This is a genomic window from Metabacillus bambusae, assembly GCF_017497975.1.
Taxonomy (GTDB): domain Bacteria; phylum Bacillota; class Bacilli; order Bacillales; family Bacillaceae; genus Metabacillus; species Metabacillus bambusae.
Map to the genome: position 1 here is coordinate 1 of NZ_JAGDEL010000009.1, position 205,154 is coordinate 205,154.

A 205,154-nucleotide genomic window follows, 5' to 3' on the forward strand; every position below is an offset into this window, starting at 1 on the left:
ATTAAGTTTTATAACAATAAACGTTTTCAAAAAAAATTAAATAACCTTAGCCCTACTGAATATAGAGCTAAGGCTGCCTAATAAGTGAACCTTTTATTAATTGTCTACTTGACGGGGATAAGACCAAAAAGAAGGTGATCCTTTTTCTATTATGATTTAATATAAAAAAGGTCTTCCCGATGGGAAAGACCTGTGTGAAGATTCCATTAAATAGTTTCCTTAACCTTTACAATAGAGGTTTCTTGAGTTACATTACCTTTTCGTTTTAGTTTATTCCAACCAACGGTTACTCCCTTTATTGCTGAGAAAAGGGACTTTATTACCACATAAGTCATAAGCTGTTTGTACAAGATTCGTTGTAGAAATAATGAACCTAGTGGTTTAGGACTTTCTTTTTCCAATCGAAACGCATATAAAGAAGCAAGGAAATCCAACAAGTAAAAAAGAATAAATCCAATAGCTGCTTTTTCAGGGTGTGTGTTAAAAAGGGCGATAATGAACAATATATCTGCAATAGGCGATATTGTTTGATAAATATATTGGAAAAGCCACATATTTGGAAGGGCGATATATCCTAATGAGTTATGTTTTTTATTGAATAAAGCCTCACGATGCTTCCATAAGCATTGTAACGTACCATAGACCCATCGGTAGCGCTGTTTTACCAGACTTTTAATATCTTCCGGCACTTCTGTATAGGCATAAGCCTTTTCTTCAAATTCAATCTTTTTCCCATTGCGTAAAAGAGTAAGAGTGATATCGGTATCCTCTGCCAGTGTATCCTCTTTAAAGTATCCTGCTTCTTCTACCGCCGTCTTTCTCCATGCACCGATTGCACCTGGTACAACCGTAATGCAATTGAGGGCTGCAAAGGCCCTTCTCTCTAGGTTAAAGCCTGTAACATATTCGATATGCTGCCATTTTGTAAGGAGGTTCCCCTTATTGCCGACCTTTACATTACCTGAAACGGCCGCAATATTTTCATTTTTAAAATGGTTAACGAGCAATGAGATGGCATTTTCGGCGATGAGTGTATCAGCGTCAAGAGCAACCACGATTTCACCCTTTGCTTCTTTAAAACCAAGATTAACAGCGGAAGATTTTCCACCATTATTTTTTTTAATTAGTCTGATGAGAGGATGGTTTGCATAAGCTTTTTGAACCACAGCGGCAGTATCATCCGTTGATCCATCATCGATAATCAGTATCTCAAAAGCCGGGTAATTGCTAGATAAAATAGAATTAAGTGTTTTGCAAATAACTTTTTCCTCGTTATAGGCAGCAATAACGACACTGACAAAGGGTGTGAACTCAGGGTCGATTTGGGTCTCTTTATAACTTTTTACCTGTTTTCTAGAAAGGAAAACGAAAATAGCCAGCCGCAAAATTCCTAAAAGGATGGCTGAGTAGAACAGAATGCTTAATCCAAAGTGCCAGCCTTGCATAACCTTGAATACAGCCTTGTCATAGACCAAATAAGGGCTGTCCTGATCAGCAGGGGGCATAATCTGTGTATCGCTTTTTCCAATTAGGTCAGCAATAGTGGTAAATGTGTAGCCGCGCTTTTTAAGCTCATTAATAATAATAGGCAAGGCCTTTACAGTGTTCGAGCGGTCACCGCCACCATCGTGAAGCAAAATCACATTTCCATTTGGTAGCTGATCTAATACCCGATTCACAATTTCATCACTGGAAAGTTTTTTCCAATCGTCAGAGTCAATGAACTCACCGACCATGGTATAACCCATGTCCTGTGCTCTTAATATAGGGACCAGTTCGTTCTTTGTGCTCGGCTCCGCATCGGCCACATACGGTGGGCGGAATAGGGTCATTGAATGACCGGTTATTTCTTGAAATAAACGCTGAGATGCATTTAGCTCTATCCTAGTTTGAAGTGGTGTCATGGATGCAACATCAGAATGGGAAAATGTATGGTTGCCAATTTCATGGCCTTCTTTATACATCCGTTTAACCAGTTTTGGATGCAGCAAGGCATTCTCTCCAATAATAAAGAAGGTTCCTTTAATATTATTCTTGTCCAAAATGTCCAGTATTTGTGGTGTATAGGTTTGATCCGGTCCGTCATCAAAGGAAAGGACGACTTCCTTCGTTTTAGGTTTGCCATACCGAGCCACCTCAAATGGCTTTGGTAATTTAACATAGGTTTCGTTTTGGATCATCCCATGTGAATCCAATTGAATCGTTCTTTTCCCTTTTTCTGATTTAGAAACTATTTTCAAAATCTCTCCAGCACCTGTATATTGAACAGGATTAGAACTGGCCAAGGTATTAAGGGCATTGGATGGCTTGTCGATTTCCTTTGGTTTATTTATGAAATTCCAGATAGAAGGATCTTCAGAACCAAGACGCCAAACCGCTATTCCTTTTGAGCCGCTATCTATCGCTAATTTCATTTGATTATAAAATGTAGCACCGTCTAAAAACCAAACAATATGGTTTCTTCCGTTTTTTTTATATCGCAAATAAGGGTTGCCTACTGGTTTATTCCAATGGATCTGGAGGCTGGTTCCACTTCCCAAATCCATGATATCCTCGAATGTCATCGAAGCTGCAGGTTTGCTGGAGTTTTCTTCCCAATCGTAACCATAGCTTCCTAAACTCACAATCAATTTCTCGGATGGAATATTAAGCTGGGTTAAGCTCTCTTTTACCCAATTAGATGAAGCAACAGGTCCAGGATTACTCATGGAGTGGTGCTCGTCATATAACATGACAATCATGCGGTCAACGCTAGCTGCTAAAGAGGCATAGTTAAAACTATTGTTCTTCGGAGGGACATCCAGTGTGACCATGAGATCATGTTGATGAAATGCTACATTAACTTTGTCCATAAAATGAGTGAGATGATCTTTATCATTTTGATGGATCTCTTCGAAGTCGATGTTAATCCCGTCAAAGTCATTTGTTCTTACATAAGCCAGCATATTTTTAATAAAAAGATCTTCAGCGCCGGGAGTAGTAAATAATCGGTGCAGTGCATCGCCATCCCATTTATTATTAATAAAATTAGTAACTGATGGAAGAATCTTTATATCATGTGCTTTTGCTTCAGCAACAATAGAACTGTCCGTACTTGTTTTAAGGGTAAGGCTAGGAGTAAGCTGCAGCCACTCAGGCACTAATGTTGTAATAGAGTCTATATTTTTTTTGAAAGAAGTTTTACTGTTTTCGTCCCAATTTACGTAAAAACCAAACACTTCTTGTTTGCTCACAATTTGTTTTTGGTTCAATTGACCCATATTCTTTTGAATAAGAGGAGAAGGACTTGTTTTTGAAACCTGTGAGGCAAGCTCTTCTTCACTGAAGATTGTATTAATCGGTTCGATCTCACTCTTTGCTGTGCTTTTATTATTCAATTGCAGCTCAGGAAATACTGCGTTAGTATTAAGGCTTTCAATAAAAATAGTTGATACTAAAATAATTAAAACAGTAAAGCCCACACTCATTCGTTTAATAATGGTCCAGCGTCTTTTTGCAGGATCAAGAAAAACATGTTCTTGATTTCGCTCCCTTTTTTTAAGCCCTAAATTGTAAAACCAGTGGAAGAAAAAATAGCAGACCAATCCAACCAAGCCTCCGAAGACACCTGATGAAATGACTTGTGAAGATTGGACTTTAGTTATTAGGGCAGATGATAACCAGTAATCTTCCAATACACGTAAATCCAAGGATGGTAATTGACGAATGTTTGGAATAAAAACTGTAATCAACGTTCCAAGGAATAAGGCGATGATATTAAGACGCAATAAAAGTGAAAAAGCAAGCAATAATGGAATTCTTAAACTATCTAAAGGTAAAAAGGCCAGAAAAAAACCAAGTGTACTTGCTACCGCTCCGGCATTTCCAGTGACAGGTGCAAACAATGATCTGACAAGCCACCTAAAAACTAGATTCACTAAAACTCCCCCTCATAATTGTAGTGTCTAAAAATGTATAAATATATTTTAATAGATACATTTTATACAGAATAAAATCTGTATAAAATCCATAGGATCGTTAACTGGAAGTTATCCTAAACGTCGAACTTTTGGCGTACAGATATTTTCGACAAAAAGTGACTATCAACAAAAGCTTAGAAAGTCATTATAAGATTTTGGGGGTAGGCTGGTTAATTCCCTCTATTTACAATTATTCTAATAAATAAATGAATGAAGGATAGCCTTCTGTTTTTCGGGTGTAACATGAGGAAATAAGCTTTAATAAAATCTCTTTAATAGTAGGTTGGTATACCTCATAGAAATATTACTTCACTGAATAATGAAAAAAAACGGCCACTTCAACAAATTAAAGTGGCCGTTTTAGATTAAATCGCAATATAAACTTTTTGCTCAATAATTAAGATTTAATAACTACATTTCGTACTGAGTATAATGGACATTTTCAAGGTGTTCAATCTACATTGGCACAAATACTGAACCGTCTTTTTTCTCATTTTTTCAATAATAAATGGATAAAGTAAGGTGTACCGAGCCACTAAAGTAAATTATAAAAAGAATGCCGGATTTATTTAATTCTTAATCGGCATTCTTCATGTATATTTGTGAAGGTGCAAAATTTTTTGGTCTGACCTATTTATATTATTGAGCTACTAATGTGACGACAGATCTAGGTGGTACATTAAATGTTTTATTGGCAGGGAACAAGTTTAGTTGTTCTAGGTCATAGTTTTCAGAAGTCACATATGGTTTGAATTGTATAGCTCCTCTATTTCCTGGTAGATCATCTACATTAACATTCACCGGTTTTGTTTCATTACTGTTATTTACAAGTACAATAGAGAGCTGGGTATCTTCCTCATGATAATACGCTGAACCCATTAGGCCATCCTTATCGTTAGCTCCTTGTAAGTCAACTCTATATGCCCCTGGTCTAACAAACCGACTGTAATTACCTAATGCCCATAGTAACTTAGATTCGATGATTGTTTCTTCATCCCCTTGCTTTAAGTAATCCGTATAGATCAAACCATCCTTGTAATCATATGGAGACACAGATAACCACCATTGCCATGCTGAGGCTTGTGTTTCCACCATGTCATAATGAATGACTCGAGCAACATCAAGAGCAGTCTGTATCGATAGGTCTCGACCATGCCCATGACCTCCCAAAATACAGTACTCTGACATCCAAATTTTTGCATTAGTATTATATCGATTTATATTTTCCCGTACGGATTTTCTTAACGGAATTAGTCGATCCTCTCCTGAAAAATAATCAGACCAATATGCATGTGCACTTATTTTGTTTCCGATCATCTCACTGATTTCAGGGTCCCCTAAGAATTCCTTAATGTATTCTCGGTACTTTCCTGGATATGTACCGCTAGCATTTCCACTACTATACTGGCTATCGCTTCCTGTAAATTCAGAGTATATATCGTCATCAAGTAATGATGTATATTCTACAGCTTCTGGTGCGTCAATTTCAGTTTCAAGGTCTCGGTTTTTTAGTTCATTATTTAAAACTCTTATTACTTTTTTCATATCTTCTATATTGTAACGATTTCCTTCTTGCCCCGCGTAGTTCCAATCCCATGTAGGCTCATTAATCGGACTTATATAGTTAAACGGCAATTGTTCTTGATCAAAATGTTCTAATACATCAGCTAAAAATTTTGCATATTCATCAATCTTTTCTTCTTTTAGATTTGTGCTACCTACACTAGGATCAGGTTGCCCATGTCCATTCTTTGTCATCCATACAGGCGGACTATTCACAAATGCAATAAATTCTTCAACACCACGTTCTTTTGCAGCTTTGAGAAACCATTGCTGACCAGCTTGTTTATCCCAATCATAAGGTTCATTTTCTGCTGTTTTAAAACTTTCTGTTCTCCTAAAGCGATCTGTAATAATTTCTTTATCTGTCACTTCACTACCTGCGCCAATATTAAAACGCCATAGCGATAAACCAATTCCTTTATCTTGTGAGAATAGTAAATCAGCTACTTTGTTTTTGTTTTCTTCTGACCATTCGGAACCAATTGGGTCTAAAGCCCAAGCACCAGAAGCGCCGAATCCATCAATTTCCTGATACTTTTTTTCTACATTTATATCAATTTCTTGAGCGGTATCGCTATTTGGAACTGCTAAATTGTTTTCTTTTGCATTACTAACCGTTGAGCCAAATAATAAAAAACTTAGTGATAGAGCCAATGAGAATTTTAATTTCTTATTTTTTGTCATTATTTTCTCCTTTCAACTACTCTTTTTAACATAAAAACTAGACGACCTAGAGTACTTTCAGTAATTTTTATTTACCACCTCCTTAGGGAAAAGGGAATATAGTTAACTTGGTTTTATTGGTGAGGAAAGTATATAAAATATATCAACGAAAATATTTATCTTTTAAGGTATGAATATCATTTTCAAGAGAATGAACATAGAATGAAACCCATTTCATTTTTAAAGTTTCAAAACTAAAAGGGATGATAATAACTTAGAAGTAAAAAATTTGAAGTAATAGGTATGCCTATGACCAAGAAAATAGATAGTCGACATAGTGAAGTAGGGGTTCTTATAGTTTGTAAATATTTCATAGCTAACATGGAGTTAAAAAATGATTTTCATGTCATATATACATCACAAATAGGGAGATTGTAAAAAGTTAATTTGAAACCGTTTTCAAAATAAATAATAGCATAAAGTGGAAAGATTTTTCAATCCTTAAAAAGTACGATATATTAGCAGAGTAAAAGATGTATATTTTTTGAGTTCTGATATTTCTATTTTACGAGCGCTAATTCAAGTGATCTTGAAATAAACCTTACTTAGATATAATACGGAGAATCGTATCACGTGGTGAAGCAGGGTGGAATTAATAGTCGATAGAGAATATCTCAACAAGTTAAAAGGAGATTAAAACTTTCTAATCTCCTTTAACATCCGCCATTTTTTCTGAAATTAGTTTACAATCTTTTTCACTTACCTCTAAATATTTCCCCCATTTCTTAGCGCGCTTCATTTATTGTTCATCTTTACTATGATAAATTTTTAATGAAAAGAGCAGGAAGGCAGGTAAACAAGCATGCAATTTATAACCTATGAACTTGCTCAAGAAATTGTTGAGCGTACAATGAAAATTTTAAATAGAAATATAAATGTAATGAATGATGAGGGGGTTATCATAGGATCGGGAGACAGCGAAAGGATTAATCAGCTCCATGCTGGTGCTCTTCTCGTCCTTAAAAAAGGAGAAAGTGTTGAAATAGATAGTTCTAGGGCTGTGAGAATGAAGGGTTCTAGACCTGGAATCAATTTACCTATACGCTTTAGTAATCAAATTGTTGGTGTTGTGGGTATTACAGGGGAGCCAGAGCAAATCCGGAATTATGCCCAGCTTGTAAAAATGGCAGCAGAACTAGTTTTGGAGCAGTCATTTTTGCTGGAGAGGGTGCAATGGAAGCAAATGCTCCAAAGTGAGATTGTGAATCAGCTTATTTCAGAAGAAGGATTGAATGAGGAATCAATAAAAGAACGTGCCGGATTTCTTGGGATTAATTTAGAACATCCTAGAATTGTTATTGTCATAGAAAAATCAGATTATACGGAAATCTCAAATCAAAAACTAATTAGGTCTGTTCAATATGAAGTTGGTAAGACTGACTTAATCGGTATTACTTTTAATAATGAAATAGTTATTCTTAAAGCAGTAGCTGTAAAAGAGTCCAAAGGGGAGTTAACCCCATTCTTAAAGCGATTGCTAAAAGTATCAGGCGGCAAGGTCCTTATCGGAAGTGGAAGTCTGGCCGGAAACATAAAAGAATTAAAATCTTCATTCTATCAGGCTAAAAGAGCAATTATGGTAGGAAGTAAGCTATTGCCTGACGCGAGCTTCTATCATTACGAGGATTACCAATTAGAAGTAACGCTGGCAAAATTGGCACAGGATGAGGAGGACAAAAGTGCTTTTTCCTATTACCATAAGCTGCTAGATCAAGGTAAGAAGGGAGAGCTGATCCATACACTGGAAGCCTATATAAGGGAGGGTGGAGAATTGAACAAGATTGCAGATAGCTTGTTTATCCATCGAAATACCCTAAGGTACCGCCTTGAAAAAATTAGAGAATTGACAAACAAAGACCCGAGAAATATAAAGGACTTAATTGAATTGTATATGGCAAAGCTATTGCATGACATTAGCTGATTGTGCATATGCACAATTAATATAAGTTTTTGTACTAATATTTTATCACCTTTCATAATGTAATCAGATCAGTAAACGCTTACAATGTAGACATAACAAAACAAGCACTGTAGGGGGAATCAGCATGGATGTTACCGTAAGCGCTTTAGGGGCTATTAGTGCCTTAATCATTGCGATTATACTAATCTTAAAAAAAGTGCCGCCAGCATATGGGATGGTTGCTGGAGCTTTAATCGGCGGATTGATTGGCGGCGTGGATATTACAAATACAGTTACCTTAATGATGGAAGGGGCCAAAGGAATCATTCCGTCAGTATTGCGAATTATGGCTGCGGGTATCCTGGCCGGAGTCTTGATTGAATCAGGAGCTGCCTCGTCGATTGCGGAAACGATTGTCAAAAAATTTGGGGAAACACGTGCGTTGCTGGCATTATCTATTGCTACGATGATCTTAACAGCGGTTGGGGTGTTCGTAGACGTAGCTGTTATTACCGTATCACCGATTGCTTTGGCAATTGCTAAACGTGCACATCTTTCAAAAACTGCTATTTTACTAGCGATGATTGGGGGCGGTAAAGCAGGGAATATTATGTCACCGAACCCGAATGCTATTGCTGCTTCTGACGCATTTGGCGTTCCGCTAACATCCATTATGGTTGCAGGAATTATCCCGGCCATTTTCGGACTGGCTGTTACGTATTTCTTTGCGAAAAAGCTTGTAAATAAAGGCTCTGCAGTGATAAGCAAAGATATCGAAATGACGGATAATACAGAGGTTCCTATTTTCATAACAGCATTGATTGCACCGCTAGTCACGATTATAATGCTCTCATTGCGACCATTATTTGATATCAACATTGATCCGATGGTTGCTCTGCCAGTTGGTGGAATCATTGGCGCTATTGCAATGAAAAAGACAAGGAAAATCAATGATTATGCCGTTTCTGGTTTAAGCAAAATGTCTGGCGTAGCCATTATGCTATTAGGTACTGGAACATTAGCCGGAATTATTGCTAACTCTGCCTTGAAAGATATCATTATAAATTCGTTAAGTGCTTCAGGTCTGCCAGCTTATTTATTGGCGCCTATGTCTGGGATTTTCATGTCAGCTGCAACTGCTTCAACAACAGCTGGTACAGCAGTAGCGAGCGGCGTTTTCAGTGGCACGATTTTAGGATTGGGTGTATCAGCATTAGCTGGAGCAGCAATGATTCATGCTGGGGCAACAGTGCTAGACCACTTGCCGCACGGAAGCTTTTTCCACGCTACAGCTGGAAGTGTCAATATGGACATTAAGGAACGCTTAAAATTGATGCCATACGAGTCTTTAGTCGGTTTAACACTTGCGATTATTTCAACTATCATATTCGGAGTCTTTAAGCTTTTTGGTTAAAAGTGCGTGCCTAAAAAATAGAAAAAAAGAACTAGCAGCTAACGAAGCCCGATTAAACATCACGATGTCCTAGAAAAGCTAACGTTCGGTCGTGTGATATATCGTAGCCGAAAACTTTTATTCTGTGAAGAACATAGGGTCAGCAAATCTTATGCTAGTTTTATTGAACTTTTAAATATCCATTAATAGAAAGGAGATGGAAAACTATGAAAATTGTAATTGCCCCGGACTCTTTTAAGGAAAGTTTATCGGCTCTGGAGGCTGCCAATGCAATTGAGAGAGGATTCAAATTGGTTTTTCCAAATGCTGTGTACAGTAAAATGCCGATGGCAGATGGCGGTGAGGGAACCGTACAGTCACTCGTAGATTCTACAAACGGCAAAATCGAGGAGCGGTTCGTAACTGGCCCCTTGGGTGAACCAGTTAAAGCATTCTTTGGATTAATTGGAGACGGGAAAACAGCTGTTATAGAAATGGCTGCTGCATCAGGTTTGCATCTTGTACCTGTTAAAAACAGAAACCCGTTAGTCACCTCGACAAGAGGAACAGGAGAATTAATATCAGCTGCACTTGATTTTGGTGTAAAACATATTATCATTGGGCTTGGTGGCAGTGCTACAAACGATGGGGGAGCCGGAATGGTCCAGGCATTGGGGGGAAGACTACTTGATGAATTTGGAAACGATATCGCTTCTGGAGGCGGTGCACTCTCACAAATCGTTAGAATAGACTTGACTGGTCTAGACGACAGATTGAAAAATGTTCAAATTGAAGTGGCCTGTGACGTGGATAATCCTTTAACAGGACCAAGAGGTGCTTCAGCGATTTTCGGTCCTCAAAAGGGTGCCACACCTGAAATGATAGATTTGCTTGATAAGAACCTGTCTCACTTTGCTGACGTCGCAGAAAGAGCACTTGGGAAATCCTTTCGAGATATAGAGGGTGTCGGTGCAGCTGGTGGCCTTGGAGCAAGTCTGCTGGCTTTTCTTAACGCAGACTTAAAAAGAGGGATCCAAATAGTCCTGAATGCTGTAAACTTTGAAGAAGTAGTCAAAGATGCAGATCTTGTTATCACGGGTGAAGGCCGTATTGATAGTCAAACTATTTATGGGAAAACTCCAATCGGTGTGGCAAAAGCAGCTAAAAAATATGGTGTGCCTGTAATAGGACTTGCGGGATCATTATCCGAGGACAGCGATGTAGTGTATGAACACGGAATTGATGCCCTTTTCAGCATAGTTCCAGGTATTGTAACACTTCCAGATGCGTTTGAACATGCTGCACATTACATGGAAAGAACAGCAAGAAACATTGCGGCATCCATGAGAGCTGTCAAATAATTTCGATGTGTAGCTGTTAAATAATAGGCAAAAAATCAATTGTATTATAGGGAAAAGCTCAACAAGAGCAGTAATTTCCTAAATGTTTTTCAAAAAAAGAGGGTTACTAGCGGAACAACCGTATTTGTAACCCTTTTTGACTTTTCATTACATTTTTCTACCTTGAAAAGCGTTTGTAGCAAGGAGTGCTAGCATTAATAAGAATTCAGATATATTATGTAATGCATCGGTCTTTAAAAATAAGTGGATCATAGGTGTTATTCCTAAAAACAAGGTCCCAACAAAATACCATGGCCATTTTTGCTTCCACCAAATAATAATCGATGTGATTAATAACATGATTGATACACCTATTATCATGAAGGGAGAACCATTTCCTACGTTTTTATAGCTTAAGACACCATATTTCCAAATAGGTTCTAAGGAGATGCCCCATACCACTGTTACGAGTTCGATGATAATCAAACAAAGGGTTAATATTATAACGAGCCATTGAACTATTCTTTTTTTTGCCCATTGTAGATTTGCATTCACCAAGGTATGCCAGGCAAATAGTACAAGTAAGGGAGTGAAAAGGGCATGCAACCAATACCGGGTTTGGTTTAATGCTCTAAGTAAATCTCCTTCTCCCCAATATTTTCCGAATGCTAGAATCCCGTTATCATAGAATAAAGCCAGAATAACAATCAGTAGGACATTTCCAATGTTAATCCAACTGTGATATTTAGCTAAAAGGATACCTAGTATAAATAGAACAATGTAAGCTATGGTAAGTAATAAATAGATAACTGTATCCATAATTCACTTTCACTGCCCTTCTTTATTACGCCTATCTAAGACTAGGAAATGAAATAATATGCCTTTCTTATTGTATATATACAATACTTATTTTATCCAAACATTAATAAGACAAAGTTACAACAAATAAGATATAACTCGATTGAAATCGTTTGGTTAGATAATTCTACTAGCTGAATTCTCTTCTAGAAGAGAGATCAAAGAATGTTAAAACCTTATTTAGAGAGTAATTATAAACGATATTGTGTGCATTACTTAAAGATCCGGTGTGTTTTCAACAGATAAATAATAAAAACTCAGGAATCATTTACGATTCCTGAGTTTTATTTTCTAATAGACAACAACTGGCTGGTAGACACTGAGATTATCATACACAGTTTTCATTACACTAGGGGATACGTTGACACATCCACCTGATCCTGCAGTAAGATAGGCATTGCTTGCCCAGTTTTTTCGCCAACCAGCGTCGTGGAAGCCTTGTCCACTGTTTGTAAATGGTGCCCAATAATCTACCTCAATTGAATAATTGAGATTACCTGACGAACTTCCCGTTAGAGTGTATGGTGTTCGTTTATAGAGGATATACCAAACTCCTTTTGATGTATCCTCTTGTGTACTATGTTTTCCAGTAACAACATTAGTTGTCACTACTAATTTTCCATCCCTGTAGATCCAAATACGTTGTTCTGCAATCGATACTTCAGCATAAGTATCACCAATACCATTGTTTGTTGTTGTTTCATAGCCATAACCCTCATTGCTCCAGCCATTTCCGTAAATATTTGAAGCAGAAACCGATTTTTCTCCCTTTTCAAGTGCTTCTTGAATCAGTGCTGTTTCTTTATCTACATTAAGTGCCCAGCCATACCCCTGTCCTTTAACCGAAATGACTGAACCTGAATGGGTCTTAAAGCTAAAATTTTTACCTAATGTGGATTGAGATTCATTAATTTCAGCAATTTTATTTTTAATATTGCCTGGGTCTATTGAAACTTTCAAATCCTTTGACACAGAAGCACTTTTAATTAATTCGCTTGCCTTTAATGAATAAATTTGATCCTGTACCTTATATTCAACGGTTTGCTGAAGGAGTTCTTGTAACCTTTTCTCTTCGTTTTTTACAATTTGGCTATCTTCCTTGATTGGGAGTAGGTATGCAGGGCTCAGAAGAATTTTACTAGTATAGCTCTGATTTTCGAAGTCCTTTAATAGACTTGTAACATCATATTGTTTACCATCAATACTCTTTGAGACGATAATTTTTCCTTCCTCCAGATATGCCTGTGCATCTTTAGGTGCTTTTAAATCTTGATTCATTGAGATGAGTTTTTGTTCTAGTTCTGTTTTCAGCACTTCGCTACGATACTGGTCATGTTTGCTTGGCATTAAGGAATAATTTTTTTCCTTGAAAGAAGGAAAAAATGTCCACTGGCCTTTTAATAATTTTTTGACTGCTGGCAGATCATTTGCAGTAAATCCCATCTTCATATCTTTTCCATCTATAATTAGTTGTTTTCCAACATAGACTTCGTTCTTTAAAACTGATGTTTGTATCTTTTTTAGGGCCTGGTCAGCAGTCAGGCTATTTACTTTTACGCCATTAATCGTAATACCTGTATTAAAATGGGATGCCTGATAATAGCTCATTGTAACTAATATGAGTGCAATAATGATAGTTGTTGTAATAAACTTCCAATTTATAAACCATTTAACTGATTTTTTCCGTGAGTAATCAGTTTCTATAACTGATTGTTCTACAGCATTTTCCAAAAATATTCCCCCCATACACACCTTTGACAACATTAGACTTTAACCTTGGCCCTTTATTAAAAGTTTACAGTTATTTTACGTTAGTATTAAACTTTAACTACAATTCTACTAAATAGAATAGGATGAATTTGTCGATATTTGTAGATTTACAAAGTTTTATTAAATTAATGGAAATGACAGGTAAAAAGAAACATTAAAAGCTTCTAATCGAATAAGAGTATTTTAGATATTATATAAAGTAGAGGAGGAAACCTCATTTAGAGTTATATCGGAGAACCGTATCATAGGTTTTAATATGTTTGTTTGAGGGGAAACCAAATAAAAGAGTCTTGGTCAGAGGGTTTCCTATACAGATTCCTTTTTAGAAACCCTCTCATTTACTGTTCACTAGCAGTTTTCCCTGCAGCGGAAATTAGCAACCAAGTTTAATAGAGCCTTATTTTAATAAAAATAAAAGCACGTTCCTCATGATAAGAACAATTTCTTAGTCATTAGAAACGTGCTTTTTTATCGTTACCAGGAAATTATAAAATTCTTGAACTGTGGTTAAGCGCACGACATCCAGCTCCAGCCCTAGCCCCTCTAGGTCATAAGCTAATTTAGAATTGAAGGCAAAGAACGCCTTCTATTCTAAATCATCTTATTTGCCTTAGGCTGATCAAGGCGCTTGTGCTTTTGTTCTTTCGTTAATCATGAATTCTCCTTTTAACCATTCAACCATTAATTTGTTTACAAATCAGTTATTTATGCCACCTCAGCTTTTAAAAGCTTTTGTTTTTGCTTTTTTATTCCTAAACGATACGATAGAAATAATACAAGGGTAGTTAATGCTAATGTAATAAACAATTGTGAAATCATTTTTCCATGGAACCCTCCATTATAGAAGAATCCACCAAGGCATCCACCAAGAGTAGGACCTATGACCGGTATCCAGGCATATCTCCACTGTGAATCTCCTTTACCTGGAATAGGTAGAAGAGAATGAATGATTCTTGGTCCTAAATCACGCGCTGGATTCATTGCAGCACCTGTTGATCCACCTAAAGATATTCCTAGAGTGATTATTAAAACACCAACTGCTAATGGATAAAGGCCATCTGTAAATTTATTAGCCCCAATTGATAGGACCCCTAGTACTAGAATAAAGGTTGCTAATATTTCACTTAAAATATTGGCAAATGTATGCTGAATAGCAGGACTTGTTGCGAAGACACCTAGTATGGCTTTTTGATCCTTTGTTTCTTCCCAATGAGGTAAATAATGCAAGTATACCGCAGCTGCACCAATCATAGTGCCTAAAATCTGGGCGATTATGTAGCCTATTACTTGTCCCCAAGGGAAATTTCCTGAAAATGCAAAGACCAAAGTTATTACTGGATTTAAATGAGCGCCACTGTATTTCGCTACAGTAAAAATGGCTAAAGTTACCGCTAATCCCCATGCAAATTGAATCGCTAACCAACCAGCGTCATAAGCAAATGACTTTTTTAGAGTTGCACCAGCACATACACTTCCTCCTAGAAAAATTAAAATTGCAGTACCAACAACTTCTCCCCAAAAGGCTATCATGATTAACCTCCTTTCTCTTAACGTGTAAGATTGTATATTAACGCTTATGGTTAACCGAATATTCCGACATGTAAATACAAAAATAACTTGATTTCTTAAAATAAGAAACCAAGTTTTTGTTTTTATAATAAATGACTATTTGCTTGGATAAAGAACTGGGATTGTTGATAGTTATAAGTAACTTTAGAGAAATCGAATGGCTGTCCATTGGTTAAATGGAAGATGCTTTCAACGTAAAATTTAGGTGATCCATTAGCCAAGCCTAAATATATTGCCTCTTCCTCATTAAGTTTATCAACATGAAGGAACATATCTGAAAAGCCGACCTTTAAGCCTAATCCTTCTCTAATGTAATTAAATATGGATTCAGAAACAATTTCTTTATTCAAATACGTAATGATTGCTTTATTATAAAAGGATTCTTCAAAGCATAACGTTTGCCCATTAATATATCGAAGTCTCTTCACATAATAAACATCATCATCAAGTGTAATATTTAAATTATCAGCCGCTTCTTGTGTTGGCTTTCTCACATCTAATTCGATGACATTTGAGGTTACATGAAAATCCTCAAGATCCTTTTTAAATCCTTGATTAGAAAGCAAGCTTATATAGCCTTTTCTTTTATGCCTTCTTACAAATATTCCACTGCCTCTTACTTGGAATACGACCCCTTTTCTCTCTAATAAATCTAAAGATTTAGTAATGGTACTTTTGCTCACCTCAAATTGAGCCATTAATGTTTCTAATACTGGCAGCTTTTCACCTTGTTGAAGTTTATGATCCTCAATATACTTTTCAATTTCTTTTGCGATTTCTTGGTACTTTAACATATCTATTCCTCACTAGTTTATTTACTCGATTCATTGTGATTATTATAGCACAAAGCTACTAAAAAAATTATAACATAACAAATATATTATTTATGTCTTGATAAATTATACCGGTACAATTATAATGAAAGCGTATTATGAATTAGGGAGGGCTTAAAATGTCAGGAAAAGTTAGAGATTATTCTAAGTTAGCAAAAGACATTTTGGAGGCAGTTGGCGGGGAAGAGAATGTTATTGGAGCAACCCGCTGTGCAACTAGACTTAGATTAGTACTTAAGCGATCAAATCCAAAGGCAAAACAAGCAGTAGCTTCAATGCCTGGAGTTATAACAGTTGTTGAAAACGGCGGTCAATTTCAAGTAGTCATAGGCCAGCACGTAGGAGAAGTTTTTGAGAAGTTTGCAGGTTTAGTAAATCTTGATACTTCTGATGAACAAGTTGAAAACAAAGGAACGATTTTAAACCGGGTTATTGCAACGATGTCTGCAGTCTTTGCACCATTTGTCTACATTTTAGCTGCAGCCGGTATTTTACAGGGTGCGTTAATAATAATTAATTTATTGTTTGATAGCTTTGCAGAAACAGGGACTTACCAAGTTTTAAGTTTTATATCTTGGGCACCATTTACCTTTTTGCCGATTTTTATTGCAATTACAGCATCAAATCATTTTAAAACAAACACATATATCGCGGTTGCTTGTTGTGCGGCATTAGTTAGTCCAACTTGGGCGGAAATGGCAGCACAGATTTCATCGGGAAGTAGCATTTCATTTCTTGGTTTACCTTTAAGTGAAACAGTATATACTTCATCTGTTTTACCGCCATTATTTTTAGTTTGGTTCTTGTCTTATCTTGAAAGGTTTTTAAACAAGAGAATGAACGAAGTAATTAGACCGTTGTTTGTTCCATTTTTATGTATGTTAATCATGGTACCTTTAACGATCTTAGTTATTGGTCCTCTATCAACAATGGGGGCTAATGGAGTTGCTAATGGATATAATTTTTTAGCAGAAAATGTACCTGCTTTGGCTGGAGCAATCATTGGAGCTTTATGGCAAGTGTTGGTAATTTTTGGAGTGCACTGGGGAATCACGCCTATGGTACTAGCAAACTATGATTTATACGGTAGAGATTCGTTTCAAGCGTATCAAACGATTGCGGTCATTGCACAGGTTGGTGCCGTACTTGGTGTTATTTTAAAAGCTAAGAGTCAAGAAATACGGAAAGTAAGTATCTCCGCAGGTGTAACGGGATTGTTTGGTATTACAGAGCCCGCGATTTATGGGGTGACATTAAGATTCAAGAAACCGTTTATCTTCGGTTGTATTTCAGGTGCTATTGGTGCCATTGTGGCAAGTTTCTTTAACCCTTTTTACTTTGCATATGCAGGTTTACCTGGTCCATTGACAATTGTAAACGGTATTAATTCAGACTACCCATTGTCTATATGGGGAATTTTAATAGGGGCTGCCATTGCTATTATTCTACCTGTGGTATTAATCCAGATTTTTGGTTTTGGTGACGATAAAGCAAAAGAAGTAGGTAATGCTGATTTAGACGGTCAAAATGAAACACCTTCTTATGCTAAGAGCACTGAAGAAACAGTAGATTCTCCTTTTAATGGTAAGGTAATACCACTTTCAGAGGTTCCTGATGAGGTTTTTAGCTCAGGTGCTATGGGTAAAGGGGTAGCGATCGAGCCATCTGACAATAAATTATACGCTCCGTTTGATGGAACAATTGTAATGGTTGCACCTACAAAGCATGCGATCGGACTTCGTTCGACATCTGGTATCGAATTACTTGTACACATTGGATTAGATACGGTCACTTTAGATGGAAGACCTTTTAACCTGAAGGTAGAAGATGGGGCTAAAATCAAAAAAGGTGATGTGCTTGTCGAATTTGATAAAGTATTTATTCAGAATAAGGGTTTACAAACAATTACCCCTGTTATCATAACGAACTCACATGCTTATCAGGATATTATCATCGAAGATATTAAAGATAGTTCATTACATCAAAAATTATTTACGTTAGTAAGTTGAGGAGGAATAAGATATGACAAAAATTTCAAAGGATTTCCTATGGGGCGGTGCTTTGGCTGCCCACCAATTTGAAGGTGGTTGGAATCAAGGTGGTAAAGGACCAAGTGTAGTTGACGTCATGACAGCAGGTGCACATGGAGTACCGAGAGAAATCACTGAAACAATCGATGAGGGTAAATTCTATCCGAACCATGAGGCAATTGATTTCTATCATAGATATAAAGAAGATATCGCTTTATTTGCGGAAATGGGCTTAAAATGTTTAAGAACATCAATTGGTTGGAGCAGAATTTTCCCAAAAGGTGATGAGGCTGAACCTAATGAAGAAGGATTGCAGTTCTATGATAATGTGTTTGATGAATTGCTGAAGTATGGAATTGAGCCAGTTATTACATTATCTCACTTTGAATTACCGTTACACCTTGCAAGAGAATATGGCGGATTTAGAAATAGAAAATTAGTAGACTTTTTCGCGAAATTTGCTGAGGTTTGTTTCAATCGATATAAAGATAAAGTGAAATACTGGATGACGTTTAACGAAATCAATAACCAAATGGATGTTAATAATCCCTTGTTCTTATGGACAAATTCGGGTGTTCTGGTAGGGGAAAATGAAAATGCCAAGGAAGTCATGTACCAAACTGCACACCATGAACTTCTTGCTAGTGCATTAGCTGTTACAAAAGGAAAAGAAATCAACCCTGAGTTCCAAATTGGGGCAATGGTTTCACATGTACCTATTTATCCTTATTCCTCTAATCCGGAAGATGTCATGTTAGCGGAAGAAGAAATGAGACAGCGATATTTCTTCCCTGATGTCCAGGTACGCGGTTTTTATCCAAGCTATGCTTTAAAAGAATTTGAAAGAGAAGGGTATAATATCAAGTTCGAAGACGGTGATGAAGAAATATTAAGAAATGGAACCGTTGATTATCTAGGCTTTAGTTATTATATGTCTACAACCGTTAAAAGCGATGTTAAAAATGATAATACGGGAGATATTGTGAATGGCGGATTGCCTAATGGTATCGAAAATCCATATATCAAATCCAGTGATTGGGGCTGGGCGATTGATCCAACTGGATTAAGGTATACATTAAATCGTTTCTATGATCGTTATCAAGTTCCATTGTTTATCGTAGAAAATGGCTTTGGTGCAGTGGATGTATTAGAAGAGGATGGCTCAATCCATGATCCAGAAAGAATTCAATATTTAAAATCACATATTGAAGCATTAGCAAAAGCAGTAACTTACGATGGTGTTGATTTAATTGGTTACACGCCATGGGGAATTATCGATATCGTTTCATTTACAACAGGTGAAATGAAAAAGCGCTATGGTATGATCTATGTTGACCGTGATAATGAAGGAAACGGATCAATGAAACGATATAAGAAGGATTCATTTGAGTGGTATAAACAAGTAATTCAAACGAATGGTGAACAATTATAATATAAATACTTTATCCGTTAACTTAGAAGGGACGAGAGGAACCAAGTCCTAAAAATACTGAGCGGATAGTATGTAAGGAAGAAAGTAACATAACACCCTATATTTAAACTATTAAAGTGTTTTTCTAGAAAAACAAACCGCAATTAGAATATAAAACAGAGAGTGGAAATAGTAATAGATAAGGAATGGCTAGACAAATTATAATTACTGCAAATTCCAAATCGTTATTTTATCTTTGCTTCTTTTATTAACTTTATGTGACCGTTATAATTTTAATAGACAAATGTTAATTTCAAGACAGTAGGAAAACCTGCTGTTCTTTTTTATGGAGAATTTATACTGTGCATGGATAATGACCGTCTGAAAGAAGGTTTTATTCTAAAATTACTGACATTATGCTACTACTGTTGATTAAGATTCTGAAGCGGGATGATTGCCGCACGGAAGCTTTTTCTACGCTTCAGCAATTTTCTGTCCTCAAAAGGGTGCAACACCTGAAATGATAGATTTGCTTGATAAGAACCTCTCCCACTTTGCTCCGTCGCTGAAAGAGAACGTGGGAAATTCTTCCGAGATATTCAGGGCGTTGGTGTAGCTGGGGGCCTTGGAGCAGGTCGAACGGTATGGTTCACTAGCAGTTCCAAAGAAGGTGTTTTTTTAAGCTAATCTTTTTACGATTCTTTTTAACTCATTCGTTAATGTGCCTTCTTTGTATTTTTGAATAAAATGACAATATATGAATTGTAAGACATCATTTACACTGAATGTTATTTCTGGTTCTAAGTTTGCTAAATCACTTAGTATGACTTCAAGCCTTAGCGCTTTTTTTCTATTGATTGTACAGTCTATTTCCTTGTTTCTTTGTGTCTCATGATTGATATGTAGAATTTCACGCTCTCCACTGTAATGAAAGATTTCGATGGGGTGTTGAATGCCTGAGTGTAAATCGCGGTATAAGTCATATAGATTCCATTTATGTTGTGCTTGGTAAAGAAAATCATCCAAAAGAATACTGATTAAATTTGTTTGTGTAAATGGTTTTCCAATCACTACAGAAACATCCTCACAAAAAAGCTCGCCTCGAAGAAAGTCTGAAACAGGAACAGTAAATGTGTATTTAAGATCAATAGTTTGAGTAAACTTTCGTAATACATGATGTAGTAGTTTGTCAAAAAGTCCAGTAGGATTATATGTTAATTCATTAAGTTCTTCTTCATATATTGTATATAACCTTTGATCAGTATAGGACTTACTCATATTATTTCCCTTCCTTCTAAATTAACATAATTAAATTCTCGTTCTTTTCTACCTTCAGCTTAAAAATCTTCCGAACGATTGCTTAAATCTATTCTATTTATTCCTTTTATAAAAATACCAATTTGTTATATTGCAAGTCTATTCAATAGAGAGAAGTGATAGAACGTTTAAACCAATAAGTTTTTGTATAAACTAATAGAAATACAAACCATGAACCGAATGGGAGAGAAGACATATGGCGTCTAAAAAGAAGGAAAAGAAAAATAGTCTCCAGGGAATCGATAAGAAATTACTAAAGGAATTTGCCAATGTAGCTAAGAAATCAAAAACAGTTACTTCTTTTAAAGTAAGATAAACATACATAATCTATGAACGTTTTGTTTTGTATCTAGCAAAGATGGACGCCTTTGAATTGCGTAGTCTATTTAATAATGCCTTATAAAGGTGTATAACTTCATTTTGCAATATCAGGGAGAAACGTTTTAAATCGTCCAAAACAGACTCAGCTGTAAACTTATAGGTACAAATCAAAAACTCCCTGATTAATGACACAATCAGGAAGATTTTTTGTTTTAATAAACTTTTAAGAATGATGAATGCTTCTTTTAGTCCCTTTTTGTACTTCGACTTCACTTTTTAAACCTTTCAGTAAGGAGAAGCACATGATGACCATGATAATGGCAAAAGGTAGAGCGGCGGCGATGGAAGCTGTTTGCAATACATTCAAACCGCCAGCTAAAAGCAATACAGCAGCCAAAGCAGATTGAATGACACCCCATGTCATTTTAATTTTATTTGAAGGATTTAATGTTCCACCTTCACTTAGCATCCCCAACACAAAGGTAGCTGTATCGGCAACAGTTATATAATAAATGGCTACGACAGCAAACCCCAAAATACTTAACACAGAACTTAATGGAAGATAATCAAAGAATGTAAAGATAGACAATGATACGTTCTCGGTAATATATTTTGCCAGATCATTGTTACCCGTGTTTTGAACAATATCAAGCGCTGAGCCCCCAAATATGGACATCCAGAGACATGTTCCGAGTGTAGGAACAACCAACACGCCAATAACAAACTCCCTGACTGTTCTTCCTTTGGAAACCCGGGCTATGAACATACCGACGAAAGGTGCCCATGCAATCCACCATGCCCAATAAAATAAAGTCCATGATGCAATCCATTCCCCTTCACCAAAGGGCCTTAACCTTAAACTCATATGTATAAAGTCACTAAGATAAATCCCGGTGGTATTGAAGAAGACCTTAATAATAGTCATGGTAGGACCGACAACCAAAATCAGCAACATGATGGCAAAAGATAAGATCATTGCAGCATTAGATAGGTATTGGATTCCTTTCTCTAAGCCTGTATTGATTGAGGTGATAAAAAGGACAGTTGCTACAGCAATGACTATCAACTGTACAAATAACTCATTGGGAACGCCGAATATGTCATGCATTCCTGCAGTAACCTGCATAGCACCAAGGCCTAAGGATGTTGCGATACCAAAGACTGTTGCGAAGATCGACAGTACATCAATTGTTTTTCCTATCGGTCCGTAAATTCTATCTCCAAGTATCGGTTGGAACGCCGAACTAATCGCTGCAGGCAGCTTTTTGTTATATTGAAAAAAGGCAAGTGCTAAACCGATTACAGTATAAATGGCCCAAGGGTCTAGGCCCCAATGAAAGAATGTATATTTCATTGCAGTATTGGCTGCGTCAATTGTATAGGGTTCTCCATAGGGAGGAGATGTATAGTGAGTTACAGGTTCAGCAACACTCCAGTACACAATTCCAATCCCCATACCAGCACCAAACAGCATGGCAAGCCAAGATGCTGTATTAAAATCAGGTCGGTCTGTTTTTTTACCTAGTCGAATATCACCGTATTTAGAAAAAAGTAAATATATGGAGAATACTACAAAGAATAGGGTGGCACCTAGATATACCCATCCAAGATAATCAATCGAACCATTATAAATGGTATTGGTAACTTTGGTGAGATTATCAGTAAAAAAGACTCCCCAAAAAATAAAAATAAGAGTAAGTAATAAAGAGATAATAAAAACACTTTTTCCTTTATTTTTTTTGCTATCCATAGAAACCTCCTAGTAAAGTTTGATGTAAGATAAATAAGTTTTAAAAATGTTATCAAAAGGTATTGATTTCAAGCATGGAAAGGGGACAATCACTTATCAAGGAGATTATATAAAAATTCCCACTTATCTTTGTTCATCAACTCTTCCAGTGTTAACTCTAAACCACTTCCAAGGATAACAGTCTGGTTAGTAGTTGCAACCACCATTGCTTCAAATGATGTATCACTGTTAATCTTTTTGTATACATCCCCTAGGGTTGGCAATAGTTCACTGTTAGGAGTATTAAAATTGTTGAACCCAATGTCATCTAAGTTTTGAGTTTCAACGTTTTCAGTATTTTGATAATCAATCGGGTGGCAGTCAGTAGCGCGACCGGGTACCATTAATAGATATTCATTATGCTTGACCCCGTGAGAATTACTAGTGATGACCCCGTGTTTATCAACTTCTTCAACCACTTCAATTTCATTTAACGAATAAGTGTCCAGGGAATCGGGCATTGGATTATGAATTAAAATATAATCTCCTTCTTTAGCTTTTCGCTCTTTTTTGAGCGTATAAGCTTTATGATTAAAAATAAAGCTGTCAAACTCCTTTGGTTTGTATCTTTCAACGCTTACAGCCTGGGTTAAATGCTGTGTTAAATCCCTCAATCTTATAAGATGAACGGATTTTTTATAAATCGGTTTCACCCCATATACCTTGTGTAACTCATTGTTATAATAGACAAATTGTCCTTTTCTTACTTGATACAGTTTCACGAATAGATCTCCCTTCAACTCATATGTATATTAAGTTGTTTAATCACTGAAAAAATAATAATTAATGATCGTTTAATTACCAAAATACTTTTCTTATTATTAGGATGCCTTATTTTAGAAAAAGATATTATATTTAAAAGGGGGATAGTAATCACACACATAAAAGCAAAACTTAATTCCGTATATGTGGTAACTTTGGATCCTATCAAAAACTACTGAAATTTTGTTTATAACCCCGAAATAATGAAGGGTTTGGTAGATTATATTGCCAAAAGGCTTACAAATTAGGTGATAATATTGGAGGATCTTTTGGGAGAAAAAAAAGAGTTAGCCCAAAAGGGTTACAAATCCTTTTGGACTAACTTCTTTATTTATTGATATAGGTGCTTTTGTACCCGTACTACAATATTACCATTTTGTGTGAAAGACACCTTCCATGTCATTTCTCTCATAAGTATGAGCACCAAAATAGTCACGTTGTGCTTGCAGTAAGCTTGCATTTGATTTGCCTGTACGATAGCTATCGTAATAAGTTAGTGAAGCACTTAAGCATGGAAACGAGATACCTGAATTGATGCCCTCACAGACAACCTTTCGTAAGCCCATTTGATATTCCTTAACCTTTTTCGCGAAGTATGGGGCGGTTAACAAATTATTAAGATTTGCTTGTGCTTGAAATGCCTCGCTAATGACGTTTAAAAATTCCGCACGAATGATACAGCCGCCACGGAAAATAAGGGCAATATCTTTTAAAGGTAGATCCCAGCGGTAAAGCTCAGAAGTCATTTTATATTGTGTGAATCCTTGTGTATAGGCACAAACTTTACCCATATATAATGCTTGTTTAATGTATTCAATCCATAATTCTTTATCTAAACTTTCCTGATTCATCTCTGGACCATCCAAGATCGTTTCCGCAAAGACTCTTTCCTCTTTTAAAGAGGAGATATAACGTGCAAACAATGACTCTGTAATAATGGATGATGGGATCCCATTATTAATTGCTTGAATGCTCGTCCATTTACCCGTGCCCTTTTGACCAACTTTATCAAGGATAACATCTATTAACGGTAAGCCCATTTCTTCATCTTTTTTCTTTAAAATCTCAGCCGTAATTTGAATTAAATAGCTTTTCAGTTCACCTTGATTCCATGTTTCAAAGATATCAGCAATTTCATCAACCGATAAATGCAATCTTTCTCTTAAAAACGTATAAGCTTCTGCGATTAATTGCATATCTGCATACTCGATGCCGTTATGTACCATTTTTACAAAGTGGCCTGCACCTTTAGGACCAATATAAACACAGCAAGGGGTATTCTCAACCTGTGCTGCTATTTTTGTAAGAATAGGCGCTACCTTTTCATATGCATTTTTATCCCCACCAGGCATAATAGAAGGGCCTTTTAAAGCACCGACCTCGCCACCGGAAATACCAATTCCTAAATAATCGATTCCTTTAGTTTTCAATTCATCATATCTACGTTCAGTATCTTCGTAATGGGAGTTACCGCCGTCCATGATAATATCTCCTGCTTCAAGAAAAGGAATTAATGAATCTATTACCGAATCGATTGCTTTGCCTGCAGTGACCATGAGAAAGATCTTCCTAGGCGTTCTTAAGGATTGAACAAAATCTTGTATTTCGTAATAAGGATTGATTGCTTGTCCTTTACTTTTTTGAACAAGTTGATCGGTTAAATCCCTTGTATAGTTATAGACAGCGACTTTTTCCCCTTTACTATTCATGTTTAGAGCAATATTACTGCCCATTACTCCCAAACCAATAACACCAATTGTATTAAACATTTATCCTTGCTCCTTTTAATTCAGATTAATAGGCAGTAATTCCCTAACTTAAAAGACTTAGAAAATACTAAGAAAATAAGTAGGGGATTTACTGCCTAGAAAGGCTTTTTTTTTCGTAATAAATCTTTCTTTGGACTTTAGCCCTTAGAAAAATAGCTTATACGAATAAACTTAGTAAAAGGATAAACACTAATCCAGCTACTGAAATAATGGTTTCAAGCAATGTCCATGTTGCAAATGTTTCTTTCATGCTTAGACCAAAATACTCTTTAAACATCCAGAAACCGGCATCATTAACATGTGAAGCAATTAAGCTTCCTGCTCCTGTTGCTAGTACGACTAAAGCTAGGTTCACGTCAGTTTGGCCTAACATTGGAATTACCAATCCAGCAGTCGTTAAAGCGGCAACAGTGGCAGATCCTAAAGCAATACGCAAGATGGCAGCGATGATCCATGCTAGCAGGATTGGTGATAATGTCGTTCCTTTGAATAATTCAGCGACATAGTCACCAACACCGCCATCAATTAATACTTGTTTGAAGGCTCCGCCGCCCCCGATAATTAAGAGCATCATCCCAATATGCAAGATTGCTTGTGTACAAGACTCCATGATATCTTTTATTGGAATCTTTCTTGCTAATCCCATCGTATAGACTGCAACTAATAAGGAAATTAACATAGAAGTAGATGCATCACCAATAAAGCGAATAATGGCAAGTAAACTATTATCTTCAAAACCTAAAGTTTTTTGAAGCAGTGTAATAATTGTAGCGATTGACATTAAAATAACAGGAAGCATTGCAGTAAAAACACTGATCCCAAAACCAGGTGTATCTTCAAGCTTAAATACTTTTTGTTCTCCTAAAGAGGCAATGCTACCTGTTTTAGAAAATGATTCAGGTACAAGCTTTTTAGCCAGCTTTGTAAAGATTGGTCCTGCTAAAATAACCGTTGGAACCGCGATAATGAATCCATAAAGTAAAACCTCACCAAGATTAGCACCATATTCACCGGCAATAACGGTTGGTCCTGGGTGTGGAGGTAAGAAGCCATGTGTTACTGATAAAGCAGCAACCATTGGAATACCTAGATATAAGATCGAAATTCTCAATTCTTTCGAAATGGCAAATACAATTGGAATTAATAACACTAATCCTACTTCAAAAAATAATGCAATACCGATAATGAATGAAGATACGACGACAGCCCATTGAATATTTTTTTCTCCAAATTTGTTAACAAGGGTCATCGCAATCCGTTGAGCACCGCCAGAATCTGCAATTAACTTACCTAACATTGCTCCAAGTCCAAAAATTAAGGCCAAATGACCAAGTGTTCCACCTAATCCTGCTTCAATTGTTTTAACAATTTGCTCCAGTGGCATGCCGAGTGCTAAAGCAACCCCAAATGATACAATGATTAACGAAATAAACGTGTTTAATTTTAAGCCCATGATTAAAATGAGTAAGGCTATGATTCCTATTGCGACAATAAATAACGGCATTGTAATTCCTCCTAATATTTAGCTAGTTGTGTTTTATTAAGCTTCTTTGGTAGTTTGCAATACGTGTATAATCTTCTGTTAATGCTCTTGATAAGTTAATGAAAATTGGAAGAAGCTCCCTGTACTCTTTTGAGGCAGCTTCGTTTGGTGTGTGTTCGTAAGTACTACCAATCATTTCAGTAACGATCTCAAAGGACTCAATTTCTCCAGTTGCATATAGGCCTAAAATACATGCACCTAGACACGAACTTTCGTAGCTTTCCGGAACGACTACTTCAGATTCAAATATATCGGACATCATTTGTCGCCAAACATCAGATCTTGCGAAGCCTCCAGTTGCTTGAATTCGTGTTACTGGACCGTCCATGCATTCGGTTAAGGCTAAAAACACAGTGTATAAATTGTAAATAACTCCTTCTAGTGCTGCTCGAATCATATGTTCTTTCTTATGTGACATCGTTAAGCCGAAAAAGGAGCCACGCACATCCGGATTCCATAGTGGAGCACGTTCACCAGCTAAATATGGATGAAATAACAATCCATCGGCGCCTGGTCGTACACGTTCCGCAATCTTCGTTAATACTTCGTATGGGTCAATTCCTAGTCGTTTCGCTGTTTCTATTTCTGAAGAGGCAAATTCATCCCTTATCCAGCGAAGGACCATCCCGCCATTGTTTACAGGTCCGCCAATTACCCAGTGATTTTCTGTAAGGCAATAGCAAAATATCCGTTCTTTTTCATCTGTTTGCGGCTGATCAATAATGGTCCGAATTGCACCGCTTGTCCCGATTGTGATCGCAATTTCACCTTTTTTTATAGCGTTTACACCGAGGTTGGAAAGCACTCCGTCACTCGCACCGATAACAAATAAAGTTGTGGAATCGATCCCAATTTGCCGCGCTAAATCTGGATTGCAGTTGCTAAAGACCTTTGTAGTCGGAACGAGCTCAGATAAATGCGCTGAGGTTACACCTGCAATCTTCAACGCCTCTTCATCCCAATCCAATGTTTGAAGATTCATCATGCCCATCGCTGAAGCAAGGGAATGATCGACAACATATTGTTTAAAAAATCTATGAAAGATAAATTCTTTAATTCCAATATATTTTTTCGCTTTGTTAGCGATTTCAGGACGCTCATTCACAATCCAAGCAATTTTGGTCAGAGGGGACATAGGGTGAATCGGTGTCCCAGTGCGCTTGTAGATTTCATGTCCATTCAGCTCGTCCTTTATTTTATGTGCCCATGCTTCACTACGATTATCAGCCCAGGTGATACATGGCGTTAGCGGCTGGTCATTTTTATCCATGGCAATGACACTATGCATCGCACTGCTAAATGAAATAAACGATGGCTTTTTCTGTGGATGGGCTTTCATAATATTTGAAACTGCTTGCAAAACAGCCTGGAAAATTTGCTCCGGATCTTGTTCAGCTGTTGAAATATCAGGTGTGTAAAGAGGATACCCAATATTCTCTTGCCCGATGACTTCACCCTTTTTCGTGAATAAAACTGCTTTCGTACTTGTGGTACCGATGTCTATACCTAACATATAGCTAGTCATTTTCATGCTCTACTCCTTTAGATAACATTAGTTGTGACATCCATAGGTCTTCTACTTTTCCTTGAACATCATCAAAGTTCTGGTGTAAGGACTCAACCATTCTGGCCCTATCTTTTGTTTTTATCGCTTCAATATAAAGCTCATGATTTTTCACAATCCGTGTAAAGTCTTCATACTTTTCTTTAAAACGGACGCGCATGGATAAAAGAATGAAGCCTTCCATAACGGGTTTTAAATTATCCCAAATCATCTGGATATAGGAATGATTAATCGCTTTAATAATTGTTTCATGGAATAGGACGTCTTGATATGCAAATTCATCAGCATCCTGATATTTTATCGCGACCTTCATCATTTCAAGGATTTTACTAAGTTCCATTACTAATCCATTTATGTCCATCTTTACAAGCTGTTCAAATACAAACGATTCTATAAGTAAACGTACATCATAAATTTCCTTTATCTCTTTTTGGGTTATACCAATGACAACTGCACCCATTCTTTCTAAACGGATCATATTTTCGGAAGCAAGTATTTTTAACGCTTCACGAACGGGTGACCGACTTACAGCAAAATCTGCAGCTAATTTATTTTCAGATAAAATGGTTCCGCTTTCAATCATACCTGAAATAATCCTCATTCTAAGCTCAGATGTTACACGAGTACCAGCAGAAGCTTTTGAAAGCCATTTTGCAGGGTATAGAAATTCGCTAGATTCAGTCATAAACTCACCTCTTACTTTTATCCAAGTATACTTGTATACAAGTATTATATCTAAGATTTTAAGTTTTGCAAGCCCTTTTATGAAATACACATCCATACAATGTTTGACAAAAAGACGAATGGTAATACATAGACTAAAAACCTTAAGTTTGGACCTAGATAGTAATAAAAATGAAAGAAAAAGACCTAGTAGGGGAGTTAGGGACAAATGTGACAGATATATGAGGCTAAAGTGGATGAAGTTACGCTGGGGGTCTCTTAGTAACTTAGGACAAGAACCTACTTAGTGATAAGTAGCTTAACTATAGCCGGTACCAAAATCATAAACTAGTAGAAAAATAACTAGAAAAAAGGGTGAGAAAGATATACGAATAAAGCCTTATAAAGAAGAAAGTCACTTTATCTACCAGTAAGATAGTTAAGTGACTTTCGAAATATTCATCAATTACGGATTAGGTAGTCAAATGCACCTAAGGATGCATTCGCGCCTGATCCCATCGAAATAATGATTTGCTTATATGGATTATTCGTGCAGTCACCTGCAGCAAATACCCCTGGAATGTTTGTTGCTCCATGATTATCTACTACAATCTCACCGATTCTCGTACGTTCAATTGTTTCACCTAACCAATCGGTATTTGGTACTAAACCGATCTGAACAAATACGCCTGATAATTCAATATGCTGCTCAGCCCCTGTTTCACGTTCAATATAGGTAATACCGTTTACCTTGTCGGTGCCGGTAATTTCTTTTGTTTGAACATTCTTTAGGACCGTTACATTAGGCAGACTGTATAAACGTTCTTGGAGAACAGAATCAGCTTTAAGTTCTGGCATAAATTCAAGAACTGTAACATGCTTCACAATTCCTGCAAGATCTATTGCTGCTTCAATACCGGAATTACCGCCACCAATAACAGCAACGTGTTTTCCAGCAAACAATGGACCATCACAGTGAGGGCAGTATGCTACACCTTTATTCTTAAATTCAGCTTCACCAGGTACACCAACATTACGCCAACGAGCACCTGTTGAAAGGATCACGGTTTTACTCTTAAGAACAGCACCGTTTTCCAATTCAATTTCAATAAGGTCATTCTTTTCTAAGCGTTTGGCACGCTGTAAGTTCATGACATCAATATCGTACTCTTTCACATGTTCTTCAAGACTTGCAGCAAGTTTAGGACCTTCAGTGTATTTCATACTAATAAAGTTTTCAATGCCCACCGTGTCCATAATTTGACCGCCAAAGCGTTCAGCGACAATACCTGTACGAATGCCTTTACGTGCTGCATAGATTGCTGCACTCGCACCCGCTGGTCCGCCTCCAACAACAAGCACATCAAATGGATCCTTATCGGCAAACTCTGAAGCATCTGGAGTACTACCTACCTTAGCAAGGATTTCCTCTAGTGACATACGACCGCTACCGAACGATTCACCATTAAGGAACACTGTTGGTACTGCCATGATGCCTTTGCTTTCAACTTCTTCTTTAAACGCTGCACCATCAATCATGGTATGGGTAATGCCAGGGTTTAAAATGCTCATCAAGTTCAGTGCTTGTACAACATCAGGGCAATTGTGACAGCTTAGGCTGATGTAAGATTCAAAGTGATATTCACCTTTTATACTCTTAATTTGGTCAATTACCTTTTGTTCAACCTTCGGAGCTCTTCCACTCACTTGCAGTAAAGCCAGCACTAATGAAGTAAATTCGTGTCCAAGAGGGATACCAGCAAAAGTTACCCCAGTGTCTTCGCCGATACGGTTCACACTAAAGCTTGGTGTTTTTGGTAATTCTGAGTTCTCAACTTTAATTTTTGATGACATAGTGGCTAATTCATCGACTAAAGCCAACATGTCACGTGAAACGTCATCAGATCCTGCGCTAACTTTGAGAAGCACATTACCTTCCATCAGTTCAAGATATTGGGCTAATTGTGCTTTAATATCTGCATCTAGTATCATTAATCTCTTACTCCTTAAATTTTCCCTACAAGATCAAGGCTTGGCTTTAATGTTGCAGAACCTTCTTGCCATTTTGCTGGGCAAACTTCACCTGGATTGTTGCGTACATATTGTGCTGCTTTAATTTTGTTAACTAGAGTGCTTGCATCACGGCCGATTCCACCCGCATTGATTTCAACTGCTTGAACGATACCGTCTGGATCGATGATGAAAGTTCCACGATCAGCAAGACCTTCTTCTTCGTTTAGTACATCGAAGTTGCGAGAGATTTTTTGTGAAGGGTCACCAATCATAATATATTCAATTTTGCCAATCGCTTCTGAGTGATCGTGCCATGCCTTATGAGTAAAGTGAGTATCAGTTGAAACAGAATACACTTCAACCCCAAGATCTTTTAAAGTTGCGTATTGATTTTGAAGATCCTCAAGCTCAGTAGGGCATACGAATGTAAAGTCTGCTGGATAAAAGCAAACTACGCTCCATTTTCCTTTTAGGTTTTCTTCAGAAACTTGGATAAAATCTCCGTTATGAAAAGCTTGTGCTTTGAATGGTTGTACTTCTTTTCCAATTAATGACATAATTAATGTTCCTCCTAGTGTTTTTGTAAATTTTTAATTAGCTAGTTTTGGACAGATAGTCAAAACTTTAAATAACCAATAATAACTATAATTTCTTCTTAGTTTTTATTAGTTATAAATAATAATTCTAATTCAAAATTAATTATTATATAAATCTCATTATTTTGTCAAGGATAATACTTGATCTATCGATATTTATTTTAATCGCTATTGTGTATCAAATATTGTAGGTTCTATGGAATCCATGGTTATTGTAAAAGGATCTAAATTGATTATGGTGGTAAAACTTAAATTTTCAATTATTATCAACATTTCTCAATAACTGATATTTTGGGAGTAGTATGAAATGTTCTTGATTTATTTTAAAAAATGATGGGGACATTTGATGAGGAAGATTGCACAAGTGGCTAAGAAGTCAAAGTTATATCTTTCATTACGAACGATATAAAGCTCTATAAAGCTCTAAAATAATAAATAATAACTAGGAAGATGTGTAAGTACCTTAAAATAAAAATATGGTTGTTACCTAAATAACTGGTTAACAACCATATCTTCGTATTAAAGGTTGAAATATTTAAACATTTCTAATCAGTAAATAAATAAAATAGGGTGCACCTAAAATGGAAACAACAATTCCGACTGGTAGCTCCATAGGTGCCATGATGACTCTTCCTAAAGTATCAGCGGATAAAAGCAGTAACCCACCTAAGGCTGCAGTTAGTGGCAATACTTTTGCATGTGTAGCTCCTACTAATCTTCTAGCAATATGTGGTGCAATTAAACCTAAAAACGTAATGCCGCCACCTACTGAAACACATGCCCCTGCTAAAGCAACGGAAATGAATAATAATAGTCTACGTTCCTGCTCTACTCGAACACCAACTCCGATTGCAATTGAATCACTTAATCTCATAACATCTAAAACTTTTGATTTAAATATCGTAATGGGTATTAGAATAATTAACCAAGGTAATAGCGTCCAAACGAATGTCCAATTTGTCCCCCAGATTGTTCCAGACAGCCAGATAATCGCCTTCATAAAATTGTTTGGTTCCATTTTCATTTGAAAGATAATCATACCTGCACCGAATGCTGCGTTTATGCCAATCCCTACTAGTAAAAGTCTTACTGGTGTAACCTGTCCATTTTTCCATGATAGGGCGTAGATTAAAAAGGCTGCAAGAAATGCACCTAATAAAGCAGTGAATGGCATGATAAATACAGATGCCCACCCAGTGAAAAATCCAGTTCCTTGGAAGAAAAACATATATAAAACGACCGCAAAGCCAGCTCCCGAATTAATCCCTAAAATTCCAGGGTCAGCTAACGGATTTTGAGAAATCCCCTGAAGAATCGCTCCAGACACTGCGATACCCATACCCACAAGGATTGCTAATACAATCCTAGGTAAACGAAATTGGAAAATGGTTAATTCATTTTGTGGAGTTCCATTTCCTAATAAGGTTGTCATAACCACATTAAAGGGGATTTTTATTTGCCCTGCATTAATACTAATGATAAATACAATAGCAGTTAAAAATAGAGTAATGATCAGTAATGCTCTATACTTATTTGCTCTTTTTAAAAAATTCATTCTCATTACAAGCCCCTCCCTTCCTTACGAGCTAAATAGAGGAAAAAGGGAACACCAATAATGGCCGTTACTGCCCCAACAGGCGTTTCAAACGGTGGATTCACCATTCGTCCAACAATATCAGCTGCAATTAATAGTATGCCACCTAAAATTGCAGAGAAGGGGATAATCCATCGATAATCAGTTCCTACCAAAAACCTTGTAATATGAGGAATCACTAATCCAATAAATCCAATCATTCCTGCAATCGACACCGCAGCTCCTGTTAGTAATAACACAACAATCGTTCCTGAAAGTTTCACTAGACTTGTATTTTGTCCAAGGCCTTTGGCTGTTTCCTCACCCAAGCTTAATATCGAAATTGAACGAGAAAGGAAAAGAGCGAAAACAAGCCCACCCAAAATAAATGGTAGCGCAAAATAGATATGCTGAGGCTGCACACTAGAAACGCCCCCTACAAACCAATAGCTAATATCTTTTGAAATATTGAATTTGATTCCAGTCGCTGTAGATAAAGAGCTTAGTAGGGATGTAATTGCTGATCCAGCCAAAGCTAGCTTAACAGGAGTAATCCCACCTTTAGAAAGCGATGATATGCCAAAGACTAAAGTAGCACCTACACCTGCTCCGATAAAGGAAAACATCATTAAACCCAAGTACGTAATACCAGGTATAAATGCAAGTGCAATGGCAATTAAGAAGGAAGAGCCTGCTGTAACTCCCATGATGGAGGGTGAAGCAAGTGGATTCCTTGTCATCCCTTGCATAATGGCTCCAGAAACTGCTAAAGCAGCTCCTACACATATTGCCGCAATGGCACGAGGCAATCGTAGCTCTCGGATAATAATGTGAGCAGAATTTTCTTTGTCAAATTGAAATATTGCGTAAACCACGTCGCGATAGCTTAAATTAGCTGCACCAAAATGAATTGAAATGATAATGGAGAAGAACAAAAGTACTATACCAAAAAGCAATATACTCAAACTTACAAGCTGGTTTCTATTTGGATGTGGTGGGGGATGATCCGTTCGTGATTTTAAATTCATATAAACAACTTCCCTTTAAAAATAATAGTTGACAATAAGAGGTTAATATAATTAAATAAATTATGAAATTGAGAATCATTATCATACATAATAACGTTTATTCTAGCACAATTTTAGGAGGATTTAAATTGTATAAAGAAATAAAAGGTAAAAAACTGTTGAGGTTAATTGGAGTAGGGTTATTAGCGCTAGCCTTAGCTGCTTGTAGTGAAAAGGAAGCCACTCAAGGACAAAGCTCAGCAAAAGAATCAGATCAGACATCAAGCGAAAGCAAAGAAGCACAGACAAGAACATTAACTGATGCTATGGGGAATGAGGTAGAGGTCCCTGCTAATCCGGAACGAATCATCGCTAGCTATCTTGAAGATAATCTTGTTGCTCTTGGAGTTAAGCCTGTTGCTCAATGGAGTGTTAATGATGGGAAAAGTATCCAAGGATATTTACAAAATGGCCTAAAAGACATCCCAACTATTCCACATGATCTTCCATTTGAAGCTGTTCAAGAAATGAACCCGGACTTAATTATTATGGATTCTGCTAGTATGGTCGAAGGTGGGAAATACGAGCAGTACAGTCAGATAGCCCCAACCTATGTAATTGGAACTGAAGTAAATAACGACTGGCGAGATGAATTAATTCAAGTTGGAAAGGTACTTGGTAAGGAAGACCTTGCTCAGCAGGCTTTAGATAATTATGATACTAAGGCTGCTGAGGCAAAAGCGACAATTGAAGAGGAATTAGGTAATCCTTCAGTTGCAGCAATATGGTTAGTTGGTGGCAAGTTTTTCATGGTGAGTGAAACACTTTCAAGCGGTGCGGTCATGTATGGTGATTTAGGTTTGAAAGTACCTGAAGTCGTAAAAGAAATATCTGCTAGTGCAACAGGGAACTGGAGTGAGATTTCATTAGAGAAACTAGCAGAATTAGACGCTGATCATCTCTTCTTAATTAATAGTGATGCTGCTACTGGTTCAGCACCATTGAGTGAGAATTTATGGAAAAGTATACCTGCTGTAGAGGCCGGGGATCTTTATGAATTCTCTCCTGATGAAAGCTGGTTATATACAGGAACAATTGCAAATGAACAAATTATTGATCATATATTAAACAGCTTAGTGAAATAAGAATGAGGCTATTACTTTTTATGGTAATAGCCTTTTTTAATATTTAAGCTCTGTTAAACTTTGTTGTTGATTTCCGCTGCAAGCGTTCGCTTTCAGCGGGCGGTCCGGGAGCCTGTTGTGGGGTCTCCATTGGACTCACACTCTCACTGGAGTCTCACACGTATCCGTTCTAATCAACAAAGTACCAAACTCAACAGTGAGCTTTAACAGATCCACTATTAAAGATATCTAGTACTAAGGAAGATTAGTCTGTACCCCTATTTCAACGGTTTGCTATTTTGCAGAACCGTGGAGTTGTCATGGGATGATCTATTTCTATTGATAATTGTTTCATGGTGTTACTTTCCATTCTAATTTTAACAAATTCAGCGAAGTTTTATCTTTCGGGCAGTGTGAACGGTTTGGCAAAGGATCACTTCTTGTTATAATGAAACAAGAAATGAACAGGTAACGATTGCGATAATCAATTAATGTTTGATAAATATCGCATGAAGTGAAGCTGAAATAGATTATTAAAGGATGAAAATTAATTGGACATTAAAGACCAAAAAATGAACTATGTATATACTTACTCCTATCCTGATGATGAAAGTTCTTTGTGTGCTTTGGAAATGCGCTCTTTTTTCGGAAAGGAGTCTAAGTCTAAAGTTCTGGAAAGCCCAGTAAAGGTTAATCCCACGCGAAGCCCGTTTATTAAGGAAAGAATTGATGTGAGATATGAGGGGGAAAGCCTTCAGGACCTTGTCAAAAAGGTAAAAGCTCTACAATTAGCAGAGGAGACATTTAAAGTTATTTATGTAATAAATGGAGGGCTTGCAAAAACTGAAAAAGAAGGCTTTGAGAAACGACGTTCAGTAGAGCGAGAGATTGGATTGCATGTCAACGGTGAAGCAGATTTTCATAATCCAGATCGATTGTTTGGGGTCATGAATGTAAACGGACGATGGGTATTCGGTGACTACACCAAAAGTGAGGCGGTTTGGCTTAAACATCAAAAGAAGCCTCATGGTTATTCAACTGCGCTCAACACACGTGTTGCAAGGGCGGTAGTGAATATCGCCATTCCAGATCCAAGTGGAATAAAGGCAATCGACCCATGCTGTGGGATTGGGACAGTACTAGTTGAAGCTCGATCAATGGGGATTGATATAGTGGGAAGTGACCGAAATTACCTAATCCTGAATGGAGCACGAGAAAACATCGAACATTTTGGTTTAACTGGAGAAGTAAATTTAGCAGATATCAGAGATATAACTAATGATTATGATGTAGCGATTATTGATTTACCTTACAATTTGTGTTCAGTCATAACAGATGAAGAAAAACTGGAAATGCTCCAGAGCGCACGGAGGTTTGCAAAGAAAGTGGTTGTGGTAACAATCGAACCGATAGATGAGGTTTTAAAAAACGCGGGATTTGCTATTATTGATCGAGCTGTCGCAAAAAAAGGGACGTTTATTCGTGAAGTGATCGTCTGTAAGTGAGGAAAGGGGGACAGTCCCTCGCCGCTTTACAGCTTTAATGTTGTGAGGGACTGTCCCCTGATGAGTAGACTATATATCGATTTTTTCCTTGTCTTTTAGCAATATAATCATATATTTTTAATACCCTTGCGAAAAGAATATAAATGTTGTACTCTTATATATGTTTTTAATAAAAGATAAATATGATGATCTTCTTATTAAGAGAGACGGAGGGACTGGCCCAATGAAGTCTCGGCAGCAGGCTCAAGATGAGTGCTGTGCCAAATCCAGCAAGCGAAAATGCTTGAAAGATGAGAAGGGTGTTTTATTATAATAAGGCCTCTTCTAGTTGTTTGAAAAGAAGAGGTTTTTTATTTTTCCTTCATATATGATGATGGAGTGAAAGAAAAAGGTGTTTTGTAAAAAAATAGTGAGGTGTTCATCATGAGTACAGACAGAAAAGGGAATCCATGGGCGCTTTTGCCCTTTGTCGTGTTTTTAATAATCTTTATTGGCTCTGGAATCGTAACAGGAGACTTTTATAAATTTCCAGTTATAGTGGCGATTACAATCGCAGCAGCTGTCGCTTTAGCAACGAATCGAAAAGAGTCATTTAATCAGAAGGTTGAGATCTTTTGTAAGGGTGCCGGTGACACAAACATTATGTTAATGGTCTTAATTTTCCTTTTAGCTGGTGCTTTTTCAGAAGTCGCAAAGGGAATGGGTGCGGTTGATTCAACGGTGAATCTTGCATTATCAGTTGTACCACAAAACTTATTAATGGTTGGTATATTCATAATTGCATGTTTCATTTCTCTATCTATGGGGACAAGTATGGGAACAATTGTAGCACTTGCACCAATAGGTGTAGGAATTAGTGAGCAAACTGATATTTCACTGGCACTTTCAATGGCGGCTGTTATTGGTGGTGCGATGTTCGGTGATAATTTGTCTTTTATTTCAGATACAACGATTGCTGCTGTGCGCACACAAGGTACAAAAATGAAAGATAAGTTTAAAGTGAATTTTTTCATTGTCTTACCAGCAGCAATAATCGCTTGTGTTATTTTAGGGTTTTTAACAATCGGAGAACAGGCAGCTATCACACAGCATTCATATAGTTGGTTTAAAATTTTACCATATATCTGTGTGCTTATCACAGCACTAGCAGGGGTCAATGTATTCCTCGTACTTTTCATTGGAGTCGTTTTTTCAGGAATTATTGGATTAGCAGATGGCAGTTACCGCTTAATGGATATCATTCAACAAATAGGCAATGGAATGTCTGGGATGTATGAGATCTCTTTCCTTGCCATATTAATTGCAGGGATGGTGGGAGTGATTAAACATAATGGAGGTATTGATTATCTTCTCTATAAGGTGACACGCAATATTAAATCAAAAAAGGGTGCTGAATTTAGCATTGCTGGACTTGTTAGTTTAACAGATCTTTCAACTGCAAATAATACAATTTCTATTATCATCACGGGTCCGCTTGCTAAAAATATTGCCGATAATTATGACATAGATCCACGTAAGTCAGCAAGCTTGTTAGATATTTTTTCGTGCTGTATCCAAGGGTTAATCCCATATGGAGCACAACTGCTTGTAGCTGCAGGGGTTGCAAATATATCACCAGTAAGTATTTTACAATATTCATTTTATCCATTATTAATTGGTGTATGTGGAGTGATATCAATTTTGATTGGTTATCCACGATTTGGGCGAATTAGGAATTGAATCGGTTACAAAAAGCTAACCTTCACTTATAAAGTTGGGTTAGTTTTTTTGTATTTAAATTTGTTCCATACAAGGTAATTAATTAGTGATAAAAAGACTAGTTTGGGAAACGAAAATCATTTCGTAAATTAAAAGGACTTTTTTCTTTTTATGAATGGACTGCTTTATACAGGTAAATATAATACATAAGCATGATTTTGGTGTTTCTCTTAAGGGATTCACAAAACATCCATTTAAATTTCAGGTTGGGTTTGGTAAGATCAAATGGTTGTCTGATGACCGACAACTAAAACCTATCAAGTAATGGTAAGCACATACTTCTAGTACTTAACTGAACTTGATACATCATGAGGTGACAATAATGAATTTATTATGGGGAATATTTGGTATTTTAGTTGTTTTGGGTATTGCATTTCTTTTATCCAGTGGAAAGAAAGCGATTAATTTTAGAACAATAATTGGTGGCTTAGCGATCCAAATTATTTTTGCATTTATCGTGTTGAAGTGGGAAGCGGGAAGATCTGGGCTGGAATGGTTCACTTTAAGGGTCCAGGATATTATTAATTATGCAAATGAAGGAATTTCGTTTCTTTTTGGTCCACTAGCAAGCGGCGGGGAATTTGGATTAGTATTTGCTTTTCAAGTGTTAACAGTGATTATTTTCTTTTCATCGTTAATTTCAGTTTTATATTATTTAGGAATTATGCAATTGTTTATAAAAATCATTGGTGGTGGCTTATCAAAGCTTTTAGGAACGAGTCAGTCCGAATCAATATCAGCGGCTGCGAATATATTTGTTGGTCAAACAGAAGCACCACTTGTTATCAGACCATATTTAGCTAAAATGACGAAGTCAGAACTTTTTGCTGTAATGACGGGTGGACTTGCTTCTGTCGCAGGTTCTGTACTTGTCGGCTATGCCCTTTTAGGTGTACCACTTGAATACCTACTTGCAGCAAGCTTTATGGCTGCACCTGCAGGATTAGTTATGGCGAAAATAATGATGCCAGAGACAGAGAGATCAGCCGACTCAGATTTTGAGATCTCCAAAGATACAGAATCAGTAAATGTTATTGATGCAGCAGCACGTGGTGCAAGTGACGGGTTAAAGCTTGCATTAAATGTTGGAGCGATGTTATTAGCATTTATTGCATTAATAGCTTTAGTTAATGGGATTTTGAGCGGTATTGGTGGAATATTTGGTTTTGAAACTCTTTCACTTGAAGGAATTTTAGGAATCCTGTTCTCTCCGATTGCTTTTGCTGTGGGTGTACCCTGGTCAGAAGCAGTTACTGCGGGTAGCTTTATTGGACAAAAATTAGTATTAAATGAGTTTGTTGCCTATTCAGCATTTGCACCACAAATCGACCAATTGTCTGATAAAACAGTAATTGTTGTAAGTTTTGCACTATGTGGCTTTGCTAATCTAAGCTCTATGGCAATTCTTCTTGGTGGCTTAGGTGAACTAGCACCAAATCGTCGCCCTGATATTGCAAGATTAGGTCTCCGTGCAGTAGCCGCGGGAATGTTAGCTTCCTTATTGAGTGCAGCAATAGCAGGTATGTTTATTTAAATGAAAAGGGCAACCCCAAAAGGTTCTGTTTAAGACCTTGTGGTTGCTCTTTTTTAGTGAATGATTCTATCCTTCATTTAGTGCCATCTTTTGTGGCCTTTTTTCTTTAACTGCTTCTCGCTTTGTATCTTCTTCTGCTGGGCCCACTCTCTTAATAAAGAATGCAAGGATTACTGCTATTAATGATAAGTATGTTGCCACAACGAAGGCATCATTGATCCCTTGTATAGTTGCTTCTTTTAAAATAGATCCCATCTGCTCTTTAGCTTCAGGTGTTACACCAGTTGCTGTTGCTATTTCAGTTGCGTGTTTCTCTGTCTGATTGGACATAACTGTGACAAGAAAAGCTGTACCAAGTGCACCGGAAATTTGCTTGAATGTGTTAGACATAGCTGTTCCATGTGCATTTAATCGTTGTGGAAGCTGATTTAACCCTGCGGTCATAATCGGCATCATTAACATTGACATACCAAACATACGAGCAGTATATATGACTAATAAAAATGTATATGTGGTCGAGTCTGTCAGTTCACTGAATTCCCATGTTGTAACGGTGGTGATCGCTAAACCAATGACAGAGAGCCATCTTGCACCAATTTTATCAAAAATCCACCCTGTAATCGGAGACATAATTCCCATTAAAATCGCCCCAGGCAATAACAATAACCCTGATTCAAGTGGCGTAAATCCGCGGATATTTTGTAAATAAATTGGCACTATAATCATTCCAGCAAACATTGCCATTGTGATTATGGCATTAATGATCGTTGTAAGTGTAAACATATTATATTGAAACACTCTAAATTCCAGCATGGGGTTTTTGACAGTCATTTGTCGCCAAATAAATAAGGAAAGAGTAATAATACCAACAATAATGGCTGTTATGACTTCTACACTATTCCAACCTGAGTTACCGGCACTACTAAATCCATATAATAACCCTCCAAAACCTAATGTGGAAAGAATGATTCCAGTGATATCAATCGTAGGATATGTTTGTTTCGTCACATTTTTAAGAAGGACTATAGCAATAAGAAAATCGATAATGGCAATTGGTAAAACGATATAGAATAATACTCTCCATGAATAATTTTGGACAATCCATCCAGAAAGTGTTGGACCAATAGCAGGAGCAAAAGTCACCGCTAACCCTATTAGCCCCATGGCTTGACCGCGCTTGGCTATGGGGAAGATTGTTAATATAACGATCATTAACAATGGCATAAGTATTCCTGCACCAGCTGCTTGCACAACTCTCCCAGTTAAAAGAATTGTGAAATCAGGGGCAATCGCACAAATGAGCGTACCGGCTGAAAATAACCCCATTGATGTCAAAAAGAGCTGTCTCGTCGTAAATCGTTCAATCAAAAAGGCTGTAACAGGGATTAACACTCCATTCACAAGCATATATCCTGTCGTTAACCACTGTGCTGTATTTGCAGACATATCCAAGTCTTTCATCATTTCTGGTAAGGCCACATTCATTAACGTTTGGTTTAAAATAGCTACAAATGCGCCTAAAAGCATAACCGTAAGAATGGCGCCCTTTTTTATTTGCTGGCCTGAAATGTTCGCATCGTTGGTCATTTCTCATATCCTCTCCTTTTATTATATTTTTTAAAAGAATGAAATGGTGTAGTTAGCAATACTTGTACTAGCATCTTCAATATGTTTTGACATTTCCTTCATAAATATGTTGAAAATTTCTATTGCTTAGCTTTTCTTGTTGTTTAATAAAGGCTGTTTTCGCAAACTTTGTTGCTAATTACCAAGTAATGCAGTGTGGTTGATTGCAGCGAGAGATGCTCGCTTTCCGCGGGGCGGGCGGTGAGCCTCCTCGGCGTAAACGCCTGCGGGGTCTCACCTGTCCCGCTGCTCCCGCAGGAGTCTCGCACTTCCGCTCCAATCAACTATAAATAGTTTTCGTTTTAAAAGAAACAATCTCTTAGAAATGAGCCTTAATAAATGAAAGTTCTTGCTGTACTATGGTTAACGCTTTGGCATTCAACAGCAGTGCCTAGAAGCGCGTTGTGAACTTTACTAAACATGCGTACAGAGCTTCAATGATGGGTTATGTACATTACTCGTGACTTCATCCATTTACCTTAGTTAATATTTCGTGATACGAAATATTAACGATTCTACATTATACGCCGCTTTGAATAAAAGTCAACAAATAGACCCTAATGGGTTTAAAGGAATATGTGAGAAACGTGAGAAATCCTATAAAAAAGAAATTAAGTTCATCAAAGGGCAAATCCAATAAATGTAGTTTTTTTATGGGGAAATAATTGTTGTAAGGTCTCACCTGAATTTTGTTCTGCAGTTAAAGGGTAGATCGTGAAGTTACAAAATGAATAAAGGAGATGATAGTATGCCAGTTACGATCAAACGTATTTATGATGAAGTGTGTAAAGATGATGGTGTCCGTGTTCTTGTAGATAGATTATGGCCAAGAGGTCTTGCAAGGGAAAAGGTGAAAATTGACTATTGGATGAAACATGTAGCTCCATCAACTCATTTACGTAAGTGGTTTTATCATGATCCTGTAAAATTTTGTGAATTTAAGGAGAGATATATAGAGGAGCTAATGAATGAAAAAGAAAAAAATTCACAACTAGAAGAATTAAAGAATCTAGTAGCAGAGAATAGGAATGTAACATTAATATATTCTGCAAAGGATCAGAAGCATAATCAAGCAGTGGTTTTAAAGGAAATTCTAGAAAGGCAAAAAAAAACAAGATGACATAGTTCTAAAGTCATCTTGTTTCACTTTACTTAATTATCGTTTAAATCTATTTACATTCGTATTTAATTGATTGGACAATTTATTAATCAAAGTTGAACGGGATACAACCTCTTCTATAGAAGCTGTTGTTTCTCTAGCCCCTTAAAAAAATAGATATATTTGTTTATCATACTTTTTATTTAGGAATAAAGGTGTGACTTTTGTCACGTTTCATTCCAATTTTAAGGATTTTAGTTAGCTGTTTTAGATGTATCATAGATTATGTGCATTTATTATCAAAGGCTGTTTTCGCAAACTTTGTTGCTATTAACCAAGTAAAGCGGTGTGGTTGATTGCAGCGAGAGTTGCTCGCTTTCCGCGGGGCTGGCGGCGGTGAGCCTCTTCGGCGTAAACGCCTGCATGAGTCTCACCTGTCCCGCTGCTCCTGCATGAGTCTCGCAATCCGTTCCAATCAACCTGAATTAGTTTTTGTTTTAAAAGCAACAATCTTTTAGAAAAGAGCCTTATCAAAAAATATTTAAATGAACGGTTAAAGGAAAACAAACGTCTAATAGATAGAACAAACAGAAAGGGGGCTTGTCATCGATTGGATCAGGTAGAAGAGAGCAAACTAGTTAACGACGCAAAACGTGGGAACGATGAGGCGTTTACCGAACTGTTTCAGATGAATTATAGGTTCTTATATAAATATTTAATCAAACTGACCCTTCACCCTGATCAGGCGGAAGATCTTATTCAAGAAACAATGCTAAAAGCATATGTCCACCTTCAAAGCTTTAAGGGAGAATCAAAATATTCAACATGGCTTATTTCCATTGCATCCCGATTATTTATTGATCAACAACGAAAGGAAGTAAGGGATAAAAAGCGATATGAAAAGGTTAGAGATGACGTAAAACAAAAAATGAAATGGAATGTCATGATAAATGGACAGGAATGGACGATCTATCTGGAGTTGTTTGCAAGACTAGATCCAGATATTCGTACTCCTATTTTACTAAGACATTACTATGGATTCACGTATCCAGAAATTGCAAAGATACTCAATCTTAAAGAAGGTACAGTAAAAACCCGGGTTCACAATGGTCTAAAGCGGATAAGAAAGGAGTTGCAGTGATGAAAGAGAACAATGAAGACGAATGGATCAGCCATTTAGTTAAGGATTTGCAAAAGGTAGAGGAAATGCAAGAAACGGAAATTCCTGAAGCCTATCAACTAATGCATTCCCTAACGAAATTTAAAGCTGAACGTAAAAAGGCTTATAAACGGGAAATGGTAGCATTTTTAGTAACAGCTCTACTTATTCTAATTTCATACTCAACAATTGCCTTTAAAATGATGACTGTTTTTATATGGATTCAAGGGTTTGCATTGCTCTTAATTCCGATTATTTTTATGCTTGAAAAAAAACGAAGAAGGAAGCAGCGAAATGAGGTGACTATGTTTTGATAATGGATATTGAAGTTTTAGTGGTGATTCTTCTAGTAGCACCTATCCTCCTTACTCAGGGCATTCTTTTATTTGTAGATGCAAAGAAAAAGGGGACATATTCTTGGTTTTGGGGTATATGGGGATTGATTCAATTTCCATGGCCGAGTTTGTTTTATTATTTCTTTGTGATTAGACCATATCGAAAAAGGTTTCGTAGGATCGAATAATAATATAGATTAAGGGAAAATAAGTGGGAAAATTAAAAATAGTTTATTGTTGGCCAAAGATAGCGATGTAATATGGATAAAAATATTGATGCTAATAAAATGCCCCCTACTTTAGGAGAAATCCTATTGTAGGGGGTGTTTTTTATTAGGTTTCCCCTACTATTACTGTAAAAGAGGTTCCTAGTCTAAATAAGGAAGCGCACATTTTCTATTTATAAAAACGATTGTTAAGTTCGTATCGTCATATAAGCATAAGAGGAAAAGCGGAGGTGTAACAGTTGATAACTGTAAACAATATTCATAAGCAGTTTGGTTCACAGCCTGTATTATCAGGGATGAGTTTCACGGTGAAGAAAGGGAGTATTGTTGGGCTACTGGGCCCGAATGGCTCTGGGAAAACGACGATGATTAGGCTGTTGAACGGTGTGATTCAGCCGGAGCAAGGAACTATGAAAATTAACGGTTTTAACCCTTTGAATGATGGAAATGTAATCCGTCAAATGAGTGGTATTGTCACAGAGGGTGCAGGACTCTATCACGAAATGAGCGGAGAAGATAATCTATTATTTTTTTCACAAATTTATGGAGTCAGGAAAGCAATAAAACGAGTGAATGAATTGCTTAAAGACTTTGATCTTTATGCCCATCGTAAAAAGAAAGTTGGAACATATAGCACTGGAATGAAGAAGCGACTTGCACTAGCGAAGGCACTGCTTCATAAGCCGAAGCTTTTATTTCTAGACGAACCAACAAACGGCCTTGATCCTGATGGAATAAGGGATGTTATGAAATATTTAACAAAACTGAATAAAACGGAGCAAACAACAATAATAATTTGCTCTCATGTTCTTCGGCAGTTGGAGGATATTTGCCACTCATATGTATTTATGGAGAAGGGAAGTGTCCTAGCACAGGGAACAAGGCAACAATTAGAGAAAGGCTTTATAACAGACATTTCGTTAAGGGTAGAAACCGGACTCAAATTGGATTCAACTGCATATTGTGGGTACCCTGTTGAACGGGTAAATGAAACTACGATACTCTTTACTCTTCCTTCAAAAAGGGAGATATCACCTTTATTAAATGAGATCTTAAAGGAAACCTGGGTACATTCAACAAACATTGAAAATATAAGCTTGGAGTCAATTTATTTTGAAGTGAGGCGGAGAAACGATGAATAAAGGAATGGTGTGGATCATTGCAAAAAAAGATATAAAATCGATCCTTGCAATCAAGCAGATATTACTTCCAATGTTGATTTTACCAATAATGCTATGTGTTATAATGCCGGGTATTCTTGTTTATCTTCTTCAATCTAATAATCTTTCATTTCTAAACGAGATTGATCAAATGATGAGTTTAGTAGGGACAATACCTGGGGATGATGGGGAGTTAATAAGGAGTCTTCCGACTAAAGAGAGACAGGCGATTTATTTATTCGTAAATTACATGCTTCCGTCTATGTATCTGCTTGTACCAGTTATTTCTTCAATGATGATAGCTGCCAACAGTTTTGTCGGAGAAAAAGAGAGACGGACATTAGAAAGCTTGTTATTTGCGCCAATTGCGATCAAGGATTTGTTTATTGGTAAAATGCTTGCAGCCTTTATCCCATCGATGAGTATTTCGCTTGGAGGTTTTCTATTATGCTCATGTTTCATTAATATCCTTACTTATGGACAATTTGACCGTTTTCTCTTTTTGACGGTGGATTGGCTGTTGTTTGTTTGTTGGGTTGTTCCTTCTCTTACAGCACTGACGATCTTACTTAATATTCTTATATCTGCACGTGTAAAGGGATTTCAAGAAGCACAACAAATAGGAGGAGCTACGGTCTTGCCAATAATCGGTCTATTACTAAGTCAGGTAAGCGGGTTATTTTTTTTCAATCCAACGATTATCCTTTTAATAGGTTTCACTCTCATTGTTTTATGCGTTTTTTTATTGATCAGAATTGCAAAAATGAATGAACGTCACATCCTGTTTGAAAAGCAGGTACATTGAAAAGATAGGATATAGAACAGTAAATAGGATCACATTATTAAAGAGTATCTGTAATTGCAGATGCTCTTTTTCATTGCTTAGGAAATTAATCATGTATAATGTTTATGTATGAATGAACGAACATCTAGAGAAGTTCAGTTAAATGAATAAACCAGTAATTAAATAGTACTTATATTTAGTTATAACTAGATGAAAAGGACTTTTAAGAAAGGAAGTTTTATGTGAAAACAAAAAATAGTAATAATCAAAAGGAACCATTAAGTAGAGGTAAAATATTGTGGCAATTAACCCGTCCTCATACATTAACCGCATCATTTGTACCTGTATTGATTGGTACAGTGTTAGCTATGTTTTATATAGACCTTGATGCAAGTCTTTTTATAACGATGCTCTTATCTTGTTTATGGCTCCAAATTGCTACAAATCTGTTTAATGAATATTATGATTTCAAACGTGGGTTAGACACGGAGGACTCTGTTGGAATTGGAGGAGCCATCGTACGTCACGGAATGAAGCCGAAAACGGTTTTAAAGCTGGCATTGGGGTCATACGGAATTGCTCTATTATTAGGTGTATATATATGTATGAACAGTAGCTGGTGGTTAGCTCTTATTGGGGGGATAGGTATGTTAATAGGCTATTTATATACCGGTGGTCCTTTGCCTATCGCTTATACTCCTTTTGGAGAACTTTTGTCAGGACTTTGTATGGGATCAATTTTTATTTTAATTTCCTTCTATATTCAAACAGGTACTCTTAATGTTCAAAGTATCCTTTTATCAATTCCAATCGGAATTTTAGTAGGGGCAATTAATTTATCAAATAATATTAGAGATATAGAAGAAGACACTAAGGGAGGGAGAAGGACTTTAGCTATTTTAATTGGGAGAAAAAGGGCCGTTTATTTACTAGGAGCAATGTTTTTAGTTTCATATTTTTGGGTTACTGGGTTAGTACTAGTTGAATTTGTGAGTCCATGGTTATTACTTGTTTTTCTAAGCTTCCCTAAGCCTGTTCAAGCATTAAAAGGCTTTTTAGGCGGTGCTCATTCTCCTGCACAGATGATTTTAGCAATGAAGGCAACTGCCCAGACAAATACTGTTTTTGGAATCCTTTTATCAATCGGATTATGTATTAGTTACGTTATATAGCAGTTGTTGTCATAGGCCTGTAAAAATTAATTAAGGCTGTTTTCGCAAACTTTGTTGCTATTTAACAGGTAGTGAGGTGTGGTTGATTGCAGTGAGAGATGCTCGCTTTCCGCGGGGCGGGCGGTGAGCCTCCTCGGCGTAAACGCCTGTATGAGTCTCGCAATCCGTTCCAATCAACCTTAAACAGTTTTCGTTTTAAAGCAACAGTCACTTAGAAAAGAGCCTTAATTAAAAAAATCCTCTGGAATTGTGTGTAACAGGACATTCACACAGGATTCCAGGGGATATAAACAAATGCTCATACGAACAAGCAATGAAATTTAACGTACACCTTTCATAAAGCCCTGAATTTTAGGTGATAGGGCAAAAAGAAGGATGCTGAGAAGAATTGCTACTCCTCCAATTACACCAAAGTAAACCATTTCTGTTTCAGGTGTATAGAATTTAACAATTTGTGCATTAATGGCCTGTGCAGCAGCGTTTGATAAAAACCATAAACTCATCGTCTGAGCTGAAAATGCTGCAGGTGCTAATTTTGTAGTAGCTGAAAGTCCTACAGGTGACAAGCATAGTTCACCAAGTACGACAATGAAATAGCTAAGAACAAGCCATAATGGATTGACCAATGAATCTGAACCCGTCAAGTATCCTGGCAACAGGATGACAAGGAATGACAAACCAGCAAATAATAAGCCTAATGAGAACTTCTTAGGAACAGAGGGCTGACGATTTCCTAGTTTCACCCAAAGCCAAGCAAATACTGGCGCTAAAATGATAATAAATAACGGATTTAATGATTGGAACCATGCAGGTGAGATTGTAAAGCCTGCGAACTCTAGATCAGTACGTTTATCAGCATAATGGGCAAGAATAGTTGAGCCTTGTTCTTGAATCGCCCAGAACATAACAGAAGCAATAAATAGCGGAATATAAGCAAGGATTCTAGACCGCTCGACTGCTGTTGTTTTAGGACTACGGTACATAACTATGAAATAGATCGTTGGGATGAGAATCCCTAAAATTCCTATAAGTGCTATAAAGGTTTTAAATGTTAGAATACCGAGTGGGATTGTAACTGCTATTATGATAGCTATAAGTAAAGCAGCTAGTCCAATAATCGAAAAGACTTTTTTCTTTTCAGTTGGTGAAAGCGGGTTTGCTACAACTGTACCTGCAAGACCAAGATTTTTTTTCTTTGTAAAAATAAAGACTAATAATCCTAAAAACATACCGACAGCGGCAATAGCAAAGCCTAAGTGGAAGTTATGCTTCAATCCTACTTCTCCTACAATTAATGGAGCAATGAAACCTCCAAGGTTAATCCCCATATAGAATATGCTAAATCCAGCATCGCGACGGTTGTCTTCTTCACTGTAAATTTCACCTACAACACTTGAAACGTTTGGCTTTAGTAGCCCTGTACCAAGTACAATAAGAACCATAGAGACAAAAAACATGGCTACGCTTCCAGGAATTGCTAATACAATGTGACCAAACATGATCAATATTCCACCGTAAAATATAGCCTTGGACGTACCAAATATTCTGTCCGCAAGCCAACCACCAATTATTCCGGACATATACACTAGTGATCCATAGATCGACATAATGGCAAGAGCCATGTTTTCATCTAGACCTAATCCACCCTTTGATACTTCATAATACATATAAAATACAAGAATTGCTCTCATTCCATAGTATGAGAAACGCTCCCAAAACTCTGTAAAGAAAAGAGTGAATAATCCCTTAGGATGTCCAAAAAATCCTTTTTGAGGAACACTTGCCACAATTTTCTGTTTATTCAAGTCTGACATCATACAACCTCCTTTGTTCTTCTACTATAATACTTTTGTGGGTTAGTGTTGTCAAAAAATAATCATTTTCCTTGTTTTACTATGTTTTTAGGATGTTAGGTTATTATTAAATAATAATGATATTTTATTAGAATAATAGGAAAATTCACCATGTTACCAATTATTTGATAAGTTTTGTTATACTATAATAAAAAGAAGTAAAGATGAGTTTCTTTTATATTTCTTTTTGAAAACGCTTCAAAATTCATCGTTATTGTTAATAGGATACTAGTAGAAACAATATATTTATGAAGTGGGGATGTAAATGGCTATACATGATCTTATCCATAAAGGCAAAGACGAATTGAATCTCGAAAATTTACTTCAGGTAAAAAACTGGATGACGCCAAATCCCTTTTGCATTAAAGAAGGTCAAACAATAAGGGAAGCTGCTGAGATGATGATAGAGAATAGGGTAGACGGTCTCCCTATTGTTACTGATGATATTCAATTTATAGGTATCGTAACATTGAGGCAGGCGCTTTATCATTTTGTAAATGGGCAGGAGAATGAATTAGTAGGAAGTAGTATATTAAAACGGAATTTTGCTGTTATTAATCAATTTGATTCAATTCTTGGTGTTTTTTCAATGCCATATAATCAATTACCTGTCATCGATACATCTGGAATGCTTATAGGAATATTGACAAAGAGAGATATTTTAGATGGCTTCTCAAAATATATTTATAGGCTGCAGCAAAAGCAAAATAGTGCAGAAGTACTGAATGTTATTTTAGAGAGTGCATATGAAGGAATTGCAGTTGTTGACGAGAATGGTATTTTACAAGAATTTAACGAAGCCTATAGTCGTTTTACAGGAATAAGTAGAGATGATGCAATTGGTCGGCATGTAACGGAAGTCATTGATAATACCAATCTCCATCTAACAGTAAAAACAGCCATTCAAGAACGAGGTGTTGTCCAAAATATACAAGGACAAGATATGGTTGTTCATCGCATTCCTATTATTAAAGATGGAAAAGTTGTTGGTGCAATAGGAATGCTCATTTTTGAAGGAGTTACAGAAATATATAAAATATATGAACGGTTACAGGAGAATCATATAAAAGATCAAACGATAGAAAGGCCATTTACCTTAAATAAAGAACAAGATAGTCGTATGACGCTTGATCAAATAATTGGTGTCAGTGATGCGATGACAACGATTAAAAGGTTAGCAAGAAGGGCTGCAAGGACGGCAGCAACTGTCTTAATTACAGGTGAGAGTGGTACTGGGAAAGAAATGTTTGCGAAAAGCATTCACCATTTAAGTCCGTTTGCAACAGGGCCATTTATAAGTGTGAATTGCGGGGCAATCCCTGAGCATTTATTTGAGTCAGAATTATTTGGGTATGAAGAAGGTGCCTTTTCTGGGGCAAGGAAGGGTGGAAAACCAGGGAAATTTGAATTGGCTGATAATGGGACGATCTTTTTAGATGAAATAGGAGAAATGCCGTTAATGATGCAAACAAAACTTTTACGTGTTTTACAAGAGAGAGAGGTTGAACGCGTTGGGGGTATTAAAAAATATCAAATAAATGTAAGAATTATTGCAGCAACGAACCGGAACCTTAAGGGCATGGTAGACAAAGGGGAATTTCGTGAAGATTTGTTCTATCGACTTAACATTATTCACTTACATATCCCCGCTCTTCGCGAACGGAGGCAAGATATACCGATCCTCCTTTCCTATTATATAAAAGAAATTTGTGATAAATACAGGATACAAACAAAATACTTCACACAGGAAGCTATTTCGGCATTTATGCAATATGAATGGAGAGGTAATATTCGTGAAATGCTGAACTCGATCGAGAGTCTAGTTACTTTAGTAGATGGACCTATTATTGAGCTAATGCATTTGTCTGAAACTATGAGAGGCTTTGAAAAGGATGTAATTGAAGAAAGAAAGCCTTTAAGTAGAAAAGGATTAATGGAAGAGGCAAAAATGTATGAAAACGAACGAGAAAAGGAATTGATCATTAAGGCGTTGAAAACTGCTGGTGGGAATAAATCAAAAGCTGCTGAACTATTAGGCATTCATCGAACAACTCTTTATCAAAAGTTAAAAAAGTATAGGGTTACTTGATTGTAGTGTAGTGGTTTCACTACAAAACAACTACAGTTGTAGTGTGTTAACTACAGTTTTTATCATCCAGCTCCAGCGCCTAGCCCCTCGAGGTCATAAGCTAATTTAGAATTGAAGGCAAGGAACGCCTTCTATTCTAAATCATCTTATGCTTGTCGGGGCTGATCAAGGCGCTTGCACTTTTGTTCGGCTAAATGTTAATTTTACAAGATGAAAAAGTTGGCACGCTTCTTGCTTCTTTATATGTATATAGGAAAAAGGAGTGATAAGCCAAGTGGATAAATTTGCTGTTTTTCGTACACCACAAACAATTTTATACGGGCGGGAAGCTTTTAAAAATGTAGGAACAGAAAGTACACTTAGAGGGAAAAGGGCACTCATTGTTAGTGATAAAGTGATGAATCAGCTCGGGCTTGTAAGTCAATGTCAAAGCTACCTTCAAAAAGAGGGAGTGAATAGTGAGATTTATTTAGGTGTTGATTCTGAACCAACAGATCAATATGTTGCAGAATCCTTAGAGCTATTAAAAAAGAAAAAATGTGATGTTGTTATTTCTATTGGTGGAGGAAGCTGTATCGATACTGCGAAGGCAATTGCTGTCTTGGCTACAAATGATGGTTACATTGGTGATTATAGGGCGAACAAAAAAAGTGTAGAGAACACACCAATCGCACATATCGCAATTCCAACAACAGCTGGAACTGGTTCAGAAGCAACAGATGTAACGGTGATAACCAATACATTAAATGACGTAAAGATGATGATTAAGCAACCTGCCTTTATGCCAGATGTAGCGATTGTAGATCCATTATTGACGATTACATCTCCACAGCATATTACAGCAGCTACAGGAGTGGATGCGCTGAGCCATGCGATTGAGGCTTACCTTTCGAAACGTGCTCATCCAATGACAGATACCATTGCGTTATCTGCTATGAAACTATTAGTGGGGAATATTTTAACCGCTTACAATAACGGGGAAGATCTTGATGCTCTTGAGGCGATGAGTTTAGGGTCACTACAAGCGGGTATGGCGTTTACGAATGCCTCGGTATGCCTTGTCCATGGAATGTCCAGACCTATCGGTGCATTATTTCATGTCCCACATGGATATTCAAATGCAATGCTCTTACCTGCAGTTTTAGAATTTAGTAAGGAAGCTTGTATTGACCGTTTAGCAGATTTAGGGCGTATATTTAAGCCTAATGGTATCAATCTGACGAATGAAGAGGCAGCAGAAATAGCCGTTACTTCAGTTAAAAATCTTTGTTTGCAACTAAATATTCCAAACCTTAAAGGCTGGGGAATTGAACGTGGAGCATTTGAGCGTGTTGTTGGTAAGATGGCAGTAGATGCCTTAGATAGCGGAAGCCCAGCTAACAACCCTAGAGTTCCAACTCGAGTAGAATTAGAAGAACTCTATCATAATTGCTTTGATTATCAATTCACAAGTGAAGAAAAGGTTATGTAAATGTAGTTCAGGGGACAGGGGGAAATAAAATGATTGGAATGCTAGGATTGATCGCTTCACTTATCCTACTAATTTATTTAACAATGAAGGGGATTAATATCATTATTGCTGCTATATTTAGTGCAATATTGGTTGCGCTTACAGGTGGCCTGAATCTAGAAACTGCCTTGACTGAGCACTATATGACAGGATTTACATCCTATTTCGCATCGTGGTTTTTAATTTTCTTACTAGGAGCCATTTTTGGTAAAATCATGCAGGCAACTCGGGCAGCAGATAGCATTGCAAATTGGGTAAAGAATACTCTCGGACCATCACGAGCGGTGTTTGCAGTGGTTGCAGCTGCAGCAATTATGACGTACGGAGGGGTTAGTTTATTTGTGGTTGGCTTTGCCGTATATCCAATTGCGGTTTCTTTATTTAAAGTAGCAAATTTGCCCCATCGATTTATTCCAGTTGCTTTAGTATTTGGATCAATATCCTTTACGATGACAGCTCCTGGTTCTCCAGAGATCCAAAATTTGATTCCTACTGAGTTCTTTGGGACAAAACCGACTGCGGGTGGCGTTATTGGTGTGATCATGGCGCTACTTATAATGGTTGTTGGTGGATGGTGGTTAGGGAGAATGGTTAAAAAGGCTGTTCAAAATGGAGAGGTTTTCTCCCTACCAAATGATGCATCGTCAAAAGCAGCAGATGAAATTGCAGCAAGTATAGAACTTGAGGCACAAAGGCCCGAAACAGGATCTACAGATAAAAAATATCCAAATATTATATTTGCGGTGTTACCATTAGTTACCGTAATTGCAATGCTTAACACGATTTCAAACTTTACATCTTCAACAGGTGCTGCATTAATTTCGTTAGCTACCGGAATTCTTATGGCATGTGTATTAATGTTTAACTTTTTACAAGAGTTCTGGGGCGCACTTGCCAAAGGTGCCCAAGATGCTTTGGTTGCAGTAGGGAATACGTGTGCTGTAGTTGGGTTTGGAAGTGTTGCCGCACAAGTTGCAGCCTTTGATACTGTCGTTGATGCTTTAGTTAATATACCTGGACCACCATTAATGGGGTTAGCGATTGCAGTAACACTTATTTGTGGAATAACAGGATCAGCTTCTGGCGGATTAGGAATTGCATTACCAATATTGTCGCCGATTTATTTAGCACAAGGACTTGATCCAGGTGCAATGCACCGAATTTCTGCGTTGGCATCTGGAGGCCTTGACTCACTACCACATAATGGATATGTTGTGACAACAATAAGAGCTATCTGTGGGGAAACGCATAAACGCTCGTATGGGCCAATCTTTATGCTAAGTGTAGTACTACCAACAATTGTATTAGTTTTAGCGGTTATTTTATATTCAATCTTCTAAAAAATATTTTTTATAGCATGTTAAGAGAGGGGAAATTTTTATGACAACAACAACTACGCAAGTTTTAAAGAATTATATTAATGGTGAGTGGATTGACGCTAAAACTGATCAATATCAAATTGTACCTAATCCTGCTACAGGTGAGGAATTAGCACAAGTACCAATTTCTATAAAAGAAGATGTAGATGCTGGTGTTAAGGCGGCGAAGGAAGCATTCAAAACCTGGAGTAAAACACCAGTTCCAAAACGTGCGCGTATTCTATTTAAATATCAGCAGTTGTTAGTAGATAACTGGAATGAACTTGCTAGATTGATTACTTTAGAAAATGGAAAAAGCTTTAAGGAAGCTCATGGTGAGGTTCTACGGGGAATCGAGTGTGTAGAATTTGCAGCTGGTGCTCCATCATTAATGATGGGGAAACAATTACCTGACATCGCTACAAATATTGAATCAGGTATGTATCGTTATCCTGTTGGGGTAATAGGCGGAATAACGCCATTTAACTTCCCGATGATGGTTCCGTGCTGGATGTTCCCACTAGCAATTGCAATGGGCAACACATTCGTTTTAAAGCCTTCTGAAAGAACACCATTATTAGCGAATCGATTGGCAGATTTATTTAAGGAAGCCGGATTACCAGATGGTGTACTTAATATCATTCATGGAGCTCATGATGTTGTAAATGGCCTACTGGATCATAAAGATGTACCAGCCATCTCGTTTGTTGGGTCTCAGCCTGTAGCAGAATATATCTATAAATCCGCCTCAGCAAATGGAAAGCGCGTTCAAGCGTTAGCTGGTGCAAAGAATCACTCAATTGTTATGCCGGATGCCAATTTAGATACTACAGTAAAGGAAATTATCGCTGCTGCCTATGGCTCTGCAGGTGAGAGATGTATGGCTTGCTCAGTTGTAGTGGCTGTTGACGATGTTGTTGAACCACTAATCCAAAAGCTTAATGAAAAAGCAGATGAAATTAAAATTGGCAATGGTCTTGAAGAAGATGTGTTTTTAGGACCAGTCATTCGCGAGGATCATAAAAAAAGAACAGTTAGCTATATTGAAAGTGGAGTAAACGAAGGTGCAACACTCATTCGGGATGGGCGTAAAGATGAGGCATACCATGAAAATGGATTCTTTATTGGACCAACAATCTTTGACAACGTAAACCCATCAATGAAAATTTGGAAGGATGAGATTTTTGCTCCAGTGCTTTCGATTGTACGTGTTAAGAGTCTTGAAGAGGCAATTGAGTTAACAAACCAATCTGACTTTGGAAATGGAGCATGTCTATTCACACAGAACGGCAGTAATGTTCGTTACTTCAGAGAAAACATCGAAGTTGGAATGCTTGGTGTCAATATCGGAGTACCTGCACCTATGGCTTTCTTCCCATTCTCTGGTTGGAAGAATTCATTCTACGGAGATCTCCATGCGAATGGATCAGATGGTGTTGAATTTTATACAAGACGCAAAATGCTAACTTCTCGATGGTAGATTGATTTAGATACTGTTTAAAGTTAGGTATAACTTCTAAAAAAGTAAGCACTCCCAGGTCACAGAATGACTTGGGGGTGCTTTTATTATCTCGTTCTCCAAACATAGGAAGTTAGTAATTAATGGTCTAGTACAATTTCCATGTAATAGATGAAGATGGTATTCTTACACTACTAGATAAACGTAAAAAGATGTGATTAGGAAGGAATTTAATAGCAATGTTAATAGGGAAGGGGGGTCAACAATTATTTTGTTTCCTATAAAAAAGAAGAAACAAAATCGGTCCAACAGACTTCTTCATACTGACTTGTAAATGGGATGAAAGGGGAAAGCGTATGAAACATCAAATTGCAGTTGTAACTGGTTCTTCTAGCGGCTTTGGTTTGTTAACATCATTGGAGTTAGCCCAAAAAGGGTTTCACGTTATAGCAACAATGCGTGATATGACCAAAGGTTTCCCTTTGGTCAATCAAGCTGAACGTCTTGGAGTGAAAGACAGAATCCAATTATTCGAGTTAGATGTTACATCTAATCATTCAATTAATAATTGGAGGATCTTTATGGAGGAACTCGGAAGAATTGATGTTCTTGTTAATAATGCAGGTTATGCTGGTGCAGGCTTTGTGGAGGAGATTCCGGTAGAAGAATATCGAAAACAATTTGAGACCAATGTGTTTGGGGTTATCAGTATCACTCAAGCAGTCCTTCCAATGATGAGAAAACAACGCAAGGGAAGAATCATAAATGTTAGTAGTATAAGTGGTAGAATTGGATTTCCTGGTTTGTCACCATATATAACCTCTAAATATGCATTAGAAGGCTGGAGTGAATCGCTTAGATTAGAGATGAAGCCGTTTGGCATTGACGTTGTTATTATAGAGCCAGGTTCATTTCAAACAAATATTTGGTCATCAGGAAAACAAGTAACTGAAAAATCTTTAAAAGCTAGTTCACCTTACTATGAGCAAATGAAAAAGCTGGAACACCATATTGAGATAGGCGCAAATAAACTTGGTGATCCAGTTCAAGTTGCGAAATTAATTGCAAACATTGCCCAAAAGAAACAAACTACATTACGGTATAAGGTAGGGAAGGGCGTAAAAATAATGATTATCTTTAAATTTGTTCTCCCTTGGAGACTTTGGGAAAAGCTACTATTAAAGCAATTAAAGTGATTATATTTTAGATAATAGCAAATGAAGTAAATCAAATCACTATAGATAATCTTAAGTAAAGCAGTGAGACAATCTTATTATAGGAAACAATATTAGTAGAGTCGAACCTAAAGGATATAAGCAATGTTTTCATGTGTAAAGTATCCAAAAAACCAATGTTTACAATATTGTATACAAGTAAACAAAACGCATACGTGTTGTTTACATAAGAGTAAACATGCATACAAATCCGTACGCATGTTGGTATTGTTGGATGTACACATTTTTCGATCTATTGTGCACTTAAATGTAAACATGTATACCTTTTTGTATACAATTTGCACATCAATGTTTTCTTGTTTGACGACAACTTAATTTATTCTCTTATTTTTAACGGTTATAAAGCTTGATATAAGTTTTTGTGTGAAGGTAATTTGCGAGGGATTATTTTAGTTTTGCAACATCCCTACTCCAATATTACCTTTGCTCTAACATGTATAATATCGGAGTAGACTTGAAATACTTGAAATCTGTATTATGTCAAAGTTTCACATTATTTTAAGGCACTTTTAAACTTGGTTGTTTTTCCGCGGGCTCTCTTGGACTCGCACTCCCCCAGGAGTCTCACGTATCCGTCCCAATTAACAAAGTGCCAAAATCAACAGTGAGCTTTAACAGAACCTATTTAAAGCTTGCATATATATAGAAATTGAATTGCTGTTAGAAATAGTGGTGTCATTTAATCGAATATCCCCGTCAGTTCCTTCTTATGTCATGAGGCACATAGAATTCATATTATTAAACAATATTTACTTTTAAGAGATAAAAAGTAATAGATTTTGTTCTTTGTTTTATTGCCAAGCTCAACATCCACTGAACTTCACACGCCTCATTACGATCAGTCAACAATGAATCGCTCATGATTTTCGTGTTTACTATAGCCGAAATTAACGCACAGTAAAATCCACTTAAGCTAGTTTGAATCGAAGAATGAAAGAGAAGGTGGGGGATAACTTGTACGTTTAGCAAGTCTCACTTTATTTCATACGAAGTACTCTGGATCATAATACTTCGATAAACGGGATTTCCGCTTTCTTATAAATCCTTGGTCAAACCTATAATATTGTCTAAACCTAGCTTCTCTACAAAAACAATAGAATTATTTAATTAGCGACACTTTTTGCATATGAGTAAAAAGAAAGAGAAAACCATGTCGAAGGGAAAGGGGAAATAGAGGTTTACGTCGATGTATACAAGTATACGAAATGTTTTCTTTTTGAATACAAAAGTGTTTACTTGTTTGCAAATCTGTAAACTTGTTGGTGTGTAAGGTTGTAAACACTTTTGTCTATTTGTATACAAACTAGAAAACTTGTTTTCTAGTTGAACACAACTAAAGTAATATTGACGATTATCTTCGACTGCTTTAACCTTGAATTAAATAGATAAGGTATATTCTTATACTTTATTTATTTTATATGAAAGGAATGATTGGATGAGTACTAGTAGAATTGCAGCAATAGACGTTGGAAATGATTGCGTAAAAGCATTATTTGGAAAATTAGATTTTAACCTGTACATACCGAATGTAATTGCAAGAGATACAGAAGATCGACCAGTCATTGGAATAGAAGAATTAAATGAAAAAGATCCTTTAGATGGAATTCACATTCGAGTTCACTCCCCTGCCTTAAAAGAAAATAACGTTATTTATCGTGTTGGGAATTTAGCAACAAAGAGTGACAATCCAAATGAGCTTGATCCTGGTAGCAGTAAATCAGAAGAAGATCAGACTTTAGTTATGCTTTTTGCCTCATTAGCATTAGACGCAGTGAGAGAACAAAATTCAGGGATTTTCAAAAAAACAGGCAATGTAATTGATGCAAGTTACACGCTGGGAACTGGTTTACCTCTACGCGAAGTTAAAGAAGGTAAGGATGTAGGCTATCGCTCACAGCTATTAAGTTCAGTTCATCAAGTTGAATTTTTAGTAACTCCTAAATATCAAGGAATTAAAGTGAATATAAAGTTTGATGAAGTAAAGGTTTACCCAGAAGGATTTGCAGCTTATATCAATCTAGTAATGGATAATGAGTTAAATATCATTAACCGTGATCTTATTGATAAAAGAATTCTTATCCAAGATATTGGGGGATTATCAACAGATGTTGCTGTCATTAAAAATCGCAATGTAGATGATGATAAAGCTCAAGGCTTTAATATTGGAGTATCTGAAGCGCTTGAATCTATTAGAGAAGAAATTCGTACAAAGCATGGCGTAGAGTTAGATAGTCGTAGAGATGTTGTTGAAATCATTACACGAAAAAACGACCGAAACCATATCATGGTTAAAGGAAGTCGGACAAGTGTTCATGATATTACAGATCGTATTCTTTTAGAGTTGGCTAAAAAGCAATATCGCCACTTACGTAATGTATGGCAGAAAAACTCCCAAACGGAAATCTGTTACTTCATTGGTGGCGGAGCAATGGTATTAAAAGACTATATTAAAATGTTAAATAATAGTTTAGATGGTTATAACATTGAGTTTTTTGAAGATGAAAAAGAAAGCATTTGGATGATGGCAAATGCTTACTATAAATTAATTTCTGATTATGCAAGAAAGAATAATAATACAAACACAAATGCAAAAAAGGTAGAGAAACAACCAGTACAAAAATAGGGTGGTCTTATGAATAAAAAGGGCTCAGCAAGTATACAAAGGGGACAAGCAATTACATTTCGTCTTCCTTCAGATACACCTGATCATATCCTAAAGCAACTGCAAAAGTTAAAAGAAACAGAGAGAAGAAACTTTTCTAGCAAAATGGCAGAGTTTATTTTGGAGGGTGTTAATAGCTCATTATCGAAAGAGAGAGAAACGGTAACACTTCCATTACCAAAACAATTAAGTAAAGACCAAAAAAATTGGTTAAAACACTCCCATTCAGAAGCTATGTTAGGGAGTATCGTCTATCAATTGTTAGCTGATCCAATTCGTGCAACATCAATTTTGGCATCGCTTAATAGTAATGCTTTGGATATTAATGAAGCACTGTATTTGCAAGAGGACAAACAAGAAGAAATAGAAGATAACTTTATAATTCCAGCAGAATCAAGCATCGATGTTGAACAAGAGGAACCGCAAGAGGTTCCTCTTGCTATTGATGATGAACTGGATAATGATTTAATGAATTTTGATTGGGAAAAGGCTAGACAGGAACAAGCTGCAACAGAAGAAGATCAAGAAGAAGAGACAGAAAGCGTAGAAGACCTTCTTGGAGGATTTCTAGCTAATATGAATAAATGATCCAAAAGCATTCTGTACAAACCGAACAAATAAGAAGCAGGACTAATCCTTAAAACTCGGTGCATAGATTTCTTATCATAAACTTCAGCCTGATGAATATAAGTGTAATAAATTAAATTTTTCAGAGGAATGAACAGGAATTTTTTTGAAAATGGATTGACAGAAACAAATGGAAAATTATACAATAAAAAGGGTAAATTAAATTACAAGAAATGGAGGGTTACAAAATGAAAAAGGTAAAAGGCAACATTATTCATCAAATTTCATATTGCTACGTGACCCGCCAAGAGTTGTACATAGGCTAACCTTTCTTGTAAAAAAGCTACCCTTATTATGTACATTTAACGCAGGTTACTATTTAAGTGACGTGCGTTTATTTTGTGTCTTTTTATGACATCGTGCGATTACGCATGATGTCTTTTTGTGTTTTTAGGGCTCTTTTTTAATAGTTTGCTGTATTTATCTAATAAAACAACCTTAATTTAAATACCGAGCATTTTGCTCGTTTATATAGATATACCCGTTAAGAATGGGATGAATTTTTGAAAGGAGTTTTTGAGATGGAAAAAGAAAAGGTGATTCGTATTTATTTAGATTGGATGAAAGGTGGCTAACAACATATATTTACTTTTAATAATAGGGGAGGGACCTTTCAGTGTTCTCAGTATTTAAGAAAATAAGTTGGTTTTTTAAACAGTATTGGAAACGATACACAGTTGCGATTACTTTATTAATCATTGTTAGTATATTAGATGTTATTCCACCTAAAATTATCGGAATTGCGATTGATGATATTCAATTTGGGCAGATGACTGGTGAACGCTTACGTGAGTTACTAGTTTACTTTGGTGCACTTATTGTTTTGAGCTATGGCATAACCTACGTATGGATGTACCAGTTATTCGGAGGAGCTCATTTAATCGAGAGAATCTTAAGGTATCGCTTTATGAGGCATTTATTATCGATGACTCCTAGCTTTTATGAAAAGAATCGAACAGGCGATTTAATGGCAAGAGCGACAAATGATTTGAAGGCGATTTCAATGACAGCAGGCTTCGGGATTTTAACCTTAATTGATTCCACCATTTTTATGATTATTATTATCATCGTGATGAGCTTCACGATTAGTTTGAAGCTTACACTTGCTGCTCTTTTACCACTGCCACTAATGGCAATTGCAATTAATTATTATGGAAAGCTTATTCACCAACGTTTCACAGTCGCTCAAAATGCCTTTGGTGATTTGAATGACAATGTTCTTGAGTCAATTGCAGGTGTTAGAGTTATCCGTGCATATGTACAGGAAAAAGCTGATGAAAAACGCTTTAATGACATGACAGAGGATGTTTATAACAAAAATATTGCTGTTGCGAAGGTTGATGCTTTATTTGAACCTACCATAAAAATTCTTGTTGGTTTAAGCTATGTAATTGGTCTTGGCTATGGTGCTTATCTAGTCTTTCATCAAATCATCACATTAGGAGAATTAATTAGCTTTAACATTTATTTAGGAATGTTAATTTGGCCAATGTTTGCTGTTGGTGAGCTTATCAATATCCTTCAGCGTGGAAATGCTTCACTAGATCGAGTAAATGAAATCCTTACTTATGAAGCAGACGTGAAGGATCACGACAATCCTGATGAAGTAACTGTAGCAGAGTCGATTGTATTTTCAAATGTTACATTTCGTTACCCAACCTCAACAAATGACAACTTAAAAAACGTTTCGTTACATGTGAAAAGAGGCGAAACAATCGGAGTTGTTGGCAAAACAGGTAGTGGAAAGACTACTTTGTTAAAACAGCTGTTACGGGAGTATCCATTGGGGACTGGACAATTAAAAGTATCAGGTATACCGCTAGAAGCTATTGCGATTGACAGCGTCCATTCCTGGGTTGGGTATGTACCACAAGAGCAAATTCTTTTTTCACGAACGATCAGAGAAAATCTTCAGTTTGGAAAAGAAGAAGTGAGTGAAAAGGAAATTGATAATGCGCTACACTTAGCTGCCTTTAATAATGATCTAGCTATTTTACCAAAAGGGTTAGATACACTTGTTGGTGAGAAGGGTGTTGCATTATCAGGTGGTCAGAAGCAGCGGATTTCAATTGCAAGGGCATTAATTAAAGATCCAGAAATTTTATTACTTGATGATGCTATGTCTGCTGTGGATGGAAAAACTGAGGCGAAGATTATTGAGAATATTCGTAAGGAAAGAGCTGGAAAAACAACATTTATTACAGCACATCGGCTATCAGCTGTTCAGCATGCTGATTGGATTGTTGTAATGGATGAAGGGGAAATTGTGGAGGAAGGAACACACGAAAAGCTCCTAAAAGAGGGAAAATGGTATAAAGAGCAATTTGATCGGCAGCAGTCTGATTCCTATGGAGAGGTGAGTTAAATGAAACAAAAAACAACTGGAAGACGCCTCCTTCATTACGCACTTCTCTACAAAAAAACTATTATAGTAGCTCTTGCGATGCTAACATTTGCTGTTGCAGCTGAGCTTACAGGGCCCTTCCTTGCAAAAAAGATGATTGATGACCACATGATAGGGATTGAAAGCCCTTGGGTTGAAGTGACAAATAAGGATGATCAAGCTGTTCTGTATAACGAGCATTATTTCAAACGAAGTTCGGATGTTACAGAAGAAAACTCTTTGGGGGATGCCGAGATACAAATTGTCCAAGTAGGACGTTCCTTTTATGTAACCAAGGAGCATCTCCCTTTTGACGGCGAGAGATCAATTAGTGGCGACATGCTAACAATATCAAATGGTTCTGACGAAGTAAGTTATGAAATAGATAAATTAAACCAACAGGAGTTATTTGCATTTTATCAACCTGAAATCAAACCAATTATTCTCCTGCTTAGTTTTTATGTTGGTTTGCTTTTTATTGCAGCATTTTTCCAATATGGAAAATCACTCATGCTTCAAAAAGCAGCTAATCGTATTATCCAAAAAATGAGAACCGATGTGTTTGAGCATATACAAAGAGTTCCAATCAACTATTTCGATAATCGACCAGCTGGAAAAATTGTTTCACGTGTAACAAATGATACTGAAGCAATTAGAGAGCTATATGTAAAAGTTCTAGCGACCTTTTTTACAAGTGGTATCTATATGACAGGTATCTTTGTGGCATTGTTTTTCCTTGATCAAAAGCTTGCGTTGATTACACTGCTCTTGGTTCCAATCATAATAATTTGGACGTTGCTATATCGAAAGATTGCCTCAAAGTATAATCATTTAATCCGAACAAGGGTAAGTGACATTAATGGGATCATTAATGAATCCATACAAGGAATGCCAATTATTCGTGCATTTCGACGTAAGGAACAAACAATGAAGGAATTTGAGACGTTAAACGAGGAACACTTTATTTATCAAAATAAGTTACTTAGCTTAAATTCAATGACCTCTCATAACTTAGTTAATGTCCTTCGTAATGTAACGTTTGTTGTGTTAATTTGGTATTTTGGCGGGCAATCGATAAGTGCAGCTGGAATCGTATCAATTGGAATGCTTTATGCATTTGTTGACTACCTTAACCGTTTGTTCCAGCCGGTAACTGATATTGTGAATCAGCTTGCACAGTTAGAACAAGCACGAGTTGCATCTGAACGAGTTTTTGAGCTTCTAGATGAAAAAGGTGAGGCTGTAAATGAGGATGAATTACCAAGGTATGAGGGGAATGTTAAATTTCATCATGTTTCGTTTTCCTATGATGGAGAAAATGATGTCTTAAAAGATATCTCTTTTGAAGCAAAAAAGGGAGAGACTGTCGCATTAGTAGGTCATACTGGATCAGGAAAGAGCTCGATTATCAATCTTCTATTCCGTTATTATGACATTGATCGAGGGAGTATTACGATTGACGAAATGGATACCAGTAAGCTTCCTCGTCAACAGCTTAGAAAGCATATGGGAATCGTTCTGCAGGATCCGTTTTTGTTTACTGGGACAATAGAAACGAATGTGAGTCTAGAGAATCCAGCAATTACAAAGGAAAAAGTTAAAAAGGCTCTACAGGATGTAGGAGCAGATCGATTTATTGAAAAGCTTCCAAACCAATATGAGGAACCCGTTCTTGAAAAAGGTAGCACATTATCGGCTGGTGAGCGGCAGCTAATCTCCTTTGCCAGTGCATTGGCGTATGATCCAGCGATTCTAATTTTAGATGAGGCAACCGCTAATATTGATACTGAGACTGAAGCAATGATTCAAAAAGCATTAAATATTGTGAAGGAAGGTAGAACAACATTCATCATTGCTCATCGCCTTTCAACGATTCGTAATGCGGACCAAATTCTTGTACTGGACCACGGGGAAATTGTCGAGAGTGGCAGCCATAAAGAGTTACTCGGCCAAAAGGGAAAGTACTTCCAAATGTACCAGCTTCAGCAAGGGAAAGAAGTTTCAAGGGTAGGCTAGATAATTGGAAAGACTCTTTTCTAAGAGATTGTTGCTTTTAAAACGAAATCAACCACACCGCACTACTTGGTAAATAGCATCAAAGTTTGCGGAAACAGCCATTGGAAAATAGTAAATTAGGGTGAAGACAATGTTTACCTTCTACTAGACTCGGGAATATCAATAATAAAGAAGTAGGAGGTAACTATGAAAAGACTAATGAAAAAAATCATGAAATGGGCCCCTATCATTTATCCGATTGCAAAAAAGGTAATAAATAAGCGTAAAGCGAAAAAAGTTAGGACATCTACTTATTAGATGAATAAGTGTAGAAGCAGGCTATTAGTTTTTAACTGATAGCCTGCTTTTTTATCGCTTAGGAAATTATAAAATTCTTGTACTGTGGATAAGCGCACGACATCCAGCTCCAGCGCCTAGCCCCTCGAGGTCATAAGCTAATTTAGAATTGAAGGCAAAGAACGCCTTCTATTCTTATTTGCCTTAGGCTGATCAAGGCGCTTTCGCTTTTGTTCTGGAGAAATAGCTTTTAAAGAAGTTATATGTTGTTAGCGCTTGCAAGGTGTATTTATCATGATATTATAAAGATATAATACTAGAAATAGAGACAAGGATGCTACTAATGAAAATAAACAGAAAGATTTCAAACCTTTTGGAACAGATTACATTAAAAAAAAGAATCGTGTTTATTTTTGCTGTTGGTACACTAATTCCTTTTGTCTGTACAGCACTCATTTCATATAATGCCATGTCTTCAATACTGAGCAGTAAACTAGATTCTGGAGTGCGAAGCAATTTGAAAAATGTTCAACAGTCAATTGAAAGTACAATCGACAACTTGAACCATGTTTCACAGCAACTTGTCATCCCCGGGAGTGTAGGGGGTTATTTGGACACATATTTACACACGGAACAACCATATGAACGTGCAAAATATTATCAGGATATCAAGACGAAATTGAATGAAATTACCTTCACTAACCCTGGAATAGGTTTAACGATGTATTATTCTGATGAAGAAAATAGGTACTTATTTAATACCTCTGGTGTGAAAAATGACTTTACAATTAGTCGATTACCCTTACTAGTTAATCATTTTAGAATCGCAAACTTTGGTCCACATATTAGTAATGAACTCCATAGTAATAGATATGTATTTTCTGTATTAAGAAAGGTTGGCTTGCCAGAAAGGGATGATATCTATATTTATATTGAATCAGATTTAAAACTTACACAAAATATATTACAAAGAGAGCAAACTGGAGAGCAGGATTATTACCTGATTTTAGATAATAATGGGAGGATCGTATATAGTCAAGTTGATAACCTCTTTCAGAAAAACACCTATTTTGAAGGTGGGAAATCTAGCAAAGGTTTGCTCAACCAATATTACTGGTTTAAAGAGACGAGTGATCAAGGGTGGAGCATTATTTCATTAATACCAGTGGCAAAATACAATGAAGAGAAAAACCAATGGGTTGTGCAAATGATATACTTATCCATAATTTTTGGAGTGCTAAGTCTCAGCATTGCTTGGTTGCTGTGGAAAATGGTGTATAAGCCTTTGCAGAAATTTGATAAAGAAATCAATTGGATGATGCAGAGTGATTTTCAATCCGAGACCTTTCGTACACGTATTCCGGAATTTGACTATTTGCTCAGTCAATTTCGCAAGATGAAAAATCAAATTTCAGATCTATTTAAGGAAGTAGAACAAAAAGAAAAGCGAAGAGCTGATCTTGAGGTAGAGAAACTATTATATCAAATCAATCCCCACTTTCTTATGAACACATTGGACACCGCTAACTGGCTTGCTGTAATGAATGATCAAAAGGATATCAGTCGGCTTGTTACATCTCTCAATAGGCTGCTGTATTATAATTTAGGAAAGGCGGGACAAACCTCTACAATTGTAGAAGAGATCGAAACATTAAAGCAATATTTGGCTATCCAGAAATTCCGTTATGACTTTGATTTTGAAGTCCGTATTCATACTGATGATGTAATTTTGAATTATCCGGTGCCTCGATTTATCCTTCAACCGCTTGTAGAGAATGCAATTTACCATGGGCTGAGTGATGAAGGCTACATTTATGTAGAAGTGAGGAACGATAACCATAAAATACAAATAGAAGTTAATGATAATGGTGCGGGGATCTCAGAGGAAGATATAGAGAAATTATTAAACCAAAATCAAACGAAACAGCAGAAGGATGGCATGGGAATTGGATTGAATTATGTAAAGAGAATGTTAGAAAATCATTATGAAGGAAAAGCGAAATTAGAGATTAAAAGTCTAGTAGGTAAGGGAACGAGTGTTTTTCTGACTCTACCAATTTTGGAGGTGGAAGCTCGTGATTAAGGTGCTTATCGTCGATGATGATAAATTAGTTAGGAAAGGCCTCGCTTCGACAATGCCGTGGCAGGATTATGATATGAAAGTGGTAGGAGAAGCAAAAAATGGAGAAAAGGCACTAGAATTCATGGAGTCGAATGAGATCGATTTGCTATTTACTGATTTAGCAATGCCTGTGATGTCAGGCTTAGAATTAATGAGGAGTGTCCGTGAGCTTCACCCCAGTGTTTCAATTGTAGTATTAACAATGCACCAAGATTTTGAATATATTCAAGATGCCTTACGGTTAGGGGCAATTGATTATATTGCTAAAGTTCAAATGGAAATGGAAAGTTTTGAAGAGGTTTTGGCTAGAGTTCAAAAGCGAATGTTGGATGCAAAGGGCAAAAATGACCGACATTTTATGGGGGAGGATTCTTCTGAGGTATTGGAAATCGATGAAGGCTATGCTTTGATTTCCACTGTTGAAACCGATGTTATGAAAAGAATCATAGAGGAAAAGGGTGATCTAGACTATCATCCAGAGTTGATTGATGAGGGGGTCTGGCTCTGGCTACCTACAAGTGAGAAGGACTGCAAACACATATTAGATAAGATATTAATTTATGATCAAAAAGATAATTGTGATTGCAGAATCATTATACTGAATGGGCTTACTGGGAAAAATAAAAATGAAATCCAAAAACTTTTGATTGAATATAAAGAAAATCGCTTCTTCTATGATTATCATCCAGAGAAAAAAAGGATCTACCTGTTTGTACAAGATCTAGAAAGTAATACTTCTCTCATTGACGAGGAAAAGATTACACAGCTAAAGGAACAATGGTTGACTCTAACTTGGGTACAACAGACCTCCGAGTTTGAAAAGCTATTGAATGAAATGAAAGGATTACATTTGCCGAAAACAAGATTAGTAAATCTCTTGTATTTTTTAATCAATGAATGGATCCGGATTTATAACCATGTCATTTCGAAGTTAGAGCTACCGGTTGGAATGAATAGTTGGTATGATGTTGAAAATTGGTTTTACTCGATCAGAGATATATTAAACGAATCAATGGGAAACAATCTATTTTCTAGTGATGTTCAAAAGAGTATTATGAGAGCAGTTCGATTCATACATGAAGAATTGGCATGTCCAGTTCATGCTTCAGATATAGCAAAAAGGGTCAATATGAGCCGAAGTTATTTTAGCCAATGCTTTAAAGATTTGGTAGGTATGACATTTAATGAATATGTACGTCACGTAAGGGTTGAAAAAGCGAAAGACTATTTAGTGCATACTAATAAAACGGTAACATGGATTGCTGAGAATACAGGCTATGCGGATGACAAGTATTTCAGTCGTATTTTTCGTAAAAAAACAGGAAGTTTACCTAGCGAGTACCGTAAAATGAATCAAAAAGGGTGAGATATGTCCTTTATTAGGGTGAGATATGTTTGATTATTTTAAATGAGTAGAATAAAAGAAAGTTTTGAGCAAGATAATTGGTCATTACTCTCCCTAAACTGGCAACCGCTTTCTAACTTGGAAGCGGTTACATTTATGTTATAGTACATTTGTAGATTAAAAGATTACAGTAAAAAAGGGGGAAATAGTATGCGTAGAAATAAACAAGCTTGGATGGTTTTACTTGCGATTCTGTTACTTTTCGTTACCGCATGTTCGAATGGTGGTTCTTCATCTGAGGAAACGAGTCAAACGAATAAAACGAATTCTGAAAATCCACCTGACCCATTTGGTAAATACGAGGAAACGGTGACGATAAGAGTTGGCCAAGAGGTTGATCCAAGTGATACGAGTTTACCTTCAGGTGATACACCATTGGATAATCAATATACTCGAAGCGTAAAAGAAAATTTGAATATTAATGTAGAACATCATTTTACTGCATCACCTTCCAATTACGATCAAAAAGTCAGTTTGGCCATTGCCAGTAACGATTTGCCAGATGCGATGATAGTCGGACCTGTGGAATTAAGACAAATGTATGAGGCTGGGCAACTTGCGGACTTGACAGAGATTTACGAGCAGTATGCTTCTCCTGCTATCAAAAGAATTCTTGAAAGTACGAACGGCCTTGCAAAAGAAAGTGTTACATTTGATGGGAAAATGATGGCAATCCCGAGTGTGCAGCTACAGGCAGATGGGGTTCACTTATTGTGGATTCGTCAAGATTGGTTGGACAAATTAGGATTAGAGCCACCGAAAACAGTTGAGGACTTGGAGAAGGTGGCAAAGGCTTTTGCTGAGCAAGACCCAGATGGTAACGGGAAAGCAGATACAATAGGTCTTTCAGGGCCAGATACAAATAATAAATTGTATGCTAATTTTCTGGAGTCGACAAACAACCTATATGGGTTTGATGGAATCTTTTCTGCATACAATGCCAATCCTGGCTACTGGGTAGAGGGGGAAGATGGTAATCCTGTATATGGCTCCACCTTACCAGAAACAAAAGAAGCACTGGCTAAATTAAGAGATATGTATGCTAAAGGATTAATAGATCAGGAAATGGGAGTACGTGAAGATTCCGGTGAATCTGTTATTAGTGGAAATTCTGGGATGTTCTTTGCTCCTTGGTGGATGCCTTATGGACCAATAACAGATGCGGTCAATACGAATCCAGAAGCGAATTGGCAAGCATATGCTCTACCACTTGATGCAGATGGAAAATATAGTCCGCACATGAGTACTCCTTCAAGCCGCTTTGTGGTAGTACGTAAGGATTATGAACATCCTGAAGCAGCTATGAAAATGTTAAATAACTTATTAGCAAATGAAGCCACATTTGATCCTAGTAAAGGTGGCCCGGGCTTTTATCCATTGAGACTCGTTTTTGCCCCTTCTGATGAAACTGAATATAGTGTTAAGGCACTTAGGGAAGTGTTGGCGGGTACGAAAACAGCTGAAGACTTCAAAGATAAACCAGAATATAAATTATTAGTAACAGACGCAGAAAATATTAAAAAGGTCAAATTGGAGCCTTACGACAAGTTGGGTATCCAGTACTGGGATCCAAAGGCTGATTTAGGTGCATGGACTCGTTCCTATGCGCTGATGGTTGGTGGAACACCACTTGTAGATCAAGAAATTAACGGGGTTTACAGCCAAATCTATGGACAAACAAAAACGATGGAAAGTAGATGGGTAAACCTTAAAAAGATGGAGGATGAAGTTTTCCTAAAAATTATTATGGGCGCTGCACCGCTTGATGATTTCGATAAATTTGTTAAAGATTGGAAAAAACAAGGCGGAGATAAAATAACAGATGAAGTAGCAGAAGTAGTGAATAATTAAATTTCCTAGTCGGGCTGTCTCAAAAACTAAGGGCCAGATCCCTCAAAGCCAATAGGTAGGATTTTTTCACTAAAGGGAAAGTTCATGATATTGGTGTTTGTTGGAGGGGTTAGCCCTTTTGAGTCAGCCTTTTTCTATTAATCTATTAAAGAGAAGTCAGGAGGGAAACGGGCTATGAAAAACAAAAGTTTTGCCAAGCATTATTACCTTATGCTTCTACCAGGATTTATTTGGCTATTATTATTCAGTATTGTCCCAATGTTTGGAATTGCAATTGCCTTTCAAGACTATAATCCGGTACAAGGAGTGTTTGGCTCAGAATGGGTTGGTCTTGAGCATTTTGAGTATATGTTCACATTAAATGATACGATGGATATCTTTTTTAACACCATTTTTATTGCTGTATTGAAAATTATAGGAAATCTCATTATTCCGTTGATCTTTGCATTAATGCTTAATGAATTACGCCTAATGGTATTAAAAAGATGGATTCAGACGATTGTGTATTTGCCTCACTTTTTATCATGGGTTATTTTAGGGGGCATTCTTTTAGATATTTTTGCTTATGTCGGTCCAGTAAACCAGTTTTTATCTTTATTTGGTATTGATCCGATCTTATTCTTTGGAAGAGCAGACCTGTTTCCTATTCTGGTTGTTGGAAGTGATATTTGGAAGGAATTTGGATTCAATACGATTATCTACCTTGCAGCATTAACAGGGATTAATCCAGCTTTGTACGAAGCTGCATCAATCGATGGTGCCACGCGTTTACAGAGTTTGTGGCATGTCACCCTTCCTGGAATTAGAACAACCGCTATTTTACTAACCGTATTAAGCTTAGGTAATGTATTGAATGCTGGATTTGATCAAATCTTTAATTTATATAATCCACTTGTATATTCAACAGGAGACATCATTGATACTTGGGTGTATCGTACCGGATTGTTGGATCTACAGTATGAGCTTGCAACAGCAGTTGGTTTATTAAAATCTGCAGCTGGATTTATTCTCATAAGTTTATCTTATTTCTTGGCTTACAAGACAACAAATTATCGTATCTTCTAAAAGATTGGAGTGAAGATGGATGGTCAAAGATAAGACGATTGGCTCAAGAGTATTTGACATTTTACTCATTGTTATTTTAGTCGGAATTGCCATAACGTGTATTCTGCCTCTATGGTATACATTAGCTCTTTCGTTTAGCTCAAAATCAGCTGCAAGTGCTGGAGAGGTCGCGTTTTGGCCTGTGGGATTTAATATTAACTCATATAAGCAATTATTAGGGGATGCACAATTTTTTCATTCCTTTTGGATATCAATAAAGCGTGTAGTACTTGGAGCTGCCCTTAACTTTATTATTGTGCCCCTTATGGCTTATCCACTGTCTAAAACTGTAAAAGACTTTAAACTGCGAAACATATTAATGTGGCTTTTAATTTTTACAATGTTGTTTAATGGTGGGCTAATTCCTTTATATCTGACGATTAAAGAATATGATTTACTCAATAGTATTTGGTCTCTTGTTCTAGTTGGTGGGGCACAGACGATCGTGTTTAATATTATTTTGGCAATAAACTTTTTCCGTAATTTACCTAAGGAATTAGAAGAAGCAGCACTAGTGGACGGCGCAGGGCCTTGGTATATCTTATACAAATTGTATATTCCACTCTCTGTACCAGTACTAGCAACAGTTAGCCTTTTTAGTATTGTTTATCATTGGAATGAGTTTTTGTACGGTTTAATTTTTATGACAAGAGAAGAGTTTTATCCATTACAGACATATATTCAGCAATTGACGGTGGTCCTTGATCCGGCAAGCATGACTGAGGATCAGTATAAACGAATGAGTGAGCTTTCAAATAGAACATTAAATGCAGCCAAAATCTTTATTGCTATGCTCCCTGTATTAGTCGTTTACCCGTTTTTACAACGATTTTTTATTCATGGGATTACACTAGGCTCTGTGAAGGAATAAATCGGTGTGGAAAAACCTCTTGTTTTAAAAAGAGGGGTTTTTTCCGTAATGTAAGGTTTTATTAATTAAATATGTAAAGGAGATGGAAAAAATGAAATTTAGTAATGGTAACTGGTTAAACCGAGAGGGAGTAAATATTTACAGTCCCTTTGAAGTGAATGAAGTAGAAAAAGATGATCAGTCATTAACCGTTTATGCACCTTTCATGCATATTGAAACACGTGGACATACGTTAACAGGACCGCTATTTACCATGAAATTTTCATCACCAATGCAGGATGTAATCCGTGTCCAAATGTATCATTTTAAAGGAGAACAACACCAAGGGCCAGAATTTGAACTTTTCCCCCATTCCAATACACCTGTGAGCATTAATAATAATGAAACCGAAGCAAGTTTAACGAGTGGAGACCTGACCGTTAAGATTAATAAGCAAGAAGGCTGGTCAGTGGATTTTTACAATAGCATGGGCAAGTTAACGGGTAGTGGCTCAAGAGGCATGGGCTATGTAACAACCCAAGATAAGAAAACATATATGAGAGAGCAATTAGGACTAGGAGTGGGTGAATCTGTTTATGGTCTAGGTGAAAGATTTACTCCCTTTGTTAAAAATGGGCAAAGTATCGATATTTGGAATCAGGACGGTGGAACAAGTACAGAGCAAGCCTATAAAAATATACCGTTTTATTTAACCAATAAAGGTTACGGAGTTTTTGTCAATCATCCAGAAAATGTTTCGTTCGAAGTTGGTTCTGAAAAGGTATCTAAGGTCCAATTTAGTGTAAGCGGTGAATATTTAGAGTATTTCATTATTAATGGTCCTTCTCCGAAAAAAGTCTTAGAGAACTTTACTTCATTAACAGGAAAACCGGCTGTGCCACCGGCATGGTCATTCGGACTGTGGTTAACGACCTCGTTCACGACAAACTATGACGAAGAAACAGTGAACCATTTTGTGGATGGAATGATCGACCGTGATATACCACTCCATGTGTTTCATTTTGACTGTTTCTGGATGAAAGAGTATGAGTGGTGTAATTTTGAATGGGATAGACGGGTGTTCCCTGATCCTGAAGGCATGTTGAGACGCCTGAAAGAGAAAGGGCTAAAGATTTGTGTTTGGATCAACCCATATATTGCTCAAAAGTCAAAGTTGTTTGATGAAGGAAAGTCAAAAGGATATCTTTTGCAAAAGGAGAATGGAAGCGTGTGGCAGTGGGATTTATGGCAGCCAGGTATGGGGATTGTTGATTTTACAAATCCACAAGCGTGTGAATGGTTTGCTTCTCACTTGAGAAGGTTGATCGATATGGGTGTAGATTGCTTTAAAACCGATTTCGGAGAGCGTATCCCAACAGATGTCGTTTATTACGATGGTTCTGATCCGCATAAAATGCACAATTATTATAGTTTTCTTTACAATAAAGTTGTTTTTGATGTGCTTGAAGAAAAGCTTGGTAAAGGAGAAGCTGCATTATTTGCTCGTTCAGCAACAGTAGGCGGACAGCAGTTTCCTGTGCACTGGGGTGGAGATTGTGATTCAACATATGAAGCAATGGCGGAAAGCTTGCGCGGTGGTTTGTCACTAGGTCTGTCTGGGTTCGGATTTTGGAGTCATGATATAGGAGGTTTTGAAAGCACTTCCTCTGCTGATTTATATAAACGCTGGGTTGCATTTGGCTTACTTTCTAGTCATAGTCGTTTACATGGCAGCCGTTCGTACAGAGTACCATGGATGTATGATGAGGAATCAGTCGATGTTCTGCGTTTCTTTACAAAACTGAAATGTCGATTAATGCCATATATGTTCTCCGCTGCTTGTGATGCTTCACAAAAAGGATATCCAATGATGAGGGCTATGTTACTTGAATTTCCAGATGATCCTGCATGTGAGAACCTAGATCGTCAGTACATGCTTGGTGATTCCTTATTGGTTGCACCAATTTTCCAAGAAGGCGGCCAAGTTTCCTTTTATTTACCTGAAGGAAATTGGACACATTACTTGACGGGTGAGAAGGTTGAAGGTGGGGGCTGGAGAAAGGAAGAACATGGCTATCAAAGTTTGCCTTTATACGTTCGTGCTAATAGTTTACTAGCTATAGGAGAGGTAGATGACAGACCTGACTACGATTATGCCGAGAATGTTGAGTTGCATTTGTATGAATTGCAGGATGGGAGATCAGCATCAACAACAGTTTATGATCCAAAGGGAATGCCAAAACTCACGGTCGAGGCTAAACGGGAAGGTAACGAGATCTATATTTCTACAAATGGAACATCTAGTAATTGGAGTGTTCTTTTGAGAGGAATCCAAGAACTTAAAGCATTAGAAGGAGGAGTTGTTGAAGCTACTATGAGTGGTGTTCGATTGCTTCCAAATCCAAATGTGGGAGAACTTAAAATAAGGTTATAAACATTTAATCGTTCAGCAATTTAAAAGGAAGTTTATTTGAAAGTAGTGCATTAACTTTAAAAGAATAAGAGGCTAATATAATTTCCCAAGCAATAAGCTAAAGTAGTGATGATCCGAGTACTGTAAGTGGGGGGAGTACCATGATTAGATTATTTCAAACGCATAAAGTAAGGAAAATCACAGAATTAGATGGTACTTGGGATTTTGCAAAGGTAGAAGAAATAGAAAAGGAATCTACTATAAAATACACCTATAAAATGCCTGTTCCTGGTTGTTGGGAAATGCACCCAGAGCTTCTTACCTATCGCGGTAAGGGTGTTTATAGAAGAAAAATAGAATTAAGCAGAAAGACATCGCTTCGATTGGAATTCAAAGGTGTAAGCCATACGGGAGAAGTTTATTTTGATGGGGAAAAGGTAGGCGAGCATTATAACGCCTATACCCCGTTCTCATTTGTAATGACCGATGTAGAGGCGGGGGAGCATGAATTAAAGGTTTATGTGGACAATTTATTTTCTGAAGCATCTGCTTTACATATTCCAAACGATTATTATACTTATGGTGGATTAATTCGGCCAGTAGTGTTAGAAGAGATATCTGAAGCATTTATTGAAGGAATTCAATTTACCCCGGTACTAAAGGATGGGATATGGAGTAGTGATGTAAGTATTAAAGTAAGAAATATATCTGATCATGATATTGATATTGAATTAAAAGGAACACTAGGTAAAGATCAGATGAATATAGGAAATGCAAAAATACCTCCATTTGAGACAACAGTTATTTCAACCAGAAAGGAATTCCCAAATGTAAAAGAATGGTCACATGAGGACCCAACATTATATCTTTTAGACATTCAGCTATATTCAAATGGTAATAAAATTCCTATAGATGACTTAATTGAACGTGTAGGATTTAGAACCGTTACAACCCTTAATGGTAAAATCCAAGTGAATGGAAAAGATATCTTACTTAAAGGATTTAATCGTCATGAAGATCATCCTATTGTTGGTGCAGCCATTCCCCATCAATTAATGGTACAAGATCTCAACTTGATGAAGGATATGGGTTCGAATAGTGTCCGCACAAGCCATTATCCAAATGATGAACGATTCTTAGATCTGTGTGATGAACAAGGAATCTTTGTGTGGGAGGAAAATCATGCAAGAGGACTAAGTTTGGAACAAATGCTAAATCCTAATTTCTCTCGTCAATGTGAAGCTGTGAACAGGGAAATGGTTGAAAATCACTATAATCACCCAAGTGTTATTATTTGGGCGATTCTAAATGAATGTGCAAGTAATACAGTAGAAGGAAAAATTGAATATAAGAAACAACTAGAGCAAATCAGAAAAATGGATAAGAGTAGGCCATTAACCTTTGCTTCTCATCAAAGAGAATTAGACATATGCTTTGATTTAGTTGATATCGTATCATTTAATTTGTATCCACAGTGGTATACAGATGAAGATCCAAATGAGCTAGCAGAACAAGCGAAAAAGTGGGCAGAAGAACTAGGTGGAAAAGGCAAGCCAATTATTATGAGTGAGTTTGGTGGAGATGGGTACTATGGATATCGTTCACCAAGTCGTGTGAAAGGAACAGAAGAACGACAAGCGGATATTCTTGAACAGAATTTAAGGGCGTACACTTCTAAAGATTTCATTTCAGGTATGTACATTTGGCAATTTTGTGATTGTCGAGTGACTGAGGCAACTGGTTGGCTTCTTAATAGAGCTGGAACCCAAAATAGTAAAGGAATTGTAGACGCTTATAGAAGGCCTAAACTTGCTTATAATATTGTAAAACAATTTTTTGACACTGATTAACAGGAAATAACCTGTAATTCTTAAATGTAAAAAATTCAAAAGAGGTGTTACTCTAAGGGCGTTCCCTAAGGTACCTCTTTTTTTAGTTTTTGATTGAAGGAAAGCACGAATAAGACCATTAAGTAAAAATAAAATGAATTTAATGTAAATTTATTAATAGATACTAGTTTAGTAATGTTATAATAGTTAAAAATGAAAACGCTTAAAGGTGGGGCAGCAAATGGAAATGAACGGCATGATGGGCGGCTTTTATAAATTATCGGTTTTAATTATGCGGTTTTCGTTAACAAATGTTTTGTGGGTTCTTTTTAATTTCCCTATTGTGTATATTTTGTTGACTCTTTTAGTTGGTGACATTTCCAACTTGCAGATGGGTTTATTGATGATTGCCATATTAGCACCATTTATTTTCTTTCCAGCTACTGCTGCAATGTATGGGGTAGTTAGAAAATGGGTGATGGGAGATGGGGATATCCCAATTTTGAGGTCTTATTTACGCTATTATAAAGAAAATTATAAGAGAAGTTTACTTATAGGCGTTGTTTTTACTTTATTTTGGACAAGTTGGGTTTTAAACTATCTTATGTTCTTTCAGCAGCAATCTGTCTTTTTTATCGTTATGTTTATGGTGATAACGGCCTTCTTTTTCACGTGGAATGCTTATTTCTTTTCTTATACAGTACACTTTGAAATGAAGTTCTTTACTTCATTAAAAAGTTCGTTCATTCTTGCTATAGGTAGTCCGTTTTCTACGATTGGTGTAGCACTTATAAATGGAGCACTCATCTTTATAAGCTTTAATTTTACATTTTTACTACCATTCTTTGTAGGCTCACTAAGTGCATATTTTTCGTTTCTCTATTTTTATAAGGTTATTCAAAAAGCAATGAAAGCACAGGGTGTGAATGAAAAAGTATCGAGTTCACCAGGTCTTGAAGGGTAATGAAATTTTAGGATATGATGTATAAAAAGGAGCCAACTAGCAAAATGAAAAGCTGGCTCCTATTTGTACATAGCTTGTGTATCTTTTAAAAGCTTTTCCTTAAAAGGATTTATGATCTACAGGAGAAGCTATATCTGTTTTCGGTTCGGGAACACGAACAAGTATGAGAAGACCAACTATAAATAAAAGAATAAGGCTGAACACTCCACTATTTGAATCCCCAGTAAGCTGTGCTGTTACTCCTACTAATAGCGGTCCCATTATTGACGCAAATTTCCCAAAGATGTTATAAAATCCAAAAAACTCATTAGCTTTTTCCTTTGGTACAAGTTTTGCGAAGTATGAGCGACTTAAGGCTTGAATTCCTCCTTGTGAGGTTGCTACAAGCATGGCCAAAATCCAAAAGTCTACTGTTGTTTTTAAAAAGTAAGCATAGATGCAAACAATCATATAGATGATAATTCCAACATAGAGCATTTTCTTTCCAGTAAATCTCTCAGACAATCTTCCATAAAGAATCGCAAATGGTGCAGCAACAACCTGAGTAACAAACAAAATAATAAGTAGATTTGTTGAGCTGATACCTAAGTCTGTACCATATGCTGTAGACATTGTTATAATCGTTCCTACGCCGTCAATATAAAAGAAATAAGCGATCAGGAACAAAAATAATGATCGATATTTACGGATTTCCTTTAAGGTTTTTCCTAGACGTTTAAAGCTATTTACAACTGGGCTGGATTCTCGTTTAATGTAATATCGTTGTTGAACATTTTTAAATAGAGGAATTGTGAAGACTGCCCACCATAAAGCCGTAATTATGAAGGCAATTTTACTAGCTATTGTTGTGGAAATTGGAATTATCTCGTTTTGTGCTAAAATGATGATCGCAATACTAACAATAAATGGAATTGTACTGCCGATGTAGCCAAAGCTAAACCCGTGTGCAGAAATGCGGTTCATTCGTTCCTCTGTCGTAACATCTACTAAAAATGCATCATAAAATACATTTGCACCCGAAGATCCAACTGCTGCAACGGTATAACAAATAAGCAAGAGTAGCCACTGGTCACTTGGGATAAAGGCAAGTATTCCCGTAGAAATAAACCCTAAAGAAAAGAAGAAACTGAAAAAACGCTTCTTAAATCCCTGATAATCAGCTATTGTACCTAGAATTGGTCCAAGCATAGCTAAAATAAATGTCGCAATCGCAATTGTGTAACCCAAATAAGCAGTAGAGTTGGCAGGGCTAATTCCAGCATTTGTCGCTGCTGCTTTATAAAATAAAGGAAAAACAGCAGTTGAAATAATAATTGAATAAGCGGAGCTTGCCCAATCATAGAATATCCAACTATTTTCCTCTTTCGAAAAACGTTTCATAAATGTGGCCTCCCTAGTAAACGATCTCTTTTATTTTACAAGAAAAATAGTTTGTTATAGTAAGCGCTCGAAAAATTTAATATGTAATTTACATTATTAACAATTTATCAAGATTATGCTTGTCTGCTGGTATGTAAAAACTATTTAGTATGAATATGAATGGTATGAAATCTAGGATAAAATATCGTGATACTTAGTTGTAAAGTTACAGCTAATGTAGTGTCTGATAGTTTATTAAATAAATTAAGTTAAAATTTATTTTTAAAAAACAAAATAACGTATTGAATATAAAGAATATTTAGTTTACAATGAATTTAACTACCATACTAGTATGTCTAATGTGTAACAGAGTACGAGGTAGACTGACTTTTCACCAATAGTAGTCTACGTCTATGCGGAATGAACTACCATACTAGTATTCTAATATGTTAAACTATTTCCAGAAAGACTGTAAAAAACACATATGTAAGACACCTTTATCTCAATTCTGTAAGCGCTTTATAGTTGAGGCAGGAGAGCTTATCCAGATCAGTATTTAGTAAAACAAAGGCTACATATTCAGATTTATTAAGTGAGTGGGGGGTTAATATGGGGGAAGTTAAGGTCGAAAAGATGGGTAAGGTTAATGTATTGAAGGATATGAAAAAAAGTAAATTTGCCATTATTGGAGTATCACTAAAAAAGGATTGGCAGCTTTACTCATTATTGATTTTACCAATTATTTACTTATTGATTTTTAAATATGGTCCAATGATTGGTAATGTTATTGCATTCAGAAGATTTATGCCTGGGGGCAATATTTATGGGGAAGAATGGGTTGGATTACATTATTTTAAAATGTTTATCAATGATCCTACCTTTTGGAATGTTTTTACGAATACCCTCCTTATTGGTGGACTAACATTATTGTTTTGTTTCCCAATGCCGATTATTTTTGCCTTGTTATTAAATGAAGTGAAGGGTAAAAAGTTCAAGAAATTTGTCCAGACAGCTTCTTATTTGCCTCACTTCTTATCTATTGTAATTGTTGCAGGAATGATTCTACAATTAACGGCAGTAAATGGTTCAATTAATAGCATAGTAGAATTCTTTACAGGAGAGAAAATTAACTTTATTCAACAAGCAGAATGGTTTAGAACGATTTATATTACCTCAGAAATTTGGCAAGGTATGGGTTGGGGAGCAATTTTATATTTGGCAGCGCTAACAACTATTGATGATTCATTATATGAAGCTGCAAAAATTGATGGAGCAAATCGCTGGAAACAGACACTCCATATTACAATTCCAGGCATCCTACCGACAATTATTACTTTATTAATCTTAAATATTGGTAGTTTTATGGCTGTAGGTTTTGAAAAAATATTACTTTTATATAATCCATTAAACTATGAAACGTCAGATGTTATTTCTACCTATTTATATCGTGTTGGACTTGAATCAAGTAATTTCAGTTATGCGACAGCGATTGGATTGTTCGAATCTCTTATCGGATTGGTGTTAGTATTAACGGCTAACGGTATTTCAAGAAAATTAACAGAAAGAAGCTTGTGGTAAAGGGGGAAGACCATGAAGGAATCTGTACAATATAAGATTTTTAAAGTGTTTAACGCGATTATCTTATTGGTCATTGTTTTCTGTACACTATATCCATTTTTAAATGTTATCGCTCAGTCTTTTAGTAGTGAAGCCTATATTAATGCAGGGCAAGTAAGTTTAATACCAAAGGGCTTTAATATCGAGACATATAAAACAGTAACTCAGGACAAGATGTTTTGGATCAATTACAAAAACACTGTAATCTATACAGTTGTAGGAACGGCTATATCAATGTTTTTAACAATAATATTTGCGTATGCATTATCCAAGAGGAGATTGGCTGGACGTAGATTTTTTACAGTATTTGCTGTATTTACAATGTTTTTTAACGGTGGATTAATTCCTAACTATGTATTAATTAATAGTATTGGATTTGATAATACAATGTGGGCAATTGTTATTCCTGGAGCCATTAGTATCTATAATATGCTAATCATGAAATCCTTCTTTGAAAATATGCCTGAAGAGTTAGAAGAAGCGGCATCTATCGATGGGTTAAATACATATGGTATTCTCCTAAGGATTGTTTTACCGCTCAGCAAGGCAGTAATTGCAACTATGATTCTTTTTTATGCAGTAGGGCATTGGAATTCTTGGTTTCCAGCTTTCTTATACTTGGATCAAAAAGAGTTATTTCCAGTCACCATCTACCTTAGAAATTTGATCGCTGGTGTTACTGGAGGACAATCAGCTGGAGCAACCTCAGCTGATAACTTAACTCAAATATCAGCAAACATTAAGTCGGTTACGATGGTTCTTACCATTTTACCAATTTTGACAATTTATCCTTTCGTTCAAAAGTATTTCGTATCAGGTGTTATGCTTGGATCTGTTAAGTAAAGACTCCATGAAAAACAACAATCATTATAAAAGCAGCCTAAGTAAAAAAGGGGTAATTATTTTAGTAGATAAGCGTTTTGTTGAGTATCGAAACACTGGGGTGGAAAAAGCTCAAACGCTTTCTTATATAAACTAACAAAGGGGAGGAATAGAAATGAAAAATGGTCGTAAAAGGTTAAAGTCAATATTTTGTTTATTAGCTTTGTTTGTACTAGTGATTGCTGGCTGTTCTAATAAAGAGTCTGCAAGTACAGAGAACGAAAATACTAAAAAGGGTGCTATGGAGTCATACGGTGTAGGTGATACATTTAAAGCTAGTGAAGAAATTGAATTACCAATTCTATATTCGGATCAACCAACTTATCCTTATAAAGAAGATTGGTTATTGTGGGAAAAGATAAAAGAAATGACGAATGTTTCGCTAAAACCTACAATCGTACCAATGAGTGATTACACTCAAAAACGTAGCTTGTTAATTAGCTCAGGTGATGCACCATTAATTATCCCTAAAACATACCCAGGTGAAGAGTCAGCTTTTGTTTCTTCTGGAGCGATTCTACCAATTAGTGATTATATTGATAAAATGCCTCACTTCAAAGATAAAGTGGAAAAATGGCAGCTAGAGGATGAGATAGAAGGCTTACGTCAAAATGACGGTAAATTTTATTTATTGCCAGGACTACATGAGGAAGTTTGGCCAGATTATACACTAATTGTTCGAACAGATATTTTTGAAAAGCATAATATTGCAATTCCAACTACTTGGGATGAATTATATGAAGCAATGAAAAAATTAAAAGAACTATATCCAGATGTAACACCATTCTCAGATCGATTCTTATTTGATAGTACACTTAATATAGCTGCTGTTGGATTTGGTACAAAAGCAGGCTGGGGATATGGAAATGGATTAACATATGATGAATCAGCAGATGAATTTATCTATTCTGCAACAACTAACGAATATAAAGAATTACTAACTTACTTTAATAAATTAGTATCAGAAGGATTACTTGATAAAGAAAGCTTTACACAGGAAGATGATCAGGCAGTCCAAAAGTTTGTCACTGGTAAATCCTTTATTATTAATGGTAATTCACAAACTCTTATCTTACATCGAAACGATATGGATAAAACGCTTGGTAAAGATAACTACTCAATTTCTAAAATTACCGTTCCAGGCGGTCCAGCAGGTCAACTTATGTCGGGTTCTAGATTAGAAAATGGTGTTATGATCTCTTCAAAAGCGAAGGAAAGTGAAAATTTCGATGCCATCCTACAATTTATTGATTGGCTTTATTATAGTGACGAAGGCCAAGAATTTGCTAAATGGGGTGTTGAAGGAACAACATTTACTAAAACAGATGGTGTTAGAAAATTAGTAGATGATGTAAATTATAATGGGCTTAATCCAGCTGGCACAAAGGATTTACGAACTGAGTTTGGTTTCTCTGGAGGAGTATTTGCCTATGGTGGAACAACAGATCTACTACATTCAATGATGAGTGAGGAAGAGATTAAATTCCAGGAAGATATGGCAAAAGTTAAAACAGCAATTCCGGCAGAACCACCGATTCCGTATTCAATGGAAGATAGAGAAAAGGTAACATTACTAAATACACCATTAAAAGACTACTCAGTTCAAAATACACTAAAGTTTATCATTGGAGAACGTGATTTAAGCGAGTTTGATGCATTTGTTAAAGAACTAGAAGGCCAAGGACTACAACAATACCTAGATCTTGCTAATAAAACATATAAAGATAATAAATAGTCAAAGTAGGTAAATGATATAGGAGGTTGCCTTTTCGTATGAAAGGGCAACCTAGTTTTATCAAATTAGAGGAAATTGAAAGAAAAATAGCCTATTTTACATAAAAAGTTGTAAAAATAATTGTAAAAAAAGAAAAAGATGGTGAAAAATCATGGAAGAAAAGAAAGAGTTTGGTCAAGGAATCTTATACATAATTACAAACTATATCTATTGGCTGCTGTTAACAAATATTTATTTTGTAGTAACAAATAGCTTATTTATCTTTTTCTTTATGACATTAAAACCGTCATTTTCTAATATTCTATTATACTTTTTGGCATTACTACCAACAGGACCAGCAATTGCTGCTATGTGTTACTCAATGGAGAAGCTTGTAAGAACGAAAGAAATATCACCAACACGTGATTTTTTCTATGGCTACAAAAAGAATGTAAAAGATACCTTTTCTGTGTGGTTGCCAATACTAGTCGTTTACTTCATTTTAATAGTAGATTTACAATATCTCCGCAAGTCTACATCTGATACAAGTCAAATAATATCCATTGTGATTTTCCTTCTTACGTTAATATGGACGATGTTATGCTTAAACATTCTTACGATTAATGCTAGGTATAAATTTAGAATAAGGGATGTTTGGAAATTGTCAGTATACTATAGCTTTACGAAATTTAAACAAACATTCGGTAATTTTTTGATTTTATTTATCGTAGCATTTGTTACAACCGTAACAACGGATTTTTTAATTGTTTTTACTTCTAGCATTATTGCTTACCTTATGATGCTAAATATGAAAGAGATGCTGACAGATCTTGAATTGAAATTTTTAAAGCCAAGTACTGAAAATTCAATTGAAAAGAATATGAACAAAAGCGTAAGCGCCTTGAACAGCCTAAGGCAAATAAGATGATTTAGAAGAGAAGGCGTTCTTTGCCTTCAATTCTAAATTAGCTAGACCCTAGAGGGGCTAGGAGCTGGATGTCGTGCGCTTATCCACAGTTCAAGAATTTTATAATTTCATAAACGATTAAAAATGGAGAAAATCCACTAGGGTGGCAATTCTAATACAAAAGAAATAAGCTAGTTTGTTGATTTTAAGCCCCACTGTAATCCCAATTGTAGGTTGGGAGAAATAATCCTACCATACTAGTATAGTTGTGATTGGCTTAAATTTCTAAAATTCCGGTATTCAGAATAAGTCTCCTTCATGTAAATAGATATCAAGAAAAGTTAATCTTTTCCTGTTAGGGAGTTGATAAAATGACGATAACAATTCAGGATGTAATAACTAAATTAACAAAACCAGTTGATAAGCTTGAAATAAGTGTTGATAAGCTAGTGTTTGGAGATCCGTCCACAGATGTTAAAGGTATTATAGTCGCATTTGTTGCATCCCACTACGTAATTCAGTGTGCAATAGACATGGGAGCAAACCTTATCATAACCCATGAAGGTACATTCTACAGTCACCATGACAGAATAGAACTTCTAGAACTTGATTCTGTGTACCGTAATAAGCGAAAAATGATTGATGAAACGGGTATTGCAATTTATCGCTTTCATGACTATTGGCATAAGTATCAACCTGATGGAATTATGGTGGGGTTAGTTCATGCATTAGGTTGGGATCGCTATGTTGAAAAAAATAAAGCAACATCAACTTTACTGACTATACCTATTATGACTGTTAAGGAGATTGCTGATTATGTAAAAAGAAAGCTTTCTATACCTTTTGTACGTGTTATCGGAGATATGTCGATGCCATGCACTAGAATTGGATTATTAGCAGGATATCGAGGTGGAGGGGACATAGCTATACCACTATTTGAACAGGGAGATCTTGATTTAATCATTTACGGCGAGGGCCCCGAGTGGGAGACACCCGAATACGTTCGGGACGCCATCTTTCAAGGGAGAAATAAGGCGTTAATTAGTATAGGGCATGCCGCTAGTGAGGAACCAGGAATGGAGTATCTTGCTGAACTAACAAAGGGCTTTTTTCCAGGCATTCCTATTCACTATATTTCCGAGAAAAATCCCTTTCAATTTCTCTAATGGCATTAATACAAATGATGATCAATTCCCAAGCTTTTAATTGATATAAACTAAACTAGCAATTTTTATAAATAACAAAGTATAGCTTGATTTAACTAATACATAAATGATGGAGGTTATATAAATGAAAATCACATTTCGATGGTTTGGCAATCAAGATGATAGTGTTACATTAGACCAAATCAGGCAAATACCTGGTATGGATGGAATTGTAGGAGGACTTCATGATATTCCTGCTGGGGAAGTTTGGCCGCTTGATCAAATTCTGGCATTAAAGAAAGAGATTGAAGATAAAGGTTTAAATCTTGATGTGATTGAAAGTGTTAATGTGCATGAAGATATTAAATTAGGGCTTCCTACACGTGATCTTTATATTAACAATTATCAAGAGACAATTCGAAATTTAGCTCAAGCTGGAATAAAGGTTATTTGTTATAACTTTATGCCGATATTCGACTGGACGAGATCAGAGCTTGCGAAGGAATTACCAGATGGATCAACCGCATTAGCATATGAAAAGGCCAAAGTAGAAGAGGTAGATCCTGCTGTTTTAATAAAAATGATCGAAAGCTCATCAAATGGTTTTTCAATGCCGGGTTGGGAACCAGAACGTGTTAGTAAGATTAAGCGTGCATTTGAATTATATAGAGATGTTACAGAAGAGGATTTATTTGCTCATCTACAATACTTTTTGGAGAAAATTATTCCAGTTGCAGAGGAATGTGACGTGAGAATGGCCATCCATCCAGATGACCCGCCATGGTCTATTTTTGGGCTACCAAAAATTGTGATAAATAAGGAAAACCTAGAAAGAATTGTGAAATTAGTTGATAGTCCATACAATGGATTAACTTTGTGTTCTGGATCATTAGGTGCAAATCCAAACAACGATATTCCAGATATAATGAGACACTTTTCAGCAATGGGGCGAATTCCATTTGCTCATATTCGTAACGTGAAAATCTATGAAAATGGTGATTTTACAGAAAGTTCTCATCGTAGCAGTGACGGTTCTTTGGACATATATGAAATTGTAAAAGCGTTACATGATACAGGATACACAGGTTATATTCGACCTGATCATGGGCGAATGATCTGGGGTGAACAGGCTCGTCCTGGCTATGGCTTGTATGATCGTGCACTTGGAATTATGTACATTTTGGGCATTTGGGATAGCTTAGAAAAAGTAAAACAGTCAAAAGAAATTGTTGGCGGTCAAGCTCTGGCTTAAACTCGTAAATTAGCTGTGAGGATTCAAATAACAAGATTGCATCAGGATGCTTTTTGTCAAAAACGTGATGCTTTCTTGTTGGTTCTAAGTACAAAGGAAAAGGGACAGTATTTACTAGTATTGAAAAATAGGAATGAAGGGGGAAGATCGTCATGTATACCGACTATAAAACACAAGCAACATCGACACGTGAACAGGTTTATCAAGAATTGAAATCACAAATCTTAAGTTTGCAGCTTGTTCCTGGTACCAGCATTTCAGAAAAGGAAATGTCACTCGAATACAATGTTAGCCGTACACCGATAAGAGAAAGCTTTCTCCGTCTTTCACAAGAAGGACTACTTGATGTTTATCCGCAAAGAGGCACATTTGTTTCGTTAATTGATTTAAACCTTGCTGAAGAAGCAAGATTTATGCGGGAGCATCTTGAAAGAGCTGTTATCCAATTAGCTTGTAGGGATTTTTCAAAAGATAATTTATTGGCACTTGAAATGAACTTAAGCATGCAAAAGGTGTGTATTGAACAACAGGATTATCGGAAAATGTTTGAATTAGATGAAGAATATCATCAAACGATTTTTTCAGGCTGTAACAAAAGGAATACGTGGTTAATTATTCAGCAAATGAATGTTCATTTTAATAGAAGTCGTATGCTAAGGTTAGCTACTGACTTTAATTGGGATACGATTTTTGCACAACATGAAGAAATAGTAGTTGCAATAAAAGAAAAAAAGCCAGAACTTGCTGATGAGCTAATGCAAGAGCACCTACTACAAGCAGTGATCGACAAAGAATTTTTAAAGAGAAATTATCCAATGTATTTTAAATAGGCTGACTCAGTGTGCAAACATCTACCCACGAAATGAAAGCTACACATTTCCTTGTATGAAGAAAAAGCGGTAGAAAACAGGATTGAAAGGAATTCGAAAATGACTGCCGCTCCCCTTTATCTTAAGGATGTTAATTAACGTAGTTCCTTTTCTGTATTCTTCAAAAATCTAATTCCATCACACTTGAAAGATCCTGAAATCCAAGCTGTTCATATAATCGTTTTGCTGGATTACCTGCATAAACATTTAGGATGATCTTTTGAAAACCTTGATACTTTAAGTGTTCCAGAGCCTGGATCATTAATTGTTTGCCTAAACCTGATTTTCTGAACTCGGGTAAAACATAAAGAGAAGTGATGCTGCCTGTTTTGTACATATTTATAGGATTGAAGTCAGGTCCTAGTAATACCCATCCCGCAATCATATTATTTTCTAAGGCAACGAGGTAATAGGAACCGCTATTTAATAAGGGAATAAATATGTTGAAGCCACTTTGAGCATCGATTTGAACTAAACCCATCGTACTTTCATTCATAACCTCTATCGTCATGTGTAGAAGCTTATTTGTCTCTGTCAAGTTAGCCTTTCTAATCAACAATTAAGACACCTCAATCCTTTATCCCGTATTTACCGGGTAGTAAGACCCCCACTGAATGAAAATCAAAATCACTGTTATTAAACATTCGAACATAAAAATAGTGTATGATCAATTGAGGAATAGGTGTGTGTCTATGAGTTGAAAAGTCATGTACTGTGGCTGATTGTTAAAAAGTAAAAAAAGTGAACATAAGTGATTCTGACTATATTTCAGAAATAAGGGTTAAAATGACCATAACAGGAAGAGTTGTTGTTTAGCTACAACAATTAAGTGGGAATATAAGATGTTTTATATATGATATACTTACGTAAGAAGGGAAGTGTCTGGTTGAAAAACTCAAACAATCTGTTCAATGATGGAGAAGTGGTAAGGGTTCAGAAAACAGGAGAGCTAGTTACAATTTCAAAATCACAATATGTAAAACATATGAAAAAGTACTCATACAAAGTGATTGAACATCCAAGCACCTTTTATTTTGAAGAAGAGCTGCAAAAGTCACAAGAAAATTAAGGTAAATAAGTAATACCTAGGTAAATGCGTATTTAGAAAAAGAGATCACCTCCATTCAGGGGTGGTTTTTTTATTGTTCGTGATTAAAGTCCTAACTTAAAATGTTTCCACTTATTTTCTAAGTACTTATTACTCAAAATCGAGGATAGACTTTTATGAACATAATACTGTAGACATTTTTGGGTTATAGGGATAAAGATCTCTTTTTATGGCTGGAATAGATTTTTTCTGTATTTATCTGGGAAGATATGTTATTGGTATATTATAGGAAAAACCTGGTGTTTGGAGAGAGTAGGTAAAAAGAACGTTAATAGGAACACCATGTTTAAGAAACTCTAGTTTAATAGAAAAATGATAATCAGGGTACTCACAATTAATATAGATGAATACCAAATAAAACAAATAATAGGGAGAGATTTTAAATGTCTGGAATCATTCGCGTTACCCCAGCTGAACTAGTGAGTATGTCAAACCGTTATTCAAGTGAAAGCAGCCAAGTTGGAGAGCAAGTTTCTCGTCTTGATACAATGATTAGAGAATTAGAAGGAATGTGGGAGGGTGAATCAAGCAGAGCATTCAGCGATCAATACCAAACGCTAAGACCATCTTTCATCCAAATGCAACAGTTACTTGATGACATTTCTACTCAATTGAACAGCACGGCTAAAGCACTTGAGGATGCTGATCAACAAATTGCAAGTCAAATTAGAGGATAATCTACATACAAAACCTCTATGGCATTTTGTTTTAATGTCAACACGAAGGAAAGAAACGGAGTAATGCAGAAAGCCAAATTAGGGTGAAATAGGCTGCAATATCTTTTTTAGAAGTAAGCTAGTCTAATAGCTTACTAATTTGGAATGTTAACTGGTTCCGTCCCCTTACCTTCTTACAGTCAGTTAAGAGATAAAGGAGCGCTCTTTTTATAAAAAAGTTGCGCTCCTTCCCTATGAGGTGAATACATATGTACATAGAAATCACGATTGATTTAAAAAACTATCAAGAGGATAGCTTTGATTTACGACTATCAAACTATCACTCAGTAAAAAAAATGATTGACATCGTCTGGCAGGCAAAGGAATTACACATGGAACCTAAAGAAGGCTCCTGGGTAAGGGTCATTAATAAACATAAAGTTGTCCAAGGTAATAAACGCCTATTAGATGTTGGCATTACAACTGGAGACAGAATTGAAATATTATGAAGGAGATAATGGGAATGTCATCACAAAACGATTTCTCATACTTACAAGAAAAACTAGAAGCTGTTATTAAACATGATGAACAATCAATAGCTTTCACGTTTCAAATAGAAAAAATAAAATTAGATGATCCTACCGAAATTTCTTTTTTAAAGGAGATAAACCCAAAAATTAAAAAAGAAATTACCATGATGGATGATGAATTATCCATTCTTCATACAATCCCTAATACTTACACTTTTCTTCCTCGTTTGGATCAAGTAGATGTGAGAGATCAGCTGAGGATTGCGTATAAAGTTGTGCAAAAGGCTGAAATCCATTCCTTATCAAGAATTCATTTGCTTGTATGCCCAGGAAACATTGTCCTTGATCAAGGGCTGAATCCATATTTTCTTCATTTTGGGGTAAAAGAAAGTCTTCCACCGTATGAAAAAAATTCTGATCAATTATTGAAAGAAGTAAAAGCGACAGTTGCAGCAATTGTTGACAAACAGTATTCCTTTGAACAATATGTTCACTATTTTGAAACATTGAAGCTTTCTGATTTTACAAAAAAAGTAAGTAGTGCGCAGAGCTTTAATGAGTTAATAAGTATCATTGAAGAACGGATACAACATGAGAATGCTGAAAAAGCACTTCTGATGACAGTTAATAAGAAGACATGGAAAATAAATCGTTATGTTTTGTATGGTGTCTCCCTATGCTTAATCCCAGCATTAGTTTATTCAATGTATTCTTTGTTTTTTCTTCAGCCGAAACAGACAAGCTTTATTCATGCACAGGAAAAGTTTTTAAATAATGAATATAGTGAAGTTGTCACAGCTTTACAGCCATATGAAATTAAGGAAATGCCGAAGGTCACTCAATACGAACTATCTTTATCATATATCATTAATGAATCGTTGACAGAGGAACAAAAAGAAGTCATTCGAAATACTGTGTCTTTACAGTCAGATCCCCTTTATTTTGAATATTGGATCCTTATAGGACGTGGAAATGCTGAAGAAGCACTCGATATAGCAAGGTATCTTGAAGACCGATCATTGATTTTATATGGACTTGTAAAATACAAGGAACAAGTAAAATCAAATGATGATTTAGATAGAGAAGAGAGACAACAACTATTAGCTGATATCGAAAACGAAATAACAGAATACCAAGATGAAATGAAAGAAGAGGAAGAAGAACAGGCTACCTCGGAAGAAACACAAGAAGAAGCACAAGAAGAAACAGCGGAACAAACCAGCCCATCAACTGAGGCGAAAACTCAACAAGTAGATGAAAAAACAGAGGCTCCTTCTAATGACACAACTACTAATCAAGTAAAAAAATAAGAAAAGCGGAAGTGCCTTGAACAGCGCCGACAGGCATAAGGCGCTCCATAATAGAAGGTGTTCTTTGCCTTCAATTATGGAGTGGCTTATGACCCCGAGGGGCTTGGTGCTTGAGCTAGACAATAAAAGCGAAAGCGCCGTTTAACGACGTAGAAAAAAGAGCACTCCGTTAAGCGAAACCAATATTCCTTTAGAAAAGTGCCTTTTAAATTGAACAAATATAGGTGGTGACAACATGTCTATTTTATGGGTTTTTTATCGTGAATCCTATCAACAGGTGACATTCAAATCCAGTCCTAAGCAAGAGTTAACAATCGGGTGTGATTGGAATCATTCGATTACTCTTCAAAAGGTGCCTTCTTCCCCAAAGTCAATTAGGGTGAAATATCGCGATGACTCCTTTTGGCTTTTCCAAGAAGAGGATCATGTGCAACAGATCGAACAAAACAAACTGTATCCAATTCGTTTTGGTGAAGAAGATATCTCTGTGATGATCACTTCAGCTCCAGTACTAACAAACTCGTATTATATTGGGCACATGGATGAGGTGACCTTTTCAACAGCTAGACAGGATGCCACTTTTTATAAGGCCTATGTTTCTGCTTTTAAACAAGACTCATTTACGCTTCACAAAAAAAATAATGCCTGGGAAATAAAAGTAGAGGAAAAACAGACTCTTTTCAAAAATGGCCAGCTAATCAATCAAACATCAAAGCTGGAGGTTGGTGATCAACTGCTTTGGCCTCTTATGACAATTACCCTTTTAGAGGATGATTTAATTCAGATTGATAGCTTACAAGATTTTGCGACGATTTTATCAGAGACGATTAAGCCTCAATCAGAAATGCAGAAAAAATATCCAGTGTACCGACGTACACCAAGGATGGTTTATGATCTGCCTGATGAAAAGGTTCAGTTTTCCTTTCCTTCTCAAGATTCAGAAAGCTCTAACCGAAGTTTATGGCTTATTATTATGCCACCGCTTATTATGCTGATTGTTATGGGGCTTGTGGCGATACTTGTTCCTAGAGGGATTTTTATAATGGTATCATTAGTCATGTTTATGACAACCTTGGTAACCTCAACTGTTCAATACTTCAAGGATCGAGGGAATCAAAAGAAATCAAAGGAACGCCGTAAACGTATTTATAATCAATATTTAGATGCAAAAAGACAAGAACTGCAAAATCTTGCTGATAAACAAAAGGATGTTTTAACGTTTCACTATCCATCCTTTGAACGAATGAAGTATTTAACAGATCAGATTTCTGACAGGCTTTGGGAAAGAACACCTGAAAGCCCTGATTTTCTGCAATTTCGACTTGGTGTTGGAACTGTTCCAGCTAGCTATACCATCTCGTCGTCACAATCAGATATGTCCAACAGAGAGATGGATGATTTATTAGAGGAATCACAAATGCTTGAAAGAGCTTATAAATATTTAAAAAACCTGCCAATAACAGCAAATCTTTCAGAGGGAGCTATTGGATTAATTGGGAAAGATGCTGTATTGAAGAATGAATTACACCAGCTGATCGGACAGCTTACCTTTTTCCATAGTTACCATGATTTGCGCTTTGTTTTTATTTTTGATGAAACAGAATACAAGGAATGGGAATGGATGAAGTGGCTACCACATTTTCAATTGCCAAATTCCTTTGCAAAGGGATTTATTTATAACGAAAAAACTAGGGATCAATTGCTTTATTCGCTTTATGAAATGGTTAGAGAACGTGATCAAGAGGAAGAAAAAGAGAAGATCCGTTTTACACCACATTATGTCTTTGTGATTACAAATCATCAACTCATCTCCGATCATGTGATCTTAGAATATTTAGAAGGGGATCATAGGCATCTTGGTATTTCAGTTATCTTTGCTGCTGAAGCAAAGGAAAGTTTATCTGATAATATTCATACCCTTGTACGATATATCAATGATGGCCAAGGAGATATTTTAATTCAACAGAAAAAAGCGGTACGAATTCCGTTTGATTTGGATGTACATAAAAGGGATAGTAACGAGAATTATGCTCGTATGCTCCGAACACTTGACCACCAAATTGGTATGACAAATTCAATCCCAACCGCAGTTTCATTTCTTGAAATGATGAATGTAAAAAGTGTTGATCAGCTTCCAATAAAACAAAACTGGCTCACAAGGGAATCGGCAAAATCTTTAGCTGTGCCAATTGGATTAAAAGGAAAGGAAGAAACGGTTGAACTGAACTTACATGAAAAAGCTCATGGTCCACATGGCTTATTGGCGGGTACGACAGGTTCGGGGAAAAGTGAGTTTTTACAAACTTACATATTATCACTAGCTGTACATTTCCACCCACATGAAGTTGCTTTTTTATTAATTGATTATAAAGGTGGAGGCATGGCACAACCTTTTAAAAACATGCCACATCTTTTAGGTACGATCACCAATATCGAAGGAAGTAAAAATTTCAGCTTACGTGCTTTAGCTTCGATTAAGAGTGAATTAAAAAGACGTCAACGCTTATTTGATCACTATAATGTTTCACATATTAATGACTATACAAAGCTATTTAAACAAGGAAAGGCGGATAAGCCACTTCCACATTTATTTCTAATTTCAGATGAATTTGCTGAGCTTAAGACAGAAGAACCAGATTTTATTCGGGAATTAGTTAGTGCAGCACGTATTGGGCGAAGCCTTGGTGTTCATCTTATATTGGCTACCCAAAAGCCCGGTGGTATCATCGATAATCAAATTTGGAGTAATGCTCGTTTTCGTGTTGCATTGAAGGTGCAAAATACGGAGGATAGCCGTGAGATATTAAAAAATGGTGATGCTGCATCAATCACAGAAACAGGTCGAGGGTATTTACAGGTTGGTAACAATGAGGTGTATGAACTTTTCCAATCAGCATGGAGTGGTGCTCCATATCATGAGGAAGAAACATATGACCTAGAGGATGAAGTTGCGATTGTAACAGACCTAGGATTAATTCCTCTATCTGAAGTATCCGCAAGTGAGCAGAAGTCAAAGGACGCAGTAAGTGAGGTTAGTGAAATTGTCGATAGAATTGAACAGCTTCAACAAGACATGGAGATTGAGAGGCTTTCAAGTCCTTGGCTACCACCACTTCCTAGTCGTCTCTATCGTGAAGGTGCAAATCAGGATGAGAAAACGAACATCTTATTTGCGATGATTGATGAACCAGAAAAACAAAGTCAATCACCATACACGTATGACGTAATCGAGGATGGTAATATTGGAATATTTGGTTCATCTGGCTATGGTAAAACACATACAATTACAACATTGTTACTAGGAATAGCTAAGGCATTTACTCCTAAAGAAGTTCATTATTATTTAATGGACTTTGGCAATGGCGGATTATTACCACTTAAGCAGCTTCCACACACAGCTGATTATTTTTTACTTGATCAAGAACGGAAAATCGAGAAATTTATGAGGATTTTACGAGATGAAGTTGCGAGACGAAAACAGCTTTTCCAACAGCAAGAAGTAAGCTCGATAAAAATGTATAACACCTTAAGTGAAGAGCCATTACCTTTATTATTTCTTGTGATTGATAATTTCGATCTTGTTAAAGAGGAAATGCTTGATCTTGAACAGCATTTAAACCAATTTGCTCGTGATGGCGGGTCGTTAGGCATTTATACGATTCTAACTGCCACTCGGATAAATTCAGTACGCCAAGCATTGATGAATAACTTAAAAACGAAAATTGTCCATTATTTAATGGATCAGTCAGAGGCATACACGATGCTAGGCAGGCTGCCATTTTCACATGAGGCAATGCCAGGAAGAGCCATTGTTAAAAAAGATACAGCCTTCTTTGCTCAAGTCTTACTCCCAACAGATGGTAAGGATGACTTTGAGCAAATGACGAATTTAAAGGAAGAAGTACAGAGTATTAAGGAAGCATATAAAACAGTTAAGAAGCCAGATCCCGTGCCAATGCTTCCTACAGAGCTTACGATTGTCAATTTTTCTTCTTATACAGAGGAGAAGATTGGCCAGTTACCAATTGGCCTTGATGAAGAGAATGTGACTCCTGTCTATGTCAACTTCTTAAAGACAAAGCATTGTATTGTGCTCGGGCAGGCTCAAAAAGGTAAAACAAATTCCTTAAAGGTACTAATTCATACAGCACTTGATCAGGAAATCGAACATATTGCCATATTTGATTCGATTGATCGTGGCTTGTCTTCGTTTATCGGTGATGAGAAATTAGTCTATCTTGAAGGAAAAGACCATGTAACCTCATGGTTAGATAAGTTGGAGAAAGTCTTTATTGAACGAGAAGAAACGTATCATCTTCAAATACAGAGTGGCAACCAATTACCACAATTTCCACCAGTCTTGTTTGTTGTAGATGGGTATTCACGCTTCCTTCAAAGTGTTGACAATCCGACACAGGATCGAATCGTTCGATATATGAAAAGCTATAGTCATCTTGGCTTTAATATGGTCGTCTCTGGTAACAACAATGAATTAACAAAAGGATATGATCCTTTAACAATTGAAATAAAACAAATTAGACAAGCGGTTATTTTAATGAAAAAATCTGAGCAAACATTATTTACTCTTACTTACGATCGTAAGGAATCAGAGATTCAACCAGGCTTCGGCTATTATGTTGAAAATGGAAAAGAGCAAAGCATTCAGATACCGCTTGTAAATGTAGAAAGGAAGGTACATGTATGACGGAAAAAGCAAGCATATTCAAGCTTATACTAGTCATCATATTAATTGTCATTACACCCCTTCTTTTCTTCCGTACAATCGGTGATAATCCTTTAAAGGTGGTTAAAACGGAAAATGCAACAAAATCCATTGCCATTATTAATGAGGATATCGGAACACAAGAAGCGGATGAAAAGATTCAGTTCGGTCAGGATGTTGCGTCAATCCTGGCGGAGAGTTCAAACTTTGAATGGACGGTTGTAGGCAGAAGTGCAGGTGAAAATGGCCTGCGTAATTTAAAATACGATGCAATTGTTTATATGCCCTCAGATTTCTCAGAAAATATTATGACCTATGATGAGGCAAACCCTGTAAAAACGAATTTTCAGTATAAAGTGCAAAGTCAGCTAAATGCAGTTAATAAAGAAAAAGTGCTAGTCGAGCTCGAAAAAGCAACAAAAAGAGTAAATCAAAAAATTTCATCGCTCTACTGGAATTATATTTCAGCAGACATGGAGCATATCCGCCAGGAGTTTGATGAAATTCTTCAAAAGGAAGTAGCATTTCAAGAAACAATGACAGCTTTTTATAAGCCAAGCTCAAAAAACCTAGCTGGACAAATTGATGAACAGAAAGCAATGCTAACAAGCTTGCAATCTTCTATTCAGCAGATTGGTGAAAGAACTCCAGAACAACAAGCAACAATGGAAGGCTATGAGCAAAATTTGGAAACCTTTGTTGAATATGTGGAGCAATATAAGGAATATCAAGCGAAACAACAAATTCTTTTAGCGGAAATCCAAGCAAATTCAATCCAGTCTGTTAATCAAGCAACTGAAGATCAACAGCCTTTGTTCATCAAATCTACAAGTCTATTTGAAGATGAAGGCAATACGTTTATCGAAAGTATGGCAAAGCTTGATAGCCGTATGGAAAACACACAGCAAGTCTTCGGGCAACTTGAGGAACAAAGATATAGTCAGGTCGGAAGACAAATTAGTGAGTTTTACAAGCTGCAAGAAAAAATTCTTGAGTTTTATCAGCAATTAAAAGACACAACTTTGCTAAATGATGTTGAGGGACAGCTTGCGACTTTAAGTGATCAGCTTAGTGTTGGTGAGGAGCCTGAAGAACCTGAAGAACCAACTGAGGAAGAAAAAGATAATCCAGGTAAATCTGATGAAAAAGATCAAAAATTAGTTACCTTGAATACAGAAGAAAATAGTAATGAGTCAGGTAATCATGACGAAACTCCTGGTGAAGACACCACAGATCAGGTGGAACCTGAGATGCCTCTTGATCCAGAAAAACCAGAACAGCCAAACGATCCTAAAGTACCTGTTGTCGATTTCGAAAGTGAGATGGCAGAGTTAACCTCAATTTCAGAGGAGCTTACAAGGATAAAGGCTGAACTTACTAACCTGGTTGATCCGAAACCGGAAGAGATGGAGACCTCGTTATCAGGCTTGGGTACTATCAATGATCGTATCCTTGCTTTAAAAACAGCACTTGATACGAAAGAAACAGATAAAAACCCATTAGAGGATGATTTAAAAGAACTTCAGGATTCATTCAATGAATTACTAGGTGTTAAAAACACGCTGGATGAAACAATTGCAAATAAAAATAGTCAAATTCAGCAACTAGAAGATGATAACAAACAACTAATAGAAGACAATTTACAATTGGAAACAGATGTTGATAATTTAGAGGAAATAAAAAGTGAGCTTGAAACAGAGCTAACTTTATACAAAGACTATGAAACTAACATCAAAGAAGAAATTGAGAAAAAGGAAAAATCAATTCTTGCTTCTAAAGCACTTTCCGAAACAAGAAAAGAGCATGTAAATGAGATCTTTTCCAAGGATATAAAAAGTAAAGATCTTCTCCAGATGATGTTTTACTTCTCATATTTAGATCGATATGAGGCTACATTAAACAGCATGCTTGCAGAAAACACTGCCATAGTAGCCGTTCTTGGAAATGAAGAATTACAGCAAGAAGCAAATAAAATCGCCGCGATCACAAGTGAAGAACAATCCAGTTGGGATCAATTAGGTAAGGAGATGCCGACAAACCAAGATGCGTTAAACACGCTAGAGGACGGCTTTACCGTATTTATGGCTGAATATCGTCAAACAGTCGATGAGCAACAAGCTAAGTTAGTTGAAAGCCTTGATGGAATTCTTCAGGAGGCGACAACCGTTTTAGATCAAATTAAACAGCCAGACCAGATGCTTACGGTCGTAGAACCAACAACGACTGTTGAAGGTCAGGAAATGGTTTCAGGCACAGAAAGAATTAGTGAGCAAATGGAATCAATTCATACTTGGATGGATTCTGTTGGTGAAAGTCAAAGCAGCATCATAGAATATACAGGAGAGCTTCAAGTAAGAGTAAGTGATGTTCAAGTGGATGCAGATAAATTAAACGATAAATGGGCTTCAAATGTTTCGTCAACAGAGTTAATTCGAGATGACGTCTTTAGTGTTCTCGGTAATACATTTGTTGATGGTCAATCAAATGGTTATGTTTATGATTTCTTAACAAACCCGCTTAAGATTAGTGGTGATATTCCAGAAGAAACTGAAAGTACAACTGTGAAAAATATTCCGCCAGTAGTCGTATTATTTATCGTTCTTGTATGCAGCCTACTTATCGGGTATACGAGTTATTATTTCCAACAGCCACCATTGTGGATTCAGGGAATTCTATTTGTCTTATTAACTCTCATTGTTGGATTTGTTATTAGTTTATTTGGTTTAGACATCTACCCATTACGAGAGGAAAGCGCGGTTGAATGGACTGTATTTACGATCCTTCTTCTTGCGGCAGGTTCAGCCCTAGTAAGAGTTTCATTTACTGTTCATCACCTAGTTGGACTGTTTATCACAGTAGGTATGGTGATCTTTTATGTAACACCATTGCTAGCATTAACAACACCGAACTTTACTTTTTCAGATCCGATGTCCAATGTATACATGTCAATTCAATATGGTACAGATTCATTATTTACACAGGCTGTTATGATCCTTGCCTTGATATTAGCGGGGCTTGGAATGCTGCAATATTTCATCGAAAAGGCAAGAACGAGTACAAATGAGAAAGGGTCAGAAACCCATGCAATGTAAGCAAGTCTCACTTGTTTCTCTTATTCTGCTAATCATGACAACTTTTCAGCTATTGCTTGCAGGAGTTGTGCATGCAGACACCACGGTAATTGATGAGCTTGTTCCGAATGATTATCAAAAAAACCAATTCAAAACAAATAATGAGTTGCTTCATGATGAGTCATTATCAAACCAACGTTCAAACATACCTGACGAATTAAAAGACCTGAACTTTCAAAGAGAAAAGATATCCAAAGAAGATATCTTGAAATCGACGTTATTTTTAGGCGAGTCAAGTGATAACAATACGATTAAAGCAAAAGCACTAGAAATGGAGCTATTTAAAGAGGCAGATTCATCAATGATAAATAGTACGGAAGAGGATACACCATCCTCTTCCAACCTTTCATTAACCATTTTAATTTGGGCGATGGTTGGCATATGTAGTTTGTTGTTAATTATAGTATTAGTTGTATGGAGTAAATCCGCTAATAAAGCAAAAATCTCTTCAAAATAGGTTGAGAGGTGAAGATGATGAGTTTATCAAATATATTGTATTCCATTCAAAGATCGATTTCTTCGCAATCGAATGATCTTGATGAAAAAATTGATCGATTAACACAAGCGAAAAGTGATATAAGTCGAGAGCAAGATCTCCTTCTCCAGGAAATAAAGAAAATAAAGCAACCAGATTTAGGGATAGAATGGACAGGGAAAAGAGCTGACAATTTTGATCATGAACGTGAGGATGCCTATTCTGTTATGCAGAAGATTGGGCAAACTGATTACTCTAGCTATCAACGATTAATCGAAGGTAAGATCAATATGTTAGAGATGGAACGGAATCTATTAAATGTTACAAGAGCCCTTGCCTATGAAGCTGGTCAATTAATTGATAAGGGTGAAGATGCTGTAGATGAGCTTGCAGATCGAATTAGCGATTTGAAAAGGCGGTTATATTAATGGTCACGATTAAACTAAATTATGAAGCCGTTATAAAAGAATTAAATGAAGTGAAGTCAGCATTAGCCAATGTAACGATTGAACCACCACAATCTAGCAGTCTAGGGAAAAATCGTTTGGATTTTACTACTTATTGGCTTGAACGTGAAGCAAGAATTCATCAGCTCATAAGTGAGTATGTTGAGGTTGTTGAGAAGAACATAGAAGATACAAAAGCAAATGTACGCTCATTAAAAGAACAGGATGAAGCAATTACAAGGAATTAAGTGTTGCCTTTGTTGTTTTTACTGTGTTGGTACAAAAAGCTATTACTTCGGGAGTTAAGGGATCGTTTGAGGTGAGAGGGGCGCAATCGACAACTTAGCCCCTATTTTTTTATACCAGGTAAGAGAGTATAAGTTTTTGTACTTAGTTTAGGTGTCTAGCTCCAGCGCCTATCGCCTATCAAACTTCAGATCATCTCCCTACGATAAGTCAACATCGGTTCGCTACGCTTACCGTGTTTCCTTTATCTCAGTCGATGCTCCTCCAGTTTGTACGGCGATGATCAAGGCGCTTGCGCTTTTCTATACCAATCTCTTAAAAGAACCCAAAAGAAAGGAAGGGCAGACGGTGACTGTGAAAGTATATGAAGCGAAAACATTAATTGATTCAATGGAAGCAAGGTCTAAAAGCTATAATGACTTACGGGGAAAGCTAGAACAAGTAAAAAGCCAATTCAATGATATCGTCAATCTAGACGACCAACTTCAAGGCAAGGGAGCCGACGCCATCAAAGGCTTCTACCAGGCCCAAATGGATGTTGCCGAAGCCTGGCTCCGCCTGATTGATCGAAACATTGCCTTTTTTAATGGCATCACAGGAACAGCTGAGGACAAGGATTTATCAGGTGATACGGTTGTCCATGTCCCATTTTTAGAGGATGAACTCACCCATCATGCGAGAAGCCATAAAGAAATGGTCTCAAGCCAACGGGACGAATTGAAAAGGATCTTCAACCGAATTGATGATCTGATTTCTCTCGACGTCTTCTCAAAGGAACAATTTGATGAGCATATGGAAAAAGCAGAAAAAGACCGGAAAGACACAGCTGATGCGGTTGACCAGATAGATAATAATCTAAAATCAGAATACATCCTATCAGAGGGTGATGAACAATATGTTGTCGCACTCTTTCAGCAGCTAATGGAAGCATCCCGCCAAGGTAGCAACATCCAACCGATTCATTTCAACGCAGAAGCCTACAAAGCAAGTGACGTCTATCAGCTGAAGGAACAAGCTGAAAAGCAAACAAAAGAATACCTCTCATTCAAAGACGAACAAGAAAAATTCAGAGAACAGTTAAAGCGACAAGAGGAGCTAGAAAATCGCCCATGGTACGAAAAAACATGGGACGGAATCAAAACCTTCACAGGCGAACTCACAGGATACTACGATTATATCCGTGCTTCAGAAGGAGTTGATCCGGTTACTGGCGAAAAACTAACAACAGGTCAACGTGTCGCAGCCGGAGCCATGGCAGCAGCTGGCTTCATTCCAGTCGTAGGCTGGGCAGGGCGCATCGTCAAAGGAGGAGGTGCCATCTACAAAACCGCCAAGGGCATGCATGCCGCTGACCAGGCATTAGATGTCTACCGAACGGCAAATACGTTCTCTACCCTTGAAAAAGCAGAGATGGGCATCTATGGGCTTGTGTCTGCCAATGGGTTTAGTGAATACTTGACTGGTAAGGATATGTTTGGGAATGAATTGACAGAAGAGCAGCAGAAGAATAGCCTTTATCAGGCGCTAGGGTTGTTGGCTGTTGGTGGTGGGGCTTATTATGTTAATAAGTTGCAGGCGGATAATGCGGTTTATCAGGCTCCGAAAGGTAATTTTTCTAATTCCATTGATGCAATAAGTGAGGCAGATAGAGCTAAATTAGATGGTTGGGCATACCCACCGAACGAACAGAAGTATTTAAAGTATAAAGAAGTTTATGATAATCCAAAATACTATGATCAAGAGACTGGGAATATTAACTGGCCGCCAAACAATGGGTTTGAAGGAAAACCTATAAAAATAGAGATAGAAAGGGGAACTGTAATAGATAGATATGGTGCTCCTAGTGGAACTTTTGTATCTCCAGCGGGTATTCCATATGAGCAAAGAGCGCTTGCTTTGCATAGTGATGAAGCCCCATATCATAAATATGAAATATTAGAGCCATTTGGAGTTGAAAGTGGGAAAATTGCCCCTTGGTTTGATAGACCAGGAGGAGGAACTCAGTATTATACGGGTAATATAAAAGTTATAGATATAGAGACTGGAGAAATGGTCGAAGCAACAGTAGAGAATTTGGAAAAGTTAGGATACATACGTGAAATAAAATAAGAGGTGAATTTTGTGGATTTAAGACAGGTATCAGGGCTTTTGAATCATGTGGGGAAATTAACTACATATCAAGATAATTGTATCAAAGAAGATGTACCACCTTATGAAAACTATTATATGTTAGAAAAAAGTGGTGAGAAATGGGAATATGGATTATTTATTCTTGAAAGGGAAAATAATCCTTATTTGAGAAAGATAAAAGAATTTAATACAGAAGCAGAAGGTGCAAAATACTTCCTTTTAGACAGATTATCCTCTCACTATTATTCAGAAAGAGTTCGACCATTTATAATGGATCATACAGAATTGGACATAGGCGGGCCAACTTTTGATGAACACAAATTAGTTAATGCATTCTCATTAATAGGTATACCTTCCTCTTTATATGTTATCGATAAATCGCAAATAAATGGAAGAGCAATAATGTTAACGCAGGCAGATGATACAAATTCAATTGTATCTTTTATTGATAGCAAAGGTAACACCATACAGTCTACAGTACCAATTAATAATCAGAGAGCTTTACTAATTACTTTTAGAAAGGTATTTATGCTTTATCTTTTTGAACAAGAAGTAAATCAATTACTAGAAGCAGAAAATTTAAATAATGTTTTCTCGGATAAAGACATAAATATTTTTCTATCCTAATGCTAATTGGTAGAAGTGTAGGGCCTAATTCTCTTGATATTAGGCCTATTTTTGTACATTTGGAATGAGAGTTTGAAAAGGATAATATATTGGTATATCACCTAGGAGGAAAATATGACAATCGAAATTGAATACGCTGAAACTATTATTGTTTGGGTACATTATCGAGATAAGTGGAATTGGTATGTTACTGATAAAGAACTGTGGTTTCTAGATTTAATAAAATATGAACAAGCATTTATAGATGCTGGATATGAGTTACATAATCAAGGAGATTTTTCAGATCGATTTGATATTCCAATAGTCAATAGACAAACGGCGGCAGACTTTATTGAACATATTGAAGAGTTTAAAGTGACAACAAATCAACTTAGTAAATTTTTATTGAAAGAGCCGAATAAGGAGGAAATTGATAAGTATAAACCAGTATTATTTGTTGATTTTGATACTGAAACACTTATTTCTAGTTTTCCTGAGCCAGCATCGTATGAGGAGTATGTCCCTGAGAATTGGGAGAGTGTATACAAAGACTTTTTAGAGGATGTCCCAACGAATGAAAGGTATTGGGTGATTGGTGGGAAAAGTTATTTTTAAATAAATAGTAAAACTACAATTGGTTATGTATATGGGTTGAGAGGAACAGCTACACCATTACCGGGGAGTTGTTAATGAACGGTGGAGCAGAACAAATTGTACACCACTCAATGCAAAATGCTAGTGAGAATTGGGGTCATCCCAAAATACTAGGGGGATTATAATGACGAAGAAAGATTTTCTACTTAAGTTTGAGTCAGAGAAAATTAATATGGGTGAATATATACGAAACAAGAGAGCGTGGAGGCCACTCTATAATCAAAGAATTAGATAATGAAAATGAAACGTTCGACTATTTTTATGATTTACTAGTAAGTAGAAATGATTATATAGCATAAAACAAATGAAAATTAAGATTTTGGTTTAGATAGTGACAGGATAATCATGTGTTTACTTATCTTCAATCTATTAAGCTAGTATTAAAGCAAAAGATCATTTAGAGGAGCAGTTGATGAAAATAAAAGACTTTATCTGGAATTCAAATAGTGTAAGCTGGAGCAATCATGAGGAAATGATTGAACTAAATCTTTCAACTATCCAATTTGCAACTTTGGATCAACAAAATGAATATGTTTATATAGAATGCGGAAAAGACTTGTCATCGAAAACTCAATTTTATTATTTTTCATTTGACGGAAGGCGTATTTTTACATACGACAAGATAAATGGAAACATCTCATGGTTATATAATGAAAGATTGGTTGAAGTTGAATGTGAAGATATACTAACTGCCAAATTAGAAATGAAGGGTGCAATCATATTAGTTATTTCCAGTGGTCAACATGAGAAAGAAAAACTAATAGGATTCACCTTAGATGGAGAATTGTTATTTGAAAAAGAACCGCCGAAGGGATATCACTTTTTATATTTTTCAACTGTTAGTAATAAACCATCTGTAGTTTGCGCAGGCGAAAGGGATCAAGCCGATAAGTTCGGCAGGAATGACTGGCACTTTAAGATCGATACAAAAACAGGAGATTTGTTGAAATCTAATTTAGCTTATTAAGGAATACAAGGCGAGATGCCTCTAAATCTCTATCTCCTCACAAAAAAAGGATGAAATTGATAAAAAGGCGATAAAATGAAGGATAAACATCAAAATCAACTCCAATATACTTATTTTGAACTAACGTAAATAGCCGCTCATAAATGGAAGACAAAGAACTCTTCTATTCTTGAGCTGCTATGTGAGACTCCTCCAGGAGTGCGAGTCCAAGGGAGACTCACGCAAGTGCAAAGCACCGAGGAGGCTCCCAGACCGCCCGCGGAAAGCGAACGCCTGCAGCGGAAATCAACAACCAAGTTTAACAGTGCCTTCTTTAAAAAGTGATAGAGTTAAGTTCGAAATTAAAAATTCATCGACAAAAAACAAAGTCCGTCACAGCTTTTTATTTACTTGCTCGTTCTTCAAACAACTTAATAATTTCAATCACTGTATTCGTTGCTTGGATCATATTTTCAACCGAGATAAATTCAAATTTACCGTGGAAATTCTCTCCGCCTGTAAAGATATTTGGTGTTGGCAGTCCCATATAGGAAAGCTGGGATCCGTCTGTGCCGCCTCGGATTGGTTCAACGATAGGTTGAATACCTAAATTCTCCATCGCTTCATGAGCAATATCTACTATGTACTTAACTGGCTCAATTTTATCTTTCATATTAAAGTATTGATCATTTAATTCTAAAATAATTGTTTCCTGTCCATATACTGCTTTGAATTCATCGACAAGTCCAACCATTTTATCTTTCCTTACTTGAAAGTGCTGTTTATCGAAATCGCGTATTATATAGTGGAGCTTTGTTTCTTCAACATCACCAGTTATTGTGAGTAAATGATAGAAGCCTTCATAGCCCTCAGTAAATTCGGGTGCTTCCATTGCTGGGAGCTTGCTATTAAACGCCATCGCGATCTTGGCCGAATTGATCATTTTCCCTTTAGCTGTTCCAGGGTGGACATTATTTCCTTTGAAGGTAATCTTGGCAGCAGCAGCGTTAAAGCTTTCATATTGAAGTTCACCGAGAGGTCCACCATCCACTGTGTAGGCAAAATCAGCATCAAATGCAGCTACATCAAATTTGTGGGGACCCCTTCCAATTTCCTCATCAGGTGTAAAGGCCACTCTAATTTTTCCATGCTTAATTTCTGGATGATTGATTAGATATGCCATCGCCGTCATAATTTCCGTAATTCCAGCTTTATTATCAGCACCTAAAAGTGTTGTGCCATCAGTTGTAATGAGTGTATGTCCTTTATAATTTTTGAGATTTGGATAATGAGTAGGAGAAAGGACAATATGTAATGGTTGATTTAAAACAATATCGTTTCCATCAAAATTTTCAACAATTTGTGGTTTAACGTTCGTACCTGTAAAATCAGTTGCTGTATCCACATGTGCTAAAAATCCAATTGTTGGGACTTGCTTGTCGGTGTTTGAAGGAAGAGTTGCCATCACGTATCCGTTTTCATCAATGGAGACTTCTTTCATACCAATTTCGTTTAACTCCTCAACAAGCATATTTGCAAGTGTCAGCTGACCAGGTGTTGATGGACAGGATTCATTGTTTTCATTTGATTGGGTATCCACTTTAACGTAATTAGTAAATCTTTCAATAATCTCGTTTTTCATGGGAACTTCCTTTCTTATCGTAGGATAGTTTTATCTTATCATGATCAAAACAGAATCGCATGTATGATTGCATAGATATATATATATGTATCCTTTTGTGGTCAAACAGAAAAATAAGCGAACATACAATAAAAAAGAGCTTGGTTAGACCAGCTCTTTAAAGGAACTATTTTATAATGCACGCCCTTCTACAAGAATTTCCCTTCAGAAAGGAATATCAATCATCTTCATTCCTCATTTAGTTTTTTGAAACTATCCATCCGACTAAACCAATACGCTATAAAAAACAATAAGAGATAAATAAAAAAGTCATAAAATGTTGACCAACCTTTCGGATTATAAAAATCAAGCATATTAAATACATTCATTCCGATAAAGGCTGCCAAAGCAGAAAAGATAATACCCTTTATTAATGGATTAGCGTTTGGCTTAATTTGAAGAAAAAACATAACGGCAATTGGGGCTAATGAAAAATGATAAGGAAGAAATAGTTGAGATGCTATAGGTGAAAACTTCATAGGATAAGACCATAGGCCTAAAGAACTCGCTATAAGGTCAATCATTATTGATAGCAACATTGTAATAACGCCAGCGAATAGTAATCGACCAGTGCTTTCCCTTTTTCTAAACATTAACCAAAAAATCCAAGGGAGAAAAATTAAGCCAATTCCTAACCACCATTGCCATGTAAATAAAAAGGCATTAACAACTGCATCAGACATCATAGCATGTCCTTCAGTAATCTGTTGATAGGCTTTTTCAGTTTGCTTTATCCCTTCTTCAACTGTCATTCTAAACTCAACTCCTTCAAAATAAGAGGCTTTTATTGATAAATTAGCTAAAAACTTCTGTGTATGAATGATTCCTATATATTAACGTTTGCATTATTATTACGAACTATGTATTGGTTAAAGTAAGAATAATTGCTCAAAGAAAAAAACACATGATTCATAAGTAGAATCAATGTGTTTTTTCGTTATTTTAATTTAGAACTCTCTAAATGTAAAAGTAGTTCAAACCCCACGCCGCGCAAAGTCAACAAACCGAAATTTATCGAGACGATGACGCGACTCTGTATATTGGAACAAACTTGCATTATCTAAATACACATAGTTTTTGACGACAACGATGTGGGAAAAGCCTTCTAAGTCGAGATATTGTCTGTCTTCCTCCGTACAATCCTCAACAACGATCTCCTTTTTTGCAAAGCTAATGTTTAATTGAAGCTCTTTTTCTAAGTACTCATAGATTGAATCTTCACAAATTTGTTTAGTTAAGGTTGGCACATATTTCTTTAGGAAATAGTCCTTATCTAAGATGATATGTTCGCCACCAATCGTTCGTGAGCGAAACACCTTCCAGATCTCATCCTTGCTTGAAGCATTTAATTGTTGTTTTATAAATGGGTCAGGCTTCACTAAACCGAAATCATGGACAGTTGTTATCGGGTCCATATTTAAGTTTTTAGAAACTTCTTTAAAGCTCACTAATCCTGAGATTGGGAAACTCATCTTTTGTACATCAATGACAATTGAGCCTTTGCCTCTTATTTTTTGAATAAAGCCGTTTTGGGATAAGAGATTTAACGCTTTACGGATCGTCTCTCTGCTCGTGTCATATGTTTCAGCTAAGTCATGCTCAGATGGAAGTGCTTCGCCTGCTTTGATTTCACCAGAATTTATTTTATCTGTCCATTCTTTGTAGATGGCAAGGTATTTATTATTTCTCATATTTTATCACCATTATTATCTTACCATGAACAAGTATGACGATGCATTTTGATCGTTTATGAAATTATAAAATTCTTGAACTGTGGATAAGCGCACGACATCCAGCTCCAGCGCTTTTGTTCCTTTAATCTTTCTATTTAATAGTTTGTAAATAATATACAACAGATTCATATGGGCGAAGTTCCATTTTTTCAAATGTCTCAACAGAATCTGGATAGTTAGATACTAATTTTTTTCTTGAAAATCCGTCCACTTTGATGTGGTCAGGCAATGCGAATGTTGTTGATTTTTCATAAAAATTATTAACAACTAGTAGCTTTTCGTTTGCTGTTGTTCTTATATATGCAAAAATTTGTTGATCATCTTGTAATAGTAGCTCGTAATCGCCATCTGTAATAATGTCGTATTCTTTACGTAATGAAATTAGCTTTTGATAGTGATAAAAGATTGAGTTTGGATCATTTACAGCATCCTCTGCATTAATCTCTTTATAATTATTCGCGACATCAATCCAAGGAGTTCCAGTTGTGAAACCTGCATGTTTTGTGTTGTCCCATTGCACTGGAGTTCTAGAGTTATCACGTGATTTATGTCTTAGTATTTCAAGAATTTCTTCTTCAGACATGCACTTTTGCTGCAAAATGCTGTACATATTTAACGATTCAACATCACGGTATTTTTCAATCGATGTGAACTTAGGGTCTGTCATGCCAAACTCTTCGCCCTGATAAATATAAGGAGTTCCTTGCATCATATGAATGGTCGTTGCGAGCATTTTCGCTGATTCACGGTGATATTCTCCATCATTACCATAGCGGGAAACAATTCTAGGTTGATCATGGTTGCACCAAAATAGTGCATTCCAGCCTCCGCCTTTATTCATTCCTGTTTGCCAGGTGGATAAAATATTTTTTAATGCAAGGAAATCCATTTCTCCAATTGCCCATTTTTCACCATTAGGGTAGTCGACCTTTAAATGATGGAAGTTAAACGTCATACTTAGTTCTTGACGCTCGGGATTGGAATATTTAATACAATGGTCAATTGTCGTGGAGGACATTTCACCGACTGTCATACTATTATGTTTTGAGAACACTTCCGTATTCATTTCATGAATATACTCGTGGACGAGAGGACCATCTGTGTAAAATTTTCTTCCATCACCAGGTGGTACTGATCCGTCATCATCTGGGAAGTCTTGATTTTTCGAAATGAGGTTGATGACATCAAGACGGAATCCATCGACACCCTTTTCAAACCAAAATTCCATCATTTTATAGACTTCATTACGAAGGCCTTCATTTTCCCAATTTAAATCAGCCTGTGTGACATCAAATAGATGGAGGTAATATTGTTCTGTTTTCTTGTCGTATTCCCATGCAGGGCCACCAAATTTTGATTCCCAGTTGGTAGGTAAAGAACCATCAGCTTTAGGATCCTTCCAAATGTAGAAATCACGATATGGGTTATCCTTTGATGATGCAGCTTGCTTGAACCACTCATGCTCAGTTGATGTGTGATTTACAACAATATCCATAATGACTTTAATGCCATGTTGATGAGCCTTATCAAGTAATTCATCAAAGTCTTCCATTGTGCCATACTCTTCATGAATCGAGTAGTAATCACTAATATCGTAGCCATTATCTTTTTGCGGAGATGCATAAATCGGTGTAAGCCAGATGATATCTACACCTAGTTTTTCTAAGTAATTTAGTTTGCTAATAATCCCCTGTAGATCGCCTACCCCGCTTCCATTCGTATCATTAAAGCTTTTCGGGTAAATTTGATAGACGACCGCTTTTTTCCACCAAGGTTGTTTCATTTTTTACACCATCCTGTCAGGTTCAATATTTTGCTATATGATGTGAAATAGCAGGGAGCCTAATCTAAACGATAGGCTCTCCGCTTTTATCTATTATTTTTCTTTACGCATTTTCCCGAATAACAAGGTTAGGACAAATGGTACTACAATTACAATGGCCATACCGATAAAGAATGATCCCCAGTTTTCCGGGAAGATGGATAGGAATCCGGGTAGGCCACCGACACCTATAGATGGAGCCTTTACGCCTTGAATTGAGATAAACGCTCCTGCAAGTGCCGACCCAATAATAGCTGAGATGAAGGCAAAGCGGAATCGTAAGTTTACACCGAACATTGCTGGCTCAGTAATACCAAGATAAGCAGAAACAGCGGATGTTATCGATAGACTTTTGAGTTTCTCATCTTTTAATATGAACATCATTGCTAGCGCTGCGGTACCTTGAGCAATATTTGATAATGCAACCATTGGCCATAAGAAGGTACCGCCAGTGTTGCCGATTAACTGTAGGTCTACTGCTAAGAATGTATGGTGCATACCCGTGATAACTAAAGGTGCGTAAAGCCCACCGTAAATTAATCCTCCAACAATTGGTGCTACATCGAAAATTCCTACAACCGCATCTGTAATAACGTTACCAATTGCAAATGTAATTGGTCCAATTGCGATAAATGAAACAAGTCCGGTTACCAAAAGCGTAATTGGTGCAACAAGTAGTAGCTGAAATGCATCTGGAATGAGTTTTCTTAAGAACACTTCAAGCTTAGATAACACATATGAAGCAAGCAGGACTGGTAAAACTTGTCCTTGGTAACCAACCTTCTGTACTTCTAAACCAAATAAGTTCCATGTCGGAATTTCCTCAGCTGCTCCATAGCCCCAAGCGTTTAAAAGGTCAGGGTGAACAAGCATTAAACCAAGCACGATACCTAGTAATGGACTTCCACCGAATCTATTTACAGCAGACCAACCGATTAATCCAGGTAAGAACACAAACGCAGTGTTAGCTATTAAGTTAATGATGCTTGCTACATCTGCCCATTGAGGATAAACCTCGATTAAAGCCTCATCAAAGAAAATTCCTGGCCCCGTTAAGAGGTTATTGATCCCCATTAATAAACCAGCTGTAACAATGGCAGGTAAGATAGGAATAAAGATATCTGCTAATGTTTTAATCGCACGTTGTAGAGGGTTTAAATTCTTCTCAGAAGCTTTTTTTACATCATCTTTAGATGCTTCCCCTACTCCAGTTTGACTTACGAGCTCTTTATATACCTTATCAACAGTACCTTGGCCAATAACTACTTGAAACTGTCCATTGGTTGAAAATGACCCTTTTACAAGATCGATCGATTCAAGCGCCTCTTTATCTACTTTTCCTTCATCTGCTAACGCAAAGCGTAAGCGTGTAACACAGTGTGTAGCTGCTGATATATTATCTTTACCACCTATTGCATCTATAATTTGACTTACTTGTTTTTGATCAACACTCATGGTTTTCCCTCCATACCCATCAATTTGGTAAAAATATTTTAATACATATTTGCACAAGCGTAGCGTTTTCATTATTGAAGCAGCCTGTCGAAATATGTATATACATGTCATGTGTTTATCTTAAACTTGTATATACATGTTGTCAATAAAAATAAATGCGTTTTCAAATAATAATTGTAGTAAATTATTCCCGCTACTCTAAATAGTTCAAACCCCTACTTTATGATTTTTTTCTCTCAATAGTAGTGCGTCATTGTTTTGAAAAGATACACATGTTAAAACATAGGTAGACCATTTTTTTCGCAACAGAAATGAAGTAATAACTATAGAAATAGAGAGGACGATAATATGAACTTTAAAGACAGAATTGAACCTTTCCTCATTACGGATGATCTAATCGTTCAGGAATTTGTTGTCCAAGCCTTACATGATTACCCAAATGTTAGTAAGAGCTGGGTTGAAAAGCTTGTCAGAGAAGCTGTGGAAAATGAAGAAAAAAGCTCGACAATTTTAATTTATTTATCAATTGATCCTATGCATGAAGAGATTGTTGGACATTTAGTTGAAGGAGCCCGACGTGCGCCTAGTAATATGCGCCATTTATATTTTCAGTTGTTAGCTGATTTGGATCCTGAACTTGCCTTAAAACATAAGGAGGATCTAACTCCATTTCTTCCTAATGATTACTGGTCTCTATATGATGTCCTAGTAAATAGGACTGAAGAAGAGGTCTGGATTTTATTTGAGGACATTGTTAACAAGCTAGAGGCTGAAACAAACCTTAATTCGAATTTATATATAACAGCCAAAAAAGTTGCTTATACGCTTGTGAAAAAAGGTTGGGTAACTGAAGCTCAACTAGATAAAACTGTACAAGAAAACCTAAAAGATAAATGGTTTAGTTATAATGGAATCCTTGTCGTCTATATGATTGGTTTAATGAAGAATGATAAGTACATACAAACACTAGCCCCCTTGCTTGTACGAGATGAGGACATACTGCTAGAGGAAGTTGCCGCAACTTTGATTTCCTTGCAAACGGATGAGGTTGTCGAGGCGGTTGTGCCATATCTTTTAATTGAAGAATCGAATATTTTTGCTGCTTCTATAATAGAGAATATCAAGACTGATTATGCAGTAGAGGTTTTACGAAATGCTTATCGTGAGGTCGAGGATGAAGATAGTCAAGCCATCATTATTGAAGCACTTGTCCATCAGTTAAGTCCTGCAGCAGAACCAGAAATTAATCAATATGTAAGTGAAAGGCCTACCTCATTTTTAGTTGAAGTTGAGCAGTTAGCGTATAGCTACTATAAAATCATTGGGTTGGATCATCCACTTATGGAGGAATGGAAGTTGAAATTAACTAAGGCTGGTCCGCCTGTAAGTACTGAAAAGGTTGGAAGAAATGAACCATGCCCTTGTGGAAGTGGGAAAAAGTACAAAAAATGCTGCGGGTAAGTTAATTAATGTTAGCACGCTTTGAAGTGAGAGAATCGAAAAATCCACCGATTCTCTCAATATCAAGCGCAAATTCCTCGTTTGACAGAAAACTGTTCGGAACTAGAACATTACTACTTTATAGTTGAAATTAAAGAATAACATCAATATGTTTAAAGTCTTTCACTTGAAAGAGTCCGAGATCAGTAAGTTTTAGTTCTGGTATTACCGGTAAAGCCAAAAACGACAAAGTTAAAAAAGGATTAAAGTTCCCTTTAAAGCCAATTTCTTTTAAGGCATGATCGATAAGCATTAACTTATCATTTATGATTGCAAAGGGACTAGCAGTCATCAATCCAGATATTTCTAGTGGTAAAGAAGCTAGTATTTCACCATCCTTTACAACAACCATTCCTCCACCCATATCCTTCATCATTTCAGTTGCTTTGTATAAATCATAATCGTTTGTAGCAAGTGCAACAACATTATGTGAATCATGGGCGATAGTTGTGGCAATTGCTCCGGTTGTTAGACCGAACCCCTTTACGATGCCTAACCCAATATTTCCTGTATGGCTATGTCGTTCAATTACAGCAATTTTAAGCTGATCCTTATCAATCGATGGTTGAAAGAACCCATTGCTTGTTTCGATTTCTTCGACAATATGCCTCGTTATTATTTTATTTGGAAGAACCTCAATAATATTTGCTTTAGCATTCTCTGGAGATTTTAATCGTAACTCATCGACTGCGAAATTTTTAAAATGAACTGTATTTAATAACCTGTTAGGTATCCTTACATCTGCTGTAGTGTTTTCGGTGTTAATAAAAACACCCTTTTCGGCTATACGTTTGCCTTTGATAAAAACTTGGTCTATTTCAACCGTCTCAAGATCATTTAATAAGATCAGATCTGCATCATACCCAGGAGCAATTGCACCCTTTGTCTTTAAGTCGAAGCATTCAGCTGCATTAATTGTAGCCATTTGGTATGCAAGAATCGGATCTAACCCGTTTTTAATGGAAAGCGAAATACTATAATCGATGCTACCTTCAGCAAGTAAATCATCTAAATGTTTATCATCAGTAACAAATAAACAGCGACGGGCATTTCTTTCAGTGACCACTGGCAATAATGATACTAAATCCTTTGCAGCAGACCCTTCTCTAAGCATGACATACATGCCCCTTTTTAAACGATCATACGCTTCTTCTGGTGTGACACATTCATGGTCTGTTTTTATACCAGCTGTTAAGTAAACATTTAAGGGATCACCTGAAATTCCAGCTGCATGGCCGTCAATTTTTTTCGATAGCAGATTAGCGGCATGGAGCTTTTTTAACATGGCTGGATCTTGATTAAATACTGATGGAAAGTCCATGACTTCTCCTAAGCCTAATACGCAGTCATGCTCATAAAAAGGTTGCAAGTCTTCAGCTGAAAGAATTGCGCCAGCATGTTCAAACGGTGTTGCAGGAACACATGAAGGGAGCATGTAATAAATGTTTAAGGGTGCGTCCTTCGCGGAATCGATCATAAACTGTATTCCATCGGTTCCATTAACATTTGCAATCTCATGAGGATCAGCAATGACCGTAGTTACTCCATGTGGTATAACAACCTGTGAGAATTGAAAAGGCGTTACCATCGCAGATTCGATATGAACATGGCCATCGATAAAGCCTGGAGAGATAAACTTTCCTTCTGCATCAAGCGTTTTTACCCCTTCATAGTCGCCAATCCCAACAATGATTCCGTCAGTAATGGCGATTGTTTCTTCAATCAATTCACCATTAAATACATCAATGATTTTACCGTTTTTAATGACTAAATCAGCCTTTATTTTCTTGGCTGATGCTGTGAGCTTTCTTATAAATGGTTCCATAAAAATAAAAACTCCTTTCGTTATATACGAAAAAAACCGCATGAAAAAAGTGTGAATTACTTCCTTTCTGCGGCTTTCGAATGACCTACTTTGAGAGTGAAAGAGAATGTTATGATATGCTTTTTGATTATTTAATGACTGTCTTTGTATAGATTTGGAAACAGCCTATTACGATAAATATTAGTTACCCTAACATTCTATGTCAAGTTTTTTAACGTTGTGTTAATGTGATCCTTTTACAATTAAAGCTTCAAACTGATTTATTTTGATATAATCATTTCCCTTTTGCTTTTTTGGTGTCGTAACAAATCCTCTAATCCTCCAGCACCTAAGACAACACCAAATATGATAAAAATAAACCCGATTACTTGAGTGAAGGTAATCATTTCATCTAAAAACAGTGCAGCTCCAACTAATGCGAAGAATGGGTTAAGGTTAATGAATATCGCAGATTCGGCTGCACCAACTTTTCCAATCGCGTAATTGTATGTCATATGTCCAACAGATGTTGCTAAGAAGGCAGATGCAAAAAAGATGATCCACACTGTGTACGATCCACTAGCCATAGCCATGCTTTGAATGCCATTTGGCTCTACAATTAGGCTGATGATGAATAAGAAAACTGACCCAATGATCAACATATATCCTGTCATAAGACGTGGATCTAATGTTGAAGAAACCTTTTTGATCATGATAAAGCTTATCGTTTGTAAAAATATTGATAAAAATACGTGAATATCACCTAAAGACATGAATTGTAGCCCTTCACCACTTTGGAACACAATAAATGAAATTCCGATAAAACCAAAAATAACTCCACAAAAGCGTAGTAAGGTCACTTTGTTTTTTAGAAAAAAGATTGCTAGAATCGTTGTTAATATAGGCCCCATACCTAATATAAGCCCACCGTTAGATGCTGACGTTCCCTTTAATCCAACGGATAAAAAGTAGTGATGCCCAACAACATTAAAAAGTGAACAGATGAGAATATAAAGAAATTCTTTTTTGGAGGGCTTTCTAATTAGTTTTAAGTAAAACAGGATGATGAACACACCAACACCTGCCGTGAAAATTCGGAGTGCTGTCATTGTGACTGGCATAAAGCTTGTGACAAGCAGTTTTGTCGCAATAACATTGAATCCCCAAATCACCATAACGAAAAATAGAGAAATATAAATTGGATATTTACTTTTGTTACTCAAATCTTTTCCTTCTTCCTTTTCCAACAATTTAGCTTAAAAACAGTGTCATAATATTTCATAAATCATATAGCAAACGACTCTATCTGTCTATAATCAAGCTATTATCGTTATTGCTGACTTCAAAGGGTTGTTCGTAAAAAAATCATTATGTAAGGGATTATTAGTTTCTAGAGGCTGACTCAAAAGGGTCTTCCCCTATGGTTTTGAGTCAGCCGAATAGGTTTCGTATTTGAATTGCTATTGGCGGTAGCTATTAGTTAGCAGTCTTCCTTCTTCTTTAAAGGTAGAGACTCAAACCTTCCATATTGTTCATTAGAGTCAAGTAATAGCATATTTTGAATAGCCTTATTCGTTCGTGTCAAAAGACCTAGGTTATTAGCTGTTTCTATGATAGTGCCATGTTCTAAAGATTGATAGCTAATTTTTTCTTTCCACACTACGTTTCCTGACTGATGAGATAAGTCACTCTCTTTGAGAATATGATTCTGATCATCATAATATTTGTTTACCGTTTTCCCCTTTTGTCTGAGTGTCGTAATCCAAACAATGAGTTTGAGCAAACTCCCGAACAATCCTTCAAAGCTCATGTTCTTCATTGGACTACTTGTCAGCTGATAGATAGTGAGATGTTCTTTGTTTATTTCGACATCAGCTTTTACATTTGAAGCATAATGAACATCCCCCGATAAAATGATGCATTCGCTAGGCTTCCATTCCTTAAGGTGATGAAGAAAAGAAGAGAAGCCTTCAATATTATATTTCCAAGCTTCGAAGTCTAATTTGTAATGGACTGGGACACCTAGTGCTCGAAATGGGTAGATATTGTTTTTAAAAAAAGATTCGATCAAACCGATTCCATATAGTGGTGCTGGAGAAGCGATTATGAGAGGTTCCCCTTTATTCCAACCGCTATCTTGTAATGTTTGATCAACAAGCTCCCATCCCTTTTCCCCAATTAACTTAGGCGTTTTTGCCGTTTCTTTAATCAAATTCATCCATTTTACATGCTTTGAAGTTGAATCATATTCTCGTAATGTTCGAGTATCAAGGAATAGTGTCAAAGGTGTAGTTGGAGCGGTAAAATGCCATGATTGAAATTCCTCCAACGTTTGAAGCCAGTACTTGTAAGCGGGTGTTCCTACATGGAAACCTTTGAAATACTGCTTCATGGCTGTAATAAAGGTTTGGTCAAAACGGCTTGGGTCATTTCCCCACCCTTGGAAAGCCCAGTATGCAGCAAGACCGTTAGCGATTGTATGTCTTCCTAATGGAGCAGTATGGACTTGTTTTTTCCATTCTAATGAAATATTCCAGTCATCTGTAATATCATGATCATCAAATATCATATAGGTGGGGATATTGGCTAATAAGCGTCGAACCTTTGCAACCGACTGTTGGAATTGGTTGATATCGAGTAATTGTTCATGATAGCGATCCTTACGCTGGAGATACTCATCATGATGCTCCTTAAGAGACGTTGCCTTTTTAGGAAAAGTAAAATGAACCAGATTGTTTTGATAAGCTTCCTCGAACGTATACAGCACATTCTCTTCCTTCGCCGCTTGCCAAAGTACTGGACTCCAGCTTAATAAGTACATTGTTGCATATTCTCCGAAAGTCATAAGGTGGTTGTATGCATTGGAAGAGGTGAATTTACAAAGCTGTTCGACAATAAATTGTCTGCCCTGGATTTTTGTTATGCGCTGTTTAAGGCTACTCCTTTTAAGAGACGGCTCCACTATTGATAAGTCTTCCTGTTCATCTCCTATTAATTGATGGCTCATTTCTTGGATAATAGGAAAAATTGGATCTGCAACATCGTCTGCATAGATTTGATCACCTAACATATAGAGGGAGCTAGGCCTCGCTTCTTTATCTAATGGTTTTTGTGCAATCATTTCGTCTGCCTTTGCTAAGGCATCCTGTCCTTTTCCGTGTAATTTTCTGCATGAGCCATAAAGAATGGTTGATTCTGCTTTTGAATTAATATAGAAGGTAGGATATGAGAAATCACCATAGATAATTGAGTTAGGGTTGTCAGGAGAAAGTAGACCCAGGCTGTTTAAATCATATCTATTAGATCCCCTTGTAAAAAACAAATTATAGCCAAGTAATTGATCAACAGGTAGGTTTTCTTGTGAAGGTGTGATGTGTACTAAATGGACAAAGAGTTGTTTTCCAAGACGAACAGATTTTAACTTTGTACGAACTTGTAGCTGTTTATCACCTTTGTTAGTTTGATTGCCTATTTGATAAAGATCTGCTTCTATATGAAAGTCCTTGCTTGTAGTAATCCAAATATACACCTGTGTTGGGTCTACTTTGCGAATGATCGGTCCTGATAATAGGATTGGAAGTTCCATTATTCAAGTCACCGCCTGAATAGGTATTTATACTAAGCTATTCAGGTGGTAATAAAATGGTGAGGACAGGGAAAAGTCAAAGAAGGAAAGAAAGATTTGCTTAAATGAACCTTCTTCATTAAACTCTATATAGACATCTGTTATGGAGTGAAGGAATGTTGGAAAATAAACAAAATCAAACGTTTGAGATTATCGAGGTGTGTTTATTAGCTGGAAAGATCATGCTTAGAAGTGGTGCGGAGACGTATCGGGTTGAAGATACGATGATGCGCATAGCGGCGGCCTATGGTATTTTACATTCACATAGCTATGTTACTCCTACTGGGATCATTTTTTCTATAGACAGTCATAACCCAACAAAATTAGTAAGAATCGTCGACCGTTCAACAGACCTACAAAAGGTGGCAAAAGTGAATAGTGTCTCAAGATTAATCAGTAGTGGAGAGCTTTCAGTTCAAGAGGCATACGAACATCTAAAAGAGATAGAAAATGATGCACATGCATACCCCATTTGGTTACAGATTGCTGCTGCATCTATAGCGAGTGGTTGTTTTTTAATTATGTTTAAAGGTGGCTGGACTGATTTTCTTCCCGCATTAATTGCCGGAGGAATTGGATTCTCATGCTTGATCTATATCCATCAATTAGTAGAAATAAAGTTTTTCGCAGAGTTTTTAGCATCCTTTATTATCGGGTTGATAGCTGTATTGTTTGTTGTGATAAGCCTTGGAACGGAGCTTGATAAAATCATTATTGCATCCGTAATGCCGTTAGTTCCGGGCTTGTTAATTACTAATGCAGTTAGAGATTTAATGGCGGGACATTTAGTTTCTGGTATTTCAAAAGGGGCTGAAGCGTTTTTAACAGCATTTGCGATCGGAGCGGGTGTTGCTGTTGTCTTTTCATTTTATTAAAGGCTGACTCGCCAAACTGTGTTGCTATTTACCAAATAATGCGGTGTGGTTGATTTCCACTCCAGTTGCTTGCTTTCCGCGGGGCGGGCGGTGAGCCTCCTCGGCGTAAACGCCTGCATGAGTCTCACCTGTCCCGCTGTTCCCGCAGGAGTTTCGCAATCCGTTCCAATCAACTTGAATTAGTTTTTGTTTTAAAAGTAACAATCTCTTAGAAATCAGCCTTATTAAAAGTAAGGCAGGGGGCTTACATTATGATCGAACAGTTTATTACTAGCTTTATTGCGTCATCTGCATTTGGAATCATCTTTAATGCACCAGTTAAAACGTTATTCAAGTGTGGTTTCGTTGGAATGGTCGGCTGGATGGTTTATATTGGTCTTTATGAATACACACTAGATAGTGTATTTGCGACACTAATTGCATCTTTCTTTATAGCGATTATTAGTCAATTTTTTGCTAAGGCCTACAAAACACCAATGATTATTTTTAATGTTTCAGGTATCATACCACTAGTACCAGGTGGTTTAGCTTACGATGCAATGAGGCAGGTCGTAGAAAATGATTATAATGCCGCAATTCCTCTTGCTGCAAAAGCGTTTATGATCTCTGGTGCAATCGCAATCGGGTTGGTTTTATCAGAAGTTATTAACCAGATTATTCGAAAGGCTAGTCTTAGGAAAACGATGCAATCCTAAATGGGTGTATTTCCTAATAAAAAAATTCACTAAAATTCTTAACCAATTAAGCTTGCTCATGTATAATGTTTTTCATCACTTATAGAGAGGTTTTAACAATGAATTCATATATTAAAGATCAAATAGAATTATTTCAGGAACGTAATCAGAATCGTGGACGTCTTTTAGTTAGTTGCCCGGATCAACCAGGGATTGTTTCGACAATCTCAAAGTTTTTGTTTTCACATCATGCAAATATCATTGAATCAAGTCAGTATTCAACAAATCCAGAAGATGGAACGTTTTTCATTCGTATTGAGTTTGAATGCCCTAATCTTAAAGAGAAAGCGAAAGACATGGAGCATCAGTTTGCTGAATTGGCGAAAGAATTTTCATTTGAGTGGAAATTAACTCATGTTTACCATGTGAAAAAAGCGGCTATCTTTGTATCAAAAGAGCTACACTGCTTGCTTGAGCTTTTATGGGAATGGCAAAGTGGAGATTTAATGGCTGATATTGCCCTTGTCATAAGTAACCACGAAGAAGCAAGAGATGTTGTGGAAGGACTTAATATCCCGTTTTATCACATTCCGGCTAATAAAGATATTCGCGCTCAAGTCGAAGAAAAGCAATTACAGTTATTAAAAGACTATGATATTGATTTAATTGTACTAGCTCGTTATATGCAAATCCTAACACCAAATTTTGTAGCAGCGAATCCTAATAAAATTATTAATATCCACCATTCATTCTTACCTGCCTTTATTGGAGCAAGACCATATGAACGAGCGTATGGGCGTGGCGTAAAATTAATTGGTGCAACCTCACATTATGTTACAAATGATCTTGATGAAGGACCAATTATCGAGCAGGATATCGGTCGTGTCGATCACCGAGATAATGTTGATAATTTGAAAAAAATTGGTCGTTCGATTGAAAGAAGCGTACTAGCAAGAGCGGTAAAATGGCATTTGGAAGACCGCATTATTGTTCATCAAAATAAAACGATTGTTTTTTAATGTGAATCCCCTTTTTAAGGGGTTTTTTATTTATCACGATTATGTAAGTTGTTGTCTTTGCAGATTTTTTCTAAAATATAACGAAGTGTAATCGCTACCATTTTATATAGAAGAAACAGAATAAACTATCTATTAAGAAATGATGATACAATATTAGCAATTAGAAAATAACTGGGAGGGATTGTCGTGAAACGATTAAATGGCAAAACCATTGCACTGGCAGGACAGAGAAAGTCTGAGGAATTAAGTAAGCTCGTTGAGAATTTAGGTGGTGTCGCTTTAGTACGCCCAGCGCAGGGTACGGTTTTTCTTGATGATTCCAATGTGGAAAAGGAAATCCAAGCCTTGGTGGATGGGAACTTTGATTGGCTAATTTTCACGACAGGCTTAGGGACAGACAAACTTTATCAAACGGCTGTGAATATCGGCTTAGGTGAAAAATTTATTGAAGCCTTAAAAAAATCAAAGGTGGCAGCAAGAGGGTATAAAACTGTTAATGTATTAAAGAAGCTAGGAATTATACCTATTGTAAGAGATGATGATGGGAGCACTGCAGGGCTAGTAAGAGAATTAAACGCCCATCGTTTAACGGGCTTACGTGTTGCTCTTCAGCTACATGGTGATCCAGCTCCAGTATTGATTGACTGGCTTGAGGAACAGGGTGCAGAATATAGAGAAATCTTACCTTATAAGCATATTCCCCCTAAACCTGAAGTGATGGAGCAGTTGGTTGGTGAAATATTAAGAGGTGAGATTGATGCGGTAAACTTCACCAGCACACCACAAGCACGTTTTTTAATGGCGCATGCTAAGGAAAAGGGTGTAGAGGAGGAAGTGTTACATGCCTTTGCAACAAATGTTATCGCTGTTTCAGTTGGAAAAGTAACTGCCCAAGCGTTGCGAGAGGTTGGCATTACTCGAATGGTTGTACCAGAAGAGGAGCGAATGGGTAGTGCGATCATTGCACTAGTTCACTTTTATCAGGAGTTGCAAGCGAACAAACCTGAATAGTACGATTGTGGAGATGTGATTTTCCGTTACAAGTAGTAACGAGGTTGACTCAGGTAGGGCCAGGCTACTGGTTGAGTCAACCTCGTTTTTTTGAGGAAAACCGAGTCATTTATAATAATATGGGATGTGTGAAATCGAAAAAAGCACTTCCTATTGTTAAATGTAGGATGAAGACTTAAGGCTAATTACTTTTGTTAGCGCTTTAATTTTACTATAATTAACTTGTTCAAGGCATTATACAAAAGCTACATAATTAGGGATGGTGGAGAACGTGAATTATCGTCAGCTAGGTGATACAGAGTTAAAAGTCAGTGAATTAAGCTTTGGTACATGGGCAATTGGTGGCTCTTGGGGGAAATCTGATGACCAGGAAGCGTTAAAGGGATTAGAGCGTGCGATGGATGCAGGGGTTAATTTCTTTGATACTGCAGATGTTTATGGAGATGGCCACAGTGAAGAGTTATTGGCAAAAGCGACAAAGGGAAAAGAAGATAAAATTCACATTGCAACAAAGTTTTGCCGTGCAGGAGATATTTTTGATCCAGAAACCTATTCTGAAAAGTCCGTAACTGAATATTGTGAAGCAAGCTTAAAAAGACTTCAGCGTGAAGCGATTGATCTTTATCAAATTCACTGTCCACCTATGGAAATCCTAAAGGATGGCAGTGTCTTTAATGTGCTAGATAAGCTGCAACAGCAGGGGAAAATTCGCCACTATGGTGTTAGTGTAGAAACGGTGGAAGAAGGCTTACTTTGCTTGGAGCAAGCTAATGTAAAAGCACTGCAAGTTATTTTTAATATCTTCCGCCAAAAGGCAGTTACTGAATTACTTCCACAAGCAAAGGAAAAAGGTGTTGGTCTATTAGCACGGGTTCCTTTAGCAAGTGGCTTGTTAACAGGTAAATTTACAAAACAAGCAAAATTTGAGGCTGATGACCATCGTAGCTTCAATAAAGATGGTGAGCACTTCAATGTAGGTGAAACATTTGCAGGTGTAGAATTTTCAAAAGGTGTCGAGTTAAGTGAACAGCTTAGCTGGATCGCTGACGGACGTGGAAATATGACGAGAGCAGCACTGCGTTGGATTCTTGATCATGAGGAAATTACGACTGTTATACCTGGATTTAAAACAGTTAAACAAGTTGAAGATAATCTGCAAGCGACAGTGGTTCAATCATTTAGTGAAGCAGAATTAAAACAACTATCAACATTCTATAAACAGGAAATCCATCCGAATATTCGTGGTGCATACTAAAAAGAATTAGAGTTAAAGCCTTTCTCGGACTTTAACTCTTTTTGATTCATTTCACCGAAAGACAGATTAAATAACTAAAAAAGGCCGATCTACTATATAAAGTAGTCAGCCGTCTATTCTTAAGTGAAGTACTTTCCGTTAATGAGTCTCCTTCAAATTGAACTTTGTCACTTCTTTTCGATGTAAGACCAATTTATAACACACAATGACAATAATCATAAATATAGCTGTATAGAAATACAGATGGCCGTAACCAAGCTGTGTAGCAACGATGCCTAGGATGTATGAGCCTGCAGCAATTCCTGTATCAAAGAGTGTGAAAAATGTTGCTGTAGCATGCCCGCTTCTATTGCGATCAGTTGCTTGGATGGCAAGTGTTTGCAAGGAAGGGACGACGGTTCCATAGCCAAGCCCAATGAATGCTCCTGATAAAAGCAGCATGAACGAAGTTTGAGTTATACTTAATAAAACCAATCCGATCAGGAATAATCCGAGTGCTGGATAGATAACAATATGGGGCCCTTTTGAATCAAATAAACGGCCACTAAAAGGACGAGCAATTAGCATGACAATAGCAAAGACCACGAAGAAAAAGCTAGCTGCATCTAATAAATTGAGCTCTTGTGCATAAATAGATAAAAATGAAAGGACACTTGAATAAGCAACGGCAACTAAACTACCGATAAAAGCTATTGGTAATGCCTTTCGATCAATCAGGTCGGAAAGCTGTAAACTTTTCTTGCTCTTCGTTACTTTTGAATGTGCTTCATTTATTTTACTTGAAGCAGTAAACAGTACTCCTGCTGTAATTAATAAAGCAAACACAAGAAAGAGAATAGAAAATGATGCAACTTGTATTAGAGTTAGTGCGATTAGCGGACCAAAAACAACAGCAAGGTTCGTTGACATCACAAAATATCCAAGACCTTCTCCACGCCTTTTTATTGGAACGAGATCAGCTGCAATCCCACCAGTCGCTGTCGTTGCAATACTAAACCAAATTCCTTGAAAGAATCGCAGTGCAAGTAATAACGTATAGTTTTCAATCCAAAGGTACATAAACGAGCACAGTGTAAAGAAAATAAGACTTATCATTAACATACTTTTTTTGCCAAAATCCTCTAATAACTTCCCTGAAAATGGACGAACGATGATGGCGGAAAGAAGGAAAATAGTTACGATAAGACCTGCATCGATCTCGGAACGATGTAGTTCATCGACTACATATATTGGTAAGGAGGTTAATAAGCCGTAAAAGGCAATAAAGATAAAAAAGTTACTTAAGGAAATACTGATAAAGCTTTTGGTCCAAATTGGTTGTTTTTCATTGTTCATCCGAATTTATTCCTCCTCTTCATGTAATGATGTACCTAGTTTGTTTAATAAGTGGAAGAAGTAATCCTTTTCTTCGTTTGATAAATTTTTCACCATCCTCTGTTCAAAGGATTTCACTTCATCTTCAACAGCTGGTAAATGTTGAATGGCTTTATCTGTCAGTGATACAAGACGTTCACGTTTATCGCTACCCTGTGTTCGTTTTACCCAACCACTTTCCTCGAGCTTCACCAAGGTTCTTGTAACTGTAGGTGCTTCAACTACTAAATAACGCCAAATATCACTTTGTGTCATTGGTCCATTAATCTTTAGGCAATAAAGTATCGACCATTGGGAACTATATAAATCGTGTTTTTGCAACTGTTCATTTAGCTCTTTCGTCATGAAGCGAGTTTTTCGATAAAGTGTATGAAATAGCTTGTTTGTGTTTTCCATCTGATGTCACCTCGTTTTATTTACTTAGGTAAGTATCGTTTATTTACCAACTGGTGAAGGTCCAACTTTATATACGTAAGTAAGTGATTAATATTTACCTAGGTAAATATCCTGCTTAATAAGCATATCAGAAATTAGAAATTTGTAAAGGAAGCAGCATGATGTGGCAAAGAAAAAAACCTTGGCTAGAGTGAGCCAAGGGTAGGTAATGCGAGCTAAATTAAATCTTTACGGTATCGCTTTTTAAATTCCACGATTTCTTCCAAGAGTAGCTTGCTAATAGCAATATAACAAATGCTAACAATGCTATGACAGAAAAGGTAATGAATCCAGAAGAGTAAGAGCCTGTCAGTTCTTTTAAGGTACCTAAAATGTTTGGCAAAAAGAATCCGCCAATTCCGCCGGCAGCACCTACGATTCCCGTGATCATCCCGATTTCTTTTTGGAAACGCTGTGGGACTAACTGGAATACCGCACCATTTCCCATACCTAAACACATCATACCTATAAATAATAGAGCAGTAATTGCTAATAACGGAGGTAGTTGACTAACGCCAAGCATACAAATGGCAACCCCGATAAATAAGAAAGATAAAACCTTCACACCGCCAACTCTGTCAGCAATAAAACCTCCTACAGGTCGGAAGAAGCTTCCTGCTGCAACGCAAATGGTAACAAAATCTCCTGCTTGGACATTTGATAATTGGTATTCATCAACAAAAAACATACTCAAAAAGCTTGATAGGCCGACAAAACCGCCAAATGTCACACTATAAAGTAAACAGAAAAACCATGTATCTTTATAAGCAAATACTTTGAAATAGTTTGCTAGTGGCTGTGGTGCTGGTTGTGTTGGTGCATCCTTCGCTAAAACAATAAAAATCACAAATGTTATAAGAAGAGGAATAAGGGCAATTCCCATCGTTACATGCCAGCCAAAATTTTCAGCTAACCGAGGACCAAATAATGTTGCTAGTAAAGTACCACTGTTTCCTGCACCAGCAATTCCCATTGCTAAGCCTTGGAGGTGTGGAGGATACCATCTGCTTGCCATTGGTAAAGAAACGGCGAAGCTTGCACCAGCAACCCCTAATAAAATCCCAATCATATATAACTCAGGTAGTGTGTTACCTGCAATTAATCCCCAAAGTAAAGGGATCGTGGTAATGCTCATTCCTAAAATAGCTGTTTTCTTAGGTCCGATTCGGTCCGTTAATATCCCGAGTATAATTCGGAAGAAGGAACCTGCTAAAATCGGAACTGCAACAATTAGCCCTTTTTGGGATGGTGATAAACCAAAATCTTGAGTGATGAAAACTCCAAGGGCGCCAAGAATAACCCAAATCATAAAGCTTACATCAAAATACAAAAAGGAAGAAAAAAGAGTTTTCGGGTGACCACTTGTTTTTAATTCAGATAATTTCATATGTGTTACTCCTTTCAATAGTTGAACTAGTTATTTGAATTTTCTGTCCTGTTGTTCATGAGGTCATTATAATGGGGGGGGAAATAGTATAAAAGTTACTTGTGAGCAAATATAACATGGAATTATTTTTTATGAAGAATATATAAAGATTAAAAATAGCTGTGATGAAGTTGATGAGTAAAAGTAAGATTTCGTGTTAGGAAATGTGACAACAATAATTTGTTGAGAGGAATTATATGAAATAATGAAACCATTAGATGAGGTCAGACCATTGATGCTGGAGGGTTAAGATGAAGCAAAAATTGGTAGTTATCGGAAATGGAATGGCGGGTGTCCGCTGTGTTGAAGAGATATTAAAGCATAATTCTCAAGATTTTGATGTTTCGATCATAGGGAGTGAACCACACCTTAATTATAATCGGATTTTATTGTCCTCTGTATTACAAGGAGAGGCAACATTTCAAGATATAACGATTAATGATATCGATTGGTATGAACTGAATCGAATAAAGCTTTTTTCTGGTGAAGCAGCTATTAAAATAGATTCACATAAAAAAGAAATCACTACAGATCAAAATCGCTCACTACCATATGACAAATTAATTATTGCAACTGGATCGTCACCTTTTGTTCTTCCTGTTCCAGGAGTTGAGAAAAATGGAGTTGTTACATTTCGAACAATAGAGGATTGTAAAGCAATTATTGAAACGTCAGATAAGGCGAAAAAAGCTGTAGTTATTGGTGGAGGAGTATTAGGACTAGAGGCAGCTAGAGGTCTTTTGAATCTTGGTTTAGATGTAAAGGTTGTTCACAATACAGATTACTTAATGCAACGTCAACTTGATGTTACTGCGTCAAACATGCTGAGAGAAAAATTAGAGAAACAAGGTATTGGATTTCTTTTAGGTAAGGTAACACAAGAAATCGTTGGCGATAACAAAGTAGAGGGACTCCTTTTTACTGATGGATCTTCAATAGATGCAGATTTAGTTGTGATGGCTGTCGGTGTCATACCGAATATTGAGATGGCAAAAACCAGTGGGATTCTTACGGATCGAGGAATTGTTGTCAATGACTTTATGGAAACCAGTATTTCAGATATTTATGCAGTTGGAGAGTGTGTCCAACATAATGGAGTAGTCTATGGATTAGTCAAACCACTATATGAACAAGGTCAAGTGTTGGCAAAGCATATTTGTGGTTTAGCTGAACAAGGATATAAGGGCTCAATCTTATCAACTAGCTTAAAGGTTCCTGGTATTGACCTCTTTTCCGTAGGAGAATTTGATGAGGATGATACGACTAAGACGTTAAAGATGTTGAATGAAATGGATGAAGTATATAAAAAAATTGTCGTCCGTGGAGATATAATTGTTGGCGCTGTGTTATTTGGAGATACAAACGATCAATCAAGACTATTAGATTTAATTGTAAAAAGAAAACATGTTAGTGATGAAGAAAAACGAAAGATCCTCGAATCAGCGAATAAAGATGCATCTTCGATAAAATCAATGAAGGCAAGTGAGATCATTTGTAATTGTAATGGTGTATCTAAAGGAACAATTATCGAGGCTGTTCAGCAGAAAGGATTAACATCAGTTGAACAAGTGAAACAGTGTACAAAGGCATCTGGCTCATGTGGTGGCTGCAAATCACTTGTCTCAGATTTGCTTGCTTATATTCATAGTGATGAATGTGAGGAAATCTTTCAGCAAAAGTCACTATGTGCTTGTACATCGTTAACAGAGGATGAGGTTGTATTACAAATACAACAACGAAATCTATCTACATTACAAGATGTGTTTGTTGAGCTTGGTTGGAAAACGAAGAGTGGATGCTCGAGTTGTGCTCCAGCTATTAGTTATTATTTAGCGATGATATACCCAGATACTGATGGTCTAAATGAAAAATTCTCTGTCAATGAAAATATTGGGGCCTATCTAGAAAAGGATGGCACATATTCTGTCGTTCCGCAAATGTATGGAGGGATGACAAACGCAGCGGAGTTTCGAAGGCTTGCTAGTATTATCGAAAAATTTAAGATAACCAATGTTGGCATAACTGCTGAACAAAGAATTCAACTAAAAGGTATTGAAAAGGAGCATATTCAAGCTGTTTGTTCAGAATTAAATATGCAATTAAGTCCAGTGCGTACTAATACGATCCGTCATGTGAATACTTGTTTTGGTGAACAAATATGTCAGTGTGAAAACAAACACGCCTTACAATTAGCGATTGAATTGGAAAAGGAAACGGAGTATTTATTAACACCTCATAGAGTCGTATTAGGTATATCAGCCTGTAAACATAGAGAAATAGATATGATAACAAAGGATATTAGTATAATTGGAGTCAACAGAGGATGGGAAATCTACGTGGGTGGAAGTAGTAATCCTAGCGTTAAGCAAGGCGAATTATTTACAGTAGCCAGTAACAGTCAGGAAGCGAAACAGTTAATATGTGGATTTGTCCAATATTACAGAGAGACAGCGAACTACCTTGAGCAAATAGGTGAATGGATCGAAAGAGTAGGCTTGATCCATATAAGGGAAGTACTTTTTGAGGATTCATTACGAGATCAGTTGGTTGAACGCCTTGAGGCAGAAGTGCTTCCATTTGTGGGAAAGCCTGTATAAATAGATGAAAATCATAAATTAATAGAATAAAGGATGATGTGCCTTGACCGAGTTATTATTAAAATATTTCCGGACAAAGCAACAAGAAGTACAATCAGAAAAAGTATATGAAACGCAATGTCCGTTTTGTAGTATGCAATGTAAGATGCAATTAATTGAACAATCAATTGTTTCAAGAAAAAAGTACACAACGGTAGGGAAAGATAACCCTACATCTGAAGGTAGATTATGTATTAAAGGAATGAATGCCCATCAGCATCCCTTTCATCAAGATCGTATTACCTACCCGTTATTAAAGGTGAATGGGGAATTTGTTCGTATTTCATGGCAGGAAGCATTAGCCCATATTAAAGAGCAATTTACAGAAATTCAAGCCGTCGATGGACTAGATGCATTATCCGTGTATGGTAGTGCCTCCATCACAAATGAAGAAGCATACTTGCTCGGTAAATTTGCCAGAGTAGCATTAAAAACGCGTTATATCGATTACAATGGTCGATTATGCATGTCTGCAGCAGCAACTGCAGCAAATCAAACCTTTGGTCTTGACCGCGGATTAACAAATGCGCTAACAGAAGTACCGTTCACACGAGTGATTATTTTAGCTGGTACAAATATTGCCGAATGTCAGCCAACAATTATGCCTTATTTTGAAAAGGCTAAAGAAAATGGGGCCTATATTATCGCAATTGACCCACGTGAAACGGGAACAACCCAAATTGCTGATTTGCACCTAAAGGTTAAACCAGGTATGGATGCTGCCCTAGCTAATGGGTTATTAAAGGTTATTATTGAAGAAAATTTGCTTGATGAACAATTTATCGAAGAAAGAGCGACAGGATTTGAGGAAGTAAGGGAATATGTAACGTCTTTATCCTTAAATGATCTCTCAGAAATGACTGGAGTTCCGAGTGAACAAATCAGGTTAGCAGCTATTAAATTTGCTAGTGAAGAATCGGGCATGCTTTTCACAGCAAGAGGGGTAGAACAGCAAATTGATGGAACTGCAGCTGTGAGGAATTTACTGAATATTTTGATCTCAACAGGAAAAATAGGCAAACCATACTCTGGCTATGGCGCAATTACTGGGCAAGGAAATGGACAAGGGGCACGCGAGCATGGGCAAAAAGCCGACCAACTACCAGGCTATCGATTGATAGAAAATGAAGAACACAGAGCATATATTTCGAGTGTTTGGGGTGTTGACAAGGAAGAGCTACCTAGAAAAGGTGTATCAGCCTTTGAGATGTTTAAAAAGATTGATGACGGCGAAATAACAGGGATGTTTCTTATGTGCTCAAATCCAGTCGTGTCCAATCCAAATGCACATTTTGTAAAAGCTGCCTTAAAAAAATTAAAGTTTTTAGTTGCTGTTGATATGTTTATTTCTGAGACAGCCAAGCTGGCTGATCTTATCTTACCAGCGTCTTCCTATTTAGAAGATGAAGGAACAATGACTAATTTAGAAGGAAGAGTCACCCTCAGAGAAGCGAGTCGTCCATGTCCTGGTGAAGTAAAACATGACTGGGAAATCATTTGCGAGATTGCTAAAGTGCTTGGTAAAGAGGAGTATTTTTCATATAAAAATGCAGAGGACATTTTTAATGAATTAAGATTAGCTAGTCGAGGTGGGACAGCTGATTATTACGGGATAACCTATGAACGTATAAGAAAAGAAAAAGGCATTCTCTGGCCTTGTCCTGAACTAGAACATCAAGGTACAACACGGCTATTTGAAGAATCATTTGCCCATCCAGATGGAAAAGCAAAGATGATCGCTGTACCAAACATACCAGAGGTGCCAAAGGAAAAACCGAGTGAAGAATTCCCGCTGTATTTAACTACAGGAAGAGTGATGTCACATTATTTAACAGGAGTACAAACAAGGAAAAGTGCTGCACTTGCAGCAAGAAACTTTGAATCCTATCTTGAAATTCATCCAGAGACAGCGAAAAGGTATAATATTGACAATAATCGCTTAGTATCTGTTGCCTCTAAGCGAGGAAAGATTGTAGTAAGAAGTAAATGGTCAGATAAAATAAGGCAAGATACTGTGTTTGTTCCATTTCACTGGGCAGATAGTCAAAATGTAAACCTGTTAGTTGGTGAAGAATTAGACCCATCGTGTAAAATGCCTGGTTTTAAAGTAAGTGCTGTAAATGTAACACCAGTTTAGAATGCAAAGAGTTGGAGTTAGAGGTGCAAAAATGCACCTCTTTTTTTCATTCTTAAGTAGTAAAGAAGATAGGTGTGGGATGCATGCCTGTTTAGATCCGATAGGTCTCGCTTTAATTTGGGATTTGTCGTTATTAGTCGAATGGTCGATATCTTGGTGAATTCGGTTGATATATCACTGATTTCGGACAATAAAGTAAAAAAATGGTCGATAAAATATGCGCACCCGACAATATAACAAGAAATATGGACAATAAGCCATATTTCATTTAGTAAGATGGATAACTCTCGACTCGATCTCAAAGGGATGATCATGACACAAAATAAAACAATGTCAGAAAACCTAACATGTATGTAAAATCTTTTATTTCACCGTGCTATAGTAGAGGAAACTTTCCAAGGGGAGGAAAATCAGGTGGAAAAAAAGAAATTAGTTCTAATAGGAAATGGAATGGCCGGTGTAAGAGCGATCGAAGAAATTTTAAAGGTTTCGAAAGATTTATTCGATATAACAATCTTTGGGAGTGAACCACATCCTAACTATAATAGAATCCTATTATCAAAGGTGTTACAGGGAGATACCAAGGTAAAAGATATTACACTAAATGACTGGGAATGGTATGAAGAAAATAATATTACCCTCTATACAGGTGAAACAGTAACGAAAATTAATCCAGAGATGATGGCAGTCGTATCAGATAAAGGTAGAGTTGTACCATATGATGAATTGATTATCGCAACTGGATCTGTACCATTTATCCTTCCACTACCTGGTGCTGATAAGCAAGGTGTTACAGCATTCCGTGATATTAAAGATACCGACATTATGCTAGAAGCATCTAAAAATTATAAAAAAGCAGCAGTTATAGGCGGAGGCTTACTTGGATTAGAAGCAGCACGTGGCTTATTAAACTTAGGGATGGATGTCTCTGTTATTCATATCGCTCCAACATTAATGGAACGCCAGCTAGATGAAACAGCTGGACGCCTTTTACAAAAAGAACTTGAAAAACAAGGAATGAAATTTTTATTAGAAGCGCAAACACAAGAAATTTACGGGGCAGATCGAGTAGAAGGATTGAAATTTAAAGATGGAACACATCTTGAAGCAGACTTAGTTGTTATGGCAGTTGGGATTAAGCCTAATATCGAGTTAGCTAAAGAAAGTGGGATAGCTGTTAATAGAGGAATCATCGTAAATGACTTTTTACAAACAGATCTTCCACATGTTTATTCTGTTGGTGAATGTGCCGAGCATAACGGAATTCCATATGGTCTAGTTGCTCCTTTATATGAGCAAGCCAAAGTACTAGCTAGTCACATTTGTGGTCAAGAAGCAGCACCATATCAGGGTTCTGTATTATCCACTCAATTAAAGGTTTCTGGTGTTGAAGTATTTTCAGCAGGTGACTTTATGGATGGTGACGACAAAAAGTCTCTAAAAATATTTGATGAACAAGATGGAATTTATAAAAAGATTGTTTTAAAAGGAAATAAAATTGTCGGAGCCGTATTATTTGGAGATAGCAAAGAAGGAAATCGACTGTTTTCGATGATTAAAAAAGAAGCAGACATTTCAGATACAGAAAAGATCACAATTTTGCAGCCGGTAGGAGAGGAAGCTGGCGCTAGCTTAGTTGCTTCAATGAGCGCTGATGAAATCATCTGTGGGTGTAACGGGGTTTCAAAGGGTGCGATCGTTCAAGCGATTCAGGAAAAAGGCTGTACTTCTGTTGACGCAATTAAAGCATGTACTAGTGCTTCTCGATCTTGTGGAGGATGTAAACCACTAGTTGCAGATGTCCTGCAGCTTACCCTTGGATCTGAATTCGATGCTTCCGCACAAAAAGAGGCAATTTGTGGATGTACGACATTATCTCGAGAAGAAATTGTCGATGGCATTAAAGAGAAAGGTCTAACACATATAAGAGAAGTCATGAATGTTCTTGGATGGGAATCTGAAGAAGGCTGTTCAAAATGTCGTCCAGCTGTTAACTATTATTTAGGAATGGTAAATCCAAAACAATATGAAGATGAAAGAGAATCACGCTTTGTTAATGAGCGTATGCATGCAAATATTCAAAAGGATGGAACATACTCAGTTGTCCCTAGAATGTACGGTGGTGTCACAAATGCAAACGAATTACGCCGTATTGCAGATGTTGTTGAAAAATATGAAATTCCATTAGTAAAAGTAACCGGTGGACAACGTATTGACCTGTTTGGTGTTAAAAAAGATGACCTACCAAAGGTATGGCAGGATCTAGATATGAATTCAGGCTATGCATATGGAAAATCACTACGTACAGTGAAAACATGTGTTGGTGAAACATTCTGTCGCTTTGGTACCCAAGATTCAATGGGCTTAGGAATTGACCTTGAAAAGAAATTTGAAGGATTACAAACACCTCACAAAGTAAAAATGGCTGTATCTGCTTGTCCTAGAAGCTGTGCAGAATCAGGTTTTAAAGATATTGGATTCATTGGTATTGATGGTGGATGGGAAATCTACGTTGGTGGAAATGGTGGTACACATGTACGTGGAGGAGACTTATTATACAAAGTAAAAACAGATCAAGAAGCAATGGAAATTACCGGTGCATATTTACAATATTATCGTGAAACAGCAAACTATTTGGAACGTACTTCAGCATGGATCGAACGTGTTGGCTTAGCTCATGTCCAATCCGTACTAGATGATAAAAACAAGCGTACAGAGTTAAATGCTCGTATGGATGAGGCGCTATCTGTTTATAAGGATCCTTGGAAAGAAATTATTGAGAGCAAGAAAACAACGAAGGAACTATTTGAAACAGTTGGCATTTCTTGATCTGTGAACTGTTAGAAAAGAAACGTTCTTTTATCAAGGTATACACATAAAAAACAGAATATTTCGTCAAGGAGGAAGATGGACATGAAGGAAATGACAAAAACAAAGGTGTACGTTGGTCCCCTTTTAGAATTACCAGAACGAGTTGGAAAAACTGTTCAATTAGAAAAGGATAAGGAAGTTGCAGTTTTTAAACTTTCTAATGGAACAGTCAAAGCTGTGGAAAATAAATGTCCTCATAAAGGCGGAGTCTTGAGTGAAGGAATTGTTAGTGGAGAGCATGTGTTTTGTCCGATGCATGACTGGAAGATCTGCCTAGAAGACGGTAAGGTTCAAGCACCAGACTTTGGCTGTGTCAAAAAATATGAAACTCTAATCGAAGAGGGAGATGTATTCCTCTTAATTTAACCAAATAGGGGAGAAAACAAAAGTAAAGTAGCTAAAGGGTTCTTATGCCAATTAAGAGAGTGTCCTCCCTTACTTTGAGAACAACAAAGTGCATGAATAATTAAACAAAATGTTAAGGGAGGAATGGAAAAATGCGGATAGGTAAGGTGTATTTAGTTGGGGCTGGTCCTGGAGATAGTGAGTTAATAACAGTAAAAGGGATGGAAGTTATTAAAAAGGCGGAGGTTATCCTTTACGATCGCTTAGTTAACCCCAAACTACTTGATTATGCTAATGCAGACTGTGAATTGATCTATTGTGGGAAGCTTCCTACCCGACATTTTATGAAGCAGGAGGAGATAAATCGGACATTGCTTGAAAAGGCATTGGCTGGTTTTACAGTTGTAAGGCTAAAAGGTGGAGATCCTAGCGTCTTTGGAAGAGTTGGCGAGGAAGCTGAAGTTCTAGCCGAACAAAATGTAGCCTATGAAATTGTACCCGGGATAACCTCGGGTATTGCAGCTCCTCTTTATGCAGGAATTCCTGTTACACATCGCGATTACGCAGGCTCCTTTGCAATGGTGACAGCACATGATAAATCAAAAAATGGTAAGCCTGATATCGATTGGGAAGGGCTGGCTAGAGGTGTCCAAACGATTGCGTTTTATATGGGGGTCTCAAATTTAGAACATATATGTGAAAATCTTATTCTTCACGGGAAAGCACCAGATACTCCTGTTATCGTGATTCGCTGGGGCACTTGGAGTAGACAGGAAAGTGTAGTCGGTACGCTTTCATCTATTGTTGAAAAGGTCCGGGAGGGAAACATTGAAAACCCGGCTATTACCTTAGTTGGTGATATTGTAGCGACTAGGGAAAAAATAAAATGGTTTGAGAAAAAACCGTTGTTTGGCCAACAACTTCTCTATGTTCGCGGATGTGCTGAAGAAGAGTGTTTCGCACATGAGTATGTAGATCAAGGAGCAGACGTAATTGAATTCCCTAAGTGGGAAATAAATGAAGGCTCTTTAGATGTTAAGGTCAGAAAAAAGTTAACTGTTTATAAAAGAATGCTTTTTATGTCAACAGAAGCGGCAACGAACTTTTTTAAGCTATTAAAAAAGTACAAAATAGATATTCGACAATTACAAGCAAGACTTTTTTGTAAGCAATTATCAACAATTAAGCTCCTAGAAGATAAAGGATTCCTTGCAGGATTAGCAGATGAAATAGATAGTGAAGGAAGCTTATTAATAATTGGATCAAATGATCATTGTGAAAAGAAATGGAAGCTTGATTACAAATATGGTGAACATGATTATGCTGGTGTTTATCAAGCATCAATTGATAAAAGGTACGAACCGATTATTAGGAGGTCAATTGAAGATGCTTCAATCTCAGCAATTCTCTTTTCCACAAGTGATTCAGTTCACACTTTTATGAAGCAAGCTACACATTATGGCGTATCTATTCAGTCATTAGCATCAACTACTGATTTCATCTGCCTAAGTAAACAAGCATGGCTAACTGCTACTAATTATGGTCTTCAACCAAAAATGCAGGATGAAAATAATAAATTATCGGTAGGAGACTATTCACAGAAGAGCACTGAGTTAATCGTTTCATCTAAAACGTACTAAAAAGGCTGAATCAATAAGATGCTCTTGCTTAAATGGAGTAGGTCTTATTGATTCAGCTTTTATTTTTTAAAATCAAATTTAGGCTTGATGAAGTAAGGATAATTGTATAAATTTGCAAAAAATCAATATCCTTTCAAGTATAATTACAATAAGGTTGTGGGATAATCTATTGCTGTAGGAAGGAAAGAAATCGGAACTTTTTACCTTGTTTTTATAAGCGAAAAAAGGGTTTGAAAATAGATGAACAATTATGTTTTCCCACGCTTAATTAAAGTTAAGATTTTCGTTGACTCCGTTTTTCCTTCGTCATATCATCAATATTCTATTTCTTCATAATCCTTTGGTTGAGGAAGTGGTTGTTCTGGAAGTGTTATGTTGTATTCTGAAAGAGCATCAGATTTCCTTTTGTATATTTTTCCACCATTGGGGTTTTTCATATTTTTATCATGATTTATTTTATTCAAATTGACCATCTCCTTTTTGTAATGTTAGTTTTTAGTCTGTCCAAAATGGGTATTAACATGAAGAAATAAAAGCTTATTTTACTTGTTAAAAATTCACACATCAGTCACTCTACCACCTATTATTAGCACCTGGTAATAATGTTACATTGCTATTTATCATTTAGCTTGGTACGATAAACCATGTTGCTGTTAATGGGATAAGGCTCTTTTCTACGAGAAAACTGATTCAGGTTGATTGGAACGGATTGCGAGACTCCTGCGGGAGTAGCAGGACAGGTGAGACTCATGCAGGCGTTTACGCCGAGGAGGCTCACCGCCCGCCCTGCGGAAAGCGAGCATCCCTCGCTGCAATCAACCATACCGGACTACTTGGTAAATAGTGAAAAAGCCTAAGATAAAGATCGGGAAAGAATATTAATAATAACTTTCTAATCCAGATGTGGTCGATTTTTGACACTAACATTAACGTATATAGTTGATTATGGAAGGAGTAATGTTGTGAAAGAACTTCATTCATTTGCATGGTATGCAGCGCGTATATCTCCAAAATTACCGAAAAAGGCATTTAAGCCTGTCCCTGGACGCCTCTGGGGAGGATTAGCCTATCTGCTAATTGTCATTGCAGGGTTTTTAACAATCGGTTTATTTTCTTTAAACCCGTTTATTTACTTAGCCATTGCAATAGTACTTGGTACTAGTTTTGCAGCAATGGGATTTCTTGGGCATGAAATTTTACATGGCACGGTTGTTAGAAAACCGTGGCTACGAGATTTATTAGGTGCCATTGCTTTTTGGCCATTAAGCACTGGACCAAGATTGTGGAGAAAGTGGCATAACTTAACACATCACGTTCATACACAGAAAGAGGATCATGATCCAGATTCATGGCCAACACTAGAAAGGCTTTCTAAAACGAAAGTCTTACGTTGGATCTATCGTTTACCACAGGGATTTCGTGCATTTGTAAGCTTTTGTTCATTAACAGTTATGTTTTCATTACATTCAGCAAAAATGTTTACTGCTTATATAAAAGAATTTAATCCAAAGCATCAGCCTTCAGTATGGATGCAATTCATCTTACCATGGGTATTTTGGATATCCCTATTATTCATTATGGGGCCATTTAAATGGTTTTTTGCTTTCTTATTACCGTTATTTATTGCGAATGCCATTGTTATGGGGTATATCTCAACAAACCACCGCTTGAACCCGATTACTGAGGTGAATGACCCATTAGCAAATAGCTTAACGGTAACTGTCCCAAAATGGGTTGATTTCTTACACTTTAACTTTTCATATCATACAGAGCATCATCTTTTTCCAGGGATGAGCTCAAAGTATTACCCATTAGTGAAGGAACATATTAAAAGTATGTGGCCTGAGCGCTATCATGAAATGTCTTTAGGAAAAGCGTTAGTAGCACTCTGGAAAACACCACGTATTTACTATGAAGGAAATAAACTAATAGATCCTAGACAGGGACATGTATATGAAACGTTAGGTCATGGACTAGACATTTCAAACATAACCTTTCACAAGCTTGATAAGGCAGATACTTTAGTTAGAATCATTAAGAAATCAAAGGCGAAAATTGGTAAAGTTGTTAAAGAGGAATAAGAAAAGCGCAAGCGCCTTGATCAGCCTCGGGCAATAAGCCACAAATGAATAGAAGACGATCTTTGTCTTCAATTCATTTGTGGCTTAGACCCAAGAGGGGCTAGGCGCTGGAGCTAGACACCAAAACTAAGTACAAAATTTTAAACTTTCTTAACTGTTAAAAAAGGGTCAGACATATGTCTGACCCTTAGCTAATTCAAATCTACTTTTTTCAACGGCTTTTTAGCAGGTCCTTCAATAACATCACCTTGTACAGTATATCTAGAACCGTGACATGGACAATCCCAAGAGCGGTCACCGCTATTCCACTCTACTTCACAGCCCATATGAGTACAGGTTGTGTCAACAAGGTTTATATTCCCCTCTTTATCCTTATAACAGCCGGCGCGTTTCCCGTTTACAACAACAACTGAACCTTCATCATTTCTAATATCTTCAATTCGTTTATCCGCAATATCGATTTTACCCTCAATTAAATGACCTGCTACATCTAAGTTTTGCATGAGAAACTTTTTGATACTTGGATCTGCATAAAAGCGTGCTGGACTATATAACTCCAGATACGGGTTTTCTTTTTCTAAGACAAGGTCACTAAGCAATTTTGCTGCAGCTGTTCCATTCGACATCCCCCATTTGCGATAACCTGTTGCGACAAGAATATTTGGCTTATTTGATGTGATTGGTCCAACATAAGGGACTTTGTCTAGCGTGTATAGATCTTGTGCAGACCAACGGTATTTGATTTCTTCAATTCCCAACACTTCCTCGCCAAACTCTTCAAGTGCTTTATAGTGCTTGTAAGTAGAAGTTCCTTGACCTGTTTTATGGCCATCCCCACTAATTAAAACTAATTTTTCCCCATTCATCGGTGTGTAACGTAATGATCGAGTAGGAGAATCAGCACTGTAGAACATACCACCAGGAAACTCCTGTTTTGTTTTGACACCTAAAATATAGGATCGCTCTGCATGCAGTCTAGTAAAGTAAAATCCTTTGCCATCAAAGAAAGGGAAATGTGAGCAAGCAATAGCATATTTACAAGCAACTCGACGACCTTCTCGTGTAATAATCATTGGTTTTGGCGTTGTTTCATCAATATCAATTGCTGTCGTTTGCTCGTAGATTTCTCCGCCAGCGTTCGTTATTTCATTCACAAGTGCTTTTAAATAACTTAATGGATGGAATTGCCCTTGGCTTTTCATAATGACTGCACCTTTGACATCTATAGGTAAAGGTATATCTTCAGAGAAATCACTATGTATCCCTAGCTTTTGATAGGCATCGTATTCCTTCATTATTTTCCGTGCATATTCATCACTTACCGCATACATATAGGCATCTTCTTCTGATAAGTCACATTCTATTGCTAGGTCTTTAACAGTTTGTCGAACAAATCTAAGTGCATCATTGTTTGCTTCATAATATTGCTTTGCTTTTTCTTCACCCATATGTTGAATAAATTCATCATAGATCAAACCATGCTGTGCTGTGATTTTTGCAGTGGTATGACCTGTTGTACCGTTAAGAATTTGGCTTGCTTCTAAAATGGCAACCTTCATCCCTTGTTTTGTTAACAAATAAGCGGTAGTTATCCCCGTTATACCACCTCCAACAATTGCGACATCAACTTCAGTATCAATTGAAAGGGGGGAGAAAGTAGGTAACTGTGTTGATTCCTTCCAGTATGGTTCAGGTTCATATGGCATTTTTCCTTGTGGAAATTCTTCGGTCAATTGAATTCCTCCTTCAATAACATTCATATTCCATACAGATAATTTTTACCAAAATCATTGAAATCATGTACCGCGTATACAAAACGGTTAAAGCGTAATCTAGGCACGTTTAAGAATAAGTAAACCCCAAAGCTCCAATAAGGTGAAAAATGTTGACTGAATATAGCTAGATAGCGGGTTCTACCACTTTTTCTCATCCGAATTTGAGGGTAGTCTGATCCAGTCTACGCCTCAAGTCTTAGATGAAAATAAAGCTAGCGCTCGTTATGAGGATTTTTAAAAGTAGGTAAGATAAGGACATAGAAACGAACACAACTTGAAAGGAGGAAATGAGAATGAAAAAACTTGGTTACTTACTTTTAGGCGGGGTGGCAGTTGTTGTATTGCTTTCAAATCTTGCCCCTATGATCGCATTAGGAATCAGCCTACTTATCATGTACTACTCATATAAAGGCTTTATCAAAACAAATTCAACATTTAATAAAGTTGTCTTAGCGATCATTGGTGTCATTGCATTATTTGCATCAGCATCTAACCTTCCAGCTATTCTAGGATTTGTTGCTGCGTATGTTTTATATATTGTCTTTAAAAAATGGAAAAACCCAACAGCAGCTAACAAAATGGAAGATAATGATCCATTCACAAACTTTGAAAAAGAATGGAATGATTTAAAAGGTAATTACTAAGAAAAGCGCAAGCGCCTTGCTCAGCAGCGTATAACAGGAGTAAGACACTAACATTACGTACAAAGACTTATACTTTATTATTAATAAAAAGGCTCTGTTCACTGTTGATTTTGGCACTTTGTTGATTGGAGCGAACGCCTGCAGCGGAAATCGACAACCAAGTTAATAGAGCCAATAAAAAAGGAGAGATAAACATGGCAAACATTTTTACTAGAATAAAGGATTCAATTACAGCTGATCTTCATGAGGTAATCGATCAAAAGGAGCAAAAAAACCCAATATCCGTGCTTAATCATTATTTAAGACAATGTGAAAATGAAACGGAAAAGGTTCGTAAACTCGTTGAACGACAGTACTTATTAAAGGAAGAGTTTAATCGTGAGTACAATGAGGCATTGCATTTAGCTGAAAAGCGTAAGCATCAAGCAGAAATTGCTTCAAAAGCTGGAGAAGCAGAACTTTATGAATTTGCTCTAAAGGAGCAAACTTATTACGAAGAACGAGTTGCACGTTTAAATGAATCACGTGGGCAAACAAATCGTCAACTTGAGGAGCTTGAACAAAAATATGAAGAGATGAAGCATAAGCTAAAGGATATGCATATTAAACGCATGGAGCTTATGGGTAGAGAGAATATGGCTCGTGCTCACCACCGTATGAACAAAGTTGTTGATAACAACAGCTATTCGACAAAGGCATTCTCTCGATTTGAAGAAATGGAAAGCTATCTTGATCGTTTAGAGCACCAAGTAAATTCAGCTTACCACCGCAATACAATTGATGCACGAATTGCACAGCTTGAAAAACAAGAGAAAAGCCAAGAAACAAATACTATTTCATAATTAAAACATGGTATGCTAATAAGGCGTAGGTCTCTACGCCTTATTTAAGCATAAACTATGCTTTGCAAGCTTAGGATATAAGTCAATTCATAATGGAAGGTAATCGCACCTTCTATTATGAATCGACTTATGTTTCACAATTACGCGTTTTCATTGGAAGGAGGCTATCTCATGCTACGAAACATAAAATCAGATTACTTAAACTGGATCATTTTAATAGGGATTCTCCTCCTTCTTTTAGAGGTCTTGTTTTTTAATGGAGGCTTAATTGTCACATTTATTTTATCGATTAGCTTTATTTATTTAGGAAAGAAGTGGAAGCCTCGATTTATGGGGAAGGCCTTCTTTTGGATTGGCTGGATTTGGCTAATCGCAACTGTGCTAAATATGATGACATTTCGCTACTTTTTATGTGTCGTCCTCTTATATATTATCGTGCAATTTTTTCAATCACAAAAGCAGCCTAGAGAGATTAAGCCTGTTATTTTAGAGGGCAATTTTAAAGCAGAATCTGAACCTTATCTAAAGAGACAAAAAATCTTTGAAAATAAATTCTTTACAAGTCAGCAGACACCGGAACATGTGTATGAATGGAATGATGTAAATATCCAGGTTGGAATTGGGAACATAGTCATTGATCTTAGTGATACCGTATTGCCTAATGGGGAAGCGATTATATCAATTCGAAATTTAGTCGGTAATGTTCAAATCCTTGTTCCGTATGAGGTGGAAGTTCATATCAATCATTCGATTATGGCTGGAACTGTAGAGATTTTTCAGGAGCAAGAGCAGCGAGTTATAAATGAGACGATTGTCTATGAAACCGCAGAATTTGAGTCTGCTGAACAGAAAGTGAAGCTTATTACCGCAAGTATTACAGGTAAACTTGAGGTGAAGCGAGTATGAGTATTATCCAAAGACAGGTTTTACTCACTGCAATTTTTTCACTTGTGTTGTTTATTTTATTTTCTGTTATGTTTTTTATTGCGTTTCCTTTGGAGAGCTGGAGTTCATTGTGGGAGCGGAGGGTGATTGATTTACCCTTTATTTATATTGTTCCAAGCATAAGCCTTCTGTTGGGAGTATGTTACGGATTATTGTCGGGGTATTTTTGGAAAAAACAACTCATTACTGTTGAAACAGCAGTAAGGGAGCTTGAAAAGGGACGACCAATACCAGTTGAGCCACACGCAATTCCTGAAATTCATGATATTTGGGTTAGAATTGAAAAGGTACAAAACCATATATTTGAGCAAACAAAGCTTTCTCAAAAGCTAGCCAATGAAAAAGCAGAGGATCAGGAAAAGAGAATCCAGGAAATGGTCTCCCAAGAAAGAAATCGATTAGCTCGTGAGCTTCATGATTCAGTCAGTCAACAGCTATTTGCTGCCTCTATGATGATGTCGGCGATTACGGAATCAAAGCCGCTATCAGATGATAGAGAGTCAAAACAGTTGAAATTAATTGAGGAAACAATCCACCAATCACAGCTCGAAATGAGGGCTCTGCTCTTGCATTTACGTCCTGCTGCATTAAAGGGAAAGTCACTTCAGGAAGGTGTTCAAGAATTATTAGTAGAATTAATGCAAAAGGTGACAATGAATATAAAGTGGAAGGTAGAGCCGATCCCACTGGATAAAGGGGTTGAAGATCATTTATTTAGGATTCTTCAAGAGTCTGTATCGAACACTCTTCGTCATGCAAAAGCAACAAGCCTTGATGTCCTGTTAATTAAACGGGATGATTTTGTCATTATGCGAGTTACAGACGATGGCATTGGTTTCGAGGTTGATGAAGGTAAAACGGGATCTTATGGCTTGCAAAATATGCACGAACGAGCGGTTGAAATTGGTGGTACATTGAAAATTGTCAGCTTAAAAAACAAGGGAACACGGTTAGAGGTAAAGGTTCCTGTATTGCGGATAGAGGGTGATGTGGAATGATAAAAGTAGTATTTGTTGATGATCATGAAATGGTAAGGATTGGGGTTTCTTCTTATTTATCTGCTCAGCCAGACATTGAAGTCATTGGTGAAGCTGATAATGGTAAGAAGGGTGTCGAGCTTTCGCTTAGCTTACGCCCAGATATTATTTTAATGGATTTAGTGATGAAGGAAATGGATGGAATCGAAGCAACAAAACAAATCATTGACGCATGGCCTGAGGCAAAAATTATTATCGTCACAAGCTTTCTTGACGATGAAAAGGTATATCCAGCATTAGAGGCTGGAGCAACAAGCTATTTATTAAAGACGTCAAAGGCAAGTGAAATTGCGGGTGCTGTCCGCTCAACATTTCATGGGCAATCCATTCTTGAGCCTGAAGTAACAGGTAAGATGATGATGAAAATGCGCCAAAAAGATGTAACACATCCTCATGATCAATTAACATCCCGAGAAATGGAGATTCTTATGCTAATGGCTGAGGGGAAATCAAATCAAGAAATAGCTGATGAACTGTTTATTGCCTTGAAAACAGCGAAAACGCATGTGAGCAACATATTAAGTAAGCTTGAGGTACAGGATCGAACACAAGCAGTCATCTATGCTTTTAAACATTCACTAGTAAAATAGAAGTAAGTACTTGGAATCTGATACATATATTAAAAGGCTATATCTTATATTTTGGGGGAGACAAACATGCATAGAAACCAAGAGTTATATCATTTCTTAGTGAGGAATTCCCAGCAAATGACTGAGGATTGGTATAGTATGGTTGAAGATCAAGATCCTAGCTCGATCTATTCTACAAAAGATCCTAAGATCATCAATACCTTAAAGGAACAGAACCAAGATTATTTTCTTCGTTTACACAAACTTTTTATTGAGGAAGAAGTCATGTTTTTTAGTGAGTTTAAGAAATGGTCTGAAGAGCTCGCAAGTGACCAAAAGCACTTAAAAACACCTGATCATTATGTTGTGAGAGAATTTATGAGAACCCAAGATGTATATACGACTTATATAAATAATTTCTATAAAGAAAATATAGACAATGTCAGTGTTGATCAATTATTCTCTTGGCTTGACATCATTAGAAAAGTTTTTAATCTATCCATTTATATTTATATTGATGCAGCACATAAAAACACGATGAAACAGCTAGAAGCACAAAAGCAAATGATTAACGAATTAAGCTCACCTGTTATTCGCTTACAAAATAAAACGGCCTTACTACCTTTAATTGGGGATATTGATACAGCACGAGCTAAATTAATTTTAGAAAATACATTAACCCAATGTGCAGAACTTAAGATCGAGCATCTTTGTATTGATTTATCAGGTGTTGTCATCATCGATACAATGGTTGCCCATGAAATTTTCAATCTAATTAAAACGCTAAAGCTGTTAGGTGTAAAATCAACATTATCTGGAATAAGACCAGAAATTGCCCAAACGGCCATTCAGTTAGGTCTTGATTTCAATGAAGTAAGAACGACTGCCTCACTGGCCTATGCTTTAGAGCAAATAAATGCGTAACACTAGAAAAGAGCAGCCAACAAAGTGGCTGCTTTTTCCCTATTCATTATTTTGCCGCCCAATCCTCAATATCCCATACCTTTGTTACCCAATCTTCATAAAAATCAGGTTCATGACATACAAGGACAACTGTGCCTTTATATGCTTTAATGGCACGTTTTAATTCTTCTTTTGCCGTGATATCAAGGTGGTTTGTTGGTTCGTCAAATAACAACCAGTTGCTTTCATTCATTTGCAGCTTACAGAGACGAACCTTTGCTTGTTCTCCACCACTTAACTGAGTTAATGGACGTGAAATATGTTCATTTTTCAGCCCGCAGCGTGCTAAAAGTGCTCTAACTTGATGCTGATCTAAATGTGGGAATGCGTTCCAAACATCATCAATCGGTGTGATGGAATCGGCTTTTACCTCTTGCTCAAAATAAGATGGGAACAGGAAGTCTCCACGATTCGTCGTTCCGCCTAATGGCTCGATTTTTCCTAGAATCGTTTTCAGTAAAGTCGACTTTCCAATACCGTTACAGCCAACAATCGCAATTTTTTCGCCACGTTCAATTGTCATCGAAAGCTTTGGCAATAGTGGTGTATCATAGCCAATTTCAAGATCCTTTGCTTCAAACACATAGCGACTACTGCCTCTAGATTCCTTAAATTCAAATGTTGGTTTAATCGCTGATTCAGGACGATCAATCCGTTCAATTCGATCTAATTGTTTCTGACGGCTTTTTGCACGGCCTGTTGTTGAATAGCGTGCTTTATTTTTGGCGATAAAGTCTTCTTGCTTTTTAATGAATTCCTTTTGTTTTTCATAAGCATGAAGATGTTGATTTTTATTAATCTCGGCAAGCTCAAGGAATTTTTCATATGTTGCTGTATAACGTGTTAGCTTAGCAAACTCTAATTGAAAAATCACATTGGAGACGCCGTTCATAAATTCAGTATCATGTGAGATTAATAGAAAGGCATGTGGATAATCTCTTAAATAAGTGCTTAGCCAACGAATATGTTCAACGTCTAAGTAGTTCGTCGGTTCATCAAGTAATAAGACATCTGGCTGCTCAAGTAAAAGCTTGGCAAGAAGAACCTTCGTACGTTGACCACCACTTAGTGCAGATACATCACGGTCAAGACCAATTGCATCAAGTCCTAAGCCTCTAGCTGTTTCTTCAACCTTCATATCTAATAAATAAAAGCCACCAGCATCTAAGCGATCCTGAATTTCAGCCATTTTTTCTAATAGTTCCTCTAGCTCTTCAGGTGTAGCTGTTGCCATTTTGTCTGTAACAATATTTAATTCTTTCTCCTGCTCAAAAAGCGGAAGAAATGCATCGTTTAAAATATCACGAATTGTTTTTCCTTTTGTTAAAACTGTATGCTGATCAAGATAGCCATAACGAACTCCTGGTGTCCATTCTACTCGACCAGTGTCGTGAATTAGCTGCCCTGTAATAATATTCATTAAAGTAGATTTCCCTACTCCATTAGCTCCAACAAGACCTACTCGTTCACCTGCTAATAGGCGAAGTGATACATCTTTAAATAAGGTACGGTCACCAAAGCTGTGACTGAGATTATCGATCGTTAATAGACTCATTTCCTTTTAACCCTCCAAGAGTAAACAGTATCTTTGCTCATTCTACTATTTTCTTATTTAATATGCTACTGGTAAACGAATGAAACTATGGATAGGATTCTTGCTAAAAGTAAGATCCTATGTTGCTTTTAATCAATCTGATTAGATTTCCAAAACAATTACACATATAATAGAAGAAGGAAATAGGTTTTGAAAGGATGTTTATATGAGTAAAACAGTCGTTCTAGCAGAAAAGCCTTCTGTAGGAAGAGATTTAGCTAGAGTGTTAAATTGTCATAAAAAAGGAAATGGTTTTCTGGAGGGAGACCAGTATATTGTCACATGGGCACTTGGCCATCTTGTAACATTAGCTGATCCGGAAAGCTATGGTGATAACTATAAATCGTGGCGGTTAGAAGATTTGCCAATGCTGCCAGCACCGCTAAAGCTAGTGGTGATAAAAAAAACAGGCAAGCAATTTCAATCAGTTAAGACACAGCTTTTACGAAAAGATGTACGTGACATTGTTATTGCCACAGATGCAGGTCGTGAAGGAGAGCTTGTTGCCCGCTGGATTATTGAAAAAGCACGAGTGAATAAACCAATAAAACGTTTATGGATCTCATCGGTTACCGATAAAGCAATTAAAGAGGGCTTCCGAAAATTAAAAGCTGGGAAAGAATATGAAAATTTGTACGCATCAGCTGTTGCAAGAGCTGAAGCAGACTGGATTGTTGGCTTAAACGCAACAAGAGCCTTAACAACAAAGTACAATGCTCAGCTTTCATCTGGACGTGTACAAACACCAACACTTGCGATGATTGCTCAGCGTGAAGAAGAAATAAGAGGCTTCAAGCCGAAAAAATATTATGGAATGAAGGCTATCACTAATAACCGATTAACGCTTACGTGGCAAGACGCTAAAACAAATGATACGCGAACATTCACTGAGCAGCAAATTGATGAAAAGCTAGGGAAGCTAAAAGGTAAGTCAGCAACAGTTGTTGATATAAAAACAACGCCTAAAAAGACCTACTCACCAGCACTCTATGACTTAACAGAGCTACAACGTGATGCAAATAAGCGTTACGGCTACTCGGCAAAAGAGACGCTTTCCATCATGCAAAAATTATATGAGCAGCATAAGGTGTTAACATACCCTAGAACTGACTCACGTTATATCACAAGTGATATTGTTGAAACAATCAAGGATCGCCTAGAGGCATGTCGAATAAAGCCATATGCACAGGTTATCGCTAAAATTACGAAGCAGCCTATCAAAGCAAATAAGTCATTTGTTGATGACGGGAAGGTATCAGACCATCATGCGATTATTCCAACTGAAGAATCTGTGCCACTGAGTGCTTTAAGTGATAAAGAACGTAAAATTTATGACTTAGTCGTAAAGCGTTTCTTAGCAGTGCTTTTACCTGCCTACCAATTTGAACAGACTGTTGTTACAGCTAAAATAGGTGATGAGCAGTTTACTGCAAAGGGAAAGAGAATTCTCGCGCAAGGCTGGAAGGAAGTCTATAGTGATTACACAGATGAGGACAATGAAGATGAACAAAAGCTACCTGCATTATCAAAAGGGGATCTGCTGTCAATTGTTTCATTAACAAAAACAACTGGTGAAACAAAGCCGCCATCTAGGTTTAATGAGGCTGCCCTCCTTTCGGCAATGGAAAATCCAACAAAGTATATGGCTGGGGAGAGTAAGGAATTAATTAAAACAATTGGAGAAACTGGTGGACTTGGAACAGTTGCAACACGAGCGGATATTATTGAAAAGCTTTATAGCAGCTTCCTAATTGAGAAAAAGGGTAAGGAAATCTTCATCACTTCAAAGGGTAAGCAGCTATTAAAGCTAGTACCCGAAGATTTAAAATCACCAGTATTAACAGCAGACTGGGAGCAGAAGTTAACAAAAATCTCAAAAGGCACTCTATCAAAGCAAGCCTTTTTAAATGAAATGAAGCATTACGCAAAAGAAGTCGTAAATGAAATAAAAAATAGCAAACAAAGCTATAAACACGATAATATCACAGGAAGTAAATGTCCTGAATGCAGTAAGCTTCTCCTAGAGGTAAACGGTAAAAAGGGAAAAATGCTTGTATGTCAGGACCGTGAGTGCGGCTATCGCAAAGGTGTTTCAAAAGTAACCAATGCACGTTGTCCGAATTGTCATAAAAAGCTTGAGCTTAGAGGTGAGGGAGAAGGCCAAATTTTCGTATGCCGCTGTGGTCATCGCGAAAAAATGTCTACCTTCCAAGAACGACGAAAAAAGAATCAAAATAGTAAGGTTTCGAAACGTGATGTTGCGAAGTATATGAAAAACCAGGATGAAGACTTTACAAATTCAGCATTAGCTGATGCACTTGCGAAGCTTAATTTGAAAAAATAGCGTAAAGGATGTAGGTCATGACACGTAAAATTGGGCATATCACGATTCTTGTAAAGGATTATGATGAGGCGATTGATTTTTATACAAATACTTTAGATTTTACGTTAATTTCAGATAATTCGTTTGGCGAAGGTATGCGTTGGGTAACGGTTGCTCCCGCTAAGCAGCACGAAACAGCGATCGTATTTGTTGAAGCTGATACTGATGAAAAGAAAGAACGTGTTGGCTCTCAGGTAGCGGGGCATGTTTTTCTCGTCATTGAAACAGATGATTGTATCCGCGATTATAATAATATGAAGGAAAAGGGTGTCACCTTCTTAGGTGAGCCAAAGGATATGCCTTGGGGAATTGAAGTTGTATTTGAGGACCTTTACGGTAATCGGTTTGACTTACTTCAGGTAAAAAGCTATTAAGATAGGAAGATAGAAAGTGCCAATAATAAAAACCGATATGTTTATTTATGCACCGCGTGACATTTGCTTTGATGTTGCACGAGATATTGATATACATACTCAATCGACAAGTCACACAAATGAACGAGCAATCGCAGGTGTGACAAGTGGATTGATTGGGTTAAACGAGACGGTAACCTGGGAAGCCATCCATTTTGGAATCAAGCAAAAGCTAACAGTCCGAATCACTGAATACGATTTTCCAAACCGCTTCGTAGATGAAATGGAAAAAGGTGCATTCAAACGCTTTTACCATGTTCATGAGTTTGTGAAAAAAGCGAATGGAACACTTATGATCGACACTTTTGATTATACTTCTCCATTTGGTGTGATTGGTAAGATGGTAGATCAGATGTTTTTAGAGCAATATATGAAAGAATTTCTAATAACAAGAAATCGATATATAAAGAAGATTGCTGAAGAGAAAGTAAGAGAGAAATAGCGCCGCGCGAATGCGGCGTTTTTTGCGTGGAGAGATTAGAGTAGGCTTTAGATTGGGCCCGGCACCAGCATCGGCATCGTGCGATATAGCTCGAATTTTGTCGAATGATAGATTAATTGACGAAGTTACAAAATTATATTGGAAATTTGCAAAATTCCTCAGTAAAGTTGCAAAATTATGGACAATTGTTGCAAGATTATGGTCGGAAATTGCAAAATGCCATTCACGGCCACAAAAATTCTTATCCTTTTTTGCAGGATTTCAGTGGAAAATAGCGAATAAAGTTGGAAAATAAGATTGGAGTGATCAAATGATTAGTAAAATGCGCACGATTCCCCTATCAATTCTAAAATTACAAGCATTGCAACGTCGCCTGCCACCTACCCATCCGAAGTTTCTCCTAATCAAAGAAAATCTATCGAAAAGGCTCGCAGGCTATAAAGGCGAAAAGGCGATTGATTATCCATTAAGCTTTCTCCCAGAAAAAGATTACTACATTCTTCACGATCTTCGCTTACATGATTCAACCCACTATTTCCAACTGGATACATTATTGATATGTCCTAATTTCATTATCATATTGGAAGTAAAGAATATTGCAGGTACCATCTATTTTGACCAAGAATTTCACCAATTAATCCGTACACATGATGGAAAAGAAACTGTTCTGAAAGATCCGCTCATTCAAACAAGTCGTCAAGAGTTGCAACTTAAAAAGTGGTTAACCAAAAACAAATGGTCAAAAGTCCCCATTCTATCTCTAGTTGTTATAAGCAACTCGAATACGCTTATTTGTACCGCCCCTGAAAACCACGATCTGAATCAAAAGGTTATCCACCATCATTTTCTCCCGACTAAAATTAATCAGTTAAAGAAGGATTTCCCTGAAAAAAGGCTATCAGAGAAAGAAATGAAAAAGATGATTAGAATGTTACAAAAGGAACATAGACCATTAGATCAATCAATTTTAGATAAATTTGAAATTCAGTTTGAAGAGATCCTTAAAGGTGTTTTTTGTCCTTTATGTCATCATCTTTCTATGTTAAGAGTCCATGGGAACTGGTTTTGTGATCAATGTAAACATAAAGAAAAGGCTGCACATCTTTCTGCATTAAAGGATTACTATCTCCTTTTTGGTGCAGAAATAACCAACCAGAAGATAAGAGAATTCCTCCTAATTTCTTCACCTTTTCTCTCATCAAGGCTGCTTCATTCTATGGAACTTTCTAGAGATGGGGCAACAAAGGACAGAGTGCACCATTTATCTTTTGAAGATTTAAGCGAGGAATAAATAGTGAGGAATAAATTGCCCATAAAAAAACGAGCCAAATAGCATGGCTCGTTTTCTTGCACAGGTTTTAAATTAAGCTTTTCGGTTTTGACATCATCTTAAAGAATGGGACAACGAACAAGTGAAAGATTGTCATATGAGCAATAACTACGTTTGCTAAAAATGATAGTCCGAACAGGATGTGCCCTGTTAAACCAAGATCAAAAGTCATATACGAAATAAATACGATCCACATTGCGATGACAACTGGGATATGGCAAATTGCTAATTTTCTATTTTCTTTCCATAAAAACAATGGAGTAGAACTTGAAATTAATAAATAAGCGAAAAATACATCCATATTATTCAGCTCCTTATAATTGTTACCGTTTTCATATTTGTGTCAAAAAAAAGGACAATTTGTGAACTTTTTGTTACATTTAATATATCATATCTATTCCCGATAATAAAGGGAAAAAAACCTAAAAAATGAATGAGGGAGAAAAGAATATGGCATGTTAAGCATTAAATATTGACTGAAATAAATTGTTTGCAGTATAAGTGAAGATGGAGAGTTAATCTATCATAGAGAAAGTGAAATCATCTAGTTGTGTATGACTAGTTATAATGTCAATACCCACTAGATAATTGTTTGAATCTTGAAAGGTGGTTTGAATGAAGACAACGAAAGAAATATCTAGAAAAAAATTACTTGGTATTGCCGGCTTAGGCTGGATGTTTGATGCAATGGACGTAGGAATTCTTTCATTTATTATTGCTGCTTTGCAAAAAGAATGGAACTTAACTACTTCGGAAATGGGTTGGATTGGTAGTGTCAATTCAATTGGTATGGCTGTCGGTGCGTTAGTATTTGGCTTAATGGCAGATCGAGTTGGGAGAAAGCGTGTGTTTATCATCACACTCCTTCTTTTCTCAGTGGGAAGTGGTTTATCAGCCTTTACAACCTCTTTAGCACTATTTTTAATTTTGCGCTTCATCATTGGGATGGGATTAGGTGGAGAGCTACCGGTTGCATCTACACTTGTTTCAGAAAGTGTACCAGCCCATGAACGTGGAAGAGTTGTGGTGTTATTGGAAAGCTTTTGGGCAGGTGGGTGGCTAATTGCAGCACTTATTTCCTACTTTGTTATTCCTAGCTACGGTTGGCAAGCAGCGTTATTATTAAGTGCCCTTCCAGCCTTCTATGCTTTATATTTACGTATGAAACTACCTGACTCACCACGTTTTCAAGCAATAAATGTGTCTAAACAAAAGGAATCTCCTTTAAAGAAAATCGCAAAAGTATGGGCAAAGCCTTATGTTAAGCAAACGATCATGCTTTGGATCCTATGGTTTTGTGTTGTTTTCTCTTATTATGGAATGTTTCTTTGGTTGCCAAGCGTGATGGTTATGAAAGGCTTTAGTCTCATCAAAAGCTTTCAATATGTATTAATCATGACACTTGCACAACTGCCTGGTTACTTTTTAGCAGCGTATTTAATCGAGCGAGCAGGACGGAAATTTGTGTTAATTACCTTTTTAGTTGGAACAGCGGTCAGTGCCTATTTCTTTGGAAATGCAGAGACACTCCCATTATTGCTTACGTCAGGTATCTTTTTATCCTTTTTTAACCTGGGAGCATGGGGTGCGCTATACGCGTACACACCTGAGCATTATCCAACAGAGGTCCGTGGTACAGGCTCGGGCTTAGCTGCCTCATTCGGGAGAGTTGGAGGAATCCTAGGTCCGTTAACAGTTGGTTATTTAGTTACAGCAGATGTACCGATCCATACAATCTTTTTTATATTTGCAGTCTCGATTTTAATTGGTGCCCTTGCTGTATTATTACTTGGTGAGGAAACAAAACAAAAAGAGCTAGTATAAGTGATAACCACTATGTAGAGATTAGTTAAAAGCTAATCTCTATTTTTGTATGAAGGAAGCGACTGAACTCGTTTAAAGCATTATCAATGCCAAAAAAGAATTGAATAGGTATGCTAGAACTAGTTTAACAAAAGGAGGATAAAGCTTTGAATAAGGTTATTGAAACAATACTTGATCACCGCTCGATTAGAAAATTTGAAGATAAATTATTGACAGACGTGCAAATAAAAACAATTGTCCAAAGTGCCCAAGCAGCCTCGACTTCAAGCTTTGTGCAAGCATACTCAATTATCGGGGTAAAGGATAAGCAGAAAAAGGCTCGGTTAGCTGAACTTGCTGGCGGCCAAACATATGTAGCTGAAAATGGTCATTTTTTTGTATTTTGTGCAGACCTCTATCGTCATCAAGTAATCGCAGAAACAAATGATCAGGATGCGGGGGAGGTATTAGAAAGTACGGAGAAGTTTATGGTAGCTGTAATTGATGCTACTCTTGCTGCGCAAAATGCAGTGCTTGCAGCTGAGTCGATGGGGCTTGGCGCCGTGTATATAGGCGGCTTAAGGAATCAGCTAAATGAGGTATGTGATGTGTTAAAAACGCCAGCTCGAGTTCTACCGCTATTTGGAGTTGCGGTTGGTTATCCAGTGCATAAGCCTGATCAAAAGCAAAGATTGCCGATAGAGCATATATATCATGAAGATGAATATGAGCAAGATAAAGCAGAGTATTTGGCACAGCTAGAACAATATGATCAAGCGATTTCAACCTATTATGAAAAACGAACAAATGGGCAAAGAAAGGATACGTGGACTGGTCAGATGGCGGGTTTATTAGCTAGACCAACAAGAATGTATATGAAGGAATTTGTCGAGAATAAAGGGTTTAATAAACGATAACACAAAAGGTCTGATTAAACAGGCCTTTTTTTATGATCAAAATGACACCATTCTTTAAAACAACAGTCCAACATTTTACAAATATAGTATAATTGGTGAAAATAATGCATTATGTATGGGGGTGGAATAGTGAAAAAAATCGCGGTAATCTTTCTACAGTTCATAACTGCCTGTACCTGCATCATTGTATTTGGAGCACTGCCATCATTATTTGTTGCAACAGACACAGGGGAAAACCATTTTTATTTATTCATCGAGACAATAAAGAGGGTCATATATAGTCTCATCCATTTTGATCAGATGACCTTTCTAATAAACGGGGAGGAATATAAGGTATATCCATTTATAGTAGAGGGTGCATTTTATTCGTTAACTCTCATATTTTCTGCTTTAGTGTTAGCATACATAGCTTCGATCCTATTAACAGTTGGGACGATGCAATTCCCAAAATGGCTTAGAGATAAAATTAAAATGATCATTTTTTTCATTGAGTCATTACCTGATATTCTTGTTGTGCTATTGTTACAACTTTTCATTATTACAATTTTTAAAAAGACGGATGTGTTACTAATGAAGGTTGTGACAGTTGGCGATTCACGTGCCTATTTATTACCTATCATTTGTTTAGCTATGCTACCAACTATTCAACTTTATCGAATAACACTTCATTTATATGAAGAAGAATTATTGAAGGATTATGTTTTACTAGGAAAAGCTAAGGGGTTAAAGTACACTTTCCTATTAATCATCCATATGTTAAGAAATACGGTAATCTCATTATTTTTCCATTTGAAAAAGACGATATGGTTTATGCTTTCTACGTTAGTTGTTGTTGAGCTCTTATTTGGTATTTTTGGGATAACCCATTATTTAACCAACTATATGATCCCTGAGATCTTTACCTTTATTCTGCTGTTTATTTTTGTACCAATCTTTATCTTTTATCACTTTGTGAAATGGATTCTTGATTTAACGATCAAAGGTGGTGAAACCTTATCATGATAAGGCTATTTAAAAATCCTTTCTTTTTAATAGGATTTTTATTTGTTATGGGTCTGTTAAGTACTAGCTTTATTTATTCGGAGATTGTCGATCATAAGGTTCACCAAATTTATCATATATTTGGTGAAGGAAATGAACTTATCGATTCTGCGCCAATAGCACCTAGAAAAGAAGTTCCTCTTGGTACAGACAAATTAGGCTATGATATGTTAAGCAAAATACTAATAGGTGCGAAATTTACGATCATTGCAGCATTTGTTATAGCAGCACTGCGCATGATAATCTCAATTCCACTCGGCTTAGCTTTAGGCTCCTATCTTTCGAGGATACAAAAGTTTGTGAATAGCTTAGTTGATGTCTTTCACTTTATCCCGTTAACGATTATTGCTTTATATTTACTGAGCCCAGTTCTTATTCAATATCCAGGTGCTGTTACATACTCCTTAATAGAGCGAATGACCATTGAAGTTGTCGTGCTAACATTATTAACCATCCCCATTTTAACAGTCCTAATAGGCAACGAAACAAGTGAGTTATTCAAAAGTGAGTTCGTATTAAGTGCAAGAACATTAGGGGGGACTCGGCTTCATATCTTGATAAAGCATATTTTCCCTCTGTTAAAGACTCGATTTTTGATTCTTTTTGGACAACAATTTGTGCAAACATTACTTGTTATGGCACACCTTGGATTGTTTAATCTGTACTTTGGGGGGACGTTAATGTCCGATCCAGGTGCATTAGAGGGTGATCCGCCACAATCATTAACAAATGAATGGTCTGGCTTGATTGGTGGAACAAAAATTTTTCTGCAATGGGCTCCATGGATTCCATTAACACCAATTGTCTGTTTTGCGCTAACGATTCTCGCAGTTACATTCATGGTTGAAGGGTATTCAAGAGTGACAACAGGAAGACCGGTTTATTTTAAGAGAAAAAAGGTAGATAGTAAATCAATGAAAAATGAAGTTAAAACTAAATCAATCGATTTTACATTTCTTAATAAAACTTCATAATTTAGTCAAAATCTAAAAGGAGGTTAATACGTTGCAAAGAAAGCGACTACTACTATTGTTTATGGTCATTAGTTTGGGACTTCTGATCTCATCCATTCTTTATAGCATTTTTCATGAGCGTGATCCATACAAATACCACACAGGCTTAGGGAGTGAGCTTGCTATTTCTCCAAATGATGAAAAGCTAGCTTTCTCTTACTACCTAGATGGGAATGAAGCCATTTATACGGCAAACCCTGATGGAACCGAAATAACGAAAATCAGTAAAGCGGACGAAGGTAGAGTCCATACACCACGATTTTCTTTTGACGGAAAGAAGGTCGCCTATTTAAAGGAAAACAGTGAGGGTATTCAGTCACTAATGATAATGGATGCCGATGGAAGCAACAGCAAGCAGCTGACAGAGGAAAGTCTGCATGTATCTGATGCCGTTATTTCTCCAGTGGGTGATACCATTTATTACATCGCCATGCCTGCTGAGGACTATAAAAAGGCTGAAGGTGAAACGAAAGAAGGCTATGACTTATTTGCCGTAAGCATGAATGGAAAAGAAGGAATGCAATTAACAAACAAAGATCATTTTTCAATGAATAACCTTTCCGTCTCGAATGATGGACAACAGTTGTTTTATAGCTTATTTGAAACGAAAGAAGAGCTATATGCTTTTACAATTAATGAGAAGAAGGAATTGAAGGTAGGGGCAGCCGCAGGAATAAGTGATGATATGTATTCAGCCGTATTCTCACAAGATAAAAAACTCCTTGCGTTTACTGCTGTTTCGGAGGAATCGAAAAACAGCTCATTATTTGAATATGAGTTATATTTGAGGAATACTGAATCAAATGAAACAAAACAACTCACACATTTAAAAAAGAATGTTCAGTCACCCGTCTTTTTTCATCATACAAATAACATTGCTTTTCTTGAATATAAAAACTGGCCAGGTGATCCAGAACAATATCAACTTATGACCGTTTCAATCGAAGGGGAGGAACCTGTACCCATTGATCTAGAGCTACCAGCATCTGAAGAAAATCATTGGTTTATAAAGACAGTTGATTTTTTACTAAGTGATGCAGCAATAGCCGTTTATTATGTCCTATTCTTAGGTGGGATCACCGTTTATTTACAACGGAATTCAGGCAAAGTCTTTTTACCTGCATACATCAGCATTGGTCTTGCTGTACTGATTTTTATTAGTAGCTTTGTAATAGGTGCCATGACAAATCCATGGTTTGGGATAGGTTTAGCAATGGTTGCTATAACAGTATTCATATGCTCTATATTACTTTTAGTGTTTGCTTTTATTGTAAAAAGAATTGTAAAGCCATTCTGACAGGGGTCGCTCAAATATGACATTTGAGCGGCCTTTTATTTTTTGTTTTCTATGGATGTGATGTTGGTGTTTCAAAAAGTGGAAGTGGTTCAATCTTCTAAAAAATAGGTGTAATTAATGCAACAAGGGGTTCAATTCTCGAGAAAAGAGATTCAATAAATTACAAAGATGGTTCAATCGAAAAATTTGAACAGTGGCTGATTGACGTCTAAAGTGGGGCAACCAATAAACTTGCTCCAACTTATGTATTCGTAGCATCAGCTGATTCAAGATTTGTGATTGACAGGTACTCAATATAAACGGTGGACAATACCATTCACTATCATTCGACATATATCTTCCATTACGAGAAAGTTATCTAAAAAATAATGTCTTTTTATGAATAAATAGTGAAAATGGTGACGAACGTCCTGTGTATAACCTGTGAATAGTGGGTAAAAGTCCTAATATATATTGTGGCGAACATGTGTACCCGCACAAAATGTGGATAGAAATTGTGGATATGTTGATAACTTTTGTGGATAACGTGTTGTTATCTGAAAAATCGGTTGTTAATATCTAAATTTTTAAAGCATATAAGTGTAAAACCATTTAGTATAATGAAATTTTAAGAGTTTTTAGTTAAGTTACCCACAATTGAAAATAAATTTTAATGGGGTGGCTTAAGTCCAGTTCCTTTTTTTGTGTATGAATAAAAGGAGAAGAAAACTTCTACACGAGTGACTAATTTTCCAGGAGTGTAAATAGAGACTCTTTCTTAAATCATGAATGATGCCATTCATTTTGACACAATCTAATTTGAACGAATAAAAAAGGACGTGTAAGAATGGCGAAGAATATGTATGAATGCATCATTGTTGGGGCAGGTATTGCTGGATTGCAGGCTGCCATTCAGCTTGGAAGGTATATGCATAATGTGCTTGTAATCGATAGTCATAATGGAAGGTCTAATCTTTGTCGGGGGTATCATAATATCCTTGGCTGGCCTAATGGAGTAAGTGGACAAACCCTTAGGGAGTTAGGTCAAAAACAGGCAAAAAGCCTTGGGATCGAATTTATCAATGATCTTGTGATTGAGGCAGAAAAACATGACAAGGAGATTTTACTTCGAACAAAGCAAGGAACGGAGTATAAAACAAAAACCTTGTTAATTTCGACTGGGATAAAAGATCGGATTCCAACTATCAAGGATATCGAACCATGCTTAGGGATATCGATATATGTTTGCCCTGATTGTGATGGGTATGAGGTAAGGGATAAGCATGTTTTATTATTAGGGTCAGGTAGTACTGGAGCAAATCTTGCTTTAACATTAACTTATTGGACAAACCGAATTACTTTTATTAATCATGATTCAAAGGAACTTGAACTAGATATCAAGGATAAGCTTAAGCAAAACAATATTACGATCATAAACGAACAAATTGAAGCAGTAATAGCTGAAAATGAGTCATCATTTAAGGGTGTTAAGCTGAACAACGGTCAAACGGTTAGTGGAGATAGAGGATTTATCGGATTTGGCGGCAATCTTGTTCACTCTGAGTTAGCAAAGCAACTAGGAGTCGAGTTGCTAGAAAATAAGCATGTCCTAGTAGATCCGAGAACAAAGGAAACAAATATTACAAATGTGTGGGCTGCTGGTGATGTTGTTGCCCATTCAGAACAGGTTACAATTGCTATGGCTGATGGATGCCAGGCAGCAATCTGGATCCACAAACGACTTTTGAAGGGTACATAATAAAGTACGTTTTTATCTTAATCCCTTCGTCTTGTATGATAGTATACAAGTAGATAATAAAAGGGAGCGGAGGCCATGAAAAAAGAAATCGAAGAGCTGTACAATGAAGTGTACGAAACGATTGCAGACTACCATCTCAAATCACTCCAATATGCAAAACAGCTTTCAGAAAAGCCTGGAAGTCAGCGTGAGGAAGAGACTGAAAAGCTAGAGCGTATTGAATTTGCTCTGCAAGCTGCAAAGGATATTTTAGAAAATATGATGACCCCTGGGACAACCATGACAATCATGCATCAGAAAGGCTCGATACAGATTGATTTGAATAAATGAAGGAATGAAAGTATAGAAAGGATAAACTTTTTGTACTTAGTATTGGTGTCTAGCTCCAGCGCCTAGACCCTCGGGGGTATAAGCCACTCATGAATCGAAGACAATGAACGTCTTCTATTTCTGAGCGTCTTATGCTTGTCGGGTTTGATCAAGGCGCCCTGAGCTTTTCTCATTTCCCCTGCCTAATCTCTCCAGGTGATTTACCCATAAGCTTGCGCGTTACTTTGTTTAAATAATTCGCATTTTTATAGCCAACTAATTGAGCAATTTCGTCAACCGAGTATTTCGTGTGTTGCAGAAGCTCAATCGATTTTTGCAGGCGAATATTTGTTAAATATTGAATAGGTGTTATGCCTGTTTCTTTTTTAAAAGTCCGTGTAAAGTGATATTTCGATAATTGTGAAGCATCAGCCATTTCTTCTGCCCCAATATCATCTTGATAGTAATTTCTTGCAAATAATGCCGCACTAATGACACCCTCTGACCAATCTTCCATTAGCTTATCACTATTTGAAAGATAGACATATAGCTCCATAATGAAATTGTAGGCTATGCTTGAACCTTCGTATGCATTGGTGATTTTTTTTTCTTTCGCAGCATCATAGATTTGTTTAACTAGCTTGATCGGAGTAGATTCAGGATGAAAACGCACAACTTGATTTGCAGAGTTTTTCACAAAATTCCAGCAGCGCTTTGCTTCATTTCCGTAAAGAGTTAAATAGATAAATTCCCACTTCACCGAATCCTTAGGTAAATAATAATGATAGTTACTTGGGCTGCTAACAATAAATGCATGTCCTGCTTTTACTTGATGAATCTTTCCATCAATATTGATTTCACCATGTCCTGATAAAGTATATTGGAAGATATACTTTTCTTGATCCTTTCTCTCAGTTCCACTCCAATTATAAAGCGAAGAATGTTGCTCGTCCCATCCTACTGACCATATTTGGGCTACGTGATTGACATGTTGATCTGTAAACCGAAATGCGATGGCTCCAGTTTTCTTATCCATAGCAAAATAATCCCCTTTTTCTACCCTTTTTCTGAGCGCTGAAGCAAAAAAAGGGTGATTGTATAAAGTTGTTCTATTTTATAAGGTTATTAAACAATGATTTACTTAAGAGTGAAAGCAAACTTGAGCAAATATGTGCTAATTTCTCAATTTAATTTTACCATTGTAACGAGTGAGAAGGAAATTTACAATTATAACTAATAAAGGATAATGATCTAGAAAAAAAAGGATAGTCTCTACTAAATAAGATATAATGAAGGGTGATTTTCATGCGGGAACAAATGATGGATCAATTTACAAAGCTATTTAACACAGGTAATGACGTTCGAACCTTTTTTGCACCTGGTCGAGTGAATTTAATTGGAGAGCACACTGATTATAATGGTGGTCATGTATTTCCTTGTGCACTAACATTTGGGACTTACGCTTTGGTAGCATTAAGAAATGATCAAAAGATCCAAATGCATTCAATGAACTTCCCTGATGTTGGCATCATTTCTTTTTCAATTGATGAAGGGCTAGCCTTTAAGAAAGAACATGATTGGGCAAATTATCCAAAGGGTGTTATAAAGGAATTTGTTGATAAAGGTGTAAACTTAGATCAGGGCTTTGATGTATTATTCTATGGCAATATTCCAAATGGAGCAGGTTTATCCTCCTCTGCCTCAATCGAACTTGCTACAGCTGTTATCCTACAAGGTATTTATGAAACAAACTTCTCAACTGTTGAACTTGTAAAAATGAGTCAGCATGCTGAAAATGAATTTATCGGGGTAAGCTGTGGAATTATGGATCAATTTGCGATTGGGATGGGCAAGGAAAATAATGCGATATTATTGAATTGTCAAACCTTAGAGTATAAATATAGTCCGATCCTGCTTAAGGATGCATCTCTTGTCATAGCAAATACAAATAAACGTAGAACACTAGCGGATTCAAAATATAATGAACGACGTTCTGAATGTGAGCGTGCTCTAGAGGATTTACAAAAGGAGCTTCCAATTCAATCATTAGGAGATTTAACACCAGAGCAATTTGAGGGCAATAGCCATTTCATTCGTAATGACATTGATCGAAAGCGTGCAAAGCATGCTGTTTATGAAAATGCGCGTACCATTCAAGCGGTAGAGAAGCTCCAAGAAGGAGATATAGCGAGCTTTGGGAAGCTAATGTGTGATTCTCATACTTCGTTAAGAGATGACTATGAAGTAACAGGTTTTGAATTAGATACATTGGTTGAAGCTGCGATGAATCAGTCTGGTGTCATTGGTTCGCGAATGACTGGAGCAGGCTTTGGTGGTTGTACAGTATCAATTGTTGAAAATGATAAGATAGAGGCGTTTATTGAAGAAGTAGGAAAAAGCTACAATGAAAAAACAGGCTTAACAGCCGAATTTTATGTAGCCAATGTAGGCGATGGCGCAAAAGAGATAAAATGATAAATTGGAGGTAAAAGCATGGCAGTATTAGTATGTGGTGGAGCAGGTTATATCGGAAGTCACACAGTATCAGAGCTTTTAGATCGTAATGAAGAGGTTATTGTTGTTGATAATCTTCAAAAAGGCCATAAACCAGCTGTTTTAGAAGGTGCAAAGCTTTATTCAGGGGATTTACGTGATGAAGTTTTCCTAAAAAATGTTTTTAAAGAAAATGAGATTGAAGCAGTCATTCATTTTGCAGCAGATTCACTTGTTGGTGAAAGTGTTGAGAAGCCTCTTCAATACTATGATAACAATGTATATGGAACAATGTGTCTTTTAAAGGTCATGACAGAATTCGGTGTTAAGAAAATTGTCTTTTCTTCAACAGCAGCAACTTATGGAGAGGCAGAAAATATTCCAATTTTAGAAACTGACCCAACTGTTCCAACAAATCCATATGGAGAAACAAAACTTGCCGTTGAAAAAATGCTGAAATGGAGTCAGCAAGCATATGGACTGAATTATGTTGTTCTTCGATACTTTAATGTTGCTGGTGCACATATGGAAGGAAAGCTTGGGGAAGATCATCAGCCTGAAACACATTTAATCCCGATCATTTTACAAGTAGCACTAGGAGATCGCGAAAAAATCATGATTTTCGGTGATGATTATAACACAGTTGACGGTACTTGTATTCGTGATTATATTCACGTAACAGACTTGGCTGATGCGCATATCTTAGCAATCGATAAGCTTCGTAAAGATAACGAAAGTGCTACCTATAACCTAGGGAATGGAAATGGCTTTTCTGTTAAAGAAGTCATCGAGACAGCAAGAAAGGTAACAGGTCATCCAATTCCAGCAGAAGTAGCACCTCGTCGTGCAGGCGATCCAGCAATCTTAATCGCTTCATCTGAAAAAGCAATCAATGAGCTTGGCTGGAAACCGAAATATGCTGATCTTCACACGATGATTGAGAGTGCTTGGAACTGGTTCCAAAAGCATCCAAGCGGTTACGAAAAATAAGGTTATACTAAAAAAGGGAATAGCGGGTATATTGTTAATACTTGCTATTTCCAAATTTTTGAAGATAAGGCTCTGTTAAAGCTCACTATTGATTTTGGCACTTTGTTGATTGGAACGTATACGTGAGACTCCTGCGGGAGGCTCACGGACCGCCCGAGAAAAGCGAACGCCTGCAGCGGAAATCAACAACCAAGTATAACAGAACCAAAGATGAAAAAGCTCATGCTTGTAAATGCCACGAGGGGATGATTATATGTCTATCAATATATATCTAGAAATCGAACGACTGCTGCAATTCGGACGTAAAAAGCAACTCATTTCAGAGTGGGACGTAGATTTAACTCGTAACAAGCTTCTAGAAGTTTTACAATTAAATGATTTTAAAGCGGTTACGGTAGAAGACGAGGAGCTTTCCTCACCTGTTCCTATATTAGAGAATATTCTGGATTGGGCTGTCCTGAATGAACGTTTACTCGAAAACACTGTAACCTATCGTGATTTACTCGATACAAAGCTAATGGGATGTCTTGTTCAATCACAAGGTGAAATCATTCGAAACTTTCAAACGACTGTTGACCAATATGGACCAGAAAAAGCAACAGGGGCCTTTTACCAGTTTTCGCAAGATGTTCATTATATACGAACAGATCGTATCGCTAAAAATGAAAAATGGCTTGCTAAAACTGAATATGGTGACCTACAGATGACAATTAACTTGTCTAAACCTGAGAAGGACCCTGTTGCCATTGCAGCTGCTCGTAACTTACAAAAAAGTGAGTATCCAACATGTCTGCTTTGTAAGGAGAATGTGGGCTATGCTGGACGCCTAGATCACCCAGCAAGACAGAATCATCGCATTATCCCGGTAAGCTTAAATGATGAACAGTGGTTTTTTCAGTTTTCTCCGTATGTGTATTACAATGAACATGCGATTGTCTTTTCAGGAGAGCATAAACCGATGAAGATCTCCAAGGAAAGTTTTACGAAGCTACTTCATTTCGTTGAGCAGTATCCTCACTATTTTCTTGGTTCTAATGCTGATTTACCAATTGTAGGTGGCTCAATTTTAAGTCACGATCACTTCCAGGGTGGGCATCATACCTTTCCAATGGAGGTTGCAGAGGTTGAATACTCCTTCAAGCTAGACAAATATTCAAGCGTTGAGTTAGGAATTGTAAAATGGCCAATGTCTGTGTTGAGACTGCAAGGAACGAATCAGCAGGATCTGATCAATGCAGCAGATGAAATTTTGCAGGAATGGAAGAATTATAGTGATGAATCAGTTGAGATTTTAGCCTTTTCTGGGGAAACTCCGCATAATACAATTACTCCGATCGCAAGAAGAAGAGGAAATCTGTTTGAACTTGATTTAGTGCTACGTAATAACCGAACAAATGATGAACACCCATTTGGGATTTATCATCCACATCAAGAGGTTCATCATATTAAAAAAGAGAACATTGGTTTAATTGAGGTAATGGGCTTAGCTGTATTACCTGGCAGACTACTAGATGAACTAAAAAAATTAGCCGATGTCCTTGGTGAAGATAAGGAAATGTCTATTATTTTAGATGATCCTGACTTAAACAAACACTATGACTGGGCAACACGTATGAAAAAGAAATACCCAAATTTGGATCAAACAAATAGCTATCAACTATTGCTAGAAGAAGTAGGCCAAGTGTTTGCGACAATTTTGGAGCATGCCGGTGTATTTAAACGCGACAAATCAGGTCAACAAGGCTTTTTGCGTTTTATTGAAGAGCTTCAGAAAAAAATAAACTAAAGTGAATTTGCTAGTATAAGATAATTGTATAGTGGTGATAATGTTAGTAATCCCCCCCTAATCTTTATATAATGTATGGCCTCCTTACCTGTAAGGAGGCATTTTTTTGTCGTTTAGGAAATTATAAAATTCTTGAACTGTGGATAAGCGCACGACATCCAGCTCCAGCGCCCAGCGACTAGTGGACTCCCCTCACCTCTGTACGATAAGTCAACATCGACGCTTGCGCTTTTGTTCTTTAGGAAGAAAAATGGTTCAATCATACTGGAGCGCTTACATTTTATAGAGGGAAAAAGAAGTATAATTTTTACCTCTTTTCTCTTTATTTTGACGTAAGGATCATTTACAATAAAATTTATCTGTAAGAAACACTTACAAACTAATTGCAATTTCGTATAGTGTAGGGGGATCTAATGAATATCGAAAAAATGAGGAGAACCGAGGTTAGCTCATTACCTCTTGGGTTCGGTACATATATAAAAAAAATGAAGGGTGAAGCCACGTTTAAATCCAACTTAAACTATGTGGATTTAATGATTTCAGCAGTCGGTGGTCTTGTTGCGATGAGCATTATTAGTATGATTGCCATATCTCTTGGCTATCCTATGGTTCTTGGTCCAATTGGAGCTAGCTGTTTATTAATCTTCGGGGCACATAATGGTCCATTTTCACAACCACGACATATCATCGGTGGTCATTTCATTGCAACCTTTGCATCTCTTGCGATATGGGATATGTTCGGTCGGAGTTTTTTGACTATTGGGATAACTTTAGCTGTCGCGATTATCATAATGTTCTTAACGAACACGATTCATCCTCCAGCTGCGGCAAGTGCTATTGTCGCAATAAATACTGGAGCAGGCTGGGGATTAATGCTAAGTATTTTATTGTGTAGTGTACTTTTAGTCTTAATGTCCTTACTTTATAATAATTTATTTCAATCAAGACAATATCCTAAGCACTGGATATAAGAAAGGCTGCCTAATGGCAGCCTTAACTCTAGCAAAAAAAATAAAACTCTAGTACTGTGGATAGTCGCTTTGACATCCAGCTCCAGCGCCTAGACCCTCTTGGTTCTACAGCCACTCATGAATTGAAGGTAAAAAACACCTTCTATTCATGAGCGTCTTATTTGCCCGAGGCTGTTCAAGGCGCTTGCGCTTTTGTTCATTACTGTGTAACAATAACAACCTTACCTTCGTCCAATTCTTCCTCAAGTCGCATAGCTTCAGTATCGCTAACACCTAATGATGTCATTCTTGCACGAAGCTCGTCACCACGTGAACGGAACGCATTCGCCATCTTATCAAAAAGACCTTCTTCTTTTAAGCCGATATTATTTGTGTCCGTATTCTCTGTTAAATGCTTGGAGCGAGTTGTATCATGAGCAAATAAATAGATGTCATCCTTTGTAAATCCTTGAACTTCTAAGTTTCTAATTGTTTCTGTAGCATGTACACCATTTTCAACAACATATGTTTTCATGATCTTTTCATCTCCTTTTTGTTGATAGTTTGATAATACCCTCCTGTTTTAACAGAAAACCTTGTGAAGAAAAAATGAGAAGAAAGTCATATGTAATCTTTTCCTATAAAAACTGCTATTCACTTTGTTAAAATAAAGATAGACCTGAGGTGATACTTATGAAAATATCAATTGTCATTGCAACCTATAATAGGATAACAGAACTAGCAGAGCTTCTAGAATCGATCCATAAGCAAACTGTTGCACCGTATGAAATTATTATCGTAAATGATGCAGGAGAAACGATCACACCATTAGTCGAGTTATATAAGGAAATGCCGATTAAGGCGATTGAGCTAGAGGAAAATGTTAAGCATGTTCACGCTAGAAATATTGGTGTAAATTATGTAACAGGTGATGTAATTATGCTCTGTGATGACGATGATTTCTTAACAGAAAACCATATCAAGCAAATACAAAATGAACTAAAGACCGCAGACTTTGTTTATTCTGATGCAGAAATTGTCAGCTTTGAAACGAAAAAGAATATGCGTTTTCCTTTGGCTAGACGTACATTCGCATATCATTATGATCTCCAAGCGATGAGGGAATTTTCAACCTATATTCCATCAGGCAGTGCTTATAAGAAAGAACTCCATGATCAAATTGGTTTATTTGACCCTGAGGTGCATAACTATTGGGATTGGGACTTTTTCTTACGAGCTGCTAAAGTATGTCGTGTCAAAAGAATGCCGATAGCAAGTGTCATCTATGCATTTGCCGAAAATGGAAATAATCAATCAGCAGACCTAACCAATAACAGAAAATACTATTTAGACAAATTATGTGATAAGCATCAATTAGGAGACTTACCGACGAAAAACTTTTTTGTGCTTTTAGAAGAGCCTGCAATGAAGGAACGTGAAGCAGACACAGAGATTGTTTGGGATGGCAAACCTCTTCGTTCACGAATAGTAGAACAGGAGTGAAACAGGTGAAGCAATTAGTAAAGAATGATTGGTCAAACTTATTAAATGATCAATTTGAACAACCATATTTTAAACAACTCACACAATTTTTACACGAACAATATAACGAAGAAACCGTTTTTCCAAATCGTGAGCATATTTTCGAAGCGTTGAATAAAACTCCTTATGAGGCTGTAAAAGCAGTTATATTGGGACAAGATCCATACCATGGTGACGGACAAGCTCAGGGCTTAAGCTTTTCTGTTCAGCCAGATGTAAAGCTTCCCCCCTCACTTCGGAATATTTTTATTGAGCTCCAAGAAGATATAAGCTGTAATCCACCTGCGAATGGTTCATTATTAAAATGGGCAAATGAAGGTGTATTGTTATTAAACACAGTACTAACTGTTAAAAAAGGTGTAGCTAATTCCCATAAAGGTCAAGGCTGGGAACAATTCACAGATGAAATCATCAAACGATTGAACAAGCGTGAACAACCGATTGTTTTTATTTTATGGGGAAAACATGCTGGGGAGAAGAAGCGATTTATTACATCGCCTCAACATCTAATAATCGAGTCTCCACATCCTAGCCCATTCTCAGCTAGAAAAGGTTTTTTTGGAAGTAAACCATTCTCTAAAACAAATGATTATTTAAAACAGTGTAAAGTGAAAGAAATTGATTGGTGCTTAGATGAGAGTTAGTTTTTCATAAAGGAGTTAAAAAATAAGTGAAAGAGGCAACAGTAAATTGCATAAAGTGTAAGCATTTTTATGTCACATGGGACGCCAAGTTTCCCAATGGTTGTCGTGCATACGGATTTAAATCAGCAAGTAGACCAGCCATTATGGTAATGAAATCCTCAGGTATCACCTGCCTTAAATATGAACAGAAGTCAAATAAGCCTTAAACCGGAGGAGGTACTAACATTGAATATTCATGTGTCAAAGCTCCTTCAAAAAATGGAGGAAGAGCTAGATAAAGCGAAAAAAAGCGATACAGATAAAGAATTGAGAGAAAAGCTAGTTGTGATCAAATCTCTATGTGAAGTTATACTGGATGAAAAGTCGAGTTCTTTAAACATACCTTCACCTACTTCAAATGAAATTAATCAAGCAGAGCTTCAAAAAATGATGGGAAATATGTCAACAGCTGTTAAACAACAACCGACAATTTCATCTACACCATTCAAGGAAAGTGATGCAAACGGTGATTCACTTTTTGATTTTTAAGTTCCTGGAATAATCGTGTTGCCATAACATAGGCAAACGCTCCAAAGAAATCCATCATATTATAACCTAATCAGGACACAATGATAGTAAATATTCATTGGAGGTTATTAATATGGCATACGATGATTTGTTTAATATGGGGAGAGGTAGATTTGATATGGGTTTGTTTAATGACCAGTCAAATACAAAACTATCCCATGACAGATATGATGTTTATGTAAACCAGGACTACATTGGTCAAAAGTATTTATTAAGTGCACAGGAATCTGTCCAAGATATTGACGATTTTTTAAGGAACGAAGGCTATAGCAACTTTCAATCATATTTAGATGGTGACCATTATTATATTAAAGCAGTCAATAACGAGCACGATGTAGCAAATGTATTGAAGGTTTATTTACAAAATCGGTAGGAGCCATGTGATGTGGCTCTTTTTCTGTTCGAAAAAGTAGTGATTCAAAAGTGAAGAAGAGTGGTTCAAACCTCAGTCTTAATGATTCAAAAACATAAAAGAGTGGTTTAATTAACGAAGAAAGTGGTTCAATTCTCATTAATAGTGGTTCAATAGCAAGATAAAACAATCCAATTCCCAGAAAAAAAGCTTCCAACCAAATCATCTCGCTGTTGCAAAATCCTCAATGGTTAATAAATCGTCAAAAATACCTCAATTAAACAAGTTGAAAAGACAAAATAGTAGGGTAAGATGGAAGAGGAACAAATAAGGGAGGTAGGATAGATATGAAGCTTTTTCTTATTTTAGGAGCGATTAATGCTTTTTTAGCTGTTGCATTAGGGGCATTTGGTGCACATGGATTAGAGGGAAAAATACCCGAAAAGTACATAAAGACGTGGCAAACCGGTGTAACCTATCAAATGTTTCACGCAGGTGGATTATTTGTGATCGCCTTTTTAGTAGACAAATTGTCCAATGTTGGATTATTAACAACAGCGGGATGGTTGTTTTTAGTGGGGATCATTCTATTTTCAGGTAGCTTATATGTGTTAAGTGTGACACAAATTAGTGTTTTAGGAGCAATTACTCCTTTAGGTGGTCTCGCTTTTTTAGCTGGCTGGATTTTATTAGGATATGTCGCTATTCGATTTCTATAAAAGGGTTGAGGCTGACTCTAAAAGTCAGCCATCCTTTGAATGTTATCTTGGTGAATATGAAACTAAGCCTTGAATATCGTAATTTAATTCTTCATCAAATGTTACATAATCTAAATAAACCATTAATAATAAATAACGCATTCCAGTCTGAGGGTCGCTGAGGATGATATGATCACGACCTGCTGCCTCGATTACACCTTTAAACACCTTTGCATTCCACTCACGATTGTTTTCAAACGTCATATAAACAGTTGCCACTTTTCCGCGATTCAAACGTAAAATATTTTCAATATACGATTCTTCAATTGGTAGCATGCCAGGGATATTTTGAGATGGTGCTTGTTGTTGTGGCATTGGAGGTACTTGTAAACCAGGTTGAGCAAATTGACCTGGATATTGATATGTAGGATATGGTTGATATCCTGCACCTTGCTGCATTTGCATTGGTTGACCTGCTTGAGCTCCTTGAACACCTGGCATCCCCTGCATCCCCTGCATGTCATAGCCATAAGGTTGACCTTGAACTTTTTTTGCCATACTAGATTACCCTCCTCAAAAAGTTAGTAAACAACTGGACAATCAGATTGATTCTGCGAATAGAAGCAATCTGATTTATACCGGCCTGCATTCGATTGATTAAACCATTGTGCAGGACAATCTCCTGCAGGGAAAAACTATAAAGAATATTTTCGCGGAATGATGTCTTTGTCCCTAAATACACTTCCTTGAAAAATCGACTTCACTTTGCCTTGCTCCTTGATAAAAGATAGCCCTAGGGACTCCTTAAATCATTCTTTGCTCATTCATAGGTATGTAAAGGACAAACAACTTATGACTTTAATGAAAAAATAATCCATCGGAGGAATAAAATGCGGACAATAATATTTGAAGAAATAACAGATGAAAAGCTTACAATTGTTCAAGAAATTGTTCATTCTAATAACAGTTATAATCTTCTAGAAAATGGTCGAGAAACGCGAACAACCGAAGAGCTGAAAGAGGAGTTTCTAAATTCAAAAACAAAAAGCATGTTAATTAAATTAGACAATAGTTATATTGGAGTCATAGATTATTTGGATGAAAACCCAAAGGATGGCTTCCCTTGGTTAGGGCTGTTAATGATCCATAGAGATCAACAGGGAAAAGGTTATGCAAAGCTAGCATATGCTAAATATGAAGGTGAACTTCTACACACAGGTAAATCTGATGTACGTTTAGGGGTTTTAAAGGGAAATGCTAAAGCAAAGCAATTTTGGGAATCAGTAGGCTTTACTTATTATGAAACAAAGCGATTCAAGGATAATAAAGAAGTAGATTGTTATCAGAAGGTAATATTGAAATAGAAAAAACTGACTGTACCGTGTAAGCCTCTTTAGAATAAGGTTTATTGGTAGAGTCAGTTTTTAATTAAGGCTCTTTTCTAAGAGATTGTTGCTTTAAACCGAAAGCCTTAATTTTTATACTTAATTAACATAAAAGAAAGAATGCAGTTTAGAAGTACTTAAAAGGTTTCCGACAAAGAATGAACCAAATTCTCCGTAGCGAGCACTTACTTCATCAAAGCGCATTTCATAAACAAGCTTTTTAAATTGAAGAACATCGTCTGAGAAAAGAGTTACTCCCCATTCATAATCGTCAAAGCCAACTGAACCAGTAATAATCTGCTTCACTTTTCCAGCATAAGAACGACCGATTAGTCCGTGACTCTTCATTAAGCTACGGCGCTCATCCATTGAAAGAGAGTACCAATTGTCATTTCCTTGACGGCGTTTATCCATTGGATAGAAGCAAGAGTATTTAGATTGTGGCAGCTTTGGATACAATCTTGAGCGAACATGTGGGTTTTGGTATGGATCTTCATTGCTTTCCCCAGCCAAATAATTGCTTAGCTCGACAACAGAAACATATGAATAGGTAGGAATCGCATATTCAGCAAGCTTCGTTTTGTTAAACTCAAGCTCGATTTCATTAAGTTCCTCCATTGTTGGGCGTAGGATCATTAACATGAAGTCTGCCTTTTGACCAACAATTGAATAAAGAGTATGGCTTCCTTGCTCAGCATCCTCTGCTACATTCCACTTTTCAAGAAGTCCTAAAAATTCATGGATGGCAGCTTGACGCTCATCACTTGTTAAAAGCTTCCATGCTGACCAATCAATTGAACGGAAATCATGTAAACAATACCAACCATCTAGTGTTTGTGCTGCTTCACTCATATATATTCACTCCTATTTTGTAATTCGTTATGTACACTTTAACTATATCATAGTTTGTCCAACCAACCATGTGAATAAAACTTGAAAATTATCAGGTTAGATTTTGAGAAAAGGAGTATATTAACAAATTAGAATGACTTGTGAAAAGGTACCTTAATTTAGTATTGTGAATTTTTAGTTTATTTTGAAATTAAAAACTTTTAACGTGTAAGCGTTGTTACCCTGTGGAAATGTTTGAAATTAGTAATAAGTAGAGTATCCTAGTTGTAGAAGGAATAATATTCCCATTCAAGGAGGTTTTTTTGTGTCAGATTTATTTTCAACATTAAAAGAAAAAGTGAGCGGACAACAGATTAAAATTGTTTTCCCAGAAGGATTAGACGAGCGGATTTTAACTGCTGTTAGTAGATTAGCTAGTGAAGGTATCCTTCAACCAATTTTGATCGGAAACCAACAAGAAGTAACAAATAAAGCAAAAGAATTAAACGTAACATTAGATGGTGTGGAGATATATGATCCACATAGCTATGCTGAAATAGACCAGCTTGTTGCTGCATTTGTTGAACGACGTAAAGGGAAAGCAACAGAAGAGGATGCACGTAAAATTCTCTTAGATGAAAATTATTTCGGGACAATGCTAGTTCATCTTGAAAAAGCCCAGGGCCTTGTGAGTGGTGCTGCACACTCTACAGCAGATACAGTACGCCCTGCTCTACAAATCATTAAAACAAAAGAAGGAATTAAAAAGACTTCTGGCGTCTTCATTATGGTTCGTGATGATGAGAAATATGTATTTGCTGACTGTGCCATCAATATCGCACCAGATAGTCAAGATCTTGCTGAAATCGCCATTGCTAGTGCAGAAACAGCGAACATGTTTAATATTGACCCACGTGTTGCATTACTAAGCTTTTCAACGAAAGGTTCAGCGAAATCTCCTGAAACAGAAAAAGTTGCCCAAGCTGTCCAAATTGCAAAAGAGCTTAATCCAAGCTTAGTATTAGACGGAGAATTCCAATTTGATGCGGCGTTTGTACCTTCAGTCGCTGAAAAGAAAGCACCAGGCTCTGTTATAAAAGGTGATGCAAATGTATTCGTCTTCCCAAGCCTTGAAGCAGGAAACATCGGCTACAAAATTGCGCAGCGTTTAGGTAATTTTGAAGCAGTTGGTCCAATCCTACAGGGTTTAAATAAGCCTGTTAATGATTTATCACGTGGTTGTAATGCTGAAGATGTTTATAAATTAGCATTGATTACTGCTGCTCAAGCTTAATGGCAAAAGAGAGTGCCTCAAAACCAAAGGTTCAGCCCCCCAACACAATATATAGCTCCTTAACATTTTTTAACGATATATGTGATTGTTGGGAGGTGTCAGACCTTTTTGAGTCACCCTCTTATTTTTATTTTGATGGGTTTTCTTTGAATCCAAAATCCGTGATTGATATGTTCACATTATATTTGATTGGGATCTTGCTAAATGTTTTGTCCCAATCCTTTTTGCGTTTTTTCCATAGTTTAGGATGTTTTATTCTTAATTGGTTTCCGAAGCCGGCGACGTCAACTTTGTAATCATTTTGCATTTTATTTAATGCAAGATTTACAAGTCGATTCACTTCTTTTTCGGTGGATCTTTCAGCAAATTTTAAAAATGCTTGTTTAGATAATTTCTTTGAAACCACCCAATTTTCAGAGATTCGCCCAGTAGATTCAATGTTGACATCAAAAGAGATGTTATTTCCATCAACATGAGGTATGATTTTGCTTTTCATTGTCGTTACCTCGTACATGATTGGCTGACTTGTCTCTTTGTCTAAGCTTTTAACTATTCCGCCTTTTCCTTTTCCGGTTAGCCAGGTTAAGCCGTCCAATTCATCTTCATTAAAAAAACCTAGCAGCTTTTTAGTCTTTCCTTCAATAACAGCTGCTCCAGAAAATTTTACTTCTCCATTTGCTGAAATCACATTTTGCAAAAGAAAACTGTTGCCGGAATTCATTGTTCCTTCTATTTTTGCAAGGGTTATAGGAGGCAATATCCTTGTTGTTTTATATCCATTAGCTGAAATTCCTAGCAATCGAAACGATGGAATATCGACTGTATCTTTTGATTCAAGAGTTTGACTGGCTTGCCCTTTACTAATGAGCACAAGGCAGCTAGGTCTAATTTCATTATCCCGGAAAAATTGATCAAGTAATTGTTCCAAACTATGTTTGCTTGCAAGATCCTCTCCGATAACGATGACTTTTAGATGGGGACTGAACATGGGAGTATTCCTTCTCAAAGAAAATTCCCGAGTCATTTGATGTACGGAATCACCTGTTTCGGAGATATTCTCATATGGCTTTAGTTGTATTCCTTCTCCATTGCTCGCTGACTCTGTACTTTGTAGGTTTGCGAACTGATAGGTTAGCTTTATACAATCTCCTTTAAAGTATTCTCCTCCATATTCCCTAAAATCTTTTTCAATTGGTGGCTCTTTCCCTACATCTAATGCAAGACCTATACTTAAGCCTAAATCTTCAATTTCATTGCTGTTCCAGCATCCTGCTAGGAAAAGGAGCAATAGGACAGGAAGCGAAACCAAAAGGATTTCTGCATTTTTAAGGCTTTGCATCATGCTTTTCCCCCATCTTGTTTCAAGAAATGATTAAAAAATCGTGTCACATTTATTGTTTGATCGATCATCTGCTTATCTCTGATGTTCCATAGTCTGTTATCGTGATGTTCACGGTTGATTTGATCTGAACCTCACTAAATGTTTTATCCCAATCCATTTTAATGTTTTCCCATAATTTAGGATTTTTTATTCTTAATTGGTTTCCAAAGCCGGCTACATCGACTTGGTAATCTTCTTGCATTTTCTTTATGACAAGATTCACTAATCGATTGATTTCATCTTCAGTGGATTTTTCAGCCTTTTTTATAAATGTCTTCTCAGGTGTTTTCTCGGAAGTCACCCAATTTTCAGAGATGCGTCCTTCAGATTCAATATTGACATCGAAAGAGATGTTGCTTCCCTTAACATGAGGGATGATTTTGCTTTTCATTGACTCTATCTCGTATAAGATTGGCTGTTTTGTTTCTACATCGAAGGTTTTAACCAAACCACCTTTTCCCTTTCCGGTTAACCATGTTAAACCATCCAATTCTTCTTCATTCAAAAAACCAAGAAGCATCTTAGTCTTTCCTTCAATGACAGCCGCTCCTGCAAACTTTACTTCTCCACTTGAAGAGATGACATTTTGCAACAGAAAACTGGATCCAGATTGCATCTTGCTCGTTAATTTAGCAAGTGACAATGGGGGCAAAATCCTTGATGTTCGATATTCATTATCTACGATCCCAATCAAACGAAATGCGGGAATCTCAGTTGTATCATTTGATTCTAGTGTTTTGCTAGCTAGTCCCTTGCTAATAAGCACAAGGCAGCTTGGTCTAAAATCGTTATCACGTAGAGGAAAATCCAGTAATTGCTCTAAACTATATAATCGAACAAGCTCCTCATTGATAACAATCACTTTTAAGTGGTGGCCAATCGGGGGAGCATCTCTTCTCAATGATATTTCACGTACTGATTGAATGAGTGAATCACCAGTTTCAGAAATATTCTTATAAGGTTTTTGATTTGAGCCTCCACCTTTGCTAGCCTGTTCTGATGATGGTGGTGTAGCAATCTGATAGGTTGATGTAATCAGATCCTTTTTCGAATATCCCCCTCCTTGTTTTTTTAGCTCCTCCTCAATTGGTGACTCTGTTGCTATATCTAGCGCCAAACCGGATACGATGCCTAGGTCTTCAATTTCAAGGTTGCTCCAGCATCCAGTAAGGAGGAGAAGTAAAAATGTCGGCCAAACCAAAAGGAACCGCAGATCATGACGTATATTCATGATTTTTTCCCTCTCAATCGAGAAGCCAAGAGGAGAAGCATAGGAAGTAAGCCAAATAAATACAAGGCAATATTACCTAAGATATCCCCAAATTTAAACAGGTCGTTGATGTTTTTTGGAACCATGGCAATGAGATAAATAATGGGAAGCAAGCCGTAGATAAATCGATGAATATTTTTTTTTGAGAGCTGAGCAAGCCCTAAAGAAGCAGCGTAGTATGTAATTGTGAAGGTGGAAAATATTTGCATAATCCAAATCACTAACAACAACGACTCAAATCGCTCAAAGATCAAACCAGGGATTTCAAAACTACGAATAAGGTCAATGGATGGCCAGGTCCTTGTAATCACTCCATCAACGGATAACGCACCGATAACCATCACAACTGTGATCATATAAAAGGCTATAGGGATTGAAACACCAATCAGAACGGCTTTCACTGCTTTTTTTGGATGTTTCATAAACGCTGTTAGGAGCAGCATGATTTCAGGGCCAATGAATGCGAGAGATGTTGTCTTTATCCCTTTTAATACCGGCATAATTCCTAACCCTAATACCGGGCGTAAATTATTTAGTTCAAATAGTTTGAAACTCATCAAGGAAACCAGCAAAAAAATGATCACGGTAATTGGGAAAATAATTTCAAATAGACGAGCAATTGGATTAATACCTCCCAATATCAAATAGAGACCCACCCACATGAAGGGCATGATAATCGCCCAGGTAGGAGTGCCTTCTAACAACATGTAACCTGTGACTTCTGCTAGGGCTCTGACTTCAAATGCCGAAAGAGAAAAAAAGTAAACGATTAAAATCAGACAAAGGAATCCTCCTGCCCATTTTCCTATAATCTCCTGACTGTATTGATAAAACGTTTTTTCGGGAAATTGTTGACTTAATTTCACGATGATTACCCCTGCGATCATTGCGATCAGCCCGCCTATGAGAACGCTAATCCAAACATCTGGTGTTTTTACCTTCTCCACAGAGGTTCTTGGCAGGGTGAGAATCCCGGTAGCAAGTATATAATTAATGACGACGACAGCTGCTTGCGAAGTGGTAATTCGATCATTAGGACTGAGATTCATCCTTGCTTCACTTCCTTTCGTAGAAGGCTATCCTTTGCGTATTGGATCTTTTCCATTCAACATTTTTGGACGACGTTTCATCATTTGAAGCGGCATGCGAACCATAAAATCTTTCCAATCACTTATTTGATAAGGTACTGCAGGACTTACATAAGGAACGCCGAAGCTTTTCAATTTCACTAAATGACTGCATAGGAGGAGAAAAAACAGAATGACACCGTACAATCCAAACAATGCAGCACTAAACATTGCTACAAAGCGAAGAATACGCAATGAAATACCGGCACTATAATTAGGAAGGGCAAAGGAGGATATAGCTGTTATTGCCACAACGATAACCATAATATTGCTGACAATCCCAGCTTGTACCGCCGCTTCTCCAATAATCAGTCCGCCAACAATTCCCATAGCTGGTCCAATCGGTTTAGGCAAGCGTAGTCCTGCTTCCCTTAAGATTTCAATAGCTATTTCCATGAGCAGTGCCTCGATTAAGGAAGGGAATGGGACACCTTCTCTAGAACCTATAATCGAAATGGCTAACTTGGTTGGAATCAATCCTGGATGAAAGGAGATAAAAGATATATATAATGCAGGAGCAAACAACGTAACCATAGCTGCACCAAATCGTAATAGCCGTAAAAGGGTTCCTGGAATCCATCGTTCATAATAATCTTCTGGCGATTGCAAAAGCATGCTGAATGTAACCGGAGCGATCAAAGCGAATGGTGTCCCATCTAACAGGATTGCTACTCGCCCCTCCATCATTGCACTGATTACACGGTCAGGACGTTCCGTACTTTGTACCTGGGAAAAGGGACTAAGATAATTATCTTCGATCAACTGCTCTATATAACCTGATTCAGGTACATCATCTATATCTATTTTCTTAATTCTTTTGATTACCTCATCTACTAATTCTAAGTCCGTAATCTCTTTCATATAGGCGATGACAAGCTCTTTTTTTTCTCGCTTTCCTACTTTGAATTTCGTTAATGTTAAGTTTCCATTCTCACCGCTTCTTCTTAATAGGGCAGTGTTATCGGATAAAGATTCAGTGAATCCGACCCTTGGACCTCTGACTAATGCCTCTGTTAATGGCTCGTTAATATCACGAGTTTTCCCTTTTGTCGTGCCAAGGATAAAGGCATCAGGGGAACCATCAATTAAAAGTGCGGTTGAACCTGTAAATACCTTTGTCACTATTTCTTTTACGTGATTGACTACTTTAACTTCACTAATGGAAAGAACTTGATTTACGATAAATTCATGTGAAAGTGTACCTTTCACATGAGGAGTTTCCTCTTTAAACTCTTCGCAAAAATCTAGCATCAATGATTTCATAAGATGTTTGTCGATGAGATCTCTATCTGACAAACCATCAACAAAAATGATTGCAGCCCGAATTCCTGTACGCCCTAAGTTTAACTCACGAACATGTACATCTGAGTTAGCGACGATTTCTTGCTTGACAAGCTCTAGGTCCACCTTGAAATCGCCAGTCATTTGGTCTGTTGAATCCTGAAAAAGGTTAGAATTTTGCTCATTTTTACTTTGAATGGAAGGATGTTGTCTTTGATTTTTCTTTGATGTCCATTTCATCTTCATCACTCTTCCTCTAAAGTACGGGCCCATTTAAAAAATCTTGAGATCGCAAACGGAACGAAAAATGCGATAAATCCTTGAAGAAAAACTTTCCAGTCTGGAAGATAGGAATATACCATTTTCCACATATTAATAATCACCCTTTTAGTAAGTCATACTCCAAATTCTGCAGGTGCCGATGTAGAGTGAAGCTCCAATTTCATTAAAGACTGAAGATTCTTCCATTATTATTTGCTCGACACTGTGTGTGTATGCAGAATATTACGCAATGAACCTGGTGTAGTAATAATATTTTTTATCATGTCAGCATTAAGTACAAACAATCGATCAAAACTTGTTAGAAGTTTGATTGCTTTGCTTTTTCCATTCTTTAAAGCCTTTTCCACAATCCTGAAAGTGATATAATGAAAGGGAAAAATGTTAATTTCAAGGGAGTAATACATAGTATGGACCTTTCAACAACAGCCTCTTTAATCAATCAACCTGAATGGAGAATTATCGACCAATCTAGTCTTGGACCTCAATTTGAGGCTAAGCACTCATTTGCAATTGATGATACATTATGTGCAAGTGTTGGAAAGCAGGAATCACCAGCAACTGCGAGAACATGGGTGCATCATAATACAATCGTGCTTGGGATTCAGGATACGAAGCTGCCATATTTAGAGGATGGAGTAAATTTTTTAAAAAACATGGGCTATCACGTCATCGTAAGAAACTCTGGTGGACTTGCCGTTGTATTGGACAAGGATGTGTTAAACATTTCTCTCATTTTTCCTGATCGTGATAAGGGCATCGACATTAATCGTGGGTATGATGCGATGCTGGATTTAATAAAACGTATGTTAAAGGAAAATGGCAGTCAGGTTGAAGCACGTGAAATTGTTGGATCTTATTGTCCTGGAAGCTATGATCTAAGTATTAATGGGAAGAAGTTTGCTGGTATTTCACAACGCCGACTTCAAAGGGGAATTGCGGTTCAAATCTATCTTTGTGTGACAGGAAGTGGTGAAGGCCGCGCTGATTTGATCCGTCAATTTTATGAAATATCCTTGAAAAAGGAACAAACAAAGTTTATCTTTCCAAAGATAGAACCTGAAACGATGTCATCATTAAGTGATTTACTGGGAATTGAACTTACCGTTGAAAAGCTTTTATTTGAGCTATTAACAACATTAAAGCAGCATAGTCAGCAGTTGCTGTCATCATCATTGACCGCCCAAGAGCAGCAAACATTTCAGCAATATTTAGTAAGAATGAATGATCGAAATGACAAAGTCTTTTTAAAGAGCGCTAAATAAGACTGTGACTAGAGGGATTTTATATGAGTAAAGTTGAAGTGATTGTTTTAAATCAAGAAGATGCAAAAATTGCTGAGGCGTATGGAGCGGATCGATTAGAATTGGTTTCAGCCATTAGTGAAGGTGGATTAACCCCGAGCTATGGAGCAATTAAGCGAGTCGTAAACAGTGTTAGTATTCCTGTTATGGTGATGATTCGTCCTCATAGTTATTCCTTTGTCTATCAGAAGGAAGAATGGGAGATGATGGTTGAAGACATTAAAGTTGCTCGAGAACTAGGTGCTGCAGGGATTGTTTTCGGTGCACTAACTGATGAGAAATTAGTAGATTATGATATTCTTCAAACGGTGATAGAAGAAGCTAACGGATTGTCCATTACATTTCACCGTGCCATTGATGAAACAAAGCCACTAGAAATATATACATCCCTTTGTGATTCACCTTTTAAGGTAAATCAAGTACTAACTTCAGGGGGAGCACCTAACGTAATGGAAGGATTAAATACGTTACGTAAATTGTTAGCGGACTCTGTAAACGGTTCGGAAAAGCCAATTATTATGCCTGGTTCAGGACTTGATCTAAACAATATCGAGTTCATTCATCGAACTCTGCAAGCGGGGCAATATCATTTTGGCTCAGGGGTGCGAGTTGGTAGAGATTTTCGTTATTCTATTGATGGAAAGATCCTTCAAGAGATTAAAAAGGTCGTTAATAGCTAAGCTTGATGTTAAAACTAAAGTAAACTAAAAATAAATTAACGTTGATTCTATAATTTACCGGAACTCCAATCACAAGATTATTAAGTCTTGTGCTTTTTTTATTGTTCAATTATAAAATTTTGTACTGTGGATAAGCACACGTCATCCAGCACCAAACATAAAGTATAAGGTTAATGCAGTATATTAACTCTTTTTTTGTAAAGGTTTACATATTGCTGATAGATTTACATATTTACGGTTTCTGTCTGCAATAGATATGATAGGTATCAGAGGTTTTTTATAGAGAATTTAATCCCGAGGAAGTCATTACAAGTACAGAACCAAAAATTGATATTCATTCAGTTGTATTTTCATCTTCTGGTGCAGAAACCAGATGTACTTGTACCAGTTGTTGAGCTTTTCTTAAAGGATTAGATTAATAATCTTTAAGTTTAATTTGGGCAGTTGGGTTTATCGAGCGGTGTCTGCATGAAGAGTGTAAAAGGATCCTAGCTCTATATGACCTGTCAATACATAAAAACACATTTTTACTGGAGACTGAAAGAACGGTTATGTTTGCAACAGATAAAATGGGAAATATCATCTCTGTTTACCGTCCTGATGAGGTTAAAATTATATGTTATTAAGGTATAATAGTATACTTATATGCCCGCAAATTGTGCACTACTAACCAAATATATGCTATACTTATGGTACATAAAGGAAATCGGCAGATGCCGGTTTCTTTTATGACCATTTCTTTAAAAGAAAAATTGAAAGCGCTTAATATAAGAAGTCATGCTGATATATCTTTAAATGGTGTCTTACTTAGCCATGAAACGGTACAACCATAACTGTATAGTGCAAATATTTTATCGATTTAGCTTTTTACTAAAACCCTTTTCAGAACCTTAAATTATTCCTAGTCCTCATTTTATCCTTTTCATTATATATATGTTCAAAATAGATTAGACAAAGATTAGGGGGTTGGGTTGTGTTACGTAATAGGATTAAATCTCGACTATTATATAAGTATATCGTCTCCTATCTACTTGTTTTTCTTGTTCCGTTTCTTATAATGAGTACAATTATTTATTATCATTCTGTAGCAAGTCTAAGGCAGGAAATTGAACAATCAAACATTAACAAATTAGAACAAGTAGAAAATCTAACAAATGAACGAATGAAAGAATTAGAAACACTTGCAGCAAGAATTTCATATGATCCTAGGCTTACTCCGTATATGATTAGTCATGGCTATTATAGTGGAGAAGCGATTGAGGAATTAAAAAAATATAAAGCAAATAGCTCGATTATTGAAGAACTATTTATCTATTATCATAATGATGAGAGGATCTATTCCACCAACGGCTCGTATTCATTAGAAGCTTTCATGAAAAAAAAATATCGATTTGTTGAATGGGGAAAAGAGGATCTCATTAGTGATTTACATACGAAAATACCATTTATAAAACCTATTAATAAAGTAGTGATTAATAATGAAAAATATAAGAATATGATCGCATATTTATTTCCAATTAGCCCCAACAGTCACAATCCTTATGGTACAGTTATGTATTTTATTGAGGAATCTACGATGACAGATCTAATTCAAAACATACTAGGCGAATATGAAGGTAATGTTTATATTTTCAATGAACATAATCAAGTTATTGCATCTTCCAATAATGATAGATCGATAAGTTCAAAACAATTAACGTCTCTTCCAAGTGATCTTTTCGGAGTAAATAATGTTGAATTGGATGGAAAAGAGTATTCGCTTGTGTCAGTTAATTCTGAGTTAAGCGGCTGGAAATTTATAGCATTGATGGATGCTGACCAGTTTTTTCAACGGTTAGACAATACGACAATCTTAATATTTGCCATATTGATTGCCTTATTAATAGCTGGATTTATATTAGCAGTATTACTTGGGAAATATCAATATAAGCCAATCCAAAATCTGTTTGAAATTACAAACAGGAACGGTAGGAAAAAAGTTGAGCTTGAAGGTGGAAATGAATTAGAAACCATTCGCAAGACGATAACACATGTATTTGAAGACCAACAGATTTTAAATGAAACGATGTATTTACAAAAGCCTTTCGCAAGAGATCAATTTCTAGTAAAGCTATTAAAAGGTGACCTTAGTAAAGGTGATGAAATAAAGGCATTGCTAAGTTCGTTAAATGTTCAAATGAAGGATGGCCATTATTTTGTAGCAATTGTTTACTTTGAAAAAGGTGCTTTTGTAGAGGATAATTTAGAGGAGCGGGAAAAACTCTTTAGCAGCCTATCGAATATTTCGCTTGCAAATGCAACAGCACACGGTATTGATTTGTTTTATAATGATGCAATAGCACTAATTGTCAGTATGAATAAACTAGAAGAAGAGGCGAATATTGAACGTCGAAAGCTAGTTCTACAGATTCAGAGATATATTCGAGAAACCTGCAATTTTGATCCTACAATTGGGGTGGGAGGGTTTTACGATGAAAAAAATTTGATAAACAGATCCTATATAGAGGCGCTCGCAACCTTAGAATATAAATTTGCAAAGCCTCAAGGTAGTGTGATCTATTTTGAGGAAATCAGTATTCTACCAGAACAGTCACTTGGTTACCCGATAGAAGAACAAATGAAACTTGTTCAAAGTTTAAAGCAAGGGGACCAAATTGTTGCTGCTGAAACATTACGCAACATGTTTTCAAATCTTGCTGATAAAGATTTGTCAATTCAGGTATTAAAGTGCATCTGCTTTGATATTATCAATTCGATAGTGAAAACAACGTCTGAAATGGGATTGAGTAAATATATTCGGGATTTTAAAGCAATAGCAGATTTCCATTCTATTGAACAATTGCACAAACAACTACACACGTTAATTTTAACAATATGTAAAGAGGTTGACGATAAGAAGGAAAGCCATAACGATAAACTGAGAAACGATATCTTGGACTATATTAGAGACAACTATAATAATTATGAACTATCTTTGGAAAGTTTAGCGCTTAAATTTCAACTATCTGTATCTTATGTTAGCCGCTTTATAAAAGGACAAACGGGTGTTACATTTACGCAATACTTACAGGATCTCCGTATGGAAGATGTAAAGAGGCAGTTAAAGGAGACTGATAAGTCAATTAAAGATATTGTCGTTCAAGTAGGGTATTTGGATGTTGCAAATTTCACACGAAAGTTTAAGAAGGTAGTAGGTGTAACACCTGGACAATATCGTAATTTAAACAGGTAATAGAATACACGTCTAAGGCCATGATTTTGATAAATCATGGCCTTTTTAATCGTCTAGGAAATTATAAAATGTACTGTGGCTAAGCGCTTGGCGTCCAGCTCCAGCGCCTAGCCCCTCTTGGGTCTACAGCCACTTAAGAATTGAAGGTAAAGAACACCTTCTATTCTTAAGCTTCTTATTTGCCCGAGGCTGTTCAAGGCACTTGCGCTTTTGTTCTTTAGGCAACTCGCACATACATTGTTGTTTAAAACACACTTAAAAGAAGAGTTATCGTGTAAACACGACATGGGGTACATATCATTGGTGGAAGTTTCACTTTATCATGAATTGTTAAGCCCTTGAAACACCACTACAAAGCCATTTCAGCGAAATGTAAAGGATGACATATCAAAGCAAGATTAACATATTGCTAGAGTGATTAAGCCTTTATTTTTAAGCGTATTTAATTCGATTTTTAGTATTTTGACAACGCTTAATGAAATAACATATTGATTACATCTAAAAGAAAGCGCTAACATTACGGTAGTTTCATATAAAAGCAGAAGGAGGGGTTATTGAATGAGTTCAAGCTCAAGTACGGCAACTTCCCCATTACAACAGAAAGAAAATGTTAATAAGGGTTTTACGAAACCCCATAAATTAGGACTAAAAAATCCTAGAAAACTAAAGAAGAGCAGAAAGATTCTACAAAACTGGCAACTTTACATATTCGTACTGCCAGCATTTTTATACTTTCTTATTTTTCATTATATTCCTATGTACGGAGTACAAATTGCATTTAAAAATTTCATTCCAACCTTAGGAATATGGGGAAGCGAATGGGTTGGATTTGAACATTTTACCCGATTTTTTGAATCGTATTATTTTTGGGATCTAATCAAAAATACCTTAGGGATTAGTGTCTACGAATTAATCGTTGGTTTTCCATTACCGATTATTTTAGCGTTGGCTTTAAATGAGGTTAAAGACAGTTTTTTTAAGCGGACTGTACAGACGGTTACATATGCACCTCATTTTATTTCGGTTGTTGTTATGTCAGGGATGATCATAGCGTTTCTTTCTCCTGCGACAGGTATAATAAACCACGGCATACAATTTTTGGGTTTTGAACCTATTGCATTTTTGAGTGATCCAGCTTGGTTTAAAACGGTATATGTATTATCTGGTGTATGGCAAAGTACGGGGTGGGGAACTATCATTTACCTTGCCGCCCTTGCAGGGGTGGATCCACAGCATCATGAAGCTGCAATAGTTGATGGTGCCACACGTTTTCAGCGTATCTGGCATATAAACATTCCAGCAATTGTTCCAACAATGATTATTTTGTTAATTATGAACGTTGGCAGTATTATGGCGCTTGGATTCGAGAAGATTTTACTATTGCAAAATCCTCTAAATCTTGAGTCCTCGAATGTGATTGCGACATTCGTTTATCAAGCAGGTTTATTAGACGCACAGTATAGTTTTGCATCGGCAGTTGGGCTGTTCAATGCTGTTATAAATGCTATCTTACTAATAACTGTAAACAAGATCGCGAAAAAGACTAGTGAGACAAGTCTATGGTAAGAGGGGGATTAGACTATGAATAGTTCAATACATGAAACGAAAACAGACAAAATATTTAAAGCATTTGTTTATATTTTTCTCTCAGGTGCATTAGTGATCGTACTTTATCCTTTGATTTATATTGTTAGTGCATCGATAAGTAATCCATCAGATGTTAACACAGGGGAAATGTGGCTTTTTCCAAAGGATATTACATTTGAAGGCTACAAATTAATTTTTGAAAATGGCGATATCTGGAGAGGGTATCTCAATACGATTTTTTATACTGTTTTAGGTACTTTCGTTAACTTAGCAGTGACAATTCCTGCTGCATACGCACTTTCGCGCAAAGATTTTGTTGGTAGAAATCTTCTTATGGGTATGTTTGTCCTGACGATGTTTTTTAGTGGGGGGCTAATTCCAACTTACTTAGTTGTAAAAAATTTAGGGCTTATTGACACAATTTGGGCGATGGTTCTACCAAATGCTGCTGCAGTATGGAACATCGTGATTGCGCGCGTGTTTTTCCAAACGTCTATACCAAAAGAATTGGAAGAGGCAGCAATCATTGATGGAGCCTCTAATTTTAAAATGTTTATCAAAATTATCTTACCATTATCAGCACCAATTATTGCAGTAATGGCATTATTCTATGGTGTTGGTCACTGGAATGGATATTTTAATGCATTAATCTATTTATCTGACAAAGAGATGTTCCCACTTCAATTAGTTTTAAGAGAAATACTTGTATTGCAGGAAATGTCATCTCAAAGTACAAATCTAACAGGCTCTATGGCAGAGGCGATTCATAGTAAGCAGCAACTTGCAGCTGTCATTAAGTATGGGGTAATGATTGTCTCTACACTTCCTATTATTATTGTTTATCCATTTTTACAACGTTATTTTGTGAAAGGCGTAATGATAGGCTCACTGAAAGGCTAGGTAGGATGGTCTTCTTTATAAAATGTATTGATTTAAGGGGGTGATCGTTTAAAATCTGCCATTTAAATCAAAGAATTATGGTTAAAAATGAAAGGGGATGCAAGGATGAAAAAAATACTAATACTGCTTTTAACAGCTATATTATTACTTACGGCATGCAGTTCGAAAGAAAAAGTAAGTAAAGAGCCTTCTAAAAGTGCAGAAGTGAATAAAGAAGGATTCCCAATTGTAGAAGAAGAAATAAAATTATCCATGATGGCACCTGGTACTGGTATGGCTGAATGGAAAGACATGCCTACTTTAAAGGAGTATGCAGAGAAAACAAAAATTAACTTTGAATATATTACTCCACCAATGAGTGATTTCCAGACTAAATTAAATCTAGCATTTGCTAGTGGAGATATTGCAGATGTTATTTATGCAGCAGGGTCAACGAATTTGACTCCTGGTATGGAAGTAGATTATGGAAAACAAGGAGTATTGGTACCTTTAGAAGATCTTATTAAAGAATATGCTCCTAATATACAAAAAATATTTGATGAAAACCCTGAAATTAAAAAATCCGTTACAACTGTTGATGGGCACATCTATTCACTACCTGCTATCAATATGCATCCGACATCTGGCTGGTATAGAGGTCCAATGTGGTTCAATGGTCAATGGCTAAAAGCATTAGGTGTGAAAGAATTACCTAAGACCACTGATGAACTATATGATTTATTAGTACGGTTTAAAACTGAAGATCCAAATGGAAATGGAAAAGCAGATGAAATTCCATTAACAGATGTAAAAATGGATAGCACACGTCCTTGGTTACTCGGTGCTTTTGGATTGAAAGAGTGGGGTATTGATGAAGTTGATGGAAAAGTAAGATATACGCCTATGACAGACAATTATAAAGAATATTTAACTTATATGAATAAACTTTTTGAAGAAGGACTATTAGATCCAGAGACGTTTTCACAATCTGATGAACAGAAAAAAGCAAAAGGACAAGCGAACCGGCTTGGATTATTCCCAGATTATTTCTCATTCTTTACTACTGGTGAAACACAAGAAGTAGCAATAAACAATCCAATGTTTCATCCTCTAACTAGTTCAGTTTCAGATGAGCCATTGTTCCCACGTAGTCCTGGAATAAGTAGGGGTGCTTTCGCTATCACAAGTAACAATGAAAATCCAGAAGCTACGATTCGATGGGTTGATTATTTCTATTCAAAAGAAGGTCGTGAATACTTAAATGATGGACCTGAAGGATATCTTTGGAAAAAAGGTGAAAACGGTGAAAGAGTGTATCAAGAGGTACCAGAAGGTTTTGATAGTAGTGAAGATTATCGAGGAACATTAACGCCTGCATATGGAATTACTGCACCAACTGTTACGGCTCGAATCGAAGGTGTTGAACTATCAGAATTTGATAAGTTTATTGAAGCTGAAACGAAGGAAAAGATTGATCCTTATGCAAAGGTTCCATTTCCACTTACCTATTTAACAAATGAAGAGCAAGCAACAGTAAATACCATTGAAGTGGATTTACAATCCTATGTAGAACAAATGGAAGCAAAATTCATCACTGGGGTTGAACCATTATCTAATTGGGATAAATACGTAAAAACGATTGAAGATATGAATATAGAAAAATATATTCAAGTTTACCAAGATGCTTACGATCGTTGGAAAGATAGTTAATAGGATTAACATTATATTCTAATCCCTGATAGACTAATAAATTAATATGAAAATAAAGGATGGATCGTATGCCCCTAATAAAAAGAGGGTATACGATTCATCATTATATTTTGGAGGATTGAACATGGGAAAATACAAAAATAGTCATTTTCCCATATACGAACGATTGAATAGTTTAATAAATCAAATGACATTGAAAGAAAAGGTAGCCAATTAAATCAAAAAATGTATGGATGGGAAGCCTACAATAAAACAGAAAATGGATATGAATTAAAAAGATAAATTTACAAGGCCTTGGTTCTCATGGCCAATTCGATGTTTAGTGAATTTTTATTAACCCAATGTCTTCTGTTTGTAAAAGGCAGTCCATTAGCAAATAGGTAAGAAAGATAAACGAGAGTGATTATGGAGGTGAAACATATGAGTGTTGAAGTTCTAGTAAATGATTATCGAAATGGTTACCTTGAAAATATCCATCCTGGTCATATTTGTGGGGTGAATGCAACAGGAATTATCAAATACAAGGTAGGAGATACAGAGCATTGGACTTTTTTGCGGTCCGCATTAAAGCCAATACAGGCGATTCCAGCAATTGCTAATCATATTCAGGAGCATTTCAAGCTAACGAATCGTGAAACATCCCTAATTGCTGCATCACATCGAGGTGAAGAATTACATATCGATGAGCTGGAGAAATTACTGGATAAAATCGGGGTAGCAGAAGAAGAATTGCTATGCCACCCGACATACCCACTAAATTCAAGGGCAAAGGAAGCACTCCTAAAAAAGAATCAACCGAAAAGAAAGCTATACCATAATTGTTCTGGCAAGCATCTAGGAATGCTTGCACTGGCAAAAGTTCTCGGTGTAAATACTGAAGGATATTTTGAATTAGAACATCCGGTACAGCAGGAAATCCTTATAGCGCTTTCTAGTATTTCCGGGTGCAGTATTGATCAAATTAGGATGGGTGTGGATGGGTGTGGTGTTCCTGTCTATGCACTGCCACTTAAATTTCTTGCAAATACCTACCTGCGATTTGCAAGACCAGAGCTTATTTGTGACCAATCCATTCAAGATGCAGTTATCAAAATAACAAGCATGATGAATGAACATCCAGAAATTATTTCAGGAACAAATGCGATTTGTACAAGTTTGTTAATGGATGACAATATCGTTGCAAAAGGTGGAGCGCAAGGGGTTTATTGCTTTGGATTAAAAGAGGAGAAATTAGGTTTTTCCTTGAAAGTAATGGACGGTTCTGAGGAACAATGGCCATTAATCGTTGCAAGTATTCTCGAACAAATCGAGTATAAAAATCAGGATACTATCCAAAGGTTGTATAACTTGTCTCAAAAAGAAATATATAACGACAACAACAAACTTGTAGGGAATAAAAAAGCTGTATTTAAATTAGTGGAAGTTTAATGGGGAGTGTCCAAAAAGTGAATGTAACAGAACCTGTACGCGCATTTCATTTAAGATTCGGGTCACATGACTTGGTTGATTCATTTAAGAAATTTATTGAGAAGGTGTTGGTCCCAAAAGGAATTAACCATTTAGTTTTGGAATGTAATACGTCTTTTGTATTTGAATCACACCCAGAAGTCACTGGTGGAACATTAACAAAGCAGGATGCAAGAGAAATAGCAGCAGTATGCAAAAATAAAGGGATACGACTTATCCCTTTATTCCAATGTCTAGGTCACCAAGGTTGGGGAGGTGCACCGAATTCAATTTTGAAAGCGCATCCTGAATTTGATGAAACACCTCATGTGCCATTTGATGCAAAGTGGCCAGATATTTTCTGCAGGAGCTGGTGTCCGGAACATCCAGACGTTAATCAGTTTATATTTGAGCTAATGGATGAACTTATCGACGCGTTTCGAGCTGATGCATTCCATGTTGGTATGGATGAAGTATTTGTACTGGCAGATGATCAATGTCCTCGCTGTCAAGGGAAGGACAGAGCCGATTTATTTGCCAAAGTTGTTAATGATCTTCACAAGCATTTAGTAAAAGAGCGCGGTGTTGAAATGTTTATGTGGGGAGATCGGTTAAACGACAGTGCGAAGCTGGGCTATGACCAATGGGAAGGGGATACGTTTGGCACCCATAAAGCAATTGATCTCATACCTAAAGATATTGTGATGATGGATTGGCATTATGAAAAATTGGATGAGTATCCTTCGATTCGCAATTTTATAGAGAAAGGCTTTACCGTCATTCCAGCATGTTGGTTCAAAACAAATGCTGCTATTGATTTCTTTAACGAAAGCAAACGCCAGGCTCAAGAACAAGGATCAGAAGATAAAATGCCCGGTATGGTTGTGACATCATGGAACAGCTGGGACAAAGAGTCTTTTGAAAGGTTTATGACGATGTCTCCAAATAGCTTCGAATGTGATGAAAAATTAGAAGAGCTGGATGAATTATATCGGACAATGTCTGTCATCGTGGAAAAGCTAAATAGTAGATTCTAAAAAATTTATTAAATTAGGGGTGTTATGAGATGAAATTAGGATTAAGTACGTATAGTTTGCTAGATGCCATTAACGCGGGAGAAATGGATATTCTGGATGTTATCGAGTGGATTGCCGATAATGGTGGAGAGCATATGGAAATTGTCCCTTATGGATTTACTTTAGTAGATAACTTGGAACTAGCAGATAAAGTACGAGAAAAAGCAAAAGAAGTTGGCATTGAGCTATCAAACTATTCAATGCCTGCTAATTTTGTTCAGGATACCGAGGAAGAATTTGCGGCAGAGGTTGCAAGAATGAAGGAACATATAGATCTTTTAGATCGCATGGGCATCAAACATATGCGCCATGATGTGACGGCATTTACCTTACCCCCTGAAAAAATGACAATCAAATACTTTGAAAACAGCCTACCGCAAATTATTGAAGGAAGCCGCCGCATCGCTGACTATGCAGCAAAATTCGGGATTACAACAACAATTGAAAATCATGGAGTTGCTGTCCAGCATAGCGATCGAGTTCAAAGGGTGCTACAAGCAGTGGACAGACCTAACTTTAAAACGACGTTGGATGTAGGAAATTTCATGTGTGTCGATGAAAATCCTATTGTAGGTGTAAAGAAGAACCTGCCATATGCATCACTCGTGCATTTTAAGGATTTTTACTTCCGTCCTTACTATAACGACCCAGGTGCAGGAAAATGGTTTAAAACGTCTAATGGCAACTTTTTAAGAGGTGCAATTGTTGGACAAGGTGATATTGAAATAAGAGAAATTGTGAAACTGATTAAAGATTCCGGTTATGACGGTTATATAACATTGGAATTTGAAGGAATGGAAGAATGCAGAGAAGCTTGCAAAATTGGAATGGATAATCTAAGACGTTTCTGGGAAGAAGCTTAATTCCTAAAATGTAACATAATGAGAATGAGATTGAGATAATTATAGAGAAGATATACTTGAAAGGAATGAAAATATGACGACTGACCCGAAAGACAAGGAAGTAAATCATGGTGTCCATAATTTTAGTGCAGAAGAGAAATGGTTCAAACCAAAAGACCCAGTGATATTGGATCGATTAGAATGGTTTAAGGACCAAAAATTAGCTTTGATGATGCACTGGGGGCCGTATTCTCAGCTTGGTGTTGTGGAATCATGGGCTCTAAGTGATAAGGATGGCGATTGGTCACGTACGGATATTGACTGGGAAGAAGATGGAGAGGAATTTAAGCGACAATATTTCAATCTAAATAAAACATTTAACCCTGTTCGTTTTCAACCTGAAGTTTGGGCTGACTTAGCCGCAGAGGGCGGTTTTAGATATTTCATTTTCACGACGAAACATCATGATGGCTTTAGTATGTGGGACACGAAAGAGACTGATTACCGTGTTACTTCATCAGAATGTCCTTTTCACAATCATAAGTATGCTGATATATGCAAGCATGTCTTTGATGCTTTTCGTGAAAAGGGCTTGGGAATCGCAGCATATTTTTCTAAGGCAGATTGGCATACACCTTACTATTGGGCACCTGGCATGGCTCGGGGTAGGGAGATGTGGCGAGGTCCGTCATATGACCCAGATGAATACCCATGGTTGTGGGATAAGTTTGTGAACTTTACTCATAATCAGATAATGGAGCTAATGTCCAAATATGGTCGAATTGACGTGTTGTGGTTAGATGCAGGATGGGTTGGTAAAGGGAGGCAGGACATCCGCCTCGGAGAAGTGGTGGAAAAAGCCCGTGAAATACAGCCATGGTTGCTTACAGCTGACCGTACGATCGGCGGGGAGTTTGAAAACTATATTACCCCTGAACAGACGATTCCTGACAATCCGATGAGTGTGCCATGGGAAAGTTGTATAACGATGGGAACTTCTTTTTCCTTTAAATATGAAGATAAGTATAAGTCTACACGCGATATTGTCCACACGTTGATTGAAATCATATCTAAAGGCGGAAATCTTGCATTAAATGTTGCACCACAACCTGATGGGCGCTTACCTGAGGGAGCCATTAAAAGGATGAAAGAGCTTGGAGCTTGGTTGAAGGTTTACGGTGAAGCCGTCTATGGTACACGCATTTGTGCACCGTATTTCAAAGGAGGTCTAGCTTTCACAAGAAAAGGTGAAACAGCTTACTGTTTCCGGTTATATCAAAGCGAAGATGATCGTTATAAGGATGAATATGTTTACATTCCTTATACTGAAAAGGTACGGCGTATAGATATTCTGGGCGGTGAAGGAAATCTTGAATTTAGTCAGATGGAAGAAGGAATATCTGTAAGAATACCAAAAGTGGAGGAAAAGGAAGGAAATATTCCAATCGCCCATGTATTTAGGTTAACATAATCAATCATTTTAAGAATAACTAAGGTAGAGGTGTAAGAGATTTATTTCGAATAGAAGGTGAAGCGAGAACATAATTGACTTTAACCGCTTCAAAAAACAGGTGTCCGTTTTTTTTTTGAAGCGGTTTTGGTTAAAGCTCGAAACTAGGTGTTGATCTTCTCATCTTCTCCCAGTCTTTCAAGAATTCTTCTTTTCCGATAAAGCATCATACCTGCTTCAGCCAAGTCATGGATCATAGATCGATTTGTGAGTGCTCCAAATACCATTCCTGCGATTGGCACCATTTGTAGTAGCTTTTTCCAACCGAATTGATCACGATACGTGTAAACGACCTCACGCCAGCCTTGTAGTTGGGAAATCATTTCATTATTTGTTGTTTTGTCGCGATGATAAAATGCTGATAATTCATTTAAAATGGCTTGTTTTCCAACAACATCCGCTGAGGCAAATTGAAGACTTTTTACAATGAAAATCCGCTCATTACGATCTTTTGGATCATAGCCATAAGCGATCGCAATTTCCTGAAGCGTTTTTAATGAAAGACCAAGCAGTACAGGAATATCAACCGCTAACGTGAAGATCCCACCGATTCCAGTGGTTGCTCCTTGGATAGTAGCTAGCTGACTTCGGTTAGTCTTTAATTCTTGGCCAACAGCATCCATAGTGGATAATGGAAGGGAAGCTATATCATCAAGCTCAATGGTCTCTTTTTGTGAATGCTTCCGTAGTTTTGCTAAAATAGCCTTTTCCTGTGTTAAGTATTGTCCACCTGTTTGAACGAAAGATCCTAGCTCATCTAGTAAAACACCAATTTTCTTTTGGATAAAAGCAGGAGTTACTTTATCTAATAGCTTAAAAGGAAGGCGGCCAATTTTTTCCCAAAACCAAAGACCCTGTTGATCCTTCTCCCATTTTTCAATTGCTTGTAGCTCTGTTTGTAACCAATCCTTAGTTTCCACGTCATACCAACCTTTTCATTAATTTATCATTTATACTTGTATAACTGTATTACGTTTGACCTTTTAATAGGTTCCATAATAATATAGTTTCCCCGAGATTTTAACCATACTCTCCGATAATAAGATCTTTTAAACCTAAAATGATTAGTCCATTCATACCAAAAAAAGGCTGTTTTCGCAAACCTTGTTGCTATTTACTAAGTAATGCGGTGTGGTTGATTGCAGCGAGAGATGCTCGCTTTCCGCGGGGCGGGCGGTGAGCCTCCTCGGCGTAAACGCCTGCATGAGTCTCACCTGTCCGCTGCTCCCGCAGGAGTCTCGCACCTCCGCTCCAATCAACCTTAAAATTAAAAGCAACAATCTCTTAGAAAAGTGCCAAAAAAAAAAGACGTGGAATCTCCTCACGTCTTAATAAATTATTATTCAGCCATTTTTTCCAAATTGCCATTACGATCCATTTTAAATGTTGTGGTGGATGCGCGATCGTCTTCATCAAATAATACTAGTTTTCTTGCGCGGTTCATGATTTTCATTAATGTTTCATAGTCTTCTTGGACTGTAACGGTATCTTGTTCAAGTCTCTCAACCTTTTTCATTAATTCTTCGTTTTGTGAAGTGAGCTCTTGATTTTCACGCTTTAATCGTCTATTTTCACTCATAAGAGCCTCTGAATGCTCATTATTTGATTTATAAGAATGCAAGAATGCAATAACCTGCTCCATCGTCATTCTGTTAGGTGATACAGCTTGTTGATTCATACCTGTAAATGGTTGTGCTGCTACTGGTTTTGGTGTTGGTTTCGGTAAGTTAGCAGTTACATCCTCATCAGCAGGCATAACTTCGGCCATATGACTCTCTAAAGCTGACATCATCGTAAGCTCTTCTTGTTCATCCACATCAATTTCAATAGAAGGTAAATCTGGAGAATAAAGAAGCTGCTTTTTGACTGGCTGTCCCTTTCCTAAAGCTCTCATACGTTGTTTGCGTTGTTTTTTAGCTAGTTGAAGTGCTTTTTCATAATCATGTCTTACAACTGCATTCCAACGGAAGCCACATGCAGCAGAGGTGCGATTCAGCTTATCTCCTACTTCTTCAAAGGCATTTAACTGTGTACTTCCCTCCCGTACATGACGTAAAACAGTTTCAGCTAGTAATAAATCATTCTCTTCAGACCAAGCATCTTGTCTTTGTTTCATCTTTTTCCAACTCCCTATATAAATAGATGGTTTAATTCATTAACTGTTATTAAGCATGGACAATTTCGAAGGATTTTATACAAATTTCTTAAGAGGATACTAGTTTTTTATGGAAATTAATTAGTAATGATTTCATTCAACAATATATCTTTCATCTTTAGAATCTACTATCCGAGGTGATATTATCCATTGATGGAAGGTAAATCTCAGGTTTGACTGTCCTTGCTTACTTGCATTGGGCTTGGATACGCGGTAAAATACCTTTTAGTGAAAACGGAAGGTTTAGATGAAGAAAAGGAAACGGAACCTAAACGATTTGTTGAATTTAGCTAGCGCGTAGACGATTTATAGTTAAATAAAGCAATGTAGTATTAGCTTGTTCCACCTTTTATTGAAGTTGATAACTTAAAAACGTCTTATTCGTTTTGTATCGTAGAAAGGATTGTAGCTCGATGGCAAATGAATTTAGAATTTGTGATGATTGTCAAGCAACAAACATTAAAACATTAGTGCCACGATTAGAAAAAATAGATTCGGAAGCTTCGATTGATATAGCATGTCAATCTTACTGTGGTCCAGGAAGAAAGAAAGCTTTTGCATTTGTAAACAATCGTCCTATGTCAGCACTAACAGAAGATGAACTCATTGAAAAAATCGAAAAAAAATTAAAAAAATAACATCACCCTTGTTGATCGATACAAAGGTGATTTTTTATTGTCGTTTTATGTAAGATTTAAGTGTGAATATCAATTAGGAATCGATATAATAAAAGAAGTGAAAAAAGAAATTAAACCATTAGTGAAATACAATTAAGAGACAAGTCAGAACGGAAGAGGGAAGACAATGGAAAATGGAAAATTGTCTGAAGAAAAGGTATTTAAAGATCCCGTTCACCGCTATATACATGTTCGTGATAAACTCATTTGGGATCTAATTGGAACGAAGGAATTCCAACGACTTAGAAGAATTCGTCAGCTTGGTACAACCTATTTAACGTTTCATGGTGCAGAGCATAGTCGGTTTAACCATTCTTTAGGTGTATATGAAATTGTTAGACGAATTGTGGATGATGTCTTTAAGGGGCGCCCACAATGGGATGATGAAGAGAGACTCTTATGTCTTTGTGCTGCACTTCTACATGATTTAGGTCATGGACCATTTTCACATTCCTTTGAAAAGGTATTTCACCTTGATCATGAGGACTTTACTCAGGCGATTATACTAGGACGTACCGAGGTTCATTCTGTTTTAAAAGAAAATGGGGATGATTTTCCGAAGAAGGTTGCAGAGGTTATTGCAAAAACCTATGAAAATAAACAGGTTGTTAGTTTAATATCTAGCCAGATTGATGCAGATCGCATGGATTACTTGCAGCGTGATGCCTATTATACAGGGGTTAGCTATGGTCATTTTGATATGGAAAGAATTCTCCGTGTCATGCGCCCTCGTGAAGATCAAGTTGTTATAAAAAGCAGTGGGATGCATGCTGTTGAGGATTATATTATGAGTCGCTATCAAATGTACTGGCAGGTTTATTTTCACCCTGTTACTAGAAGTGCTGAAGTGATCCTGACAAAAATACTTCATCGAGCAAAACAACTACATCAGGAATTTTACTCCTTTAAGCATAGTCCTATCCATTTTTATTCCATATTTGAGGATGAGCTTACATTAGAAGACTACTTAAAATTGGATGAATCTGTTATTATGTATTATTTTCAAGCATGGCAGGATGAGGAAGATTCGATTTTAAGTGATTTATGCAGACGTTTTATGAATCGCAAATTGTTTAAATATGTAGAATTTAATCCAAATGTACAGATGATGACATTGATGGAGCTAACCACCTTATTTAAGAAGGCAGGCATTGATCCTGACTATTATTTAGTTGTCGATTCTTCTTCAGACCTACCATATGATTTTTATCGACCTGGTGAGGAAGAAGAGCGGTTGCCAATCCATTTACAAATGTCAAACGGAGATCTTAGAGAGCTATCAAGACAATCTGAAATCGTTGATGCGATCTCAGGAAAAAGAAGAACAGATCATAAATTATATTTCCCATTAGATTTACTAGAGGATTTTTCAACGAAACGATCAGCTAAGAAAAAGATATTAGAATTATTAAACCTATCTAAATAGATTGGAAAAGTGCGACATCCTGAAATTAAATGTTCTGGGATATTAGAGCTAGACACAAATAAGTAAAGTACAGATAATTACACCTTTTATCGATCAAACAGAGAAAGAGTTAGGAGATGACGGGGTTTTGATGAAAGAACACGCTAAGTTGATGAAGGTGATCTCATCGGCTGGGGAAATCATTGGTCGGAAAAAGCTACAAAAGATGATTTATATCGCGAAAAAGATAGATCTGCCTTTTTATGAAAAATATAACTTTCACTTTTATGGGCCGTACTCTGAGGAGCTGACACTTCGTATTGAAGAGCTTTGTAATTTAGGGTTCTTAAATGAAGTTCATGAAAAAAGGGGTGGCTATTTTCAATATCGCTATTCATTAACAGATACTGGAACTGAATTTTTAGGTCATTATGATCTAGATCTGCCTCCATTTGAAGGTTGTATGCTTCATCTAAATGAGCAAAGCTCAAGATTTTTAGAGCTTGTTTCAACGGTTTTATATTTTGATGGATTAGAACAAGAAGAGGTTAAAGAGAAGGTATTTACATTAAAGAGTAAGCAGCGTTATACAGAAGAAGAGATTCTAGAGGCGTATAAATATATTGAGAATATACGAGGTTTAGTTGCAGAAGAGCTCGCCAAACATTAAGTTGGCGAGCTTTTCTTCATCGTTTAGGAAATTACAAAATTCTTGAACTGTGGATAAGCGCACGACATCCAGCTCCAGCACCTAGCCCCTCTAGGGTCTAGCTAATTTAGAATTGAAGGCAAAGAACGCCTTCTATTCTAAATCATCTTATTGCCCGAGGCTAATCAAGGCGCCCTGAGCTTTTGTTATTGGTCGCTTAATCTTTTACCACCAAGCGCATAATTGCTTTTACTCATTTCATCGATAAAGACAGCAATTTTTTCAGCAGGTGCCCCAGTTGTTTCCGATACAGCGGCAGTTACTTTTTCGACTAATGCTCTTTTTTGCTCGTCTGTTCTTCCTTCGAGCATTTTAACTGTTACGTATGGCATTGTATATCACTCCTTCATATGTATGGGCTTTATCGTGATCAAAATAGTACGAAATCAGCCTGTAAATATAGTATACTTTAAGCGAAATGGTTTGCATAACATGTTAAGCTAGTAGTAAATAGATTGAATTTAGTTTAAGTTGAACTTTAAGGCTGTTTTGCAAACTTTGTTGCTATTTACCAAATAGTGTGGTTGATTGCAGCGAGAGATGCTCGCTTTCCGCGGGGCGGGCGGTGAGCCTCCTCGACGTAAACGCCTGCATGAGTCTCACCTGTCCCGCTGCTCCCGCAGGAGTCTCGCACTTCCGCTCCAATCAACCTGAATTAGTTTTTTGTTTTAAAAGCAACAATCTCTTAAAAAAGAACCAACTTTAAAAGTCTAAAGGAGAGAGAGATGGACAATTTAAATAGTATAAATAGTTTTTTAGCATTTCCACTTGAAATGATTCCATATGTTGTCATTACGTTAATGATTGCTTTTACAATTCACGAATATGCTCATGCTTATGTAGCATATAAATTTGGTGATCCAACGGCACAAAGGCAAGGTAGATTAACGCTTTCTCCACTCGCACATCTAGATCCCTTTGGTACTCTGCTCATTTTTATTGCAGGCTTTGGTTGGGCAAGACCTGTACCTGTTAATCGTTCCTATTTTAAAAGACCTCGTTTAGCAGGTGTTCTCGTTTCAGTTGCAGGTCCACTTAGTAATTTAGTGATCGCTTTTCTTGGTACTGCAATTTGGTATATTCTATTAGCAACAAATGCAGTAACAGCACTACCAGAATTTTATGTGAACGGTCTTCAGGATTTTTTCAATATATTTGTGTCACTTAATGTGATGCTATTTATATTTAATTTACTTCCATTTCCACCACTAGATGGGTACCGGATTATTGAAGATCTCGCTCCTGCAAATATTAGAGCGAAAATGACTCAATATGAGAGTTATGGAATCATTATTTTTCTGATATTAGTAATTACACCACTTGATGGTTATATTATTCAGCCAATTTTTGCTGTTGGTAGAACAGCGGTGATGGACTTGTTTCACTTACTTTTAGGTCCAATATTATAGGTTAAATGATTTAGGAGGTTTAAACATGGAGGAAAATAAAAAGAAGAAAAGCATTGGCTTTAATATTATAAAGAGTGATCCAACTGATGGACATGGAGGTTATGGTGTTGGTGCACTAAGTCTTGATAATGTATCACCAGTATTTATAGATATTGAAGAAGGAGAGGCCTTCGTTGATATTGGGGCTATGCATGCAAGAAGTGTTGTTGAAAAGGGAATTAAATTTCTTAAAACTAAAGAAGAGGTTCCTAATGGAAAGCCTTATTGGCTAGTATGGGTCACGATTGATCGTAAGGCAGAAGGTCCATATTACGCTGGTGTTGCAGCATGTGAGATGACAGTTGATCGTTCCATAAGAAGAGGCTATAAATCACTTCCGGAACATGTTAACCGAATGGATAAATCAATGAAACGTCATATTATTGTCGACCATATGGATGAACGTTCAAAGGAAATCCTTGCTGGATACTTAAAAAAGCATGATAAACATATGTGGGAACACTCTGATCAAAAATTAAAAGACGACCTAAATGCTAACTGAAATATGTCGAAAATGTGACGATTTTGTGAATAACTTGGTAAATTCTTGTGGTTCTTCGGTAAAATTAGTAGACTAAGAATACAGTTATAAAACTAGGACATAAAAAACCCCGAACAACTTAGTTCGGGGTTTTTTATTTTGTTGAATGGAATATTGTCTTTAAAAATAGTGGATTCATCAATCCCACCATTTAAAAATGTCATACCAACTATCTTTTTCTTTCTTCTTGTGATCATGAATCTTTTCATCATCGGTTTCTGTAAGATGCTCTGTACAATATTCTGTTGGTTCTGTGCCTTCAATAAAGTAGGTGAGCCTTCGGACAGGACAATCCTCAGTAGCAAGCTTCCCGCTAGCGGGATTTATGTACACTCCTACGGTACCATCTGGTGGACGAAATGCTTTAACAGACTCATTGTCCAAAGCCTTTTCCATGAACTTAGCCCAGATTGCTTTCGCATAGCCCCGTTCTTGAACGAGATCAATTGTTTTTCCTTTGTCATATCCAGTCCAAACCCCAGCTACTAATTGTGGTGAAAAACCAATCATCCAGCTATCTGTTGATGTAGTACCAGATTTTCCGGCGTAGTCTCTCGTTAAAGAGTCAGCAATGCTATGACCAGTGACAGAAGTATAATCATTTAATGCTGTATCAAACATTCCTGTCATCATATGAGTTGTAACAAAAGCAGCTTGTTCATTAAGGATTTGTTCCTTTTTAGTATCAGCTTTATAAATAACTTCACCAGTGGCATCCTCTACCTTAGTAATAAAGGTAGGCTCAATATTTCTTCCACCATTCTCTAGCATACCGTAAGCATTTACAATCTCGACTAAACGAACTGGAGATGTTCCTAAAGCTGTTGAAGGGATGTTTTTAATTTTCGTGTTAAGTCCAAATAACTCTCCCGTTTTTACAAGGTTTTCCATCCCGAGCATCATATGAGTTTTAACAGCATAAATGTTATCAGATAAAGCGATGGCTTGAAGCATCGTAATAAAGTCATTCGCATAATAGTCATTATAGTTGCTAGGTTTATATGAAGCATTGCCATCATCATATGAAAATGTCGTTGGCTCACTCAGCATCTCTGTAGATGGCGTAAATCCCTTGTTTATCGCTGCGTAATATAATAAAGGCTTTATTGTTGATCCGGGCTGTCTTTTCGCCTGTGTTGCGCGATTAAAAGGACTTTCTTTATAGTCGCGCCCACCTATCAAGGCCTTTACATAGCCTGTAGCCGGATCAATCGCGACAAAACCAGCTTGAATATCAGACTTCTTTTCGATTGATTTTTCCACCAGGTCCTCTGCGATTTCTTGCATTGTTAAATCTAATGTCGTATAAATTCTTAACCCTTTTGTTTCAATCATTTGCGCGTTAATATTTAACTCGTCTGCTAAAGAACTCATAACAGCATCTTGAAAATAAGGGGCAATACCTTTTTGAACCTTATCTTCCTTTGTTGTAAAAATTAGACTCTCGCTTAATGCGCTGGCTAATTGTTTTTCCGTAATATAGCCCTCTTTTTCCATCGTTTTCAAGATGATCGCTTGTCTACCTTTGGATTTTTCTTGATTAACGTAAGGAGAATAAAGGTTGGGACCCTTTGGGATGCCTGCAAGCATAGCGGCTTCTCCTAAAGATAACTCACTGGAATTCTTTCCAAAGTAATATTTAGCAGCAGCTTCGATCCCATATACTCCATGGCCATAATAAATCGTATTTAAATAACCCTCTAAAATTTCATCCTTACTATAATTTTGTTCAAGGCGTATGGTGTAAAAGGCTTCCATCGCTTTTCTTTGCCAGGTTTTTTCATGTTCTAAAAATAGATTACGAGCATATTGCTGTGTAATCGTACTAGCCCCTTGAACCTTGGCCATTGCCTTTAAATCCGCTAAAGCAGCCCCTGCAATTCGTTTAAAATCAAAACCATTATGATTATAAAAGCTTCGATCCTCGATTGCGATCGTTGCTTGAAGAACATTTTCAGAAATATCATCAAGCTTCACCCAATACCGTTTTTGCCCATTATGTAATTCCCCAATCTTTGACCCATCACTCGCATAAATAATCGTCGATTGTGGCACTGTTAAAGAGGGAGGTCCTTGCCATTTGGCATACATAACAACACTAAGAATAATCGTTGAAAAAAAGACTAATAATAGCAAACTAATAAACGTAATGGCACGGATTGTCTTTAACGTAATTCGAATTCGTTTAGGTGTGATCACATCCATTTTGCTCACCTCCGATCTAAAATAGAAAAGCTCAGGGCGCCTGCATTATTCAGCCTCGGGCTTAAAGACGCTCATGAATAAAAGGTGTTCTTTACCTTCAATTCATGAGTGGCTTATGACTCGAGGGGCTAGGCGCAGGAGCTGATCATAAGTTGTCCGAACTAAGATACTATTAGCCATTATGAGTTTTTTAAAAGGTTTTTAAACATTTTGATAAAAAGTCATGAATTTTTTCTTGATTTTTTACTAGATTCATCTATAGTTTTAAAAGGATAATAAAGAAAAATTTTCCGGATGTTCTTATGACATACCGGTTAAAATAATAAAACAAGCTTAAATACATGAATTCTGTCTCTTAAGGTTTGACATAAATGTAAAAGGATAAATGTATAGTTGAGAGCTGATAGATGAAAGGATGGTAATAAAATGAGTGAATTATGGTACACAGAAAAACAAACAAAGAATTTCGGGATTACATTAAAAATTAAACAAACGTTACATACAGAGCAAACAGACTTTCAATACTTAGAAATGGTTGAAACGGAAGAATTCGGAAATATGCTTTTTCTTGATGGAATGGTCATGACATCACAAAAGGACGAGTTTGTTTATCATGAAATGGTTGCACATGTTCCTTTATTTACACACCCTAACCCTGAAAATGTTCTTGTTGTTGGCGGTGGTGATGGCGGTGTTATCCGTGAAGTACTGAAGCATCCTCAAGTGAAGAAAGCAACTCTTGTTGATATAGATGGAAAAGTCATCGAGTATTCAAAAAAATTCCTTCCTGAAATTGCAGGAAAACTTGAAGACCCACGTGTAGATGTAAAAGTAGGCGATGGCTTCATGCATATCGCTGAAAGTGAAAATGAGTATGACGTCATTATGGTAGATTCTACTGAACCAATGGGGCCTGCTGTAAACTTATTTACAAAAGGATTTTATGCTGGTATTTCAAAAGCGCTTAAAGAAGATGGCGTTTTTGTAGCACAAACAGACAACCCTTGGTTTACACCAGAACTAATTACAAATGTCCAACGTGATGTGAAGGAAATATTCCCGATTACACGTCTTTACACTGCGAACATCCCAACATACCCAAGTGGTTTATGGACATTCACAATTGGTTCTAAAAAATATGATCCACTTGAAGTAAGTGAAGAACGTTTCCATGAAATTGAAACTAAATATTATACAAAAGAATTACACAAAGCTTGCTTCGTATTACCGAAATTCGTAAGTGACTTAATTAAGTAATTCTCATTATATAAGAAGTCAAACACAATAAAATAAAGTGAATCAAGAAAACTTTAAGTGAGGGAATAGTTCTCTCACTTTTTTATAGGAGGAAAAGTAAATGAGATTTGATGAAGCATATTCAGGTAATGTATTTATCAAGAGCCATCCTAACTATGAAGAAAGTGAAGCAGTAATTTACGGAATGCCTATGGATTGGACAGTAAGCTACAGACCAGGCTCCCGTTTTGGTCCAGCTCGTATTCGTGAGGTATCAATTGGGCTTGAAGAATATAGTGCTTATTTAGATCGAGAGTTAGATGAAGTAAAATATTATGATGCCGGAGACATTCCGCTTCCATTTGGAAATCCACAAAGAAGCATCGATATGATCGAGGAATATATCGACCAATTACTAGCAGACGGTAAATACCCATTAGGAATGGGTGGTGAACATTTGGTTTCCTGGCCAGTAATGAAGGCGATGTATAAAAAATATCCTGATTTAGCAATCATTCATATGGATGCACATACAGATTTACGTGATGAATATGAAGGTGAACCATTATCACATTCAACACCAATTAAAAAAATTGCTGATTTAATCGGGCCAAAAAATGTCTATTCATTTGGGATTCGCTCAGGTATGAAGGAAGAGTTCCAATGGGCAAAAGAGGTGGGCATGCACATCTCAAAATTTGATGTACTTGAACCATTAAAAGAAGTATTACCAACGCTTGCCGGACGTCCGGTATACGTCACAATAGACATTGATGTTCTAGATCCTGCACACGCACCAGGAACAGGTACAGTAGATGCAGGCGGAATTACTTCTAAAGAACTGTTAGCATCAATTCATGAAATTGCGAAATCCGATATTCGTGTCGTTGGTTCGGATTTAGTAGAGGTTGCACCGATCTATGATAATTCTGAGCAAACAGCAAATACGGCTAGTAAAATTTTAAGAGAAATGATTTTGGGCTGGGTGCAGAAGAAGGGTTGAGGTGGTGCCTGTCACTCCCCGGAATTTGTCGAAAAATAGCAACTTCAGCAGTAAGGAAGGAATCCAGGCTTTATCTGCCTGGATTCCTTTTTCTCTTTTAAGCTACGATTTCAAAGTTTGTTGTGAAAAATTACATTAATTTTTGTAACCTCTTAGTTATATCTGTAATAACTAAGAGGTTTATAATAGTTGTCAACATATAAAATTAAATTAAATATTGGATAAATAACCTTTTTATTACATAAAAGTAATTTATTTCATTTAATCATTTCTTTTCCCATAATCTATTAAAAGCGCTGATAGATTCAAATCCTTAAGAAGATAGTCTACGTAAATAATCCTAAAGTGGATAAGTATAAAAACCAATATGTTAATTCCTTCCTCAAATATTACAAGAAAAGCCATGTTAAGATATCTCCCGAAGGCAATTATTACGAGGGAGGATGAACAAATTGAACAAAAAAATGTTATTATCGGTAGTTGCTGGGGCAGCTTTATTAATGGCAAACCCAGTAGCAAATAAGGCAGAAGCTACTTCATTTTCTACAAATGCACAAGCAAAGGTGTACTATTACAATTCTAGTAATGTAGATTTTGAAGAAATCAATCAGTTAGTCAAGAATTACCTACAAAACTATCAAATTAAACAACCAAATACTCAACAAAATGAAGTAGAAGCACCTATAGAAGAAACGAATACAACAAATCAACAACCGACAAAAGAACAGCCTGTAGCACAACAACCTGCTGAGCAGCAATCACCACAAGCAGAGCAAACGAATAAGACAGAACAGACTTCGTCTCAATTAAGTGAATATGAACAACAAGTGGTAGACTTAACAAATCAGGAGCGTGCAAAAAATGGACTTCCTGCATTAAAAGTGGACCTTGAGTTAAGTAAGGTTGCCCGTGAAAAATCATCGGACATGCAAAGAAACAACTATTTCTCACACACAAGCCCAACCTATGGCTCACCATTTGATATGATGAAGCAATTTGGGATCACATATAAAGCAGCAGGAGAAAACATTGCAAAGGGCCAACGTTCACCAGAAGAAGTTGTGAATGCGTGGATGAACAGTGAAGGACACCGTAAAAATATTTTAAGCGCGAACTTTACCCATATTGGTGTGGGGTATGTGGCTGAGGGGAATTACTGGACTCAGCAATTTATAGGTAAATAAGCAATAAAGAAATGGCGACCATAATCAACTAGTCGCCATTTCTTTATGTTCCCATAGTAATTTCAATAGATTGATGAATTAGCATCAGAAACAGAATGGATTTAACCTTCTATAAACTTTATTTATAACAATGTGAGAAATATGTGTAAATTATTTGTTGACTCTAGAGAGTCGATATAGTAATATAGTTTTTATCGCATTGAGGGATAGAAATTAATGTCCTCACATGATTGCAGAATAAAGGTACTTAATATAACGATTCATGTTAATTTTTCAAATTAAAGTATTTTGAAAAAGTTATTGACAAGATATTAATAGAATGGTATATTATATTTCTGCCTCAAATTAATAGTTCTTTGAAAACTAAACAAAACAGAAACGTCAACGTTAATCTAATTATCAAAAACGTACTATATAGTACAAACTTATGAGCTATATCAAACACTTTATTGGAGAGTTTGATCCTGGCTCAGGACGAACGCTGGCGGCGTGCCTAATACATGCAAGTCGAGCGAATCAATGGGAGCTTGCTCCCTGAGA

General features: G+C 36.8%; 163 protein-coding genes, 1 rRNA gene and 1 riboswitch. Of the genes, 115 read left to right on the forward strand and 49 right to left on the reverse strand.

All coding sequences use genetic code 11. The annotated features are described in order from the left end of the window. The gene (locus I7822_RS30670) at positions 1-81 is read left to right on the forward strand and encodes an IS3 family transposase (RefSeq protein WP_372442159.1); all 81 of its coding nucleotides are present in this window, start codon (positions 1-3) and stop codon (positions 79-81) included. Between the two features lie 125 nt (positions 82-206). On the opposite strand, the gene I7822_RS13185 is transcribed toward I7822_RS30670, so the two are convergent. Both I7822_RS13185 and I7822_RS13190 read right to left on the reverse strand, forming a co-directional pair. Next, positions 207-3,584 (reverse strand): trifunctional glycoside hydrolase family 18/polysaccharide deacetylase/glycosyltransferase family 2 protein, encoded by a 3,378-nt coding sequence (locus I7822_RS13185; RefSeq protein ID WP_207979160.1) that lies wholly within the window; start codon positions 3,582-3,584, stop codon positions 207-209. 1,014 nt (positions 3,585-4,598) lie between these two features. After that, positions 4,599-6,206 carry a glycoside hydrolase gene (locus tag I7822_RS13190; RefSeq protein ID WP_207978833.1) on the reverse strand — a complete coding sequence of 536 codons (1,608 nt, stop codon included), beginning with the start codon at positions 6,204-6,206 and terminating at the stop codon, positions 4,599-4,601. 841 nt (positions 6,207-7,047) lie between these two features. Between I7822_RS13190 and I7822_RS13195 the strand changes: the two genes are divergently transcribed. The 3 genes from I7822_RS13195 to I7822_RS13205 all read left to right on the forward strand — a co-directional run bounded on the left by I7822_RS13195 (position 7,048) and on the right by I7822_RS13205 (position 10,899). Then, complete coding sequence (locus I7822_RS13195; RefSeq protein WP_207978834.1) at positions 7,048-8,166, forward strand: CdaR family transcriptional regulator; 1,119 nt, start codon at positions 7,048-7,050, stop codon at positions 8,164-8,166. Between the two features lie 124 nt (positions 8,167-8,290). Continuing rightward, complete coding sequence (locus tag I7822_RS13200; RefSeq protein ID WP_207978836.1) at positions 8,291-9,559, forward strand: GntP family permease; 1,269 nt, start codon at positions 8,291-8,293, stop codon at positions 9,557-9,559. Between the two features lie 206 nt (positions 9,560-9,765). Beyond that, positions 9,766-10,899 (forward strand): glycerate kinase, encoded by a 1,134-nt coding sequence (locus I7822_RS13205; protein ID WP_207978837.1) that lies wholly within the window; start codon positions 9,766-9,768, stop codon positions 10,897-10,899. A 147-nt stretch (positions 10,900-11,046) separates the two neighbouring features. On the opposite strand, the gene I7822_RS13210 is transcribed toward I7822_RS13205, so the two are convergent. From I7822_RS13210 to I7822_RS13225, 4 genes are all read right to left on the reverse strand, one after another. Next, a complete protein-coding gene (locus tag I7822_RS13210) occupies positions 11,047-11,697 on the reverse strand; it encodes a hypothetical protein (RefSeq protein ID WP_207978838.1) in 651 nt (216 codons plus the stop codon). 330 nt (positions 11,698-12,027) lie between these two features. Continuing rightward, complete coding sequence (locus tag I7822_RS13215; protein ID WP_207978849.1) at positions 12,028-13,482, reverse strand: L,D-transpeptidase family protein; 1,455 nt, start codon at positions 13,480-13,482, stop codon at positions 12,028-12,030. A gap of 729 nt (positions 13,483-14,211) precedes the next feature. Then, on the reverse strand, positions 14,212-15,036 hold the full coding sequence (locus I7822_RS13220) for an MIP/aquaporin family protein (protein ID WP_207978852.1): 825 nt from the start codon (positions 15,034-15,036) through the stop codon (positions 14,212-14,214). A 122-nt stretch (positions 15,037-15,158) separates the two neighbouring features. Further along, the gene (locus I7822_RS13225; RefSeq protein WP_207978853.1) at positions 15,159-15,869 is read right to left on the reverse strand and encodes a GntR family transcriptional regulator; all 711 of its coding nucleotides are present in this window, start codon (positions 15,867-15,869) and stop codon (positions 15,159-15,161) included. 158 nt (positions 15,870-16,027) lie between these two features. On the opposite strand from I7822_RS13225, the gene I7822_RS13230 reads away from it, so the two are divergent. The 3 genes from I7822_RS13230 (at position 16,028) to I7822_RS30675 (ending at position 19,965) form a co-directional block, all read left to right on the forward strand. Beyond that, positions 16,028-17,917 (forward strand): beta-glucoside-specific PTS transporter subunit IIABC, encoded by a 1,890-nt coding sequence (locus I7822_RS13230; RefSeq protein WP_207978855.1) that lies wholly within the window; start codon positions 16,028-16,030, stop codon positions 17,915-17,917. Between the two features lie 13 nt (positions 17,918-17,930). Continuing rightward, positions 17,931-19,370, forward strand: coding sequence for a 6-phospho-beta-glucosidase BglA (bglA, locus tag I7822_RS13235; RefSeq protein ID WP_207978862.1), 1,440 nt, complete (start codon positions 17,931-17,933; stop codon positions 19,368-19,370). 499 nt (positions 19,371-19,869) lie between these two features. Beyond that, positions 19,870-19,965, forward strand: coding sequence for a hypothetical protein (locus I7822_RS30675; RefSeq protein ID WP_372442156.1), 96 nt, complete (start codon positions 19,870-19,872; stop codon positions 19,963-19,965). A 62-nt stretch (positions 19,966-20,027) separates the two neighbouring features. On the opposite strand, the gene I7822_RS13245 is transcribed toward I7822_RS30675, so the two are convergent. The 11 genes from I7822_RS13245 to I7822_RS13295 form a co-directional block, all read right to left on the reverse strand. Next, on the reverse strand, positions 20,028-20,627 hold the full coding sequence (locus I7822_RS13245; protein WP_207978864.1) for a hypothetical protein: 600 nt from the start codon (positions 20,625-20,627) through the stop codon (positions 20,028-20,030). 583 nt (positions 20,628-21,210) lie between these two features. Next, positions 21,211-22,737 carry a glycine betaine uptake BCCT transporter gene (locus I7822_RS13250; RefSeq protein WP_207978866.1) on the reverse strand — a complete coding sequence of 509 codons (1,527 nt, stop codon included), beginning with the start codon at positions 22,735-22,737 and terminating at the stop codon, positions 21,211-21,213. An 89-nt stretch (positions 22,738-22,826) separates the two neighbouring features. Continuing rightward, complete coding sequence (locus I7822_RS13255) at positions 22,827-23,498, reverse strand: hypothetical protein (protein WP_207978868.1); 672 nt, start codon at positions 23,496-23,498, stop codon at positions 22,827-22,829. 408 nt (positions 23,499-23,906) lie between these two features. Then, entirely contained in the window at positions 23,907-25,307 is a 1,401-nt protein-coding gene (gnd, locus tag I7822_RS13260) for a decarboxylating NADP(+)-dependent phosphogluconate dehydrogenase (protein WP_207978870.1), read from the reverse strand. Positions 25,308-25,464: 157 nt separating this feature from the next. After that, positions 25,465-26,811: a GntP family permease gene (locus tag I7822_RS13265; protein ID WP_207978872.1), complete on the reverse strand. Its 1,347-nt coding sequence runs from the start codon at positions 26,809-26,811 to the stop codon at positions 25,465-25,467. A gap of 22 nt (positions 26,812-26,833) precedes the next feature. Beyond that, positions 26,834-28,375, reverse strand: coding sequence for a gluconokinase (gene gntK, locus I7822_RS13270; RefSeq protein ID WP_207978874.1), 1,542 nt, complete (start codon positions 28,373-28,375; stop codon positions 26,834-26,836). After that, on the reverse strand, positions 28,368-29,099 hold the full coding sequence (locus tag I7822_RS13275) for a GntR family transcriptional regulator (RefSeq protein ID WP_207978876.1): 732 nt from the start codon (positions 29,097-29,099) through the stop codon (positions 28,368-28,370). Before I7822_RS13275 ends, gntK begins: the two co-directional genes overlap by 8 nt. Before the next feature lie 440 nt (positions 29,100-29,539). Beyond that, on the reverse strand, positions 29,540-31,069 hold the full coding sequence (ahpF, locus tag I7822_RS13280; RefSeq protein WP_207978878.1) for an alkyl hydroperoxide reductase subunit F: 1,530 nt from the start codon (positions 31,067-31,069) through the stop codon (positions 29,540-29,542). A 14-nt stretch (positions 31,070-31,083) separates the two neighbouring features. Further along, on the reverse strand, positions 31,084-31,647 hold the full coding sequence (gene ahpC / locus I7822_RS13285) for an alkyl hydroperoxide reductase subunit C (protein WP_207978880.1): 564 nt from the start codon (positions 31,645-31,647) through the stop codon (positions 31,084-31,086). Between the two features lie 574 nt (positions 31,648-32,221). Then, entirely contained in the window at positions 32,222-33,241 is a 1,020-nt protein-coding gene (locus I7822_RS13290) for a FecCD family ABC transporter permease (protein ID WP_207979162.1), read from the reverse strand. A 5-nt stretch (positions 33,242-33,246) separates the two neighbouring features. Then, positions 33,247-34,287, reverse strand: a complete 1,041-nt coding sequence (locus I7822_RS13295; protein ID WP_207978882.1) for a FecCD family ABC transporter permease — start codon at positions 34,285-34,287, stop codon at positions 33,247-33,249. Positions 34,288-34,415: 128 nt separating this feature from the next. On the opposite strand from I7822_RS13295, the gene I7822_RS13300 reads away from it, so the two are divergent. From I7822_RS13300 to I7822_RS13315, 4 genes are all read left to right on the forward strand, one after another. Then, complete coding sequence (locus I7822_RS13300) at positions 34,416-35,411, forward strand: ABC transporter substrate-binding protein (RefSeq protein WP_243459452.1); 996 nt, start codon at positions 34,416-34,418, stop codon at positions 35,409-35,411. 551 nt (positions 35,412-35,962) lie between these two features. Further along, positions 35,963-36,895 (forward strand): TRM11 family SAM-dependent methyltransferase, encoded by a 933-nt coding sequence (locus I7822_RS13305; RefSeq protein ID WP_207979164.1) that lies wholly within the window; start codon positions 35,963-35,965, stop codon positions 36,893-36,895. Positions 36,896-37,086: 191 nt separating this feature from the next. Continuing rightward, positions 37,087-37,192: riboswitch (SAM riboswitch) on the forward strand. A 126-nt stretch (positions 37,193-37,318) separates the two neighbouring features. Then, positions 37,319-38,614, forward strand: coding sequence for a Na+/H+ antiporter NhaC family protein (locus I7822_RS13310; RefSeq protein WP_207978886.1), 1,296 nt, complete (start codon positions 37,319-37,321; stop codon positions 38,612-38,614). 361 nt (positions 38,615-38,975) lie between these two features. Then, positions 38,976-40,187, forward strand: a complete 1,212-nt coding sequence (locus I7822_RS13315) for a NupC/NupG family nucleoside CNT transporter (protein WP_207978888.1) — start codon at positions 38,976-38,978, stop codon at positions 40,185-40,187. Between the two features lie 66 nt (positions 40,188-40,253). On the opposite strand, the gene I7822_RS13320 is transcribed toward I7822_RS13315, so the two are convergent. Further along, positions 40,254-41,714: a DHA2 family efflux MFS transporter permease subunit gene (locus I7822_RS13320; RefSeq protein WP_372442160.1), complete on the reverse strand. Its 1,461-nt coding sequence runs from the start codon at positions 41,712-41,714 to the stop codon at positions 40,254-40,256. A gap of 847 nt (positions 41,715-42,561) precedes the next feature. Here I7822_RS13320 and I7822_RS13325 point away from each other — a divergent pair. The 7 genes from I7822_RS13325 to I7822_RS13355 all read left to right on the forward strand — a co-directional run bounded on the left by I7822_RS13325 (position 42,562) and on the right by I7822_RS13355 (position 47,749). Further along, a complete protein-coding gene (locus tag I7822_RS13325; RefSeq protein WP_207978898.1) occupies positions 42,562-42,933 on the forward strand; it encodes a DUF488 domain-containing protein in 372 nt (123 codons plus the stop codon). 589 nt (positions 42,934-43,522) lie between these two features. Then, on the forward strand, positions 43,523-44,053 hold the full coding sequence (gene sigY, locus I7822_RS13330) for an RNA polymerase sigma factor SigY (RefSeq protein ID WP_207978902.1): 531 nt from the start codon (positions 43,523-43,525) through the stop codon (positions 44,051-44,053). Then, the gene (locus tag I7822_RS13335; protein ID WP_207978903.1) at positions 44,053-44,385 is read left to right on the forward strand and encodes a YxlC family protein; all 333 of its coding nucleotides are present in this window, start codon (positions 44,053-44,055) and stop codon (positions 44,383-44,385) included. The genes sigY and I7822_RS13335 overlap by 1 nt, the downstream gene beginning before the upstream one ends. Positions 44,386-44,387: 2 nt before the next feature. Next, on the forward strand, positions 44,388-44,594 hold the full coding sequence (locus I7822_RS13340) for a transcriptional regulator (protein ID WP_207978905.1): 207 nt from the start codon (positions 44,388-44,390) through the stop codon (positions 44,592-44,594). 278 nt (positions 44,595-44,872) lie between these two features. Continuing rightward, positions 44,873-45,775 (forward strand): ABC transporter ATP-binding protein, encoded by a 903-nt coding sequence (locus I7822_RS13345; protein WP_207978906.1) that lies wholly within the window; start codon positions 44,873-44,875, stop codon positions 45,773-45,775. Then, positions 45,768-46,598 carry an ABC transporter permease subunit gene (locus I7822_RS13350; RefSeq protein WP_207978908.1) on the forward strand — a complete coding sequence of 277 codons (831 nt, stop codon included), beginning with the start codon at positions 45,768-45,770 and terminating at the stop codon, positions 46,596-46,598. The genes I7822_RS13345 and I7822_RS13350 overlap by 8 nt, the downstream gene beginning before the upstream one ends. Before the next feature lie 221 nt (positions 46,599-46,819). After that, positions 46,820-47,749 (forward strand): 1,4-dihydroxy-2-naphthoate polyprenyltransferase, encoded by a 930-nt coding sequence (locus I7822_RS13355; protein WP_207978909.1) that lies wholly within the window; start codon positions 46,820-46,822, stop codon positions 47,747-47,749. A gap of 320 nt (positions 47,750-48,069) precedes the next feature. Here the strand turns inward: I7822_RS13355 and I7822_RS13360 are convergent, their stop codons facing one another. After that, complete coding sequence (locus I7822_RS13360; protein WP_207978910.1) at positions 48,070-49,563, reverse strand: peptide MFS transporter; 1,494 nt, start codon at positions 49,561-49,563, stop codon at positions 48,070-48,072. Between the two features lie 304 nt (positions 49,564-49,867). On the opposite strand from I7822_RS13360, the gene I7822_RS13365 reads away from it, so the two are divergent. The 18 genes from I7822_RS13365 (at position 49,868) to I7822_RS13445 (ending at position 77,755) form a co-directional block, all read left to right on the forward strand. Beyond that, positions 49,868-51,691 carry a sigma 54-interacting transcriptional regulator gene (locus I7822_RS13365; protein WP_207978915.1) on the forward strand — a complete coding sequence of 608 codons (1,824 nt, stop codon included), beginning with the start codon at positions 49,868-49,870 and terminating at the stop codon, positions 51,689-51,691. Positions 51,692-51,965: 274 nt separating this feature from the next. Continuing rightward, on the forward strand, positions 51,966-53,162 hold the full coding sequence (locus I7822_RS13370) for an iron-containing alcohol dehydrogenase (RefSeq protein ID WP_207978917.1): 1,197 nt from the start codon (positions 51,966-51,968) through the stop codon (positions 53,160-53,162). A gap of 29 nt (positions 53,163-53,191) precedes the next feature. Then, positions 53,192-54,541: a GntP family permease gene (locus I7822_RS13375; protein ID WP_207978919.1), complete on the forward strand. Its 1,350-nt coding sequence runs from the start codon at positions 53,192-53,194 to the stop codon at positions 54,539-54,541. Positions 54,542-54,581: 40 nt separating this feature from the next. After that, a complete protein-coding gene (locus I7822_RS13380; RefSeq protein ID WP_207978921.1) occupies positions 54,582-56,039 on the forward strand; it encodes a CoA-acylating methylmalonate-semialdehyde dehydrogenase in 1,458 nt (485 codons plus the stop codon). 335 nt (positions 56,040-56,374) lie between these two features. Then, positions 56,375-57,214, forward strand: coding sequence for an oxidoreductase (locus tag I7822_RS13385; RefSeq protein ID WP_207978923.1), 840 nt, complete (start codon positions 56,375-56,377; stop codon positions 57,212-57,214). 1,474 nt (positions 57,215-58,688) lie between these two features. Next, positions 58,689-59,876, forward strand: coding sequence for a ParM/StbA family protein (locus I7822_RS13390; RefSeq protein WP_207978925.1), 1,188 nt, complete (start codon positions 58,689-58,691; stop codon positions 59,874-59,876). Positions 59,877-59,885: 9 nt separating this feature from the next. Beyond that, complete coding sequence (locus I7822_RS13395; RefSeq protein WP_207978927.1) at positions 59,886-60,503, forward strand: hypothetical protein; 618 nt, start codon at positions 59,886-59,888, stop codon at positions 60,501-60,503. A gap of 655 nt (positions 60,504-61,158) precedes the next feature. Further along, positions 61,159-62,907 carry an ABC transporter ATP-binding protein gene (locus I7822_RS13400; RefSeq protein ID WP_207978935.1) on the forward strand — a complete coding sequence of 583 codons (1,749 nt, stop codon included), beginning with the start codon at positions 61,159-61,161 and terminating at the stop codon, positions 62,905-62,907. Then, positions 62,908-64,941 carry an ABC transporter ATP-binding protein gene (locus I7822_RS13405; RefSeq protein ID WP_207978937.1) on the forward strand — a complete coding sequence of 678 codons (2,034 nt, stop codon included), beginning with the start codon at positions 62,908-62,910 and terminating at the stop codon, positions 64,939-64,941. A gap of 186 nt (positions 64,942-65,127) precedes the next feature. Further along, positions 65,128-65,238 (forward strand): small protein YxzF, encoded by a 111-nt coding sequence (gene yxzF, locus I7822_RS30830; protein WP_504739645.1) that lies wholly within the window; start codon positions 65,128-65,130, stop codon positions 65,236-65,238. A 322-nt stretch (positions 65,239-65,560) separates the two neighbouring features. Beyond that, complete coding sequence (locus I7822_RS13410; protein ID WP_207978939.1) at positions 65,561-67,300, forward strand: sensor histidine kinase; 1,740 nt, start codon at positions 65,561-65,563, stop codon at positions 67,298-67,300. Further along, a complete protein-coding gene (locus I7822_RS30460; RefSeq protein ID WP_207978941.1) occupies positions 67,293-68,705 on the forward strand; it encodes a response regulator transcription factor in 1,413 nt (470 codons plus the stop codon). The genes I7822_RS13410 and I7822_RS30460 overlap by 8 nt, the downstream gene beginning before the upstream one ends. 189 nt (positions 68,706-68,894) lie before the next feature. After that, on the forward strand, positions 68,895-70,595 hold the full coding sequence (locus I7822_RS13420; protein WP_207978943.1) for an extracellular solute-binding protein: 1,701 nt from the start codon (positions 68,895-68,897) through the stop codon (positions 70,593-70,595). A 174-nt stretch (positions 70,596-70,769) separates the two neighbouring features. Then, positions 70,770-71,660: an ABC transporter permease gene (locus I7822_RS13425; RefSeq protein ID WP_207978944.1), complete on the forward strand. Its 891-nt coding sequence runs from the start codon at positions 70,770-70,772 to the stop codon at positions 71,658-71,660. A gap of 19 nt (positions 71,661-71,679) precedes the next feature. Beyond that, positions 71,680-72,570 carry a carbohydrate ABC transporter permease gene (locus I7822_RS13430; RefSeq protein ID WP_207978946.1) on the forward strand — a complete coding sequence of 297 codons (891 nt, stop codon included), beginning with the start codon at positions 71,680-71,682 and terminating at the stop codon, positions 72,568-72,570. A gap of 91 nt (positions 72,571-72,661) precedes the next feature. Continuing rightward, positions 72,662-74,983, forward strand: coding sequence for an alpha-xylosidase (gene yicI / locus I7822_RS13435; protein WP_207978954.1), 2,322 nt, complete (start codon positions 72,662-72,664; stop codon positions 74,981-74,983). A gap of 140 nt (positions 74,984-75,123) precedes the next feature. After that, the gene (locus I7822_RS13440; protein ID WP_207978956.1) at positions 75,124-76,812 is read left to right on the forward strand and encodes a glycoside hydrolase family 2 protein; all 1,689 of its coding nucleotides are present in this window, start codon (positions 75,124-75,126) and stop codon (positions 76,810-76,812) included. A gap of 220 nt (positions 76,813-77,032) precedes the next feature. Further along, positions 77,033-77,755 carry a YesL family protein gene (locus I7822_RS13445; protein ID WP_207978958.1) on the forward strand — a complete coding sequence of 241 codons (723 nt, stop codon included), beginning with the start codon at positions 77,033-77,035 and terminating at the stop codon, positions 77,753-77,755. 99 nt (positions 77,756-77,854) lie between these two features. Here I7822_RS13445 and I7822_RS13450 read toward each other — a convergent pair whose 3' ends face one another. Beyond that, positions 77,855-79,135 carry an MFS transporter gene (locus tag I7822_RS13450; RefSeq protein WP_207978960.1) on the reverse strand — a complete coding sequence of 427 codons (1,281 nt, stop codon included), beginning with the start codon at positions 79,133-79,135 and terminating at the stop codon, positions 77,855-77,857. Positions 79,136-79,774: 639 nt separating this feature from the next. Here I7822_RS13450 and I7822_RS13455 point away from each other — a divergent pair. From I7822_RS13455 to I7822_RS13485, 7 genes are all read left to right on the forward strand, one after another. Continuing rightward, positions 79,775-80,692 (forward strand): ABC transporter permease, encoded by a 918-nt coding sequence (locus I7822_RS13455; protein ID WP_207979166.1) that lies wholly within the window; start codon positions 79,775-79,777, stop codon positions 80,690-80,692. 12 nt (positions 80,693-80,704) lie between these two features. Then, positions 80,705-81,574 (forward strand): carbohydrate ABC transporter permease, encoded by an 870-nt coding sequence (locus I7822_RS13460; protein ID WP_207978962.1) that lies wholly within the window; start codon positions 80,705-80,707, stop codon positions 81,572-81,574. Between the two features lie 154 nt (positions 81,575-81,728). Further along, a complete protein-coding gene (locus I7822_RS13465) occupies positions 81,729-83,348 on the forward strand; it encodes an ABC transporter substrate-binding protein (protein WP_207978964.1) in 1,620 nt (539 codons plus the stop codon). A 151-nt stretch (positions 83,349-83,499) separates the two neighbouring features. Continuing rightward, the gene (locus I7822_RS13470; protein WP_207978966.1) at positions 83,500-84,255 is read left to right on the forward strand and encodes a YesL family protein; all 756 of its coding nucleotides are present in this window, start codon (positions 83,500-83,502) and stop codon (positions 84,253-84,255) included. Between the two features lie 350 nt (positions 84,256-84,605). After that, positions 84,606-85,400, forward strand: coding sequence for a Nif3-like dinuclear metal center hexameric protein (locus I7822_RS13475; RefSeq protein ID WP_207978968.1), 795 nt, complete (start codon positions 84,606-84,608; stop codon positions 85,398-85,400). 124 nt (positions 85,401-85,524) lie between these two features. Next, positions 85,525-86,631, forward strand: coding sequence for a mannonate dehydratase (uxuA, locus tag I7822_RS13480; protein ID WP_207978969.1), 1,107 nt, complete (start codon positions 85,525-85,527; stop codon positions 86,629-86,631). Positions 86,632-86,783: 152 nt separating this feature from the next. Beyond that, a complete protein-coding gene (locus I7822_RS13485; protein WP_207978971.1) occupies positions 86,784-87,461 on the forward strand; it encodes a GntR family transcriptional regulator in 678 nt (225 codons plus the stop codon). 160 nt (positions 87,462-87,621) lie between these two features. On the opposite strand, the gene I7822_RS13490 is transcribed toward I7822_RS13485, so the two are convergent. Next, positions 87,622-88,056 (reverse strand): GNAT family N-acetyltransferase, encoded by a 435-nt coding sequence (locus I7822_RS13490; RefSeq protein ID WP_207978973.1) that lies wholly within the window; start codon positions 88,054-88,056, stop codon positions 87,622-87,624. A gap of 330 nt (positions 88,057-88,386) precedes the next feature. On the opposite strand from I7822_RS13490, the gene I7822_RS13495 reads away from it, so the two are divergent. From I7822_RS13495 to I7822_RS13555, 13 genes are all read left to right on the forward strand, one after another. Continuing rightward, complete coding sequence (locus tag I7822_RS13495; protein WP_243459453.1) at positions 88,387-88,569, forward strand: hypothetical protein; 183 nt, start codon at positions 88,387-88,389, stop codon at positions 88,567-88,569. A gap of 422 nt (positions 88,570-88,991) precedes the next feature. Further along, entirely contained in the window at positions 88,992-89,285 is a 294-nt protein-coding gene (locus I7822_RS13500) for a WXG100 family type VII secretion target (RefSeq protein ID WP_066338365.1), read from the forward strand. A 248-nt stretch (positions 89,286-89,533) separates the two neighbouring features. Beyond that, positions 89,534-89,773, forward strand: a complete 240-nt coding sequence (gene yukD / locus I7822_RS13505; RefSeq protein WP_207978975.1) for an ESX secretion system protein YukD — start codon at positions 89,534-89,536, stop codon at positions 89,771-89,773. A gap of 14 nt (positions 89,774-89,787) precedes the next feature. Continuing rightward, positions 89,788-91,104 carry a type VII secretion protein EssB gene (gene essB / locus I7822_RS13510; RefSeq protein ID WP_207978979.1) on the forward strand — a complete coding sequence of 439 codons (1,317 nt, stop codon included), beginning with the start codon at positions 89,788-89,790 and terminating at the stop codon, positions 91,102-91,104. Between the two features lie 235 nt (positions 91,105-91,339). Then, positions 91,340-95,809 (forward strand): type VII secretion protein EssC, encoded by a 4,470-nt coding sequence (essC, locus tag I7822_RS13515; protein ID WP_207978983.1) that lies wholly within the window; start codon positions 91,340-91,342, stop codon positions 95,807-95,809. Beyond that, positions 95,806-98,919, forward strand: coding sequence for a type VII secretion protein EsaA (gene esaA, locus I7822_RS13520; RefSeq protein WP_207978985.1), 3,114 nt, complete (start codon positions 95,806-95,808; stop codon positions 98,917-98,919). The genes essC and esaA overlap by 4 nt, the downstream gene beginning before the upstream one ends. Next, positions 98,909-99,415: a type VII secretion protein EssA gene (gene essA, locus I7822_RS13525; protein WP_207978986.1), complete on the forward strand. Its 507-nt coding sequence runs from the start codon at positions 98,909-98,911 to the stop codon at positions 99,413-99,415. Before esaA ends, essA begins: the two co-directional genes overlap by 11 nt. A gap of 14 nt (positions 99,416-99,429) precedes the next feature. Next, positions 99,430-99,861 (forward strand): YwqH-like family protein, encoded by a 432-nt coding sequence (locus I7822_RS13530; RefSeq protein ID WP_207978988.1) that lies wholly within the window; start codon positions 99,430-99,432, stop codon positions 99,859-99,861. Continuing rightward, positions 99,861-100,127, forward strand: coding sequence for a YwqI/YxiC family protein (locus I7822_RS13535; RefSeq protein WP_207978990.1), 267 nt, complete (start codon positions 99,861-99,863; stop codon positions 100,125-100,127). Before I7822_RS13530 ends, I7822_RS13535 begins: the two co-directional genes overlap by 1 nt. A 346-nt stretch (positions 100,128-100,473) precedes the next feature. Then, positions 100,474-102,234 carry a T7SS effector LXG polymorphic toxin gene (locus I7822_RS13540; RefSeq protein ID WP_207978992.1) on the forward strand — a complete coding sequence of 587 codons (1,761 nt, stop codon included), beginning with the start codon at positions 100,474-100,476 and terminating at the stop codon, positions 102,232-102,234. Positions 102,235-102,246: 12 nt separating this feature from the next. Then, positions 102,247-102,882, forward strand: a complete 636-nt coding sequence (locus tag I7822_RS13545; RefSeq protein WP_207978994.1) for a hypothetical protein — start codon at positions 102,247-102,249, stop codon at positions 102,880-102,882. Positions 102,883-102,996: 114 nt separating this feature from the next. Continuing rightward, entirely contained in the window at positions 102,997-103,476 is a 480-nt protein-coding gene (locus I7822_RS13550) for a hypothetical protein (RefSeq protein ID WP_207978996.1), read from the forward strand. A 451-nt stretch (positions 103,477-103,927) separates the two neighbouring features. Then, positions 103,928-104,482, forward strand: a complete 555-nt coding sequence (locus tag I7822_RS13555) for a hypothetical protein (protein ID WP_207978998.1) — start codon at positions 103,928-103,930, stop codon at positions 104,480-104,482. A 382-nt stretch (positions 104,483-104,864) separates the two neighbouring features. On the opposite strand, the gene pepT is transcribed toward I7822_RS13555, so the two are convergent. The 5 genes from pepT to treP form a co-directional block, all read right to left on the reverse strand. After that, positions 104,865-106,103: a peptidase T gene (gene pepT / locus I7822_RS13560; RefSeq protein ID WP_207979006.1), complete on the reverse strand. Its 1,239-nt coding sequence runs from the start codon at positions 106,101-106,103 to the stop codon at positions 104,865-104,867. Between the two features lie 227 nt (positions 106,104-106,330). Further along, entirely contained in the window at positions 106,331-106,894 is a 564-nt protein-coding gene (locus I7822_RS13565; RefSeq protein WP_207979007.1) for a CBO0543 family protein, read from the reverse strand. A 222-nt stretch (positions 106,895-107,116) separates the two neighbouring features. Continuing rightward, a complete protein-coding gene (treR, locus tag I7822_RS13570; protein ID WP_207979010.1) occupies positions 107,117-107,833 on the reverse strand; it encodes a trehalose operon repressor in 717 nt (238 codons plus the stop codon). 133 nt (positions 107,834-107,966) lie between these two features. Beyond that, positions 107,967-109,658 (reverse strand): alpha,alpha-phosphotrehalase, encoded by a 1,692-nt coding sequence (gene treC, locus I7822_RS13575; protein ID WP_207979012.1) that lies wholly within the window; start codon positions 109,656-109,658, stop codon positions 107,967-107,969. 93 nt (positions 109,659-109,751) lie between these two features. Then, positions 109,752-111,152: a PTS system trehalose-specific EIIBC component gene (gene treP / locus I7822_RS13580; protein WP_207979019.1), complete on the reverse strand. Its 1,401-nt coding sequence runs from the start codon at positions 111,150-111,152 to the stop codon at positions 109,752-109,754. A 348-nt stretch (positions 111,153-111,500) separates the two neighbouring features. Between treP and I7822_RS13585 the strand changes: the two genes are divergently transcribed. Further along, entirely contained in the window at positions 111,501-112,613 is a 1,113-nt protein-coding gene (locus I7822_RS13585; protein WP_207979021.1) for a YecA family protein, read from the forward strand. A gap of 130 nt (positions 112,614-112,743) precedes the next feature. Here the strand turns inward: I7822_RS13585 and ade are convergent, their stop codons facing one another. From ade to I7822_RS13600, 3 genes are all read right to left on the reverse strand, one after another. Next, positions 112,744-114,477: an adenine deaminase gene (gene ade / locus I7822_RS13590; protein WP_207979023.1), complete on the reverse strand. Its 1,734-nt coding sequence runs from the start codon at positions 114,475-114,477 to the stop codon at positions 112,744-112,746. 260 nt (positions 114,478-114,737) lie between these two features. Continuing rightward, complete coding sequence (locus tag I7822_RS13595) at positions 114,738-115,679, reverse strand: DMT family transporter (protein ID WP_243459454.1); 942 nt, start codon at positions 115,677-115,679, stop codon at positions 114,738-114,740. A gap of 257 nt (positions 115,680-115,936) precedes the next feature. After that, positions 115,937-118,042, reverse strand: a complete 2,106-nt coding sequence (locus tag I7822_RS13600; protein WP_207979025.1) for a metallophosphoesterase family protein — start codon at positions 118,040-118,042, stop codon at positions 115,937-115,939. Positions 118,043-118,197: 155 nt separating this feature from the next. Here I7822_RS13600 and I7822_RS13605 point away from each other — a divergent pair, with 155 nt between their 5' ends. The 5 genes from I7822_RS13605 (at position 118,198) to I7822_RS13625 (ending at position 122,915) form a co-directional block, all read left to right on the forward strand. Then, on the forward strand, positions 118,198-118,956 hold the full coding sequence (locus tag I7822_RS13605; protein ID WP_207979027.1) for a threonine/serine exporter family protein: 759 nt from the start codon (positions 118,198-118,200) through the stop codon (positions 118,954-118,956). Positions 118,957-119,207: 251 nt separating this feature from the next. Then, the gene (locus I7822_RS13610; RefSeq protein WP_207979029.1) at positions 119,208-119,651 is read left to right on the forward strand and encodes a threonine/serine exporter family protein; all 444 of its coding nucleotides are present in this window, start codon (positions 119,208-119,210) and stop codon (positions 119,649-119,651) included. 98 nt (positions 119,652-119,749) lie between these two features. Beyond that, positions 119,750-120,649: a formyltetrahydrofolate deformylase gene (purU, locus tag I7822_RS13615; RefSeq protein ID WP_207979031.1), complete on the forward strand. Its 900-nt coding sequence runs from the start codon at positions 119,750-119,752 to the stop codon at positions 120,647-120,649. Positions 120,650-120,835: 186 nt separating this feature from the next. Beyond that, the gene (locus I7822_RS13620; protein WP_207979033.1) at positions 120,836-121,660 is read left to right on the forward strand and encodes a uroporphyrinogen-III synthase; all 825 of its coding nucleotides are present in this window, start codon (positions 120,836-120,838) and stop codon (positions 121,658-121,660) included. Between the two features lie 271 nt (positions 121,661-121,931). Next, positions 121,932-122,915 (forward strand): aldo/keto reductase, encoded by a 984-nt coding sequence (locus I7822_RS13625; protein WP_207979040.1) that lies wholly within the window; start codon positions 121,932-121,934, stop codon positions 122,913-122,915. 138 nt (positions 122,916-123,053) lie between these two features. On the opposite strand, the gene I7822_RS13630 is transcribed toward I7822_RS13625, so the two are convergent. From I7822_RS13630 to I7822_RS13640, 3 genes are all read right to left on the reverse strand, one after another. Next, positions 123,054-124,250 (reverse strand): MFS transporter, encoded by a 1,197-nt coding sequence (locus I7822_RS13630; protein ID WP_207979041.1) that lies wholly within the window; start codon positions 124,248-124,250, stop codon positions 123,054-123,056. Positions 124,251-124,256: 6 nt separating this feature from the next. Further along, positions 124,257-124,685 (reverse strand): MarR family winged helix-turn-helix transcriptional regulator, encoded by a 429-nt coding sequence (locus tag I7822_RS13635; RefSeq protein WP_207979045.1) that lies wholly within the window; start codon positions 124,683-124,685, stop codon positions 124,257-124,259. 220 nt (positions 124,686-124,905) lie between these two features. Continuing rightward, positions 124,906-126,111 carry an MFS transporter gene (locus tag I7822_RS13640; protein WP_207979046.1) on the reverse strand — a complete coding sequence of 402 codons (1,206 nt, stop codon included), beginning with the start codon at positions 126,109-126,111 and terminating at the stop codon, positions 124,906-124,908. Positions 126,112-126,401: 290 nt separating this feature from the next. Here I7822_RS13640 and nirB (I7822_RS13645) point away from each other — a divergent pair, with 290 nt between their 5' ends. The 5 genes from nirB (I7822_RS13645) to cobA all read left to right on the forward strand — a co-directional run bounded on the left by nirB (I7822_RS13645) (position 126,402) and on the right by cobA (position 135,779). Further along, entirely contained in the window at positions 126,402-128,747 is a 2,346-nt protein-coding gene (nirB, locus tag I7822_RS13645) for a nitrite reductase large subunit NirB (RefSeq protein ID WP_207979048.1), read from the forward strand. Positions 128,748-128,790: 43 nt separating this feature from the next. Then, positions 128,791-130,923 carry an assimilatory nitrate reductase catalytic subunit NasC gene (nasC, locus tag I7822_RS13650; RefSeq protein ID WP_207979049.1) on the forward strand — a complete coding sequence of 711 codons (2,133 nt, stop codon included), beginning with the start codon at positions 128,791-128,793 and terminating at the stop codon, positions 130,921-130,923. Between the two features lie 414 nt (positions 130,924-131,337). Next, positions 131,338-133,752: a nitrite reductase large subunit NirB gene (nirB, locus tag I7822_RS13655; RefSeq protein WP_207979051.1), complete on the forward strand. Its 2,415-nt coding sequence runs from the start codon at positions 131,338-131,340 to the stop codon at positions 133,750-133,752. Positions 133,753-133,836: 84 nt separating this feature from the next. Continuing rightward, on the forward strand, positions 133,837-134,160 hold the full coding sequence (nirD, locus tag I7822_RS13660; RefSeq protein WP_066338261.1) for a nitrite reductase small subunit NirD: 324 nt from the start codon (positions 133,837-133,839) through the stop codon (positions 134,158-134,160). Between the two features lie 131 nt (positions 134,161-134,291). Continuing rightward, positions 134,292-135,779, forward strand: coding sequence for a uroporphyrinogen-III C-methyltransferase (gene cobA, locus I7822_RS13665; RefSeq protein ID WP_207979053.1), 1,488 nt, complete (start codon positions 134,292-134,294; stop codon positions 135,777-135,779). A gap of 314 nt (positions 135,780-136,093) precedes the next feature. Here the strand turns inward: cobA and I7822_RS13670 are convergent, their stop codons facing one another. Beyond that, a complete protein-coding gene (locus I7822_RS13670) occupies positions 136,094-136,243 on the reverse strand; it encodes a hypothetical protein (protein WP_207979055.1) in 150 nt (49 codons plus the stop codon). Between the two features lie 498 nt (positions 136,244-136,741). Here I7822_RS13670 and desB point away from each other — a divergent pair, with 498 nt between their 5' ends. Beyond that, positions 136,742-137,860 carry a Delta(10) desaturase DesB gene (desB, locus tag I7822_RS13675; protein WP_207979056.1) on the forward strand — a complete coding sequence of 373 codons (1,119 nt, stop codon included), beginning with the start codon at positions 136,742-136,744 and terminating at the stop codon, positions 137,858-137,860. Positions 137,861-138,051: 191 nt separating this feature from the next. On the opposite strand, the gene I7822_RS13680 is transcribed toward desB, so the two are convergent. Beyond that, positions 138,052-139,566 (reverse strand): FAD-dependent oxidoreductase, encoded by a 1,515-nt coding sequence (locus tag I7822_RS13680; protein WP_207979170.1) that lies wholly within the window; start codon positions 139,564-139,566, stop codon positions 138,052-138,054. Positions 139,567-139,928: 362 nt separating this feature from the next. On the opposite strand from I7822_RS13680, the gene I7822_RS13685 reads away from it, so the two are divergent. The 6 genes from I7822_RS13685 to I7822_RS13710 all read left to right on the forward strand — a co-directional run bounded on the left by I7822_RS13685 (position 139,929) and on the right by I7822_RS13710 (position 144,596). Further along, entirely contained in the window at positions 139,929-140,279 is a 351-nt protein-coding gene (locus I7822_RS13685) for a lmo0954 family membrane protein (RefSeq protein WP_207979057.1), read from the forward strand. Between the two features lie 194 nt (positions 140,280-140,473). Then, on the forward strand, positions 140,474-141,121 hold the full coding sequence (locus tag I7822_RS13690) for a PspA/IM30 family protein (RefSeq protein ID WP_207979059.1): 648 nt from the start codon (positions 140,474-140,476) through the stop codon (positions 141,119-141,121). Positions 141,122-141,292: 171 nt separating this feature from the next. After that, positions 141,293-142,027 carry a cell wall-active antibiotics response protein LiaF gene (gene liaF, locus I7822_RS13695; protein ID WP_207979060.1) on the forward strand — a complete coding sequence of 245 codons (735 nt, stop codon included), beginning with the start codon at positions 141,293-141,295 and terminating at the stop codon, positions 142,025-142,027. Further along, a complete protein-coding gene (locus I7822_RS13700; RefSeq protein WP_207979063.1) occupies positions 142,024-143,064 on the forward strand; it encodes a sensor histidine kinase in 1,041 nt (346 codons plus the stop codon). Before liaF ends, I7822_RS13700 begins: the two co-directional genes overlap by 4 nt. Then, entirely contained in the window at positions 143,061-143,693 is a 633-nt protein-coding gene (locus tag I7822_RS13705; protein ID WP_207979065.1) for a response regulator, read from the forward strand. The genes I7822_RS13700 and I7822_RS13705 overlap by 4 nt, the downstream gene beginning before the upstream one ends. A gap of 66 nt (positions 143,694-143,759) precedes the next feature. Then, positions 143,760-144,596 (forward strand): STAS domain-containing protein, encoded by an 837-nt coding sequence (locus I7822_RS13710; protein WP_207979067.1) that lies wholly within the window; start codon positions 143,760-143,762, stop codon positions 144,594-144,596. A 46-nt stretch (positions 144,597-144,642) separates the two neighbouring features. On the opposite strand, the gene I7822_RS13715 is transcribed toward I7822_RS13710, so the two are convergent. Then, entirely contained in the window at positions 144,643-146,190 is a 1,548-nt protein-coding gene (locus I7822_RS13715; RefSeq protein WP_207979069.1) for an ABC-F family ATP-binding cassette domain-containing protein, read from the reverse strand. 205 nt (positions 146,191-146,395) lie between these two features. Between I7822_RS13715 and I7822_RS13720 the strand changes: the two genes are divergently transcribed. The 4 genes from I7822_RS13720 (at position 146,396) to I7822_RS13735 (ending at position 150,758) form a co-directional block, all read left to right on the forward strand. Then, positions 146,396-148,573, forward strand: a complete 2,178-nt coding sequence (locus tag I7822_RS13720; protein WP_207979071.1) for a DNA topoisomerase III — start codon at positions 146,396-146,398, stop codon at positions 148,571-148,573. A gap of 17 nt (positions 148,574-148,590) precedes the next feature. Then, positions 148,591-148,986, forward strand: a complete 396-nt coding sequence (locus I7822_RS13725) for a VOC family protein (RefSeq protein ID WP_207979073.1) — start codon at positions 148,591-148,593, stop codon at positions 148,984-148,986. A 16-nt stretch (positions 148,987-149,002) separates the two neighbouring features. Continuing rightward, positions 149,003-149,467 carry an SRPBCC family protein gene (locus I7822_RS13730; RefSeq protein WP_207979075.1) on the forward strand — a complete coding sequence of 155 codons (465 nt, stop codon included), beginning with the start codon at positions 149,003-149,005 and terminating at the stop codon, positions 149,465-149,467. 310 nt (positions 149,468-149,777) lie between these two features. Further along, the gene (locus tag I7822_RS13735) at positions 149,778-150,758 is read left to right on the forward strand and encodes a nuclease-related domain-containing protein (protein ID WP_207979077.1); all 981 of its coding nucleotides are present in this window, start codon (positions 149,778-149,780) and stop codon (positions 150,756-150,758) included. 67 nt (positions 150,759-150,825) lie between these two features. Here the strand turns inward: I7822_RS13735 and I7822_RS13740 are convergent, their stop codons facing one another. Then, positions 150,826-151,098 (reverse strand): spore morphogenesis/germination protein YwcE, encoded by a 273-nt coding sequence (locus tag I7822_RS13740; protein WP_207979079.1) that lies wholly within the window; start codon positions 151,096-151,098, stop codon positions 150,826-150,828. 314 nt (positions 151,099-151,412) lie between these two features. On the opposite strand from I7822_RS13740, the gene I7822_RS13745 reads away from it, so the two are divergent. The 7 genes from I7822_RS13745 to I7822_RS13775 all read left to right on the forward strand — a co-directional run bounded on the left by I7822_RS13745 (position 151,413) and on the right by I7822_RS13775 (position 158,936). After that, positions 151,413-152,621, forward strand: coding sequence for an MFS transporter (locus I7822_RS13745; protein ID WP_207979081.1), 1,209 nt, complete (start codon positions 151,413-151,415; stop codon positions 152,619-152,621). A 146-nt stretch (positions 152,622-152,767) separates the two neighbouring features. Then, on the forward strand, positions 152,768-153,517 hold the full coding sequence (gene nfsA / locus I7822_RS13750; RefSeq protein WP_207979083.1) for an oxygen-insensitive NADPH nitroreductase: 750 nt from the start codon (positions 152,768-152,770) through the stop codon (positions 153,515-153,517). A gap of 129 nt (positions 153,518-153,646) precedes the next feature. Then, entirely contained in the window at positions 153,647-154,519 is an 873-nt protein-coding gene (locus tag I7822_RS30465) for an ABC transporter permease subunit (RefSeq protein WP_207979085.1), read from the forward strand. Next, positions 154,516-155,532, forward strand: coding sequence for an ABC transporter permease (locus I7822_RS13760; RefSeq protein ID WP_207979087.1), 1,017 nt, complete (start codon positions 154,516-154,518; stop codon positions 155,530-155,532). The genes I7822_RS30465 and I7822_RS13760 overlap by 4 nt, the downstream gene beginning before the upstream one ends. A 31-nt stretch (positions 155,533-155,563) precedes the next feature. Beyond that, positions 155,564-156,868, forward strand: coding sequence for a TolB-like translocation protein (locus I7822_RS13765; protein WP_207979089.1), 1,305 nt, complete (start codon positions 155,564-155,566; stop codon positions 156,866-156,868). 826 nt (positions 156,869-157,694) lie between these two features. Further along, complete coding sequence (locus tag I7822_RS13770) at positions 157,695-158,606, forward strand: NAD(P)/FAD-dependent oxidoreductase (RefSeq protein WP_243459456.1); 912 nt, start codon at positions 157,695-157,697, stop codon at positions 158,604-158,606. A gap of 75 nt (positions 158,607-158,681) precedes the next feature. Next, positions 158,682-158,936: a hypothetical protein gene (locus tag I7822_RS13775; RefSeq protein WP_207979091.1), complete on the forward strand. Its 255-nt coding sequence runs from the start codon at positions 158,682-158,684 to the stop codon at positions 158,934-158,936. Between the two features lie 169 nt (positions 158,937-159,105). Here I7822_RS13775 and I7822_RS13780 read toward each other — a convergent pair whose 3' ends face one another. Further along, a complete protein-coding gene (locus I7822_RS13780; protein ID WP_207979093.1) occupies positions 159,106-159,951 on the reverse strand; it encodes an AraC family transcriptional regulator in 846 nt (281 codons plus the stop codon). 269 nt (positions 159,952-160,220) lie between these two features. On the opposite strand from I7822_RS13780, the gene I7822_RS13785 reads away from it, so the two are divergent. From I7822_RS13785 to I7822_RS13800, 4 genes are all read left to right on the forward strand, one after another. Beyond that, the gene (locus I7822_RS13785) at positions 160,221-161,390 is read left to right on the forward strand and encodes a galactokinase (protein ID WP_207979095.1); all 1,170 of its coding nucleotides are present in this window, start codon (positions 160,221-160,223) and stop codon (positions 161,388-161,390) included. A gap of 18 nt (positions 161,391-161,408) precedes the next feature. After that, entirely contained in the window at positions 161,409-162,398 is a 990-nt protein-coding gene (gene galE / locus I7822_RS13790; RefSeq protein ID WP_207979097.1) for a UDP-glucose 4-epimerase GalE, read from the forward strand. A 259-nt stretch (positions 162,399-162,657) separates the two neighbouring features. Then, positions 162,658-164,184, forward strand: a complete 1,527-nt coding sequence (gene galT / locus I7822_RS13795) for a UDP-glucose--hexose-1-phosphate uridylyltransferase (protein ID WP_372442162.1) — start codon at positions 162,658-162,660, stop codon at positions 164,182-164,184. Positions 164,185-164,597: 413 nt separating this feature from the next. Next, entirely contained in the window at positions 164,598-165,155 is a 558-nt protein-coding gene (locus I7822_RS13800; RefSeq protein WP_207979101.1) for an HPP family protein, read from the forward strand. A 199-nt stretch (positions 165,156-165,354) separates the two neighbouring features. On the opposite strand, the gene I7822_RS13805 is transcribed toward I7822_RS13800, so the two are convergent. Then, positions 165,355-165,669: a YflT domain-containing protein gene (locus I7822_RS13805; RefSeq protein WP_243459457.1), complete on the reverse strand. Its 315-nt coding sequence runs from the start codon at positions 165,667-165,669 to the stop codon at positions 165,355-165,357. Positions 165,670-165,827: 158 nt separating this feature from the next. Here I7822_RS13805 and I7822_RS13810 point away from each other — a divergent pair, with 158 nt between their 5' ends. The 5 genes from I7822_RS13810 to I7822_RS13830 all read left to right on the forward strand — a co-directional run bounded on the left by I7822_RS13810 (position 165,828) and on the right by I7822_RS13830 (position 168,958). Continuing rightward, positions 165,828-166,637, forward strand: coding sequence for a glycosyltransferase family 2 protein (locus I7822_RS13810; protein ID WP_207979103.1), 810 nt, complete (start codon positions 165,828-165,830; stop codon positions 166,635-166,637). A 5-nt stretch (positions 166,638-166,642) separates the two neighbouring features. Continuing rightward, the gene (locus I7822_RS13815; RefSeq protein ID WP_207979105.1) at positions 166,643-167,320 is read left to right on the forward strand and encodes a uracil-DNA glycosylase; all 678 of its coding nucleotides are present in this window, start codon (positions 166,643-166,645) and stop codon (positions 167,318-167,320) included. A gap of 225 nt (positions 167,321-167,545) precedes the next feature. Further along, the gene (locus I7822_RS13820; protein WP_207979106.1) at positions 167,546-167,848 is read left to right on the forward strand and encodes a YwdI family protein; all 303 of its coding nucleotides are present in this window, start codon (positions 167,546-167,548) and stop codon (positions 167,846-167,848) included. 112 nt (positions 167,849-167,960) lie between these two features. Beyond that, positions 167,961-168,260: a hypothetical protein gene (locus tag I7822_RS13825; RefSeq protein ID WP_243459458.1), complete on the forward strand. Its 300-nt coding sequence runs from the start codon at positions 167,961-167,963 to the stop codon at positions 168,258-168,260. Between the two features lie 326 nt (positions 168,261-168,586). Continuing rightward, complete coding sequence (locus I7822_RS13830; protein ID WP_066338153.1) at positions 168,587-168,958, forward strand: DUF423 domain-containing protein; 372 nt, start codon at positions 168,587-168,589, stop codon at positions 168,956-168,958. 42 nt (positions 168,959-169,000) lie between these two features. Here I7822_RS13830 and gerQ read toward each other — a convergent pair whose 3' ends face one another. Continuing rightward, positions 169,001-169,495 (reverse strand): spore coat protein GerQ, encoded by a 495-nt coding sequence (gene gerQ / locus I7822_RS13835; RefSeq protein WP_372442158.1) that lies wholly within the window; start codon positions 169,493-169,495, stop codon positions 169,001-169,003. Between the two features lie 332 nt (positions 169,496-169,827). Between gerQ and I7822_RS13840 the strand changes: the two genes are divergently transcribed. After that, complete coding sequence (locus I7822_RS13840; RefSeq protein ID WP_207979108.1) at positions 169,828-170,301, forward strand: GNAT family N-acetyltransferase; 474 nt, start codon at positions 169,828-169,830, stop codon at positions 170,299-170,301. Positions 170,302-170,421: 120 nt separating this feature from the next. Here I7822_RS13840 and hemQ read toward each other — a convergent pair whose 3' ends face one another. Beyond that, positions 170,422-171,174 (reverse strand): hydrogen peroxide-dependent heme synthase, encoded by a 753-nt coding sequence (gene hemQ, locus I7822_RS13845; RefSeq protein ID WP_207979110.1) that lies wholly within the window; start codon positions 171,172-171,174, stop codon positions 170,422-170,424. 304 nt (positions 171,175-171,478) lie between these two features. Between hemQ and pta the strand changes: the two genes are divergently transcribed. Then, positions 171,479-172,447, forward strand: coding sequence for a phosphate acetyltransferase (gene pta, locus I7822_RS13850; RefSeq protein ID WP_207979112.1), 969 nt, complete (start codon positions 171,479-171,481; stop codon positions 172,445-172,447). 127 nt (positions 172,448-172,574) lie between these two features. On the opposite strand, the gene I7822_RS13855 is transcribed toward pta, so the two are convergent. The 5 genes from I7822_RS13855 to I7822_RS30245 all read right to left on the reverse strand — a co-directional run bounded on the left by I7822_RS13855 (position 172,575) and on the right by I7822_RS30245 (position 177,877). Further along, positions 172,575-173,789: a Ger(x)C family spore germination protein gene (locus I7822_RS13855; protein WP_207979114.1), complete on the reverse strand. Its 1,215-nt coding sequence runs from the start codon at positions 173,787-173,789 to the stop codon at positions 172,575-172,577. Positions 173,790-173,853: 64 nt separating this feature from the next. Further along, complete coding sequence (locus I7822_RS13860) at positions 173,854-175,059, reverse strand: Ger(x)C family spore germination protein (protein WP_207979116.1); 1,206 nt, start codon at positions 175,057-175,059, stop codon at positions 173,854-173,856. Next, positions 175,056-176,147: a spore germination protein gene (locus I7822_RS13865; RefSeq protein WP_207979118.1), complete on the reverse strand. Its 1,092-nt coding sequence runs from the start codon at positions 176,145-176,147 to the stop codon at positions 175,056-175,058. Before I7822_RS13865 ends, I7822_RS13860 begins: the two co-directional genes overlap by 4 nt. A gap of 27 nt (positions 176,148-176,174) precedes the next feature. Next, positions 176,175-177,746 (reverse strand): spore germination protein, encoded by a 1,572-nt coding sequence (locus I7822_RS13870; RefSeq protein WP_207979184.1) that lies wholly within the window; start codon positions 177,744-177,746, stop codon positions 176,175-176,177. Between the two features lie 5 nt (positions 177,747-177,751). Next, positions 177,752-177,877, reverse strand: coding sequence for a hypothetical protein (locus tag I7822_RS30245; protein ID WP_260445673.1), 126 nt, complete (start codon positions 177,875-177,877; stop codon positions 177,752-177,754). A 318-nt stretch (positions 177,878-178,195) separates the two neighbouring features. Between I7822_RS30245 and lipL the strand changes: the two genes are divergently transcribed. The 10 genes from lipL to I7822_RS13920 all read left to right on the forward strand — a co-directional run bounded on the left by lipL (position 178,196) and on the right by I7822_RS13920 (position 192,012). Then, complete coding sequence (gene lipL, locus I7822_RS13875; RefSeq protein ID WP_207979120.1) at positions 178,196-179,050, forward strand: octanoyl-[GcvH]:protein N-octanoyltransferase; 855 nt, start codon at positions 178,196-178,198, stop codon at positions 179,048-179,050. 23 nt (positions 179,051-179,073) lie between these two features. Then, positions 179,074-179,769 carry a copper homeostasis protein CutC gene (locus I7822_RS13880; protein WP_207979122.1) on the forward strand — a complete coding sequence of 232 codons (696 nt, stop codon included), beginning with the start codon at positions 179,074-179,076 and terminating at the stop codon, positions 179,767-179,769. Positions 179,770-180,742: 973 nt separating this feature from the next. Beyond that, positions 180,743-183,001: a helix-turn-helix domain-containing protein gene (locus I7822_RS30470; RefSeq protein ID WP_207979124.1), complete on the forward strand. Its 2,259-nt coding sequence runs from the start codon at positions 180,743-180,745 to the stop codon at positions 182,999-183,001. A gap of 558 nt (positions 183,002-183,559) precedes the next feature. Further along, the gene (locus I7822_RS13890; protein WP_207979125.1) at positions 183,560-184,567 is read left to right on the forward strand and encodes an ABC transporter permease; all 1,008 of its coding nucleotides are present in this window, start codon (positions 183,560-183,562) and stop codon (positions 184,565-184,567) included. A gap of 15 nt (positions 184,568-184,582) precedes the next feature. After that, a complete protein-coding gene (locus tag I7822_RS13895) occupies positions 184,583-185,488 on the forward strand; it encodes a carbohydrate ABC transporter permease (RefSeq protein WP_207979126.1) in 906 nt (301 codons plus the stop codon). A 105-nt stretch (positions 185,489-185,593) separates the two neighbouring features. Then, positions 185,594-187,177 carry an extracellular solute-binding protein gene (locus I7822_RS13900; protein ID WP_243459459.1) on the forward strand — a complete coding sequence of 528 codons (1,584 nt, stop codon included), beginning with the start codon at positions 185,594-185,596 and terminating at the stop codon, positions 187,175-187,177. Between the two features lie 420 nt (positions 187,178-187,597). Next, entirely contained in the window at positions 187,598-188,605 is a 1,008-nt protein-coding gene (locus I7822_RS13905) for an asparaginase (RefSeq protein ID WP_243459460.1), read from the forward strand. A 17-nt stretch (positions 188,606-188,622) separates the two neighbouring features. Continuing rightward, positions 188,623-189,660, forward strand: coding sequence for a family 20 glycosylhydrolase (locus I7822_RS13910; protein WP_207979130.1), 1,038 nt, complete (start codon positions 188,623-188,625; stop codon positions 189,658-189,660). 29 nt (positions 189,661-189,689) lie between these two features. Further along, positions 189,690-190,562, forward strand: coding sequence for a sugar phosphate isomerase/epimerase family protein (locus I7822_RS13915; RefSeq protein WP_207979132.1), 873 nt, complete (start codon positions 189,690-189,692; stop codon positions 190,560-190,562). A 73-nt stretch (positions 190,563-190,635) separates the two neighbouring features. Next, positions 190,636-192,012, forward strand: a complete 1,377-nt coding sequence (locus I7822_RS13920) for an alpha-L-fucosidase (protein WP_207979133.1) — start codon at positions 190,636-190,638, stop codon at positions 192,010-192,012. Positions 192,013-192,155: 143 nt separating this feature from the next. Here I7822_RS13920 and I7822_RS13925 read toward each other — a convergent pair whose 3' ends face one another. Together I7822_RS13925 and I7822_RS13930 are read right to left on the reverse strand one after the other, a co-directional pair. Continuing rightward, positions 192,156-192,971 (reverse strand): EcsC family protein, encoded by an 816-nt coding sequence (locus I7822_RS13925; protein ID WP_207979135.1) that lies wholly within the window; start codon positions 192,969-192,971, stop codon positions 192,156-192,158. 419 nt (positions 192,972-193,390) lie between these two features. Next, positions 193,391-194,167, reverse strand: coding sequence for an RsfA family transcriptional regulator (locus I7822_RS13930; protein ID WP_207979136.1), 777 nt, complete (start codon positions 194,165-194,167; stop codon positions 193,391-193,393). Between the two features lie 452 nt (positions 194,168-194,619). Here I7822_RS13930 and I7822_RS13935 point away from each other — a divergent pair, with 452 nt between their 5' ends. The 3 genes from I7822_RS13935 (at position 194,620) to I7822_RS13945 (ending at position 196,958) form a co-directional block, all read left to right on the forward strand. Further along, positions 194,620-194,844: a YuzB family protein gene (locus tag I7822_RS13935; protein ID WP_207979138.1), complete on the forward strand. Its 225-nt coding sequence runs from the start codon at positions 194,620-194,622 to the stop codon at positions 194,842-194,844. A gap of 166 nt (positions 194,845-195,010) precedes the next feature. Beyond that, positions 195,011-196,309: an HD domain-containing protein gene (locus tag I7822_RS13940; RefSeq protein ID WP_207979139.1), complete on the forward strand. Its 1,299-nt coding sequence runs from the start codon at positions 195,011-195,013 to the stop codon at positions 196,307-196,309. 127 nt (positions 196,310-196,436) lie between these two features. After that, a complete protein-coding gene (locus I7822_RS13945) occupies positions 196,437-196,958 on the forward strand; it encodes a YwgA family protein (protein WP_207979141.1) in 522 nt (173 codons plus the stop codon). 185 nt (positions 196,959-197,143) lie between these two features. Here the strand turns inward: I7822_RS13945 and thmT are convergent, their stop codons facing one another. Further along, positions 197,144-197,329: a 2-hydroxymuconate tautomerase gene (gene thmT / locus I7822_RS13950; protein ID WP_066338058.1), complete on the reverse strand. Its 186-nt coding sequence runs from the start codon at positions 197,327-197,329 to the stop codon at positions 197,144-197,146. Between the two features lie 411 nt (positions 197,330-197,740). Here thmT and I7822_RS13955 point away from each other — a divergent pair, with 411 nt between their 5' ends. Beyond that, entirely contained in the window at positions 197,741-198,406 is a 666-nt protein-coding gene (locus I7822_RS13955; RefSeq protein ID WP_207979186.1) for a site-2 protease family protein, read from the forward strand. A 25-nt stretch (positions 198,407-198,431) separates the two neighbouring features. Then, positions 198,432-198,947, forward strand: coding sequence for a YwhD family protein (locus tag I7822_RS13960; RefSeq protein ID WP_207979143.1), 516 nt, complete (start codon positions 198,432-198,434; stop codon positions 198,945-198,947). A gap of 177 nt (positions 198,948-199,124) precedes the next feature. Here I7822_RS13960 and I7822_RS13965 read toward each other — a convergent pair whose 3' ends face one another. Next, positions 199,125-201,191 carry a transglycosylase domain-containing protein gene (locus I7822_RS13965; protein ID WP_207979145.1) on the reverse strand — a complete coding sequence of 689 codons (2,067 nt, stop codon included), beginning with the start codon at positions 201,189-201,191 and terminating at the stop codon, positions 199,125-199,127. 426 nt (positions 201,192-201,617) lie between these two features. Here I7822_RS13965 and speE point away from each other — a divergent pair, with 426 nt between their 5' ends. The 4 genes from speE to I7822_RS13985 all read left to right on the forward strand — a co-directional run. After that, on the forward strand, positions 201,618-202,448 hold the full coding sequence (gene speE / locus I7822_RS13970; protein WP_207979147.1) for a spermidine synthase: 831 nt from the start codon (positions 201,618-201,620) through the stop codon (positions 202,446-202,448). Positions 202,449-202,548: 100 nt separating this feature from the next. Continuing rightward, positions 202,549-203,430, forward strand: coding sequence for an agmatinase (speB, locus tag I7822_RS13975; RefSeq protein ID WP_207979149.1), 882 nt, complete (start codon positions 202,549-202,551; stop codon positions 203,428-203,430). A 452-nt stretch (positions 203,431-203,882) separates the two neighbouring features. Then, on the forward strand, positions 203,883-204,614 hold the full coding sequence (locus tag I7822_RS13980) for a CAP domain-containing protein (RefSeq protein WP_207979151.1): 732 nt from the start codon (positions 203,883-203,885) through the stop codon (positions 204,612-204,614). A 446-nt stretch (positions 204,615-205,060) separates the two neighbouring features. Beyond that, positions 205,061-205,154: ribosomal RNA gene (locus I7822_RS13985) — 16S ribosomal RNA — on the forward strand; the annotation flags it as partial.

Excerpts from the sequence above, each read along its gene's own strand:
- I7822_RS30675 (WP_372442156.1), top strand. The coding sequence starts at position 19,870 with ATGATAGATTTGCTTGATAAGAACCTCTCCCACTTTGCTCCGTCGCTG.
- I7822_RS13325 (WP_207978898.1), top strand. The coding sequence starts at position 42,562 with ATGCCAGTTACGATCAAACGTATTTATGATGAAGTGTGTAAAGATGAT.
- gnd (WP_207978870.1), bottom strand. The coding sequence starts at position 25,307 with ATGTTTAATACAATTGGTGTTATTGGTTTGGGAGTAATGGGCAGTAAT.
- I7822_RS13690 (WP_207979059.1), top strand. The coding sequence starts at position 140,474 with ATGGCAAACATTTTTACTAGAATAAAGGATTCAATTACAGCTGATCTT.
- I7822_RS30245 (WP_260445673.1), bottom strand. The coding sequence starts at position 177,877 with ATGTGGAAAATGGTATATTCCTATCTTCCAGACTGGAAAGTTTTTCTT.
- essC (WP_207978983.1), top strand. The coding sequence starts at position 91,340 with ATGTCTATTTTATGGGTTTTTTATCGTGAATCCTATCAACAGGTGACA.
- I7822_RS13715 (WP_207979069.1), bottom strand. The coding sequence starts at position 146,190 with ATGAGTCTATTAACGATCGATAATCTCAGTCACAGCTTTGGTGACCGT.
- I7822_RS13550 (WP_207978996.1), top strand. The coding sequence starts at position 102,997 with ATGACAATCGAAATTGAATACGCTGAAACTATTATTGTTTGGGTACAT.
- I7822_RS13915 (WP_207979132.1), top strand. The coding sequence starts at position 189,690 with ATGAAATTAGGATTAAGTACGTATAGTTTGCTAGATGCCATTAACGCG.
- I7822_RS13335 (WP_207978903.1), top strand. The coding sequence starts at position 44,053 with ATGAAAGAGAACAATGAAGACGAATGGATCAGCCATTTAGTTAAGGAT.
- I7822_RS13385 (WP_207978923.1), top strand. The coding sequence starts at position 56,375 with ATGAAACATCAAATTGCAGTTGTAACTGGTTCTTCTAGCGGCTTTGGT.
- I7822_RS13365 (WP_207978915.1), top strand. The coding sequence starts at position 49,868 with ATGGCTATACATGATCTTATCCATAAAGGCAAAGACGAATTGAATCTC.
- ahpC (WP_207978880.1), bottom strand. The coding sequence starts at position 31,647 with ATGTCATTAATTGGAAAAGAAGTACAACCATTCAAAGCACAAGCTTTT.
- I7822_RS13530 (WP_207978988.1), top strand. The coding sequence starts at position 99,430 with ATGATGAGTTTATCAAATATATTGTATTCCATTCAAAGATCGATTTCT.
- purU (WP_207979031.1), top strand. The coding sequence starts at position 119,750 with ATGAATTCATATATTAAAGATCAAATAGAATTATTTCAGGAACGTAAT.
- I7822_RS13640 (WP_207979046.1), bottom strand. The coding sequence starts at position 126,111 with ATGAAATTATCTGAATTAAAAACAAGTGGTCACCCGAAAACTCTTTTT.
- I7822_RS13250 (WP_207978866.1), bottom strand. The coding sequence starts at position 22,737 with ATGGATAGCAAAAAAAATAAAGGAAAAAGTGTTTTTATTATCTCTTTA.
- treR (WP_207979010.1), bottom strand. The coding sequence starts at position 107,833 with ATGAGAAATAATAAATACCTTGCCATCTACAAAGAATGGACAGATAAA.
- I7822_RS13230 (WP_207978855.1), top strand. The coding sequence starts at position 16,028 with ATGTCAGGAAAAGTTAGAGATTATTCTAAGTTAGCAAAAGACATTTTG.
- I7822_RS13700 (WP_207979063.1), top strand. The coding sequence starts at position 142,024 with ATGAGTATTATCCAAAGACAGGTTTTACTCACTGCAATTTTTTCACTT.
- I7822_RS13430 (WP_207978946.1), top strand. The coding sequence starts at position 71,680 with ATGGTCAAAGATAAGACGATTGGCTCAAGAGTATTTGACATTTTACTC.
- essA (WP_207978986.1), top strand. The coding sequence starts at position 98,909 with ATGCAATGTAAGCAAGTCTCACTTGTTTCTCTTATTCTGCTAATCATG.
- I7822_RS13445 (WP_207978958.1), top strand. The coding sequence starts at position 77,033 with ATGGAAATGAACGGCATGATGGGCGGCTTTTATAAATTATCGGTTTTA.
- essB (WP_207978979.1), top strand. The coding sequence starts at position 89,788 with ATGTCATCACAAAACGATTTCTCATACTTACAAGAAAAACTAGAAGCT.
- I7822_RS13405 (WP_207978937.1), top strand. The coding sequence starts at position 62,908 with ATGAAACAAAAAACAACTGGAAGACGCCTCCTTCATTACGCACTTCTC.
- lipL (WP_207979120.1), top strand. The coding sequence starts at position 178,196 with ATGGACCTTTCAACAACAGCCTCTTTAATCAATCAACCTGAATGGAGA.
- I7822_RS13455 (WP_207979166.1), top strand. The coding sequence starts at position 79,775 with ATGAAAAAAAGTAAATTTGCCATTATTGGAGTATCACTAAAAAAGGAT.
- I7822_RS13340 (WP_207978905.1), top strand. The coding sequence starts at position 44,388 with ATGGATATTGAAGTTTTAGTGGTGATTCTTCTAGTAGCACCTATCCTC.
- I7822_RS13245 (WP_207978864.1), bottom strand. The coding sequence starts at position 20,627 with ATGAGTAAGTCCTATACTGATCAAAGGTTATATACAATATATGAAGAA.
- liaF (WP_207979060.1), top strand. The coding sequence starts at position 141,293 with ATGCTACGAAACATAAAATCAGATTACTTAAACTGGATCATTTTAATA.
- gntK (WP_207978874.1), bottom strand. The coding sequence starts at position 28,375 with ATGACTAGCTATATGTTAGGTATAGACATCGGTACCACAAGTACGAAA.
- I7822_RS13205 (WP_207978837.1), top strand. The coding sequence starts at position 9,766 with ATGAAAATTGTAATTGCCCCGGACTCTTTTAAGGAAAGTTTATCGGCT.
- I7822_RS13840 (WP_207979108.1), top strand. The coding sequence starts at position 169,828 with ATGCGGACAATAATATTTGAAGAAATAACAGATGAAAAGCTTACAATT.
- I7822_RS13920 (WP_207979133.1), top strand. The coding sequence starts at position 190,636 with ATGACGACTGACCCGAAAGACAAGGAAGTAAATCATGGTGTCCATAAT.
- I7822_RS13375 (WP_207978919.1), top strand. The coding sequence starts at position 53,192 with ATGATTGGAATGCTAGGATTGATCGCTTCACTTATCCTACTAATTTAT.
- galE (WP_207979097.1), top strand. The coding sequence starts at position 161,409 with ATGGCAGTATTAGTATGTGGTGGAGCAGGTTATATCGGAAGTCACACA.
- I7822_RS13770 (WP_243459456.1), top strand. The coding sequence starts at position 157,695 with ATGGCGAAGAATATGTATGAATGCATCATTGTTGGGGCAGGTATTGCT.
- I7822_RS13720 (WP_207979071.1), top strand. The coding sequence starts at position 146,396 with ATGAGTAAAACAGTCGTTCTAGCAGAAAAGCCTTCTGTAGGAAGAGAT.
- I7822_RS13410 (WP_207978939.1), top strand. The coding sequence starts at position 65,561 with ATGAAAATAAACAGAAAGATTTCAAACCTTTTGGAACAGATTACATTA.
- I7822_RS13395 (WP_207978927.1), top strand. The coding sequence starts at position 59,886 with ATGAATAAAAAGGGCTCAGCAAGTATACAAAGGGGACAAGCAATTACA.
- I7822_RS13350 (WP_207978908.1), top strand. The coding sequence starts at position 45,768 with ATGAATAAAGGAATGGTGTGGATCATTGCAAAAAAAGATATAAAATCG.
- I7822_RS13565 (WP_207979007.1), bottom strand. The coding sequence starts at position 106,894 with ATGACAGTTGAAGAAGGGATAAAGCAAACTGAAAAAGCCTATCAACAG.
- I7822_RS13630 (WP_207979041.1), bottom strand. The coding sequence starts at position 124,250 with ATGAACAATGAAAAACAACCAATTTGGACCAAAAGCTTTATCAGTATT.
- treC (WP_207979012.1), bottom strand. The coding sequence starts at position 109,658 with ATGAAACAACCTTGGTGGAAAAAAGCGGTCGTCTATCAAATTTACCCG.
- I7822_RS13535 (WP_207978990.1), top strand. The coding sequence starts at position 99,861 with ATGGTCACGATTAAACTAAATTATGAAGCCGTTATAAAAGAATTAAAT.
- speE (WP_207979147.1), top strand. The coding sequence starts at position 201,618 with ATGAGTGAATTATGGTACACAGAAAAACAAACAAAGAATTTCGGGATT.
- I7822_RS13900 (WP_243459459.1), top strand. The coding sequence starts at position 185,594 with ATGAAAAAAATACTAATACTGCTTTTAACAGCTATATTATTACTTACG.
- I7822_RS13890 (WP_207979125.1), top strand. The coding sequence starts at position 183,560 with ATGAGTTCAAGCTCAAGTACGGCAACTTCCCCATTACAACAGAAAGAA.
- I7822_RS13635 (WP_207979045.1), bottom strand. The coding sequence starts at position 124,685 with ATGGAAAACACAAACAAGCTATTTCATACACTTTATCGAAAAACTCGC.
- I7822_RS13895 (WP_207979126.1), top strand. The coding sequence starts at position 184,583 with ATGAATAGTTCAATACATGAAACGAAAACAGACAAAATATTTAAAGCA.
- I7822_RS13210 (WP_207978838.1), bottom strand. The coding sequence starts at position 11,697 with ATGGATACAGTTATCTATTTATTACTTACCATAGCTTACATTGTTCTA.
- I7822_RS13860 (WP_207979116.1), bottom strand. The coding sequence starts at position 175,059 with ATGAATATACGTCATGATCTGCGGTTCCTTTTGGTTTGGCCGACATTT.
- I7822_RS13680 (WP_207979170.1), bottom strand. The coding sequence starts at position 139,566 with ATGCCATATGAACCTGAACCATACTGGAAGGAATCAACACAGTTACCT.
- I7822_RS13930 (WP_207979136.1), bottom strand. The coding sequence starts at position 194,167 with ATGAAACAAAGACAAGATGCTTGGTCTGAAGAGAATGATTTATTACTA.
- I7822_RS13600 (WP_207979025.1), bottom strand. The coding sequence starts at position 118,042 with ATGGAACTTCCAATCCTATTATCAGGACCGATCATTCGCAAAGTAGAC.
- I7822_RS13810 (WP_207979103.1), top strand. The coding sequence starts at position 165,828 with ATGAAAATATCAATTGTCATTGCAACCTATAATAGGATAACAGAACTA.
- I7822_RS13870 (WP_207979184.1), bottom strand. The coding sequence starts at position 177,746 with ATGAAATGGACATCAAAGAAAAATCAAAGACAACATCCTTCCATTCAA.
- I7822_RS13555 (WP_207978998.1), top strand. The coding sequence starts at position 103,928 with ATGAAAATAAAAGACTTTATCTGGAATTCAAATAGTGTAAGCTGGAGC.
- gerQ (WP_372442158.1), bottom strand. The coding sequence starts at position 169,495 with ATGGCAAAAAAAGTTCAAGGTCAACCTTATGGCTATGACATGCAGGGG.
- I7822_RS13380 (WP_207978921.1), top strand. The coding sequence starts at position 54,582 with ATGACAACAACAACTACGCAAGTTTTAAAGAATTATATTAATGGTGAG.
- I7822_RS13500 (WP_066338365.1), top strand. The coding sequence starts at position 88,992 with ATGTCTGGAATCATTCGCGTTACCCCAGCTGAACTAGTGAGTATGTCA.
- I7822_RS13825 (WP_243459458.1), top strand. The coding sequence starts at position 167,961 with ATGGCATACGATGATTTGTTTAATATGGGGAGAGGTAGATTTGATATG.
- I7822_RS13800 (WP_207979101.1), top strand. The coding sequence starts at position 164,598 with ATGAATATCGAAAAAATGAGGAGAACCGAGGTTAGCTCATTACCTCTT.
- treP (WP_207979019.1), bottom strand. The coding sequence starts at position 111,152 with ATGAGTGTTGATCAAAAACAAGTAAGTCAAATTATAGATGCAATAGGT.
- I7822_RS13425 (WP_207978944.1), top strand. The coding sequence starts at position 70,770 with ATGAAAAACAAAAGTTTTGCCAAGCATTATTACCTTATGCTTCTACCA.
- I7822_RS13295 (WP_207978882.1), bottom strand. The coding sequence starts at position 34,287 with ATGAATTTAAAATCACGAACGGATCATCCCCCACCACATCCAAATAGA.
- hemQ (WP_207979110.1), bottom strand. The coding sequence starts at position 171,174 with ATGAGTGAAGCAGCACAAACACTAGATGGTTGGTATTGTTTACATGAT.
- I7822_RS13760 (WP_207979087.1), top strand. The coding sequence starts at position 154,516 with ATGATAAGGCTATTTAAAAATCCTTTCTTTTTAATAGGATTTTTATTT.
- I7822_RS13315 (WP_207978888.1), top strand. The coding sequence starts at position 38,976 with ATGAATTTATTATGGGGAATATTTGGTATTTTAGTTGTTTTGGGTATT.
- I7822_RS13320 (WP_372442160.1), bottom strand. The coding sequence starts at position 41,714 with ATGCTTTTAGGCGCATTTGTAGCTATTTTAAACCAAACGTTAATGAAT.
- I7822_RS13940 (WP_207979139.1), top strand. The coding sequence starts at position 195,011 with ATGGAAAATGGAAAATTGTCTGAAGAAAAGGTATTTAAAGATCCCGTT.
- I7822_RS13905 (WP_243459460.1), top strand. The coding sequence starts at position 187,598 with ATGAGTGTTGAAGTTCTAGTAAATGATTATCGAAATGGTTACCTTGAA.
- I7822_RS13610 (WP_207979029.1), top strand. The coding sequence starts at position 119,208 with ATGATCGAACAGTTTATTACTAGCTTTATTGCGTCATCTGCATTTGGA.
- bglA (WP_207978862.1), top strand. The coding sequence starts at position 17,931 with ATGACAAAAATTTCAAAGGATTTCCTATGGGGCGGTGCTTTGGCTGCC.
- I7822_RS13880 (WP_207979122.1), top strand. The coding sequence starts at position 179,074 with ATGAGTAAAGTTGAAGTGATTGTTTTAAATCAAGAAGATGCAAAAATT.
- I7822_RS13450 (WP_207978960.1), bottom strand. The coding sequence starts at position 79,135 with ATGAAACGTTTTTCGAAAGAGGAAAATAGTTGGATATTCTATGATTGG.
- I7822_RS13865 (WP_207979118.1), bottom strand. The coding sequence starts at position 176,147 with ATGAATCTCAGTCCTAATGATCGAATTACCACTTCGCAAGCAGCTGTC.
- I7822_RS13215 (WP_207978849.1), bottom strand. The coding sequence starts at position 13,482 with ATGGGGGGAATATTTTTGGAAAATGCTGTAGAACAATCAGTTATAGAA.
- I7822_RS13305 (WP_207979164.1), top strand. The coding sequence starts at position 35,963 with ATGAACTATGTATATACTTACTCCTATCCTGATGATGAAAGTTCTTTG.
- I7822_RS13195 (WP_207978834.1), top strand. The coding sequence starts at position 7,048 with ATGCAATTTATAACCTATGAACTTGCTCAAGAAATTGTTGAGCGTACA.
- I7822_RS13465 (WP_207978964.1), top strand. The coding sequence starts at position 81,729 with ATGAAAAATGGTCGTAAAAGGTTAAAGTCAATATTTTGTTTATTAGCT.
- I7822_RS13710 (WP_207979067.1), top strand. The coding sequence starts at position 143,760 with ATGCATAGAAACCAAGAGTTATATCATTTCTTAGTGAGGAATTCCCAG.
- I7822_RS13735 (WP_207979077.1), top strand. The coding sequence starts at position 149,778 with ATGATTAGTAAAATGCGCACGATTCCCCTATCAATTCTAAAATTACAA.
- I7822_RS13785 (WP_207979095.1), top strand. The coding sequence starts at position 160,221 with ATGCGGGAACAAATGATGGATCAATTTACAAAGCTATTTAACACAGGT.
- esaA (WP_207978985.1), top strand. The coding sequence starts at position 95,806 with ATGACGGAAAAAGCAAGCATATTCAAGCTTATACTAGTCATCATATTA.
- I7822_RS13705 (WP_207979065.1), top strand. The coding sequence starts at position 143,061 with ATGATAAAAGTAGTATTTGTTGATGATCATGAAATGGTAAGGATTGGG.
- I7822_RS13740 (WP_207979079.1), bottom strand. The coding sequence starts at position 151,098 with ATGGATGTATTTTTCGCTTATTTATTAATTTCAAGTTCTACTCCATTG.
- I7822_RS13685 (WP_207979057.1), top strand. The coding sequence starts at position 139,929 with ATGAAAAAACTTGGTTACTTACTTTTAGGCGGGGTGGCAGTTGTTGTA.
- I7822_RS13805 (WP_243459457.1), bottom strand. The coding sequence starts at position 165,669 with ATGAAAACATATGTTGTTGAAAATGGTGTACATGCTACAGAAACAATT.
- I7822_RS13470 (WP_207978966.1), top strand. The coding sequence starts at position 83,500 with ATGGAAGAAAAGAAAGAGTTTGGTCAAGGAATCTTATACATAATTACA.
- I7822_RS13830 (WP_066338153.1), top strand. The coding sequence starts at position 168,587 with ATGAAGCTTTTTCTTATTTTAGGAGCGATTAATGCTTTTTTAGCTGTT.
- I7822_RS13275 (WP_207978876.1), bottom strand. The coding sequence starts at position 29,099 with ATGACTGAATCTAGCGAATTTCTATACCCTGCAAAATGGCTTTCAAAA.
- thmT (WP_066338058.1), bottom strand. The coding sequence starts at position 197,329 with ATGCCATACGTAACAGTTAAAATGCTCGAAGGAAGAACAGACGAGCAA.
- I7822_RS13585 (WP_207979021.1), top strand. The coding sequence starts at position 111,501 with ATGAACTTTAAAGACAGAATTGAACCTTTCCTCATTACGGATGATCTA.
- I7822_RS13775 (WP_207979091.1), top strand. The coding sequence starts at position 158,682 with ATGAAAAAAGAAATCGAAGAGCTGTACAATGAAGTGTACGAAACGATT.
- pepT (WP_207979006.1), bottom strand. The coding sequence starts at position 106,103 with ATGAAAAACGAGATTATTGAAAGATTTACTAATTACGTTAAAGTGGAT.
- yicI (WP_207978954.1), top strand. The coding sequence starts at position 72,662 with ATGAAATTTAGTAATGGTAACTGGTTAAACCGAGAGGGAGTAAATATT.
- I7822_RS13855 (WP_207979114.1), bottom strand. The coding sequence starts at position 173,789 with ATGATGCAAAGCCTTAAAAATGCAGAAATCCTTTTGGTTTCGCTTCCT.
- I7822_RS13290 (WP_207979162.1), bottom strand. The coding sequence starts at position 33,241 with ATGAATTTTTTAAAAAGAGCAAATAAGTATAGAGCATTACTGATCATT.
- yukD (WP_207978975.1), top strand. The coding sequence starts at position 89,534 with ATGTACATAGAAATCACGATTGATTTAAAAAACTATCAAGAGGATAGC.
- I7822_RS13190 (WP_207978833.1), bottom strand. The coding sequence starts at position 6,206 with ATGACAAAAAATAAGAAATTAAAATTCTCATTGGCTCTATCACTAAGT.
- I7822_RS13960 (WP_207979143.1), top strand. The coding sequence starts at position 198,432 with ATGGAGGAAAATAAAAAGAAGAAAAGCATTGGCTTTAATATTATAAAG.
- ade (WP_207979023.1), bottom strand. The coding sequence starts at position 114,477 with ATGGAACCATTTATAAGAAAGCTCACAGCATCAGCCAAGAAAATAAAG.
- I7822_RS13265 (WP_207978872.1), bottom strand. The coding sequence starts at position 26,811 with ATGCCGTTATTTATTGTCGCAATAGGAATCATAGCCTTACTCATTTTA.
- I7822_RS13310 (WP_207978886.1), top strand. The coding sequence starts at position 37,319 with ATGAGTACAGACAGAAAAGGGAATCCATGGGCGCTTTTGCCCTTTGTC.
- I7822_RS13390 (WP_207978925.1), top strand. The coding sequence starts at position 58,689 with ATGAGTACTAGTAGAATTGCAGCAATAGACGTTGGAAATGATTGCGTA.
- I7822_RS13745 (WP_207979081.1), top strand. The coding sequence starts at position 151,413 with ATGAAGACAACGAAAGAAATATCTAGAAAAAAATTACTTGGTATTGCC.
- I7822_RS13220 (WP_207978852.1), bottom strand. The coding sequence starts at position 15,036 with ATGATAGCCTTTTGGGGAGAAGTTGTTGGTACTGCAATTTTAATTTTT.
- nirD (WP_066338261.1), top strand. The coding sequence starts at position 133,837 with ATGAAGGAAATGACAAAAACAAAGGTGTACGTTGGTCCCCTTTTAGAA.
- I7822_RS13360 (WP_207978910.1), bottom strand. The coding sequence starts at position 49,563 with ATGTCAGACTTGAATAAACAGAAAATTGTGGCAAGTGTTCCTCAAAAA.
- I7822_RS13780 (WP_207979093.1), bottom strand. The coding sequence starts at position 159,951 with ATGGATAAGAAAACTGGAGCCATCGCATTTCGGTTTACAGATCAACAT.
- I7822_RS13475 (WP_207978968.1), top strand. The coding sequence starts at position 84,606 with ATGACGATAACAATTCAGGATGTAATAACTAAATTAACAAAACCAGTT.
- cobA (WP_207979053.1), top strand. The coding sequence starts at position 134,292 with ATGCGGATAGGTAAGGTGTATTTAGTTGGGGCTGGTCCTGGAGATAGT.
- I7822_RS13605 (WP_207979027.1), top strand. The coding sequence starts at position 118,198 with ATGTTGGAAAATAAACAAAATCAAACGTTTGAGATTATCGAGGTGTGT.
- yxzF (WP_504739645.1), top strand. The coding sequence starts at position 65,128 with ATGAAAAGACTAATGAAAAAAATCATGAAATGGGCCCCTATCATTTAT.
- nirB (WP_207979048.1), top strand. The coding sequence starts at position 126,402 with ATGAAGCAAAAATTGGTAGTTATCGGAAATGGAATGGCGGGTGTCCGC.
- I7822_RS13460 (WP_207978962.1), top strand. The coding sequence starts at position 80,705 with ATGAAGGAATCTGTACAATATAAGATTTTTAAAGTGTTTAACGCGATT.
- I7822_RS13725 (WP_207979073.1), top strand. The coding sequence starts at position 148,591 with ATGACACGTAAAATTGGGCATATCACGATTCTTGTAAAGGATTATGAT.
- ahpF (WP_207978878.1), bottom strand. The coding sequence starts at position 31,069 with ATGATACTAGATGCAGATATTAAAGCACAATTAGCCCAATATCTTGAA.
- I7822_RS13485 (WP_207978971.1), top strand. The coding sequence starts at position 86,784 with ATGTATACCGACTATAAAACACAAGCAACATCGACACGTGAACAGGTT.
- speB (WP_207979149.1), top strand. The coding sequence starts at position 202,549 with ATGAGATTTGATGAAGCATATTCAGGTAATGTATTTATCAAGAGCCAT.
- I7822_RS13965 (WP_207979145.1), bottom strand. The coding sequence starts at position 201,191 with ATGGATGTGATCACACCTAAACGAATTCGAATTACGTTAAAGACAATC.
- I7822_RS13420 (WP_207978943.1), top strand. The coding sequence starts at position 68,895 with ATGCGTAGAAATAAACAAGCTTGGATGGTTTTACTTGCGATTCTGTTA.
- uxuA (WP_207978969.1), top strand. The coding sequence starts at position 85,525 with ATGAAAATCACATTTCGATGGTTTGGCAATCAAGATGATAGTGTTACA.
- I7822_RS13200 (WP_207978836.1), top strand. The coding sequence starts at position 8,291 with ATGGATGTTACCGTAAGCGCTTTAGGGGCTATTAGTGCCTTAATCATT.
- I7822_RS13935 (WP_207979138.1), top strand. The coding sequence starts at position 194,620 with ATGGCAAATGAATTTAGAATTTGTGATGATTGTCAAGCAACAAACATT.
- I7822_RS13440 (WP_207978956.1), top strand. The coding sequence starts at position 75,124 with ATGATTAGATTATTTCAAACGCATAAAGTAAGGAAAATCACAGAATTA.
- I7822_RS13225 (WP_207978853.1), bottom strand. The coding sequence starts at position 15,869 with ATGTTAAAGTACCAAGAAATCGCAAAAGAAATTGAAAAGTATATTGAG.